193 protein-coding genes, 3 tRNA genes, 2 rRNA genes, 1 other RNA gene and 2 pseudogenes (2 of these 201 running past the window's edge) are annotated in these 230,686 nt (G+C 58.9%); 74 read left to right on the top strand and 127 right to left on the bottom strand.

What is annotated here, in order from left to right; translation table 11 throughout:
* Both cysZ and U6037_RS04435 read left to right on the top strand, forming a co-directional pair.
* On the top strand, window positions 1-597 hold the 3' portion of the coding sequence (gene cysZ, locus U6037_RS04440) for a sulfate transporter CysZ (protein WP_007912358.1). Its footprint begins 156 nt before the window's first position; only the last 597 of its 753 coding nucleotides appear in the window; its start codon lies beyond the left edge, outside the window; its stop codon occupies window positions 595-597.
* A gap of 42 nt (window positions 598-639) precedes the next feature.
* Window positions 640-1,839, top strand: coding sequence for a glycosyltransferase family 1 protein (locus U6037_RS04435; RefSeq protein WP_322845929.1), 1,200 nt, complete (start codon window positions 640-642; stop codon window positions 1,837-1,839).
* Between the two features lie 135 nt (window positions 1,840-1,974).
* Here U6037_RS04435 and U6037_RS04430 read toward each other — a convergent pair whose 3' ends face one another.
* The 3 genes from U6037_RS04430 to U6037_RS04420 all read right to left on the bottom strand — a co-directional run bounded on the left by U6037_RS04430 (window position 1,975) and on the right by U6037_RS04420 (window position 4,337).
* On the bottom strand, window positions 1,975-3,078 hold the full coding sequence (locus U6037_RS04430; RefSeq protein ID WP_322845928.1) for an NADH:flavin oxidoreductase: 1,104 nt from the start codon (window positions 3,076-3,078) through the stop codon (window positions 1,975-1,977).
* A 167-nt stretch (window positions 3,079-3,245) separates the two neighbouring features.
* A complete protein-coding gene (locus U6037_RS04425; RefSeq protein ID WP_322845927.1) occupies window positions 3,246-3,728 on the bottom strand; it encodes a glutathione peroxidase in 483 nt (160 codons plus the stop codon).
* Window positions 3,729-3,851: 123 nt separating this feature from the next.
* The gene (locus U6037_RS04420; protein ID WP_056782966.1) at window positions 3,852-4,337 is read right to left on the bottom strand and encodes an FKBP-type peptidyl-prolyl cis-trans isomerase; all 486 of its coding nucleotides are present in this window, start codon (window positions 4,335-4,337) and stop codon (window positions 3,852-3,854) included.
* Here U6037_RS04420 and U6037_RS04415 point away from each other — a divergent pair.
* From U6037_RS04415 to U6037_RS04405, 3 genes are read left to right on the top strand one after another with little or no spacing between them, the layout of a single operon-like run.
* Complete coding sequence (locus tag U6037_RS04415; protein ID WP_081265220.1) at window positions 4,306-4,632, top strand: DUF3565 domain-containing protein; 327 nt, start codon at window positions 4,306-4,308, stop codon at window positions 4,630-4,632. The two genes, U6037_RS04420 and U6037_RS04415, sit on opposite strands and share 32 nt — an antisense overlap.
* A 60-nt stretch (window positions 4,633-4,692) precedes the next feature.
* Entirely contained in the window at window positions 4,693-6,792 is a 2,100-nt protein-coding gene (gene pta / locus U6037_RS04410; protein WP_322845926.1) for a phosphate acetyltransferase, read from the top strand.
* Entirely contained in the window at window positions 6,793-7,695 is a 903-nt protein-coding gene (locus tag U6037_RS04405; protein ID WP_322845925.1) for an acyltransferase, read from the top strand. It begins immediately after the preceding gene.
* Window positions 7,696-7,872: 177 nt separating this feature from the next.
* Here the strand turns inward: U6037_RS04405 and cysN are convergent, their stop codons facing one another.
* From cysN to U6037_RS04385, 4 genes are all read right to left on the bottom strand, one after another.
* Window positions 7,873-9,771: a sulfate adenylyltransferase subunit CysN gene (cysN, locus tag U6037_RS04400; RefSeq protein WP_322845924.1), complete on the bottom strand. Its 1,899-nt coding sequence runs from the start codon at window positions 9,769-9,771 to the stop codon at window positions 7,873-7,875.
* A gap of 53 nt (window positions 9,772-9,824) precedes the next feature.
* A complete protein-coding gene (locus tag U6037_RS04395) occupies window positions 9,825-10,166 on the bottom strand; it encodes a four helix bundle protein (protein WP_322845923.1) in 342 nt (113 codons plus the stop codon).
* Between the two features lie 104 nt (window positions 10,167-10,270).
* Window positions 10,271-11,188: a sulfate adenylyltransferase subunit CysD gene (cysD, locus tag U6037_RS04390; RefSeq protein WP_008085033.1), complete on the bottom strand. Its 918-nt coding sequence runs from the start codon at window positions 11,186-11,188 to the stop codon at window positions 10,271-10,273.
* A gap of 233 nt (window positions 11,189-11,421) precedes the next feature.
* A complete protein-coding gene (locus tag U6037_RS04385; RefSeq protein WP_053117132.1) occupies window positions 11,422-12,180 on the bottom strand; it encodes a Nif3-like dinuclear metal center hexameric protein in 759 nt (252 codons plus the stop codon).
* 103 nt (window positions 12,181-12,283) lie between these two features.
* On the opposite strand from U6037_RS04385, the gene algW reads away from it, so the two are divergent.
* From algW to U6037_RS04370, 3 genes are all read left to right on the top strand, one after another.
* Window positions 12,284-13,441: a Do family serine endopeptidase AlgW gene (gene algW, locus U6037_RS04380; RefSeq protein ID WP_322845922.1), complete on the top strand. Its 1,158-nt coding sequence runs from the start codon at window positions 12,284-12,286 to the stop codon at window positions 13,439-13,441.
* A gap of 88 nt (window positions 13,442-13,529) precedes the next feature.
* A complete protein-coding gene (locus tag U6037_RS04375) occupies window positions 13,530-15,635 on the top strand; it encodes a TonB-dependent siderophore receptor (RefSeq protein ID WP_322845921.1) in 2,106 nt (701 codons plus the stop codon).
* Between the two features lie 12 nt (window positions 15,636-15,647).
* The gene (locus U6037_RS04370; protein WP_322845920.1) at window positions 15,648-16,367 is read left to right on the top strand and encodes a DUF4198 domain-containing protein; all 720 of its coding nucleotides are present in this window, start codon (window positions 15,648-15,650) and stop codon (window positions 16,365-16,367) included.
* 587 nt (window positions 16,368-16,954) lie between these two features.
* On the opposite strand, the gene hisC is transcribed toward U6037_RS04370, so the two are convergent.
* From hisC to U6037_RS04320, 10 genes are all read right to left on the bottom strand, one after another.
* Window positions 16,955-18,007 (bottom strand): histidinol-phosphate transaminase, encoded by a 1,053-nt coding sequence (hisC, locus tag U6037_RS04365; RefSeq protein ID WP_322845919.1) that lies wholly within the window; start codon window positions 18,005-18,007, stop codon window positions 16,955-16,957.
* 3 nt (window positions 18,008-18,010) lie between these two features.
* On the bottom strand, window positions 18,011-19,348 hold the full coding sequence (gene hisD, locus U6037_RS04360) for a histidinol dehydrogenase (protein ID WP_322845918.1): 1,338 nt from the start codon (window positions 19,346-19,348) through the stop codon (window positions 18,011-18,013).
* A 125-nt stretch (window positions 19,349-19,473) separates the two neighbouring features.
* On the bottom strand, window positions 19,474-20,109 hold the full coding sequence (gene hisG / locus U6037_RS04355; RefSeq protein WP_007912384.1) for an ATP phosphoribosyltransferase: 636 nt from the start codon (window positions 20,107-20,109) through the stop codon (window positions 19,474-19,476).
* A 127-nt stretch (window positions 20,110-20,236) separates the two neighbouring features.
* Entirely contained in the window at window positions 20,237-21,502 is a 1,266-nt protein-coding gene (gene murA, locus U6037_RS04350) for a UDP-N-acetylglucosamine 1-carboxyvinyltransferase (RefSeq protein ID WP_007912385.1), read from the bottom strand.
* 22 nt (window positions 21,503-21,524) lie between these two features.
* A complete protein-coding gene (locus U6037_RS04345; protein WP_322845917.1) occupies window positions 21,525-21,764 on the bottom strand; it encodes a BolA family protein in 240 nt (79 codons plus the stop codon).
* Window positions 21,765-21,879: 115 nt separating this feature from the next.
* Window positions 21,880-22,185: an STAS domain-containing protein gene (locus tag U6037_RS04340; protein WP_242205265.1), complete on the bottom strand. Its 306-nt coding sequence runs from the start codon at window positions 22,183-22,185 to the stop codon at window positions 21,880-21,882.
* A complete protein-coding gene (locus U6037_RS04335) occupies window positions 22,182-22,835 on the bottom strand; it encodes an ABC transporter substrate-binding protein (RefSeq protein ID WP_322845916.1) in 654 nt (217 codons plus the stop codon). Before U6037_RS04335 ends, U6037_RS04340 begins: the two co-directional genes overlap by 4 nt.
* An 11-nt stretch (window positions 22,836-22,846) precedes the next feature.
* Entirely contained in the window at window positions 22,847-23,314 is a 468-nt protein-coding gene (gene mlaD / locus U6037_RS04330) for an outer membrane lipid asymmetry maintenance protein MlaD (protein ID WP_007912400.1), read from the bottom strand.
* Entirely contained in the window at window positions 23,314-24,111 is a 798-nt protein-coding gene (gene mlaE, locus U6037_RS04325; protein ID WP_322845915.1) for a lipid asymmetry maintenance ABC transporter permease subunit MlaE, read from the bottom strand. Before mlaE ends, mlaD begins: the two co-directional genes overlap by 1 nt.
* On the bottom strand, window positions 24,111-24,920 hold the full coding sequence (locus U6037_RS04320; RefSeq protein ID WP_242205272.1) for an ATP-binding cassette domain-containing protein: 810 nt from the start codon (window positions 24,918-24,920) through the stop codon (window positions 24,111-24,113). The genes mlaE and U6037_RS04320 overlap by 1 nt, the downstream gene beginning before the upstream one ends.
* Before the next feature lie 275 nt (window positions 24,921-25,195).
* On the opposite strand from U6037_RS04320, the gene U6037_RS04315 reads away from it, so the two are divergent.
* The 10 genes from U6037_RS04315 to U6037_RS04270 all read left to right on the top strand — a co-directional run bounded on the left by U6037_RS04315 (window position 25,196) and on the right by U6037_RS04270 (window position 32,222).
* Window positions 25,196-26,170 (top strand): KpsF/GutQ family sugar-phosphate isomerase, encoded by a 975-nt coding sequence (locus tag U6037_RS04315; RefSeq protein WP_007912405.1) that lies wholly within the window; start codon window positions 25,196-25,198, stop codon window positions 26,168-26,170.
* Complete coding sequence (locus U6037_RS04310) at window positions 26,170-26,694, top strand: KdsC family phosphatase (RefSeq protein ID WP_007912407.1); 525 nt, start codon at window positions 26,170-26,172, stop codon at window positions 26,692-26,694. The genes U6037_RS04315 and U6037_RS04310 overlap by 1 nt, the downstream gene beginning before the upstream one ends.
* An 8-nt stretch (window positions 26,695-26,702) precedes the next feature.
* Window positions 26,703-27,275: an LPS export ABC transporter periplasmic protein LptC gene (lptC, locus tag U6037_RS04305; protein ID WP_322845914.1), complete on the top strand. Its 573-nt coding sequence runs from the start codon at window positions 26,703-26,705 to the stop codon at window positions 27,273-27,275.
* A complete protein-coding gene (gene lptA, locus U6037_RS04300; protein WP_034154485.1) occupies window positions 27,262-27,807 on the top strand; it encodes a lipopolysaccharide transport periplasmic protein LptA in 546 nt (181 codons plus the stop codon). Before lptC ends, lptA begins: the two co-directional genes overlap by 14 nt.
* On the top strand, window positions 27,807-28,532 hold the full coding sequence (gene lptB, locus U6037_RS04295; RefSeq protein WP_008085069.1) for an LPS export ABC transporter ATP-binding protein: 726 nt from the start codon (window positions 27,807-27,809) through the stop codon (window positions 28,530-28,532). The genes lptA and lptB overlap by 1 nt, the downstream gene beginning before the upstream one ends.
* Before the next feature lie 187 nt (window positions 28,533-28,719).
* Window positions 28,720-30,213: an RNA polymerase factor sigma-54 gene (locus tag U6037_RS04290; protein ID WP_242205276.1), complete on the top strand. Its 1,494-nt coding sequence runs from the start codon at window positions 28,720-28,722 to the stop codon at window positions 30,211-30,213.
* A gap of 73 nt (window positions 30,214-30,286) precedes the next feature.
* Complete coding sequence (gene hpf / locus U6037_RS04285) at window positions 30,287-30,595, top strand: ribosome hibernation-promoting factor, HPF/YfiA family (protein ID WP_008085073.1); 309 nt, start codon at window positions 30,287-30,289, stop codon at window positions 30,593-30,595.
* 11 nt (window positions 30,596-30,606) lie between these two features.
* Window positions 30,607-31,071, top strand: coding sequence for a PTS IIA-like nitrogen regulatory protein PtsN (gene ptsN, locus U6037_RS04280; RefSeq protein ID WP_322845913.1), 465 nt, complete (start codon window positions 30,607-30,609; stop codon window positions 31,069-31,071).
* A 2-nt stretch (window positions 31,072-31,073) separates the two neighbouring features.
* Window positions 31,074-31,931 (top strand): RNase adapter RapZ, encoded by an 858-nt coding sequence (gene rapZ, locus U6037_RS04275; RefSeq protein WP_242205280.1) that lies wholly within the window; start codon window positions 31,074-31,076, stop codon window positions 31,929-31,931.
* A gap of 15 nt (window positions 31,932-31,946) precedes the next feature.
* Window positions 31,947-32,222: an HPr family phosphocarrier protein gene (locus tag U6037_RS04270; RefSeq protein WP_322845912.1), complete on the top strand. Its 276-nt coding sequence runs from the start codon at window positions 31,947-31,949 to the stop codon at window positions 32,220-32,222.
* 35 nt (window positions 32,223-32,257) lie between these two features.
* Here U6037_RS04270 and U6037_RS04265 read toward each other — a convergent pair whose 3' ends face one another.
* From U6037_RS04265 to pmbA, 6 genes are all read right to left on the bottom strand, one after another.
* Complete coding sequence (locus U6037_RS04265; protein ID WP_322845911.1) at window positions 32,258-33,151, bottom strand: ZIP family metal transporter; 894 nt, start codon at window positions 33,149-33,151, stop codon at window positions 32,258-32,260.
* 30 nt (window positions 33,152-33,181) lie between these two features.
* Entirely contained in the window at window positions 33,182-33,793 is a 612-nt protein-coding gene (locus U6037_RS04260) for a superoxide dismutase (RefSeq protein ID WP_322845910.1), read from the bottom strand.
* A gap of 1 nt (window position 33,794) precedes the next feature.
* Complete coding sequence (locus U6037_RS04255; RefSeq protein ID WP_322845909.1) at window positions 33,795-34,235, bottom strand: hypothetical protein; 441 nt, start codon at window positions 34,233-34,235, stop codon at window positions 33,795-33,797.
* A gap of 27 nt (window positions 34,236-34,262) precedes the next feature.
* Window positions 34,263-35,639 carry a class II fumarate hydratase gene (locus U6037_RS04250; RefSeq protein ID WP_322845908.1) on the bottom strand — a complete coding sequence of 459 codons (1,377 nt, stop codon included), beginning with the start codon at window positions 35,637-35,639 and terminating at the stop codon, window positions 34,263-34,265.
* Window positions 35,620-36,027, bottom strand: a complete 408-nt coding sequence (locus U6037_RS04245; protein WP_322845907.1) for a FagA protein — start codon at window positions 36,025-36,027, stop codon at window positions 35,620-35,622. The genes U6037_RS04250 and U6037_RS04245 overlap by 20 nt, the downstream gene beginning before the upstream one ends.
* Before the next feature lie 251 nt (window positions 36,028-36,278).
* A complete protein-coding gene (pmbA, locus tag U6037_RS04240; protein ID WP_034154475.1) occupies window positions 36,279-37,625 on the bottom strand; it encodes a metalloprotease PmbA in 1,347 nt (448 codons plus the stop codon).
* A gap of 108 nt (window positions 37,626-37,733) precedes the next feature.
* Between pmbA and yjgA the strand changes: the two genes are divergently transcribed.
* Window positions 37,734-38,258, top strand: coding sequence for a ribosome biogenesis factor YjgA (gene yjgA / locus U6037_RS04235; RefSeq protein WP_007915377.1), 525 nt, complete (start codon window positions 37,734-37,736; stop codon window positions 38,256-38,258).
* Window positions 38,259-38,353: 95 nt separating this feature from the next.
* Here the strand turns inward: yjgA and tldD are convergent, their stop codons facing one another.
* From tldD to mreB, 8 genes are all read right to left on the bottom strand, one after another.
* Complete coding sequence (gene tldD, locus U6037_RS04230; protein ID WP_034154473.1) at window positions 38,354-39,796, bottom strand: metalloprotease TldD; 1,443 nt, start codon at window positions 39,794-39,796, stop codon at window positions 38,354-38,356.
* Between the two features lie 4 nt (window positions 39,797-39,800).
* The gene (locus U6037_RS04225; protein ID WP_322845906.1) at window positions 39,801-40,661 is read right to left on the bottom strand and encodes a carbon-nitrogen hydrolase family protein; all 861 of its coding nucleotides are present in this window, start codon (window positions 40,659-40,661) and stop codon (window positions 39,801-39,803) included.
* Between the two features lie 131 nt (window positions 40,662-40,792).
* The gene (locus U6037_RS04220) at window positions 40,793-44,599 is read right to left on the bottom strand and encodes a YhdP family protein (protein WP_322845905.1); all 3,807 of its coding nucleotides are present in this window, start codon (window positions 44,597-44,599) and stop codon (window positions 40,793-40,795) included.
* Between the two features lie 75 nt (window positions 44,600-44,674).
* Complete coding sequence (rng, locus tag U6037_RS04215) at window positions 44,675-46,132, bottom strand: ribonuclease G (protein ID WP_016984169.1); 1,458 nt, start codon at window positions 46,130-46,132, stop codon at window positions 44,675-44,677.
* Between the two features lie 58 nt (window positions 46,133-46,190).
* Window positions 46,191-46,787, bottom strand: coding sequence for a Maf family protein (locus U6037_RS04210; RefSeq protein ID WP_322845904.1), 597 nt, complete (start codon window positions 46,785-46,787; stop codon window positions 46,191-46,193).
* A gap of 37 nt (window positions 46,788-46,824) precedes the next feature.
* Window positions 46,825-47,316, bottom strand: a complete 492-nt coding sequence (gene mreD / locus U6037_RS04205) for a rod shape-determining protein MreD (protein WP_064387931.1) — start codon at window positions 47,314-47,316, stop codon at window positions 46,825-46,827.
* On the bottom strand, window positions 47,316-48,422 hold the full coding sequence (mreC, locus tag U6037_RS04200) for a rod shape-determining protein MreC (RefSeq protein ID WP_322845903.1): 1,107 nt from the start codon (window positions 48,420-48,422) through the stop codon (window positions 47,316-47,318). The genes mreD and mreC overlap by 1 nt, the downstream gene beginning before the upstream one ends.
* A gap of 171 nt (window positions 48,423-48,593) precedes the next feature.
* A complete protein-coding gene (mreB, locus tag U6037_RS04195; protein WP_002555108.1) occupies window positions 48,594-49,631 on the bottom strand; it encodes a rod shape-determining protein MreB in 1,038 nt (345 codons plus the stop codon).
* 211 nt (window positions 49,632-49,842) lie between these two features.
* On the opposite strand from mreB, the gene gatC reads away from it, so the two are divergent.
* The 6 genes from gatC (at window position 49,843) to U6037_RS04165 (ending at window position 55,195) form a co-directional block, all read left to right on the top strand.
* Complete coding sequence (gene gatC, locus U6037_RS04190; protein ID WP_322845902.1) at window positions 49,843-50,130, top strand: Asp-tRNA(Asn)/Glu-tRNA(Gln) amidotransferase subunit GatC; 288 nt, start codon at window positions 49,843-49,845, stop codon at window positions 50,128-50,130.
* Between the two features lie 16 nt (window positions 50,131-50,146).
* Window positions 50,147-51,598, top strand: coding sequence for an Asp-tRNA(Asn)/Glu-tRNA(Gln) amidotransferase subunit GatA (gene gatA, locus U6037_RS04185; RefSeq protein ID WP_322845901.1), 1,452 nt, complete (start codon window positions 50,147-50,149; stop codon window positions 51,596-51,598).
* Window positions 51,599-51,744: 146 nt separating this feature from the next.
* Window positions 51,745-53,190 carry an Asp-tRNA(Asn)/Glu-tRNA(Gln) amidotransferase subunit GatB gene (gatB, locus tag U6037_RS04180; RefSeq protein ID WP_150774071.1) on the top strand — a complete coding sequence of 482 codons (1,446 nt, stop codon included), beginning with the start codon at window positions 51,745-51,747 and terminating at the stop codon, window positions 53,188-53,190.
* A gap of 148 nt (window positions 53,191-53,338) precedes the next feature.
* On the top strand, window positions 53,339-53,713 hold the full coding sequence (locus U6037_RS04175; RefSeq protein ID WP_322845900.1) for a septal ring lytic transglycosylase RlpA family protein: 375 nt from the start codon (window positions 53,339-53,341) through the stop codon (window positions 53,711-53,713).
* Between the two features lie 46 nt (window positions 53,714-53,759).
* A complete protein-coding gene (locus tag U6037_RS04170) occupies window positions 53,760-54,821 on the top strand; it encodes a calcium/sodium antiporter (RefSeq protein ID WP_322845899.1) in 1,062 nt (353 codons plus the stop codon).
* A complete protein-coding gene (locus U6037_RS04165; protein ID WP_141127763.1) occupies window positions 54,818-55,195 on the top strand; it encodes a carboxymuconolactone decarboxylase family protein in 378 nt (125 codons plus the stop codon). Before U6037_RS04170 ends, U6037_RS04165 begins: the two co-directional genes overlap by 4 nt.
* Before the next feature lie 84 nt (window positions 55,196-55,279).
* On the opposite strand, the gene U6037_RS04160 is transcribed toward U6037_RS04165, so the two are convergent.
* From U6037_RS04160 to kdgD, 5 genes are all read right to left on the bottom strand, one after another.
* Window positions 55,280-56,221 carry an AEC family transporter gene (locus U6037_RS04160; RefSeq protein WP_322845898.1) on the bottom strand — a complete coding sequence of 314 codons (942 nt, stop codon included), beginning with the start codon at window positions 56,219-56,221 and terminating at the stop codon, window positions 55,280-55,282.
* Between the two features lie 266 nt (window positions 56,222-56,487).
* Window positions 56,488-58,041 carry a galactarate dehydratase gene (gene garD, locus U6037_RS04155; protein ID WP_322845897.1) on the bottom strand — a complete coding sequence of 518 codons (1,554 nt, stop codon included), beginning with the start codon at window positions 58,039-58,041 and terminating at the stop codon, window positions 56,488-56,490.
* Between the two features lie 11 nt (window positions 58,042-58,052).
* Window positions 58,053-59,417 (bottom strand): MFS transporter, encoded by a 1,365-nt coding sequence (locus U6037_RS04150; RefSeq protein ID WP_064119343.1) that lies wholly within the window; start codon window positions 59,415-59,417, stop codon window positions 58,053-58,055.
* A 143-nt stretch (window positions 59,418-59,560) separates the two neighbouring features.
* A complete protein-coding gene (locus U6037_RS04145; RefSeq protein ID WP_322845896.1) occupies window positions 59,561-61,006 on the bottom strand; it encodes an aldehyde dehydrogenase family protein in 1,446 nt (481 codons plus the stop codon).
* A gap of 75 nt (window positions 61,007-61,081) precedes the next feature.
* Window positions 61,082-61,993 carry a 5-dehydro-4-deoxyglucarate dehydratase gene (gene kdgD, locus U6037_RS04140; protein ID WP_016984321.1) on the bottom strand — a complete coding sequence of 304 codons (912 nt, stop codon included), beginning with the start codon at window positions 61,991-61,993 and terminating at the stop codon, window positions 61,082-61,084.
* A 296-nt stretch (window positions 61,994-62,289) separates the two neighbouring features.
* Here kdgD and U6037_RS04135 point away from each other — a divergent pair, with 296 nt between their 5' ends.
* Window positions 62,290-62,676: a hypothetical protein gene (locus U6037_RS04135; RefSeq protein ID WP_322845895.1), complete on the top strand. Its 387-nt coding sequence runs from the start codon at window positions 62,290-62,292 to the stop codon at window positions 62,674-62,676.
* A 207-nt stretch (window positions 62,677-62,883) separates the two neighbouring features.
* A complete protein-coding gene (locus U6037_RS04130; RefSeq protein WP_322845894.1) occupies window positions 62,884-63,246 on the top strand; it encodes a hypothetical protein in 363 nt (120 codons plus the stop codon).
* 6 nt (window positions 63,247-63,252) lie between these two features.
* Here U6037_RS04130 and U6037_RS04125 read toward each other — a convergent pair whose 3' ends face one another.
* From U6037_RS04125 to U6037_RS04110, 4 genes are all read right to left on the bottom strand, one after another.
* Window positions 63,253-63,999 carry a FadR/GntR family transcriptional regulator gene (locus tag U6037_RS04125; RefSeq protein ID WP_176472316.1) on the bottom strand — a complete coding sequence of 249 codons (747 nt, stop codon included), beginning with the start codon at window positions 63,997-63,999 and terminating at the stop codon, window positions 63,253-63,255.
* Window positions 64,000-64,128: 129 nt separating this feature from the next.
* On the bottom strand, window positions 64,129-65,856 hold the full coding sequence (locus tag U6037_RS04120; protein WP_322845893.1) for an ABC transporter ATP-binding protein/permease: 1,728 nt from the start codon (window positions 65,854-65,856) through the stop codon (window positions 64,129-64,131).
* A gap of 96 nt (window positions 65,857-65,952) precedes the next feature.
* Window positions 65,953-66,513 (bottom strand): response regulator transcription factor, encoded by a 561-nt coding sequence (locus U6037_RS04115; RefSeq protein WP_003221630.1) that lies wholly within the window; start codon window positions 66,511-66,513, stop codon window positions 65,953-65,955.
* Window positions 66,506-67,768, bottom strand: coding sequence for an ATP-binding protein (locus tag U6037_RS04110; RefSeq protein ID WP_242205319.1), 1,263 nt, complete (start codon window positions 67,766-67,768; stop codon window positions 66,506-66,508). The genes U6037_RS04115 and U6037_RS04110 overlap by 8 nt, the downstream gene beginning before the upstream one ends.
* A gap of 238 nt (window positions 67,769-68,006) precedes the next feature.
* On the opposite strand from U6037_RS04110, the gene U6037_RS04105 reads away from it, so the two are divergent.
* Window positions 68,007-68,723, top strand: a complete 717-nt coding sequence (locus U6037_RS04105; protein WP_095119498.1) for an SIMPL domain-containing protein — start codon at window positions 68,007-68,009, stop codon at window positions 68,721-68,723.
* 180 nt (window positions 68,724-68,903) lie between these two features.
* Here U6037_RS04105 and U6037_RS04100 read toward each other — a convergent pair whose 3' ends face one another.
* Window positions 68,904-69,260, bottom strand: coding sequence for a DUF6124 family protein (locus U6037_RS04100; RefSeq protein WP_127925817.1), 357 nt, complete (start codon window positions 69,258-69,260; stop codon window positions 68,904-68,906).
* Window positions 69,261-70,565: 1,305 nt separating this feature from the next.
* On the opposite strand from U6037_RS04100, the gene U6037_RS04095 reads away from it, so the two are divergent.
* The 9 genes from U6037_RS04095 (at window position 70,566) to U6037_RS04055 (ending at window position 83,194) form a co-directional block, all read left to right on the top strand.
* On the top strand, window positions 70,566-72,167 hold the full coding sequence (locus U6037_RS04095; RefSeq protein WP_322845892.1) for an ABC transporter substrate-binding protein: 1,602 nt from the start codon (window positions 70,566-70,568) through the stop codon (window positions 72,165-72,167).
* Between the two features lie 260 nt (window positions 72,168-72,427).
* Window positions 72,428-74,053, top strand: a complete 1,626-nt coding sequence (locus U6037_RS04090) for an ABC transporter substrate-binding protein (protein ID WP_077571094.1) — start codon at window positions 72,428-72,430, stop codon at window positions 74,051-74,053.
* Window positions 74,054-74,352: 299 nt separating this feature from the next.
* Window positions 74,353-75,951, top strand: coding sequence for an ABC transporter substrate-binding protein (locus tag U6037_RS04085; protein WP_322845891.1), 1,599 nt, complete (start codon window positions 74,353-74,355; stop codon window positions 75,949-75,951).
* Between the two features lie 175 nt (window positions 75,952-76,126).
* Window positions 76,127-77,542 carry an OprD family porin gene (locus U6037_RS04080; protein WP_322845890.1) on the top strand — a complete coding sequence of 472 codons (1,416 nt, stop codon included), beginning with the start codon at window positions 76,127-76,129 and terminating at the stop codon, window positions 77,540-77,542.
* 78 nt (window positions 77,543-77,620) lie between these two features.
* A complete protein-coding gene (locus U6037_RS04075) occupies window positions 77,621-79,216 on the top strand; it encodes an ABC transporter substrate-binding protein (RefSeq protein WP_322845889.1) in 1,596 nt (531 codons plus the stop codon).
* A 73-nt stretch (window positions 79,217-79,289) separates the two neighbouring features.
* Window positions 79,290-80,300 carry an ABC transporter permease subunit gene (locus U6037_RS04070; RefSeq protein ID WP_007917620.1) on the top strand — a complete coding sequence of 337 codons (1,011 nt, stop codon included), beginning with the start codon at window positions 79,290-79,292 and terminating at the stop codon, window positions 80,298-80,300.
* Window positions 80,301-80,311: 11 nt separating this feature from the next.
* Entirely contained in the window at window positions 80,312-81,235 is a 924-nt protein-coding gene (locus tag U6037_RS04065) for an ABC transporter permease subunit (RefSeq protein WP_034154447.1), read from the top strand.
* 10 nt (window positions 81,236-81,245) lie between these two features.
* Entirely contained in the window at window positions 81,246-82,214 is a 969-nt protein-coding gene (locus U6037_RS04060) for an ABC transporter ATP-binding protein (protein ID WP_322845888.1), read from the top strand.
* Window positions 82,214-83,194 (top strand): peptide ABC transporter ATP-binding protein, encoded by a 981-nt coding sequence (locus tag U6037_RS04055; protein ID WP_007917625.1) that lies wholly within the window; start codon window positions 82,214-82,216, stop codon window positions 83,192-83,194. The genes U6037_RS04060 and U6037_RS04055 overlap by 1 nt, the downstream gene beginning before the upstream one ends.
* A 213-nt stretch (window positions 83,195-83,407) precedes the next feature.
* Here U6037_RS04055 and U6037_RS04050 read toward each other — a convergent pair whose 3' ends face one another.
* From U6037_RS04050 to U6037_RS04040, 3 genes are all read right to left on the bottom strand, one after another.
* Window positions 83,408-83,662: a hypothetical protein gene (locus U6037_RS04050; RefSeq protein WP_322845887.1), complete on the bottom strand. Its 255-nt coding sequence runs from the start codon at window positions 83,660-83,662 to the stop codon at window positions 83,408-83,410.
* A gap of 159 nt (window positions 83,663-83,821) precedes the next feature.
* Window positions 83,822-85,021, bottom strand: a complete 1,200-nt coding sequence (locus tag U6037_RS04045; RefSeq protein ID WP_322845886.1) for an MFS transporter — start codon at window positions 85,019-85,021, stop codon at window positions 83,822-83,824.
* Window positions 85,022-85,763: 742 nt separating this feature from the next.
* On the bottom strand, window positions 85,764-87,347 hold the full coding sequence (locus U6037_RS04040) for a peptide chain release factor 3 (RefSeq protein WP_007915312.1): 1,584 nt from the start codon (window positions 87,345-87,347) through the stop codon (window positions 85,764-85,766).
* 358 nt (window positions 87,348-87,705) lie between these two features.
* Between U6037_RS04040 and U6037_RS04035 the strand changes: the two genes are divergently transcribed.
* The 5 genes from U6037_RS04035 to U6037_RS04015 all read left to right on the top strand — a co-directional run bounded on the left by U6037_RS04035 (window position 87,706) and on the right by U6037_RS04015 (window position 92,928).
* Entirely contained in the window at window positions 87,706-88,395 is a 690-nt protein-coding gene (locus tag U6037_RS04035) for an ABC transporter permease (RefSeq protein WP_169844036.1), read from the top strand.
* A gap of 20 nt (window positions 88,396-88,415) precedes the next feature.
* On the top strand, window positions 88,416-89,309 hold the full coding sequence (locus U6037_RS04030; RefSeq protein ID WP_322845885.1) for a glycine betaine ABC transporter substrate-binding protein: 894 nt from the start codon (window positions 88,416-88,418) through the stop codon (window positions 89,307-89,309).
* 12 nt (window positions 89,310-89,321) lie between these two features.
* On the top strand, window positions 89,322-89,975 hold the full coding sequence (locus U6037_RS04025) for an ABC transporter permease (protein ID WP_123534029.1): 654 nt from the start codon (window positions 89,322-89,324) through the stop codon (window positions 89,973-89,975).
* A complete protein-coding gene (locus U6037_RS04020; protein ID WP_016986352.1) occupies window positions 89,972-91,129 on the top strand; it encodes a betaine/proline/choline family ABC transporter ATP-binding protein in 1,158 nt (385 codons plus the stop codon). The genes U6037_RS04025 and U6037_RS04020 overlap by 4 nt, the downstream gene beginning before the upstream one ends.
* A 635-nt stretch (window positions 91,130-91,764) precedes the next feature.
* Entirely contained in the window at window positions 91,765-92,928 is a 1,164-nt protein-coding gene (locus U6037_RS04015) for a type III PLP-dependent enzyme (protein WP_016986476.1), read from the top strand.
* A gap of 44 nt (window positions 92,929-92,972) precedes the next feature.
* Here U6037_RS04015 and U6037_RS04010 read toward each other — a convergent pair whose 3' ends face one another.
* The 4 genes from U6037_RS04010 to U6037_RS03995 form a co-directional block, all read right to left on the bottom strand.
* On the bottom strand, window positions 92,973-93,851 hold the full coding sequence (locus tag U6037_RS04010) for a hypothetical protein (RefSeq protein WP_322845884.1): 879 nt from the start codon (window positions 93,849-93,851) through the stop codon (window positions 92,973-92,975).
* A 45-nt stretch (window positions 93,852-93,896) separates the two neighbouring features.
* Window positions 93,897-96,113, bottom strand: coding sequence for an alpha-xenorhabdolysin family binary toxin subunit A (locus U6037_RS04005; protein ID WP_322845883.1), 2,217 nt, complete (start codon window positions 96,111-96,113; stop codon window positions 93,897-93,899).
* 230 nt (window positions 96,114-96,343) lie between these two features.
* Window positions 96,344-97,099: a tetratricopeptide repeat protein gene (locus U6037_RS04000; RefSeq protein ID WP_322845882.1), complete on the bottom strand. Its 756-nt coding sequence runs from the start codon at window positions 97,097-97,099 to the stop codon at window positions 96,344-96,346.
* Window positions 97,096-97,776 carry a Fe2+-dependent dioxygenase gene (locus U6037_RS03995; RefSeq protein ID WP_322845881.1) on the bottom strand — a complete coding sequence of 227 codons (681 nt, stop codon included), beginning with the start codon at window positions 97,774-97,776 and terminating at the stop codon, window positions 97,096-97,098. Before U6037_RS03995 ends, U6037_RS04000 begins: the two co-directional genes overlap by 4 nt.
* Before the next feature lie 207 nt (window positions 97,777-97,983).
* Here U6037_RS03995 and U6037_RS03990 point away from each other — a divergent pair, with 207 nt between their 5' ends.
* A complete protein-coding gene (locus U6037_RS03990; RefSeq protein WP_322845880.1) occupies window positions 97,984-100,299 on the top strand; it encodes a TonB-dependent siderophore receptor in 2,316 nt (771 codons plus the stop codon).
* A 235-nt stretch (window positions 100,300-100,534) separates the two neighbouring features.
* Window positions 100,535-103,060: a sulfite reductase flavoprotein subunit alpha gene (locus U6037_RS03985; RefSeq protein WP_322847281.1), complete on the top strand. Its 2,526-nt coding sequence runs from the start codon at window positions 100,535-100,537 to the stop codon at window positions 103,058-103,060.
* A gap of 193 nt (window positions 103,061-103,253) precedes the next feature.
* Here the strand turns inward: U6037_RS03985 and U6037_RS03980 are convergent, their stop codons facing one another.
* From U6037_RS03980 to ptsP, 4 genes are all read right to left on the bottom strand, one after another.
* Window positions 103,254-104,795, bottom strand: coding sequence for an alkaline phosphatase D family protein (locus tag U6037_RS03980; RefSeq protein ID WP_322845879.1), 1,542 nt, complete (start codon window positions 104,793-104,795; stop codon window positions 103,254-103,256).
* A gap of 184 nt (window positions 104,796-104,979) precedes the next feature.
* The gene (locus U6037_RS03975; protein WP_322845878.1) at window positions 104,980-106,716 is read right to left on the bottom strand and encodes a PTS fructose-like transporter subunit IIB; all 1,737 of its coding nucleotides are present in this window, start codon (window positions 106,714-106,716) and stop codon (window positions 104,980-104,982) included.
* A 14-nt stretch (window positions 106,717-106,730) separates the two neighbouring features.
* Entirely contained in the window at window positions 106,731-107,669 is a 939-nt protein-coding gene (gene pfkB / locus U6037_RS03970; RefSeq protein ID WP_322845877.1) for a 1-phosphofructokinase, read from the bottom strand.
* Window positions 107,669-110,530, bottom strand: a complete 2,862-nt coding sequence (gene ptsP, locus U6037_RS03965; protein WP_322845876.1) for a phosphoenolpyruvate--protein phosphotransferase — start codon at window positions 110,528-110,530, stop codon at window positions 107,669-107,671. The genes pfkB and ptsP overlap by 1 nt, the downstream gene beginning before the upstream one ends.
* 306 nt (window positions 110,531-110,836) lie before the next feature.
* Between ptsP and cra the strand changes: the two genes are divergently transcribed.
* Together cra and U6037_RS03955 are read left to right on the top strand one after the other, a co-directional pair.
* On the top strand, window positions 110,837-111,832 hold the full coding sequence (cra, locus tag U6037_RS03960; RefSeq protein WP_322845875.1) for a catabolite repressor/activator: 996 nt from the start codon (window positions 110,837-110,839) through the stop codon (window positions 111,830-111,832).
* A gap of 3 nt (window positions 111,833-111,835) precedes the next feature.
* The gene (locus U6037_RS03955) at window positions 111,836-112,612 is read left to right on the top strand and encodes a TatD family hydrolase (protein ID WP_127925797.1); all 777 of its coding nucleotides are present in this window, start codon (window positions 111,836-111,838) and stop codon (window positions 112,610-112,612) included.
* 116 nt (window positions 112,613-112,728) lie between these two features.
* On the opposite strand, the gene U6037_RS29400 is transcribed toward U6037_RS03955, so the two are convergent.
* From U6037_RS29400 to U6037_RS03935, 4 genes are all read right to left on the bottom strand, one after another.
* Window positions 112,729-113,433 (bottom strand): methyl-accepting chemotaxis protein, encoded by a 705-nt coding sequence (locus U6037_RS29400; RefSeq protein WP_371857645.1) that lies wholly within the window; start codon window positions 113,431-113,433, stop codon window positions 112,729-112,731.
* 1,568 nt (window positions 113,434-115,001) lie between these two features.
* Window positions 115,002-115,841, bottom strand: a complete 840-nt coding sequence (gene ampE / locus U6037_RS03945; RefSeq protein ID WP_322845873.1) for a regulatory signaling modulator protein AmpE — start codon at window positions 115,839-115,841, stop codon at window positions 115,002-115,004.
* Window positions 115,838-116,398: a 1,6-anhydro-N-acetylmuramyl-L-alanine amidase AmpD gene (gene ampD / locus U6037_RS03940; protein ID WP_322845872.1), complete on the bottom strand. Its 561-nt coding sequence runs from the start codon at window positions 116,396-116,398 to the stop codon at window positions 115,838-115,840. The genes ampE and ampD overlap by 4 nt, the downstream gene beginning before the upstream one ends.
* Before the next feature lie 64 nt (window positions 116,399-116,462).
* Window positions 116,463-118,643 carry a DUF1631 domain-containing protein gene (locus U6037_RS03935; RefSeq protein ID WP_322845871.1) on the bottom strand — a complete coding sequence of 727 codons (2,181 nt, stop codon included), beginning with the start codon at window positions 118,641-118,643 and terminating at the stop codon, window positions 116,463-116,465.
* Window positions 118,644-118,920: 277 nt separating this feature from the next.
* Here U6037_RS03935 and nadC point away from each other — a divergent pair, with 277 nt between their 5' ends.
* Complete coding sequence (gene nadC, locus U6037_RS03930) at window positions 118,921-119,769, top strand: carboxylating nicotinate-nucleotide diphosphorylase (RefSeq protein WP_322845870.1); 849 nt, start codon at window positions 118,921-118,923, stop codon at window positions 119,767-119,769.
* An 89-nt stretch (window positions 119,770-119,858) separates the two neighbouring features.
* Here the strand turns inward: nadC and U6037_RS03925 are convergent, their stop codons facing one another.
* From U6037_RS03925 to rlmE, 17 genes are all read right to left on the bottom strand, one after another.
* On the bottom strand, window positions 119,859-120,158 hold the full coding sequence (locus tag U6037_RS03925) for a DUF6388 family protein (RefSeq protein ID WP_159812909.1): 300 nt from the start codon (window positions 120,156-120,158) through the stop codon (window positions 119,859-119,861).
* 243 nt (window positions 120,159-120,401) lie between these two features.
* Window positions 120,402-120,477: transfer RNA gene (locus U6037_RS03920), tRNA-Thr, on the bottom strand.
* A gap of 194 nt (window positions 120,478-120,671) precedes the next feature.
* The gene (pnp, locus tag U6037_RS03915; RefSeq protein ID WP_007915263.1) at window positions 120,672-122,777 is read right to left on the bottom strand and encodes a polyribonucleotide nucleotidyltransferase; all 2,106 of its coding nucleotides are present in this window, start codon (window positions 122,775-122,777) and stop codon (window positions 120,672-120,674) included.
* 193 nt (window positions 122,778-122,970) lie between these two features.
* A complete protein-coding gene (rpsO, locus tag U6037_RS03910; protein ID WP_003177875.1) occupies window positions 122,971-123,240 on the bottom strand; it encodes a 30S ribosomal protein S15 in 270 nt (89 codons plus the stop codon).
* A gap of 142 nt (window positions 123,241-123,382) precedes the next feature.
* Entirely contained in the window at window positions 123,383-124,300 is a 918-nt protein-coding gene (gene truB, locus U6037_RS03905) for a tRNA pseudouridine(55) synthase TruB (protein WP_322845869.1), read from the bottom strand.
* 4 nt (window positions 124,301-124,304) lie between these two features.
* Window positions 124,305-124,706, bottom strand: a complete 402-nt coding sequence (gene rbfA, locus U6037_RS03900; RefSeq protein WP_008088344.1) for a 30S ribosome-binding factor RbfA — start codon at window positions 124,704-124,706, stop codon at window positions 124,305-124,307.
* A gap of 160 nt (window positions 124,707-124,866) precedes the next feature.
* Window positions 124,867-127,398, bottom strand: a complete 2,532-nt coding sequence (gene infB / locus U6037_RS03895; RefSeq protein WP_077571040.1) for a translation initiation factor IF-2 — start codon at window positions 127,396-127,398, stop codon at window positions 124,867-124,869.
* A 27-nt stretch (window positions 127,399-127,425) separates the two neighbouring features.
* Window positions 127,426-128,907 carry a transcription termination factor NusA gene (gene nusA / locus U6037_RS03890; protein WP_077571038.1) on the bottom strand — a complete coding sequence of 494 codons (1,482 nt, stop codon included), beginning with the start codon at window positions 128,905-128,907 and terminating at the stop codon, window positions 127,426-127,428.
* A 47-nt stretch (window positions 128,908-128,954) separates the two neighbouring features.
* Window positions 128,955-129,413, bottom strand: a complete 459-nt coding sequence (gene rimP / locus U6037_RS03885) for a ribosome maturation factor RimP (protein ID WP_007915250.1) — start codon at window positions 129,411-129,413, stop codon at window positions 128,955-128,957.
* Between the two features lie 139 nt (window positions 129,414-129,552).
* Window positions 129,553-129,629: transfer RNA gene (locus U6037_RS03880), tRNA-Met, on the bottom strand.
* 97 nt (window positions 129,630-129,726) lie between these two features.
* Window positions 129,727-129,812, bottom strand: a tRNA-Leu gene (locus U6037_RS03875).
* Between the two features lie 22 nt (window positions 129,813-129,834).
* Complete coding sequence (gene secG / locus U6037_RS03870; protein WP_016986497.1) at window positions 129,835-130,221, bottom strand: preprotein translocase subunit SecG; 387 nt, start codon at window positions 130,219-130,221, stop codon at window positions 129,835-129,837.
* 4 nt (window positions 130,222-130,225) lie between these two features.
* On the bottom strand, window positions 130,226-130,981 hold the full coding sequence (gene tpiA / locus U6037_RS03865) for a triose-phosphate isomerase (protein WP_016986498.1): 756 nt from the start codon (window positions 130,979-130,981) through the stop codon (window positions 130,226-130,228).
* Window positions 130,982-131,046: 65 nt separating this feature from the next.
* Window positions 131,047-132,384 carry a phosphoglucosamine mutase gene (gene glmM, locus U6037_RS03860; RefSeq protein WP_322845868.1) on the bottom strand — a complete coding sequence of 446 codons (1,338 nt, stop codon included), beginning with the start codon at window positions 132,382-132,384 and terminating at the stop codon, window positions 131,047-131,049.
* 16 nt (window positions 132,385-132,400) lie between these two features.
* Window positions 132,401-133,252 carry a dihydropteroate synthase gene (gene folP, locus U6037_RS03855; protein WP_322845867.1) on the bottom strand — a complete coding sequence of 284 codons (852 nt, stop codon included), beginning with the start codon at window positions 133,250-133,252 and terminating at the stop codon, window positions 132,401-132,403.
* Between the two features lie 8 nt (window positions 133,253-133,260).
* Window positions 133,261-135,168 carry an ATP-dependent zinc metalloprotease FtsH gene (ftsH, locus tag U6037_RS03850; RefSeq protein WP_016986501.1) on the bottom strand — a complete coding sequence of 636 codons (1,908 nt, stop codon included), beginning with the start codon at window positions 135,166-135,168 and terminating at the stop codon, window positions 133,261-133,263.
* A gap of 202 nt (window positions 135,169-135,370) precedes the next feature.
* On the bottom strand, window positions 135,371-136,000 hold the full coding sequence (gene rlmE, locus U6037_RS03845; RefSeq protein WP_008088328.1) for a 23S rRNA (uridine(2552)-2'-O)-methyltransferase RlmE: 630 nt from the start codon (window positions 135,998-136,000) through the stop codon (window positions 135,371-135,373).
* A gap of 101 nt (window positions 136,001-136,101) precedes the next feature.
* Between rlmE and U6037_RS03840 the strand changes: the two genes are divergently transcribed.
* Window positions 136,102-136,410: a YhbY family RNA-binding protein gene (locus U6037_RS03840; protein ID WP_016771761.1), complete on the top strand. Its 309-nt coding sequence runs from the start codon at window positions 136,102-136,104 to the stop codon at window positions 136,408-136,410.
* 9 nt (window positions 136,411-136,419) lie between these two features.
* Here U6037_RS03840 and U6037_RS03835 read toward each other — a convergent pair whose 3' ends face one another.
* The 8 genes from U6037_RS03835 to grpE form a co-directional block, all read right to left on the bottom strand.
* Window positions 136,420-136,824: an MFS transporter gene (locus U6037_RS03835; RefSeq protein WP_322845866.1), complete on the bottom strand. Its 405-nt coding sequence runs from the start codon at window positions 136,822-136,824 to the stop codon at window positions 136,420-136,422.
* Window positions 136,825-136,852: 28 nt separating this feature from the next.
* Window positions 136,853-137,329: a transcription elongation factor GreA gene (gene greA / locus U6037_RS03830; protein ID WP_322845865.1), complete on the bottom strand. Its 477-nt coding sequence runs from the start codon at window positions 137,327-137,329 to the stop codon at window positions 136,853-136,855.
* Entirely contained in the window at window positions 137,326-140,547 is a 3,222-nt protein-coding gene (gene carB, locus U6037_RS03825; RefSeq protein ID WP_242205380.1) for a carbamoyl-phosphate synthase large subunit, read from the bottom strand. Before carB ends, greA begins: the two co-directional genes overlap by 4 nt.
* Before the next feature lie 126 nt (window positions 140,548-140,673).
* Window positions 140,674-141,810, bottom strand: coding sequence for a glutamine-hydrolyzing carbamoyl-phosphate synthase small subunit (gene carA, locus U6037_RS03820; RefSeq protein WP_322845864.1), 1,137 nt, complete (start codon window positions 141,808-141,810; stop codon window positions 140,674-140,676).
* A gap of 256 nt (window positions 141,811-142,066) precedes the next feature.
* Complete coding sequence (gene dapB, locus U6037_RS03815; protein ID WP_322845863.1) at window positions 142,067-142,873, bottom strand: 4-hydroxy-tetrahydrodipicolinate reductase; 807 nt, start codon at window positions 142,871-142,873, stop codon at window positions 142,067-142,069.
* A gap of 9 nt (window positions 142,874-142,882) precedes the next feature.
* On the bottom strand, window positions 142,883-144,007 hold the full coding sequence (gene dnaJ, locus U6037_RS03810) for a molecular chaperone DnaJ (protein WP_016986506.1): 1,125 nt from the start codon (window positions 144,005-144,007) through the stop codon (window positions 142,883-142,885).
* A 297-nt stretch (window positions 144,008-144,304) separates the two neighbouring features.
* Entirely contained in the window at window positions 144,305-146,221 is a 1,917-nt protein-coding gene (gene dnaK / locus U6037_RS03805) for a molecular chaperone DnaK (RefSeq protein WP_007915221.1), read from the bottom strand.
* 102 nt (window positions 146,222-146,323) lie between these two features.
* Entirely contained in the window at window positions 146,324-146,890 is a 567-nt protein-coding gene (gene grpE / locus U6037_RS03800; protein WP_007915219.1) for a nucleotide exchange factor GrpE, read from the bottom strand.
* A gap of 240 nt (window positions 146,891-147,130) precedes the next feature.
* On the opposite strand from grpE, the gene recN reads away from it, so the two are divergent.
* Window positions 147,131-148,804, top strand: coding sequence for a DNA repair protein RecN (recN, locus tag U6037_RS03795; RefSeq protein WP_322845862.1), 1,674 nt, complete (start codon window positions 147,131-147,133; stop codon window positions 148,802-148,804).
* Between the two features lie 75 nt (window positions 148,805-148,879).
* On the opposite strand, the gene fur is transcribed toward recN, so the two are convergent.
* Complete coding sequence (gene fur / locus U6037_RS03790; RefSeq protein ID WP_007915216.1) at window positions 148,880-149,284, bottom strand: ferric iron uptake transcriptional regulator; 405 nt, start codon at window positions 149,282-149,284, stop codon at window positions 148,880-148,882.
* Between the two features lie 97 nt (window positions 149,285-149,381).
* Between fur and U6037_RS03785 the strand changes: the two genes are divergently transcribed.
* A complete protein-coding gene (locus tag U6037_RS03785) occupies window positions 149,382-149,909 on the top strand; it encodes an outer membrane protein assembly factor BamE (protein WP_038357476.1) in 528 nt (175 codons plus the stop codon).
* Between the two features lie 59 nt (window positions 149,910-149,968).
* On the opposite strand, the gene U6037_RS03780 is transcribed toward U6037_RS03785, so the two are convergent.
* Genes U6037_RS03780 through U6037_RS03770 form a run of 3 tightly spaced genes read right to left on the bottom strand, consistent with a single transcriptional unit; the run spans window position 149,969 to window position 152,121 of the window.
* Window positions 149,969-150,283 (bottom strand): RnfH family protein, encoded by a 315-nt coding sequence (locus U6037_RS03780; RefSeq protein WP_322845861.1) that lies wholly within the window; start codon window positions 150,281-150,283, stop codon window positions 149,969-149,971.
* Window positions 150,276-150,710: a type II toxin-antitoxin system RatA family toxin gene (locus tag U6037_RS03775; RefSeq protein WP_016986510.1), complete on the bottom strand. Its 435-nt coding sequence runs from the start codon at window positions 150,708-150,710 to the stop codon at window positions 150,276-150,278. The genes U6037_RS03780 and U6037_RS03775 overlap by 8 nt, the downstream gene beginning before the upstream one ends.
* Window positions 150,711-150,717: 7 nt before the next feature.
* Window positions 150,718-152,121: a sodium-dependent transporter gene (locus U6037_RS03770; protein WP_322845860.1), complete on the bottom strand. Its 1,404-nt coding sequence runs from the start codon at window positions 152,119-152,121 to the stop codon at window positions 150,718-150,720.
* 119 nt (window positions 152,122-152,240) lie between these two features.
* Between U6037_RS03770 and smpB the strand changes: the two genes are divergently transcribed.
* On the top strand, window positions 152,241-152,723 hold the full coding sequence (gene smpB / locus U6037_RS03765; protein ID WP_008088297.1) for an SsrA-binding protein SmpB: 483 nt from the start codon (window positions 152,241-152,243) through the stop codon (window positions 152,721-152,723).
* A 106-nt stretch (window positions 152,724-152,829) separates the two neighbouring features.
* Here smpB and U6037_RS03760 read toward each other — a convergent pair whose 3' ends face one another.
* Complete coding sequence (locus U6037_RS03760; RefSeq protein ID WP_007915207.1) at window positions 152,830-153,597, bottom strand: FCD domain-containing protein; 768 nt, start codon at window positions 153,595-153,597, stop codon at window positions 152,830-152,832.
* A 262-nt stretch (window positions 153,598-153,859) separates the two neighbouring features.
* Between U6037_RS03760 and U6037_RS03755 the strand changes: the two genes are divergently transcribed.
* The 7 genes from U6037_RS03755 to ssrA all read left to right on the top strand — a co-directional run bounded on the left by U6037_RS03755 (window position 153,860) and on the right by ssrA (window position 162,352).
* Window positions 153,860-155,554 (top strand): lactate permease LctP family transporter, encoded by a 1,695-nt coding sequence (locus tag U6037_RS03755; RefSeq protein ID WP_160038261.1) that lies wholly within the window; start codon window positions 153,860-153,862, stop codon window positions 155,552-155,554.
* Between the two features lie 150 nt (window positions 155,555-155,704).
* Complete coding sequence (locus U6037_RS03750) at window positions 155,705-156,529, top strand: (Fe-S)-binding protein (protein WP_322845859.1); 825 nt, start codon at window positions 155,705-155,707, stop codon at window positions 156,527-156,529.
* Window positions 156,526-157,980, top strand: a complete 1,455-nt coding sequence (locus tag U6037_RS03745; RefSeq protein WP_322845858.1) for a LutB/LldF family L-lactate oxidation iron-sulfur protein — start codon at window positions 156,526-156,528, stop codon at window positions 157,978-157,980. Before U6037_RS03750 ends, U6037_RS03745 begins: the two co-directional genes overlap by 4 nt.
* Entirely contained in the window at window positions 157,980-158,651 is a 672-nt protein-coding gene (locus U6037_RS03740; protein ID WP_322845857.1) for a lactate utilization protein, read from the top strand. The genes U6037_RS03745 and U6037_RS03740 overlap by 1 nt, the downstream gene beginning before the upstream one ends.
* Window positions 158,648-161,458 (top strand): FAD-binding and (Fe-S)-binding domain-containing protein, encoded by a 2,811-nt coding sequence (locus U6037_RS03735; protein ID WP_322845856.1) that lies wholly within the window; start codon window positions 158,648-158,650, stop codon window positions 161,456-161,458. The genes U6037_RS03740 and U6037_RS03735 overlap by 4 nt, the downstream gene beginning before the upstream one ends.
* A 130-nt stretch (window positions 161,459-161,588) precedes the next feature.
* Window positions 161,589-161,867, top strand: coding sequence for a hypothetical protein (locus U6037_RS03730; RefSeq protein ID WP_322845855.1), 279 nt, complete (start codon window positions 161,589-161,591; stop codon window positions 161,865-161,867).
* A 96-nt stretch (window positions 161,868-161,963) separates the two neighbouring features.
* Window positions 161,964-162,352, top strand: a transfer-messenger RNA (tmRNA) gene (ssrA, locus tag U6037_RS03725).
* Between the two features lie 95 nt (window positions 162,353-162,447).
* On the opposite strand, the gene U6037_RS03720 is transcribed toward ssrA, so the two are convergent.
* The gene (locus U6037_RS03720; RefSeq protein WP_322845854.1) at window positions 162,448-163,488 is read right to left on the bottom strand and encodes a DMT family transporter; all 1,041 of its coding nucleotides are present in this window, start codon (window positions 163,486-163,488) and stop codon (window positions 162,448-162,450) included.
* A 217-nt stretch (window positions 163,489-163,705) separates the two neighbouring features.
* Between U6037_RS03720 and U6037_RS03715 the strand changes: the two genes are divergently transcribed.
* The 4 genes from U6037_RS03715 (at window position 163,706) to U6037_RS03700 (ending at window position 167,598) form a co-directional block, all read left to right on the top strand.
* A complete protein-coding gene (locus U6037_RS03715; protein WP_322845853.1) occupies window positions 163,706-164,629 on the top strand; it encodes a hypothetical protein in 924 nt (307 codons plus the stop codon).
* A 241-nt stretch (window positions 164,630-164,870) separates the two neighbouring features.
* Window positions 164,871-165,242 (top strand): DUF6124 family protein, encoded by a 372-nt coding sequence (locus U6037_RS03710; RefSeq protein WP_322845852.1) that lies wholly within the window; start codon window positions 164,871-164,873, stop codon window positions 165,240-165,242.
* A gap of 261 nt (window positions 165,243-165,503) precedes the next feature.
* Window positions 165,504-166,091 (top strand): ribosomal protein S5-alanine N-acetyltransferase, encoded by a 588-nt coding sequence (gene rimJ, locus U6037_RS03705; RefSeq protein ID WP_322845851.1) that lies wholly within the window; start codon window positions 165,504-165,506, stop codon window positions 166,089-166,091.
* Between the two features lie 67 nt (window positions 166,092-166,158).
* Window positions 166,159-167,598 (top strand): ArnT family glycosyltransferase, encoded by a 1,440-nt coding sequence (locus tag U6037_RS03700; protein WP_322845850.1) that lies wholly within the window; start codon window positions 166,159-166,161, stop codon window positions 167,596-167,598.
* A gap of 64 nt (window positions 167,599-167,662) precedes the next feature.
* Here U6037_RS03700 and U6037_RS03695 read toward each other — a convergent pair whose 3' ends face one another.
* Complete coding sequence (locus U6037_RS03695; protein ID WP_322845849.1) at window positions 167,663-168,484, bottom strand: phosphatase PAP2 family protein; 822 nt, start codon at window positions 168,482-168,484, stop codon at window positions 167,663-167,665.
* Entirely contained in the window at window positions 168,481-169,152 is a 672-nt protein-coding gene (locus tag U6037_RS03690) for a histidine phosphatase family protein (RefSeq protein ID WP_322845848.1), read from the bottom strand. The genes U6037_RS03695 and U6037_RS03690 overlap by 4 nt, the downstream gene beginning before the upstream one ends.
* Before the next feature lie 253 nt (window positions 169,153-169,405).
* On the opposite strand from U6037_RS03690, the pseudogene U6037_RS29395 reads away from it, so the two are divergent.
* Both U6037_RS29395 and U6037_RS29390 read left to right on the top strand, forming a co-directional pair.
* Window positions 169,406-170,419, top strand: a pseudogene (locus U6037_RS29395) (methyl-accepting chemotaxis protein); the annotation flags it as partial.
* Between the two features lie 42 nt (window positions 170,420-170,461).
* Window positions 170,462-171,325: a methyl-accepting chemotaxis protein gene (locus U6037_RS29390; protein WP_371748303.1), complete on the top strand. Its 864-nt coding sequence runs from the start codon at window positions 170,462-170,464 to the stop codon at window positions 171,323-171,325.
* Between the two features lie 375 nt (window positions 171,326-171,700).
* On the opposite strand, the gene U6037_RS03680 is transcribed toward U6037_RS29390, so the two are convergent.
* Window positions 171,701-172,897 carry a site-specific DNA-methyltransferase gene (locus U6037_RS03680; RefSeq protein ID WP_322845846.1) on the bottom strand — a complete coding sequence of 399 codons (1,197 nt, stop codon included), beginning with the start codon at window positions 172,895-172,897 and terminating at the stop codon, window positions 171,701-171,703.
* A gap of 264 nt (window positions 172,898-173,161) precedes the next feature.
* Between U6037_RS03680 and U6037_RS03675 the strand changes: the two genes are divergently transcribed.
* Together U6037_RS03675 and U6037_RS03670 are read left to right on the top strand one after the other, a co-directional pair.
* Entirely contained in the window at window positions 173,162-173,821 is a 660-nt protein-coding gene (locus U6037_RS03675; RefSeq protein ID WP_322845845.1) for a hypothetical protein, read from the top strand.
* A gap of 411 nt (window positions 173,822-174,232) precedes the next feature.
* Window positions 174,233-174,623 (top strand): annotated as a pseudogene (locus U6037_RS03670) (DUF6124 family protein).
* Window positions 174,624-174,824: 201 nt separating this feature from the next.
* On the opposite strand, the gene U6037_RS03665 reads toward U6037_RS03670, so the two are convergent.
* The 7 genes from U6037_RS03665 to U6037_RS03635 form a co-directional block, all read right to left on the bottom strand.
* Complete coding sequence (locus tag U6037_RS03665) at window positions 174,825-175,073, bottom strand: FitA-like ribbon-helix-helix domain-containing protein (RefSeq protein ID WP_322845844.1); 249 nt, start codon at window positions 175,071-175,073, stop codon at window positions 174,825-174,827.
* Between the two features lie 76 nt (window positions 175,074-175,149).
* Complete coding sequence (locus U6037_RS03660) at window positions 175,150-176,523, bottom strand: DUF1329 domain-containing protein (RefSeq protein ID WP_322845843.1); 1,374 nt, start codon at window positions 176,521-176,523, stop codon at window positions 175,150-175,152.
* Window positions 176,524-176,672: 149 nt separating this feature from the next.
* Complete coding sequence (locus U6037_RS03655) at window positions 176,673-178,631, bottom strand: DUF1302 domain-containing protein (RefSeq protein WP_322845842.1); 1,959 nt, start codon at window positions 178,629-178,631, stop codon at window positions 176,673-176,675.
* Between the two features lie 49 nt (window positions 178,632-178,680).
* Window positions 178,681-179,970: a phospholipase gene (locus U6037_RS03650; protein ID WP_322845841.1), complete on the bottom strand. Its 1,290-nt coding sequence runs from the start codon at window positions 179,968-179,970 to the stop codon at window positions 178,681-178,683.
* Between the two features lie 228 nt (window positions 179,971-180,198).
* Window positions 180,199-181,767: an FGGY-family carbohydrate kinase gene (locus tag U6037_RS03645; protein WP_322845840.1), complete on the bottom strand. Its 1,569-nt coding sequence runs from the start codon at window positions 181,765-181,767 to the stop codon at window positions 180,199-180,201.
* A gap of 20 nt (window positions 181,768-181,787) precedes the next feature.
* A complete protein-coding gene (locus tag U6037_RS03640; protein ID WP_322845839.1) occupies window positions 181,788-183,383 on the bottom strand; it encodes a glycerol-3-phosphate dehydrogenase/oxidase in 1,596 nt (531 codons plus the stop codon).
* A gap of 5 nt (window positions 183,384-183,388) precedes the next feature.
* Complete coding sequence (locus tag U6037_RS03635) at window positions 183,389-184,984, bottom strand: FAD-binding oxidoreductase (RefSeq protein WP_322845838.1); 1,596 nt, start codon at window positions 184,982-184,984, stop codon at window positions 183,389-183,391.
* Between the two features lie 210 nt (window positions 184,985-185,194).
* On the opposite strand from U6037_RS03635, the gene U6037_RS03630 reads away from it, so the two are divergent.
* Together U6037_RS03630 and U6037_RS03625 are read left to right on the top strand one after the other, a co-directional pair.
* The gene (locus U6037_RS03630; protein WP_322845837.1) at window positions 185,195-186,211 is read left to right on the top strand and encodes an AraC family transcriptional regulator; all 1,017 of its coding nucleotides are present in this window, start codon (window positions 185,195-185,197) and stop codon (window positions 186,209-186,211) included.
* Between the two features lie 519 nt (window positions 186,212-186,730).
* Window positions 186,731-187,096, top strand: a complete 366-nt coding sequence (locus tag U6037_RS03625) for a DUF6124 family protein (protein WP_322845836.1) — start codon at window positions 186,731-186,733, stop codon at window positions 187,094-187,096.
* A gap of 255 nt (window positions 187,097-187,351) precedes the next feature.
* Here the strand turns inward: U6037_RS03625 and U6037_RS03620 are convergent, their stop codons facing one another.
* The 8 genes from U6037_RS03620 to U6037_RS03585 form a co-directional block, all read right to left on the bottom strand.
* Window positions 187,352-187,720, bottom strand: coding sequence for a glyoxalase superfamily protein (locus U6037_RS03620; protein WP_322845835.1), 369 nt, complete (start codon window positions 187,718-187,720; stop codon window positions 187,352-187,354).
* Window positions 187,721-187,838: 118 nt separating this feature from the next.
* Window positions 187,839-189,296 (bottom strand): D-aminoacylase, encoded by a 1,458-nt coding sequence (locus U6037_RS03615; RefSeq protein ID WP_322845834.1) that lies wholly within the window; start codon window positions 189,294-189,296, stop codon window positions 187,839-187,841.
* Between the two features lies 1 nt (window position 189,297).
* The gene (locus U6037_RS03610; protein WP_095191405.1) at window positions 189,298-190,158 is read right to left on the bottom strand and encodes a MurR/RpiR family transcriptional regulator; all 861 of its coding nucleotides are present in this window, start codon (window positions 190,156-190,158) and stop codon (window positions 189,298-189,300) included.
* A 16-nt stretch (window positions 190,159-190,174) separates the two neighbouring features.
* Entirely contained in the window at window positions 190,175-191,524 is a 1,350-nt protein-coding gene (locus U6037_RS03605; RefSeq protein WP_322845833.1) for a GntP family permease, read from the bottom strand.
* A gap of 633 nt (window positions 191,525-192,157) precedes the next feature.
* Window positions 192,158-192,775 carry a Fic/DOC family protein gene (locus tag U6037_RS03600; protein ID WP_322845832.1) on the bottom strand — a complete coding sequence of 206 codons (618 nt, stop codon included), beginning with the start codon at window positions 192,773-192,775 and terminating at the stop codon, window positions 192,158-192,160.
* Window positions 192,776-192,915: 140 nt separating this feature from the next.
* A complete protein-coding gene (locus U6037_RS03595; RefSeq protein ID WP_322845831.1) occupies window positions 192,916-193,809 on the bottom strand; it encodes an NAD-dependent epimerase/dehydratase family protein in 894 nt (297 codons plus the stop codon).
* Window positions 193,810-193,912: 103 nt separating this feature from the next.
* Window positions 193,913-194,824: a LysR family transcriptional regulator gene (locus tag U6037_RS03590; RefSeq protein WP_322845830.1), complete on the bottom strand. Its 912-nt coding sequence runs from the start codon at window positions 194,822-194,824 to the stop codon at window positions 193,913-193,915.
* A gap of 119 nt (window positions 194,825-194,943) precedes the next feature.
* On the bottom strand, window positions 194,944-195,534 hold the full coding sequence (locus U6037_RS03585) for an NAD(P)H-dependent oxidoreductase (RefSeq protein WP_077570944.1): 591 nt from the start codon (window positions 195,532-195,534) through the stop codon (window positions 194,944-194,946).
* 184 nt (window positions 195,535-195,718) lie between these two features.
* Here U6037_RS03585 and U6037_RS03580 point away from each other — a divergent pair, with 184 nt between their 5' ends.
* A complete protein-coding gene (locus U6037_RS03580) occupies window positions 195,719-196,033 on the top strand; it encodes a putative quinol monooxygenase (RefSeq protein WP_242205472.1) in 315 nt (104 codons plus the stop codon).
* On the opposite strand, the gene U6037_RS03575 is transcribed toward U6037_RS03580, so the two are convergent.
* Window positions 196,023-196,787 carry a sulfite exporter TauE/SafE family protein gene (locus tag U6037_RS03575; protein ID WP_322845829.1) on the bottom strand — a complete coding sequence of 255 codons (765 nt, stop codon included), beginning with the start codon at window positions 196,785-196,787 and terminating at the stop codon, window positions 196,023-196,025. The genes U6037_RS03580 and U6037_RS03575 overlap by 11 nt on opposite strands.
* Before the next feature lie 216 nt (window positions 196,788-197,003).
* Here U6037_RS03575 and U6037_RS03570 point away from each other — a divergent pair, with 216 nt between their 5' ends.
* The 3 genes from U6037_RS03570 (at window position 197,004) to U6037_RS03560 (ending at window position 199,123) form a co-directional block, all read left to right on the top strand.
* Window positions 197,004-197,885 (top strand): LysR substrate-binding domain-containing protein, encoded by an 882-nt coding sequence (locus U6037_RS03570; protein ID WP_322845828.1) that lies wholly within the window; start codon window positions 197,004-197,006, stop codon window positions 197,883-197,885.
* Between the two features lie 55 nt (window positions 197,886-197,940).
* A complete protein-coding gene (locus tag U6037_RS03565) occupies window positions 197,941-198,516 on the top strand; it encodes an NAD(P)H-dependent oxidoreductase (protein ID WP_150651877.1) in 576 nt (191 codons plus the stop codon).
* Window positions 198,517-198,712: 196 nt separating this feature from the next.
* Window positions 198,713-199,123 (top strand): MerR family transcriptional regulator, encoded by a 411-nt coding sequence (locus U6037_RS03560; RefSeq protein ID WP_100846316.1) that lies wholly within the window; start codon window positions 198,713-198,715, stop codon window positions 199,121-199,123.
* 69 nt (window positions 199,124-199,192) lie between these two features.
* On the opposite strand, the gene U6037_RS03555 is transcribed toward U6037_RS03560, so the two are convergent.
* The 11 genes from U6037_RS03555 to U6037_RS03505 are packed head-to-tail and all read right to left on the bottom strand — an operon-like array spanning window position 199,193 to window position 213,880.
* Window positions 199,193-201,808, bottom strand: coding sequence for an efflux RND transporter permease subunit (locus U6037_RS03555; RefSeq protein WP_322845827.1), 2,616 nt, complete (start codon window positions 201,806-201,808; stop codon window positions 199,193-199,195).
* A 32-nt stretch (window positions 201,809-201,840) separates the two neighbouring features.
* On the bottom strand, window positions 201,841-202,677 hold the full coding sequence (locus tag U6037_RS03550; protein WP_322845826.1) for an outer membrane lipoprotein-sorting protein: 837 nt from the start codon (window positions 202,675-202,677) through the stop codon (window positions 201,841-201,843).
* A 59-nt stretch (window positions 202,678-202,736) separates the two neighbouring features.
* Entirely contained in the window at window positions 202,737-204,035 is a 1,299-nt protein-coding gene (locus U6037_RS03545; protein WP_416221700.1) for a hypothetical protein, read from the bottom strand.
* Window positions 204,036-204,037: 2 nt separating this feature from the next.
* Window positions 204,038-204,802: an SDR family NAD(P)-dependent oxidoreductase gene (locus U6037_RS03540; protein ID WP_322845825.1), complete on the bottom strand. Its 765-nt coding sequence runs from the start codon at window positions 204,800-204,802 to the stop codon at window positions 204,038-204,040.
* Complete coding sequence (locus U6037_RS03535) at window positions 204,799-205,536, bottom strand: 3-oxoacyl-ACP reductase family protein (protein WP_322845824.1); 738 nt, start codon at window positions 205,534-205,536, stop codon at window positions 204,799-204,801. Before U6037_RS03535 ends, U6037_RS03540 begins: the two co-directional genes overlap by 4 nt.
* Before the next feature lie 9 nt (window positions 205,537-205,545).
* Entirely contained in the window at window positions 205,546-208,416 is a 2,871-nt protein-coding gene (locus U6037_RS03530) for an aminotransferase class III-fold pyridoxal phosphate-dependent enzyme (RefSeq protein ID WP_322845823.1), read from the bottom strand.
* 54 nt (window positions 208,417-208,470) lie between these two features.
* Complete coding sequence (locus tag U6037_RS03525; RefSeq protein WP_322845822.1) at window positions 208,471-209,679, bottom strand: beta-ketoacyl synthase N-terminal-like domain-containing protein; 1,209 nt, start codon at window positions 209,677-209,679, stop codon at window positions 208,471-208,473.
* Window positions 209,676-210,971 carry a beta-ketoacyl-[acyl-carrier-protein] synthase family protein gene (locus U6037_RS03520; RefSeq protein WP_322845821.1) on the bottom strand — a complete coding sequence of 432 codons (1,296 nt, stop codon included), beginning with the start codon at window positions 210,969-210,971 and terminating at the stop codon, window positions 209,676-209,678. Before U6037_RS03520 ends, U6037_RS03525 begins: the two co-directional genes overlap by 4 nt.
* Entirely contained in the window at window positions 210,968-212,026 is a 1,059-nt protein-coding gene (locus tag U6037_RS03515) for a beta-ketoacyl synthase (RefSeq protein ID WP_322845820.1), read from the bottom strand. The genes U6037_RS03520 and U6037_RS03515 overlap by 4 nt, the downstream gene beginning before the upstream one ends.
* A 1-nt stretch (window position 212,027) precedes the next feature.
* Window positions 212,028-213,302 carry a beta-ketoacyl-[acyl-carrier-protein] synthase family protein gene (locus tag U6037_RS03510; RefSeq protein WP_322845819.1) on the bottom strand — a complete coding sequence of 425 codons (1,275 nt, stop codon included), beginning with the start codon at window positions 213,300-213,302 and terminating at the stop codon, window positions 212,028-212,030.
* A gap of 8 nt (window positions 213,303-213,310) precedes the next feature.
* Window positions 213,311-213,880: an acyl carrier protein gene (locus U6037_RS03505; protein ID WP_322845818.1), complete on the bottom strand. Its 570-nt coding sequence runs from the start codon at window positions 213,878-213,880 to the stop codon at window positions 213,311-213,313.
* A gap of 523 nt (window positions 213,881-214,403) precedes the next feature.
* Here U6037_RS03505 and U6037_RS03500 point away from each other — a divergent pair.
* A complete protein-coding gene (locus tag U6037_RS03500; protein WP_016987264.1) occupies window positions 214,404-214,748 on the top strand; it encodes a cupin domain-containing protein in 345 nt (114 codons plus the stop codon).
* A 163-nt stretch (window positions 214,749-214,911) separates the two neighbouring features.
* Here the strand turns inward: U6037_RS03500 and mmsB are convergent, their stop codons facing one another.
* Together mmsB and U6037_RS03490 are read right to left on the bottom strand one after the other, a co-directional pair.
* The gene (gene mmsB / locus U6037_RS03495; RefSeq protein ID WP_322845817.1) at window positions 214,912-215,817 is read right to left on the bottom strand and encodes a 3-hydroxyisobutyrate dehydrogenase; all 906 of its coding nucleotides are present in this window, start codon (window positions 215,815-215,817) and stop codon (window positions 214,912-214,914) included.
* Window positions 215,818-215,827: 10 nt separating this feature from the next.
* The gene (locus U6037_RS03490; protein WP_322845816.1) at window positions 215,828-217,354 is read right to left on the bottom strand and encodes a CoA-acylating methylmalonate-semialdehyde dehydrogenase; all 1,527 of its coding nucleotides are present in this window, start codon (window positions 217,352-217,354) and stop codon (window positions 215,828-215,830) included.
* Between the two features lie 149 nt (window positions 217,355-217,503).
* Here U6037_RS03490 and U6037_RS03485 point away from each other — a divergent pair, with 149 nt between their 5' ends.
* Window positions 217,504-218,451 carry a LysR family transcriptional regulator gene (locus tag U6037_RS03485; RefSeq protein ID WP_322845815.1) on the top strand — a complete coding sequence of 316 codons (948 nt, stop codon included), beginning with the start codon at window positions 217,504-217,506 and terminating at the stop codon, window positions 218,449-218,451.
* On the opposite strand, the gene U6037_RS03480 is transcribed toward U6037_RS03485, so the two are convergent.
* From U6037_RS03480 to U6037_RS03445, 8 genes are all read right to left on the bottom strand, one after another.
* Complete coding sequence (locus U6037_RS03480) at window positions 218,448-218,942, bottom strand: OmpA family protein (RefSeq protein ID WP_322845814.1); 495 nt, start codon at window positions 218,940-218,942, stop codon at window positions 218,448-218,450. The two genes, U6037_RS03485 and U6037_RS03480, sit on opposite strands and share 4 nt — an antisense overlap.
* A 5-nt stretch (window positions 218,943-218,947) precedes the next feature.
* Window positions 218,948-220,216 (bottom strand): diguanylate cyclase domain-containing protein, encoded by a 1,269-nt coding sequence (locus U6037_RS03475; RefSeq protein WP_322845813.1) that lies wholly within the window; start codon window positions 220,214-220,216, stop codon window positions 218,948-218,950.
* Window positions 220,213-220,788, bottom strand: a complete 576-nt coding sequence (locus U6037_RS03470; RefSeq protein WP_322845812.1) for a YfiR family protein — start codon at window positions 220,786-220,788, stop codon at window positions 220,213-220,215. Before U6037_RS03470 ends, U6037_RS03475 begins: the two co-directional genes overlap by 4 nt.
* Window positions 220,789-220,907: 119 nt before the next feature.
* Entirely contained in the window at window positions 220,908-223,016 is a 2,109-nt protein-coding gene (recD, locus tag U6037_RS03465) for an exodeoxyribonuclease V subunit alpha (protein ID WP_322845811.1), read from the bottom strand.
* Window positions 223,013-226,702, bottom strand: coding sequence for an exodeoxyribonuclease V subunit beta (gene recB / locus U6037_RS03460; RefSeq protein ID WP_322845810.1), 3,690 nt, complete (start codon window positions 226,700-226,702; stop codon window positions 223,013-223,015). Before recB ends, recD begins: the two co-directional genes overlap by 4 nt.
* Window positions 226,699-230,151 (bottom strand): exodeoxyribonuclease V subunit gamma, encoded by a 3,453-nt coding sequence (gene recC, locus U6037_RS03455; RefSeq protein ID WP_322845809.1) that lies wholly within the window; start codon window positions 230,149-230,151, stop codon window positions 226,699-226,701. The genes recB and recC overlap by 4 nt, the downstream gene beginning before the upstream one ends.
* A 154-nt stretch (window positions 230,152-230,305) precedes the next feature.
* A 5S ribosomal RNA gene (rrf, locus tag U6037_RS03450) occupies window positions 230,306-230,421 on the bottom strand.
* Window positions 230,422-230,587: 166 nt separating this feature from the next.
* Window positions 230,588-230,686 (bottom strand): 23S ribosomal RNA (locus tag U6037_RS03445); it runs 2,795 nt beyond the window's last position.

Here is a 230,686-nt window from a genome sequence, read left to right as displayed (position 1 = left end):
TGGGTCGATACGCTGATGCCGTCGCTGCCCGAATGGCTGAGTTTCCTCAGCTACATCCTTTGGCCTTTGTTTGTGGTGTTGGTGGCGCTGATGGTGTTTTTCACCTTTACCATGCTCGCCAACGTGATCGCCGCACCGTTCAATGGTTTCCTCGCGGAAAAAGTCGAAGTGGTGGTGCGCGGCACTGATGACTTCCCAGCCTTCAGTTGGGGCGAACTGATCGCCATGGTCCCGCGCACCCTGGCCCGGGAAATGCGCAAACTCGGCTATTTCCTGCCACGCGCCATCGGCCTGTTCATTCTTTCGTTCATCCCGGTGGTGAACATCATCGCCGCGCCGCTGTGGCTGCTGTTCGGTGTATGGATGATGGCGATCCAGTACATCGACTATCCGGCGGACAACCACAAACTGGGCTGGAACGAGATGCTCGCCTGGCTGCGGCAGAAGCGCTGGCAGAGCATGAGTTTTGGCGGGATTGTTTATCTGGTGCTGCTGATTCCGGTGGTCAACATTCTGATGATGCCCGCTGCTGTCGCTGGCGCGACGCTGTTCTGGGTGCGTGAGCGCGGCGCCGAAAATCTGGTGACTCAGCGCTAACGCGACGTCACAAATCCATCATCCGAACGTCACAAGCACGACATGGCCTCAGCCGACACTGAGGTCATGACGACAGCTCTACATATCACCCTGATCAGCGAAACCTTCCCACCGGAAATCAACGGCGTGGCCAATACCCTTGGCCGCTTGTGCGATGGATTGCGCGCGCGTGGGCACCGTGTCGAACTGGTGCGCCCGCGTCAGGCCGGCGATCCGCAGCGCAGTGAAGATGACGCCTTGCTGTTGTGCCGTGGCTGGCCGTTGCCGGGGTATCCGGGGCTGCAATGGGGCCAGTCGTCGATGCATAAACTGTTGCGGCGCTGGAAGCGTCAGCGCCCGGACGTGCTGTACATCGCCACGGAAGGCCCGCTCGGGTTGTCGGCGCTGCGGGCTGCGCGGCGTCTGGGGATTTCGGTGGTCAGCGGGTTCCACACCAACTTTCAGCAGTACACCAGTCAATACGGACTTGGTCTGCTGACGCGGATGCTCACGCATTATCTGCGCTGGTTTCACAATCGCTCGGCCATGACCTTGGTGCCGAGTGTCAGCCAGCGCCTGGAGCTGGAGCGGCGGCATTTCGAGCGGTTGGCGCTGTTGTCTCGAGGCGTGGACAGCCAGTTGTTTCATCCGAGCAAGCGGCTGAATGCTTTGCGTGAGCAATGGGGTTTGTCAGAGCGCGATATTGCCGTGATTCATGTCGGACGCCTCGCTCCGGAGAAAAACCTCAGTCTGCTCAAACGCAGTTTCGAAACGCTGCAAAGGACTTATCCACAACGCAATCTGAAACTGATCGTCGTCGGTGACGGCCCGCAACGGCTGGCGCTGGAAAAGGATTTGCCCGAGGCGATCTTCTGCGGTGCACAGCGCGGTGAGGCTTTGGCGGCGCACTATGCGTCCGGCGATGTATTTCTGTTTCCGAGTCTGACCGAAACCTTCGGCAATGTGGTGCTGGAGGCGTTGGCTTCCGGTCTCGGAGTGGTGGCTTACGATCAGGCTGCGGCGGCGCAGCATATTCGCCATGGCTACAACGGCGTGTTGGCGATGCCCGGGGATGAGCAGGCCTTTTGCGAGGCGGCGGCGTGGTTGCTGGAAGAGGATGAGACGTTGCGTTGCGTGCGCTTGAATGCGCGGCAGCATGCGAGTCGCCAAGGCTGGCCGGCTGTTATCGAGCAGTTTGAAAAGCATTTGCGCGGGGCTTGTGTAGGCGAGCAGGTTGTCCCGAATGCACAGACACTTCCCTGAATTATTGTTGCGTTTGAAACCGCCATCGCTGGCAAGCCAGCTCCCACAGGGATTTCCAGTGACCACAGGTCGTGTGAACACCCATAAAACCTGTGGGAGCTGGCTTGCCAGCGATAGCGTCAGTAAGGGCGCCGCTTAAACCAGCGTCATCAACGCCTCACGACTGAACGGCAGGATGTCCTGCTCACGCCCTTCGCGGACTTTCTGCGCCCAATCCGGATCGACCAGCAGCGCGCGGCCCACCGCGACCAGATCGAATTCCTCTTTGTTCAGACGCTCCAGCAGGTTCTCCAGACTGGCCGGTTGCGCGACCTTGTCGGTGTTGACCATGAATTGCAGGAACTCGCCATCGAGGCCGACACTGCCGACGGTGATGGTCGGCTTGCCGGTGAGCTTGCGTGTCCAGCCCGCCAGGTTCAGTTCGGAACCGTCGAACTCCGGCTCCCAGAAGCGTCGCGTCGAGCAATGGAAAATATCCACACCGGCGTCAGACAACGGCTTGAGGAACTCGCCCAAGGCTTCCGGGGTTTGCACCAGACGTGCGGTGTAATCCTGCTGCTTCCACTGCGAGAAGCGGAAGATGATCGGGAAACCTTCGCCGACCGCCGCACGCACCGCCTGAATCAGTTCGATGGCGAAACGCGAGCGGTTGGCAAGGCTGCCGCCGTATTCGTCGCTGCGCTGGTTGCTGCCTTCCCAGAAAAACTGGTCGATCAGGTAACCGTGCGCGCCGTGGATCTCGACGCCGTCCATGCCGATGCTTTGCGCATCTTTGGCGGCTTGGGCGAAGGCTGCGATCACGTCCTGGATGTCTTGTTTGCTCATGCCGTGTACCACGACCTTACCGTCCTTGAGCTTTTCCGACGGGCCGTAACCCGGCACGCTGGCGTCCGGCTCGGTGCCAATGCGGCGCACACTGCCGACGTGCCACAGTTGCGGCACGATCTTGCCGCCCTCAGCGTGAACGGCGTCGACGACTTTTTTCCAGCCGACCAATGGCGCGTCGCCAAAGAATTGCGGCACGTTCGGGTAACCGTTGGAGGCCACGTGACCGACGGTGGTGCCTTCGGTGATGATCAGGCCAACGCCTGCGGCCGCACGACGGCGGTAGTACTCGATGACCTTCGAATTCGGCACGCCACCCGGGGAGAACGAACGGGTCATTGGCGCCATGACCACACGGGTCGGCAGTTCGAGGGCACCGAGGTGGAACGGTTTGAACAAGGCTTGAACCGGCATTGGAAGGCTCCACAGGGAATGACTTTATGACGGCTATAATATGGAGGGTCAAAGCCTTTGAACAGTACTATTGATTTGAATGATCAAGGATCAGAAACGAAAAGATCGCAGCACCGACAGTCTCCTGTAGGAGCTGCCGAAGGCTGCGACCTTTTGATCTTGCTGTTTCAGCTCAGCGCTTTTTCAATCGCATGAACAATGGTCGGATCATCCGGCGCCGTTCTCGGCGAGAACCGCGCCAACACCCGGCCGTCCTTGCCGAGCAGGAATTTTTCGAAATTCCAGGTGATGTCACCGGGAAATTCCGCACCCTCGCCCGCCAGCAGACGGTAAAGCTGATGCCGCTCGTGACCATTGACTTCGAGCTTGCTCGACAACGGAAACGTCACGCCATAGTTAAGGCTGCAGAACTCCTGAATTTCCTTTTCAGAACCGGGTTCCTGGCCGGCAAACTGGTTGCACGGCAGGCCCAGCACACTGAAGCCTTTGCCTTTGAATTGCTGATGGAGGTTTTCCAGCGCCGCGTACTGAGGCGTCAAGCCGCATTTGGAGGCGACGTTGACCACCAGCACGACTTGGCCCTTGAACGGCGCCAGCGGTAGCGCCTGACCATCCAGGGCTGTCAACTTAAGGTCGTGAAAAGCACTCATGACGAACTCCAGGATTCCGATGTTCTACTCGAAACAGCCACTTGGCGAGATCACCAAGGACAGCCGCGGACTAAAAAGGCGCCCGCAGGCGCCTCTCCAGTACTCGAAGCTTAGCGCAGAAAATCAGTGGTGATGGCCACCTTCGCCATGGACGTGACCATGAGCGATTTCTTCCTGGCTGGCATCACGGATGTCAACGATCTTCACTTTGAAGTTCAGGCGCTGACCGGCCAGTGGGTGGTTGCCGTCGACTGTTACGTCGTCGCCGTCGAGGTCACGGATGGTGACGATCTGCATCTGGCCGTCCGGCGCCGAAGCGTGGAACTGCATGCCGACTTCCAGCTCGTCAACGCCTTCGAACATGCTGCGGCTCAGGGTGCTGACCAGCTCGGCGGCGTATTCGCCGTAAGCGTCTTCCGGCTCAACGGCAACTTCCAGCTCGTCACCAACAGCTTTGCCTTCCAGAGCTTTTTCCAGGCCCGGGATGATGTTGCCTGCGCCTTGCAGGTAGACCAGCGGAGCGCCGCCGGCGGAGCTGTCGATGACCTCACCAGCGTCGTTGGTCAGGGTATAGTCGATGGAGACAGCCTTATTGGCGGCGATCAGCATGGGGCGAGACCTTTTGCAGAAGAATATAGAAAGGCCAAGTTTAGCGAAGCAATCGCGCGAAAGCGAACACAACCCGGACAAACGGGTTTCGACGATTGCAGGCTTCCATCAGGACGAAGACGGTCACTGGGTGGTCGAGCTTTCCTGTGGCCACACGCAACACCTGCGCCATCAGCCACCGTGGCAATCACGCGCGTGGGTGCTCGACCCGGCGCAACGTATTGAAAAAATAGGCCAACCCTTTGCCTGCGGTTGGTGCGCTCAGGGCTCGGTTAGCGCTAACCTTGGCGACTGAATTTCGGTAGGTCGTCAGCTATAAGCGACCGCCATTGCCATGCAACTTTAGAGAATTCGCATGCAAACTTTTTTTATCGCACCCACCGATTTTGGCGTGGGTCTGACCTCCATCAGCCTCGGGCTGGTGCGCACGCTTGAGCGCGCCGGGCTGAAAGTCGGCTTCTTCAAACCGATTGCCCAGCCTCACCCGGGCGACACCGGCCCTGAGCGTTCCACCGAACTGGTGGCACGTACCCACGGCCTGAAACCGCCGCAGCCGCTGGGTTTGGCCCACGTTGAGCGGATGCTCGGCGACGGTCAGCTCGATGAGTTGCTCGAAGAAATCATCACGTTGTATCAGCAAGCGGCCATCGGCAAAGACGTGCTGGTCGTCGAAGGCATGGTGCCGACCCGCAGCGCCAGCTACGCCGCGCGGGTCAACCTGCACTTGGCCAAGAGCCTCGATGCCGAGGTGATTCTGGTCTCGGCCCCGGAAAACGAAGTGCTTGCCGAGCTGTCCGGTCGCGTCGAATTGCAGGCGCAATTGTTCGGCGGCCCGAAGGATCCGAAAGTTCTCGGCGTGATCCTCAACAAGGTCAAGACTGAAGAAAGCATGGACGCCTTCGCTGCGCGTCTGAAGGAGCATTCGCCGTTGTTGCGCAGCGGTGATTTCCGTCTGCTTGGCTGCATTCCGTACCAGCCTGAACTCAACGCGCCACGCACCCGCGACGTCGCCGACCTGATGGGCGCGCAGGTGCTCAACGCCGGCGATTACGAAACCCGCAGGATGACCAAAATCATCATTTGCGCACGGACCATGCGCAACACCGTCGAGCTGCTCAAGCCCGGCGTGCTGGTGGTGACGCCGGGCGATCGCGACGACATCATCCTCGCCGTCAGCCTCGCGGCAATTAACGGCGTGCCGCTGGCCGGCCTGTTGCTGACCAGCGACACCCTGCCCGATCCGCGCATCATGGATCTGTGCCGCGGCGCGTTGCAGGCCGGTTTGCCGGTGTTGTCGGTGAGCACCGGCTCCTACGACACGGCCAACCTGCTCAACGGTCTGAACAAGGAAATCCCCATCGACGACCGCGAGCGCGCGGAGATCATCACCGATTTCGTCGCCAGCCATCTCGACGCCAAGTGGCTGCACCAACGTTGTGGTACGCCACGGGAAATGCGCTTGTCGCCGGCAGTGTTCCGCTATCAGTTGATTCAGCGCGCGCAAGCGGCGAACAAGCGCATTGTCCTGCCTGAAGGCAGCGAGCCGTTCACTGTGCAAGCGGCGGCGATCTGTCAGGAGCGCGGTATCGCCCGTTGCGTGTTGCTGGCCAAACCGGAAGACGTCGAAGCGGTCGCTCGCGCCCAAGGCATCATCTTGCCGCCGGGCCTGGAGATTCTCGATCCGGATCTGATCCGCGAGCGCTACGTCGAGCCGATGGTTGCCCTGCGCAAAACCAAAAGCCTTAACGCGCCGATGGCCGAACAGCAACTGGAAGACACCGTGGTGATCGGCACCATGATGCTTGCCCTGGATGAAGTCGATGGTTTGGTCTCGGGTGTGATCAACACCACCGCCAACACCATCCGTCCAGCCCTGCAGTTGATCAAGACTGCACCGGGCTGCACGCTGGTGTCTTCGGTGTTCTTCATGCTGTTCCCGGAAGAAGTGCTGGTCTACGGCGACTGCGTGATGAACCCGCATCCGAGTGCCACCGAACTTGCCGAAATCGCCCTGCAAAGCGCCGACTCGGCAGCGGCGTTCGGCATCACCCCGCGCGTGGCGATGATCAGTTATTCCAGCGGCGAATCGGCCACCGGCGAAGAAGTCGAAAAAGTCCGCGAGGCCACCCTCCTCGCCCATGAACAACAGCATTCGCTGCTGATCGACGGCCCGCTGCAATACGACGCCGCTGCCAACGCAGAAGTCGCCCGGCAACTGGCGCCAAACAGTCAGGTCGCCGGTCGCGCCACAGTGTTTGTGTTCCCCGATCTGAACACCGGCAACACCACGCACAAAGCCGTGCAACGCAGCGCCGATTGCGTCAGCCTCGGGCCGATGCTGCAAGGCCTGCGCAAACCGGTGAACGATTTGCCGCGCGGCGCGCAAGTCGACGACATCGTCTACACCATCGCCCTCACCGCGATTCAAGCCGCCAACCGACCTATGGATGTGTAAATGCTGGATTTTCTACCTGCACCCGTGCGCGGCGTGATCGCCTCGCTACTGTTGGCGCTCAACACGATTCTGCTCTGCTCATTTCTGTTTTGCGTGGCGCTGGTCAAGGCGCTGCCGTTTGCCTTGACCCAACGCATCGCCGGTTGGCTGATGAGCCACACCCATGAAGCGTGGATCAGCAATAACAAGGGCTGGATGAATCTGGTGCGCCGCACTCGCTGGCACATCAGCGGCTTGCAAGGCCTCGACTATCAGCACTCGTACCTGATCACCAGCAACCACCAGAGCTGGGTCGATATTCTGGTGCTGCAATACGTGCTCAACCGTCGTATTCAGCCGCTGAAATTCTTCCTCAAGCAGGAGCTGATCTGGGTCCCGGTGATTGGTCTGGCCTGGTGGGCGCTGGGCTTTCCGTTCATGAAGCGCTACTCCAAGGCGTACCTGGCCAAGCACCCGGAGAAGAAAGGCAAAGACCTCGAAACCACGCGCAAGACTTGCGCGAAGTTTCGCAATAACCCGGTGGGGATTTTCAACTTCGTCGAAGGCACGCGGTTTACCGATGGAAAGCATGCGCAGCAGCAGTCACCGTTCAAATACTTGCTCAAGCCGAAGGCTGGCGGGATTGCCTTTGTGCTGGATGCGATGGGCGAACAATTGGAGTCGATCGTCAACGTGACGATTCACTACCCGGCCGGGCGTCCGGGGTTTTGGGATTTGCTCTGCGGCAATGTGCGCGATGTGGTGGTGCACTTTGAAGAGCTGAAGATCCCTCAGCAGTTCATTGGCAAGAATTACGATCAGGACGGTGAGTATCGTTTGCAGTTCCAGGGCTGGATCAATCAGCTGTGGCTGGACAAGGATGCGCTGCTGGAACAGATGCACCGCGAATATCCGAAGCATTAAGATCAAAAGATCGCAGCCTTCGGCAGCTCCTACAATGGATCGGCGTATATCCTGTAGGAGCTGCCGAAGGCTGCGATCTTTTGACTTTTAAAGGTCACAAAAAAGCCCGCCGATGATCACTCATCGGCGGGCTTTTTCTTGCAGCTTGAAGCTAGCAGCTTGCCGCTGCTTTATGGCTTAGATCGCGCCACGCTGACGCAGCAGATCCAGCACTTGCTTGACGCTTTCTTCCAGACTCAGCGTCTGCGTGTCGATCACCAGATCGGCATTCAGCGGCACGTCGTACGGGAAGGATTCGCCCGGGATGTTGTCGCCACCAGCGGCGTACAGACCTTGTGGATCACGCTCGGCGCACACGGCCGGCGAGGCCTGCACGTAGACCGTCAGCAGACGATCCTTGCCGATCAGATCCTTGGCCTGCTCGCGGCCTTCAGCACTCGGCGCAACGAACGCAGCCAACGTCACCAGGCCGGCTTCGTTGAACTGACGCGCAACGTGGGCGGCACGACGCCAGTTCTCGGTACGACCGGCGCGATCCTGTGGCAGACCTTTGTTGAGATCGTGACGCAGGTTCTGCCCATCCAGCACAAACACCGCACGGCCCATGTCGAACAGCTTGCGCTCGACCGCATAAGCCAGCGTGCTCTTGCCTGCGCCCGACAGGCCGCTGAACAGCACGGTAGCCGGTTGCTGGCCGAAGCGCTGCGCGCGTTCTTCAGTGGCGACGTGCGCCAGTTTGCCGTGGTGTGTGGCAGTGCCATGCGACACAGGCTGCGCGACGATCATGCCAGCGCCGACGGTGCCGTTGGTCAAGCGATCGATGATGATGAACGCGCCGGTGGTGCGGTTGCTTTCGTAACCGTCGAGGGCGATCGGCGCGTCGAGCGCGATCTTCACCTTGCCGATTTCGTTGAGCTGCAACGCGCTCGCCGGGCCTTCTTCAAGGGTGTTCACGTCGACCTTGTTGACGATGCTGGCAATCGAGCCCGGCACGTAACTGGTGGCGCGTTTGATATCGTATTTCTTGCCCGGCAGCATCGGCTCTTCAGCCATCCACACCAGCATCGCTTCGAAGCTGTCGGTGACCGGCGGCACGTTGTCGGCATGCACCAACAGGTCGCCACGGGAGATGTCGATTTCGTCTTCCATGGTCAGTGTTACGGCCTGACCTGGACCTGCGTGTTCCAGCTCACCTTCGAAGGTGACGATGGATTTCACCCGGCTGCTTTTGCCCGACGGCAGCACCACGACTTCGTCGCCCTTCTTGACGATGCCGCTGGCCAGCGTACCGGCGAAACCACGGAAGTTCAGGTTCGGACGGTTGACGTACTGCACCGGGAAACGCAGATCGGTGAAGTTGCGATCGCCCGCGACTTCCACGGTCTCGAGGATTTCCATCAGCGACTGGCCTGTGTACCAAGGCGAGCGCTCGGACTTGTTCACCACGTTGTCGCCTTTGAGGGCAGACATCGGCACGAAGTGCATGCTGGTCGGCTTCATTTTCAAGCCTTCGGCGAACTTCAGGTAGTCGGCCTTGATCGACTCGAACACGCCTTCATCGAAGCCCTTCAAATCCATCTTGTTGATGGCGACGACGATGTGTTTGATCCCCAACAGGGAGGCGATGAAGCTGTGGCGACGGGTCTGGGTCTGCACGCCGTAACGGGCGTCGACGAGGATGATCGCCAGGTCACAGGTGGACGCACCGGTGGCCATGTTGCGGGTGTACTGCTCATGGCCGGGAGTGTCGGCGATGATGAATTTGCGTTTGGCGGTGGAGAAATAGCGGTAGGCAACATCGATGGTGATGCCCTGCTCGCGCTCGGCCTGCAAGCCGTCGACCAGCAACGCCAGGTCGATGTCGTCACCGGTGGTGCCGACTTTCTTCGAATCGCGGGTGATCGCTTCGAGGTGATCTTCGTAGATCATTTTCGAGTCGTGCAGCAGGCGCCCGATCAGGGTGCTCTTGCCGTCATCGACATTACCGCAGGTCAAAAAGCGCAGCAGCTCTTTACGTTCGTGCTGGCCCAGGTAGGCGAGGATGTCCTCGCTGATCAAATCAGATACGTGGCTCATTGCATTCAAGCTCCGAGCTGTAAGCTTCAAGCGGCAAGCTTGTCGGCGTACAGCTAGTCAGAAATTTTGTTGATCAACCCGCCCAGCATTCTAGAAAGCTCACGGGTTTCCATAATCCAATTTTCAGCCAGCGGTTCTGCGATGTAAGCGATATCTCGGCCTATCAGGATCTGGGTTCGCAACTCTCCGCAAGAAGCCTTCGCGATCCAAAGAAAGTGCACCTTTTCTTTGCAACTCCGACGCTCCATGCCTTCAGCAATATTGGAAGGCACTGACATTGCAGAGCGGGTGATCTGATCCTTGAATCCAAAATCCCCGCATCGCGCAAACTCTCTAAAAATCCCCACCGCCAAGCATTTGCTTCGCTGCCAAACAACCAGTTTCTCGAAATCCATTACGAGTCATCCGATTCCGGCTCGCAGCAACCGGCCGCAAGCGCCAAACCGCAAAGTTACGCATACCGCCTTTAACTTGCAGCTTGCCGCTTGTAACTCGAAGCTTAAAAGTACCCCTGACGTTTTTTGTCTTCCATCGAGCCTGCGCCATCGTGGTCGATGACCCGGCCCTGGCGCTCGGAAGTTCGCGTCAGGAGCATTTCCTGGATGATGTCCGTCAGCGTCTCGGCTTCGGACTCCACCGCGCCCGTCAACGGGTAGCAGCCAAGGGTGCGGAAACGCACTTTCTTTTTGACGATGCGCGCTTTGTCTTCATCGGACAGGTGTTCGAGGATGCGCTCGTCGTCGATCATGATCAGCGTGCCGTTCTTCTCGATCACTTCACGTTCGGCGGCGAAGTACAGCGGCACAATCGGGATGCCTTCAAGGTAGATGTACTGCCAGATGTCCAGTTCGGTCCAGTTCGACAGCGGGAACACACGAATGGATTCGCCCTTGTTGACCTTGCCGTTGTAGACGTTCCACAGCTCTGGGCGCTGGTTTTTCGGGTCCCAGCGGTGCTTGCTGTCGCGGAACGAGTACACGCGCTCTTTGGCGCGGGATTTCTCTTCATCGCGACGGGCGCCGCCGAATGCTGCGTCGAAACCATGTTTGTCGAGTGCCTGTTTCAGGCCTTCGGTTTTCATGATGTCGGTGTGCTTGGCGCTGCCGTGGGTGAACGGGTTGATGTTCTGCGCCACGCCGTCCGGGTTGATGTGAGTGATGAGGTCCAGGCCCAGTTCTTCGACCATCTTGTCGCGGAACTTGTACATCTCCTGGAATTTCCAGCGGGTGTCGACGTGCATCACCGGAAACGGCAGTTTGCCCGGGAAGAACGCCTTGCGTGCCAGGTGCAGCATCACGGCGGAGTCTTTACCGATGGAGTACAGCATCACCGGGTTATCGAACTCGGCGGCCACCTCGCGGATGATGTGGATGCTTTCCGCCTCCAGCTGTTTCAGATGCGTCAGTTTGTCGACCATGGCTACTCACGAAAACTTTCTTATGAACGGCCAGCGGGCCGTGTTCGAGCGGGAAATCCTAGCACAGCGGCCTCTTCTAATCAGGACGCCTACTAGATCGAAAGGGTATATGAATATGCCTGCCAGTTCGGCCAACCCGCCTGTAGGAGCTGCCGAAGGCTGCGATCTTTTGATCTTGTTTTTAAAGATCAAAAGATCGCAGCCTTCGGCAGCTCCTACAGGGGTCGTGTCAGTCAGATCGGGTTGGGGATGTCGATGAAGATGTGTTCGAGGGCGAAGCGTTTTGCCAGGTAGTCGCCCAGTGCCTGCACTCCGTAGCGTTCGGTGGCGTGGTGGCCGGCGGCGATGAAGCTGATGTCGTTTTCGCGAGCACTGTGGAAAGTCTGCTCGGACGCTTCGCCACTGAGGAACAAATCGACGCCCGCCGCGACGCCGTGATCGATGTAGCCTTGGCCACCGCCAGTGCACCAACCGACCCGACGAATCATCGGGTTGCCTTCAATCAGCAGCGGCTCACGGCCCATGACTTCCTGCACTTTGCGGGCGAAATCGCGGGCGGTCATCGGGTCTTTCAACGAGCCGACCAGGCCGACGATTTTCAGATTATCCGGATCCAGCGGCCCTTCCACCGTGATGTCCAACTGACGCGCCAGTTGCACGTTATTGCCCACGTCCGGGTGCAGATCCAGCGGCAAGTGATAGGCGAGCAAGCTGATGTCGTGCTTGAGCAACGTCTTCAGTCGACGCTGCTTCATGCCGGTAATGCACGGATTCTCGCCCTTCCAGAAGTAACCGTGATGCACCAGCACCAGATCGGCCCCGGCCTCAACGGCGGCATCCAGCAAGGCTTGACTGGCCGTGACGCCGCTAACGATCCGCATGACCTGCGGACGGCCCTCGACCTGCAAGCCGTTGGGGCAATAATCGGCAATTTTCGCACTGCCAAGGTAACGATCGGCTTCTTCGACGAGGGTGCTGAGGGCAACGGCCATGAAAGACTCCTAAATATCCCGTTCAGAGGCACGCGCGGCCTCGTATAATGCGCGACATTATGGGCGGTCTGACCCCGCCTGCAACTCTTCCAGGACGTGCTTAATGTTCAAGGCGCTGCGTTTTATGGGCTGGCCGTTGTTGGCCGGCGTGCTTATCGCTCTGTTGATTATTCAGCGTTACCCGCAGTGGGTCGGGCTGCCGAGCCTCGACGTCAACCTGCAACAGGCCCCGCAAACCACCAGCGTGCAGCAGGGACCGGTGTCCTATGCGGATGCGGTGACTATCGCCGCACCTTCGGTGGTCAACCTGTATACCACCAAGGTCATCAACAAACCCGCGCATCCGCTGTTTGAAGATCCGCAGTTCCGACGTTTCTTCGGTGACAACTCGCCGAAGCAGAAACGCATGGAATCGAGCCTCGGTTCCGGCGTGATCATGAGCCCGGAAGGCTACATCCTCACCAACAACCACGTGACCAGCGGCGCTGATCAGATTGTCGTGGCCCTTAAAGACGGTCGCGAAACCCTTGCCCGCGTCATCGGCAGCGATCCGGAAACCGACCTAGCGGTTCTGAAAATCGATCTGAAAACCCTGCCAGCGATCACCGTCGGCCGCTCCGACAACATTCGTATCGGCGACGTTGCGCTGGCCATCGGCAACCCGTTCGGCGTCGGCCAGACCGTGACCATGGGCATCATCAGCGCCACCGGCCGCAACCAGTTGGGCCTGAACAACTACGAAGACTTCATCCAGACCGACGCGGCGATCAACCCGGGCAACTCCGGCGGCGCGCTGGTGGATGCCAACGGCAACCTGACCGGCATCAACACGGCGATCTTCTCCAAGTCCGGCGGCTCGCAGGGCATCGGTTTTGCCATTCCGGTGAAACTGGCGATGGAAGTGATGAAGTCGATCATCGAGCACGGTCAGGTGATTCGCGGCTGGCTGGGCATTGAAGTGCAGCCGCTGACGCAAGAGCTAGCCGAGTCGTTTGGTCTGTCCGGGCGTCCGGGGATTGTCGTGGCGGGGATCTTTCGCGATGGCCCGGCGCAGAAGGCCGGTCTGCAATTGGGTGACGTGATTCTGAGCATCGATGGCGAGCCGGCCGGTGATGGTCGCCGCTCGATGAACCAAGTCGCGCGGATCAAACCAACGGACAAAGTGACGATTCAGGTGATGCGCAACGGCAAAGAGCTGAAGCTCACCGCGGAAATCGGCCTCCGCCCGCCGCCAGCGCCGTTGAAAGAAAAAGAAGAATAAGACTTTCTTCGCGTAAAGCGCGCGAATAAAAGACATTCTCAACAGGCATGTTATATTGTTTCAATTCTAAGAATTGGAACAACATAACATGTCGTCTCGAACAAAGGCTTCACTGCTCGGCCTGAGCCTTGGTCTGCTGGTGGACCCAGCCTTCGCCGAAGAACCCAAACCCCTCGAACTGGACGCCATCAGCGTCATCTCCGACTACGAGTCGCCGACCGGCCCGGTCAAAGGGTATCGTGCCACGCGCTCGTCCAGCGCGACCAAGACCGACACCGCTATTCGCGATATCCCGCAAGCAATCAGCGTGGTGCCCGCCAGTGTGCTCAAGGATTTGGGCAGCACCAGTGTCGAGCGCGCGCTGGATTTTGCCGGTGGCGTATCAAAGCAAAACAACTTCGGCGGCCTGACGCTGTACGAATACAGCGTGCGCGGCTTCACCACTTCGGAGTTCTACAAGGACGGTTTCAGCGCCAACCGCGGCTATCCGAGCACGCCCGACGCGGCCAACATCGAGCGCATCGAAGTACTCAAAGGCCCGGCCGCCAGCCTCTATGGTCGAGGCGATCCGGGTGGCACGGTGAACATCGTCACCAAAAAGCCGCAGCCCGAAGCGTTTACTACCCTGCAAACCAGCGCCGGTAGCTGGGATCGCTATCGCACCGCACTGGACGTCAACACACCGCTGGATGATCAGGGCGATGTGCTTTCGCGGATCAACCTCGCAGTCGAGGACAACCACAGCTTTCGCGATCACGTCGACAGTCAGCGTGTGTTCGTCGCGCCTTCGATCAGTTGGCAACTGAACCCGGATACCTCGCTGCTGGTGGAAAGCGAAATCGTCCGCCACAGTTCCACGTTCGATCGCGGCATCGTCGCGCCGAACAACAAATGGAGCGGTGTGTCGCGCTCGACCTTCCTCGGCGAACCCAACGACGGCAACATCGACAACCACAACAATCTGCTGCAAGCGACCCTCGAACATCACCTCAATGACAGCTGGAAGCTGCGTCTGGCCAGCCACTACAAGGAAGGCAAACTCTGGGGTTACGCCTCGGAAAACCGCCCGCTGAGCGCTGATGACCGCACCGACAACCGTCGCTATCGCGAACGCGATACCCGTTGGCACGACAGCATCACCCAGCTCGAGCTGCGCGGTCTGTTCGACCTCGGCCCGTGGCAACACGAACTGCTGATCGGCACCGAATACGAAAACTTCCGCAAGAACGAGCGCGTCACCAGCATCGCCGGCGGCCCTTACGCCATCGACATCTACAAGCCGATCTACGGCCAGCCGAAACCCAATGGTGCACGCTCAGGCAGCGACTTTTTCGAACACGTCGAAAGTCATGCACTGAACCTGCAGGATCAGATCATCTTCACCGACAAACTGCGCGGAATGATCGGCGCGCGTTTCGAGCATTTTGATCAACACATCGACGACCACAGCCGCAACGCCACAAGCAACCAACGGCATGACGCCCTCACCCAACGTGCCGGCCTGCTCTATCAACTGACGCCGGAAACCGGCCTGTTCGCCAACGCCTCAACCTCGTTCAAACCGAACAATGGCCTCGACGCGTCCGGCAAATCCTTCGATCCGGAAGAAGGCGTCGGTTACGAAATCGGGATCAAGAGCGAACTGTTCGACGACCGCCTGAGCAGCACCCTCGCCTTCTTCCACATCGACAAGGAAAACGTCCTCGCCCTCGATCCGGCCACCGACACCAGCCGTGCGATGGGCAAGGCGCGCAGTCGCGGTTTCGATTGGCAGGTCAGCGGGCAAATCACCGATGCGGTGCGAGTCATCGGCGCCTTCGCCTACATCGATGCTGAAGTGACCAAGGGCGACGCAGTGATCCCCACCGGCAGCCGCATTCTTGGCGTGGCCAAACGCAGCGGCAGTCTGCTCGGGGTTTATGAATTTCAGGATGGCCATTTGCGCGGCTCGGACGTCGGCGCAGCGTTCACTTATGTCGGCGATCGCTCCGGTGAGTCCGGCAGCGACTTCGAGTTGCCGGCCTATCACACCGTCGACCTGCTGGCTCATTACAAAGCCAGTGACAACGTCACCGTCGGCCTCAACCTGAACAATCTCTTCGACGAAAAATACTACGAGCGCTCCTACAGCAACTACTGGGTCAACCCAGGCGAGCCGCGCAATTTCACCGTCAGCCTGACTCTCAACCTGTAAAAGGACGTCACCATGCAATACGGCAAAACCCTTGTGCTCATCGCCGCACTGTTCGCCGGCCAGGCCTCGGCTCATGGCCTGTGGACGGAACAACGGCGCGGCAACATCGAAGTGATTTACGGCCATGGCGCCGAAGACAACGCCTTCAAGGCACAGAAAATCAGCGGTGCCTGGGCCTACGATGTGGGCGGCAAGATGATTCCGGTCAGCGTCGAGCGTCTGGCGGATCACGCCCGTTTGAAGCCGCTGAAGTCGCCCGCAGTGATGGCCGTGGCACTGAACAATGGCATGTGGTCGCAAACCGCTGACAAGAAGTGGATCAACCAGGGCCGCAGCAAAGTGCCGGGCGCTGTCGAGGCGACCGAGACGTTCAAATACAGCCTGGCGATTTACCAGCCGGGAGCGAAGTTGCCCAAGCTCGATCAACTCAAATTGCTGATTCTGCCGGAGGTTGATCCGTTGACCGTGGGGCCCGGCAAGTCATTGCCGGTGCGGGTGTTGCTCGACGGCAAACCGGCGGCGGGGGTGAAGTTGATCGGCGACTATCGCAGCGCGCCGAACACGCTGAGCACCGAAACTGACAAGGATGGCCGGGCGCAGGTGTTGGTCAGGAATGAAGGGTTGAATGTGATTGCGGCGCAGGTTGAGGTGCCGGTGAAGGACAGTGGTGATGTGAATAGTCGTGGGCTGTTCAGCTCGCTGACATTCCTTGGCGAGCCGCATCACGAATAAGAGCAGACCCTCACCCCAGCCCTCTCCCGGAGGGAGAGGGGGCCGACCGCGTTGTCCTTGCGAAGCACATCGACCTGAAAGACCGAGTCGATTATGGATTCGGTAAAGCAGCATCAGGTCGGTGCAATTCAACAGCATCCCCCAATCAGTCCCCTCTCCCTTTGGGAGAGGGGGCCGACCGCGTTGTCTTGCGAAGCACATCGACCTGAAAGACCGAGTCGATTATGGATTCGGTAAAGCAGCATCAGGTCGGTGCAATTCAACAGCATCCCCCAATCAGTCCCCTCTCCCTTTGGGAGAGGGGGCCGACCGCGTTGTCTTGCGAAGCACATCGACCTGAAAGACCGAGTCGATTATGGATTCGGTAAAGCAGCATCAGGTCGGTGCAATTCAACAGCATCCCCCAATCAGTCCCCTCTCCCTTTGGGAGAGGGAGCCGACCGAGTTGTCTTGTGAGGTACATCGACCTGAAAGACCGAGTCGATTATGGATTCGGTAAAGCAGCATCAGGTCGGTGCAATTCAACAGCATCCCCCAATCAGTCCCCTCTCCCTTTGGGAGAGGGTTAGGGTGAGGGGCTCTTGCCTTTAAAGCTCGCCAAGCCCATCGATCAGCGCCTGATTCTGCTCCGGCGTGCCAATCGAAATCCGCAGGAACTGCGCGATCCGCTCCTGCTTGAAGTGCCGCACGATCACGCCCTGCTCACGCAATTTAGCCGCAAGTCCCGCCGCATCATGCTGCGGGTGCCGCGCAAAAATGAAGTTCGCCGCCGACGGCAGCACTTCAAAACCCTTAGCCTGCAACTGCGCAATCACCCACTCACGGCTCTCGATCACCAATCGGCAGGTCTTGTCGAAATACTCGCGATCTTCGAACGCAGCAGCAGCACCGACAATCGCCAGACGATCCAGCGGATACGAGTTAAAGCTGTTCTTGATCCGCTCCAGCGCTTCGATAAGATCCGGATGCCCCACCGCCAGACCAACGCGCAAACCCGCCAACGAACGCGACTTGGACAGCGTCTGCGTCACCAGCAGGTTCGGATAACGATCGACCAGACTGATCGCCGTATCGCCGCCGAAGTCGATGTACGCCTCATCAACAACCACAACTGAATCCGGGTTGGCCTTGAGGATTTGCTCGACCGCGTCCAGCGCCATCAGGCAGCCAGTCGGTGCGTTCGGGTTAGGGAAGATGATCCCGCCGTTCGGCTTGGCGTAGTCGGCCGGATCAATCTGGAACTGTGCGTCGAGTGGCACCGCATCGTATTTGATGCCGTACAAACCACAGTAAACCGGATAGAAGCTGTAGCTGATGTCCGGGAACAACAGCGGCTTATCGTGTTGCAGCAAGCCGTGGAAAATGTGCGCGAGCACTTCATCCGAACCATTACCGAGGAACACTTGATTGCTCTGCACGCCGTAGTAGTTGGCAACCGCTGTTTTCAGCAGATCGCTGTTCGGATCCGGGTACAGACGCAGGTTATCGTTGAGTTCGACCTGCATCGCCGCCAAGGCTTTTGGCGATGGGCCGTACGGGTTTTCGTTGGTGTTGAGCTTGACCAGTTTGGTCAGCTTCGGCTGTTCGCCCGGCACGTACGGCACCAGATCCTTGACGAACGGGCTCCAGAATTTACTCATCGCTCAGTTCCCCTGCCCTTGAAGAAAGTCTTCGTCTTTGATGCGGTATTCGGCGCTGCGCGCGTGGGCACTCAGCGATTCGCCACGGGCCAGCACGGAGGCGGTTTTACCCAGTTCGGATGCGCCAGCTTCGGAGCAGAAGATGATCGACGAACGTTTTTGGAAGTCGTACACGCCCAGCGGCGAAGAGAACCGCGCGGTGCCAGAGGTCGGCAGCACGTGGTTCGGGCCTGCGCAATAGTCGCCCAGTGCTTCCGAGGTGTGACGGCCCATGAAGATCGCGCCGGCGTGGCGGATCTGCGGCAGCCAGGCTTGCGGGTCAGCGACCGATAACTCCAGGTGTTCCGGAGCGATGCGGTTGGCGACTTCGATCGCTTGCGCCATGTCTTTCACATGAATCAGCGCACCACGACCATTGATCGAGGTTTCGATGATCGTTGCGCGATCCATGGTCGGCAGCAGTTTGTCGATGCTCGCGGCAACCTTGTCGAGGAACTCGGCGTCCGGGCTGACCAGAATCGCCTGCGCGTCTTCGTCGTGTTCGGCTTGCGAGAACAGGTCCATGGCGATCCAGTCCGGATCGGTCTGGCCATCGCACACCACGAGGATTTCCGAAGGGCCGGCGATCATGTCGATGCCGACCTGGCCGAACACGTGGCGCTTGGCCGTGGCGACATAGATGTTGCCCGGACCAACCACCTTATCGACTTTCGGCACGCTTTCGGTGCCGTAAGCCAACGCGGCTACCGCTTGCGCGCCACCGATGGTGAATACCCGGTCAACGCCAGCGATGCATGCGGCCGCCAGCACCAACTCATTGATCTCACCGCGCGGCGTCGGCACAACCATGACCACTTCGGTCACGCCGGCGACCTTGGCCGGAATCGCGTTCATCAACACCGACGACGGGTACGACGCCTTGCCGCCCGGCACGTACAGACCGGCGCGATCCAGTGGCGTGACCTTCTGGCCGAGCACGGTGCCGTCGGCTTCGGTGTAGCTCCAGGAATCCTGCTTCTGTTTTTCGTGGTAGCTGCGTACGCGGGCCGCGGCTTTTTCCAGTGCTTCGCGCTGCGCCACGGTGATGCGGGTCAGGGCCAGTTCCAGACGCTCGCGCGGAAGGATCAGATCAGCCATCGAAGCGACTTCAAGACCGTCGAACTTCTGGGTGAACTCGACCAGCGCCGCGTCACCGCGCTCGCGCACAGCCTTGATGATGTCCAGCACCCGCTGATTGACCGAGTCGTCAGACACACTTTCCCAGCTCAGCAGATGATCCAGATGATGCGCGAAATCCGGGTCAGCAGCGTTGAGTCGGCGAATTGCAGTCGTTGCGGTCATAGCGAGAGCCTCATAGGAATGGCAAAAAACTCAGGCGCCCGAAACTATCATTCGATCCGCTTAGGCACCTGAGAATTCTGGCTATGAGGCGGATAGACGGCGCGACCTGGGGTCGCGCAGGTAAATCAGCCGCGGTGTCGCGATTCCACTGCGTTGCGCAGGGTATCGATCAACGCCTGGATTCGGGCGTGTTGCATTTTCATCGAAGCTTTATTGACGACCAGGCGCGAGCTGATCGTGGCGATCAGTTCCTGAGGTTCCAGGCCGTTGGCGCGCAGGGTGTTGCCGGTGTCGACCACGTCGATGATCTTGTCGGCCAGACCGATCAGCGGTGCCAGCTCCATCGAGCCGTACAGCTTGATGATGTCGACCTGACGGCCCTGCTCGGCGTAGTAACGCTTGGCGACGTTGACGAACTTGGTCGCCACGCGCAGACGGCCCTTGGGTTCCGGCGCGCCAATCTTGCCGGCGGTCATCAGCTTGCACTGGGCAATCTGCAGATCCAGTGGCTCGTACAGGCCCTGGCCGGTGTATTCCATCAACACGTCTTTACCGGCAACGCCGAGGTCAGCCGCGCCATGCTCGACATACGTCGGCACATCGGTGGCACGCACGATCAGCAGACGAACATCGTCCTGCGTCGTGGGAATGATCAGCTTGCGGCTCTTGTCCGGATTCTCGGTCGGCACGATGCCCGCTTCGGCGAGAAGCGGCAGGGTGTCGTCAAGGATGCGGCCCTTGGACAGTGCGATGGTCAACATGGGAAACGTCAGTCCTTATCAAGGTACTCATGTCCGGTCGCAATCGGCGCCGGACACACATCGAGCCGGAAACCGGCTCGACTCAAAACGAATTCAGTGGACACGTCCCTGTGTCCCGATGCAGCAATCAGCCCGGAACGCGACGGATCTTGGCGCCCAGCATCTGCAGCTTTTCTTCGATGCACTCGTAACCACGGTCGATGTGGTAGATGCGGTCGATCAGGGTATCGCCTTCGGCAACCAGCGCCGAGATCACCAGACTGGCCGAAGCACGCAGGTCGGTGGCCATGACTGGCGCGCCCTTGAGGACTTCAGTACCGGTGACGATGGCGGTGTTGCCTTCGACCTGGATCTTGGCGCCCATGCGGTGCAACTCGTACACGTGCATGAAACGGTTTTCGAAGATCGTCTCGATCACCGCACCGGTGCCTTCGGCAATGGCGTTGAGCGAGATGAACTGCGCCTGCATGTCAGTCGGGAAAGCAGGGTACGGCGCAGTGCGCACGTTGACCGCTTTCGGACGCTTGCCGTGCATGTTCAGCTCGATCCAGTCTTCACCGCAGGTGATTTCTGCGCCGGCTTCACGAAGCTTTTCCAGAACGGCTTCGAGGATGGTCGGATCGGTGTCCTTGACCTTGACGCGGCCACCGGTCACGGCAGCGGCGACCAGGTAGGTGCCGGTTTCGATACGGTCAGGCATGACCTTATAGAAAGCCGAACCCAGACGCTCGACGCCATCGATGGTGATGGTGTCGGTGCCAGCGCCGGAAACCTTGGCGCCCATGGCGTTGAGGAAGTTCGCCAGGTCAACCACTTCAGGTTCGCGAGCGGCGTTCTGCAACACGCTGCGGCCCTTGGCCAGAGCAGCGGCCATCATGATGTTCTCGGTACCGGTCACGCTGACAGTGTCGAAGAAGAAGTGCGCGCCACGCAGGCCGCCTTCAGGCGCCTTGGCCTTGATGTAGCCGCCTTCGACGTCGATGACCGCGCCCATGGCTTCAAGACCACGGATGTGCAGGTCAACCGGACGCGAACCGATGGCGCAACCGCCAGGCAGTGCCACTTCGGCTTCACCGAAACGGGCAACCATCGGGCCCAGCACCAGGATCGACGCACGCATGGTTTTCACCAGCTCGTACGGAGCGATCAGGGTCTTGATGGTGCGCGGGTCGATTTCGACGCTGAGTTTCTCGTCGATCACCGGCTCAATGCCCATGCGACCGAACAGCTCGATCATGGTGGTGATGTCGTGCAGGTGCGGCAGGTTGCCAACGGTCACCGGGCCATCGCACAGCAGCGTGGCTGCCAGGATCGGCAGAGCGGAGTTTTTTGCGCCGGAAATGCGGATCTCGCCATCAAGACGAGCGCCACCGGTAATAATCAATTTATCCATAAGAATCTCGACGCCCTTAGGCTCAGGTGCGCTCGGCCCAGGCCGCGCTGCTGAAAAATTTCATAGTGACCGCATGGATGCTGCCATCGGTGATCCATGGGTTCAAATGGACATAGATCTGCTGCTGACGCTTCACCGGGCTCAACGCCGCCAGTTCATCGCTAATCACGTTCAGCTGGAAATTGCAGCCTTCGCCCTCAACTTCTACCAACGTTCCGGGCAGCTTTCCTTCAAGGAAGCTCTTCACTTCTACGGCCTGCATGCTCAACCTCAATCGGCGCCCTGTGCGCACGGGTCGGACATCATACAAAAAAGCCCCGCGCCTGCGAACCCCGCAAGGCAGGACTCTGACGGGGGGCTTCTTTATTGATGCGGGTTCAGGGGTGCGCCAACAGTTCGGTCAGCTCACTGACCTGAGCGATTTCGCGCATGTCTTCGGGCATCGCGCGGATGCTGACAGCCTTGCCGGCCGCATTGGCATCGCGCATGAAGCACAGCAGCAACGACAAACCGACGCTGCTGGACTTCTTCACCGCCGAGCAGTCGATCACCAGCGAAGACGCCTTGCTGGACTTGATCAGCGCCTGGCCTTCCTTGCGCAAGTCAGCGCCGGTACGGTAATCCAGCACTCCGCTGAGCAGAAGCTCGTCGACATCACTCATACGAACTGCGGCCTCGTTCATTGCGCTGGCTTCTCGGCAGCTTTATCCGTGGATTCCTTGGCCTTGGCGACTTCACCAGCCCAATTGTTGATGGTCTTGTCCAGGTCATTGCCATTGCGCTGCATGGCGTCGGCGAACTGATCACGGAACAGCTTGCCGATGTTGATGCCGTTGATGATCACGTTGCGCAGTTTCCACTCGCCGTTGATCTTCTCGAGCGTGTACTGCACAGGGTAGATCGCACCGTTAGTGCCCTTGACGGTCATGCCGACGCTGGTGCGATCGCCCGACTCATCCTTGGCCGGATCAACAGTAATGCCCTGATTGTTGTACTCGAGCAAGGCGTTGCCGTAGAACTGGAACAGGCCTTTCTTGAAGTTTTCCTGGAAGGTCTGCATCTGCGCAGGCGTAGCCTTGCGCGAATACTTGACCGTCATGATGCTTTTGGAAATGCCCTCAGCATCCACCACCGGACCGACGATGGTGTTCAGCGCCGTGTAGAAATCCTGCGGATCCTGCTTGTACTTCTCTTTGTTGGCCGACAAGTCGGCAAGCATCCGGTTCGTGGTGTCCTGAACCAGATCATGCGCAGACTGTGCCGCCACAGCGTTACCCATCAGTGGCAATGCCGCGAGCAACACCAACAGGCCACGTCGCAAGGTAGAGATCATTCAAAAGCTCCTCATTTGGCGTCTTTGCTAACGGTATTGAGCAGGAATTTACCGATCAGGTCTTCCAGTACCAGAGACGACTGCGTGTCGTGGATGGTTCCACCATCCTTCAGCGGTTTGTCTTCTCCGCCTACGCTGATACCGATGTACTTCTCGCCCAGCAGACCAGCGGTCAGGATAGACGCTGTAGAGTCAGTCGGCAGGTTGTCGACCTTTTTATCCACTTGCAGGGTGACTCGACCGGTAAAGCTGTCGCGATCCAGATCGATCGCCGTGACCTTGCCGATGGTCACACCGGCCATGGTCACTTTGGCTCTGACCGTCAAACCGGCGATATTGTCGAAGTAGGCATACAGTTTATAGGTGTCGGTGGTCGACGTCGGAGACAGGCCACTGACCCGCAACGCAAGCAGCAACAAGGCCAGGATCCCTGCCAGCAGGAACAGGCCGACACCGATTTCCAGGGTGCGGTTTTGCATCAGAAATCTCCAAACATCAAAGCGGTCAGAATAAAGTCGAGGCCGAGCACTGCCAGCGAGGCAAACACCACGGTCTTGGTGGTGGCGCGACTGATGCCCTCGGAAGTGGGCTCACAGTCATAGCCTTGGAATACGGCGATCCAGGTCACTACAAAGGCGAAAACGATACTTTTGATCACGCCATTGAGCACGTCACTGGTGAAATTCACGCTGTTCTGCATGTTTGCCCAATAAGAGCCTTCATACACACCCAGCCAGTCGACAGCCACCCACGAACCGCCCCAGATGCCGACCACGCTGAAAATCATTGCCAGCACCGGCAGGGAAATGAAGCCGGCCCACAGGCGCGGGGCAATAATGTATTTGAGCGGATCGACGCCGATCATTTCGAGGCTGGAAAGCTGTTCGGTGGACTTCATGTTGCCGATCTCTGCGGTCAGCGCCGACCCGGCACGACCGGCAAACAACAGCGCAGTCACCACCGGCCCCAGCTCACGCAACAGGGTCAGCGCAACCATCTGCCCCACCGCCTGCTCCGAACCGTAGCTCGACAGAATGCTGAAGCCCTGCAGGGCCAGCACCATGCCAATGAAAATCCCCGAAACGACGATGATCACCAGCGACATCACGCCGACCGAGTGCAACTGTTTGACCAGCAGACTGAAACCGCCGCTGATACCGCCACGCCCCAACAGGGCATGAAACAGGAACAGCGTCGCCCGACCGAACACCGCAACGGCGTCGACCGCCGCCTCGCCGAACCGGCGCACGCGTTCTATTAATGAAATTCTGCGCATCAGCGCTTCCCCAGAAGATCTGCGCGGTAATCCGTCGCTGGAAAATGGTACGGCACCGGGCCATCGGGATCGCCGGTCATGAACTGACGGATACGCGGCTCGTCCGAGTTCATCAACTCGTCCGGCGTCCCCTGCCCCAGCACCTGACCGTCACCGACGACATAGATATAGTCGGCAATGCTCGCAGTTTCCGCCAGATCGTGGGACACCACGATACTGGTGATCCCCAGCGCATCATTGAGCAAACGGATCAGACGGACCAGCACGCCCATGGCAATCGGGTCCTGCCCGACGAACGGTTCGTCGTACATGAGAATCTGCGGATCGAGCGCAATGGCCCGCGCCAGAGCAACGCGACGCTTCATGCCGCCGGACAGCTCATCGGGCATCAATTCGATTGCGCCACGCAGACCGACCGCCTGCAATTTGAGCAGGACGATGTCGCGGATCATTTCTTCCGGCAAATCGGTATGAACACGCAGGGGGAAAGCCACGTTCTCGAACACATCGAGATCGGTGAACAGCGCGCCGCTTTGAAACAGCACACCCATGTGCTTTCGCGCATCGAACAGATCGCTGCGCGAAAGCGCAGGCAGGTTCTGACCGTTGACCCAGACTTCGCCGCTGGAAGGACGCAGTTGCGCGCCCATCAATCGCAGCAATGTGGTCTTGCCACACCCGGAAGGCCCCATGATGCCGGTAACCTTGCCGCGCGGGATGCGAATATCGACGTTATTGAAAATGCTGCGCGCACCGCGCTTGAAGGAGACTCCCTTCAGCTCGACCGCGTAGGCGTTATCGGCACTCATCTAAACTCCTTGCGATGCAGCCTCTCACTCGGACGCCTGTCTTTACTTAAAAAGTACGTACACCCCGGGCAGGCCGAACTGGCGGCGAACTATATCACTGCAAAGGCGACGCGCCCAAGGCTTGTGCCAGCCTGTGTTCGGCGATATGACAGGTCTGCGGGTTGTTTTTCCCGGTTTTGGTAACGAGGAATGACAAAGCACGACGAACTTGCGTGAGGCTTTGCAACATAACCGCTATAATCGCCGCCTTTTCATCGGGCTATACGATTTCTGACATGAGCCAATCCAGCGACCTGATTCAATCGGCACAACGCACCATCCAACTCGAAGTGGAAGCCGTACAAGGCTTGTTGCCCCATATCGACGCCGATTTCGTACGTGCTTGCGAGATGATTCTGGCCAGCAAGGGCCGTGTAGTCGTGGTCGGCATGGGCAAATCCGGGCACATCGGCAACAAGATCGCCGCGACCCTGGCCAGCACCGGCACCCCGGCCTTTTTTGTCCACCCGGCCGAAGCCAGCCATGGCGACATGGGCATGATCACTCGCGATGACGTGATCCTGGCCCTGTCGAATTCTGGCTCGACCAACGAAATCGTCACCTTGCTGCCGCTGATCAAGCGTCTGGGCATCCAGTTGATCAGCGTAACCGGCAACCCGCAGTCACCGCTGGCGAAGGCGGCCGAGGTCAATCTCAACGTTCACGTCGAGCATGAAGCCTGCCCGCTGAACCTGGCGCCGACCTCATCGACGACAGCGGCACTGGTAATGGGTGACGCGCTGGCCGTAGCGTTGCTGGAAGCACGCGGCTTCACCGCTGAAGACTTTGCGTTCTCGCACCCGGGCGGAGCCTTGGGCCGTCGCCTGCTGCTGAAAGTGGAAAACGTCATGCACGCCGGACAGGAGCTGCCACAAGTACAACGCGGTACGCTGCTCAAGGACGCACTGATGGAAATGACCCGTAAAGGTCTGGGCATGACCGTCATCCTTGAAACCGATGGCAAACTCGCCGGGATCTTCACTGACGGCGATCTGCGCCGCACGCTGGATCGCAGCATCGATATTCGCAGCGCCACCATCGATCAGGTCATGACCGCTCACGGCAAGACTGCCCGCCCCGAAATGCTGGCCGCCGAAGCCCTGAAAATCATGGAAGACCACCGAATCAACGCATTGGTAGTCGTAGACGAAGAAGATCGCCCGGTCGGCGCCTTCAACCTCTCCGATCTGCTGCGCGCAGGAGTCATGTAATGAGCAACGATCTGCTGCAACGCGGCAAAGCGATCAAACTGGCGGTTTTCGACGTCGACGGTGTTCTCACCGACGGACGCCTGTATTTCCTTGAAGACGGCAGCGAATTCAAGACCTTCAATACCCTCGACGGCCAGGGCATCAAAATGCTGATGAACGCCGGCGTGCAGACCGCCATCATCAGCGGTCGCAAGACACCGGTGGTCGAACGTCGCGCGAAAAACCTCGGCATCCCGCACCTGTTTCAGGGGCGTGAAGACAAATTGGTTGTTCTCGACGGTCTTCTCGAGCAACTGGGCCTAAGCTATGAAGAGGTGGCCTATCTCGGTGACGACCTGCCCGATCTGCCGGTGATTCGCCGCGTAGGTCTAGGCATGGCCGTGGCCAACGCTGCCGACTTCGTCCGCGAACACGCCCATGGCGTGACCCGCGCTCGCGGTGGCGAAGGTGCCGCCCGCGAATTCTGCGAATTGATCCTGCGCGCCCAGGGCCGCCTCGATGCGGCCAACGCCGCGTACCTGTGAGCCAAACCATGTTCAGCAAAAAATTTCGTAACGTCCTGCTGTTCGGCTGCATCGCTGCGATTTTCGCCGCGGTCGGCTATTGGAATATCAGTCCGGAACGCTTTCTCGACAAACCACCAGTCACCTCGGTGGAAACGCCTATCGACTGGTATGCGACCAACACGCACACCCTGCAATACCTGCCGGATGGCAAGGTGCAATATGAAATGACGTCGGAAAAGGCCGAGCACGTGAAGGCAACCGATATCACCCTCGTGACCAAACCCGATCTGAACATGTACCGCGGAACGGAATTTCCGTGGCACGTGACCAGTGAGCGCGGCGAAGTGAACTCAGGCGGTACCGAAGTCGAACTGATCGACTCGGTACGCGTTGCGCGCACCGATGAAAAGAAGCGTGACATCCTGATCACTTCCACTCGCATGACCGTGTTCCCGCAGCAGGAATATGCGCAGACCGAGCAACCCGTTAGAATCGACGGCGCTGGCGGTGTATCGACTGGCGTTGGAATGAAAGCGTACCTGAAGGAAAGCAGGATACACCTGCTATCGAACGTAAGAGGACAGTATGAGGCTCGTTAAAACCCTCCCTATTTTGCTCAGTCTGGGCGCAGCACTGGGAAGCGTGAGCGCCTGGGCTCTGCCGAACGATCAGCAGCAACCTATCCGCATTCAGGCCGACGACGCCCAACTGGACGACAAGAACGGCATCGCCACTTATAAAGGTGATGTGATCATCACCCAGGGCTCGATGAAGGTCACCGGCAATACCGTGACCATCACTCGTACCCCGGCCGGCGATATCGACGTGGTGACTTCGGTAGGCAACCTTGCCTACTTCGAACAACTGCAGACCGCTGGCGACACCAAGCCGGTTCAGGGCTGGGGCGTGACGATCCAGTACCACGCCGCGCAAAACCGCGTCGTACTGATCGACAAGGCCAAGGTGGTCGACAAGGACAACAACACGACTCAGGGCGAGAAAATCGTCTATGACACCGTGAAGAAACTGGCCAGCGCCGGTCGCGCTACCGGCAGCAAGGTCACCGAGGCGCGTCCACGCATCGACATGGTGATCCAGCCGAAGAAGAAAACCGACGAGAAAACCCAGTAATGGCAACTCTGAAAGCTCAGCACCTGGCCAAGGCCTATAAAAGCCGCCAGGTCGTGCGTGACGTCAGCCTGTCGATCGACAGCGGCCAGATCGTCGGCCTGCTCGGCCCGAACGGTGCCGGCAAGACCACGTGCTTCTACATGATCGTCGGCCTGGTACAGGCCGATCAGGGCCGCGTGCTGATCGACGATCTGGACGTCAGCCATCAGCCAATGCACGGTCGCGCCAAGGCCGGTATCGGCTATCTGCCGCAAGAAGCGTCGATCTTCCGCAAACTGTCGGTGGCCGATAACATCATGGCCATCCTCGAGACCCGTCAGGAACTCGACAAGGCCGGCCGTCGCAAGGAGCTGGAAAGCCTGCTGCAGGAATTCCACATCAGCCACATCCGCGACAACCTCGGCATGAGCCTTTCCGGCGGTGAACGCCGCCGGGTGGAAATCGCTCGCGCACTGGCGACCGCACCGAAATTCATCCTGCTCGACGAACCGTTCGCCGGTGTCGACCCGATTTCGGTCGGCGACATCAAGCAGATTATCCACCACCTCAAGGCCAAGGGTATCGGTGTGCTGATCACCGACCACAACGTCCGTGAGACGCTGGACATCTGCGAAACCGCTTACATCGTCAACGATGGTCAACTGATCGCCGAAGGCGACGCAGAAACCATCCTGGCCAACGATCTGGTCAAGGAAGTGTATCTGGGCCACGAGTTCCGCCTGTAAGCGCAACAGTGCCCGGTGCGCCGCCGGGGCGCTGTATCGATTCAAGCAGGATTTAATACGCTTTAATTGTTACAGCGCTCTAGGCAAACACTTCAGTTTCAGGCATATAATTTGCTTAAGTTTGGCGCTTCGGCGCCCTGTAGTGGATGGCGCATAGCGCCGGCGAATAAGGTGTTAAGCCCCTGCCATGAAACCATCGCTAGTCTTGAGAATGGGCCAGCAGCTGACGATGACACCGCAGCTGCAACAGGCCATCCGCCTGCTCCAATTGTCGACCCTGGATCTGCAACAGGAAATCCAGGAGGCGCTGGAATCCAATCCGATGCTCGAACGCCAGGAAGAAGGCGAAGACTTCGACAATTCCGACCCTATGGCCGACAACGCCGAACAGAAGCCCAACACCGAGATCCAGGAACCTTCCTATCAGGAAACCGCCCCGACGGTCGACAACCTCGAGGACGGCGAATGGAACGAGCGCATCCCCAACGAACTTCCGGTCGACACCGCCTGGGAAGACGTCTACCAGACCAGCGCCAGCAGCCTGCCCAGCAACGATGATGACGAGTGGGACTTCACCACCCGCACCTCTGCCGGCGAGAGCCTGCAAAGCCATTTGCTGTGGCAACTGAATCTCGCACCGATGTCCGACACCGATCGCCTGATCGCCGTGACCCTGATCGATTGCATCAACAATCAGGGCTACCTCGACGAAACCCTCGAAGAAATTCTTGAGGCGTTCGACCCGGAACTGGACATCGAACTGGACGAAATCGAAGCCGTCCTGCACCGCATTCAACAGTTCGAACCAGCCGGCATCGGTGCGCGCAACCTCGGCGAATGCCTGTTGCTGCAATTGCGCCAGCTATCGGCCAAGACACCTTGGCTGGCTGAAGCGAAACGTCTGGTTACCGACTACATCGACCTGCTGGGCAGCCGCGACTACAGCCAGTTGATGCGCCGCATGAAGCTCAAGGAAGATGAACTGCGTCAGGTCATCGAACTGGTGCAGAGCCTTAATCCGCGTCCAGGTTCGCAGATCGAATCCACCGAAGCCGAATACGTTGTGCCAGACGTCATTGTGCGCAAGGACAATGAGCGCTGGCTGGTCGAGTTGAACCAGGAATCGGTGCCACGCCTGCGCGTCAACGCCCAGTACGCGGGTTTCGTCCGTCGCGCCGACACCAGCGCCGACAACACCTTCATGCGTAACCAGTTGCAGGAAGCCCGCTGGTTCATCAAGAGCCTGCAGAGCCGCAACGAAACCCTGATGAAAGTTGCCACCCAGATCGTCGAGCATCAGCGCGGTTTTCTGGAATACGGCGACGAAGCCATGAAGCCGCTGGTCCTGCACGACATCGCCGAAGCGGTCGGCATGCACGAGTCGACGATTTCGCGGGTGACCACGCAGAAATTCATGCATACCCCGCGCGGTATTTATGAGCTGAAATACTTTTTCTCCAGCCACGTCAGCACCTCCGAAGGCGGCGAATGCTCGTCCACGGCGATCCGCGCGATCATCAAAAAACTGGTTGCCGCGGAAAATCAGAAAAAGCCGTTGAGTGACAGCAAGATCGCTGGTTTACTGGAGGCACAAGGCATTCAGGTGGCTCGCCGCACCGTCGCCAAGTACCGCGAATCCCTCGGGATCGCGCCTTCGAGCGAACGCAAGCGGTTGATGTAAGCCACGTTACAGCGTTCCAGTGGCAGGCTATCCAGCCTGCCGCTTTATGCACTGGCAACGAAGGAGAAGCTGTATGCAAGTCAACATCAGTGGACACCAACTGGAAGTGACCCAACCTCTGCGTTCCTATATCGAGGAAAAACTCCAACGACTGGAGCGACATTTCGACAAGATCACCAACGTGCAGGTCACGATGTGCGTCGAAAAGCTGAAGCAGAAAATCGAAGCCACCTTGCATATACCCGGCAGCGAAGTGGTCGCCAACGCGGAACATACCGATATGTACGCGGCGATCGACGCCTTGACCGACAAGCTGGATAAACAACTCAAAAAGCATAAGGAAAAGACCCAGAGCCTGCTCCAGGGCGCGACCGGTCGATAACCCCCCACCCCATGATCCGACTTGAAAGTATCCTGACCCCCGGCCGTTCTCTCGTGAACGTGCCGGGCGGCAGTAAAAAGAAAGCCCTCGAACAAATTGCCAACCTGATCGCCCGCGAAGTGCCGGATCTGGAGATGCAAGATGTCTTCGAGGCCCTGATTGCCCGTGAAAAACTCGGTTCCACCGGTTTTGGCAACGGCATCGCCATTCCTCACTGCCGCCTCAAGGGTTGCGAAGCGCCTATCAGTGCGCTGATGCACCTTGAAGCACCTATTGATTTCGACGCCATCGACGGTGCGCCGGTTGATCTGCTGTTCGTATTGCTGGTCCCGGAAGCCGCCACCGATGCGCACCTGGAGTTGCTGCGTCAGATCGCCAGCATGCTCGACCGCAAGGATGTTCGCGATAAACTGCGTAGTGCCGCGAGCAACGAAGCCTTGTATCAGGTTGTCCTGGACGAGCAGAACGGGCACTAATCATGCGCTTGATCATCGTCAGCGGCCGTTCCGGCTCGGGTAAAAGTACGGCTCTGGATGTCCTTGAGGACAACGGCTATTACTGCATCGACAACCTGCCTGCAGGCTTGCTGCCGGAATTGGCCGAACGCGCGCTGATTCACACTGAGCTGGCGCAACCGCTGGTGGCCGTATCGATCGATGCGCGCAACCTGCCGAGTCATCTGACGCGCTTTCCCGAACTCCTTGAAGATGTCCGGGCCAAGCACATCCAGTGCGATGTCCTGTATCTGGACGCCGACGAAGAAACCCTGCTCAAGCGTTTCTCCGAAACCCGTCGTCGCCATCCGCTGAGCAACGCCAATCGCTCGCTGGCCGAGGCGATTCAGGATGAAACCGCCCTGCTTGGCCCGATCGCCGACCTCGCCGATCTGAAAATCAACACCACCAATCTGAACCTGTACCAGTTGCGCGACACCATCAAGCTGCGCCTGCTGAATCAGCCGGAGCCGGGTACCGCGTTTCTGGTCGAGTCATTCGGCTTCAAGCGCGGCATGCCGGTAGACGCGGATCTGGTGTTCGATGTGCGCTGCCTGCCCAATCCGTACTGGAAGCCGGAACTGCGTGCGCAATCAGGTCTCGATGCGCCAGTGGCCGAATACCTCGCGGCGCAGCCGGAAGTCGAAGAAATGTTCCAGGACATCTTCACCTACCTGCACAAGTGGCTGCCGCGCTTCGCCGCGAGCAACCGTGCCTATGTCACCATTGCCATTGGCTGCACCGGCGGGCATCACCGCTCCGTCTACCTGACCGAACGCCTGGGTCAGGCCCTGCAGAAAACCCTGAAGAATGTCCAGGTTCGCCACCGCGACCTCACTTAAAGGATTCACACCGCGATGCCTGCTCTGGAAATCGAAATCATCAACAAGCTGGGCCTGCATGCCCGCGCATCGGCCAAGTTTGTCGGAGTGGCCGGGCAGTATCCGGATTGCACGATCAGAGTGGGACGCACGCCAGAGACTACCGTCGATGGCAAAAGCATCATGGCGATGATGATGCTGGCAGCTGGCAAGGGCACCAGGATCTATCTGAGTACTGAAGGGCATCAGGATCAGGAGGCGCTGGATGCGCTGGTGGCGCTGATCAACAACTATTTCGACGAGGGCGGTTGATCCGCCGGTGAGGGAGCTTGCTCCCTCACTTTTGTTCAGCCCAACGCGGTATCCATCACCATCATCAAACAAAACCCGATCAACAAGCCAAGACTGGCCAGTTTGTCATGACCATTGCGTCGCGACTCGGGAATGACCTCGTGGGTCACCACCAGCAACATTGCCCCTGCCGCCAGTGCCAACCCTAATGGCAACAACACCTGCGCAAGGCTGACCAGCCACGCACAAAGCAGGGCAAACACCGGTTCGACCAGACCAGACGCCGCGCCGATCAAAAACGCTTTGACCCGCGACATCCCCGCCCCGGCCAATACCAGCGCAATCACCAGACCTTCCGGCACATCCTGCAAAGCAATGCCCATGGCCAAGCTGTCCGCATCCGGCATGCCGCCGCCTGCAGAAACACCAACCGCCATGCCTTCAGGGATGTTGTGGGCAATGATGGCGAAGACGAACAGCCAGATTCGCGGCGGGATCACCGGATGCTCGACAGTGCCGACGAGCATTTCCGGTGAAGCGCCGGAAACTTTGCGATCGACCAGATACAGTCCGAAAGCTCCGAGCATGATGCCGAAGCAAATCAGCCCACTGGCGCCCCACGGTGTCAGGCCCAGGTTTTCAGCGGCGGCAATGCCCGGCACGATCAACGAAAACGCCGTCGCCGCCAGCATCACGCCGGCGCCAAACCCCAGCAACGTATCGCTGAGCGCTTGCGGCATACGCCGAATCACCAGCACCGGCACAGCGCCAAGCGCCGTGCCGAGGGCGCAGATCGCACCGCCTTGCAACGCCCGCAACAGCCTCGGCTCCAGATTCAGCCATTCCAGCCCGTGGGCGACCAGCAAGGTCATGCCCGCCAACAGCAACAGCGATCCCACTGCGTAACGAAACATACGCCCACTTCCGATCGCCAGTGTTTCAGTGCCCATAGTCAGCCTTGGATTGTTTTTATAAAAGACTTAAACCAGTGCGGCCTGATAGCGCGCAGCCACTTCAGGCCAGTTAATTACGTTGTAGAACGCGTTGATGTATTCCGGGCGACGGTTCTGATAGCGCAGGTAATAGGCGTGTTCCCAGACATCGAGACCGAGAATCGGCGTGTTGCCGTTCATCAGCGGGCTGTCCTGATTGCCACTGCTTTCCACGATCAGCTTTTTCTCCGGGGTCACGCTGAGCCAGGCCCAGCCGCTGCCGAAGCGAGTCAGAGCGGCTTTGGTGAAGGCTTCCTTGAAACTGTCGAGACCACCCAGTTGCTCATCGATGGCCTTGCCCAGCGCGCCGTCCGGCTTACCGCCACCACTCGGCACCATCACTTCCCAGAACAGCGAGTGGTTGGCGTGACCGCCGCCCTGATTGATTACCGCCGCGCGGAGTTTTTCCGGCAATTGCTGAACGCTGGCGACGAGCTTTTCCACCGGCCACTCAGCGTATTCGGTGCCTTCTACGGCGGCGTTTAAGTTGTTGATGTAGGTCTGGTGATGCTTGGTGTAGTGAATCTCCATGGTCTGCGCATCGATATGCGGCTCGAGAGCGTCGTAGGCGTAAGGCAAGGCAGGCAAGGTAAAAGCCATTTCAATGGACTCCATGGTGGTTTGGGGCAGGCGCGCGGCGCGCATTGCCGGTATCCGGGTGCAGCAAACGCTGGGTCCGCGGGTATTCGCCGTGTTCGCTGATAAAATTCAGCAGCTCGACGTAGGTCTTGCTGCTCTGGCGCAGCGCCGCTTCACGCAATGCCAGACGCTGGCGTTCGTCCTGCATGGTCTGCAGCAGCCGTTGGTGGATGGCGCAGAGGTATTCAGCGCTCTCCTCCGGCTGATTCAAGCGCAGGTGCAAGTCAGCCAGGTTGTGGTGGGAGATGACGCAGGCCGCCACCGCTTCGTCGGCATCCGCCCAGCGTTCGAACAACACTTGCGCCAAGGCCAGGGCTTGCAGGTAAGCCTCGCGGGCGTCGATCAATTCGCCCAGCATGAAGCAGCGATTGGCCCGTTCGATCGTGCGTTTCCAGTGCTCCATGGTGAGCCTCCAAAGCGGTAGCGGGGTTTACACGCCGCCGGCGGTGAGTTTCTCGGGATTGAGCAACTCTTCCAGTTGGCTGCGCGACAGGTCGGTGTGTTCCAGAGCGACATCGATCACCGCGCGACCTTCTTTGTAGGCCTGCTTGGCGATTTCCGCGGCTTTCTGGTAACCGATGATCGGGTTGAGCGCGGTCACCAGAATCGGGTTGCGCGACAACGCTTCTTTCAAGCGCGACTCGTTGACCTTGAAGCTGGCAATGGCCTTGTCACCGAGCAGGCGGCTGGAATTGGCCAGCAACTCGATGCTGCTCAGCAGATTCTGGGCGATGATCGGCAGCATCACGTTGAGTTCGAAATTGCCCGACTGACCGGCGATGGTGATCACTGAATCGTTGCCGATGACTTGCGCGGCAACCATGGCGGTGGCTTCGGGGATCACCGGATTGACCTTGCCCGGCATGATCGACGAGCCCGGTTGCAAGGCTTCCAGTTCGATTTCGCCGAGGCCGGCGAGCGGGCCGGAGTTCATCCAGCGCAGGTCATTGGCGATTTTCATCAGCGACACTGCGGTGGCTTTAAGCTGGCCAGAGACAGCGACGGCGGTGTCTTGCGAGCCGATCAACGCGAACAGATCTTTGCCTGGGGTGAATTGCACATCGGTCAGTTGGCTGAGTTGGCGGCTGAAACGTGCGGCGAACTCAGGATGCGCGTTGATCCCGGTGCCAACCGCTGTGCCGCCCTGCGCCAGGGATTGCAGGCTCGGCAGCAAGTCTTGCAGGTGGGCGATGTTGGCCTTGAGCTGTTGCGCCCAACCATTGAGCACCTGGCTCATGCGCACCGGCATCGCGTCCATCAAATGCGTACGGCCGGTTTTGACGTGGTGATGTACTTGCTCGGCTTTGTGCTCGATCACCTGCACCAAATGCAGCAATGCCGGCAGCAGTTGTTCGTGCAGGGCCAGTGCGGCACTGACGTGGATGGTGGTCGGGATAATGTCGTTGCTGCTCTGACCGCAGTTGACGTGATCGTTGGCGTTGACCGTCTCACCGAGCAGGCGGCTGGCCAGGGTGGCGATCACTTCGTTAGCGTTCATGTTGGAACTGGTGCCGGAACCGGTCTGGAAGATATCCACCGGAAAATGCTGCATGAAATCGCCTTCGAGCAAGCCTTGCGCGGCGTCGCTGATGGCTTTGCCTTGGGCGGCGCTGATCTGGTTGAGTTCGACGTTGGCGCGGGCAGCCGCAGCCTTGGCGAGGATCAGCGCGCGGATGAATTGCGTCGGCATCGGCTTGCCACTGATCGGGAAGTTATCCACTGCGCGCTGGGTTTGCGCGCCGTAGAGAGCGTCCACCGGCACCTGCAGCTCGCCCATGCTGTCGCGCTCAATACGTGTCTTGGTCATCTGAAAATCCTTGCACCAGTTCAATAAGGGGAATCGAGGGAAGCAATTCGCAAGTGGCGAGCTGCCAGGTGTAGCGTTGCCAGCGTTTGAGCCGGCAGTTGCACAAAGACAGGCGCTCCATTTCACGCAACGGGCGCCAGGCTTGATCGAGGCAGATGCTCCGCCAGTGCCACGGCAAGGCGATGTCGGTGGCCGTGTCGAGCAGCAGACGGAAGGAGGTTTCAGCGATGGTCCAGGGAGAAGTCGCAGTGCAACAAGACAGATACCGGCCTTCGGCGAGGTAATGTTCGATCAGGCGCGGCTCGTCGGGATCAATCGCGCAACGGATCTGGCGACTCATCCAGCGCCAGCTTTCGAGGTACGGCTGCTCGTGCAAGGCAGAACTCATGATCCGGGGCTCATCCGATAATGAGATTTATTATTAGATGATAATGAGAACCAAAACAAGAGCACCGAGTTACACAGAGTCCATTGTGGGAGCGAGCCTGCTCGCGAAGGCGTCGTGCCGGTCACCACTGCGGTCGGCAGTGAAATCGCTTTCGCGAGCAGGCTCGCTCCCACATTGGTTTTGTATGGAGCCAATAAAAAAGGCGCGCCACCCGATGAGGTGGCGCGCCTTTTGTGTATGACGACTGGCGTTTAGCTGCCCGCGACAGTCATCCGTTCAATCAATACCGAGCCGGTGCGAATGTTGCTGCGCAGTTCCAAGTCATTACCCACGGCAACGATCTGCTTGAACATGTCACGCATGTTGCCGGCGATGGTCACTTCCTGCACCGCGAACTGGATTTCGCCGTTCTCGACCCAGAAACCCGCCGCACCACGCGAGTAGTCGCCGGTGACCATGTTCAGACCATGGCCCATCAATTCGGTGACCAGCAAGCCACGGCCCATACGCTTCAACAGCGCCGCCTGGTCTTCATCACCATGGGTGACGAACAGGTTATGCACTCCGCCGGCGTTCGCCGTGCTCGGCATACCGAGCTTGCGCCCGGAGTACGTGCCAAGGATGTACGAGACCAACTCGCCCTTTTCGACGAACGGTTTGGCGTACGTCGCCAGGCCGTCACCGTCATAGGAGGCGCTGCCCATCGCGCGCATCAAGTGCGGGCGTTCATCAATCGTCAGCCATTCCGGGAACAGCTTCTGCCCCAAAGTGCCTTCAAGGAACGACGATTTGCGATACAGACTGCCGCCGGACACCGCCGAGAGGAAGCTGCCGAAAAGACCGCCCGCCAGCTCTGCGGAAAACAGCACCGGCACTTCGCAAGTTGGCACCGGCCGCGCGCCCAGCCGGCTCGCTGCGCGTTGCGCGGCACGCTGACCAATGCTCACCGGATCGGCCAGCAATTCGCCCTGACGGCTCACGTCGTACCAGTAATCACGCTGCATCTGGCCATCGGCCTCGGCGATCATCACGCAGCTCAGGCTGTGCCGGGTCGATGCGTAGCCACCAATGAAACCGTGGCTGTTGCCGTAAACCCGGCAGCCCTGATGGGTGCTGAGGGTCGTGCCGTCGGCGTTCTTGATCCGCGCATCGGCGTCGAACGCCGCCGCTTCACAGAGCAAGGCCTTCTCGATCGCTTGCTCTGGCGTAATGTCCCACTCGTGAAACAGGTCGAAATCGTGCTGTTCCTTGGCCATCAACGCCGCATCGGCCAGACCCGAAGCCTCGTCTTCTGAAGTATGTTTAGCGATGGCCAGAGCCGCAGCGACGGTTTCGCGAATTGCATCCGGGCCGGTCGCCGAGGTGCTGGCCGAGCCTTTGCGCTGACCCACATACAGCGTGATGCCAAAACCCTGATCGCGGTTGAACTCGACGGTTTCGACTTCACGCTGACGCACTGATGTCGACAAACCCTGCTCCAGCGATACTGCGACTTCGCAGGCACTGGCGCCCTGACGCTTGGCTTCGGCGATGATCTGCTCGACTTGTTCCTGCAGTGCCGGCAATGCCTGCGGGCCGACGCTTTGAACTGCACTCATGCTCATCTCCACTCAAATTCTGCTTTCGGCTGGGGTCATCGAGCGACCGGGCCGGACAAGCGGCCCCCGACTGGTTATCATGGCGGCGTTTCTTTGCGGACTGCCACCATGGTTGATTCTTACGACGACTCCCTCGATACGGGAGAAAAAAGCAAATCTCAGGTCAAACGCGAGCTGCATGCTCTGGTTGACCTCGGCGAGCGCCTGACAACACTCAAGCCTGACTTGATCGCAAAACTGCCGCTGACCGACGCCATGCGCCGGGCTTTGGCCGATGCGCCCAAGCACACCGCGAACATCGCGCGTAAACGGCATTTGCAGTTCATCGGCAAACTGATGCGCGACCAGGACACGGACGCCATTCTCACGTTGCTCGATCAACTCGATGCCTCTACTCGTCAGTACAACGAGCGTTTCCACAATCTCGAACGCTGGCGTGATCGCCTGATCGCAGGCGACGATGCCGTGCTGGAGAAGTTCGTCGTCGAGTACCCGGACGCCGATCGCCAACAACTACGCTCCCTGATCCGTCAGGCTCAGCACGAGGTTGCGCAAAACAAACCTCCTGCTTCCAGCCGCAAGATCTTCAAGTACATCCGTGAGCTGGACGAGACTCAACGCGGTCTGCGTTGAGATATCGCCACTTGTAGGAGCTGCCGCTGGCTGCGATCTTTTGACTTTGATTGTTAAAAGATCGCAGCCTTCGTCAGCTCCTACAGCTGGTTCATTTATGCGCCCGTGCCACCCACGGTGATCGCATCGATTTTCAGCGTCGGCTGACCCACGCCTACCGGCACCGACTGCCCATCCTTACCGCACGTGCCCACACCGCTGTCCAGCGCCAGATCGTTACCGACCATCGACACCCGGCTCATTGCCTCAGGGCCGTTGCCAATCAACGTCGCGCCTTTGACCGGCGCGGTGATCTTGCCGTCTTCGATCAGGTACGCCTCGCTGGTGGAGAACACGAACTTGCCGCTGGTGATGTCGACCTGACCGCCGCCGAGGTTGGCGCAGTAGATGCCCTTCTTCACCGAAGCAATGATTTCCGCCGGATCGCTTTCGCCGCCGAGCATGTAGGTGTTGGTCATGCGTGGCATTGGCAGATGCGCGTAAGACTCGCGACGACCGTTACCGGTGCGAGCCACCCCCATCAGACGCGCATTAAGCTTGTCCTGCATGTAGCCCTTGAGTACGCCGTTTTCGATCAGCGTGGTGCACTCGGTCGGGGTGCCCTCGTCGTCGACGCTCAGCGAACCGCGGCGGCCGCTCAATGTGCCGTCATCGACGATAGTGCAAAGTTTCGAGGCAACCATTTCGCCCATGCGCCCGCTGTAGGCCGAACTGCCCTTGCGGTTGAAGTCGCCTTCGAGACCGTGGCCGACGGCTTCGTGCAACAGCACACCGGACCAGCCCGAACCCAACACCACCGGCAACGTACCGGCCGGTGCCGGAATTGCTTCCAGATTCACCAGCGCTTGGCGCAAGGCTTCGCGGGCATAACCCATGGCGCGGTCTTCGGCGAGGAAATAACGGTAGTCGGTACGCCCGCCGCCGCCATGCCCGCCACGCTCGCGACGGCCATTCTGCTCAACAATCACACTGACGTTGAAACGCACCAGCGGGCGCACATCCGCCGCCAGGCCGCCGTCGGTGGACGCCACCAGAATGCGTTCCCAGACGCCAGCCATGCTGACGCTGACTTGCTGGATACGCGGGTCGAGTGCGCGGGTAGCCACATCGATACGCTTGAGCAGTTCAACCTTCTCGGCGCGGCTCAGCACTTCCAGCGGGTTGTCCGGCGCGTACAATTGCGCGACATCCTGCGTGGTGAACGCTTGCACCGTGCCGTTCTGGCCGGCGCGGGAGATCGAACGCGCGGCACGGGCCGCTGCGCCGAGGGCTTCGAGGGTGATCGCGTTGCTGTAGGCGAAACCGGTTTTTTCACCGGACTGCGCACGTACGCCGACACCTTGGTCGAGGTTGAAGCTGCCTTCCTTGACGATGCCATCTTCCAGCGCCCACGACTCGGAGATCTGGCCTTGGAAATACAGGTCGGCGGCATCAATGCCCGGGCCGGCCAGATCGCCGAGCACGCCTTGCAGGCTCTCGATCGTCACGCCGCCGGGCGCCAACAGGTGATCACTGACTGAGGACAACAACTCGCTCATAGGTTTACGCCTTAAATTCGTGTTCTGAAGCAGGCCGCTGGGCGCCCTGCGAGAAAAACCGCCGATGACTGGTCACCGGCATTCGCGCCCTGATGGACGCTTGTTCAATACTGTCGCGTTCGGCCAACAACACCGCTTCGCCTTGATCCTGACTCGCCAGCACGCGGCCCCACGGGTCGATAATCGCCGCATGGCCGAAGGTTTCGCGCGGTCCCGGATGGGTCCCGCCTTGCGCGGCGGCCAGCACATAACACTGGGTCTCGATGGCCCGCGCGCGAATCAGCACATCCCAATGCGCTGCGCCGGTCACCGCAGTAAAGGCCGACGGTGCGGTGATCAACTCGGCACCGGCGGCACGCAATTCGCTGTACAGCTCGGGAAAGCGCAGGTCATAACACACGGTCAGACCGAGCTTGCCCACCGGCGTGTCGGCAACCACCACGCCACTGCCATAAGCATAGTCATCGGATTCGCGATAACGGCCGCGATTGTCCGCCACATCGACATCAAACAGATGCAACTTGTCATAGCGTGCAACGATTTCGCCATGCTCATTGACCAGCAGCGAGCAGGCATTGGCCTTGGCCGTCGGTTGATTGACCGGCGGCAACGGCAAAGTGCCGGCCACTATCCATAACTTGAGGTCGCGGGCAGTCTGTTTCAACCACGGCAGGATCGGTCCTTCGCCGAGCGCCTCGGCACGGCCGATGTCAGCAACGTCACGACGGCCCATGGCGGCGAAGTTTTCCGGCAGCACCGCCAGCTTCGCGCCGCCGGCAGCAGCCTGTTCGAGCAGGCGTCGGGCCTGAGCCAGATTGGCCAGCACGTCGCTCTGGCTGACCATTTGAATCACCGCTAAAGACATGGCTACTCCTCGGAATCTGCGCATAACTGTGTAGGAGCTGCCGCAAGCTGCGATCTTTTGATCTGGCGCTTAAAAACAAAATCAAAAGATCGCAGCCTTCGGCAGCTCCTACCAGGGGTAGTGTCTGCTAGTTAAAAAGGCTTGTCGAAGGTGATTTTCGGCTCTTTCCATGGACCTTTGACGGTGTATTTCACACTGGCAAAGCGCGCCACACGATCACCGATGAGCTTGTCGATCAGGAACAGTGCGCCGCCAACTGCCGGTGCGCCAACGATCAGCGCAGCGATCGGCAGGTTGTTGGTCACCGGTAACGTCACCAGCAATTTGGCGTCGACCTTGTCGCCGACCAGATCCAGCGTGCCATCCAGTTCCAGGTTGCTCGAAGGACCGGTCAGGCGAATCGGCTCGCGAGTCACATACACGCCGTTGTTTGCCACCAACAGGCCTTTGACCCGGTCGTAGCTCAAGCCTTTGCCAAACAGATCAGAGAAATCCAGACGCAGCCGCCGGCCGATGGAGTTGAAGTTAAGCAGACCGAACACCCGCAATGCCTGCGCGCCACCCTCCACTTCAACAAACTGGCCTTTGTTCAACGACGCATCGAGCGTACCGGAGAAGCGCTTGGTCGCCAGCCATGCCGGCGAGCCGGGCCAGCGGCCATCGACGTCCATGTGGAATTCTTCGCTGGTCACGCTCGGGGCAAAGCCCCAGCCCTTGAGGACATCAGCGAGGTTCTTGCCGCCAATCCGGCCTTTGAACCAACTGTTGGTCGCACCCGGCGAGCCTTCCCAGCCGCCATTACCCTGCAAAAGGATGCCTTTGAGGCCCATGTCCAGGTTGTTCAGGGCGATGCCTTTGGCGGTGGGGCGCACCTTCAGCGACCAGCCGCCAACCAGATCCGGGCCGAGGAACAGTTGATTGATGGTGATATCCAGCGCCGGAATTTTCGTCGGATCGACCGAAACCAACGGATCCGGCGAATTCTCGTCAGCCTGAACCGTCGGGTCCGGCGCTGGCAGTTTCACGTACTGCAGATTGACGGCAATCGGCACGCCCTTGGCGTCCGGCAGGCTCGCCGAGCCTTTCGCCTGTTGACTGTCGAGGGACAGATTCCATGTACCCGGCTTGCGATTGAGCTGCATCGACGCCTGATCCAGCGTAGTCCCGAATGCCGTGAGTTTGCCGACCTTGAAATCAGCACTGTTGAGCAATTGCTTGGCGCTGCCACCCGGATCCTGTCCGGCGTATTTATTGACCAGATCCTGCCACGGCGCGACGTCCAGCTCCGAGAGCACACCGCGAATCCGCAAGCCTTTGGCGCCCGGCAGCACCGCTTCGCCGGCTCCAAGGAACAACTCGCCACGGCCATCGGCAAAATTGCTCGGCGGCGCGGCAAAGGTGAAATTGGCCAGTTGATCGTAATTGACCCAGTAACGCCGCTCCTGCCCCTGCAGGGTCATGCGAAACACCGTGTCGCGACCGACATCTGCCGCCATGCCGAACGGCGCCGGCAGATCCACCGCCACGCCTTTCATGCTGGAACTGACCATCAACTGGCTGTCGGCGCCGTCCAGATTCAACTGCAACTGGTAAGGAATGGTTCCGGAAACCGGCAATGGTTGCGTCACACCCAGCCAGTCGGTGAGTTTCTTCACTTCGACCTGACCGGATGCCGCAACCCGTGTCTTCAGTTTGCCGGGGCTGCCATCAGCGAAAATTTGCGCAGTCACGGGCTTGTCGAATGCACGCGCCGCGATGTTCTGCCCGCTGAGTCCTTTGGCACTATCAAAGCGGAAATCGCCTTTGAGCTGAGTCAGTTCCAGCTTCGGCTCAACCAGTTTCAGGCGCGCGTTGGCCGTTTTGAAGTCGACGAGGATTTTTGGCTGGTCGCCGCCCTTGTCCAGCGGGATATCGAGTTTAAGCTTGCCTTGCAGATCGCCCGCGCCTTCCCAACCGGCGAAGGTTTCACCGGTGCCGATCGGGGCGTCCTGAAGAATTTTCAGGCCATCGCCGAGGCCGCCGGCAAAGCCGCCATCGAGATACATGTGCGTGTGTTGCCCGGCCGGTACGTGGGGAATATTGACGAAGACATCGCTGACCTGCGTGTCGAGCAACTGGCCCTTGTCGGCCCAGATCCGCACACCGCTGTCTTCGATGAACACGTCACCACTGACCTTGCTCACGTGCGGCCAGCCTGGCTGGAAGGCCAGTTCAGCGTCATGCACTTTGAAGAACAGACTGATGCTGCGGTCGGCCTCCCCGGCGTTCTTGTTCAGCGAGCCCTGATACTGGAAGAAACCCTGATCGACTGCGCCTTTGAGGATCGCGGTACGCAGCCACTCATCGAGCGCCGGACTGAGGACTTCGGGCAGGTATTTGGCGGTGTAGCGACCGTCGCCCTCGACCAGACCGACCCGCAGGTCCATGTAATCTTCCTGGCTATGGTCGAAATGCAGACGAATCAGGAAATCACCGGCAATCTTGCCCTCTTCGCCGAGCACCTTCAGGTACGGCGCGATCAGGGTGAAGCCGTCTTTATCGAGTTTCCAGGTCAGGCGGGCGTTGGCCTGAATGTACCGCCATGGCTTGGCGAAAATCGGGTCGAGGTGCAGGACAAAATCCTTGCTGTCCATGCGCAATTCGCCACCGTCGAGGTTGCCGCTGAGGCTGCCGCTGACGTTTCGTGCTGCCGGAGCGCCGTGGTAGGCGTCGAAACCGACATTGTCCAGATTGGTCGCGAAGCTGAATTTGTTGCCATCGGTGGCGTTGGGGCGAAAATCCAGCAGCACGTTGCGCAGACCACCAGTGACGTTCAAATGATCAACGGCCGTGGCGAAACCTTGTGGTAACGGCCCCAAGGCATTCAGCAGTGGAGTGATCGGGGTCAGATCGAGACGATCCGCCTGCAAGTGCCAGAGCTCGGCCACCTTGTCGGTCGCGCGCGTCTGCTTCAGCTGTACATGAGACTCCCAACGGTTTTCAGCGAAATTCATCGCCAGCGAATCGAGGGTGAGGGTCGCGCCCTCGGCACTGTTCTCGTAGTAGGCATTAAGCGCCAGATTATTGATCTGGATCGGCTTGCGATCGGCATACGCGCCGGTCAATTGCGGCGCATTCAAACGAAGCGCCGCACTTTGCAGTGTGCCCTTGGCCCAGTTGACCCAGAGTTCACCACCGGCCTTGATCTCGGAAAAATTCCATTGCTGAGTAAGGCGTTCCGGCAGCCACTTCGACCAGTCGCTTTGCGGCAGGCTGGCATAGCCATCGATCACACTGTCCTGCCATTGCTCAGGGCGAATTCGCGTGCGCAGGCTCAGTGCAACAGGCTGGCCATCCGGCAGGGTCAAACGGGCATCGAGCCGCTGCCGGCTGGCGCCGGTTTTCAGATTAAGACCGACATACGTGAGCGTCAGCGGCGCGTGATCCTGCGGCTGCAAGGTCACCTGACTGTCGAGCACCGACAGTTGCTGAATCATCTGCGAGCGATTGAACAACTGCTGCGGATCGAGCGGCTGGTCGTTCTGCACCGGCAAACCTTCCAGCGCCCAACTGCCGTCTTCTGCCTCTTTAAGGCTGATTTTCAGACCGTTGAGTTCAAGGTGGGCAATACGCACTTCGCGAGCCAACAGACTGGCCCAGAGGTCCGGTACCGCTCGCACGCGGTCCAGACGCAAGGCATTGGCGCCGTCGCCGACCATCACATCATGGGCCAGCAGGATCGGCGCAAAACCGCTCCAGTTGCCTTCCAGTTCGCCGATCTGCAACGGCATGCCGAGGGCGGCGCTGGCCTTGTCTTCTATATCGGCACGATATTCGGCCACCAGCGGGGTCAGCTCACGGCCAAGACTGACGTACAACGCCATCAACACCAGAACCAACGCGCACAGGCCCAGCCCCCAACGGGTGAGTGCGGCCAGAATGCGTGTCAGACGCTCCATGTCAGATGGCTCCCATGGCAAAAATACTGCGAAAAGCTGAGGCCAGCCGCGGTGGAATAAACGTGACGCAGGGGATCAGAGCAGCACCACGTCATATTGTTCCTGGGAATACATGGTTTCCACCTGGAAGCGTATGGTGCGACCGATAAACCCTTCAAGCTCGGCGACGTTACCGGATTCTTCATCCAGCAAACGATCGACCACTTTCTGATTCGCCAACACCCTATACCCCTCGGCCTGATAGGCGCGAGCTTCACGCAAGATCTCGCGGAAGATCTCGTAACAGATGGTTTCCGGGGTTTTCAGCTTGCCGCGCCCCTGACAGCTGCTGCACGGTTCACACAGCACTTGTTCGAGACTTTCGCGGGTGCGCTTGCGGGTCATCTGCACCAGGCCCAACTCGGTAATGCCGATGATGTTGGTCTTGGCGTGATCGCGCTCCAGTTGTTTTTCCAAAGTGCGCAGCACCTGGCGCTGGTGCTCTTCATCTTCCATGTCGATGAAGTCGATGATGATGATCCCGCCCAGATTGCGCAGGCGCATTTGTCGGGCAATCGCGGTAGCGGCTTCGAGATTGGTCTTGAAGATGGTTTCTTCAAGGTTGCGATGACCAACGAACGCGCCGGTGTTCACATCGATGGTAGTCATGGCTTCCGCCGGATCCACCACCAGATAGCCACCGGATTTCAGCGGCACCTTGCGTTCGAGGGCTTTCTGGATTTCGTCTTCGACGCCGTACAGGTCGAAAATCGGTCGTTCACCCGGGTAGTGTTCCAGACGATCGGCGATTTCCGGCATCAGTTCGGCGACGAACTGCGTGGTTTTCTGGAAGGTTTCCCGCGAGTCGATACGGATCTTCTCGATTTTCGGGTTGACCAGGTCACGCAACGTACGCAACGCCAGACCGAGGTCTTCGTAAATCACGCTCGGCGCGCCGATGGTTTTGATCTGCTCGTTGATCTGATCCCACAGGCGTCGCAGATAACGGATGTCCATGAGGATTTCATCGGCGCCAGCGCCTTCGGCGGCGGTGCGCAAAATGAAACCGCCCGCCTCCTTGATCCCTTCCTTGGCCACACAATCGCTGACCACCTGCTTGAGGCGTTCGCGTTCGGCTTCGTCTTCGATTTTCAGCGAGATACCGACGTGAGCGGTACGTGGCATATAGACCAGATAGCGCGACGGAATCGACAACTGCGTAGTCAGGCGCGCGCCTTTGGAACCGATCGGATCCTTGGTGACTTGCACCACCAGGCTCTGGCCTTCGTGCACCAGTGCACTGATGCTTTCCACCGCTGGGCCTTCGCGCAGGGAGATTTCGGCGGCGTGAATGAATGCCGCGCGATCCAGGCCGATGTCGACGAACGCGGCCTGCATGCCCGGCAGTACCCGAACAATCTTGCCTTTATAGATGTTGCCGACGATCCCGCGTTTTTGCGTGCGCTCGACGTGGACTTCTTGCAGCACACCGTTTTCGACCACCGCCACGCGCGACTCCATCGGCGTGATGTTGATCAGAATCTCTTCACTCATGGCAGGATCTCGTTCAGGCATGTTCACGATAATGGCCGCATCTGGATTCGTACGACGCTTATTGCGCGTTCAGGTTTTGCCAACAGGGTATGCCGAAATGGCCCAACAGTTCTGCGGTTTCGCAAACAGGCAGCCCGACGACTGCCGAGTAACTGCCATTGAGCCCGGCGACAAACACCGCACCGAGCCCCTGAATACCATAGCCGCCGGCCTTGTCATGCGGTTCACCGCTGGCCCAATAGGCGGCAGCTTCATCGCCGTTGATCGGCCGGAACCGCACCAGACTGCGCACCACCCGTGACTCGCAACGCTCGCCTTCGAGCACGGCGATGGCGGTCAGCACTTCATGCTCCTTGCCGGACAACATCATCAGCATGGCGCATGCATCGGCTTCGTCCACCGGTTTGCCAAGAATTTTGCCGTCCAGCACCACGGCGGTGTCGGCACCCAGCACGCAGAATGGCTGAGCAGACACGACGCTACGGCGCCCGGCCTCGGCCTTGCCGCGCGCCAGCCGTTCGACATAGGCCGACGGCGATTCGTCAGTTAATGGGGTTTCGTCGATATCCGCACTGATGGCGGTAAACGCAATGCCGATCTGCGTGAGCAATTCACGGCGACGCGGCGATCCGGAGGCGAGGTAAAGCGGCTTCATCAAAACATCTCCCTGTTCAGTGCCCTGCTTCACCGGCTCAATTGATTTTGTAGCGTCGGCGCAATCCGCGTAGGGCAAAGCTGACCCAAGGCCAGAGCAAGGCACTGACCAGCGCCGGAAGCACCAGTGCCAACGTTGGCTGACGGTTGCCGGTCAAGGCGCTGAGCCACAATTGCACCAGTTGCGCGAGGCCGAAGATCACCAGAATCACCAGGCACTGCTGCCACATGGGGAACATTCGCAGGCGTTGCTGCAACGACAGCACCAGGAACGTGATCAAGGTCAGGATCAGCGCGTTCTGACCGAACAAGTCGCCCTGCAGCACGTCTTCGGCCAGGCCCAGGCAGAACGCGGTGACCATGCCGACCGTGTGCGGCATGTACAGAGCCCAGAATGTCAGGAGCAAGGCCAGCCATAACGGGCGCAGGATCTCCATGAAAATCGGCAACGGTGACACGCTGAGCAACAGGCCAACAAGAAACGTCAGCCAGACAATCCAGCCGTTTCGCGATGCGGTAGCCCCGACCATTATTCTTGTCTCCCGGTTGTCGCCGGTGCGCCGACAGGCGGTTTGGCCGCAGGTCGTGCAGCGGGCTGGGCAGCTGGAGGTTTACTTGCCGCCGGCGTCGCCGGTGGTTTGGCTGCCGCTGGCGGTTTGCTCGCAGCCGGTTTGGCCGGCGCCGCACTGGCCGCAGGCACTGCCGGCGTGGCAGTGACTGGCGCCGCCGTCGCGCCAGGTGGGGTTACGGTCTTCGGCACGGTGGCCGGAATAATCGGGCCACCGCCAAAGGCATCAAGATTTTCCTGGGCTTGCGCAGCATCGTTGGCGCGCTCTTCGGCGGTGCGGTTGTCGCTGAACACCAGCAGCAGGTAGCGGCTACGGTTGAGTGCGGCAGTCGGCACGGCGCGTACGATCGCGAACGGCTGGCCGGAATCGTGGATGACTTCCTTCACCGTGGCGACTGGATAACCGGCCGGGAAGCGCTGGCCGAGACCGGAACTGACCAGCAGATCGCCTTCCTTGATATCGGCCGTGTCGGCGACGTGACGCAGTTCCAGGCGCTCCGGGTTACCGGTGCCGCTGGCAATAGCCCGCAGACCGTTACGGTTGACTTGTACAGGAATGCTGTGGGTGGTATCGGTCAACAGCAATACACGGGAGGTGTAAGGCATCAACTCGACTACCTGACCCATCAGACCGCGCGCATCGAGCACCGGCTGCCCGAGCACCACGCCATCGCGCTCACCTTTATTGATGATGATGCGATGGGTGAAGGGATTAGGGTCCATGCCGATCAGCTCGGCCACTTCGACCTTTTCGTTGACCAGCGCAGAGGAATTGAGCAACTCGCGCAGCCGAACATTCTGCTCGGTAAGGGCGGCAAGCTTTTGCATGCGACCCTGATACAGCAGGTTTTCGGTTTTGAGTTTTTCGTTTTCGGCGACAAGTTCGGTGCGACTGCCGAACTGGCTGGCAATCCCTTCCCACAGGCGTCCCGGCAGGTCGGTAATCCAGTAGGCGTCCATCAACACCAGCGACGCTTGTTTGCGCGCGGGCTTGAGCAAGTCGAAGCGGGCATCGACCACCATCAGCGCGACCGACAGCACGGCCAGCACCAACAGGCGCACACCCAACGAAGGGCCTTTGGCGAAAAGCGGTTTAATAAGCCGCTCCTCCCAGGCAAATGTTCTGTTTATTCATACGGCATCAAACCGGCCTGGATGAAGACTGACAGAAGATAAACGCCAACAGGCAGCACTGCAAAGTGCTGCCTGCGCGTTCACCCACGTATTGCACTCGGCGACTTATTCGCTCGAGAGCAGGTCCATGGTGTGCTTATCCATCATTTCCAATGCACGGCCACCGCCGCGAGCAACACAGGTCAGCGGATCTTCGGCAACGATCACTGGCAGACCGGTTTCCTGGGCCAGCAACTTGTCGAGGTCACGCAGCAGCGCGCCACCACCGGTCAGCACCAGGCCACGCTCGGCGATGTCGGAAGCCAGTTCCGGCGGCGATTGCTCCAGCGCACTTTTCACGGCCTGAACGATGGTCGCCAGAGACTCTTGCAGAGCTTCCAGCACTTCGTTGGAGTTCAGGGTGAATGCGCGTGGAACGCCTTCGGCCAGGTTGCGACCGCGAACGTCGACTTCGCGAACTTCGCCGCCCGGGTAGGCCGTGCCGATTTCCTGCTTGATGCGCTCAGCGGTGGACTCACCGATCAGGCTGCCGTAGTTACGACGCACGTAGGTGATGATCGCTTCGTCGAAACGGTCGCCGCCAACACGCACGGATTCGGCATAGACCACACCGTTCAGGGAGATCAGCGCGATTTCGGTAGTACCACCACCGATATCCACGACCATCGAACCGCGCGCTTCTTCGACCGGCAGACCTGCACCGATCGCAGCAGCCATTGGCTCTTCGATCAGGAACACTTCACGAGCACCGGCACCGAGGGCCGATTCACGGATGGCACGACGCTCAACCTGGGTGGATTTGCATGGAACGCAGATCAGCACACGAGGGCTAGGCTGCAGAAAGCTGTTTTCGTGAACCTTGTTAATAAAGTATTGCAGCATCTTTTCGCAGACGCTGAAGTCGGCGATCACGCCGTCTTTCATCGGACGAATGGCAGCAATGTTGCCCGGCGTACGGCCGAGCATGCGCTTGGCCTCGGTGCCGACAGCAACGACACTTTTCTGGTTACCGTGTGTCCGAATGGCCACAACCGATGGCTCATTCAGGACGATACCGCGCTCGCGCACGTAAATAAGGGTGTTGGCAGTGCCCAGGTCAATGGAAAGATCGCTGGAAAACATGCCACGCAGTTTCTTGAACATGGGAAAGGGACCCTAGGCAACGCGTGGGTAAAAAAGTGCGGCAAACTCTAACAACGACAGGGATTTTGGGCAAGGCGCCAATATGTTAAATTGGCCGCTTTTCTGTGCACCAAGCCCCACAATCGCGGCCTTATGACCGTAGAAGTGCGGTAGTGTTCCGACAATCTAACACACGGACGCCGTCCGTTCTGTTTTCCACTGGAGAATCCCGATGGCGCTAGAACGCTCCGACGTGGAAAAAATCGCTCATCTGGCCTGCCTTGGCCTCAATGATGCCGATCTTCCACACATTACTTCCGCTCTCAACAGCATTCTCGGTCTGGTCGACGAAATGCAGGCTGTTAATACCGACGGAATCGAGCCTCTGGCCCACCCGCTGGAAGCCAGTCAGCGCCTGCGCGTCGACGTCGTGACCGAGAGCAATCACCGCGAGGCCTACCAGTCCATCGCACCAGCGGTCGAAAACGGCCTGTATCTGGTTCCGAAAGTCATCGACTAAAGGGAAAGAGCCTGCAATGCATCAAATGACTCTGGCCGAGATCGCCCGCGGTCTCGCCGATAAAAAGTTTTCCTCCGAAGAGCTGACCAAGGTCCTGCTGGCGCGTATTACCCAGCTTGATCCGCAGCTCAACAGTTTCATCAGCCTCACCGAAGAGCTGGCCCTCGAGCAGGCGAAAGCCGCCGATGCACGCCGCGCCAACGGTGAGAGCGGCGCCCTGCTCGGTGCGCCGATCGCTCACAAAGACCTGTTCTGCACCCAGGGCATTCGCACCAGCTGCGGCTCGAAGATGCTCGACAACTTCAAGGCTCCGTACGACGCCACCGTGGTTGCAAAACTGGCGGCTGCCGGCGCTGTGACCCTGGGCAAGACCAACATGGACGAATTCGCCATGGGTTCGGCCAACGAGTCGAGCTGGTACGGCGCGGTGAAAAACCCGTGGAACCTGGAACACGTTCCGGGTGGCTCGTCCGGTGGTTCGGCGGCGGCAGTTGCCGCTCGTCTGTTGCCCGCGGCGACGGCCACCGACACTGGTGGTTCGATTCGTCAGCCGGCAGCATTCACCAACCTCACCGGCCTGAAACCGACCTACGGTCGTGTTTCGCGCTGGGGCATGATCGCTTACGCCTCCAGCCTCGATCAGGGCGGTCCGTTGGCGCGCACGGCCGAAGACTGTGCAATTTTGTTGCAAGGTATGGCCGGCTTCGATCAGAACGACTCCACCAGCATCGATGAGCCGGTGCCGGATTACTCCGCAAGCCTCGGCGATTCGCTGCAAGGCCTGCGCATCGGCGTGCCGAAGGAATACTTCAGCGCCGGTCTCGACCCGCGCATCGCCGAGCTGATCCAGAACAGCATTAAAGAGCTGCAGAAGCTCGGTGCCGTGATCAAGGAAATCAGCCTGCCGAACATGCAGCACGCGATCCCTGCGTACTACGTGATCGCGCCGGCAGAAGCCTCTTCCAACCTGTCGCGTTTCGACGGCGTGCGTTTCGGCCATCGCTGCGAGCAACCGAAAGACTTGATCGACCTGTACAAACGCTCCCGTGGCGAAGGCTTCGGCCCGGAAGTCCAGCGCCGGATCATGGTCGGTGCCTACGCGCTGTCCGCCGGTTACTACGACGCCTACTACCTGAAAGCGCAGAAGATCCGTCGCCTGGTGAAGAACGACTTCATGGCGGCCTTTAATGAAGTCGACGTCATCCTCGGCCCAACCACGCCGAACCCGGCCTGGAAGCTTGGCGCCAAGAACAGCGACCCGGTCGCAGCCTATCTGGAAGACGTCTACACCATCACCGCCAACCTCGCGGGCCTGCCGGGCCTGTCGATGCCGGCCGGTTTTGTCGACGGTTTGCCGGTTGGCGTGCAATTGCTCGCGCCGTATTTCCAGGAAGGCCGTTTGCTCAACGTTGCCCACCAGTATCAGTTACACACTGACTGGCACACCCGCACCCCGCAGGGGTTTTGAAACTGCTGCGCTCGGTAATGCTGCGTTGAAAACTGGCTCGTAATGCTCATTGACTAAAGTCAACTCCGCTTACTCGCCAGTTTTCGCCTTGCCCTACCTTCGCTCGCGACGTTTCAAAATCCCCAGCAAAAGGCTAGGAGACACACATGCAATGGGAAGTCGTGATCGGGCTGGAGATTCACACTCAGCTCACTACCCGATCGAAAATCTTTTCCGGTAGTTCCACCACATTCGGCTCCGAGCCGAACACCCAGGCCAGCCTGATCGATCTGGGCATGCCCGGCGTGTTGCCGGTGCTGAACCAGGAAGCGGTGCGCATGGCGGTGATGTTCGGTCTGGCGATTGACGCCGAGATCGGTCAGCACAACGTGTTCGCCCGTAAAAACTACTTCTATCCGGATCTGCCGAAGGGCTATCAGATCAGCCAGATGGAATTGCCGATCGTCGGCAAGGGTCACCTGGACATCGCCCTGGAAGACGGCACCGTCAAACGTGTCGGCATTACCCGCGCGCATCTGGAAGAAGACGCCGGCAAGAGCCTGCACGAAGAATTCAACGGTGCCACCGGCATCGACCTGAACCGCGCCGGCACGCCGCTGCTGGAAATCGTTTCCGAGCCGGACATGCGCAGCGCCAAGGAAGCCGTGGCTTACGTCAAGGCGATCCACGCACTGGTGCGTTACCTCGGTATCTGCGACGGCAACATGGCCGAAGGCTCGCTGCGTTGCGACTGCAACGTGTCGATCCGTCCGAAAGGCCAGGTTGAATTCGGCACGCGCTGCGAGATCAAGAACGTCAACTCGTTCCGCTTCATCGAGAAGGCGATCAACTCCGAGATCCAGCGTCAGATCGAGCTGATCGAAGACGGCGGCAAAGTGATCCAGCAGACCCGTCTGTACGATCCGAACAAGGACGAAACCCGTCCGATGCGTTCGAAAGAGGAAGCCAACGACTACCGTTACTTCCCTGATCCGGACCTGCTGCCGGTGGTTATCGAGGAATCGTTCCTCGGCGAGGTGCGTGCCACCCTGCCGGAACTGCCGCCGCAAAAACGCGAGCGCTTCCAGGAGCAATTCGGTCTGTCGGTCTATGACGCCAGCGTGCTGGCCACCAGCCGCGAGCAAGCCGACTACTTTGAGAAAGTCGCAGCCATCGGCGGCGACGCCAAACTGGCGGCGAACTGGGTGATGGTCGAGTTGGGCAGCCTGCTCAACAAGCAAGGCCTGGACATCGACGAGTCGCCGGTTTCCGCTGAACTGTTGGGCGGCATGCTACAACGCATCAAGGACAACACCATCTCCGGCAAGATTGCCAAAGTGGTGTTCGAAGCGATGGCCAACGGCGAAGGCAGCGCAGACGAGATCATCGAAAAACGCGGCCTGAAGCAAGTCACCGACAGCGGCGCGATCTCGGCCGTACTGGACGAAATGCTCGCGGCCAACGCCGAGCAAGTTGAACAATATCGTGCGGCTGATGAAGCCAAACGCGGCAAGATGTTCGGCTTCTTTGTGGGTCAGGCGATGAAAGCGTCGAAAGGCAAAGCCAACCCGCAGCAAGTGAACGAACTGCTGAAAAGCAAGCTCGAAGGCTGATGAAAATGGAGCCAGCCCCCAAACCTGGCTCCATACCCTGTAGGAGTGAGCCTGCTCGCGATAGCGCAATGTCAGACACTGAAAGGTTGACTGTCTTACCGCTATCGCGAGCAGGCTCACTCCCACATTTGATTCGGGAAACCTTTGAATGAAGCGTTTGTTCATCAGCTGCGCCCTGCTCTCCTTGCTGGCCGGTTGCGCCAGCACCGACACCATCGACCCGCACGGTTACGACCAGACCGGCGTCGCTTCCTATTACGGTGCCAAGCACCACGGTAAACGCACCGCCAGTGGCGAAGCGTTCAACCAGAATTCCCTGACCGCCGCCCACCGCCAGCTGCCCTTTGGCACGCGGGTGAAGGTCACCAACCTGAAAAACGATGAGTCCGTCGTGGTCCGCATCAATGATCGTGGCCCGCATACCCGTGGACGCCTGATCGACGTGTCCCGCGAGGCCGCCGAACAGCTCGGCATGCTGCGCAGCGGCACCGCACGGGTTCGCGTGCAAGCCCTCGACGACTGATGGAGCGCCGACCATTTTCGGACTAGCCGACTTACCCCTGATCAGCGTGATCGAACTGCTGGCCGGCCTGTGCCTGCTGATCTTCGGCGCCGAACTGATGGTACGCGCAGCGGTGCGTCTGGCGGCGCGCCTGCATGTGCGGCCGCTGATCATCGGCCTGACCATCGTCGCCCTTGGCAGCAGCGCGCCGCAAATGGCCGTCAGCCTGCAGGCAGCGTTAGCGCACAACCCGGACATTGCGGTCGGCAGCGTGGTCGGCAGCAGTATCTTCAATATCCTCGTCACCCTCGGCCTGTCGGCGCTGATCATTCCGCTGCGCGTCTCGCGGCAACTGGTGCGGCTCGATATTCCGCTGATGATCGGTGCCACCCTGCTGGTGTTCGTCCTGGCCTGGAATGAAGAGATCGGTCGCTTCGACGGCCTCCTGCTGCTGGGTGCACTGGCGTTGTACCTCGGCCTGCTGCTACGGCAATCGCGGCACTCGACGCGGCCGCACTCGGAACATGCCGAAGCAGTGCAAGCCTCGTGGATCAGCAGCTTGCTGATGATCGTTATCGGTCTGGCAATGCTGGTATTCGCCGGGCATCTGCTGCTGAGCGCTGCCGTCGTGGTGGCCACGGATCTGGGATTCTCCGAGCGAGTGATCGGCCTGACCGTGGTCGCCGTCGGCACCTCTCTGCCGGAACTGGCAACCTCGCTGATCGCGGCATTGCGCGGGCAACGCGACATCGCCGTGGGCAACGTGATCGGCGCCAACCTGTTCAATCTGCTCGGGGTGCTCGGCCTGACCGCACTGATTGCGCCGACACCGCTGTCGGTATCGCCGAACGCACTGGATTTCGACCTGCCGGTGATGCTCGGCGTCGCCGCGTTATGCCTGCCGGTGTTCTATTCCGGCTATCGGGTAACGCGCGCCGAAGGTTTGTTGCTGCTCGGTTTGTATCTCGTTTACGGGCTGCACGTGGTGTCGTTCACCACCGGCATGCCGCTGGCCGGCAAGCTGGAGCGGCTGATGCTGTTTTATGTCCTGCCGACGCTGTTGACGTTTTTGCTGTTCACGTCGATCCGCGCCTGGCGCCGCCAACACCACAAGAGTGAAAAACCATGACCGAATCGAAGAAGTCCGGGGTTGAAATCCGCCGCCAGGTAATGGGCGATGCATTTGTTGATCGCGCGCTGGGCAACGCCACCGAGTTCACCCAGCCGCTGCAGGATTTCGTCAATGAGCATGCCTGGGGTGGCGTGTGGAATCGCGAAGGCCTGCCGCTGAAAACCCGCAGCCTGATCACCCTCGCCGCGTTGACGGCGCTGAAGTGCCCGCAAGAATTGAAGGGCCACGTGCGCGGTGCGCTGAACAATGGCTGCACGGTGGACGAGATTCGCGAGGCATTGCTGCATTGTGCGGTGTATGCCGGCGTGCCGGCGGCGATCGATGCGTTTCGTGCGGCGCAGGAAGTGATCGACAGTTACGAGAAAAGCTAAAAGATCGCAGCCTTCGGCAGCTCCTACATGGAAATGCGGTCTCCTGTAGGAGCTGCCGCAGGCTGCGATCTTTTGATCTTGCCTTTATATCCACCCACCCCACTGCAAAACGAAGATCCCGACGTTGGTGGTAATCGCCGCCATCAACGTCGTCATCACGATAATCGCCGCCGCCAGCTCATGATTGCCCTGCGCCGCCCGGGCCATGACAAAACTCGCCGCCGCCGTCGGGCTGCCGAAGTACAGAAACAGAATCCCCAACTCCGCGCCGCGAAATCCCCATAACCACGCCCCCAGCGTCGCCAGCACCGGCAAACCGATCATCTTCACCAGGCTGGAACTGAGCGCCATGCTACCGCTCTTGCGCAACGCCGCCAGTGACAGCGTGCCGCCAATGCAGATCAGCGCCAGCGGCAAGGTGGTCTGCGCCAGATACTGACCTGACGTCTCCAGCCACCCCGGCAAGCCAATTTTGAAATAGGCAAACGGCGCCGCCGCAATCACGCTGATGATCAGCGGATTGCTGAACACGCTTTTGCAGATGCTCCACGGATCGGACTTGATCACCGGGCTGTACACCGCCAGCACGATGGTCGACAGGGTGTTGTAAAACAGGATCACCAACGCTGCGAGAATCGCCCCGAGGGAAATCCCGTAATCGCCGTACATGCTCGCCGCCAGTGCCAGACCGATCACGCCGTTATTGCCGCGAAACGCGCCTTGGGTGTAGATGCCGCGATCTTCACGCGGGCATTTGAAAATCGCCCACCCCCAGGCCAGGGCAAAACTCACCAGCGTGGCGAGGGAGAAGTAGATCAGCAGGGACGGTTGCAGCGCAGCATGCAGATCGGCGTGCAGAATGCCGAGAAACAGCAGCGCCGGCATGGTCACGTTGAACACCAGCGACGACGCGGTGTGGATGAAGTTGTCGTTGATCCAGTCGATGCGCTTGAGCAACACACCGAGAAACAGCATGGCAAACACCGGCGCGGTGATGTTCAGGGTTTCGAGGAAAATTGCCAGCATGCCGGGGAGCCTTGGGTGAGCGTCGTTAGGGGGCTAATGATAAGCCAAAAGCGTCAAAAGCCCCTCACCCTAACCCTCTCCCCGAGGGAGAGGGGACTGACCGAGGTGTCTTGTGTCATACATCGACCTGCAAGACCGAGTCGATTATGGATTCGGCAAAGCACTTTCAGGTCGATGTACTTCTTAAATATTCCCGGATCGGCCCCCTCTCCCCCCGGGAGAGGGCTGGGGTGAGGGTAGTTTTTGCTCCTCCCCTCAAAAAACCATCAAGTAATCGGCGCCGGATTGAACAACGTAATGTCGTTATGCAGCTTGTGCTTCTCCGCCCAGGTCTGCTGTTTGCCGCTGGCAACATCCAGATAGTAGTGAAACAACTCCCAACCCAACTCCTCGATGGTCGCGCGCCCGGTGGCAATCCGCCCGGCATCAATGTCGATCAGATCCGGCCAACGCTGCGCCAACTCCGTCCGCGTCGAAACCTTCACCACTGGCGCCATCGCCAAACCATACGGCGTACCTCGCCCGGTGGTGAACACATGCAGATTCATCCCGGCCGCCAACTGCAAAGTGCCGCAGACAAAATCACTCGCCGGCGTCGCACAGAAAATCAAACCCTTCTGCTTGAAGCGCTCGCCAGGGCCAAGCACACCATTGATCGCGCTGCTGCCGGATTTGACGATCGAGCCCAGCGACTTCTCGACAATGTTCGACAGTCCGCCCTTCTTGTTCCCCGGCGTGGTGTTGGCGCTGCGATCCGCTTCACCCTTGGCCAGGTAACGGTCGTACCAGTCCATCTCGCGCACCAGCTCTTCAGCGACGGTTTTGGTTTGCGCGCGGGAAGTCAGCAGGTAAATCGCATCGCGCACTTCGGTGACTTCGGAAAACATCACCGTCGCCCCGGCACGCAATAGCAAGTCCGAGGCATAACCCAACGCCGGGTTGGCGGTGATCCCGGAAAACGCATCGCTGCCACCGCATTGCATGCCGAGAATCAGCTCGGACGCCGGCACGGTTTCGCGGCGGCGCTGGTCGAGTTTCTTCAAACGGACTTCGGCCAGCGCCATGATCTGCTCGATCATCTCGGTAAAACCGTGACTGGAATCCTGCAAGCGATACAGCCACGGATCGCTGAGATCCACCGACGCATCGTCCTCATGCATCACCTGCCCGGCCTGCAATTTCTCGCAACCCAGACTGATCACCAACGCTTCACCGCCCAGATTCGGGTTGCGCGCCAGATTGCGCACGGTGCGAATCGGGATGTAAGCGTCGGTGGCCGTAATGGCCACGCCGCAGCCGTAACTGTGAGTCAGCGCCACCACGTCATCGACGTGCGGGTACTTCGGCAGCAGTTCTTCCTTGATGCGTTTTACCGCGTGATCAAGCACGCCGGTAACGCACTGCACGGTGGTGGTGATGCCGAGAATATTGCGCGTGCCGACGGTGCCATCAGCGTTGCGATAACCCTCGAACGTGAAGCCTTCCAGCGGTGCCTGCGCGTCCGGCACCTCGGTGGACAGCGGCAAGCTGTCCAGTGGCGGCGCGGTCGGCATGCGCAGTTGATCTTCCTTGACCCAACTGCCCCGACGAATCGGCTGCAACGCGTAGCCAATCACCTGACCGTAGCGAATCACCTCGCCGCCCTCGGGAATGTCTTCCAGAGTGACCTTGTGGCTCTGCGGCACGAATTCCAGCGTCACCAGGCCATCGGCAAATTCAGTGCCGGCCGGTGCGCCCTGGTCGTTGACCACTACCACCACATTGTCCCGCTCGTGCAGGCGGATGTGGCGCGGCGAGTCGGAATGTTCAATCAACTGCATGACGCCGCTCCTCAGGAATGCGCTTGAGACAATTTGCCGGTGGCTTCAGTACCGCCATTGGTTGGCGGCTCTTTGAGTACCACGCGTTTGATCGGGCCAACGATGACCAGATAGCTGAACACCGCCACCAGTGCGTTGGCACCGACAAACACCAGCGCCCACTTGAACGAACCGGTGGAGCTGATGATGTAGCCAATCACGATCGGCGTGGTAATCGAAGCGATGTTGCCGAAGGTGTTGAACAGGCCACCGCTCAGACCGGCGATCTGTTTTGGCGAGGTGTCGGAAACCACCGCCCAACCCAATGCGCCAACGCCTTTGCCGAAGAAGGCCAGAGCCATGAAGCCAACCACCATCCATTCCACATCGACATAGTTGCAGGCAACGATGCTGCTCGACACCAGCAGGCCAGCGATGATCGGTGCTTTGCGGGCGAAGGTCAGCGAGTGGCCTTTGCGCAACAGGTAATCGGAAATCACCCCGCCGAGCACGCCGCCGATGAAGCCGCAGATCGCCGGCAACGAGGCGATGAAACCGGCCTTGAGAATGGTCATGCCACGCTCTTGCACCAGGTACACCGGGAACCAGGTCAGGAAGAAATAGGTGATGCCGTTAATGCAGTATTGACCCAGATACACGCCAAGCATCATGCGGTTGGTCAGCAACTGACGGATGTAGTCCCACTTCGGGCCATCAGCCTTTTTGCCTTGCTTGACGTCCATGTCGACCATGCCGCCGTTGTCGGCGATGAACTGCACTTCCGCTTCGTTGGCCATCGGATGTTGACGCGGGCTGTGGATAACCTTCAACCAGATCCCCGAGAAGACGATGCCGAACAGGCCCATGACGATGAACACGTGTTCCCAGCCGAAGGAGTAAACGATCCAGCCCATCAGCGGTGCGAACAACACGGTGGCAAAGTATTGCGCCGAGTTGAAAATCGCCGAAGCGGTACCGCGCTCAGCAGTCGGGAACCAAGCCGCAACGATGCGCGCGTTACCGGGGAAGGACGGCGCTTCAGCCAGACCGACCAGAAAGCGCAGCATGAACAGCGCAACAATCGCCGTGGACATGCCGAATTCACCGACAAAGCCTTGCAGCACGGTGAACAGCGACCAGGTAAAAATGCTCAGGGCATAGACTTTTTTCGAGCCGAAGCGATCGAGCAGCCAGCCACCGGGGATCTGCCCGGCCACGTAGGCCCAACCGAATGCGGAGAAGATGTAGCCGAGGGTGACCGCGTCGATGCCCAGATCTTTTTGCAGGCTGGAGCCGGCGATGGCGATCGTGGCGCGGTCGGCGTAGTTGATCGTGGTCACCAGAAACAGCATGAGCAGGATCAAATAGCGGACGTGAGTCGGCTTGGACGATTGCATGTAGATGTACTCCCACTGATTATTTTTATGCGCGGGTGAATCTTCTTTGGTATTCCCTGTAGGAGCTGCCGAAGGCTGCGATCTCTTGATCTTGATCTTAAAGATCGCAGCCTTCGGCAGCTCCTACAGGGGTATTGCGTGTATCAGGAACCGATGTAGCTGGTCTTCACGACCGTGTAGAACTCTTGCGCATAGCGGCCTTGCTCACGTGATCCATAGGATGAACCTTTACGCCCACCAAACGGAACGTGGTAATCCACGCCAGCCGTCGGCAGGTTGACCATGACCATCCCGGCTTGCGAATGCCGCTTGAAGTGGTTGGCGTACTTCAGCGAAGTCGTCGCGATACCCGCCGACAGACCGAACTCGGTGTCGTTGGCCATCGCCAGCGCCGCGTCGTAATCGGCCACGCGAACAATGTTGGCCACCGGGCCGAAGATTTCTTCGCGGCTGATGCGCATCGACGCTTCACTGTCGGCAAACAGGGTTGGCGCGAGGTAGTAGCCTTCGGTGTCGCAGGTCACCAAGCCGCCGCCGCTGACCAGACGCGCACCTTCGGACTGGCCGATGTCGATGTACTTCATGTCCTGTTCCAGCTGCGCCTGAGAAACCACTGGACCGATGTCGGTGCCGGACTTCAGCGCGTGACCGACCTTGATCGACTTCATGCGCTCGGCCATGGCCTCAACGAATTTGTCGTGAATTCCGGTGGTGACGATCAAACGGCTGGAGGCAGTGCAACGCTGGCCGGTGGAGTAGAACGCGCTCTGCACCGACAGCTCGACCGCTTGTTTGAGGTCGGCGTCGTCGAGAATGATCTGCGGGTTCTTGCCGCCCATTTCCAGCTGCACCTTGGCCTGGCGCGACACGCAGTTGACCGCAATCTGACGACCCACGCCCACCGAACCGGTGAAGCTGATGCCGTCGACTTTCGGGCTTTGCACCAGTGCATCGCCAACCACGCGACCGCTGCCCATGACCAGGTTGAACACGCCGGCCGGGAAGCCTGCGCGGGAGATGATTTCTGCCAGTGCCCAGGCGCAACCCGGTACCAGATCGGCGGGTTTCAGCACCACGCAGTTGCCGTAGGCCAGCGCTGGAGCGATTTTCCATGCCGGAATGGCGATCGGGAAATTCCACGGAGTGATCAGACCGACCACACCCAGTGCTTCGCGGGTGACTTCGACGTTGACGCCCGGACGCACCGACGGCACGTAGTCGCCGGACAGACGCAGGCATTCACCGGCGAAGAACTTGAAGATGTTGCCGGCGCGAGTCACTTCGCCGATGGCTTCGGGCAGGGTCTTGCCCTCTTCCCGGGCCAGCAAGGTGCCGAGTTCTTCGCGACGGGCGAGGATTTCCGTACCGACTTTATCCAGCGAATCGTGACGGGCCTGAATGCCCGAAGTCGAATACGCCGGGAATGCCGCACGGGCGGCGTCGATGGCGGCGTGAACCTGAGTCAGATCAGCCTTGGCGTAGTCGCCGATGGTGTCGCTCAGTTCGGATGGGTTGATGTTGGCCGAGTAGTCGGCACCGGCAACCCATTCGCCGTTGATGTAGTTGTCGTAGCGTTTTGCATTTGTCACAGGGGCAGCCCTCAAAACTAAAAGCCTTTACGCAAAAAGCCGCTGATTACTCAGCGGCCGCGTTTTTGTCGGGTGTTACTGCGCACCTTGCTTGTCGATCAGCGCGGCGAGCATTTCATACTCTTCGCCAGTCAGATCGGTCAGCGGTGCCCGCACCGGGCCTGCGTCATAGCCGGCGATTTTTGCGCCTGCCTTGACGATGCTCACGGCGTAACCGGCCTTGCGGTTGCGGATGTCGAGGTACGGCAGGAAGAAGTCGTCGATGATCTTGCCAACGGTGGCGTGATCTTCACGGGCGATCGCGTGGTAGAAGTCCATCGCGGTTTTCGGGATGAAGTTGAACACCGCCGAGGAGTAAACCGGCACGCCCAGCGCCTTGTAGGCAGCGGCGTAGACTTCGGCGGTCGGCAAACCACCGAGGTAGCTGAAGCGATCACCGAGGCGGCGACGGATCGACACCATCAACTCGATATCGCCCAGACCGTCCTTATAGCCGATCAGGTTCGGGCAGCGCTCGGCCAGACGTTCCAGCAACGGTGCGGTCAAGCGGCAAACGTTGCGGTTATAGACAACCACGCCGATGTTGACCGATTTACACACGGCCTCAACGTGAGCGGCAACACCGTCCTGGCTCGCTTCGGTCAGGTAGTGCGGCAGCAGCAACAGACCTTTGGCGCCCAGACGTTCGGCTTCCTGAGCGTATTCGATGGCCTGACGGGTCGAACCACCGACACCGGCGAGGATCGGCACGCTGGTTTCGCACGTGTCGACGGCAGTCTTGATGATTTCCGAATACTCGCTGGCGGCCAGCGAGAAGAACTCACCGGTGCCGCCGGCGGCGAACAAGGCTGAAGCGCCATACGGGGCCAGCCATTCCAGGCGTTTGATGTAGCCCGCGCGGTTGAAATCGCCCTGCGCGTTGAAATCGGTCACCGGGAAAGACAGCAGGCCGGCAGAGAGGATGGACTTCAGTTCTTGTGGATTCATTATTCGAACACCCTGGTAGCAACGTTTTTTGTGAGTGGACCATTCAGCCTTCGCTGAAGTTGTAGGTCATCGTACAACTTAAAAGATAACCGTCAACTGCATTTCATCGTTGGGGGTGGTTTTTTGTCGGACAAAATTGTTTAAGGCTTGGCAAAACTCGTCGCAAAGCTCCGTGATTGAAGGGTTTTAGCGCGGAAATGTCTGGTCAAGATTCGTTTACTGAACGCTGGAGAAACGCCGGGTAAGGTGCGACGACTGCCACGAAGGATCGTGGCGGACCTTCGAAGGAAACCGAAATGTTTGTGAATTATGCTGCGCCGACTCTCGCGCAAATGGCCTCTTCTGCCTCTGCCTCTGACACCCTCACCCTGCAGCTATCCGTGGTTCCCGATGTATTGATCGTACAGGTCCCGGATTCGAGCGATTTTCCGGCGAACTGGAGTGTCTACGCGATTCTTGGCGACGACCCTGAAGAGCCGGAATGGACAGGTGAGGAAGTGGACACCGGCACCTGGGACGATGCCGAAGACGAGATGGAAAAACTGACGGGGATCGAGTTGCAGATACCTAAAGAGGCGCTGCGGCCGTACCTGAACAGAGAGGTTGAATTGCGCTACAAGTTTTCCGATGAATCGAGTATGGAGCCGTTTTCGCGGGTGTTGAGGTTGCAGATTGAGGCTTGATCGTGAATTTTCGCTTGACCCGTTCACCGCCCCTGGCGTGAGCACTTCGCATGATGACCGTTCGTCGAGACTAGTATTTCTTACAGGTGCTTAAGAATGGGTACTCCTGAGCTAATGACGTCAGGAGATAACAAACCGACTCCGATCGTAGTGTGTCATCACTACGCGATTGCAAAGGTTTGATTGGTTATAAAAGGAATTTCGATCATGAATGTTCAAGTGAAAGCACTCGCTACCCCCCGCCTCCGCGAAGCCATCGAGCACAATGGAGAGTTCACACTTTACGTTCACAATCTGGTTGATCCTGCCCACGGCGAAGTCCAGTCATATCCAAATGTTAGCAAGGGAGACAAGATCACATTCAAGGTCAGTACTTCCACAGGGAATGAATACAGCCGGGAACTTGCCGTAGGGTCACCCGCCGATGCTCCATTTGTATTCGAGATCCCGAAAAAGATATTTGCAGAAAAGCTCGTACCAAGTGCCACCGCTAAATTGAGTTATAGCGTGCAGACCTCGTCAGGTAATACGGCTGAGTCTCCGGAGCTGCGGGTTTACCTCAAACTCTAATAAATACTAACCCTGCGCCTGCGCCTCTTCATGGGCCTGGCGCAGTCTTTCGCGGCTGTTGGTCAGGTGCAGCCGCATCGCGGCGCGCGCTGCATCGGAGTCCTGACGGGCAATCGCGTCGTAGATTTCTTCGTGTTCGCGGCTCAGGCGGCTCATGTAGTGCTGTTGATCATCGTGGGCCAGTCGCGCCGAATTCAGCCGCGTACGCGGAATGATGCTGGTGCCCAGGTGGGTCATGATGTCGGTGAAGTAGCGGTTGCCGGTGGACAGGGCGATTTCCAGGTGGAAAGCAAAGTCCGAAGCGACAGCATCACTGGCGTGGGCGGCGCTTTCGTTGAGTGCATCGAGGGCGGCGCGCATGGTTGCCAGTTGCTCGGCACTGCGACGTTGCGCGGCAAGGCCGGCAGACTCCACTTCGAGGCTGATGCGCAATTCGAGAATGGCCAGCACATCACGCAGGGTGACCACAGTGGCCGGGTCGATGCGGAAACCACTCGGGCTCGGCGTGTCGAGCACAAAGGTGCCGATGCCGTGGCGGGTTTCCACTTGCCCTGCAGCCTGCAAACGCGAAATCGCCTCGCGCACCACAGTGCGGCTAACGCCATGGGCTTCCATGATCGCCGACTCGGTAGGCAATTTGTCACCGCGCTTGAGCAGGCCATCGCGGATCTGCTCGCTCAGCACTGTCACCAGTTCCTGGGCCAGACTGCGGCGCTTGCGTGGGAGACGCGGGGTGTCGATCAGGTTTTCCATGGTGTGCATCTTGTCTCGAAAATTCGGCTTGGAGGCATGATAGCTCAAGCCGGTTGTACGATCACTTTCCATTTCCATACAAAACCTGTGGGAGCTGGCTTGCCAGCTCCCACATGGGATGTGTATTGATCAGGCAGTTACGGTCTGTTCAACCAGATGCCCGCTGTCGATCCGCACGTGCCGTGGATGGAAACGTTTCAAGCTGCTGCGATGGCCGACACTGACAATGCTCAGCCCCGGCAACTGGTCAATCAGCGCCTGATACAGCGTCGCTTCGTCTTCCTCATCCATCGCCGAAGTCGCTTCATCCATGTACAGCCATTGCGGTGCATAGAGCATGGCGCGGGCGAAAGCCAAACGCTGCTGTTCGCCCGGCGAGAGCATGCGCTGCCAGTGATTGGCTTCGTCCAGCCGCGCGACCAGATGCGGCAAGCGGCAGGTTTCCAGCACTTGTGCATAACGTTCCGGCGCGTAGGTGTCGCCCGCTTGTGGATAACTCAACGCCTCGCGCAGCGTGCCGATCGGCAGATACGGCTTTTGCGGCAGGAACAGATACCGCGCCGCCGGCAAGCGGATGTTACCGTGCCCCGCAGGCCACAAATGTCCCATCGCCCGCAGCAAGGTTGACTTGCCACTGCCAGAACGCCCGCTGAGCATCACCCGCTCACCCGGTTCAACAGTCATGTCTGCGCTGGTCAGCAGATGACGGCCATCGGCCAGATCCAGCCCCAGGTTGTGCACCTTCAGCTCGTTGCCCTGATTCTGCACGTCAATGGCCGGGGTGCGCTCTTCGTTGTCGGTCATGGCCTGGCGGAAACTCAGCAGACGATCACAGGTGGCGCGCCACGAGGCCAGCTCTTGATAGGCGCTGATGAACCAACTGAAACTCTCCTGAACGTTGCCGAATGCGGAGCTGATCTGCATCAGTTCACCGAGTTCGATCTTGCCGGTGAAGTAACGCGGTGCCGCAACGATAAACGGGAAAATCACGGCTGCCTGGCTGTAGCCGGCTGTAAAGAAAGTCAGTCGCTTGGACACTTTCATGATGTCCCAGAAGTTGTGCCAGACCAGACCGAAACGGTTGCTCAGTCGGCGGTTCTCGTTCGGCTCGCCGTTGTACAACGCGATGCTCTCGGCATTCTCACGAATTCGCACCATGGAGAAACGCAGGTCAGCTTCGAATCGTTGTTGTCTGTTGTTCAGGCCAATCAGGCGCCGACCGATCAAATGCGTCAGCCAACTACCTACCGCTGCATAAATCAGCACACACCAGAACATGTAGCCGGGAATCGTAACCCCGAACACTTCGATGCTGCCCGATACGCCCCAGAGGATGATCGAAAAAGACACCAGACTGACGACATTGCTCAGCAAACCAATACCCAGGCTCAAGGTGGTGGCGGTGAACTTGTTAAGGTCTTCGGAAATCCGCTGGTCCGGGTTATCGGTATAACCGCCCTGCTCCAACTGGTAATAATTCTTGTCGGCAAGCCAACGCGAGAAATGCTTTTCAGTGAGCCACGCCCGCCAGCGAATTGTCAGCATCTGGGTCAGATACAGCCTGTACACGGCACCGATAATCGCCACGGCCGCAATGCCGCAAAAATACAGAATCAAGCGCCAGAACGCCGCTTCGTCCTTCTTTTGCAGCGCGTTGTAGAAATCCTTGTACCAGGTGTTGAACCACACCGAGATGCCCACGCTCAGCAGCGAGAGCGCGATCACCGCAATCAGCAGCGTCCAGGCCTTGCCCTTCTCTTCACTGCGCCAATACGGCGTGATGATCGCCCACACCTTGCGAAAAAACTGCCCGCGCACAGCATCGTTGACCGCGGAATATTCAGCGTTCTGATTCATGGATAAGGCTCGATATAGAAAAGAACAGACACGCACCGATCATAGTAGATCGGTGCGTTTTATCGCGAGGGCTGGCGATAGTCGTTCAGCGCAGGTTCAGCGACGAACCGGGCGCTTCTGCAGTTTGCGCTGCAGGGTGCGGCGATGCATGCCCAAGGCGCGGGCAGTGGCGGAGATGTTGCCTTCGTGCTCGGTGAGCACACGCTGAATGTGCTCCCACTGCAGGCGGTCGACCGACATCGGGTTTTCCGGCACCAGACTGTCGAGGTCGGCGTGCTCGGACAGCAGCGCCGCCAATACGTCGTCGGCGTCGGCCGGCTTGCACAGGTAGTTGCAGGCGCCGCGCTTGATCGCCTCGACGGCGGTGGCAATGCTCGAATAACCGGTGAGGATCACCACGCGCATTTCCGGGTCCAGCTCCAGCAGTTTGGGCAGCAGCACCAGACCGGAGTCGCCGTCCATTTTCAGGTCGAGCGCAGCGTAGTCAGGCAGATCGGCCTGGGCGATGGTCAGGCCTTCTTCGGCGGAACCGGCGGTGCTGACGCGAAAGCCACGGCGAGCCATGGCGCGGGCCATCACTCGGGTAAACGTTGCGTCGTCGTCGACCAGCAGCAAATGCGGCAGTTCTTCGCCTTCGACTTGGATTTCGTCACTCATGTTGGTCTCCTCGGGCGCCGTGAGGCAGGCGCAGCTCGGTGAGCGTGCCGCCTTCCTCATGACTATAGAGTTTCACTGAGCCGCCGGCGCGTGTCACGCTGGCCTTGCTCAAAAACAGGCCCAGGCCGAAACCTTTGCCCTTGGTGGTAAAAAACGGTTTGCCGATCTGCTCGGCGATAGCCAGCGGCACACCGGCGCCGTGGTCACGAATACTGATGGTCAGGTTTTCCGCATCCCAGTCGAGCGTGACCTGGAGGTTTTCCGGGCAGGCATCGGCGGCGTTGTTGAGCAGATTGAGCAACGCCTGAGTCAGGTCCGGCGGCGGCGCCATGCGCGGCACCGTGCCTTGGCCGAGACGGTGGAAACGGTAACTGGCCTCCGGACGCATCAAGTGCCAACGGTTCAACGCTTCGTCGAGCCAGTCGGTGACATCCTGCATATCGATGGCCAGACGTCGGTTGGCCTCGGCGGCGCGAACCAGTTGCTGCAAGGTTTCTTTACAGAGTTTGACCTGGTCCTGCAGCACCTTCAGATCGTCCTGCAGCATCGGGTCGGGATGATCCTGCTGCATCTCCTTGAGCAACACGCTCATGGTCGCCAGCGGGGTGCCGAGTTCATGAGCAGCACCAGCGGCCTGGGTGGCGACGGCCAGCAATTGCTGGTCACGCAGGCCTTCTTCGCGACGGATCGCGCGTAATTCTTCCTGGCGGCGCAACTCTTCAGCCATGCGTGCCGCGAAGAAGGTGATCACCGCCGCTGCGAGCGCGAAGCTCAGCCACATGCCGTAGATCTGCAGGTTCTCACGGGCTACCGGCAATGTTTCCAGAGGATAGAAGCGCGTCAGCATCACCGTGTACAGCGCCAGCGCGATGCCGGAGAGAATCACCGAATAGCGCCATGGCAACGTCACCGCAGCGATGGTCAGCGGCACCAGATAATAGGAAACAAACGGATTGGTCGAGCCGCCGGAGAAATACAGCAGCGCACTGTGGATAACCAGATCGCAGGCCAGTTGCAGGGCATATTCGAGTTCGGTCACTGGCCACGAGGTACGCAAACGCACCGCGGTGAACACGCAGAGCAGCGTCGAGCAGCCGAGGGTCATCGCCAGTTGCACCCACGGCAATGGCAACAATTGCAGCCAGTAGGCCAGGCCAACTGAGCCGGCCTGCGCGGCAAGCACCAGAGTGCGGATGAAAGTCAGTCGCCAGAGGTTCTGGCGAGTGGCGGAAGTCAGTTGTACGGGGGCGAGCATGAGCTCTCCTGATGAGCGCTCCAGGCGGATCGCACGGAGTATAACCAAGCCGCGCCCTTCAGAGGCGAAAGTGCGGCAAACGACCACACTGCGCAAAGCTGCAAGTTTCGAGCTGCAAGCTATAAGTAAAAGCTTTTAGCTTGCAGCTCGACGCTTGCAACTTGAAGCTGCTTTATAGAGTCTGATGGTTTCACGCAGGCCCTCGAACCATCACCTGCGCCCTCATCAAGGAGCTTTCATGCACACATTTCGCCGCAGCGCCGCCCTTCTCGCCCTGACCGTCGGCAGCGTCGCCAGCCTTCCGGCCCTGGCCGCCGATGAGCTGCACTACAACCAGATTTCCCTGCGCGCCGAAGTCAGCACGGAAGTCGCCCGCGACCTGATGATCGTGACCCTCTACACCGAAGAGCAAAACACCGACCCGGCCAAACTTGCCGCCGACGTCAGCACCACCATGAACAAGGCACTGGCCCAGGCCAAGCAAGTCAAAGACATCACCCTGCGTCAGGGCAGCCGCAACAGCTACCCGATCTACGACACCAAAGGCCAGAAGATCACCGGCTGGCGCGAACGCGCCGAACTGCGCCTGGAAAGCGCCGACTTCGCCGCCCTGTCCAAACTCACCGGCGAACTGTTGGGCGACCTGAAAATGGGCGGCATGGACTTCGCCATCGCCGACCCGACCCGCAAATCCAGTGAAGACCAGTTGCTCAAAGAAGCCGTGACCGCCTTCAAGGCCCGCGCGCAACTGGCCACCGACGCACTGGGCGGCAAGGGTTACAAAATCGTCAACCTGAACCTCAACAGCAACGGCTATCCACAACCGTACCTGCGCGCACCGATGATGATGAAAGCGGCGGCCATGGATTCAGCGCCGGTGACGCCGGAAGTTGAAGCGGGCACCAGCCAGGTCAGCATGACGGCTGATGGCTCGATTGAAGTGTTGATGCAGTGATTTGATGTGGGCTGAATAAAAAGCCGCCGATCGGTGAATGATCGGCGGTTTTTTTGTGCCTGGGATTTATAGCGAACAATCCGCCGCCTTCGCGAGCAGGCTCGCTCCCACAGGTTGAACGCATTCCAATGTGGGAGCGAGCCTGCTCGCGAAGAACGATAACGCGGTGGATCAGACTGATTATGTCTGCGGATCAACCCGATCCAGCGCCCGATTCACCGCCAGCTCGGCCAGCATGATGATCTGCTGAATCGCCAACGCCGTATTACGCTCAGGCCGGCCCAACTGATCGGCAAAGTTACCGGTTAACGTGTTCGCCGACGCCAGTGATTCACAGGCATGCGCCAGCAGGCTTTCGGTGTCGATGTTCGGCTGGATCAGGAACATCGTGCTGGGTTGCCGGGGTTTTAGGGGTTCGGGACTGAGGTAGAAATCCAGGGCGCGTTTGATGGCTTCGCGGGTTTTGATTTGGTCGTCGGCGCGGATGGCGTCTTCGAGTGGGGTATCGAGGGGTGGGTCAGGTATCAATTTATCCATGGAAAATTTCCTTATGAACTGACGCCATTCATTTCCGATCTCACTCGGAAAATGAGGTGGCAACTATGTACGGAGTGAGATTACCGGTAAGGAAACCAACCCGGCCGGACAAAAGTCCGCCCGTACATAGCCGCCATAAAAACTGCTGACAGCATGAGCTGGCGGCGATTATGGGGTGGCTTGTGCAGGTTTCCAAATTCAATAACCGGGAATCTCACCTCCCGATCGCTGAGTCTTCAGCGACAACCAGAGCCTAGAGAGCGCACGTCCGACAGACAACCTGAAAACCTTGTGGGAAGGTTCTGGTTATCTGACACAGATTTAAACAGTCAAAAAGCCAACCCTCACCCTAGCCCTCTCCCGGAGGGAGAGGGGACTGACCGAGGTGTCTGGGAGAGTTACGCCGACGTGCGATTGCCGTGTTGAACTCAGATTCTGAAACAGATCAAAAGCCCCTCACCCTAGCCCTCTCCCGGAGGGAGAGGGGACTGACCGAGGTGTTTGGGAGAGTTACGCCGACGTGCGATTGCCGTGTTGAACTCAGATTCTGAAACAGATCAAAAGCCCCTCACCCTAGCCCTCTCCCGGAGGGAGAGGGAACTGACCGAGGTGTTTGGGAGAGTTACGCCGACGTGCGATTGCCGTGTTGAACTCAGATTCTGAAACAGATCAAAAGCCCCTCACCCTAGCCCTCTCCCGGAGGGAGAGGGAACTGACCGAGGTGTTTGGGAGAGCTACGCCGACGTGCGATACCGCGTTGAACTCAGATTCTGAAAAGCCCAAAAATCGGCTCCCTCTCCTTGGGGAGAGGGCTGGGGTGAGGGGCGAATCCACCACAAAACCAAAGCCGAACACCCGCTCTTCACTACTCAATAGGCCGAGTGTCAGCTCGCCTGCTCTTGATCTTGATCCACGGGCGACGTCGGAAGGCTGAGTGGAGGGATTGATCCGGGCGTGGGAGCGCAGCGACCGTTTGGCGCAGCCAAACACAGCGAGAGGAGGTGCAGCGAAGCAAACCGTAGGCGCTGCGCCCGGATCAATACCGCAGCGAAGGAACCCCGAGCCCCAGCGAGCGGGCCGCACGCAGGAGCAAGCCTTTTGGGTTACCTTTTCGGCGTTTGGAAAAGGTGACCCGCCGTAAGGGCGGAACCCTAAGCCGCCGTTACCGCAGCAACGGATATGTACCCGAAAAAGCCCCCTACATATACCGAGATAGACACTCCAACAGGAAAAACGATATTTCCGAACACCCCCAAATCCCCGCTAACCTAAACCGACAACCACCTCCAAATCCCCGGGGACTCCATGGAAAGATTCACCCTCAAACCACTATTAATCACCCTCGCACTAACAGCCATAACCCCGATCGCCAACGCCGCCACAACCCTGGTCTACTGCTCCGAAGCCAGCCCCGCAGGCTTCGACCCCAGCCAATACACCAGCGGCACCGACTTCGACGCCTCTGCCGAAACCGTCTTCAACCGCCTCACCCAATTCAAACGCGGCGGCACCGACATCGAACCCGGCCTGGCGACAAAATGGGACGTCTCCAGCAACGGCCTGCAATACACCTTCCACCTGCGCCAAAACGTAAAATTCCACACCACCGACTATTTCAAACCCACCCGAGACTTCAACGCCGACGACGTGCTCTTCACCTTCCAGCGCCTGCTCGACCCGGAAAACGCCTTCCGCAAGGCCTACCCCGCCGAATCCCCCTACTTCACCGACATGGGCCTGAACACCACAATCAAATCGGTAGAAAAACTCGACGACAACACCGTGCGCTTCAACCTCAACAACGTCGACGCCGCATTTGTGCAAAACCTCGCCATGAGCTTCGCCTCAGTGCAATCAGCCGAATACGCCGCACAACTGTTGAAAGAAGGCAAAGCCGCCGACCTCAACCAGAAACCCATCGGCACCGGCCCGTTCGTGTTCAAGCGCTACCAGAAGGACTCGCAGATCCGCTACGCCGCCAACACGGCCTACTGGAAACCCGAGGACGTGAAGATCGATAACCTGATTTTCTCGATCACCCCGGACGCCGCCGTACGCCTGCAAAAACTCAAGGCCGGCGAATGCCAGGTCAGCGGCTACCCACGCCCGGCCGACATCGAAGTGATGGAAAAAGACCCGAACCTGCGCGTACTCAAACAGGCCGGTTTCAATCTCGGTTTCCTCGCCTACAACACCACCCACGCGCCACTCGATCAGCTCAAGGTGCGTCAGGCGCTGGACATGGCCATCGACAAACCGGCAATCATCAAAGCCGTTTACCAAAGCGCCGGCCAGTTGGCGCAAAACGCCTTGCCGCCGGCGCAATGGTCGTATGACCCGACCATCAAGGACGCTCCCTACGACCCGGTCAAAGCCCGGGTGCTACTGAAAGAAGCAGGGGTTGCGCCGGGTACAACCATCAACCTCTGGGCAATGACAGTGCAACGCGCTTCGAACCCGAATGCGCGCATGTCGGCGCAGATGATCCAGCAGGATTGGGAGAAAATCGGCATCAAGGCCAACATCGTCAGCTATGAATGGGGCGAGTACATCAAGCGCGCGAAAAATGGCGAACACGACGCGATGATCTACGGTTGGACAGGTGACAACGGTGACCCGGACAACTGGCTTGGCGTGCTCTACAGCTGCGCGGCGGTAAAAGGCAGTAACTACGCCAAATGGTGCGATCCGGCCTACGACAAACTGGTGCAACAAGCCAAGTTGTCCACCGACAAAGCGCAGCGGGTAAAACTGTATCAACAGGCGCAACTGATCCTTAAACAGCAAGTGCCGATCACACCGATTGCCAACTCAACGGTGTTCCAGCCACTGCGCAAGGAAGTCACCGACTTCCGTATCAGCCCCTTCGGTCTAACCCCCTTCTATGGCGTCGGTATAAATAAGTAACACCGAGCCCCAAGGCGGCGCGCACAACGTGACCAACGCACCGTTTTGGGGCTTCATTTGCACCGTAAAAACCACCCGCAAACGGTCAAATGCGTCAGAAGTTATACAGATGCGACATTAAGGTACGTTCGTGCCACGGTTTAACGCTCACTCACACTCTGGATCTTGCATTGGGTATGGCCCCTGCATAAGTATCCGCAGGCACGACTCACGAGGTCGTACCTCACAACTAAAAAATGACAACAAATCATGAGGCCAACATGCTTAAACACGCGGTCATTCCGTTTTTAGTCGGCGCAGGCTTGTTAGCCTCCGCACCTTTCGCATCCGCTGCGACTAACCTGGTGTTCTGCTCCGAAGGCAGCCCGGCCGGTTTCGACCCAGGCCAGTACACCACCGGAACCGACTTCGACGCCTCAGCCGAAACCATGTTCAACCGCCTGACCCAGTTCGAGCGCGGCGGCACCGCCGTGATTCCTGGTCTGGCGACCAAGTGGGACATTTCCGATGACGGCCTGACGTACACCTTCCACCTGCGCGAAGGCGTCAAGTTCCACACCACCCCGTATTTCAAGCCGACTCGTGAGTTCAACGCCGACGACGTACTGTTCACCTTCAATCGCATGATTAACAAGGATGACCCGTTCCGTAAGGCGTACCCGACCGAATTCCCGTACTTCACCGACATGGGGATGGACACCAACATCACCAAGATCGACAAAGTCGACGACCACACCGTCAAGTTCACTTTGAAAGAAGTCGACGCTGCATTCATTCAGAACATGGCCATGAGCTTCGCCTCGGTGCAGTCCGCCGAGTACGCAGCGCAGCTGCTGAAAGAAGGCAAGGCTGCCGACATCAACCAGAAGCCGATCGGCACTGGTCCGTTCGTGTTCAAGAGCTACCAGAAAGATTCCAACATCCGTTACACCGGCAACAAGGATTACTGGAAGCCTGAGGATGTGAAGATCGACAACCTGATCTTCGCCATCACCACCGACCCGTCGGTACGTATTCAGAAGCTGAAAAAGAACGAGTGCCAGGTCACTCTGTTCCCGCGTCCGGCCGACCTGAAAGCGCTGAAAGAAGACAAGACCCTGAAGATGCCTGACCAGGCTGGTTTCAACCTGGGTTACATCGCCTACAACGTGATGGACAAGGTCAAGGGCAGCAACGAAGCCAACCCACTGGCTGACCTGCGCGTCCGTCAGGCGCTGGACATGGCTGTGAACAAACCACAGATCATCGACTCGGTTTACCAGGGCGCCGGCCAACTCGCCGTCAACGCCATGCCGCCGACCCAGTGGTCTTACGACACCACCATCAAAGATGCCAAGTACGATCCTGAGAAAGCCAAACAGCTGCTCAAGGAAGCCGGCGTCAAGGAAGGTACCGAGATCGTGCTGTGGGCGATGCCGGTTCAGCGTCCGTACAACCCGAACGCCAAACTGATGGCTGAAATGCTCCAGTCCGACTGGGCCAAGATCGGCTTGAAAGTGAAGATCACCAGCTACGAGTGGGGCGAGTACATCAAGCGCTCCAAAGGTGGCGAGAACCAGGCCATGATCATTGGCTGGAGCGGTGACAATGGTGATCCGGACAACTGGCTGAATGTGCTGTTCGGTTGCGATTCGCTCAGCGGCAACAACTTCTCCAAGTGGTGCGACAAGAAGTTCGACGGCCTTGTCAAAGAAGCCAAGCGCACAACCGACCAAGGTAAGCGCACCGAACTGTACAAAGAGGCACAACACGTCCTCAAAGATGCAGTCCCGATGACACCTATCGCTCACTCGACGGTGTATCAACCCATGCGCGCCAACGTGCAGGATTTCAAGATCAGCCCATTCGGCTTGAACTCCTTCTACGGCGTCAGCGTCAGCAAATAAGGCACTGCAGCGGCGACGTTTTTAACGTCGCCGCTGTTTTACCTGCCGGGAATTTAGGAAATTGCCTACAGCCAATTCCACTGTGGATTACCGCAGCGGTATAGGACGTGTCGCCTTTTCCTACGAGCTTTAAGGCATTTACGCATTTACTGCCAGGACCGCGGCCCCTACCGTCGGGTACTGACCAGTTTCTGTGTGGGCCACCGGTTTGCCGTACGTACTGGATTGAGCTCGATGCAGCCAAACGTCTCCGGATGGGACGGCGGCGCATTGAACAACACTAAAAAAGAGGGAGCGTCATGCGCCATACCTTGGTTTTTTCCGCATTGCTGGGCGCCGGCCTGTTGGCCGCCTCGTCCGCCAGTTTCGCCGCCAGCAAAAGTCTGGTGTTCTGCTCCGAAGGCAGCCCGGCCGGTTTCGATACCGCGCAGTACACAACAGCGACGGATAACGACGCCGCCGAACCGATCTACAACCGTCTCGTCGAGTTCGAAAAAGGCGCGACCAATGTCGTACCCGGTCTGGCCACCAAGTGGGACATTTCCGAGGATGGTCTCAAGTACACCTTTCACCTGCGTGAAGGTGTGAAATTTCATACAACGCCGTACTTCAAGCCAACCCGCGATTTCAACGCCGACGACGTGCTGTTCACGTTTAATCGCATGCTCGATGCACAGCAACCTTTCCGTAAGGCTTATCCAACCGAGTTCCCGTATTTCAACGGGATGAGCCTGAACAAGAACATCGCCAAGGTCGAGAAGACCGGGCCGCTGACCGTGGAGTTCACGCTCAACAGTGTCGACGCCGCGTTCATTCAGAACATCGCCATGAGCTTCGCCGCCATCCTGTCCGCCGAATACGCCGACAAGCTGCTGGCTGAAGGCAAACCGAGCGACATCAACCAGAAACCGATCGGCACCGGGCCGTTCGTGTTCAAGAGTTATCAGAAAGACTCGAACATCCGTTACACCGGTAATAAACATTACTGGGATCCGAGCCGGGTCAAACTCGACAACCTGATCTTTGCAATCAACACCGACGCCTCGGTCCGCGTGCAGAAGCTCAAGGCGGGCGAGTGCCAGATCACCCTGCATCCGCGCCCTGCCGATGTTGAAGCGCTGAAGGCCGATCCAAAACTGCAACTGATTTCCAAGCCAGGCTTCAACCTCGGCTACATCGCCTATAACGTGCGCCACAAGCCTTTCGACCAGCTCGAAGTGCGTCAGGCGCTGGACATGGCTGTGAATAAACAGGGGATTCTCAACGCTGTTTATCAAGGCGCCGGCCAACTGGCCGTCAACGCCATGCCGCCGACCCAATGGTCCTACGACGACAGCATCAAAGACGCCGCCTACAACCCGGAAAAAGCCAAAGAGCTACTCAAGGCCGCTGGCGTCAAGGAAGGCACCGAGATCACCCTGTGGGCGATGCCGGTGCAGCGTCCGTACAACCCCAACGCCAAACTGATGGCTGAAATGCTCCAGGCAGACTGGGCGAAGATCGGTCTGAAAGTGAAGATCGTCAGTTACGAATGGGGCGAGTACATCAAGCGCACCAAGAACGGCGAGCACGACATCAGCCTGATCGGCTGGACCGGTGACAATGGGGATCCGGACAACTGGCTCGGCACGCTGTACAGCTGCGACGCCATCGGCGGCAACAACTACTCGATGTGGTGCGATCCGGCTTACGACAAGCTGATCAAAGAGGCCAAGATCGTCACCGACCGCGACCAGCGCACCGTGCTCTACAAACAGGCTCAGCAATTGCTTAAACAGCAAGTGCCGATCACGCCTGTCGCCCACTCGACGGTCAACCAACCGTTAAGCGCCAGGATCGAAGGGTTCAAAGTCAGCCCGTTCGGTCGCAACGTGTTCTCGGGTGTCGGTATCGATTAAACCAGACGATTAGCCGCAACGCTGGGGGGCGCTGTCTAGCCCCTCACGCAAGCGCTTTGCCGAAATTCGCCAATCCGGCCTTTTGCAAACGTTTGCGATGTGTGAATGAGTTCTAAACCAATAACCGGCATACCAAAAAAAGCCGGCATAAAAAGAAAGTAAAGGAGCTTCACCCATGAAACTGAGCAGCACCGCGATACTGGCCCTGGCCATCAGCAGCATCACCGCCACGGCTTATGCGGAAACCCAAAGTCAGGCGTTCACCCCGGTGACCGTCAACACCAAGAGCGCCCAGGCTGAAGCAACCGGCTTCGTCGAAGGACAGTCGATTTCCGGTACGACGCGTAACTGGTACGCCAATGAGCAATTGAAACGTGGTGCCAAGTTCAAGTACCAAAAAAACGGTACAACCGAACTTACTGATCGCCGGATCAACTGGGTACAAGGCACGATTCTCAAGTACAACTCGGGGTTCACCGAAGGTACTGTCGGCATCAGCACTGAAGTGGCGGTCTACAACGCTGTAGCTCTTGAGCGTGATCGCAAAAACCTCGCTGCAAACGTCGGTGGGGCGCCGATTCCTAACGTCGCCTCCGGTAACAACCGGACCCTGACCCGAGATGGTGGCGATGCGGAGGGACAGTGGAGCAAACTGGGTCTGGCCAACGTCAAGGCGCGGGTTTCAAATACCACTCTGACCGCCGGCCGCCAAAACTTCAGCAGCCCGATGGTCGATGTGATCGGCAACCGCGCTCTTCCTTCGAGCTTCCAAGGTGTCAGCCTGCACAGCGAAGAGTTGGAAAACCTGACCTTCGACATCGCCACGTTCGACAAGAACTCGCCACGTATGGAAGAAAGCCAGCGCAAGTTCCGCTCCGAATATGCTGACACGCTCATTGAAATTGATCACGTCAACACCGCTGGTATTTCCTACCAGCCGTTTGCCAGTCTGAAAACCAGCCTGTGGGCAACTCAGGCTGAAGACATGTGGAAACAGTACTACTTCGGCGCTACCCACGAACTGGGCGACAGCCAGATCCTCAGCCTGACTACCGGTCTGAACTACTACAAGACCGTAGATGAAGGCAAAAAGAAGCTGGGCGAAATCGACAACGACACCTACTCGCTGTCGCTGGGTCTGACTCACCAGGCCCATAGCCTGACCTTCTCGTACCAGGAAATTAACGGTGACGAGTACTTCGACTACCTGCACGAAACCAACGGTATTTACCTGGCCAACTCCCTGCTCTCGGACTTCAACGGCCCGAACGAGAAATCCTTCCAGGTCGCTTACGGTCTGAACATGGCTGAATATGGCGTGCCAGGCCTGAAGTTCAACATCTACAGCGCTCGTGGTTGGGGCATCGACGGCACTCACTACAAAGGCGGCGCTTACGACAGCGTGCTGGCGATGGATGGCGAACACCACTACGAATACGGGATCGGTGCTGCCTATGCCGTTCAAAGTGGTCCGCTCAAAGCTACAGCAATCCGCGCAACCTACACTGCGCACCGTGCCAGTGATAATCAGCTGGATGGCAGCATCAACGAGTTCCGCCTCGTAACCACCATCCCGTTCAACATCCTGTAAAAAACGCCAACCGACGGCTGACTCATGATGAGTCGGCCGTTCGGTTTTTTGTCTTCAACCGATTGCAGAGGGTTATCGATGAAAATGCTTCCCCTACGTGCGGCCATCGCGGCTGCGTTGCTGAGTGTCGCTGTTGGCGTCTCGGCCAAACCCTTGGTGGTCTGCACCGAAGCCAGTCCGGAAGGCTTCGATATGGTCCAGTACACAACTGCAGTCACGGCGGACGCTGTGGCCGAAACCATCTTCAACCGCCTGGTGGACTTCAAGCCTGGCACGACGGAAATCGTTCCGGCCCTGGCAGATACCTGGGAAATCAGCGAAGACGGTCTGACGTACACGTTCCACCTGCGCAAAGGCGTCAAGTTTCACACCACCGAATACTTCAAGCCGACCCGTGACATGAACGCCGACGACGTGCTTTGGAGCTTCCAGCGTCAGCTGGACCCGAATCACCCGTGGCACAAACTGTCGAGCGTGGGCTTCCCGTACTTTGAAAGCATGGGCTTCAAGGAACTGCTCAAAAGCGTCGAAAAAGTCGATGACCAAACGGTCAAGTTCACCCTGACACGTCGCGAAGCGCCGTTCCTGGCCGACGTTGCGATGCCGTTCACCGCCATTTATTCCGCCGAGTACGCCGATCAGTTGCTCAAGGCCAACAAGACCGGCGACCTCAATAACAAGCCGGTCGGCACCGGTCCGTTCATCTTCCAGCGTTATGCCAAGGATGCGCAGGTACGTTTCAAGGCCAACCCGGACTATTTCCGTGGCAAGCCACCGGCCGACGCGCTGATTCTGGCGATCGCCACTGACAACAACGTGCGCCTGCAGAAGCTCAAGGCCAACGAGTGCCAGATCGCGCTGTATCCGAAACCGGATGACATCCCGAGCATCAAGAAAGACGCCAAGCTCAAGGTCGATGAGCTGAACGCGATGACCGTTTCGTATATCGCCATGAACACCCAGCACAAGTACATGAGCGACGTGCGTGTGCGTAAGGCGATCGATATTGCCTTCGACAAAGCGGCCTACGTCAACGCGCTGTTTGGCCCGGGCAATGCGACCGTCGCGGTCAACCCGTACCCGGACACGCTGCTGGGCTACAACCACGACCTGAAGAACCCGCCGCGTGACCTCGACAAGGCTCGCGCCCTGCTCAAGGAAGCCGGGGTTCCGGAAGGCACCGTGTTTACCCTGTTTACCCGCAACGGCGGCGGCCCGACCAACCCCAACCCGATGCTCGGCGCGCAAATGATGCAGGCTGACCTGGCGAAAGTCGGGATCAAGATCGACATCCGCGTGATGGAATGGGGCGAAATGCTTAAACGCGCCAAGGCCGGTGAACACGATATGGTCTCGGCCGGATGGGCGGGTGACAACGGCGACCCGGATAACTTCCTGACGCCTATGCTCAGTTGCGAAGCAGCAAAAAATGGCGAGAACTACGCTCGCTGGTGCAACGAGAAATTCCAGGCACTGCTGGATGAAGCACGGGCTAAAGTAGATCCGGCCGAACGCGCCGCGCTCTACGAACAGGCGCAAGTATTGTTTAATCAGGATCAGCCATGGATCAGCATGGCCCACACCAGGATGTTTACCGCAATGCGCAACAACGTAGAGGGTTATCACATCAGCCCTCTCACCACTAATAACTTCGCCACTACCCAGGTGAAGTAGATAAGAAACTCCCGGCGTCCCTGACCCCAGGGATGCCGGGCACGCCTAACCGGCTGATGAGGTACCACACACGATGTTTAGTTTTATTGCCCGCCGACTGGGGTTGTTGATCCCCACGTTTTTCGGCATCACCTTGCTGACTTTCGCGTTGATTCGCATGATTCCGGGCGACCCCGTGGAAGTGATGATGGGCGAACGTCGGGTCGACCCCGAAATGCACGCTCAGGCAATGGAACGCCTAGGTCTGAACAAACCGTTGTATGCCCAGTATCTGGACTACATCGGCAAACTGGCTCAAGGCGATCTCGGCGAATCCCTGCGTACGCGTGAAAGCGTATGGACCGAGTTCACCTCTCTCTTCCCGGCGACCCTGGAACTGTCCATGGCCGCCCTGCTGTTCGCCGGCATTCTCGGTCTTCTGGCCGGGGTGATCGCGGCACTCAAGCGAGGATCGCTGTTCGACCACGGGGTGATGGGCATCTCCCTCGCGGGGTATTCGATGCCGATCTTCTGGTGGGGCCTGATCCTGATCATGTTCTTCTCGGTGAGCCTGGGCTGGACCCCGGTTTCCGGACGGATCGACTTGCTCTATGACATCGAGCCGCGCACCGGTTTCATGCTGATCGATACGCTGCTGGCCGATGACGTCGGGGCATTCTTCGACGCGCTGCATCACCTGATCCTGCCGGCCATCGTCCTCGGCACCATTCCGCTGGCGGTGATCGCGCGGATGACCCGTTCGTCGATGCTCGAAGTGCTGCGCGAAGACTACATCCGCACCGCCAAGGCCAAAGGCCTGTCGCCGTCGCGCGTGGTGTTCGTGCACGGTCTGCGTAACGCACTGATTCCGGTGCTGACCGTGGTCGGCCTGCAAGTCGGCACGCTGCTGGCCGGCGCAGTTCTGACCGAAACCATTTTCTCCTGGCCCGGCATCGGTAAATGGCTGATCGAAGCCATCGGCGCCCGGGACTACCCGGTTGTGCAAAACGGCATCCTGTTAATCGCCTGCCTGGTGATTCTGGTCAACTTCGTAGTGGACATCCTCTACGGCTTTGCCAACCCACGCATCCGTCATCAGCGCTGAGGTCAATAACCATGAGCACTCCAACATCCTCAGTAGCCACCGCCGCCAACGCGGATCAAAGCCTGCTGTACCCGTCACCGTACAAAGAATTCTGGCAAGCCTTCTCGAAAAACAAAGGCGCGGTTGCCGGCCTGCTGTTCATGTTGCTGGTGATTTTCTGCGCGCTGTTCGCGCCGTGGGTCGCGCCGCACAACCCGAGCGAGCAATACCGCGACTTCCTGCTGACGCCACCGGCCTGGCTGGAAGGCGGGCAGATGCAGTTCCTGCTCGGCACCGATGAACTGGGTCGTGACCTGCTGTCACGTCTGATCCAGGGCTCGCGCCTGTCGCTGCTGATCGGCCTGTCGTCGGTGGTGATGTCGCTGATTCCGGGGATCCTGCTCGGCCTGTTCGCCGGTTTCTTCCCGAAGATGATCGGCCCGACCATCATGCGTCTGATGGACATCATGCTCGCCCTGCCGTCGCTGCTGCTGGCTGTGGCGATTGTCGCCATCCTCGGCCCTGGCCTGATCAACACCGTGATCGCCATTGCTGTGGTGTCCTTGCCGTCCTACGTGCGTCTGACCCGCGCTGCGGTGATGGGCGAACTGAACCGCGACTACGTGACCGCCGCGCGCCTGGCCGGTGCCGGTCTGCCACGTCTGATGTTCATCACCGTGCTGCCGAACTGCATGGCGCCGCTGATCGTGCAGGCGACCTTGAGCTTCTCCTCGGCGATTCTCGACGCTGCGGCACTGGGCTTCCTTGGCCTTGGCGTACAACCGCCAACCCCGGAGTGGGGCACCATGCTGGCCTCGGCCCGCGACTACATCGAACGCGCCTGGTGGGTGGTGAGTCTGCCTGGTTTGACCATTTTGCTCAGCGTGCTGGCAATCAACTTGATGGGCGACGGTCTGCGCGATGCGCTGGACCCGAAACTCAAGAACGCCGCCTGAGGAGATTCCCATGTCATTGTTAGAAATCAAGAATCTCAACGTTCGCTTCGGCGACAAGACCGCGACCCCGGTGGTCGATGGCCTCGATTTGAAAGTCGACAAAGGCGAAGTACTGGCCATCGTTGGCGAGTCGGGTTCGGGTAAATCCGTGACCATGATGGCGCTGATGGGCCTGATCGAGCACCCCGGCATCGTCACCGCCGACTCGCTCAGCTTCGACGGCAAAGACATGCTCAAACTGAGCAACCGTCAGCGTCGGCAAATCGTCGGCAAAGATTTGTCGATGGTCTTTCAGGACCCTATGACCGCACTGAACCCAAGCTACACCGTCGGCTTCCAGATTGAAGAAGTGCTGCGTCTGCACCTGAAAATGTCCGGCAAGCAAGCGCGCAAACGTGCGATCGAACTGCTGGAAAAAGTCGAAATCCCGGGCGCCGCCAGCCGTATGGACGCCTACCCGCATCAACTGTCCGGCGGTATGAGCCAGCGTGTTGCGATTGCCATGGCGATTGCCGGCGAGCCGAAACTGTTGATTGCCGACGAACCGACCACGGCACTCGACGTGACGATTCAGGCACAGATCATGGATCTGCTGCTGGCGTTGCAGAAAGAACAGAACATGGGCCTGGTGCTGATCACTCACGACCTCGCGGTTGTGGCAGAAACCGCCCAGCGCGTCTGCGTGATGTACGCAGGTCAAGCCGTTGAAGTCGGTCAGGTGCCACAACTGTTCGACATCCCGGCGCATCCGTACAGCGAAGCGCTGCTCAAGGCGATTCCAGAGCACAGCCTCGGCGCCTCACGCCTGTCGACGTTGCCGGGTATCGTCCCGGGCCGTTACGACCGTCCGCAGGGTTGCCTGCTGTCGCCGCGCTGCCCGTACGTGCAGGACAGCTGCCGCACGCAGCGTCCAGGTCTTGATCCGAAAAGCCACAGCCTCGCCCGCTGCTTCTTCCCGCTGAACCAGGAGGTGGCGTAATGGCCGTCGTACTTACCGCCCGCGACCTGACCCGTCACTACGAAGTCTCCCGTGGCCTGTTCAAGGGCCACGCGACCGTGCGCGCACTCAACGGTGTGTCGTTCGAACTGGAAGCCGGCAAGACCCTCGCCGTTGTAGGCGAGTCGGGCTGCGGCAAATCCACCCTCGCCCGCGCATTGACGCTGATTGAAGATCCGTCGTCCGGCTCGCTGAAAATTGCCGGCCAGGAAGTCGCCGGCGCCGACAAGGCGCAACGCAAGCAACTGCGCAAAGACGTGCAGATGGTCTTCCAAAGCCCGTACGCGTCGTTGAACCCACGGCAGAAAGTCGGTGACCAGCTCGGCGAGCCGCTGCTGATCAACACCAACCTTTCCGCCGCCGAACGTCGCGAAAAAGTCCAGGCGATGATGAAGCAGGTCGGCTTGCGTCCCGAGCACTACCAGCGTTATCCGCACATGTTCTCCGGCGGTCAGCGTCAGCGTATCGCCCTGGCTCGCGCCATGATGTTGCAACCGAAAGTGCTGGTGGCGGATGAACCGACTTCGGCGCTCGACGTGTCGATTCAGGCGCAGGTGCTCAACCTGTTCATGGATCTGCAGCAGGAGTTCAACACCGCCTACGTGTTCATTTCGCACAACCTCGCGGTGGTGCAGCATGTGGCCGATGACGTGATGGTGATGTACCTCGGTCGCCCGGTGGAACTGGGGCCGAAGAACGACATTTACGAGCGTCCACTGCACCCGTACACCCAGGCGCTGCTGTCGGCGACCCCGACCATTCACCCGGACCCGAACAAGCCGAAAATCAAGATCGTCGGCGAACTGCCGAACCCGCTGAACCCGCCACCGGGCTGCGCTTTCCACAAGCGCTGCCCGTACGCGACCGAGCGTTGCAGCACGGAAGAGCCGGCGTTGCGCCAGCTCGACAGCCGGCAGGTGGCTTGCCACTACGCCGAGCAGTTCCTCGACGGCGCGGCGTAAGCAAATCTGGAGGCCGACACGAAACCTGTAGGAGTGAGCCTGCTCGCGATGGCGTTATTTCAGTCAACATCCTCATCGACTGATCCACCGCTATCGCGAGCAGGCTCACTCCTACAAGGGATCGCATTTCAAACAGCGTGAAGTGTTGAGCAAACCCCTCCCACCTCGATTGCGCATCAGTCGAGGCAGTAGGGGTTTTCTTTTGCCTGCAATTTACGTCTGGCTGTCGCCCTCATCGTCGGTATCCGGCTCGTCAGTGGTCGAGTCGTCGTCATCGGCGCTGCCACCCTGCCCCTGATCGCCCGGTTCGGATTCAGACTTGGCCAGCATCAAGCCGCTGTGCCCAACCTTTCCGTTGAACGCCTGAGAATCGTGATCCTCGCACTCGGCCCAGGCCGTCGCGGTGCCGAGGGACAGCATGACCATCACTTTCAACAGCAATAAAACCCGTAGCAATCTGCTTTTCATAACGACTCCATCCTTTTTCAGGTGAGACATTCGTGCCTGACTGGCGCTGTGTGAAATCTAGTTCCGATCCATCGGGTTCACCAGATAGGACGCTAACGAGCGGGCAGAAATGCCCTTCATGGAAAGACAGTTTTCGAATAATGCTCATAGCCGCAACAGCTAAGCGCCACCGAGTGATCGCGTGGCCTGCCAAGTCAACGGCATGGAAATCAACACCATCAGCGCACTCGCCAGCCACACACTGTGGCCACCGAATTGACCATATAACTGGCCACTGAGTACCGGTGACAACAGCGCACTGGCGCTCCAGCTCATAAAGAACAGGCCAAAGTACTGACCGCTTTTACCACCCTGGGCAAAGCGCATGGCCAGCACATTCAGCGGCGGCATGAAAAACGCCTCACCCAAGGTCCAGATCAGCGTCGACAGGCAGACGAACGCCAGCCCGGAACCGAATGGCAACATGCCCAGCCCGCACGCCAGCAGTAAACTCCCCGCGAGCATTTGCCGACGCATGCCCCAACGTTCGCCCCAGTGCGACAGCGGAATCTGCAGGGCGATCACCAGCAACGCATTGAGGCCGAACTGCCAACCGATCGCCTCAGTGCTCAAGTGATAGTAATCACGCAGATAATTACCCAGTGTGCTGTAGACCGTATCAAACGCGATACCGAGCACGGCGGTCGCCGCCAGCAACCAGAGGAAGGGTTTGTCGCGATACGGCACACCCGAACCACCGGCGCCGACTGTGGATGACTCTTCATTGATCAGCACCGGACGCTGCCACGTGGTGCGGACAAACCACAGCAAGGCCAGCAACGTCATCGCCGCGCTGCCGAAAAATACCCAGCGAAAATCGGTCTGCGCCAACACCCCGCCCGCCACACCGGCGGCGGCCATCCCAAGGTTGCGCGCAACCCGGCTCAACGCCTGCGCACGCGAGCGCTGCGCCACCTCGCAATATTCCATGATCAGCCGCTGATGCAGCGTGCGAATAGCCCCATCGATGGTTCCGCTGAGCAACAACAATGCAGCGAGCAACGGCACTTGCGTGACCAACCCCAGCAGCATCAGCACCCACACCGAAACAAAGAACAACGCCGCCGTCAGTCGCGCCGTGCGCACATGATCACTGAGCCAACCCCCGAGCATCGAACCGACCAGCAAACCCGCACCGTACGCCGACAACAACCAGCCAACCGTCTCGATCGCCAGCCCCAGTTCCTGACGCAGGTACAACGCCATGAACAGCTTGACCATGCTGCTCAGGCGATTGATGAACAACAGCGCCGCGAGCACCCAGGCCATTACGCCGAAATAGCCGTTCAGCCGTAGCAGGTGAGTCAGCCGACTCGTCATTCCGTTGACCTCTCAAAGCGACTTGCGTGGAGCTGGAACACTAACGGCCAGCAGGCTGGTTGTCGCGTTCAAGTGCATCGAGATCACGAAAAACCGAGTCTTCCTACAGCCATTGCGTGCGATAAACCCGTGCCGAAGATCAAAAGCCCCTCACCCTAACCCTCTCCCGGAGGGAGAGGGGACTGACCGAGGTGTTTGGGCGAGCTACGCCGACGTGAAATACCGAGTTGAACTCAGGCTTTGAAAAACACACAAATCGGCCCCCTCTCCCTCGGGAGAGGGCTGGGCGGGCGGCGTTCCGATGAGGGGCAGCAACAACGCAAATCAAAAGCCGAACACCCGCGCTCTTCACCACTCAATAGGCCGAGTGTCAGCTCGCCTGCTCTTGATCTTGATCCACGGGCGACGTCGGCAGGCTGAGTGGAGGGATTGATCCGGGGGTAGGAGCGCAGCGACCGTTTGGCGCAGCCAAACACAGCGGGAGTAGGTGCAGCGAAGCAAACCGGAGACGCTGCGCCCGGATCGATCCCGCAGCGAAGGAACCCCGAGCCCCTGCGAGCGGGCCGCACGCAGGAGCAAGCCTTTTTGGTTACTTTTTCGGCGTCTGGAAAAAGTGACCCGCCGTAAGGGCGGAACCCTAAGCCGCCATCACCCAAAAAACGGATATACACCTAAAACCAGCAGACAAAAAAAGCCCCCAAGGCCTACACCTCAGGGGCTTTCGAACAACTCAGCTCAGCGCTTAATGATGCTCACGCGTCGCCCGGAACTTCACATCCGGCCAACGCTCTTCCATCAACGCCAGGTTAACCCGCGTCGGCGCAAGGTAAGTCAGGTGACCACCACCGTCGACCGCCAGGTTTTCCACAGCCTTGTTGGAGAATTCTTCGAGCTTCTTCTTGTCGCTGCATTCAATCCAGCGCGCGGAATACACAGTGATCGGCTCGTAAGAGCACTCAACCTTGTATTCCTCCTTCAAACGGCTGGCGACCACATCAAACTGCAGCACACCCACGGCGCCCAGAATGATGTCGTTGCTGCGCTCCGGGAAAAACACCTGCGTCGCGCCCTCTTCAGCCAGTTGCTGCAGACCCTGACGCAACTGCTTGGACTTCAGCGGATCACGCAGACGCACACGACGGAACAGCTCCGGCGCAAAGTGCGGAATGCCGGTAAACCCGAGGGTTTCACCTTCACTGAAGGTATCGCCAATCTGGATCGTGCCGTGGTTGTGCAGACCGATGATGTCGCCGGCAAAGGCTTCTTCCAGCTGTTCACGCTCAGAAGAGAAGAACGTCAGGGCGTCGCCGATGCGCACGTCCTTGCCGGTGCGCACGTGGCGCATCTTCATGCCTTTTTCGTACTTGCCGGAGCAAATGCGCATGAAGGCGATGCGGTCGCGGTGTTTCGGGTCCATGTTCGCCTGGATCTTGAAGATGAAGCCCGAGAACTTCTCTTCCACCGGCTCAACGGTACGCTCGTTAGCGACACGGGCCAGCGGACGCGGCGCCCAATCAACAACGGCGTCAAGTACGTGGTCAACACCGAAGTTGCCCAGTGCCGTACCGAAGAACACCGGGGTCAGTTGACCGTCGAGGAATTCCTGCTGGTTGAATTCGTGGCAGGCGCCTTGAACCAGTTCCAGCTGCTCGATGAAACGCTCGTACTCGTCGCCCAGGTGCGCGCGCGCCTCGTCGGAGTCGAGTTTCTCGATGATCTTGGTTTCCGTGCGTTCGTGACCGTGACCGGCGGTGTAGACAATGATGTAGTCGTCAGCCAGGTGGTACACGCCCTTGAAGTCGCGGTAGCAACCGATCGGCCAGGTGATCGGCGCGGCCTTGATCTTCAGAACGGCTTCGATTTCGTCGAGCAGTTCGATCGGGTCGCGGATGTCACGGTCGAGTTTGTTGATGAAACTGACGATCGGCGTGTCACGCAGACGGCAGACGTCCATCAGCGCAATGGTCCGTGGCTCGACACCTTTACCGCCGTCGAGAACCATCAATGCCGAGTCCACCGCTGTCAGGGTGCGGTAGGTGTCTTCGGAGAAGTCTTCGTGGCCCGGGGTGTCGAGCAGGTTGATCATGTGCTCGCGATACGGGAACTGCATGACCGACGTGGTAATGGAAATACCCCGTTGTTTCTCCATCTCCATCCAGTCGGATGTCGCATGGCGATCGGATTTACGGGATTTCACCGTACCGGCCACTGCAATCGCCTTGCCCATCAACAGGAGCTTTTCGGTGATCGTGGTTTTACCGGCATCGGGGTGGGAAATAATGGCGAAAGTGCGGCGTTTCGCGACTTCGGCGGCCTGGTTGGTCATGGGAAATCGCCTGGCGGTGATTCAAAAAAGGGCCGCGATTATAGCCCAACTCGATGCAATAACCGAACCGTTGAGCACATTAAGGGTGGCCAAATGCTGCCGCAGATGGGAACCTTTTAAAGCACGGAGACGTCCATCCCCTGTTACGAAATTTCGTCAGGGGCTGAAAAATCAGCAAGTTAGCCTGACGAGGCTGCGCTCATGGCTCGCTTTCAGACCGCTTTTTGCCGGTGCTGAGGGAGCTGCTTCTCGCGAACGTTTATTCCCGGCAGCCATGTATGGCATGCCACACGGGAGGGCGTTCGCCGACTACAAAAAAAGGAGTCCGCCTGTGGCTATCCGCTATGGCAAAGGGCTGATGGGAGGTGCGGTGGTGATCGCGCTCCTGGCCCTGCTGGTCCACTGGATCGGCATCAACACGATCGAACACTACCGCGACGATTTGTTGTTTTACCTGCAAGCTCATCTGATTCTCGTCCTCGCTTCAATGCTGGCCGCCCTTGTCGTGGGCATCCCTGCCGGCATCTTTCTCAGTCGCCCGACCATGGTCGGCCGCGCTGAACGCTTCATGCAGATCTTCAATATCGGTAACACCGTGCCTCCGCTGGCCGTGCTCGCGATTGCCTTGGGCGTCCTCGGCATCGGCAGTGGCCCGGCAATCTTCGCTTTGTTCCTCGCCTCCCTGTTGCCGATTGTGCGCAACACCTACGAAGGCCTGAAAAACGTCCAGGGCTCGCTGAAAGAAGCGGCCGTCGGCATCGGCATGACCCCGCGCCAAGTGCTGTGGAAAGTCGAATTGCCCAACGCTGTGCCGATTATCGTCGGTGGCGTACGTGTCGCGCTGGCAATCAACGTCGGCACCGCGCCACTGGCGTTCCTGATCGGCGCCAACAGCCTCGGCAGCCTGATCTTCCCCGGCATCGCCCTGAACAATCAGCCGCAACTGCTGCTCGGCGCCGCGTGCACCGCACTGCTGGCCTTGCTGCTCGATGGCGTCGTCACCCTCGCCAGCCGCCTCTGGCTGGAACGCGGTTTGCGCCCGTCTTAAGGCTTTGTGAAGGAATACCTATGAAACGATTGAGCTTGATTCTGGGCTGTATCCTGCTGTTCGCAGGCGTCGCCCAAGCCGCTGAAAAACCGGTTATCCGCCTCGGCGCACGAGTATTTACCGAGCAGACCCTGCTCGCCGAAATCACCGCGCAATACCTGCGCAGCAAAGGCTACGACGCGCAGATCACCGGCGGTCTGGGCAGCAACCTTGCCCGCAGCGCCCACGAAAGCGGACAACTGGACATGCTTTGGGAATACACCGGCGTATCGCTGGTGGCTTACAACCATGTCACCGAAAAACTCGACAGCGCCCAGTCCTACGCCCGAGTGAAAGAACTCGACGCGAAAAAAGGCCTGGTCTGGCTGACCCCGTCGAAATTCAGCAACACCTACGCCCTCGCGCTGCCAAAAAAAGTTGCTGAGCAATATCCGCAGATCAACAACATCAGTCAGTTGAACGAAGTGCTGCGCGCCGAGGCCAAGACCAATCATCTGGTGGCGCTGGACACCGAGTTCGCCAACCGCTCCGACGGTCTGATCGGCATGGTCGATCTTTACGGCATGAACCTGACCCGCAAGAACATCCGCCAGATGGACGCGGGTCTGGTCTACACCGCGCTGCGCAACGGCCAGGTGTTTGCCGGTCTGGTCTACACCACCGACGGTCGCCTCAACGCCTTCGGCCTCAAGCTGCTGGAAGACGACAAGCATTACTTCCCCGACTACACCGCAGCGCCGGTGGTGCGTCAGGCCTACCTCGACGCGCATCCGCAACTGGCCAAGCAACTCAAGCCATTGGCCGAACTGTTCGATGACGAAACCATGCGCCAGCTCAATGCGCGAGTCGACGTCGATCACGAAAGCCCTTCGAAAGTCGCTGCCGATTTCCTGCGCCAGCACCCACTCAACTAAGGAGGAAAAGTCATGGAATTTCTGAACGCCTTTTCCCACCTCGACTGGCAGCAGGTGATGCACCTGACCTGGCAGCACATCACCCTCGTCGGCATTGCCGTGACCCTGGCGATTGTCGTTGGCGTGCCACTGGGCATCCTGATGACGCGTTTCCCGAGCCTCGCCGGTCCATTGCAAGCCAGCGCCACGGTGCTGCTGACCGTACCGTCGATTGCCCTGTTCGGCCTGCTGCTGCCGTTCTACTCCAAGTTCGGTCAGGGCCTTGGGCCGATGCCGGCGATCACTGCGGTGTTCCTTTATTCACTGCTGCCGATCATGCGCAACACCTACCTCGCCCTCACTGGCGTCGAACCGGGCATTCGTGAAGCCGCACGCGGCATCGGCATGACCTTCGGCCAGCGCCTGCGCATGGTCGAGTTGCCGATTGCCGTGCCGGTGATCCTCGCCGGTGTGCGCACCGCCGTGGTGATGAACATCGGCGTGATGACCATCGCCGCGACCATCGGCGCCGGCGGCCTCGGTGTGTTGATCCTCGCTTCCATCAGCCGCAGTGACATGTCGATGCTCATCGTCGGCGCGCTGCTGGTCAGTCTACTGGCCATTTTCGCTGACCTGTTTCTCCAATGGCTGCAACGCTCGTTGACTCCAAAAGGACTGCTCAAATGATCGAACTTCAAAACCTCAGCAAAACTTTCCAAAGCAACGGCAAAGACGTCAAAGCCGTGGATTCGGTGAGCCTGACCGTCAATGAAGGCGAAATCTGTGTGTTCCTCGGGCCCTCGGGTTGCGGCAAAAGCACCACGCTGAAGATGATCAACCGTCTGATCAAACCGACCTCGGGCAAGATCCTCATCAACGGCGAAGACACCACTGATCTGGACGAGGTGACCCTGCGTCGCAACATCGGTTACGTGATCCAGCAGATCGGTCTGTTCCCGAACATGACCATCGAAGAGAACATCGTCGTCGTGCCGAAACTGCTCGGCTGGGACAAACAGAAATGCCACGACCGCGCCCGCGAATTGATGAGCATGATCAAGCTGGAACCCAAGCAGTATCTGCATCGCTATCCGCGAGAGTTGTCCGGTGGTCAGCAGCAGCGTATCGGTGTGATCCGCGCGCTGGCGGCGGATGCGCCACTGCTGTTGATGGACGAACCGTTCGGCGCGGTCGACCCGATCAACCGCGAGATGATCCAGAACGAGTTCTTCGAGATGCAGCGCGCGCTGAACAAGACCGTGATCATGGTCAGCCACGACATCGACGAAGCGATCAAACTCGGCGACAAGATCGCCATCTTCCGCGCCGGCAAACTGCTGCAGATCGATCATCCGGACACGCTGCTCGCGCACCCGGCAGACGACTTTGTCAGCAGCTTTGTCGGCCAGGACAGCACGCTCAAGCGTCTGCTGCTGGTGAAAGCCGAAGATGCGGCGGACAACGCGCCATCGGTGAGCCCGGAGACGCCGGTGGCCGATGCGCTGGAGTTGATGGACGAACATGACCGTCGTTATGTCGTGGTCACATGTGCCGAGAACAAGGCGTTGGGTTACGTGCGTCGTCGTGACCTGCACCGTCAGACCGGCACGTGCGCGCAGTTCCTGCGTGAATTCAACGCGACGGCGGCGTACGACGAACATTTGCGCATCCTGTTGTCGCGCATGTACGAGTTCAATCGGGCGTGGTTGCCGGTGATGGATGCCGAGCGGGTGTTCCTCGGCGAGGTGACGCAGGAGTCGATTGCGGCTTATCTGAGCTCGGGTCGTTCGCGCGGAATGAAGACCAGTATCGTCTCGCCGGCTGAGGCGGTGGTCGCGTAAAAATACACAACCTGTGGTAGCGAGCCTGCTCGCGAAGGCGAAATGTCAGTCGGCGATGATGTCGACTGTGAAAAAGTCTTCGCGAGCAGGCTCGCTCCCACAGGATTTGCGTGATTTTTTCTTCATTCACAATGCGGAAAAGAATCTCAACACCCGCCCCTCTGAATTGCTCTCGAACCTCCTGCTCGAAACAGCCAAAATCCCCCTCAAACCCGCCTCTCGCCGCCAACGTCGCCGATGTTGCGCCCATCACACTTACCCACGACTTCGCCGACATAATCCGCGAACGTGCAGGTATTTTTAACACTTCAAAATTCTCGGGGAACATCTGCCCGTCATCTCGGTCGGCTACAAAGAGTGATGAAAGCGACGCACGTCAGAAGCGTGCAAAAACGCGACATTTTTAGTTGATCTCACGCCCCTCACGCCCTAAAGTTCGCGCCGAACGTCCATGCTGGAAACGATCCATCCGGCTCAAGTACTGACGACGAGACAGCAAGGCCAAGGGTAAAACCACCCGTGGCCTTTTTGCTTTCGGCGACATGCCTTGGGAAGTAGGCGAACCAAAGTGGGGATACGGAGGACGTTCATTTGCACCCATTGATTAACGACGTTTGCCACTAGGAGTCCCAAGTATGTCGATCCAGGTCGAAGACTATTTCGCGCGCGCTACATTCGACAAAATGAAGGCGTTCGCCGACAAACAGGAAACCCCGTTCGTGGTGATCGACACCGCGATGATCAGCCAGGCCTACGATGACCTGCGTGCCGGTTTCGAATTCGCCAAGGTCTACTACGCGGTCAAGGCCAACCCGGCCGTCGAGATCATCGACCTGCTCAAAGAGAAAGGTTCGAGCTTCGACATCGCCTCGATCTACGAGCTGGACAAGGTGATGGATCGCGGCGTCAGCGCCGACCGTATCAGCTACGGCAACACCATCAAGAAATCCAAGGACATCCGCTACTTCTACGAGAAGGGCGTGCGTCTGTTCTCCACCGACTCCGAAGCCGACCTGCGCAACATCGCCAAGGCTGCACCGGGTTCGAAAGTCTACGTGCGGATTCTTACCGAAGGCTCGACCACGGCTGACTGGCCACTGTCGCGCAAATTCGGCTGCCAGACCGACATGGCCATGGACCTGCTGATCCTCGCTCGCGATCTCGGTCTGGTGCCTTACGGCATCTCCTTCCACGTCGGTTCGCAACAGCGCGACATCAGCGTCTGGGACGCGGCGATCGCCAAGGTCAAAGTGATCTTCGAGCGTTTGAAAGAAGAAGACGGCATCCATCTGAAGCTGATCAACATGGGCGGTGGCTTCCCGGCCAACTACATCACCCGCACCAACAGCCTCGAAACCTACGCTGAAGAAATCATCCGCTTCCTGAAGGAAGATTTCGGTGATGACCTGCCGGAAATCATTCTCGAGCCGGGCCGTTCGTTGATTGCCAACGCCGGTATTCTGGTCAGCGAAGTGGTATTGGTTGCACGCAAGTCGCGCACTGCCGTCGAGCGCTGGGTGTACACCGACGTGGGCAAGTTCTCCGGCCTGATCGAAACCATGGACGAAGCGATCAAGTTCCCGATCTGGACCGAGAAAAAAGGCGAGATGGAAGAAGTGGTCATCGCCGGCCCGACTTGCGACAGCGCCGACATCATGTACGAGAACTACAAGTACGGTCTGCCGCTGAACCTGGCGATCGGTGATCGTCTGTACTGGCTGTCGACCGGTGCGTACACCACCAGCTACAGCGCGGTCGAGTTCAATGGCTTTCCGCCGTTGAAGTCGTTTTACGTGTAAGCACTGCTTGAAATCAAAAGGCCCATGCATGCATGGGCCTTTTTTTATTTGCGCAACCATGTCTCAAGGTGATCGACCATCGCCATGAACTCGTCGGCCCCTTCTTGCGTGGCCGCCAACTGGAAATTCAACTCTCTGAGTGTCGACACGCGCTGGGCTTTCAACAGTTCATTGATCGCAGTGTTTATGCGCAATAACGTCTCCTCGAGAAACACGCTGATTTGCGCATTCACAGAAGCCAACCCTGCAAACAACCGAGCAATATCAGCCTTGTACTCTGCGGCGCGGATGGCTGCATTCCCTGAGGAATAAACGACGTCCCAAACCGGTGCTGTGCGGGTCTCGCGGAACAATTCCTGGGCAACTGTCGGCTGGGCATGGCATTGGCAAGAGCGATGGTCCATTGCCCTGACAAACACGGCGTGCAATCCGAACGACTCGTTATGCACCTCTGCGATGGTGTATTTCAGTTGTTGGATCACCGCCCTAAGTGAATAAAACCGCAACGTCAACTCGTGAATCAGCCCCCGTACGTCAGTGGCTGGAAACAACTTCCAGGTTGGCGATGCGGACAGGCTGTACAACTTGAAATCCACTCGATCGAGAAGTTCGCTCCTCGAACTACTTTTGCCGATGTCGCGGGTTTCGTTGGTAAACACAGTGAGATCCGTGACATAAGCCTTGCATAAGTCTCGGGCCTCCTCAGTACGCCCCCAGAACTCTTGCAGATAGCGTTGATTGAATCGAGCGTTGATCAAACGCGAGTCACTGGCTAACACGGCGGGGACATGACCGCTGGCCCGGCAGCGTTCAAATACCACGGCAATATTGTTAAACGTCGGCACTAGAGACCCGAGATACGCCGTGTAACGATCAAGCACCCGCCGCTGCGCGGCGGAAAATTCATAGGCAAGTGTATTCATGACTATTCAAAAGGCGATGGGCGCACAGCCCACCGCCCCGACTCCTTACTGTTGAACGGCTTTCAGATACTTGACCACGTCGGTAATCCGGGCAATCGCGTCGGTTGCACGGTCTTCTACCGGCTGAACCTTGTCCTGCTTGAAATCCCGACAGAACGATTCAAAACCGGCGACCAGATTCGAAAATTCATTCACATAACTCCAACGCCCGTCATCCAGTTGATCGAGAACCTCGACCAGTTGAATTTTGCCCTCGGTCTGGGCGATGTCGTTGGCGTATTTTTTGACCTGCGCTCGCAAGTCAGCTGCCTTGTCCCTGAGTTTGTTGTAGCCCGCCAGCATGTTCAGGAAAGAAATCGATTCACCAATACCGGCGACGATTTTTTTCAGCGTATCGACGGCCAGCAGTGCGACCGCAACCTGTGGTGGCGCCATCCCCAAGGCTTTGAGACTGTCCAGGGATAACTGCGTTTCCTTGCCGATCTTCTCCACGCCAGCCTTGGCTATCAAGTCGATGCCTTCGGCCACCGATTTCATTTCCGCTTCCAGAGCGATGACTTTCTCCTCGGTTTTTACTTTCAGCGCTTGCGTGATGTCCTGGTCTTGTTGCAGCGCCACAATCCATTCCTGCGAAGCGGCCCGGTCATAGGCCGTGCTCAAACCATTGCGGGTAGTTTTCAGATCTTCAAAGCGTTCGAAGATTTTTTTGGAGAGGCTCTTAAGCTCGGCTTCCATATCTTCACGGACTTCGTCTGCATCTTCCGGATACGCAAGTTCAGCCTGAAAGCCCTTCAGCTTGGTCTGCGCGCGTTCCATAGCGATAACATCGTTCTGAGATTGATTACGGATATCAAAACCGGTTTTCTGGATGGCATCGGCCAGTTCTTTCATGGTACGGACGGTGCCCGGCAAATAGTTGAACTGCTCAAACAACATTTGCGCTGTAACATTACGTTCCTGAACCGCAAGAGCATGCTCTCGAAGCGCAGCAACATCTAAATCGGGGTAGGTCTTAGTGTTATACGGCGATAGCATTAGTGTCTTGCTCCTGAATACCGAAAAGCTGTTTCCATACTCTTTATCCGCTGCAGCGAAAACGCCCAGCAATTGATCAGAACTCGCTTTAATCTGTTCCCACGGATCAATAATAGCGAGAATCTGGTTTTTGAACCGTCGCAAGGACGTTACTTCCACGAGCAAGTCAGCCTCTTTGACAGAAGCACTGACATAAGTGCTTAGTGCGTTCCATACCAGCATCAGGTTTTGCGTGGCGACTTCTGCTTCGATTGTTACGTAGCTTAGGTTCTGCAAGTCGTCGCGTACTTTGTTCAACGAACTCAGTGTTTGACTCTTACTGGCCATTTTCTGGTTGGCCGATTGTTGTTGTTCTTTAAGTACATTTCGCTCTTTGCGGATCTTTTCAGCTTTCACGCCCTGATAGATACCCAGAATCAAGCCACCGATGTTCAAGGTCGCTGCAGATTTGATTGCTTCCTGAACCAGTTGGTCATACTGCTTGTTGAGTTCATCGATCTCTTTCGAGCGCTGGTCAATCTCACCCTGGAGGACCTGAATGTCAGCCTGGTAGGTATTCCTCGACACAAACTCCAGGCGCAGCTTGATCTCCGGTAATACCTTTTCGCGCATATCAATGCCAAAGCTGTCCAGTTGCGCCCGCACCCGTTCGGCTTTTTCATGGCACTGTCTGACCTTGCCGAGCATGTCGTTAAGGTAGGCCTTGATCTCCGGAACATCGCCAGCCGGCAACGCAAGATCAGGAAGATTGGGGATCTGTCGCTTGAGTTCCAGATATTGTTCCGGCGTGTTGATATCGTGTTCTTCCAGATACCTCGAAGCTTTCAGATCCTCGTAAATCTCGACGATGCCTTTGCCTGTACGGATGATGCTGCCGGCGAAAATCTTCAGGTCGGTTCCGGTGAGCATGACTTGCTCGCGTAACGGCGACCAGCGTTTGGCGTGATCATACGTCGTGGTAAAGGTGCGCAGAAAATCTGCGGGCTTGAGGCCTACGCCACCGGTATCACCGGCACCGTAATTCAAATAAGCAATAACGTCTTGCAATCTAACGGGCAGAGACAGCCCTAAAACTTCATACTTCCTTAAGCTGACGATCTGCTCTTTGGTTAATTGAATACCGGTATCCCGATTGTATTCTTCACCATCGCCCATAGAGGCATTAATAAATGCTTTAGGTGCCTTGGCGGCAGCCTCGAAAATTTTGCTGTCAGTTCTGGATTCCATAAAAGACTCCTTGTCTTAGTTGGAGGATTAATTTGTCAAACAGGCAGCGAAGCGGACACTTGACTAACACCACTTATCGCCAACCCGAAACAAACCTTAGAGCACCAGAATAACAACCAACAAGCGTCAATATATTAAAAATCAAGACAACAAAGAATAAAATCACTCATCGTCAAGATAACTTAGACAATCAGCCAAACTTTCAGCTCACTAACAACCCCAATAAACCCCTACTCGCCAACCCGCTCATTCAGGCGTAATAAATATTCGTCCGCCAGTGCACGGATCTGTGAGTGCTGAGCCTTCATCAATGATTTACTGGCGACCCGCAGAAAGTTCACATTGCCCCCGACCAACGCCTTGCGCAGCCAGTCGAGCGCCTCTTCGACAAGCCCCTCATCCGCCAGCACCGCTGCAAAACTGAACTGCCCGCGAAAATCACCACCCTCAGCCGAGCGCCGATACCAGTCGCGAGCCGCGGCCGCATCCACCGGGCATGCCTGCCCTTCTTCCAGGTACCGCCCAAGCAGGTTCATCGATTTCATATGTCCCCGCTCGGCAGCGCATCGATACAGCACCAACGCCTGCGAATGATCCACCGCGACACCCCGCCCGGTGGCCAGCAGATTGGCAAGGTTGTACATCGCCCAATCCAGTCCGGCATCCGCTGCGATTCGATAATGCTGCGCGGCAACCGACGCATCCGCAGCCACCCCCCAACCATGCTCATGACAACGCCCGAGCATGTTGCGCGCCATCAGATGCCCGCGTCCGGCCGCGATGCCGAACCAGCGCAGCGCCAGCGCTTGATCCTGTGCGATTCCCTGGCCATCCAGCAGGATCTGGCCTAGCAGCGCCTGCGCTTCAACCTCGCCCTGACCCGCCGCGAGCAAAATCGCCTGCGCGGCACGTGCCGGGCTCTCTTCGAGCATGGCGCTGAGTTGCGCGCCGCTGAGAACCTCCTCGCGACGTATCTGAAAAGTCATACCTCGACCCAGCGCCGCAGCAGGTTGTGATAGGTGCCGGTGAGGCGAATCAGCGACGGATGATCAGGCATGTCCTGAGTGAGCTGCTGGATCGCCCCGTCCATCTCGAACAGCAGCGCGCGCTGGCTATCTTCGCGCACCAGGCTTTGCGTCCAGAAGAACGACGCATAACGTGCGCCGCGAGTGACTGCGCTGACCTTGTGCAGGCTGGTGCCGGGGTACAAGACCATGTCGCCGGCCGGCAACTTCACCCGTTGCGTGCCGTAGGTGTCCTGGATTTCCAGTTCGCCGCCGTCGTAATCTTCAGGCTCGCTGAAGAACAGCGTGGCCGACAGATCCGTACGCACGCGCTCAATGCTGCCCTTGGGCTGGCGCACGGCGTTGTCGATGTGGAAATCGAAGCTGCCACCGGCCGTATAACAGTTCACCAACGGCGGGAAGACTTTGTGCGGCAGTGCGGCGGACATGAACAGCGGGTTTTTCCACAACCGTTCCAGCATTGCCGCACCAACTTCCTTGGCCAGCGGATGGCCTTCAGGCAGTTGCAGATTGTGCTTGGCCTTGGCGGATTGGAAGCCTGCGGTGATCTTGCCATCGGCCCAGTCAGCCTGCTCCAGCGCCTCGCGGATGCGCTGCACTTCTTCTTTCGCGAACAGTGCGGGGATGTGCAGCAGCATGGCGATGTCACCTGATGGCAAAGAGGCGGCAATGGTATTGATTCTTATTGGCTGTGTAAAACCCGGGGGACGAATGAACTGGCAAAAACCGTAAGGTTAAATTGTAAAGAATGTAAATTCAGTGCGAATAACAATGTTTCGCAATTGATACGAATACCTGTTTACCCTATATTCCGCCGCCTCAAATCCTTGGGGAGGGGAATAAAAATGGCACGTCAACACGCACAATTACCGGTCAGTTCACCACGTCTGCTCGCCTCTGCAATCGGCGTAGCAATTACCGCCGGCTCCGCTGGCCAGATGGTGTTCGCTGCCGAAAAAACCGACAGCAAAGCCGCCGGCAATGCCATCGCCCTGGACGCCACCGCCATCACCGGCGAAGCGCAGGACTCGACGTCCTACCAGGTCGAAAAAGCCTCCTCGCCCAAGTACACCGCGCCGCTGGTCGACACGCCGCGCTCGGTCACCGTTATTCCGCAACAAGTGCTCAAAGACACCGGCGCCCTGAACATGCAGGACGCGCTGCGCACCGTGCCGGGCATTACCTTCGGCGCCGGTGAAGGCGGCAACCCACAGGGCGATCGTCCGTTCATTCGCGGCTTCGACGCGCAGGGCGACACCTACCTCGACGGCGTGCGCGACACCGGCTCGCAAAGCCGCGAGATCTTCGCCGTGGAAAACATTGAAGTCAGCAAGGGACCGAACTCCGCCATTGGCGGTCGCGGTGCAGCGGGCGGCAGCATCAATCTGGTGAGCAAGAAAGCCCACTTGGGCAACTCGTTCGACGGTGGTTTCACCTGGGGTTCCGACCAGACCCAGCGCTACACCCTTGACGGCAACTACCAGTTCAGCGACACCGCTGCTGGCCGTCTGAACCTGATGAGCCACGAGAGCAACGTCGCCGGTCGCGACAAGGTCGATTACGACCGTTGGGGTATCGCACCGTCCCTGGCGTTTGGCCTGGGCACCGACACCCGCGTCAACCTCGATTACTACCATCTCGAAAGCAACGACACCCCGGATTCGGGCGTGCCGTACACCATTCCGGCCGGTGGCTCCGCTGCACGCACCAAGTCCAACCCGGACAAGCCTTACGCCGGCGGTGACCACAGCAATTTCTACGGCCTGGATCGCGACTTCCGCAAGGGCCGCACTGACACCGCGACCTTCGCCATCGAGCACGACCTGAGCGACTCGCTGACGATCAAGAACACCCTGCGCCACGGCACCAGCATGCAGGATTACATCCTCACCCAGCCGGACGACAGCAAAGGCAACGTCAACAACGGCACGGTCTGGCGTCGGGCGAATACTCGGGTGAGCAACACCGAGACCACCACCAACCAGACTGATCTGTTCGGCAACTTCTACGTCGCCGGCTTCAAGAACAGTTTCTCCACTGGCGTTGAATACACCCGTGAGGAAAGCCAGAAGTCTTCGTATAACGTCAACACTGACACCACGCCGCGCACCAGCGCCGTGACCACCAACTGCAACCCGGGTCTGATCGGCGCAGCCAGTGGCTACAACTGCACCTCGCTGTCGAACCCGAACGCCAACGACCCGTGGAACGGCGCGATCTCGCGTAACTACGCCGGCACCGACACCCAGTCCGATACTTACGCACTGTATGTATTCGACACCCTGGAGTTGTCCGAGCAATGGCTGGTGAACATGGGGCTGCGTTACGACCACTTTGAAACCGGCTACAAGTCCTACAACAACGCTGGCACCACCACCTCCAAGGGTAGTGACACCAGCGAGTTCGTCACCGGTCAGTTTGGTGTCGTCTACAAGCCAGCAGAGAACGGCAGCATTTATGCCTCCTACGCGACCTCGGCAACACCGCCGGGCAACACGCTGGGTGAAGGTCAGGAAGGCAACCCATTGGGCGGCACGGCAGATCGCACTGGCAACCTGCTGAGCAGCGACATGGAGCCGGAAACCACCAAGAACTATGAAATCGGTACCAAGTGGGATCTGCTCAATGATCGCCTGTCGCTGACCGCTGACATCTTCCGCACCGAGAAAGAAAACGCCCGTGTGCAAGTTGACACCACCTCGTACGAAAACGCCGGCAAGACCCGCGTGCAAGGTATCGAGCTGTCGGCCAGCGGCAAGATCACCGACAAGTGGCAGGTGTTTGCCGGTTACGCCTTCATGGACAGCGAACAAGTTGATGGCGGTCCACTGGGCCGGGCCAACGATGGCAACGAATTGCCGAACACGCCGAAGAACAGCGCCAGCCTGTGGACCACTTACCAGGTCACGCCGAAGCTGACGATCGGTGGCGGTGCGTTCTACGTCGACGACGTTTACGGCAGCGTGGCCAACACCACCATGGTCGACTCGTATGTTCGCTACGACGCAATGGCCGCTTACAAGCTGACCAAGAACATCGACCTGCAACTCAACGTGCAGAACCTGACCAACGAAACCTATTACGACAAAGCCTTTTCGACCCACTTCGCCAACCAGGCGGCGGGCCGTACGGCACTGTTGAGCACCAACTTCCACTTCTAAGCAAGGTGGAACCTGTGGGAGCGAGCTTGCTCGCGAAAGCGCTGGGTCAGTCAGCCTTCATGTCACTGACAGATTGCATTCGCGAGCAAGCTCGCTCCCACAGGTGATGTGATCAAAAGGCTTGGCCCCGTTCATTCAATTGAACGGGGCTTTTGTGCGTAAGAAAGAACGCTTCTCGATAACCCACGGCATAATGCGCGCCGTGAAGACAATTTCCGAATGGACGGCGAGTGACGTGTTGAAGAAAACCCTGTTCCAGTTGCACTGGTTTTTTGGCATCACCGCAGGCCTGGTGCTGGCGTTGATGGGCATCACCGGCGCGGCCTATTCGTTTCAGGACGAAATCCTGCGGGCCATGAATCCCTCCGTTCTGCAGGTGGAAAAACAAGTCGCCGGCGTCCTGCCACCCGTTGAACTGGTCGAGCGCATCGAAGCCACGTCCGGCAAAAAGGTCTCAATGCTTTGGGTCGAAACCGACAGCGGCAACGCCGCGAAAGTGTTCTTCACCCCGTCCAAGGGTGAACGTCGCGGTGAGATGCGCTACTTCGATCCGTACACCGCCGAATTCATGGGCGACGCGGTCGGCCAGGATTTCTTCGGTCTGATGCTGCAACTGCACCGTTTCCTCGCCATGGGTGATACCGGGCGCAACATCACCGGCGCTTGTACGCTGATCCTGCTGTTTTTCTGCCTCTCCGGCCTGTACCTGCGCTGGCCGCGTCAGTGGCACAGCTGGCGCGTATGGCTGACGCTGGACTGGAAGAAAAAAGGTCGCGCCTTCAACTGGGATCTGCACTCGGTGGCCGGCACCTGGTGCCTGCTGGTCTATCTGCTGCTGGCGTTGACCGGATTGTCCTGGTCGTATGAGTGGTACAACAAAGGCCTGACCAAGCTGCTTTCCGACGCGCCGCAAAACGAGCGCGTACGCAATCGCGGTCCGGCACCGGAAGGCCCGGCACCGACCGCCGATTACGCGGCGATGTGGAGCAGCATCTACAGCGCTGCCGGCCCGGGTCTGTCTGCCTACAACATTCGTATGCCTCCTGTGGCCGGTCAACCGGCGACGATGTTCTACCTGCTCGACAGTTCGCCGCACGATCGCGCCCTGAACCAGATCACCCTCGATCCGGCCACCGGCGTGGTCAAACGCGTCGACCGCTACGCTGACAAGAGCTTCAAGGCGCAACTGCTGACCAGTATTTATGCGCTGCACGTCGGCAGTTACTTCGGTCTGGTCGGGCGGATCATCATCACTCTAGCTGCGGTGTGCATGCCGCTGTTTTTCATCACTGGCTGGCTGCTGTACCTCGACCGTCGGCGCAAGAAAAAGCAGATCAAGGACACACGCAAAGGCCTCGAACAACCGGCCGGCAATGCGTCGGCATGGCTGATCGGTTTCGCCAGCCAGAGCGGGTTTGCCGAGCAACTGGCGTGGCAGACCGCCGGGCAATTGCAGGCCGCCGGATTGCCGGTGAAAGTGCAGCCGCTGGCGAATGTCAGCGAGCAGGATTTGCGTGAATCGAACAACGCACTGTTTGTGGTGAGCACGTTTGGCGACGGCGAAGCGCCGGACAGCGCGCGCGGATTCGAGCGCAAAGTGCTGGGCAAAGCGGCAACGCTCCACAGTCTGAATTACTCGGTGCTCGGTCTCGGCGATCGTCAATATCAGCACTTCTGTGGTTTCGCCAAACGTCTTCATCAATGGTTGGGCGAACATGGCGGCAAGACGTTGTTCGCGCCAGTGGAAGTCGACAGCGGCGATCCGTATGCCCTGCGCCATTGGCAAACCCAACTGGGTCTGCTCACCGGGCAGGCACCGGTCGATACATGGCAGGCGCCGAGCTACGACAACTGGACGCTGACCCGCCGCGAACTGATGAACCCGGACAGCAGCGGTGCGCCGGTTTACTTGTTGGGCCTGAGCGCGCCGAACACCAGCAGTTGGCTGGCCGGTGATCTGGTCGAAGTCCTGCCGCGCAACTGCCCGTGGGCGATCGAACATTTCCTTGATGGCCTCGGTATTCGTGGCGAGACCACAGTGAAAATCAACGGCCTCGACGAGCCGCTGGAAGTCGCACTGGCTTCGCGTCAATTACCTGAGCACCGCGCACATCTGGTCGGGCTACACGCACAGTCGCTGGTCGACGCGATGGTGCCGTTGGCCATGCGCGAATACTCGATCGCTTCGATTGCCGCCGACGGTGTGCTGGAGTTGATCGTACGTCAGGAACAGCATGCCGATGGCAGCCTCGGCATCGGTTCCGGCTGGCTGACCGAGCACGCGCCGGTGGGCGGTAGCATCAGCCTTCGGGTGCGGCGCAACAGTGGTTTCCATCTGCCGAACGAGCCGCTGCCGATGATTCTGCTGGGCAACGGCACCGGTCTGGCCGGGTTGCGCAGCTTGCTGAAAGCGCGGATTGCCGATGGTCAGCAGCGCCAGTGGTTGCTGTTTGGCGAGCGCAACCGTGAACACGATTTCCTCTGCCGCGCGGAGCTGGAAGAGTGGTTGATCAATGGTGATCTGGAGCGGCTGGATCTGGCGTTTTCGCGGGATCAGGAGGAGAAGGTTTATGTGCAGGATCGTTTGCGTGAGTCGGCTGCAGAGTTGAAGAAATGGCTGGCGGAGGGGGCGGTGATTTATGTCTGTGGCAGCTTGCAGGGGATGGCGTCAGGCGTGGATCAAGTGCTTAACGACATTCTCGGTGCCGCTGAAGTCGAACGCCTGATTGAGCAGGGCCGCTATCGGCGTGATGTCTATTAAGAGCCCCTCACCCTAGCCCTCTCCCAGAGGGAGAGGGGACTGATTGGGGGATGCTTGAGAAGTACGCCAACCTGCGACGGCTTTACCGAATCCATAATCAACTCGGTCTTTCAGGTCGATGTATGACGCAAGACAACTCGGTCAGCCCCCTCTCCCTCCGGGAGAGGGCTGGGGTGAGGGTAGATTTTGATCTTTAGACAGGCTGCAGTTTCTGTTCAAAAACCGCCACCCCATTCAAATCCCGCAACACCACACTCATCTCCCCACTCCCCCCTTCAATATTCACTTCGCCAAAAAACTGAAACCCGGCAAACGGCGAAGTGTTCTGCGCCGGCGGCGCCTTCTCGAACACCACCTCAGGGCCAAAAGTTTTATCCAGCGGATTAGGCCCAAAGCTCCCGGCATTCAACGGCCCGGCGACAAACTCCCAGAACGGATCGAAATCCTGAAAGGCCGCCCGATCCGGGTGATAGTGATGCGCCGCGCAGTAATGCACATCCGCCGTCAGGAAGACGAAATTGCGCACTTTCTGCGCGCGCAAGAATCCGAGCAATTCGGCGATTTCCAGCTCGCGCCCCTGCGCCGGTCCCGGATCACCGTTAGCCACCGCTTCCCAGCGCGCGACACCCGGGCTGACCTCGCCATCGGGCACGCCAAGGCCAATCGGCATGTCGGCGGCGATGACCCTCCACTGGGCCTTGGATTTCTTCAAGCCACGCTTGAGCCAGTCCAGCTGCTCACGCCCCAGAAACGCTTTCGCCGCGCCGAGGTTGTCGTCATTGGCGCCGCGATAACTGCGCATGTCGAGCACGAAGACATCGAGCATCGGCCCGTAACTGATCTTGCGATAAATCCGTCCGCCGCCGTCGGCAGCCTGCAATCGCATTGGCGAATATTCCAGCCACGCCTTACGCGCGCGCCCGACCAGGGTGTGGATATCTTTTTCCTGATAGCGCTCGTCGAGCTGTTTGCCCGGCGACCAGTTGTTGACCACTTCATGGTCGTCCCACTGCCAGATCTGCGGCACCTCGGCGTTGAAGCGGCGGATGTTTTCGTCCATCAGGTTATAGCGGTAGTTGCCGCGATAGTCGTCGAGGGTCTGCGCGACTTTGCTCTTCGCTTCGGTGGTGAGGTTGCGCCAGATGCGACCGTTTTCCGTGGTGAGTTGCGCGGGCACGGGGCCGTCGGCGTAGATGGTGTCGCCGCTGTGGATAAAGAAGTCCGGCAAGCGCAGGCGCATGGCTTCGTAGATGCGCATGCCGCCGATGTCCGGGTTGATGCCGAAGCCCTGGCCGACGGTGTCGCCGCTCCAGACGAAACGAATATTGCGCCGCGCCGTCGGAGCGCTGCGCAGGTGACCCAACCACGGTTCGCTGGCGACGCCGCTGCGGGCGTCCTTGAAATACACGCGATAGAAAATTGCCTGATCGGCGGGCAGCCCGGTGAGTTCAACGCGGGCGGTGAAGTCGCTGCGGGCATCGGCCAGCGCCGAGACCAGCCGACGCGGGTTACGAAACTGGCTGCGGGTGTCCCACTCGACCACCATATGCGCCGGGCGATCGCTGCGGCTCCAGATCATCGCGCGGTCGCCTTGCAGGTCGCCGGACTGCACGCCATCGGTCAGTTGCGGGCGGTCCTTGACCGAGGCAATCACCGCCGGCGCCAGGCTTGGCATCAGTAGACCGGCGCCGACGACTTGCATGACACGCCGGCGACCGGGGTTGAAATCGCTCATGGTGTTCTCCCTGAAAAAAGGAAAACTTAAGCACGCGATCATGACCCGGAAATGACACCAGACACACCACACAACCAATGTGGGAGCGAGCTTGCTCGCGAATGCGTCCTATCAGTCGAAATCTTATTCGCTGACACACCGCTTTCGCGAGCAAGCTCGCTCCCACAGGGCTTTGTAGGGCCAGTTAAGCCTTCGCCGGTTCCAGCGCCAGCTCAACGGCTTCGGGCCGCTTGACCGTCGCATAGACCACAGCAGTCAACAAACTCCCCGCCACAATCGCCAGCAAATACAGCAACGCATGGTTGATCGTGTTGGGAATGACCATCACGAACAAACCGCCATGCGGCGACATCAGTTTGCAGCTGAAATACATCGACAATGCGCCGGCCAGCGCGCCACCGAGAATGCTCGCAGGGATCACCCGCAGCGGATCTTTCGCAGCAAACGGAATCGCTCCTTCGGAAATGAAACACATGCCCAATACCAACGCCGCCTTACCCGCCTCGCGCTCAGTCTGGGCGAATTTGCGTCGAGCGAGGAAAGTGGCGATGCCCATACCGATTGGCGGCACCATGCCGGCAGCCATGACGGCGGCAATCGGTGCATAGCTGGCATTGGCCGACGTCATCAGGCCGACTGAAAACGCATAGGCCGCTTTATTGATCGGCCCACCGAGGTCAACGCACATCATCGCGCCGAGTACCACGCCCAACAGCACGGCGTTGGCGGTGCCCATGTCTTTGAGGAACGTGGTCATGCTGGCGAGCACGCCTGCAACAGGCTGCCCCACCACATAGATCATGATCAAGCCGACAACCAGACTGGCCAGCAACGGGATGAGCAGAATCGGCTTCAACGCATCAAACGATTGCGGCAGACGCAGCCAGCGACTGATCGCGGCGGCGCTGTAACCGGCGAGGAAACCGGCGATGATGCCGCCGATGAAGCCCGCGCCCAATGTGCTCGCCAGAACACCGCCGATCATGCCGGGCGCGATGCCTGGTCGATCGGCAATCGAATAGGCAATGTAACCGGCCAGCAACGGCACCATCAGAGTGAATGCCGCATCGCCGATTTGCTTGAGCGCAGCCGGCAACGTTCCCGGCTGCTCGAAAGCATTGATGCCGAATGCGAACGACAGCGCGATCATCAAACCGCCCGCCACCACCATCGGCAGCATGAAAGACACACCGGTCAGCAGATGTTTGTAGACCCCGGTCTTCTCTGACCTGGTCGCAGGTTTTCCGTCACTGGCAGCGCTTTCCACCTTGCCTTCCGCCAGCGCTTTTTTCAGCGTGGCTTCGGACTGTTTCAACGCAATGCCAGTGCCGCAACGATAGATTTTCTTGCCGGCGAATCGCTCGGTCGCGACTTCGATATCCGCCGCCAGCAACACCACATCAGCTTCGGCAATCGCCGCTGCGCTCAACGGAGTTTTCGCGCCCACCGAACCTTGGGTTTCGACCTGCAGTTCGTAGCCCAGACGCTTGGCGGTCTGCTGCAAGGCTTCGGCAGCCATGAAGGTGTGAGCGACACCGGTCGGGCATGCGGTGATGGCAACGATGCGTGGCGCACGCGCTGCATCGGCAACCGGCGCAGCCGCGCTGGCGACGTAAACCTCAGCCTCTTCAGCACCACGACGCAGCACCGCTTCAACATCCTGCAGCGCCTGCGCCGGGGCAATCTGAAAGACCCGTTTACCGACAAAACGCGTCATGTCGACCGCGCCTGTCGCAACCAGCAAAACCCACTCGGCCGCTGCAATGGTCGCCGCCGACAACTCGCGTTCCGGGTGCGCCGCATCGACCACTTCCACGCTGGTGCTCCAGCCCTGACGCTGCGCCGCCGCATCGAGCAAACGCGCGCACAGCACACTGGTGACCATGCCGTTCGGGCAAGCCGTAACAATGGCTAATTTCATGACAAACCCTCTTATTATTCTGTCAGGGGACGCACGCGCACGCCCTGTTCGAGCTGCGCCAGTTGCGCAGCGTCGTTGATGCCGAAACCGATCTGGGTCACCGCCATCGCGGCTATCGCGGTGGCAGTGCGCAGGGTTTGTTCAGGCGTATCGGCGCTGAGCAAGCCGTGAAGCATGCCGGCCAGCAACGAATCGCCGGCACCGACCGTGCTGGCGACGCTGACCTTAGGCGGTGTGGCGTGCAGTGCCGAACCGACGCTGAACCAGTTCACACCGTCGGCACCGTGGGAGATCACCACGTGTTCGATGCCTTGGGCATGCAAGCGCGCCGCTGCCTGCGCTTCCGCCGCGTGAGAAACCACCTCGCAACCGAGCGCGTCGGCGAGTTCTTCAGTGTTCGGTTTGATCAGCCACGGACTGGCCTGCAACGCTGCACGCAAGGCTTCGCCGCTGGAGTCGAGAGCGACTTTCAAGCCGAGCTGATTGAGCCGTTCGATCAGTTCACGCAACCATTGCGCTGTGACCCCGCGCGGCAAACTGCCGGCGACCACCACTGCATCGTGACCCGGTGCAATCTGCACCAGCCGCTCCAGCAACGCCTGCTGCGCGGCGGTATCGACCACCGGCCCCGGGCCGTTGATGTCGGTGATGCGACCGTCCTGTTCAGCGACTTTGATATTGCTGCGCGTCTCGCCCGGCACGCGGATAAACGCGTCGACAAAACCGCGCTTGGCGAACAGGGTTTCGAACGCTTGCAGATTGTCCTCGCCGAGAAACCCGCTGACTGTCAGTTGATGGCCGAGGTCGGCCAACACCTGGGCGACGTTCACGCCTTTACCGGCCGCATGGGTGTGCATCTCGTCGCTGCGATTGACCTGACCGGCCTCCAGCCGTGGCAACTCGACGGTGAGGTCGAGCGCCGGGTTGAGGGTCAGGGTAAGAATCTTGGCCATTACAGGGCCTCCACTAATGCGCGCACTTCGTTCGCGCTGCCCACGGCCAGGGCGTGTTGAGCAAGGGTTTGCGCCTGAGTCAGGCTGAGTTCGCGGATGCGCGCCTTCACTTCGGCAATGCTGCGACCGGACACGCTGAGTTCATCGACACCGAGACCGACCAGCACCGGCACCGCCAACGGGTCTGCCGCCAGCTCACCGCAGACGCCGACCCATTTGCCGTGGGCATGGGCCGCGCGCACGGTGATGTCGATCAGTTGCAGCACCGCCGGGTGCAAGCCATCCGCCTGCGCCGACAGGGTCGGGTGACCACGGTCGATGGCCAGGGTGTATTGCGTGAGATCGTTGGTGCCGACACTGAAGAAGTCGACTTCCTTGGCCAGCACCGGCGCGAGCAAAGCGGCGGACGGCACTTCGATCATGATCCCCAGTTGCAGATCGGCGACCGGGATTTCCAGGCGCAGACGTTCAGTCATGTCGCGGGCCTGACGCCATTCTTCGACGCTGCCGACCATCGGAAACATGATCCGCAACGGGCGGTTATCCGCCGAACGCAACAAGGCGCGCAATTGCGCTTCCATGATCTGCGGGCGCTGCAAGGTCAGGCGAATGCCGCGCACGCCGAGGAACGGATTCTCTTCTTTGGCAATCGGCCAATACGGCAGCGGCTTGTCGCCGCCAACGTCCAGCGTGCGCACCACCAGCGGACGCCCGGCGAGGCCATCGAGCACGCGGCGGTATTCGGCTTCTTGCGTGGCCTCGTCGGGCGCTTGCGGATGGGCCATGAAAATCAGTTCGGTGCGCAGCAGACCGATGCCTTCGGCACCCTGCTCCACAGCGCTGATCACGCCCGCGCTTTCGCCGATGTTGGCGAACACTTCCACCGCGTGACCGTCGCTGGTGTGTGCCGGTTGATGGCGTTGTTCGGCGGCAATCTTCAGGCGTTGTTCGCGGGTGTCGCGTTCTTCGGTAGCGCGTTGCAGGGTTGCGGCATCGGCGTCGACATGCAGGCGACCGCGTTGGCCGTCGAGCAGCAACGGCGTGCCCGGCGCCAGCAACAACACGGCTGCGCCAGCGCCGACCAGCGCCGGAATCCCGAGGGCTCGCGCTACGATGGCACTGTGCGCGGTAGCACCGCCACGAGCGGTGAGTATTCCCGCGACGCGCGCCGGATCCAGCCGTGCGACGTCGGACGGGCCGACTTCGTCCATCACCAGAATGTACGGTTGCTCAGGCTCGCTCGCCGTTTGCACGCCACACAGTTGCGCCAGCACGCGGCGACCGATGTCACGCAGATCCGCCGCACGCTCGGCAAGCAAGGCATCCTGCAACGATTCCTGCTGTTTGGCCGCCGCTTCGATCACCGCCATCCATGCCGCTTCGGCGCTTTCGCCCTGCTTGAGGCGGGTGTCGACTTCGTCGGTCAGTTCCGGGTCGTCGAGCATTTCCTGATGGGTGATGAAGATCTCGCGGATGGCTTTGGCTTTGCTGCGCTCGATCAAACCTTGAATGTCACTGCGCACATCACTGAGCGCTTGCTTGAGACGTTCGCGCTCAACGGCGGCGGACTCGCCGCGCAAGGGGTAATCGATGGTTTGCTGAACTTGAATATGCGCAGGCCCGATGGCGATGCCGGGTGCTGCCGGGATCGCCTGCAACTGAGCGCCGGACGCCGGAGCGATCAGCACTTCGGCGATGTCGGCGATCACTTCGCGCTGCTGACTCACCGCTGGCAGCGGCTCGACTTCTTCGCCAAGGCCTTCTTCGATGGCGGCCAAGAGTGCCGGCAAAGCGTCGGCGGCAATGCTCGGCTCGGCGATCAACTCCAGCACCTGACCACGACGGGCGCCAAGGCTGAGCAGTTTGCTCAAACTCTTCACCGACACGGCGCTGTCCTGACCGTCGACGATGCGCACGCGAATTTCGCCATCAAAACTCTTCGCCAGTTGCGCGAGGATCTTCGCCGGCCGCGCGTGCAGACCGTGGGCGTTGGCCAGGGCAATACGCGCGCTCGGCCAGTCGGCGGGCAGTTCACCACCGAGGACTTCGAGGACTTTGCGGCTGCTGGTAGCGCGGCCCAGTTCATGGCCGCGACCTTCGATGAGCAACGCACACAGACGTTCGAGCAGCGCTTGGTGCGCTTCGCCAAGGCTGGCCAGACAGAACAGACCGCTGAGCGGCTGGCCGAGGTAGCGCATCGGTTTGTCTGGCGTGACGAACGCCAGGCCCGGGCGCTTCACGGTTTGCTCGCTGTGCAACCACCACAACCCGTCGCCCAACGGCAGCGCTTCGACCTGTTGCAGCACCGCCGAGAAACCGTTGCTCACACAATCGGCCTGGCGCAGCAGACGTGCACCTCGCCAGACCAGTTCTTCGAAATCATCGGCCGAGACGCCGAGGCCGATCATCTGTGCATCGAGCGCCAGTTCTTGCGGCGCCCCTTGCAGCAGTTTCAGCAGCGCTTCCGGCGAACTGGCGCGACGCAAAGCCTGACCCAGATCGGTCTCGCCGAGGGCGCGAGTCAGCAGTTGCAGCAGGCGCAGGTGTTCGTCGGATTTGGCGGCGATACCTATCGCCAGATAAACGATCTGTCCATCGCCCCAATCCACGCCCTCGGGAAATTGCATCAGGCGCACGCCAGTGGCGAACACCTGATCGCGGGTCTCCGGGGTGCCGTGGGGAATGGCAATACCTTGACCGAGAAAGGTCGAGCCCTGGGCTTCCCGGGCCTGCAATCCGGCGAGGTAACCGTCGGCGACCAGACCATCGGCCACCAGGTGATTGGCCAGCAGTTGCAGGGCAGCGGGTTTATCCACAGCCGATTGGCCCATGGATATCTGCTCTATAGTGAGCTCGAGCATGCAATCTCCTTTTTGGCACATCAAGGTGCCAGGTATTGTTTTCAATGGTTGCAGCTTAGGCGCTCTGCCGCTTTGCTTTTCAGCGGCAGTTTTGGCGGTTTCACGGCAGAACCGGCCAAAGGCGTCTAAAACGTAGAAAATACGCTTGCTGAAACGTTTAATCTAGATTGATCGGCACGTTACTCGATAATGTCCCATCCTTGAAGTCCAACTTGTCGGATGCGTTGCGACAATAGTCGCCTGCCCTAATCGGGTAGGATTGGCGAAAATGTTGCGGCAAGCTCGCAAAAACAAGGAAATCCCGGGTTGAAACTCAGTGATATCGCGCGGTTGGCCGGAGTGTCCGTGACCACCGCCAGCTACGTCATCAACGGCAAGGCCGAACAGCAACGCATCAGCACCGCGACCGTCGAGCGGGTGCGCGCAGTGGTCGATCTGCACGGCTTCACGCCAAACCCTCAAGCGGCTGGGCTGCGCAGTCGGCATACGCGCACGCTGGGCTTTATTCTGCCGGATCTGGAAAACCCCAGTTACGCGCGGATCGCCAAACTGCTCGAACAAGGTGCGCGGGCGCGCGGCTATCAATTGCTGATCGCCAGTTCCGACGATGCACCGGACAGCGAACGGCAACTGCTGCAACTGTTCCGCGCGCGTCGTTGCGATGCGTTGATCGTCGCCAGTTGCCTGCCGGCCGGCGATGACAGCTATCGCCAGTTACAGGCCAAAGGCCTGCCAATCATTGCCATCGACCGGGTCATGGAACCGGAGCATTTCTGTTCGGTGATCAGTGACGACCGCGAGGCCAGCCTGCACCTGACCCAGAGCCTGCTCGATCCGCAACCGAAGCAGATCGTTCTGCTCGGCGCGCGCCCGGAACTGAGTATCAGCCAGGAACGTGCTGCCGGTTTCAAACAGGCGCTGGTCGACTTCAAAGGCGAAGTGCTGGTCGAGCACGCGGAATCCTTCAGCCGTGAATGCGGCAAGCAATTGATGGAAGAACTCCTGCAGCGTCTGGGGCATTTACCCGACGCAATGGTGACGACTTCCTACGTGCTGTTGCAGGGCGTGTTCGATGCGCTGCATGACTTCCCGTTGAAATCGCGGCCGCTGCGCCTCGGCACCTTCGGCGATACGCAGTTGCTGGATTTCCTGCCGCTGCCGGTCAACGCCATGGCCCAGCAGCACCAGTTGATCGCCGACAAGGCGCTGGAACTGGCACTGGCCGCCGTCGAGCAGTCGGAGTACAAGCCCGGTGTGCAGGCCATCGCGCGGACCTTCAAGCAGCGTATCCACCAGGACTGAGCCGTGGAGCTGATCGACAGCCACACCCACCTCGATTTCCCCGACTTCGACGCCGATCGCGCGGCGTTGCTCGCCGAATGCCGCGCCCTCGGAGTGCGGCGGATGGTGGTGTTGGGGGTTTATGAGGGTAACTGGCAACGGGTGTGGGATCTGGTGCAGAGCGACAAGGACTTGTACGCGGCGTTCGGTCTGCATCCGGTGTATCTCGATCAGCATCGTCCTGAAGATGTATCTGCGCTCGGTGATTGGCTGACCCGGCTGCGCGGTCATCGACAATTGTGTGCGGTGGGCGAAATCGGTCTGGATTACTTCGTCGAAACGCTGGATCGCGAGCGGCAACAGGCGCTGTTCGAAGCGCAGCTGCAATTGGCGGCGGATTTCCAATTACCGGCATTAATCCACGTTCGCCGTAGTCATGCGGCGATCATCGCTACGCTCAAACGCTTCAAGCTCAAACGCGCGGGGATCATTCACGCCTTCGCCGGCAGCCGTGAAGAAGCGCGGGAGTACATCAAACTCGGTTTCAAACTGGGCCTGGGCGGCGCACCGACCTGGCCGCAGGCGTTGCGCATGCATCGGGTACTGGCGGAACTGCCGCTGGAGTCGATCGTGCTGGAAACCGATTCACCGGACATGGCGCCTGTCATGTTTCCCGGTCAGCGCAACAGTCCGGCGCATTTGCCGGCGATCTGCGAGGCGCTGGCCGAGTTGATGAAGATCAGCCCCGAACATTTGGCCACCGCCAGCACCGCCAACAGCTGCGAAGTATTCGGCTGGTAACACATCTCCCCCTGTGGGAGCTGTCGAGTGAAACGAGGCTGCGATCTTTTGATCTTTGAAATCAAGATCAAAAGATCGCAGCGTGCCGCAGCTCCTACAGGGGATTTGTGTACAGCTCAGACGCGGAAAGCGCTGATCAGCTGTTTGAGTTCTACCACTTGGGCAGACAACGCCCGGCTGGCATCTTCGGTCTGGTGCGCACCCTGCGCGGTGCGCTCGCCGGCGCGGTTGATCTCGACGATGTTCTGGTCGATGTCGTGGGCCACCGCTGTTTGCTGTTCAACCGCGGCGGCGATCTGCTGGTTCTGATCGACGATCATGCCGACCGCGCCGAGGATATTTTCCAGCGCCTGCTGAACCTTTTCCGACTGCCCCACCGTGCCGTTGGCCATCTGATGGCTGACGCCCATGGCTTTCACCGCCGCCCCGACGCCGCCATGCAGCTTGGCGATCATCTGTTCGATTTCTTCGGTCGATTGCTGGGTGCGTTTGGCCAATGTGCGCACTTCGTCGGCGACCACGGCAAAACCACGCCCTTGCTCGCCAGCGCGCGCCGCTTCGATCGCGGCGTTGAGCGCCAGCAAGTTGGTTTGTTCGGCGATGCTTTTGATCACTTCCAGTACGCGACTGATCGACTGACTGTCGCTGGCCAACTGGTTGATCACCAACACCGACTGGTCTATCTCGCTGGCCAGTGCAGCGATGCTGCCCTGTTGCGATTCGACCAGGCCGCGACCATTGATGGTCTCGTCATTGACGCTGTGGGCACTGCTCACCGCTGCAGCGGCACTGCGCGCCACTTCCAGTGAGGTCGCCGACATCTGGTTCATCGCTGTCGCCACTTGTTCGATCTGCGTACGTTGCCCGGCGACTGCCTGATTGCTCTGCGCGGAGACATTTTCAACTTGCCCGGCCTGACGCTTGACCTCGCCGACGGTCTGGCCTACCCGCTCGATCAAGTCGTGAATCTTCTTCACCGTGCCGTTGAACACTTCGCCCAACTCACCCAACTCATCCCGACTGTTGGCCTTGAAGTTGACCGTCATGTCGCCGGCCGCGACCTTGTCCATCATCGCCCCAAGACGTTTAAGCGTGGTGCGGGTCGAGGCATAGAAACCGCCGTAGAGGTAGAAAATCAATACGAACACCACCGACAGGGCCACAGCCTGCAGAACCATGTGCGTGCGGTTCTGCGCCAAACGCTGCTGCAGTTGAGTGTCGAGGAATTTCAGCGTGGCCTCGTTGAGCTCATAGGTCTTGCCGATCAGCCCAGTGACCTGATCGTAAAAAGCCTGCCACGGCGCATCGAGGGTGTCGGCCATGACGACCTGTTCTTCGAACAATTCGCTGGCCTGTTTCAACGATGCCTTGCTGCTGTCGGCCGCAGCGGTGAGGTGTTCGCGCGCAGCTTTGCTCGAGCCGAGGGCGTCCTGCAGTTTCAGAGCGTACTCGGCCTGGAGTTTTTCGATCTGCACCAACAGCTCATCGAAACGAGTGCTTGAGGAACTGTTGAGAAAACCCTGGCCCAACGAAAACGAGCCCATGGCCCGGCCTTCGCCAAGGGTTTGCGTGACGGTCGGGGTGATCAGGGTGACCAGTTCGCTGAGCTGACGGATGTCGCTCTGGTTGTCGCGGCTCAGGCCGGCCTGACTGGTGATGATCTGGCTGAAAATCTGCGCACTGGCCAGCAGTTTGCCGATCAATGCGCTTTTGCTTTGCAGCGAGTTTTCCGTTTGCTGCGCCTTGAATGCGGCAATCATTTCGTCGCGTTTACCATCGAATACCTTGATCTGCTCGGGATCGTCGGTCATCGCCGTCAGCCCTTGCAGGTGGGCCAGTACCGATTGTTCGAGGGTGGTGATCTGCGCCTCGACATTCCCGGCCTTGCCAGACTGACCGAGGGTGACGTTGATCTGCACCAGGTTGTTGAGCGTTTCCAGATCCCGGCGCAGGGCCAGGCTGCTGCCCAGCAGATCAAGGCTTTGCAGCTCGACGCGGGTGCCCTGGAATTCGCGATAGGAATCGCGCACCAGATAGAAATTGGTCACCAGCATCGGCACCAGGAACAGCACGCTGATCAGGCTGAACTTCATGCCGAAGCTCAGACGGTTCATCAGCGAGACGGCGGGATAGAGCAAGCTCTTCACTGGAAGTCTCCCTTGGCTTTTCTTGTTTTTATTGGCAGGCGCGGGGCGACAGCAGATAGCCACTATCGAGCGCCATCTCTGTATAGCTCAAATCGCAGGGAGGTTTTGTAACTTAAGGTTAACGACAAAAAGATCGCAGCCTGCGGCAGCTCCCACAGGAAACACACAATCCCTGTGTAGGAGCTGCCGCAGGCTGCGATCTTTTGATCTTTCTTTAAATCAGTGAAATCAAATCAGTGAAATCAGTGAACCAGAACCGTCCACAAGGCAAAACCGGCATACCACAGCACCGCCGCGCGCAGCAGCAGTTCCCACAGGCAATCGAGGGTGTTGATACCTTCTGGCCCGACCACGGGAGGTGGAATCTCGCCCGCCGCCAAACCGACCCGGTTGATCAGTTGCGCCGCGCTGATGTTCCAGTTGAGCAACTCATGCAGCATCACCCGGCTGACCGCAACAAAGTTGCCGACCAGTGCCAGGCTTGCCGCCAGCAAGCGTACCGGCAGCCAGTCGAAGGCATGCCGCAGTTGCGCGGCGCGCTCGACCAGCGCCGGGTTCTGCCCGTGTTCTTGCGCCAGCGCCAACAGGCGATACGCCAATGCCGCCACCGGGCCGAGCACGAAATACCAGAAAATCACCGCAAAAAAGCTCTGGTAGGCCTGCCACAACAGATGCCCTTGCACGCGTTCGAGCAACTGCTCGCCGCTGTCGGCGCAGATGTCCAGATCGCGCTTGGCCACATGTGCCGCTGCTTGCAGATCCTCACGGCGCCAGGCATCACGGAACGGCCCGAGGCCGCCGAGCAAGTCGCCGCGACCCAGACTGTAAATCACCACCAGCACATGCACCGGCAACGCCAGCAGACCGTAGGCCACCGGTTCCAGCACCACCAGCAACAGCGCCAGCAAGGCCACCGGAAACAGCACCAGAATCGTCAGCACCAGCCAGGGCTGCTTCGCCAGCCACTCGCTGCTTTCGAGCTTGTTCAGTTCGCGGATCCATCCGCCATCGCGTTGAACCCGATGACGCAGGGCCGAAAACTTCTCGATCCACAGCGCCAGCAGTAACACCAGAAAACTCATTGTCCTTCCTCTTGTGCCAGGGCTGCGCGGTAACGCGCCCAGTCGAATGCCGGGCCAGGATCGGTCTTACGCCCGGGTGCTATGTCGCTGTGCCCACAAATGCGGGCGCCGGTGATGGCCGGATATGCTCTTTGCAACTGGCGGGTCAACGCCGTCAACGCTTGATACTGCGCATCGGTGAACGGCAGATCATCGGTGCCTTCAAGCTCAATGCCCACGGAAAAATCGTTACAGGTTTCGCGCCCTTCGAACACCGATACACCCGCATGCCACGCCCGCTCACGACAGGAGACAAACTGGGTGACCTTGCCGTCACGTTCAATCAGAAAATGCGCCGAAACGCGCAAGTCGGCGATCCCTGCAAAGTAGGGATGTTCAGTGACATCCAGACGATTCTGGAAAAATTCCAGCACCTTGCCCGTGGCGAACTGCGCCGGCGGCAGGCTGATGTTGTGGATGACCAACAGGGAAATTTCGCCCGCAGGACGTTCATTGAAGTTGGGCGATGGGCAGACCTGCACCCCGTGACACCACCCGCTAGCGGGATCCAACTGCATACCGATTCCTTCAACGCCGACTGTGTTGGCGCCCAGTATGCCGTGATCGGCCCCCGGCGCGCGATCACTTGCCGCGATTGAGTCGCCGCAGATTGCCCAGCACCGACTCCAGCGCCCGGTCGAACAGCAAGGTGTTATCCAGTGCACGCACCGCACCGCGCTGGAATTCTTCGGCCAGCGCAAGGCGACTGCGTTCCAGCACCTTCATGCCGGTGCGATCGACAAACACATATTTGCCGGTGGCTTCGATGATCGCCGCGAGCTTGCAACGCAGACTGTGCTCATCGTCCTCCTGAAACGCCACCCAACTGCCCAGACGCAGTTGCTCGACCTGACGCAAACCGACGGCATCGTGGGGCAAACGTGCCGATGTCAGCGCCATGCTGCTGTCGTCGGCGGCTTGCAGCACGATCTGTTGCGAGACCTCAATCATCGACGCGGCCGGTTCTGCCTCGACGGGCCGCTCCAGCACCTGCACATGCAGGGCTTCAAGTTCGCTGAAAAATTCGCTGGTGGCGAAGGGGTCGAACGCCGAACTGGTGAGGCCATCACGCAGCGACTTGAGCAACCCCGGCACCAGCGCCAGCAAGCGCAGGCTGGACTCCGTGTCTTGATGACGCTGCACACTCCAGATCAATTGCTCCATGGTTTGCACATCGGCCTGCCATTCGGCTGACTGATCGCCATGCTTGAGGCAAGTCAGCAGCAGAACCTTGCTCCAGGCGTCCTGGACGAAGGTGACCACGGTCGGCGGCAGTGTTTTACCCAGCAGCGCTTGATTCAACGCCCGTTCGACCCGACGCCGGGCGAGTTCGGTTTTCGCTCGCCCCTCTTCGGCGTCACGCAGTCGCTGTTCAAGCAGCTCGCTGCGGCGGCGCTCGTCGCTGGTGAACGCGAGGAAATCAGCCAGCAACTCGGAAAAAATCGCCGGGTCATCAACAAAGTCGGTCAACAGGCGCTGCACCACTTGTTCGATGCGCAGGTACAAACTGTCGCGCGCTTCACCGTCGCAGTCGCCCCAGCCCATGGCCGCTTCGGCGATTTCGTTGAGCAGACGCCGCGCCGGATGCGTGCTGCGGCTGAAGAAACTCTTGTCGAGCACCGCTACCTTGAGCATCGGGATCTGCAACCGCGCGATCAGGGCCTTGAGCGAATCCGGCACATTGCGGTCTTCAAGAATGCAGTCGAAGACCATGGCGATCAGATTGATCACGTCTTCGTCCGCATCGCCGACGATCCGCGATTTGCCACTTCTGACGCTGACCCGGGTCAGCAGTTGTTCGAGCTGGTTGCGCAGATCGAAATCATCCTGCGCCGCCAATTCGGGCACGTATTGCTGTAAATGCGAGAGCAGGCGCAGCAGATCACGGGTGGAAATCGGTTGAACCGCAACGCTGGACTCCAGCGTCGGCGCGACCGTGCCGCGTACATGCGAGAGCAACTCCTGCAACGCGGCGAAGACTTCCTGCACGCTTTCATCGACGGGCAGCAGCTCGTTGCTATCACCGCTTTCCACATTCGCGATCGCACGATCAATGGCGCGGCGTGCAGGCGCAGGCTTCAACTCCGGCAACACCCCGGTGGCGAGCAGCAATTGATTGGCTTCGGCGTAAAGCTGTTCGGTGTCGGCCAGGACATAGCGCTCGAACAGTTTGAGCAGAATCAGTTTGACCTTGATCTCCACGCCCAGATTACGCCCGGCCTGGAGAAAAAACTCGCAGAGCATCGCCGGGCCGAGCGGGTTGTGCTGATTATCGAGGGTGTTGCCGAGCAGCGCGTCCAGCCGTGCGGTCAGTTGATCGAGGGCGAAGCCGTCACGCTTGAGCACGCGGCCTACCATGGTCTCGACCGCCACGTTGCGTTCCATATCGTCGTTACGCGGGGCCAACTCGTCGTATATCAGCGCGTGCGGTAGCGTGTTGTGCGCCGGATCGTATTGGGTCAGGCCGACAAAGGCTTCGAAGAATTGCTCGAGAAAACCGCGTTCGATGTTTTTGCGCTTCAGACGCAGGTCGCGCATGGCTTCAAAAAAAATATTCTGTTCGACGTCGTTGCGCGCCCGGTCGGCCATTTCAAACAACGTGTCGTCGGCGTTATCGAACAGTTCCTGCAAGCCGTGCCGCAGTTGCTGGGCCGCCTTGTCGCGGACCTGAAGCAGAATCACAGGCAGGCGGGCGAGCGGCGAGTGATTCGCCTGATCGGTAGCAGCCTTGTGCAAAGGCACTACTTTCCCGTCGTTGTGCATCCAGGCCTCCTGAAACGGTGATTCTTCTTTGGGCAGAAATATCGACTGCGCAGGGACGTCAAAGTCATGACGTCAAATGCAAGGCGAATTATCTTTCATAACTTGCACTCGGCGCCATAGCCGTCAGGGTTTCCCCTATACCGCCCTTTCAGTGACCACGCCTGGCCGGGTTTGCTCAAAGAAAATCGACCGGATGCAGACTGGCACGCGCGTTCTCGTCTTGGGTTGGCTCACGCCATGCCCCTATAATCGAACCACTTTGTTTGTGGAGCCCGTTATGCCGAATCTACGTCTCGCCGATTTGACCGCCGAAATCGAAGCCAACGTGCGCCGTGCGTTGCTCGAAGACATCGGCAGCGGCGACATCACCGCGCAGCTGATCCCGGCCGAACGTCTGGCCAAAGCCACCATCATCACACGCGACGCGGCTGTTATTTGCGGCACGGCCTGGGTCGATGCGGTGTTTCGTCAGCTTGATCCACGGGTCGCGGTGCATTGGCAGGTGGTCGATGGCGAGCGGGCCAAGCCCAATCAACCGTTGTTTCACCTGGAAGGCCCGGCCCGTTCGCTACTGACCGGTGAACGCAGTGCGCTGAACTTCCTGCAGTTGCTCTCCGGTGTGGCGACGCGTGCGCAGTACCTGGCGGATTTCGTCGGCGCTACTCAGGTCAAGTTGCTCGACACCCGCAAGACCCTGCCGGGCCTGCGTCTGGCGCAGAAATACGCGGTGACCTGCGGTGGCTGCCACAACCATCGCATCGGTCTGTACGACGCGTTCCTGATCAAGGAAAACCACATCGCCGCCAGCGGTGGTATCCCGCAGGCCATTGCCGCCGCGCACAGGATTGCGCCCGGCAAACCGGTGGAAGTCGAAGTGGAAAGTCTGGATGAATTGAAGGAAGCACTGGCCGCCGGCGCTGACATCATCATGCTCGACGAACTGAGCCTGGATGATATGCGCGAAGCCGTGCGCCTGAACGGCGGCAAGGCGAAACTGGAAGCCAGCGGTGGCATCAACGAAAGCACGCTGCTGCCGATCGCCGAAACCGGCGTGGATTACATCTCGATTGGTGCGATGACCAAGGATGTGAAAGCGGTGGATCTGTCGATGCGCCTCAGTCTTTAAACAGCAGCGACAAGATGCGAGCTACAAGCTGCAAGCCAAAGCGCTTTTGCTTTGACTTGTAGCTTGCGGCTTGGAGCTAGCAGCTCTCGTCAAACGACGAGATTATTCATCTCGCAGTACTCTTCCCAATCGACACCCAGCACTTCAGCCGCCTCTTTGTGCAGCACAAGGCGCTGCGCCTCGAACTCCTCCGGCGTGCTCGTGTACTTGAGCGTCAGCTCCCACGGCTGCAGGCCCTGTGCTTCAGCTTCGTCTTCGAAGGCCCACTGAATCTGGTCTTTCTGATCATCAGGACTGAGGTCCTTGATCTCTTCCAGCAGCTGCGGCGCATCAAGCTTGTACTTTTCCAGCGCCTGTTCGTGACGTTGCTCTTGAGTTAATTCGGTCATGGCGTTCTCGCTGATCGTAAGAATGGAGGATGGATCTGGATCATCAAGGATCTCTCTGACGCGGATTTGTCCGGCCTTCGGAACCATTCGGGATCATCTGAAAACTGCTGGGCGATGCTCATGCAGGCACCGAATATAGGACGTTTGCATGACGAATTACACGGCTCTTTACATCTCTCCCACAAAAAGCTGACCTGCGGAACATAAATCCGCTTTTGCGATGGGTGAGAGTGCTGAAGAAGGTGGTGCCCGAGACAGGAATCGAACCTGCGACCTTCGCGTTACGAGTGCGCTGCTCTACCGGCTGAGCTACACGGGCGGTGGGCTAAACCTAGCACCGGTTTTCACAAAAGCAAAGATCGCAGCCTGCGGCAGCGACTACATGATCGGGTTATCACAGCACTTTTGTAGGAGCTGCCGCAGGCTGCGATCTTTTGATGTTTATGGCAGACAAAAAAATGCCCCGCCGTTTTCACGGCGGGGCATTTTTATTGCGCTAACGCTTTGGGGTGATTAAACGCCCGAAGCCTTGGCAGCAGCCACGTCTTTGATGGACAGCTTGATACGGCCGCGGTTGTCCACGTCCAGTACCAGCACTTCCACTTCCTGGCCTTCTTTCAGAATGTCGGTCACTTTCTCTACGCGAGCGTCGCTCAGCATCGAGATGTGCACCAGACCGTCCTTGCCCGGCAGGATGTTGACGAATGCGCCGAAATCGACGATGCGCTCAACTTTACCCACGTAGATCTTGCCGATCTCGGCTTCAGCGGTGATGCCCAGAACGCGCTGACGTGCAGCTTCAGCAGCTTCCTTGGTTTCGCCGAAGATCTTGATCGAACCGTCGTCTTCGATGTCGATCGAAGCCTTGGTTTCTTCGCAGATCGCACGGATGGTCGCGCCACCTTTACCGATAACGTCACGGATTTTGTCGGTGTCGATTTTCATCGCGATCATGGTCGGAGCGTTGGCCGACAGTTCGGTACGCGACTGGCCGATGATCTGGTTCATCTGACCGAGGATGTTCAGGCGCGCTTCAAGGGCTTGGCCCAGAGCGATTTCCATGATTTCTTCGGTGATGCCCTTGATCTTGATGTCCATCTGCAGCGCGGTAACACCTTTGGCGGTACCGGCTACTTTGAAGTCCATGTCGCCCAGGTGGTCTTCGTCACCAAGGATGTCGGTCAGGACGGCGAATTTCTCGCCTTCTTTAACCAGACCCATGGCGATACCGGCAACCGGCGCCTTCATCGGTACACCAGCGTCCATCAGGGCCAGGGAAGCGCCGCAAACGGAAGCCATCGAGCTCGAACCGTTGGATTCGGTGATTTCCGACACCACACGGATGGTGTACGGGAACACGTCAGCGGCTGGCAGCATGGCCGAAACCGAACGACGGGCCAGACGGCCGTGACCGATTTCACGACGACCAGCGCCACCCATGCGACCACATTCGCCTACCGAGAACGGAGGGAAGTTGTAGTGCAGCATGAACGGGTCTTTTTTCTCGCCTTCCAGGGTGTCCAGCAGTTGTGCATCACGGGCGGTGCCCAGAGTTGCAACGACCAGCGCCTGGGTTTCACCACGGGTGAACAGCGCCGAACCGTGAGTCTTCGGCAAAACGCCGACTTCGATGTTCAGCGGACGTACGGTCTTGGTGTCGCGGCCATCGATACGTGGCTTGCCGTTTACGATGTTTTCGCGAACGGTGCGGTATTCGATTTCGCCGAAAGCAGCTTTGACTTCGCTGGACGAAGGCTGACCTTCTTCACCGGACAGCTTGGCAACGACTTGATCCTTCAGCTCGCCCAGACGCGCATAACGGTCGGCCTTGACGGTGATGGTGTAAGCCTGGGAGATCGCTTCGCCGAACTCGGCACGGATCGCGCCCAGCAGCTCGGTGGCTTCTGGAGCAGGAGCCCAGGTCCAGGTTGGCTTGGCAGCTTCGGCGGCCAGTTCTTTAACGGCGTTGATCACCACCTGGAACTCGTCGTGAGCAAACAGTACCGCGCCCAGCATCTGGTCTTCGGTCAGCTCTTTGGCTTCCGATTCAACCATCAGCACGGCGTCGGAAGTACCGGCAACGACCATGTCCAGGCTCGAAGCAGCTTGCTGCTCGTAGGTCGGGTTCAGCAGGTAGCCGGTGCTTTCGTGGAAAGCAACGCGAGCGGCGCCGATCGGGCCGTCAAACGGGATGCCCGAGATGGCGAGGGCAGCCGAGGTACCGATCATCGCTGCGATGTCCGGATCGGTCTTCTTGCTGGTGGAAACGACGGTGCAGACAACCTGCACTTCGTTCATGAAGCCTTCTGGGAACAGCGGACGGATCGGACGGTCGATCAGTCGGGAAGTCAGGGTTTCTTTCTCGGAAGGACGGCCTTCACGCTTGAAGAAACCGCCAGGGATCTTACCGGCAGCGTAAGTCTTTTCCTGGTAGTGAACGGACAGAGGGAAGAAGCCCTTGCCCGGATCGGCTTGTTTTGCGCCGACTACAGTCACCAATACGCTGACGTCGTCGTCAACGGTGACCAATACTGCGCCGGAGGCCTGACGGGCGATACGGCCAGTCTCGAGGGTAACGGTCGATTGACCGAACTGGAATTTTTTGATTACCGGGTTCACGGTGTCCTACCTTCTTTGTGGCTCTTGGGGGAACTGGTTTCTTGCGAATTCTTGGGCAATGTCGGGAATCGGCCCAACCGTTGTCCGGGGTAAAACGTGTATCCAGATAAAACTTGAGGCTGGGAGCCTGCAAGGCGACTGCGGTAAACCGCAGACGTCTGGCAGACAACCAACCTCATAGCGCAATCGCTGATTAGCGACGCAGACCCAGGCGACCGATCAGAGTCTGATAACGACCCAGATCCTTGCCTTTCAGGTAGTCCAGCAGCTTGCGACGCTGGTTTACCATGCGGATCAGACCACGACGGGAGTGGTGATCTTTACCGTTGGCCTTGAAGTGACCTTGCAGCTTGTTGATGTTGTGGGTCAGCAGTGCAACTTGCACTTCTGGCGAACCAGTGTCACCAACAGCTTGCTGGTAGTCAGCAACGATTTGAGCTTTTTCTTGAACGTCGAGAGCCATGAGGCAATCCTTTTATCAGGAAACTGTTTCAAAGAAACAGCTTCAACAGGCCAGGGACAAATCCCTGTATCTATAAATGAGTAGTGACCGTGCCTGTTAACAGCCACCCTCGCCAGCCTGCTTTGACACAGACCGGTTTCGGTCATTCCGACCGAATCAGTCGACGTGGTGCAATGCGCCCGTCTTCGCTCACTTCACCGATACCGATGAAGCGACCACTGTGATCCTGTACCCGTACCATGCCGAACTTCGGAGCATCCGGGGCACGTACCGGCTGGCCGTTGAGCCAGTAGAACGCACTCGCTTCGGAGAAGTGCAGCAACGGCCAATCCTGCAGGCCGCTGTCCGATGGCATCAGGAAGCGATCCACCGCTTCGTTGCCGCCTTCGGCATGTACCGCTTCAAGCTCTTCGAGGGTCACGGTCTGCGCCAGGGTGAAAGGCCCGGCCTGGGTACGGCGCAATTCCGCGACGTACGCACCACAACCGAGTTGCTCACCGATATCCTCCACCAGGGTGCGGATATAGGTGCCTTTGCTGCAATCCACCGCAAGTCGCGCAGTATCGCCTTCGAAGGCCAGTAATTCCAAGCGCGCAATAGTAACAGAACGCGGTTCGCGCTCCACTACTTCGCCTGCACGAGCCAACTTGTACAACGGCTGGCCATCACGCTTGAGCGCCGAGTACATCGGCGGTATCTGACTGATTTGCCCACGAAATTTCGGCAATGCCGCTTCGACATCGGCGCGACCAACGGTCACCGGGCGCTCCTGCAAAACCTCACCTTCGGCATCGGCCGTGGTGGTGGTCTTGCCCAGTTGCGCGAGGGTTTCATAAGCCTTGTCGGAATCGAGCAGGTACTGCGAGAACTTGGTCGCTTCGCCAAAGCACAACGGCAAGACGCCGGTGGCCAGCGGGTCGAGGCTGCCGGTGTGACCGGCCTTCTCGGCGTTGAGCAACCAGCGAACCTTCTGCAACGCGGCGTTGGAGGTGAACCCCAACGGCTTGTCGAGCAGGATGATGCCACTGACATTACGACGGATACGTTTGACCTGAGCCACCGAGTTACTCCTTGGTGTCTTCAGGTTCAGCAGCGACCGGATGCTGATTGTCTTCAGCCACGGCACGCTCGATCAGCGCCGACAGGTGCGCGCCACGCACGACGGACTCGTCGTAGTGGAAGTGCAGTTGCGGCACGCTGCGCAGTTTCATTTCACGGGCCAATTGCATGCGCAGGAAGCCTGCGGCGGAATTGAGCACCTTGATGCTTTGCGCGATGTCCTCTGCGTTGTCCTGCCCCATCACGGTGATGAAAATCTTCGCATGACCGACGTCACGGCTGACTTCAACAGCGGTAATGGTGACCAGACCCACACGTGGATCCTTGACTTCGCGACGGATCAGTTGGGCCAGCTCGCGCTGCATCTGATCGCCGATACGTTGGGTACGGCTGTATTCTTTTGCCATGATTTTGTTACCTGTTACTGCCCGGCGGTGAAACCCGCCAGGTCTGAAAGCGGCAAACGCCCGGCCTGACAAAAGCCAGACCGGGCGTTGCGTTTAGAGTCCGGGTGATGCGCCACACTGTTGAGTGCGGCCGACCATCACGGCTCCTGAAGTGCGCGAGTTAGAGGCTGCGAGCAACCTGGACCTTCTCGAAGACTTCGATTTTGTCGCCGACTTTGACGTCGTTGTAGCTCTTCACGCCGATACCGCATTCCATGCCGGCACGTACTTCGGAAGCGTCATCCTTGAAGCGGCGCAGGGATTCCAGCTCGCCTTCGAAGATAACGATGTCTTCACGCAGTACACGGATCGGACGGTTACGGTGCACAACACCTTCAATCACCATGCAGCCAGCGATCGCGCCAAACTTCGGCGAACGGAACACGTCACGCACTTCGGCCACACCCAGGATGTTCTCGCGAACATCGCTGCCGAGCATGCCGGTCAGGGCTTTCTTGACGTCTTCGATGATGTCGTAGATCACGTTGTAGTAACGCATATCCAGACCTTCCTGCTCGACGATCTTCCGTGCGCCAGCATCGGCACGCACGTTGAAGCCGAACAGTACAGCGTTGGAAGCCAGTGCCAGGTTAGCGTCGGATTCGGTGATACCACCAACGCCGCCGCCAACTACACGCACTTGTACTTCGTCGTTGCCCAGGCCATTCAAGGCACCGTTCAACGCTTCCAGCGAACCACGGACGTCGGATTTGAGGACGATGTTGAGCGTCTTCTTCTCGGCCTGACCCATGTTTTCGAAGATGTTTTCCAGCTTGCCGGCGTGAGCGCGAGCCAGTTTGACTTCGCGGAACTTGCCTTGACGGAACAGAGCCACTTCACGGGCTTTCTTCTCGTCGGCAACCACGCTCATCTCGTCGCCAGCGTCCGGAGTGCCGTCCAGGCCGAGGATCTCGACAGGGATGGATGGACCGGCTTCTTTGATTGGCTTGCCGTTCTCGTCGAGCATGGCACGCACGCGGCCATAGTTCGAACCGACCAGGACCATGTCGCCTTGGCGCAGGGTACCGTCTTGAACCAGAACGGTTGCCACCGGGCCACGACCTTTGTCGAGACGCGATTCAACCACAACGCCACGACCAGGAGCCGACGGAGTTGCTTTCAGTTCGAGAACTTCAGCTTGCAGCAGAACGGCTTCAAGCAGCTCGTCCACGCCAGTACCGACTTTCGCCGAAACCGGAACGAACGGCGTATCACCACCCCACTCTTCGGAAGTCACGCCGTGAACCGACAGTTCGCTACGGATGCGATCGAGATCAGCGCCCGGCTTGTCGATCTTGTTCACTGCTACAACCAGTGGAACGCCAGCCGCTACAGCGTGCTGAACAGCTTCAATGGTCTGCGGCATTACGCCGTCGTCCGCTGCAACCACCAGAATCACGATGTCGGTCGCCTTGGCACCACGAGCACGCATTGCGGTAAACGCGGCGTGACCCGGGGTGTCGAGGAAGGTGACCATGCCGCGTTCGGTTTCAACGTGGTATGCACCGATGTGCTGGGTGATACCGCCGGCTTCGCCAGCAGCTACCTTGGCACGACGGATGTAGTCGAGCAGGGAAGTTTTACCGTGGTCAACGTGGCCCATTACGGTCACGACTGGCGCACGGGAGAACGACTCACCTTCAAACTTCAGGGACTCGGCCAGGGAATCTTCCAGGGCAGTGTCGCTGACCAGGGTCACTTTGTGGCCCAGTTCTTCGGCTACCAGTTGAGCAGTTTCCTGATCAAGCACCTGGTTGATAGTCGCTGGAGTACCCAGTTTGAACATGAACTTGATGATTTCAGCAGCCTTGACCGACATCTGATTGGCGAGATCGCCAACAGTGATGGTCTCGCCGATCTGCACATCACGCACGACAGGGCCGGTTGGGCTCTGGAAACCGTGAGCGTTGCGTTTCTTTAGCTTGGCCTTGCCGCGACCACCGCGACGGAAGCCATCGCTTTCTTCGTCGGTAGTGCGTGGCGCCACACGTGGAGCTGGCGCTTTTTCTTTGACCGAGGCGCGATGCGGAGCGTTTTTGCGCTCGCCATCACCACCACCGCTGCGACGATTGTTGTCGTCGGCACGTGGTTTGTCCGGACGGCGCTGTTCGTTCTGCTTGTTGCGAACGTCAGCAGACGGAGCTGGAGCAGCGGCAACCACCGGTGCGCTTTCGCGAACAGGTTCGGCAACTGCAGCCGGCGCCGCAACGGCGTCGCTGGTAGCGGTCTGCGCAGCAGCAGGCTGATTACGCGCTTCTACTTCGGCGCGTTGCTTGGCTTCTTCTTCAGCCTTCTGACGGGCAGCATTTTCTACTGCGCGACGCTCATCCAGTTCACGCTTGCGCTCGGCTTCGATTTCTTCCGGGCTGCGCTGTACGAAAACTTTCTTCTTGCGGACTTCAACGCTGATGCTTTTGCTGCCAGCAACACGCAGGGTGCTGGTGGTTTTACGCTGCAGCGTGATCTTGCGTGGTTCTTCCACTTTCGCCTTGTGGCTGCTTTTCAAGTGAGTCAGCAGGGACTGCTTCTCACTGTCAGTCACATTTTCTTCGGCGGCGGTGTGCGGCAGACCTGCCTCACGCATCTGCTGCAACAGGCGCTCTACCGGTGTTTTGACCTCATCGGCCAGTTGTTTCACCGTGACTTGCGTCATGCACTTCTCTCCTCAGGCCGCGCCTAATTACTCGAACCAGTGGGCTCGGGCGGCCATGATCAACTTGCCGGCACGATCATCGTCAATGCCGTCGATGTCGAGCAGGTCGTCAATAGACTGCTCGGCCAGGTCTTCGCGGGTAATTACGCCGCGCACCGCCAGTTCCATCGCCAAATCCTTGTCCATACCCTCAAGCGAGAGCAGGTCTTCGGCCGGATGGGCGTCTGCCAGCTTTTCCTCAGTAGCGATGGCTTTGGTCAACAAACGATCCTTGGCACGAGCGCGAAGCTCGTTGACGGTATCTTCGTCAAAGCCGTCGATGTTGAGCATTTCTTCCAACGGTACGTAGGCAATCTCTTCCAGGCTGGTGAAGCCTTCATCTACCAGCACCTGTGCCAGGTCTTCGTCGACTTCCAGCTCGTCGATGAAGTTGCGCAGGATGTCACCGGTTTCTGCTTGCTGCTTAGCCTGGATGTCCGATTCGGTCATCACGTTCAGGGTCCAGCCAGTCAACTGGCTGGCCAGACGCACGTTCTGACCACCGCGACCGATGGCCTGAGCCAGATTGTCTGCGCCAACGGCGATGTCCATTGCGTGGGCATCTTCGTCAACGATAATTGCCGCAACCTCAGCCGGGGACATGGCGTTGATTACGAACTGAGCCGGGTTGTCGTCCCACAGGACGATATCCACACGCTCACCGCCCAACTCGCCCGACACTGCCTGCACGCGCGAACCGCGCATACCGATGCAAGCGCCCTGCGGGTCGATGCGTTTGTCTTTCGAGCGGACGGCGATCTTGGCGCGCGAACCCGGATCACGGGACGCTGCCATTACTTCGATCAGGCCTTCGGCAATTTCCGGCACTTCAATACGGAACAGCTCGATCAGCATTTCCGGCGCGGTACGCGACAGGATCAGCTGCGGCCCACGGTTCTCGGTGCGGATTTCCTTGAGCAGCGCACGCAGACGCACGCCGACACGGAAGGTTTCACGCGAAATGATGTCTTCACGGGCCAGCAACGCTTCAGCGTTGTTACCCAGATCGACGATCACGTTGTCGCGGGTGACTTTTTTCACGGTGCCGGAGATGATTTCTCCCAGGCGCTCGCGATAGGCGTCGACCACTTGAGCGCGCTCGGCTTCACGCACTTTCTGCACGATGACCTGCTTGGCAGTCTGTGCAGCGATGCGGCCGAATTCGATGGATTCGATCTTTTCTTCGACAACGTCGCCAACCTTGGCACCAGGATGCGTTTCGGCAACCTTGCTTGGCCAGGTTTCGATGGCCGGATCATCGAGATCATTCTCTTCGACGACCGTCCAGCGACGGAAGGTTTCGTATGCCCCGGTGTGGCGGTTAATTTCCACACGCAGGTCAACTTCGTCTTCAAAACGCTTTTTGGTAGCAGTGGCCAGAGCCAGCTCCAGCGCTTCAAAAATTACGCTTGCCGGTACGCCCTTTTCATTGGATACCGACTCAACAACCAGCAGTACTTCTTTGCTCATCGTACGCCTCGCCTTTCGCAAGCCATTGGATCCGCGGGATCCGCGTCTCAGTCAAAACTGGGAATAATGTTGGCCTTGTCGATCATATCGATCGGCAACAGGAACTCATGGTCATCTACCTGCACCACGACATCCTGTTCTTCTACACCGCGCAGAAGGCCCTGAAAGTTGCGTCGCCCTTCGAAAGGCGAGCGCAGCTTGATCTTCACTTGTTCACCGGCAAACTTTGCAAACTGCTCAAGAGTGAACAGTGGGCGCTCCATGCCAGGCGAGGAAACTTCGAGGGTGTATTCAACGCTGATTGGATCTTCAACATCCAGGACACCACTGATCTGACGGCTGACAATGGCGCAATCGTCCACCAGCACGCCACCCTCTTTATCGATATAAACGCGCAACATCGAGTGACGACCCTGAGCCGAAAACTCGATACCCCAGCATTCATAGCCCAGGGCCACGACCACCGGGGCCAGCAAGGCCTGCAACTCTTCTAGCTTGCTCGACACCTGAACCCCCTAGTGCATGATATGTGCATGCTTTGCAAAATAAAAAAATGGGCGAAACGCCCATCCTTGAAACGCCGTCGAACAGCGGCGTTGAAAGTGTCCAGCTAACAAAAAGCCCCTTAAAAGGGGCTCCTTAAACTGGTTGCGGGGGCCGGATTTGAACCGACGACCTTCGGGTTATGAGCCCGACGAGCTACCAGACTGCTCCACCCCGCGACAAAGCTGGGGCGGAAGTATACGACCGATCCCTTATAGGGTCAATGTAACCTTCCACCTGCAAGAAAGCCCGCAACAGCGGGCTCTCCTGACTAATTGGTACCGAGAAGGGGACTCGAACCCCTACACCCTATGGGCACAACCACCTCAAGGTTGCGTGTCTACCAATTCCACCACCTCGGCAAAACTACGTTTGAAACCCTTCTTACTTCTGCTCTTGAGCTGGAGGTACGTCAGTCGCTGGAGTAGCCGACTTTTGCTCTTGAAGCACCGGGACATCATCAGAAGCCGGTTGTTGTTGCTTAGGTACTTCCAACACTGCTGGATTTGGGAGACCTGCCTGAGTCAGCTGGTGAGCCTTCTCTTTAGCAAAGTAACCTAACCCCAAGCTGGTTATGAAGAAACCGGCGGCAAGTATAGCAGTAAACTTACTAAGAAAGGTAGAGGAACCTTGGCTTCCGAACACAGTATTTGAAGCACCTGCTCCGAAAGACGCGCCAGCGTCCGCACCCTTACCCTGCTGCAGCAAAACCAGAGCTACTACGCCCAATGCACCCAGCAGATGAAAAACGACTACGACTGTTTCCAGCATTTTTTCAGTTTCCCGCGGCGCGACAGATCGCACCGAACTCATCTGCATTCAGGGAAGCTCCACCAATGAGCCCCCCATCGATATCCGGCATGCCGAACAGTTCGACCGCATTGGCCGCCTTCACGCTGCCGCCGTATAGAAGCCGCACACCTCGTGCGACTTCAGAATTCTCTGCCGCCAGCTGCTCGCGAATGGCTTTATGCACATCCTGAGCTTGCTGCGGCGTCGCAGTCAGTCCGGTACCAATAGCCCAGACCGGCTCGTAAGCAATGACTGCCTTGGCAAAAGCACCGACACCCAGCTCCTCGATGATGCTGCCCAGCTGACGCCCGACAACCTCAAGAGTCTTCCCGGCTTCGCGCTGCTCCAGGGTTTCCCCTATACACAACACCGGAATCAAGCCACATGCCTGCGCAGCTGCGAACTTGCGATTCAGCATCCCGTCTCGCTCGCCCATAATCTGGCGGCGTTCGGAGTGCCCGACAAGCACAAGGGAACAACCTGCATCCACCAACTGACTCGGTGCAATTTCACCGGTCAATGCACCTTGCATGGATTCCACCGCAGAATTCTGCGCACCGACCGAAATCGATTTACCTTTCAAGCCATCAATCACTTGATTGATATACAAGCAAGGCGGGAATACCGCGACATCAACACCGCTTGGCAAGGCCAGATGACGAAGGCCGTTGATCAGCTCAGCGACGCTGGCGCGGGTACCGTGCATCTTCCAGTTACCAGCTACCATAGGGCGACGCATGCTGTACCTCGTCGGTCAAAGTGGGCGCAGATGTTACCCAACACAATCATGGCTTGCAAGCCGTATCAGGCAGAAACTTCAGTTACCAGTTTTGCCAGTTCTTCGGCATAACCGCGAACCTGGGTTTCGTCCTCGCCCTCGACCATCACACGCACCAAAGGCTCTGTGCCGGACTTGCGCAAAAGCACGCGACCACGACCCGCCATTGCCTGGGTGACACGCGCACTGGCTTCCTTGACAGCCGGGTGTTCCAGCGGGCTTTCGCCACCACCAAAACGCACATTGATCAGAACCTGAGGACACTTGCGCAATGCCTGACGCGTTTGCGCCAAACCTTCATTACGGGTCTTCAAGGCCATCAGCACTTGCAAGGCCGCGATGATCGCATCACCGGTCGTGGTGTGATTGAAGCAAACGATATGCCCCGAATTCTCACCACCGACCAGCCAGTTGCGCTCAAGCAACTCGGCGATTACGTAACGGTCGCCAACGTTGGCACGAATAAATGGAATCGAAAGCTCTGCAAGCGCGAGCTCAAGCCCCAGATTACTCATCAAGGTGCCAACCACGCCGCCCTGTAATTTCCCGCGCTCATGCAGATCGCGAGCAATAATGAACAGCAGTTCATCACCATCAACAATGGCACCGGTATGGTCAACCATCAAAACCCGATCGCCGTCGCCATCAAAAGCGATACCCAAATCGGCATGCTCAGCCAGCACCGCAGCCTGCAGCTGCCCCATATGGGTCGAGCCACAGTTCTCGTTGATGTTCAGACCGTTAGGCTGGGCTGACAGCACGATAACTTCCGCACCCAGCTCCCGGAAGACACTCGGAGCTACCTTGTAGGTCGCGCCATGTGCACAGTCGATAACGATCTTGAGGCCAGAGAAACTGGTGCCCGTTGGCACGCTGCTTTTGCAAAACTCGATATAACGACCTGACGCATCGTTGATCCGCGACACTTTGCCGATCTTGCTTGATTCGACCACAGTCATCGGGGTATCGAGCAGCTCCTCGATCATCAGTTCCAGCTCATCCGGCAGCTTGGTGCCTTTACCGGAGAAAAATTTGATGCCGTTATCGTCGTGCGGATTGTGCGAAGCACTGATCACGATACCGGCCTCAGCCTGGAACGTTCGCGACAGGTAAGCGATGGCCGGCGTCGGCATAGGCCCCAGCAGCATCACATCGGCACCGGCCGATGTCAGACCAGCCTCAAGTGCCGACTCGAACATATAACCGGAAATTCGCGTGTCCTTGCCGACCAGCACCTTGCAGGCGCCCATCTTGCGGAACGCCATGCCGGCAGCCCAGCCGAGTTTGAGCATGAAGTCAGGAGTAATCGGGTATTCACCGACGCGACCACGAATGCCATCAGTACCAAAGTATTTCTTGCTCATAAGTGCTCCATCATTCTTATTCGGCTGATTGCACGGCCGCGATCATCCGCACCACGTCTACCGTTTCCGCAACATCATGGACGCGCAATATACGCGCACCCTTCACCGACGCCAGCGCCGCCAGTGCCAAACCGCCGTGCAGGCGCTCGCCAACAGGACGATTCAAGGCATGGCCGATCATGCTCTTTCGGGAAACACCAACCAGCAAGGGCCTGCCCAGCGCATGCAGGGCTTCCATGTGCTTGAACAAGCTTAGATTGTGCTGCAAGGTTTTGGCGAAACCGAAACCCGGATCAAGAATGATCCGCTCGGCAGGAATACCCGCCGACGCACACACCGACATCCGCTCCGCGAGAAACTCTCCAACCTCGCGAGTAACATCCTGATAATGCGGATTGTCCTGCATATCGCCTGGCTCACCGAGCATATGCATCAGACACACCGGCAACCCTGTCGCCGCCGCTGCATCCAGCGCACCATCGCGCTGTAGCGATCGCACATCATTGATCAACCCGGCACCCAGTCGCGCGGTTTCACGCATCACCGCAGGCGTGGAGGTGTCCACCGAGATGATCACATCAAGTTCGCGATTGATCAGCTCGACTATCGGCGCCACGCGCTCAAGCTCTTCGAGCGGAGAAACCGCTCGCGCGCCAGGTCGGGTGGACTCGCCACCAACATCAATCAGCGTCGCACCCGCTGCAACCATCGCCTCTGCATGGCGCAGGGCCGCATCCAGCTGACTGTATTGGCCGCCATCGGAGAAAGAATCAGGGGTGACATTGAGAATGCCCATGACATGCGTCCGGGCCAAATCAAGAACCCGGTTGCCGCAAGGCAACCGGGTCAGGGACTGTACAGAAGTCATTTCAAACCTTAAACGTCAGCAGCCGGACCGCCGATCGGTGTTTCCGGACGCTCATCCCGAACCACTGGAGGTGGAGGCGTGCCCGTACCACCCGACCAGTCACGAGGTTCGCGAGGTGTACGACCTGCCATGATGTCGTCGATCTGTTCAGCATCGATCGTTTCGTACTTCATCAGTGCATCAGCCATGGCATCGAGCTTGTCACGGTTGTCCGTGAGAATCTGCTTGGCGGTGCCGTAGCACTGATCAATGATACTGCGCACTTCGGAGTCGATCAGCTTGGCTGTCTCACCGGAGAAGCTGGCAGCCTGACCGCCACCGCCGCGACCGAGGAATACTTCACCCTCTTCTTCGGCGTACATCAACGGACCGAGTTTTTCCGACAGACCCCACTTGGTCACCATGTTCCGCGCAATCTGACTCGCACGCATGATGTCGTTGGATGCGCCGGTGGTCACACCATCGAAGCCCAGGGTCATCTCTTCAGCGATACGGCCGCCGTACAGCGAGCAGATCTGGCTGATCAACGCGCGCTTGGACAGGCTGTAGCGATCTTCTTCCGGCAGGAACATCGTCACACCCAACGCACGACCGCGCGGGATGATCGACACTTTGTACACCGGATCATGCTCAGGCACGACGCGACCAACAATGGCGTGGCCAGCTTCGTGATAAGCAGTGTTCTGCTTTTCTTTCTCGGACATGACCATCGATTTGCGCTCGGCGCCCATCATGATCTTGTCTTTGGCCAGTTCGAACTCTTTCATCTCAACGATGCGTTTGCCACTGCGTGCTGCGAACAGCGACGCTTCGTTCACCAGGTTAGCCAGGTCGGCACCAGAGAAGCCCGGAGTACCACGTGCGATTACGGCCGGAGCGACGTCGTCACCCATTGGCACTTTGCGCATGTGAACCTTGAGAATCTGTTCGCGACCACGGATATCCGGCAGACCGACGACAACCTGACGGTCGAAACGGCCTGGACGCAGCAAAGCCGGGTCGAGCACGTCAGGACGGTTGGTTGCAGCGATAACAATGATGCCGTCGTTCATCTCGAAGCCGTCCATCTCGACCAGCAACTGGTTGAGAGTCTGCTCGCGCTCATCGTGACCACCACCCATGCCGGCGCCACGATGGCGACCGACGGCGTCGATTTCGTCGATGAAGATGATGCAAGGTGCGTGCTTCTTCGCCTGCTCGAACATGTCGCGGACACGGCTGGCACCAACACCGACGAACATTTCAACGAAGTCGGAACCGGAGATGGTGAAGAACGGAACCTTGGCTTCGCCGGCAATCGCCTTGGCCAGCAAGGTTTTACCGGTACCCGGAGGGCCGACCATCAGTACGCCGCGCGGAATACGACCGCCCAGGCGCTGGAACTTGCCCGGATCACGGAGGAATTCAACCAGCTCGCCGACTTCTTCCTTGGCTTCGTCGCAACCGGCAACGTCAGCCAATGTGGTTTTCACCTGATCTTCGGAGAGCAGGCGTGCCTTGCTCTTGCCAAAGCTCATCGGCCCGCCCTTGCCACCGGCACCGCCCTGCATCTGGCGCATGAAGAACATGAACACCGCGATGATCACCAGGATCGGGAAGCTCGCTACCAGCAACTGGGTCCAGATGCTTTGCTGCTCAGGCTGCTTGCCTTCAACCACAACGTGATTGTCGACCAGATCGCCGATCAGGCCATTGTCCTGAATTGCCGGACGAATGGTCTTGAAGCTGTCGCCATCATTGCGTTTGCCGGTGATTACATAGCCATCAACCGCTACGCGCTCGACCTTGCCATCCTTGACCTGCTGGATGAAGTCGGAATAGTTGAGGGTCTGCGGCTCGTTAGGGCTGGAGAAGTTGTTCATCACCGTCACCAGGACAGCCGCGATGATCAACCACAGGATCAGATTCTTTGCCATATCGTTCAATTAACTACCCTCTGAAGCAAGCTCCGCTACTGGCGCGCGCTTCGCATGATATTCACCGGCCTAACTTACTACATTACCTACGGCTCTGGCAGGCGCCGTCTGTAACCCTTTGTGAAACACTTTCTACACAATATTCGTTAATGCTGGCCGGGCGAAATACTAAAAACCTATCACCCCGCACAAAAACCTCGTTTTACTCACTACGCCCGCGATAACCCCAAGCCAGCATGTATTGCTCGCGAGAGCTGCCACGAGAGGAGTCCGGCTTGATCATCTGGATCTTGTCGAACTTTTTGCGAGCGTCCTTCAGGTAAACATCAAATCCTTCGCCCTGAAAAATCTTGATCACAAAATTGCCACCCGGCTTGAGTATCCGCTCCGCCAGATCAAGCGCCAGCTCGCAAAGGAACATGGCCTTCGGCATATCCACTTCGGGCGTACCACTCATATTGGGGGCCATATCGGAAATCACAAGGTCCACCTGCGAATTACCCACGGCTTCAAGAATCTGAGCGAGCACTGCGTCCTCGGTGAAGTCACCCTGAATAAAGGTCACGTCAGGGATGCTGTCCATTTCCAGAATGTCCGAGGCGATCAAACGCCCCTGACCGCCGATCAGACGACTGGTGACCTGCGACCAGCCACCAGGTGCCGCACCCAGGTCGACAACACTCATGCCGGGACGGATCAGCTTGTATTTCTCCTGGACTTCCAGAAGTTTGTAACTCGCACGCGAGCGGTAGCCATCCTTCTGCGCTTGCTTCACATAGGGATCGTTGACATGTCGTTTCAGCCAACCAAGGCTTGTCTTGGAACGCGCCATTGGGCACCTCGATAATAAGAGTCGTGATTAATTGGGCGGATCCACGAGCCCTCGGGTAAAATGGCCGCCATTTTACAGAATCCAGACGAAAGGGTCAGATTATGCCGCTCACTCCAGAGCAGAAGAAACAGTACAAATCCATTGGCCACCACCTGAAACCCGTTTTGACGGTGGCTGACAACGGTTTGACTGAAGGCGTGTTAGCCGAACTTGAACGCGCTTTGGCGGATCACGAGCTGATCAAGATCAAGCTCAATATCCTTGATCGCGAGTCGCGCCTGGCGCACATCGCAGAACTGTGCAAGGTCGGCAAAGCGGACCTGGTACAGGTCATCGGCAAGATGGCACTGGTTTACCGCAAGAATTTCAGCGCCAACAAGCAGCTGTCGAACGTTCATCGCTTCAAGTGATGACAAGGGTCACGGGTGTGCCTGGCGCACCCTGCCACTCCATCCCGGCACCGGCTGCATCACCAGCACCAGCCCGGAAAACCCCAGAACCAGATAACTGAATACCTGCCAGCGCTGCGCATCCGGCCAGCCGACACGCACTGCGACAAACATCGCACACGCATACAACGCCATCAGCAGCACCTGACCGCGAAAATCTCGCCATAGACTGGCAAGGCCCTCGACCTGTACCAGCACCAAAGCCTGAAAGATAACGCATGCGGCGGAAAACCCCACCACCAGCACTTCAAATGCACTGGCTACTTCATCGACCAGCAACGGGGCCAGGCCAATCTTGCCCAGCGCCGGCTGCAAACCGAGATGAATCAGCCAAAGACCGCCGACCCAAAGCATCTGGGTCAGCTGCCAAAGCATGGCGCCCGCATGCAGCGGGCGCCCTTTTTCAGATGTGACGGACTTCGACAATCTCGTACTCGATCACGCCACTTGGCGTTTTCACGGCGACCACATCGCCTTCTTCCTTGCCGATCAAGGCACGGGCCAAAGGCGAGCCAACCGAAATCTTGCCGAGTTTGAAGTCAGCCTCATCCTCACCCACGATGTGGTAAGTGACGCTTTCATCGGTCTCGACGTTGGCGATTTCGACGGTGGTGCCGAAAATCACCTTGCCGGTGTGAGGAATGGTCGTGACGTCGATGATGACCTGATTCTGAATCCGGCCTTCGATGTCACGAATCCGTGCCTCGACCATGCCTTGCTGTTCGCGGGCGGCATGGTATTCCGCGTTTTCTTTCAAGTCACCCAACTCGCGGGCCGTACCGATGTCCTGGCTGAGCTTCGGACGGACGACCTTGGTCAGGTGAACGTGTTCTTCTTCCAGGGCTTTAGCGCCCTGGACGGTCATTGGGTATTTGATCATGCCTTCAATCCTGCGTGTAGATCCTGCAAGCGGCGCACGGTTTTTTCCGGACCGAACTTCAGCGCTTCACAGATAGCTTCGCCAGCAGCAATGGTGGTGGTGCAGTAAATCTTGTGCTGCAAGGCATTACGACGAATGGAGTACGAATCAGCGATCGACTGACGACCTTCGGTGGTGTTGATGATCAGCGTGACTTCGTCATTCTTGATCATGTCGACCACGTGCGGACGACCCTCGGTCACCTTGTTCACACGGCGTACTTTCAGGCCTGCCGCTTCGATCAGCTTGGCAGTGCCGGCAGTGGCAACCACTTCGAAGCCCAAGTTGATCAGATCACGGGCCACGCCTGCAACCAGAGGCTTGTCATCATCGCGCACGCTGATGAATGCAGTACCGCCGGTCGGCAGCACTTCGCTGGCGCCCATTTGGGCTTTGGCGAATGCTTCACCGAAGGTGTCGCCGACGCCCATCACTTCACCGGTCGACTTCATCTCTGGGCCGAGGATCGGGTCAACGCCAGGGAATTTGGCGAACGGGAACACCGCCTCTTTCACGCTGTAGAAGTTCGGAATGATTTCCTTGGTGAAGCCGATTTCTTTCAGCGTCTTACCGGCCATCACGCGCGCAGCGATCATCGCCAGGGAGACACCGATGCACTTCGACACGAACGGTACGGTACGCGAAGCGCGCGGGTTGACTTCGATGACGTAGATATCTTCGCCCTGCAAAGCCAGCTGCACGTTCATCAGGCCGACAACGCCCAATTCCAGAGCCATTTTCTTGACCTGTTCGCGCATCTCGTCCTGGATATGCGCCGGCAGCGAGTAAGGCGGCAGGGAGCATGCGGAGTCACCGGAGTGAACGCCAGCCTGTTCGATGTGCTGCATGATCGCGCCGATGACGACGTCTTTACCGTCGCAGACCGCATCCACGTCCATTTCGATGGCGCAGTTGAGGAAGTGGTCGAGCAGCACCGGGCTGTCGTTGGACACTTTCACCGCGTCACGCAGGTAGCGCTTGAGTTCTTCTTCTTCGTAGACGATTTCCATCGCGCGACCACCCAATACATAGGATGGGCGCACCACCAGCGGGTAACCGATCTTGCTGGCGGCACGAATCGCTTCGTCTTCGCTGCGCACGGTGGCGTTTGGTGGCTGACGCAGGTTCAGACGCTCAACCATTTGCTGGAAGCGCTCACGGTCTTCAGCGCGGTCGATCGCGTCAGGGCTGGTGCCGATGATTGGCACGCCAGCCGCTTCCAGAGCACGCGCCAGTTTCAGCGGAGTCTGGCCGCCGTACTGGACGATCACGCCTTTCGGCTTCTCGACGCGGCAGATTTCCAGCACGTCTTCTAGCGTTACCGATTCGAAGTACAGACGATCGGAGGTGTCGTAGTCAGTGGAAACAGTTTCCGGGTTGCAGTTGACCATGATGGTTTCGTAGCCGTCTTCGCGCAGAGCGAGGGCAGCGTGAACGCAGCAATAGTCGAACTCGATGCCCTGGCCGATACGGTTCGGACCACCGCCCAGAATCATGATCTTGTCGCGGCCCGACGGCGCGGCTTCGCACTCTTCCTCGTAAGTCGAGTAGAGGTAAGCGGTGTCGGTGGCGAACTCGGCGGCGCAGGTGTCAACGCGCTTGTAAACCGGGAACACTTCCAGCTTGTGACGGTGAGTCCGCAGGTTCTTCTCGGTCACACCCAGCAACTTGGCCAGACGCTGATCGGAGAAGCCTTTGCGCTTGAGTTTGTACATCACGTCGCGGTCGATCGCGGACAGACCGAGGGTCTTGACCTTTTCTTCGTCCTTGATCAGATCTTCGATCTGCACGAGGAACCAAGGATCGATCATGTTCATGGCGAAGATTTCTTCGACAGTCATGCCGGCGCGGAAAGCGTCTGCCACATACCAGATGCGCTCGGCGCCCGGCACGGTCAGCTCACGCTTGAGCACGCTCATGCTTTCCGGGTTGCTCAGGTCGAGCTTCTCGTCCAGACCGCAAACACCCACTTCCAGACCGCGCAGAGCTTTCTGCAGGGATTCCTGGAAAGTACGGCCGATGGCCATGACTTCACCCACCGACTTCATCTGAGTGGTCAGGCGCGCGTCAGCCTTGGCGAACTTCTCGAAAGCGAAACGTGGCAGCTTGGTCACAACGTAGTCGATCGACGGCTCGAAGGACGCCGGGGTCTTGCCGCCGGTGATGTCGTTCGACAGTTCGTCGAGGGTGTAGCCCACAGCCAGTTTGGCCGCGACTTTGGCGATCGGGAAACCGGTGGCTTTCGAAGCCAGGGCCGAGGAACGCGATACACGCGGGTTCATTTCGATCACGACCATACGGCCAGTGTCCGGGCAGATACCGAATTGAACGTTGGAGCCGCCAGTCTCGACGCCGATCTCGCGCAGTACTGCCAGCGAGGCGTTACGCAGGATCTGGTATTCCTTGTCGGTCAGGGTTTGTGCTGGAGCCACGGTGATCGAGTCACCGGTGTGCACGCCCATCGGGTCGAAGTTTTCGATCGAGCAGACGATGATGCAGTTGTCCTTTTTGTCGCGGACAACTTCCATTTCATATTCTTTCCAGCCGATCAGCGATTCGTCGATCAGCAGCTCTTTGGTCGGCGACAGATCCAGACCACGGGCGCAGATTTCTTCGAACTCTTCACGGTTGTAAGCGATACCGCCACCGGTGCCGCCCATGGTGAAGGACGGACGGATGATGCACGGGAAGCCCAGGGTTTCGAGAACCGCGTTGGCTTCTTCCATGCTGTGGGCGATACCGGAACGCGGGCACGCCAGGCCGATGGATTTCATCGCCTTGTCGAAACGCGAACGGTCTTCAGCCTTGTCGATGGTGTCGGCGTTGGCACCGATCATTTCTACGCCGAACTTCTCCAGAACGCCTTCGCGCTCCAGGTCCAGGGCGCAGTTCAGAGCAGTCTGGCCGCCCATGGTTGGCAGCACCGCGTCCGGACGCTCTTTTTCGATGATCTTGGCAACGGTCTGCCACTTGATCGGCTCGATGTAGGTGGCGTCGGCCATGTCCGGGTCGGTCATGATGGTGGCCGGGTTGGAGTTCACCAGGATGACGCGGTAACCCTCTTCGCGCAGGGCTTTGCAGGCCTGGGCGCCGGAGTAGTCGAATTCGCAGGCCTGACCGATAACGATCGGGCCAGCGCCGAGAATCAGGATGCTTTTAATGTCTGTACGTTTTGGCATGGGTTTGTCACTCAAATCCGCAGGTCAGTCGGCAAGCCGTCTTGATCGATTTCTGAAGTCTCGAAGGGGCCGCCGGTGCCGGGGCCGCCCTCGAGGGGCTTCTCTCTATAGTCTCAAGGCGAACGCTTAGCGTCGCTTGGCCATCTCGTTGATGAAGCGGTCGAACAGTGGCGCAACGTCGTTCGGGCCCGGGCTCGCTTCAGGGTGACCCTGGAAGCTGAACGCGCTCTTGTCGGTGCGCTCGATGCCTTGCAGGGTGCCATCGAACAGCGATTTGTGGATCGCGCGCACGTTGGCTGGCAGGGTTTCTTCGTCTACCGCGAAACCGTGGTTCTGGCTGGTGATCATCACAACGCCAGTGTCCAGATCCTGCACCGGGTGGTTGGCACCGTGGTGGCCGTGGCCCATTTTCAGAGTCTTGGCGCCGGAAGCCAGAGCGAGCAGTTGGTGACCCAGGCAAATACCGAAGACCGGAATTTCGGTTTCCAGGACTTCCTTGATCGCCTTGATCGCGTAGTCGCATGGCTCCGGATCACCCGGGCCGTTGGACAGGAACACGCCGTCCGGCTTCAGTGCCAGCACATCAGCAGCTGGAGTCTGTGCGGGTACAACGGTGACGCGGCAGCCGCGCTCGACCAGCATGCGCAGGATGTTGACCTTGACGCCGTAGTCGTAGGCAACCACGTGGTAAGGCAGTTCGGAAGCGTCGATGGTCGCGTGGCTGTCGGTCTTCAGATCCCAGACAGTCGAGCGCCATTCGTATTGGGCCTTGGTGCTGACGACTTTCGCCAGATCCATGCCCTTCAGGCCCGGGAAGCCTTGCGCAGCGGCGATGGCCGCTTCTTCGGAGATGTTGTCGCCGGCCATGATGCAGCCGTTCTGAGCGCCTTTTTCACGCAGGATGCGGGTCAGGCGACGGGTGTCGATACCGGCGATTGCCACAACGTTGTTGGCTTTCAGGTAGTCGGACAGGGACATCGTGTTACGCCAGTTGCTCGCTACCAGCGGCAGGTCACGGATGACCAGGCCAGCGGACCAGACGCGGTCGGACTCGGCGTCTTCCGGCGTGGTGCCGGTGTTGCCGATGTGCGGGTAAGTCAGGGTAACGATCTGTTGGGCGTAGGAAGGATCGGTAAGGATTTCCTGATAGCCGGTCATTGCGGTGTTGAACACCACCTCACCAACGGTTTGACCGTCGGCACCAATGGCTTCGCCGCGAAAAATGCTGCCATCAGCAAGGGCAAGTATGGCTGGCTTAGTCAAGAAGACCTCCCGTAAATAACGCATGAAAGGGCGATCGCAGGTTGTAAAAAAGCGGAGTGACGTATGGACACGTCACCCCGCTTCTTCACTGAATTATTCTGCGCGCTTTTAGTGGACACACTAAAGCTGTAGCTTACAGAAAAAGGCTTTTTTGGTCCACCGCTAAAGAGCCTAAAAGGCCGGAGAATGCGACAGGACGTCGCCAAGCGGAGAAAACCGGCGCAAACAGGGCGTTTGCGCCGGGTTCAGCAATGAATCAGCGCAGGTCGAGCACGTCTTGCATGTCGTACAGACCTGGCTCGCGACCATCCAGCCACAGCGCAGCACGTACCGCACCCTTGGCGAACGTCATGCGGCTCGACGCCTTGTGCGTGATCTCCAGACGCTCACCTTCGCAGGCGAACAGCACGGTGTGATCACCTACCACATCACCACCGCGCACAGTGGCGAAGCCGATGGTTTCGCGCTCGCGGGCGCCGGTGTGACCTTCACGACCGTAGACCGCGACTTTCTGCAAATCACGATCCAGCGCACTGGCGATCACTTCACCCATGCGCAACGCCGTCCCCGACGGCGCATCGATCTTGTGCCGGTGATGGGCTTCGATGATTTCGATGTCCGCTTCATTACCCAGCACGCGCGCCGCCATATCCAGCAGTTTCAGCGACAGATTGACGCCGACACTGAAGTTGGCCGCGAACACGATCGGAATATCCTTGCCCGCCTCGACCAGCAACTGCTTCTGCGCCGCGTCCAGCCCGGTGGTGCCGATGACCATAGCCTTGCCGGCCTTGCGGCAGAACGCGAGGTTTTTCAGCATCACTTCCGGCAGGGTGAAGTCGATCAATACATCGAACTCTTCAGCCACAGCTTCGACATGCCCGGACAACGGCACACCGATACGACCCAGCGAAGCCAGCTCACCGGCATCGACGCCGATCAGCGTGCTGCCAGGACGAACCACAGCGGCGGTCAAACCAGTCAAGGGCGCGCGCTGCTGCACGGCCTCGACCAGAATCTTACCCATGCGCCCAGCAGCGCCCATCACAGCTATACGTCGCATGCCGACTCCTTACAGATCGCCGAAGAAGCGCTTCACACCGTCGAACCAACCGGTGGTTTTCGGCGAGTGGCTATTGTCGTCGGCCAGCGAGCTGCGGAATTCTTCCAGCAGTTCGCGCTGACGACGGTTCAGGTTCACCGGAGTCTCGACCGCCACACGGCACATCAAGTCGCCCGCGCCACCACCACGCACCGGCGCCACGCCTTTACCGCGCACGCGGAACTGCTTGCCGGTCTGGGTGCCTTCAGGGATTTTCAGTTTGACACGACCGTCGAGAGTCGGAATTTCCAGCTCGCCGCCCAGCGCTGCGTCGACGAAGCTGATCGGCACTTCGCAGAACAGATGCTTACCATCGCGCTGGAAGATATCGTGCTCACGAACATTGATGACCACGTACAGGTCGCCCGTCGGACCACCCTGAGTACCCGCCTCACCTTCACCGGACAGACGAATGCGGTCGCCGGTATCGACGCCAGCCGGCACTTTGACCGACAGGGTTTTGTACTCTTCAACGCGGCCGTCACCGTGGCAGGAGTCGCACGGATCGGAAATGATCTTGCCTTGGCCATGGCAGCGCGGGCAGGTCTGCTGCACCGAGAAGAAGCCCTGCTGCATGCGCACCTGACCGATGCCACCACAGGTCGGGCACGTCGATGGCGAGGAGCCCTTCTTGGCACCCGAACCGTCGCACGGCTTGCAGTTGACCAGTGTCGGAACGCGGATATTCACCGACGTGCCGCGCACCGCTTCTTCCAGATTCAGCTCAAGGGTGTAGCGCAAGTCGCTGCCACGCTGAGCGCCGCCACGGGAACCGCCGCGACCGCCACCGAAGAAATCACTGAAGACATCACCGAAGATGTCAGAGAAGTTCTGACCACCGAAACCGGCGCCACCGCCACCCATGCTCGGGTCGACGCCGGCATGACCATACTGGTCGTAGGCCGCGCGCTTGCTGGAATCGGACAGTACTTCATAGGCCTCATTGGCCTCTTTGAACATTTCTTCCGACGCTTTGTCATCGGGATTACGGTCCGGGTGGTGCTTCATCGCCAGACGACGGTAAGCCTTCTTCAGGTCCGCATCGCTTGAGCCGCGCTCAACACCCAACACTTCGTAATAGTCACGCTTTGCCATAAGTCTTCTGCACTCTTGAGGACGTTCGACAAACCCCTCCTGAGGATCGCCAAACTCGTTGAGCCCCAATACAGGCCCGGACCCAACTCACGTCAATTCAACGATCCTGGTCTTTGTTTCTTGTGGTACTTGCGGCGCGAAAAGCAGGAGCATTCCCGGCCATACCAGCAACACACGAGGCTTGTCGCATGCTGTAAAAATTCGCGTATTCCAGATACGCCAACGCGGGAGCTAGCTCCCGCGCGGCGACATCCTACCAGTCACTGCCTAAAGGCAGTCAACCGGCCGACCAACAACTTACTTGTGGTCTTTGACTTCTTCGAACTCTGCATCGACAACGTCGTCAGCCTTCTCAGCCGATTCGCCTTGCGGGGCTGCGCCATCAGCTGGCTGAGCCTGTTCGGCGTACATCTTCTGAGCAACCGGAGCGGAGACTTTCGACAGCTCTTCAACCTTCGCTTCGATAGCAGCCTTGTCGTCGCCTTTGACAGCGGCTTCCAGAGCAACCACAGCAGCTTCGATCGCAGTCTTCTCTTCGGCGGTGACTTTGTCGCCCGCGTCGGCAATCATCTTGCGAGTCGAGTGAACCAGTGCGTCACCCTGGTTACGGGCAGCGGCCAGCTCTTCGAACTTGCGGTCTTCCTCAGCGTTAGCTTCGGCGTCACGCACCATGCGCTCGATCTCTTCGTCGGACAGACCGGAGTTGGCCTTGATCACGATCGACTGAGTCTTGCCGGTGGCCTTGTCTTTCGCACCAACGTGCAGAATGCCGTTAGCGTCGATGTCGAAGGTCACTTCGATCTGCGGCACGCCACGTGGAGCAGGTGGAATGTCGGCCAGGTCGAACTTGCCCAAGGACTTGTTCTGAGTGGCTTGCTTACGCTCGCCCTGCAGCACGTGAATGGTCACAGCGCCCTGGTTGTCGTCGGCAGTCGAGAACACTTGCGATTTCTTGGTAGGAATCGTGGTGTTTTTCTCGATCAGCGCGGTCATCACGCCACCCATGGTTTCGATACCCAGAGTAAGCGGGCTGACGTCGAGCAGCAGAACGTCTTTGACGTCACCAGCCAGAACAGCGCCCTGAATCGCAGCACCCATGGCAACAGCTTCGTCCGGGTTAACGTCTTTACGTGCTTCTTTACCGAAGAAATCGGTCACCAGCTTCTGCACCAGCGGCATACGAGTCTGACCACCGACCAGGATCACGTCGTTGATCGCGCCAACGTCCAGACCGGCGTCTTTCATGGCGATGCGGCAAGGTTCGATGGTGCGCTGAACCAGGTCTTCAACCAGTGCTTCGAGCTTGGCACGCGAGATCTTCACGTTCAGGTGCTTAGGACCGGTCGCGTCTGCAGTGATGTACGGCAGGTTGACGTCGGTCGACTGAGCGGACGACAGCTCGATCTTGGCTTTCTCAGCGGCTTCTTTCAGGCGCTGCATGGCCAGCGGATCACCTTTGAGGTTCATGCCGCTTTCTTTCTTGAATTCGTCAACGAGGTAGTCGATCAGACGAATGTCAAAGTCTTCACCGCCGAGGAACGTGTCACCGTTGGTGGCCAGAACTTCGAACTGGTGCTCGCCATCAACTTCAGCGATCTCGATCACGGAAACGTCGAAAGTACCGCCACCCAGGTCATAAACGATCACGGTGTGATCGCCCTTGGCCTTGTCCATACCGTAAGCCAGAGCAGCTGCGGTTGGTTCGTTGATGATACGTTTTACGTCCAGACCAGCGATGCGGCCGGCGTCTTTGGTCGCCTGACGCTGGCTGTCGTTGAAGTAGGCCGGAACGGTGATTACCGCTTCAGTCACGGTCTCGCCGAGGTAGTCTTCGGCGGTCTTCTTCATCTTTTTCAGAATTTCAGCCGAGATTTGTGGCGGCGCCATTTTCTGGCCGTTCACTTCTACCCAGGCGTCGTTGTTGTCAGCCTTGACGATCTTGTAAGGGACCATCTGGATGTCTTTCTGCACAACTTCTTCGTCGAAACGACGACCGATCAGACGCTTTACCGCGTACAGAGTGTTGTGCGGGTTGGTCACTGCCTGGCGCTTGGCCGACTGACCTACCAGAATTTCGCCATCGTTGGCGTAAGCGATGATCGACGGCGTGGTACGCGCGCCTTCAGCGTTTTCAATAACTTTTGCTTTGCCGTTTTCCAGCACGGAGACGCAGGAGTTGGTAGTCCCCAGGTCGATACCGATAATTTTGCCCATGTTAACTCTCCCGAAACTTTGGATTTTGTTGCCGCAGCAGTGGTGGCTAACTGCGGTAATACTTAAACGCTTGACTTCTAAATGGGGGCCTTGCGGCTAATTTCAAGCCTTCTCGTCAATCGACGGCGAAATTGGCGCAGGCGCCTTGCTGACCACAACCATGGCCGGACGCAACAGGCGACCGTTGAGCTGGTAGCCCTTCTGGAACACCTTCAGAACGCTATTCGGTTCTACGTCGGCGCTTTCCTGCATGGCCATCGCCTGATGCTGAACGGCGTTGAACGGTTCGCCATGCGGATCGATCGCTTCCAGCTGATAACGCTTGAGGGTGTCGTGGAACATTTTCAGCGTCAGCTCGATGCCTTCGCGCATCGGACGAATGCTTTCGTCATCCGGGTTCGACAGCTCGAGGCCGCGCTCCAGGCTGTCGACGATCGGCAGCAGGTCGCCAGCGAATTTTTCCAGGGCAAACTTGTGCGCTTTCTCGACGTCCTGCTCGGCACGGCGACGGACGTTCTGCAGATCGGCAGCAACACGCAGAGACTGATCCTGCGCGGCGGCCAATTGCTCTTCGAGCACTTGTACACGGGTCGCCAGGTCATCACCCGAACCTTCTGGCGCCTGATTGGCTTCTGGGTTTTGCGTATCTACTGTCTGTTCGTCAGCCATAGAATTCTCCTTTCAATTTCGTCCGCGAGCCTGACTCGCGCTTCTGCCCCGATATATGGGGCCGCAAAATCAGGCTTCAAGGGCTTTCAACCATTAACCCTACAAAAAAGTGCCACATTCTCATTCCTGAATGCGCTAAGCAGCTTTTGCGTTCAAGCGAATCGAGCTAAGGGTGGGCATTGTCAGCCCGAAACAAAACACTGTATAAATAACCAGACCTAAAGCCTGGGAGCGGCCTTTATGCTGGTGCACCTGTCCGTACACAACTACGCCATCGTTGAACATCTCGATCTCGAACTTGATCGCGGGATGAGCGTGATCACAGGGGAAACCGGCGCCGGCAAGTCGATCATGCTCGACGCGCTGGGCCTGACTCTTGGCGATCGCGCCGACAGCGGCGTGGTTCGTCCCGGCGCCGACAAGGCCGATATCCTCGCGACTTTCGATCTGGCCGACATTCCCGAAGCCAGTGCCTGGCTGGGCGAGCGCGATCTGGAGACTGATGGCCCGTGCATTCTGCGCCGGGTGATCACGTCGGAGGGCCGATCGCGCGGCTACATCAATGGCACCCCTTGCCCGCTGGGCGACCTCAAGTCGCTGGGCGAATTGCTGATCGATATTCACAGCCAACATGAACATCAGTCCCTACTGAAAACCGATACCCATCGGCGCTTGCTGGACGAGTACGCCGGCGCCACTGATCTGGCCCGCCAGGTTCAGCTCGCCGCCCAGCGCTGGCGCCAGACTCGCCAGGAACTGGAGCGTCTGTCCAATTCCGGTGACGAACAACGCGCGCGCCATCAACTGCTCAGCTATCAACTTGAAGAGCTGGAAAACCTCGGCCTCGGTGACAACGAGCTGGAGCAACTGGAGCAGGAACACAAAAACCTGACCAACGCCGAAACCTTGCTGGGCATTTGCCGGCAAGTGGTCGAACAATGCAGCGAGAGTGATTCCGGCAATGTGCTGAACGCACTGACCGCCAGCCTCAATCGTCTGTCGAGCGTGAACAACTCCGTCGGAGCCTTGGGCGAAGCCAGCAGTTTGCTGACCAGCGCGCAGATCCAGGTTGAAGAGGCGGTTGGTGAACTCAATCGCTTCCTCGATAACTTCGATGCCGATCCGGCGCGCCTGCAATATCTGGAGGAACGTCTCGACGCGATTTACACCCTGGCGCGCAAGCATCGGATTCAGCCCAACGAAGTGGGTGAAATGCAGCAGAAACTGCTGGATGAAATCGAAACCCTCAATGCCAACGACGAATCCATCGAGCGCCTGGGTGAAGAGCTGGCCTCTTACGCCCGCCACTATCAAGAGAAGGCTCGGGAGCTGAGCGATTTGCGCCATCAAGCCGCCGGCAGCCTCGCCAGTGCGGTTGAGCAGGAGATTCAGCGACTGGGCATGCCGGGCGGTCGATTCACCATCGAACTAAAGGCCAACAGCAGCGACGAGTTACTGCCCAACGGGCTGGAGCAGGTCGAATTGCTGGTTAGCGCCAACCCGGGCCAACCGCTGAAGGCACTGGCGAAAGTCGCCTCCGGTGGCGAGCTGTCGCGAATCAGCCTGGCTATTCAGGTGATCACCGCACAGACGTCCCGCGTTCCAACACTGGTGTTCGACGAAGTGGACGTCGGCATTGGTGGCCCGACCGCTGAAATTGTCGGCCAATTGCTGCGTCGTCTCGGCGATCGCGGTCAGGTACTGACCGTGACGCACTTGCCTCAGGTGGCAGCGCAGGGTCATCAGCATCTGTTCGTGCACAAGGTGCGTGGCGAACAGGCGACACACACCGCCGTCTCCAAACTGAGCAAGAACGACCGTATAGAAGAAGTGGCACGGATGCTCGGCGGCATTGATCTGACCAAGGAATCCCTCGCCCACGCGAAAAAAATGGTGGTCACCGCCAAGGTTTAGGAACGACGGAAAGCACGAAGGCGACCCTTGGGTCGCCTTCGTTCGTTTCGCGAATGTGAAATTCGCGCGACATGCTTACTTTTTCTTGCGGATGTACAGCACCAGGTTGTGATCCACCAACTCGACACCGTGCTCCTCGGCAATTGCCTTCTGGAGTTTTTCGATTTCCGGGCTGACGAATTCGACAACCTCACCGGTTTCCACGTTAACCATGTGGTCGTGGTGACCACTGTCGGCCAACTCGAAAACCGCATGGCCACCGTCGAAGTTGTGACGGACCACGAGGCCAGCCGCTTCGAACTGGGTCAGAACACGGTAAACCGTGGCCAGACCGACGTCCTCACCAGCTTCCATCAACGCCTTGTAGACGTCCTCGGCACTCATGTGGCGCTGCTCGGTGGAGTCGAGCATTTGCAGGATCTTGACCCGTGGCAGGGTCACTTTAAGGCCGGCTTTGCGTAGTTCGCTATTTTCAACCATGGTCAGCTTTCTCGCGATGCTGCTTCGCAGCTTCTCTTAATGCGGGTATGATCGGCGTTTACGTTGTCCCAGCCAAGATAGTGGAAGTCGCCCACCGATGCAAAACACCAAGCTCTTGCTAACCAGTTTCACCTTTGTGGGACTGCTCGCACTCGCCGGTTGTTCATTCCCCGGGGTTTACAAAATCGACATCCAGCAGGGCAATGTCGTCACGCAGGACATGATAGACCAGTTACGCCCGGGAATGACCCGGCCGCAAGTACGGTTTATCATGGGTAACCCCCTGCTTGTCGACACGTTCCATGCCGATCGCTGGGATTATCTGTACAGCCTGCAACCGGGTGGCGGTGAACGCCAACAGGAACGCATCAGCGTTATTTTCAACTCAAACGATCAGCTTGTCAGCCTGTCCGGTGACTTTATGCCGGGCGTAAGCCGTGACGAAGCCATTCTCGGCAAGGACAGTGGCACGACCGTGACCGCTCCTGCTGAAAACGCCGAGAAGCCAAAACCGGAAAAACCGGTCAAGCCAGGTTCCTTGCTGGATCAGATCCAGAAAGACGTCGATGGTGTGGAAACCGTTCCGGTTCCGACACCAGAGCCGCTGGACACCTCGCCGCAATAATTTGCGACGCAATAAAAAACCCGGAAATTCCGGGTTTTTTATTGCCTGCGATTTGGTTTTTACGCGTTTCGAGCCTTGGCTTCGGCAGCCTTGGCCGCACGCAAGCGTCGCACCTCTTTCGGATCAGCCAGCAACGGGCGGTAAATCTCGATGCGCTCCCCCGCCTGAATCACCCGCGTATCCGGGTCGGCAACCACTTTGCCGAAAATCCCCAGCGGACATTCCGCCAGATTAAGCTCGGGAAACTCGCTACCGATACCCGATGCACGCACTGCCGCCCGCACCGTGGCGCCCTCATTTACGCTCACCGAGCGCAAAACCTGACGGTCCACGGCGGCGTACACCACCTCTATTTCGATCACCGACTCAACCATGCATCTGCTTGGCGCGCTGGCAGAACGCGTCCACCAGCGTATTCGCCGCCTGATTGAACAGCGGCCCGAGCGTCGCGCGCACCAGCGGCCCGGCGTAATCGAACGACAGATCCAGGCTGATCTTGCAGGCCTTCTCGTTCAACACCTTGAACACCCACACACCGTGCAACTGATTGAACGGGCCTTCTTCCAGGTTCATTTCGATCGACTGCCCCGGCACCAGCGTATTACGCGTCACGAAATGCTGACTGAGCCCGCCCTTGGCTACGCCAACACTGGCGCGCATATGCTCCGGCGAGCTTTCCAGCACTTCCGCCGAGGAGCACCACGGCAGAAATTCCGGGTAGCGCGCCACGTCGTTGACCAGGTCATAGAGAAATTGCGCCGGGTACGGCAGCAATGCCGATCGTTGAATATGTGTCGTCATGTGAGCGTTACTTCCAGAGCTGAGCGGCAAACACTACAAGAATGCCGATGGGCGCCACGTAGCGCATCAAGAACAAAGACAGGGCGAACAGTGCCGGGTTGCGGATCGATAACTCGTCGCGTACCGCTTCACGCCCCATTACCCATCCGGCAAACAGCACAAAACACAGACCGCCGAGCGGCAACATGATCCGCGAGGTGAAGAAATCGATCACGCCAAAGAAGTCCAGACCGCTCTGCGCACCCCACTGGTAGAGGTGGAACATACCGCCTTCGTTCACGAAAAATTTGGCTTCCTTCCAGATATTGAAGGAGAACACCGTGCCCAGACCCACGAACCAGCAAGTGAAGGCAAGCCAGAAGGTCACCCACGCGCGGCTGACTTTAGTGCGTTCAACCAGATAGGCAACCATCGGTTCCAGCAAGGAAATCGCCGAACTCCACGCCGCGATCGCCACAAGAACAAAGAACACCACGCCCATCAGTTGTCCGAACGCCACGTTACCAAAGGCAAATGGCAGGCTGACGAACATCAGGCCAGGTCCTTCGCTAGGGTTCAGGCCGCCGGCAAATACAATCGGGAACAAGGCCAGACCGGCGATCAGCGAAACAAAGGTATCGAGCAATGCCACGCCGACAACGGTGCCCGACAACGATGAACTCTTCGGCATATAAGCGCCGTAGATCATGATCGAGCCGACACCGACGCTCAGCGAGAAGAACGCGTGCCCCATCGCCGGCAACAAACCGTCGAGGACTTTTTCCGGGTGGAAGTCGAACATGAAATGCACGCCCTCCATGAAATGCCCGGTGGTCATGCTGTAACCCAGCAATACCAGAATCATCACGAACAGCAGCGGCATCATGATGCGCAGGCTGCGCTCAAGCCCGGCGACCACGCCTTTGGCGATCACATACGCTGACAACAGCATAAAAATCGTGTGCCAAAGTGTCAGACGCCATGGATTGGAAATGACATTGCCGAAATAAGCACCGACCTGATCGGCCGTCGCGCCCTGGAAGTCACCGCGGCCCATGTCGACGATGTAGTCCAGCGACCAGCCGCCGACCACACTATAGAAAGACAGGATCAACAATGCCGTGATCATCCCGGCAAACGCTCCCCACGACCATTTGCCCGAATGCCCGGCTTCCAGCGCCAGCACCTTCAAGGCGTTCGCCGGACTTTGCCGGGCGCGCCGGCCGATCAGGGTTTCCGCGAGCATGACCGGGATGCCGATCAGCGCGATGCACGCCAGAAACATCAGTACAAACGCACCGCCGCCGTAGACCCCGACCATGTAGGGGAACTTCCAGATACTACCCAGTCCCACGGCCGAACCGGTCGCGGCGAGTATGAATACCCAGCGGCTAGCCCAACTGCCGTGGACAGAAACCTTGTCTGTCGACATCGTTTATCACGCCCAAGCGTTAGAAAAAGAGGCCGCATTGTCCGGGATTCACTCAACCTGCTCAAGCACGCAGCATCACCGTAGCCGACAGCCGTTTATCTCCATATAATGCCGCCCCTATGGCTAAACAGAAGAAACACCCAACAGGGACCATCGCGCAGAACAAAAAGGCGCGACACGATTACTTCATCGAGCACAAGTTCGAGGCTGGTCTGGTCCTGGCCGGCTGGGAAGTAAAAAGTCTGCGGGCAAGCAAGCTACAGCTGGTCGACAGCTATGTCCTGCTCAAGGATGGCGAAGCGTGGTTGCTCGGCAGCCACATCACGCCTCTGATGACCGCAAGCACCCACGTCATCGCTGACCCGGTGCGCACACGCAAATTGCTGCTCAACCGCCGCGAGCTGGAAAAGCTTGCCGCGATGGTGCAGCAAAAGGGTTACGCCTGCGTCTGCCTGTCCTGGTACTGGAGCAAGCACATGGTCAAGTGCGAGATCGCTCTGGGCAAGGGCAAGAAGGAATACGACAAGCGTGACACCGAGCGCGAGCGCGACGCCGGTCGTGAACTGCAGCGTGCCGTGCGCAACAAGGGCAAGGAAGACTAGTCTTCCCCCCTTGAAAGCAAAGATCGCAGCCTTCGGCAGCTCCTACACAGGAATTCGCATTTCCCTGTAGGAGCTGCCGCAGGCTGCGATCTTTTGCTTTAAAGAATTACATCCCCTTGCGCCGCTCCGCCCGAGCCATGCGCTGAACCTCCTGCCGCACCTCTTCCAGCACTTCCTGCACATACAAAATATGTCGGCTGGAAACTTCCCGCGCCTGCTCCGCACGCCCTTCAATAATCGCCAGATACAATTCCCGATGCTGCGTAATCAGCATGTCGCGGGTTTCCGTGCGCTGTTTGTACATGCCGCCAATGTTGGTCACCACGTTGCGCTTTAGCAGATCGAACAAGCCACGAATGGTGTGCAGCAACACCGCGTTATGACTGGCTTCGGCAATCGCCAGATGAAATTTCGCATCCGCCGCGCCCTCCTCCGCCCGACTCACTTCGTCGTGGCGTGAATAGCAATCCTGTAATTCTTCGAAGGCTGCGGTGAGCCTTTCACGATCGACATCAGTAGCGCGCAATGCAGCGTAATAGGCGCACGATGCCTCCAGAGTGTGCCGAAACTCCAGTAGATCGCGCTGCGCTTCGGGGTTGCTTTCGAGCAACTGCAGCAGCGGATCGCTGAACGTCGACCCGAGGCTTTCCACCACATAATTGCCGCCACCCTGACGACTGACCAGCAGACCTTTCGCCGCCAGTTTCTGAATCGCCTCACGCAACGACGGCCGTGATACGCCAAATTGTTCGGCCAGCGTGCGCTCCGCCGGCAGCCGTTCGCCGGACTTCAACGTGCCCTCAAGGATCATCCCCTCAAGTCGCTCGACAATATCGTCAGACAAACGGCGCTGACGTATCTGATCAAACCCCATAACTCATTTCTCCACGATCCCGACCGCTCGCCGGGCTCTCTATTCTGGCCTATCAGCGCCTTGCCGACACCTACCAGACGCCACTTGCCGAAACCGGATCAGATGCGATCTGCACCGCTTGTTCGACAAAAATTTTAGGGCGGCAAATTGACACACCGACATCAAGGCTTTTACCCTAGCCAACAGCGATTGTAAATTGGTCTTACCAATTATCCAAGAACGCTGACAGTGCCTGACCAACAACAATTAGGGGCCACCCCATATGCAAACCTGGCAACAGCTCTACAGCCCGCTCGGCAGTCTCGGCGTGTCCGCACTCGCGGCCGTCATTCCTATCGTGTTCTTTTTTCTCGCGCTGGCGGTGTTCCGCCTCAAAGGCCATGTGGCCGGGAGCATCACCCTCGCCCTGTCGATTGCCGTGGCGATCTTCGCGTTCCAGATGCCGGTCGACATGGCCTTCGCCGCCGCCGGTTATGGTTTCGCCTACGGTCTGTGGCCGATTGCCTGGATCATTGTCGCGGCGGTATTCCTCTACAAACTGACGGTCAAAAGTGGTCAGTTCGAGGTCATCCGCAGTTCGGTGTTATCGATTACTGACGACCAGCGCCTGCAAGTGCTGCTGATCGGTTTCTGCTTCGGTGCGTTCCTCGAAGGTGCCGCCGGTTTCGGCGCGCCCGTGGCGATTACTGCCGCACTTCTTGTCGGACTCGGCTTCAACCCGCTATACGCCGCCGGCCTGTGCCTGATCGCCAACACCGCACCGGTGGCGTTTGGCGCATTGGGGATTCCGATCATTGTTGCCGGCCAAGTCACCGGTATCGACGCGTTCAAGATCGGCGCCATGACCGGTCGCCAACTGCCGCTGCTGTCGTTGTTCGTGCCGTTCTGGCTGGTGTTCATGATGGATGGCCTGCGCGGCGTACGCGAAACCTGGCCGGCGGCACTGGTTGCTGGCCTGAGCTTCGCCATCACTCAGTACTTCACCTCGAACTTCATCGGCCCGGAATTGCCAGACATCACCTCGGCGCTGGCCAGCCTGATCTCGCTGACCCTGTTCCTGAAAGTCTGGCAGCCAAAACGCGCCGCCGGCCAACACATCGCCGGCGCCGTTTCCGCTTCGGTGGTGACCGCCAGCGTCGGCGGTTTCGGTCAAAAGCGCACTACCGTGGCGTCGCCTTACAGCCTCGGGGAAATTTTCAAAGCGTGGTCGCCGTTCCTGATTCTCACTGTGCTGGTGACCATCTGGACGCTGAAGCCTTTCAAAGCGATGTTCGCCGCCGGCGGTTCGATGTACAGCTGGGTGTTCAACTTCGCGATTCCGCACCTTGATCAACTGGTGATCAAAACTGCTCCGATTGTGGCTGCTCCGACCGCTATTCCGGCCGTGTTCAAACTCGACCCGATTTCCGCCACCGGCACGGCGATTTTCTTCTCCGCGCTGATCTCGATGCTGGTGCTGAAGATCAATTTCAAAACTGGTCTTACCACTTTGAAAGAGACCTTCTACGAACTGCGCTGGCCAATCCTTTCGATCGGCATGGTGCTGGCGTTTGCCTTCGTCACCAACTACTCCGGCATGTCTTCGACCATGGCTCTGGTATTGGCCGGTACGGGCGCGGCGTTTCCGTTCTTCTCGCCGTTCCTCGGCTGGCTCGGCGTGTTCCTCACCGGTTCCGATACTTCCTCCAACGCGCTGTTCAGTTCGTTGCAGGCGACCACCGCTCACCAGATCGGTGTCAATGACACCTTGCTGGTGGCGGCGAACACCAGCGGCGGCGTGACCGGCAAGATGATCTCGCCTCAATCGATCGCTGTGGCCTGCGCCGCGACCGGCCTGGTGGGCAAGGAATCCGATCTGTTCCGCTTCACCCTCAAGCACAGCCTATTCTTTGCAACGATTGTCGGCCTGATCACCTTGGCTCAGGCTTACTGGTTCACCGGCATGCTGGTGCACTAAACCTACAAGAAACACAGAAAAAACCGACACTGGTTCGTGATGCCGGCGTCAGCAATTCACAACCCGGTCTGTAAGGCTGCTGAAAGCAACGCTCTCTATATTCAGCAGCCGCCACAGACGGATAACCGGGCCCACCCGGAGACACGCCTGATGAGCGAGCTTTTTTACAACGCCGTGCCAAACGCGACCCGCGTGGCACCGCCACTGCCCGAACCTCGGCAATACCCCAGCGAAAAACCGTCGCGGGTCTACCTGTTCGGCACGTGCGTGGTCGACCTGTTCTACCCCGAAGCCGGGATGGACGCGATCCACTTGCTGGAGTGCGAAGGCATTCGGGTCGAGTACCCGCAAGGGCAGAGCTGCTGTGGCCAACCGGCCTACACCTCGGGTTACACCGAGCAGGCACGGACGGTAGCGCGCTCGCAACTGGCGCTGTTTGCCGGGGATTATCCGGTGGTGGTGCCGTCAGGTTCCTGCGCCGGCATGCTGCGCGAACATTACGCCGACTTGTTCAAGGACGAGCCGCAAACGCTGAAACAGATTCAGGCCCTCGCGGCCCGCACCTACGAACTGGCCGAGTTTCTGCTGTTCGTCTGCAAGGTGCAGCTCAAGGACAGCGGCGAACCGGTCAAAGTCGCCCTGCACACTTCGTGTTCGGCGCGCCGCGAAATGAACACTCATCTGCACGGCCGCGAGTTGTTGGCGCAGTTGAGCAACGTGGAACGGGTCAACCATGACCACGAAAGCGAATGCTGTGGCTTCGGCGGAACATTCAGCGTCCGTATGCCAGACATTTCCGGCGCGATGGTGGCTGACAAGACCCGTTCGCTGAAGGAATCCGGCGCGCATCAGGTCTTGAGCGCCGACTGTGGCTGTTTGATGAACATCAACGGCGCATTGGAGAAACAAAAAGAAGCGCTGCGCGGGCAACATCTCGCCAGCTTTCTGTGGCAACGAACCGGGGGTGCGCAATGAGCACTTCCGCGATTATTCCTACGGTCGCCGTAGAAGAAGATTTCCGCACCCGGGCACACAATGCCTTGGGTGATCAGCAGCTACGGAACAACTTCCGCACTGCCATGGACTCACTGATGGTCAAGCGGGCAGCCGCGTTCAGTGATCCCCATGAAAGAGAACATTTGCGCGCACTGGGCAATTCGATCAAAGCCCGCGCGCTGTCCAAGTTGCCCGACCTGCTCGAGCAACTGGAACAGAACCTGACCCGCAACGGTGTGACAGTGCACTGGGCGGAAACGGTGGACGAGGCCAATGGCATCGTCTTATCGATCATCCGCGCTCACGAGGCGCGGCAAGTGATCAAGGGCAAATCGATGGTCAGCGAAGAGATGGAGATGAACCATTTCCTCGAGGCTCGAGACATTGAATGTCTGGAGTCCGATATGGGGGAATACATCGTCCAGCTCGACCACGAGAAGCCTTCACACATCATTATGCCGGCGATCCACAAGAATGCCGGTCAGGTCGCGTCCTTGTTCCACGACAAACTTGGCGTGGAATACACCAAGGACGTTGACCAACTCATTCAGATCGGTCGCAGAGTCCTGCGGCAGAAATTCTTCGAAGCGGACATCGGCGTCTCCGGTGTCAATTTCGCCGTCGCCGAAACCGGCACCTTGTTGCTGGTGGAAAACGAAGGCAACGGGCGCATGACCACCACCGTGCCGCCGGTGCACATCGCCGTCACCGGCATCGAAAAGGTTGTGGAAAACCTGCGTGATGTGGTGCCGCTGCTGTCACTGCTGACCCGCTCGGCGCTGGGCATTCCGATCACCACTTACGTCAACATGATCTCCGGCCCGCGCAAGGAACACGAACTCGACGGCCCGCAGGAAGTGCATCTGGTACTGCTCGACAACGGTCGCAGCCAGGCGTTTGCCGACAGTGAATTGCGCCAGACCCTGAACTGCATTCGCTGCGGCGCTTGCATGAACCACTGCCCGGTGTACACCCGCGTCGGCGGCCACACTTATGGCGAGGTGTATCCGGGGCCAATCGGCAAAATCATCACCCCGCACATGGTCGGTCTGGCCAAGGTTCCGGATCACCCGAGTGCTTCGTCGCTGTGCGGTGCCTGCGGTGAAGTGTGTCCGGTAAAAATTCCTATCCCGGCAATCCTGCGGCGCCTGCGCGAAGAGAACGTCAAAGCCCCGGACAGCCCACATCAAGTGATGCGTGGTCAGGGCAGCAAGTATTCACGCAAGGAACGTTTTATCTGGAACGCCTGGGCGAAACTCAACAGCTCGCCAACCTTGTATCGACTGTTCGGCTTCTTCGCCACGCGCCTGCGCGCCCTGACGCCAAGCAACGTCGGCCCTTGGACACAAAACCACAGCGCGCCGAAACCCGCCGCCCGCTCACTGCACGATATGGCCCGCGAGCATCTGGCCAAACAGGGAGACCGCTGATGAGCGCCAAAGAAAATATCCTCGGCAAGCTGCGGAAAAGTCTGACCGGCACCACACCGATTGCCGACAACTTCGACGTCGATCTGGTGACGCAGCCTTACACCTACAGCGCCAAACAACGCATCCCGCAACTGCGCAAATTGATGGAAGCAGTGCACACCGAAATTCACCTGACCTCCGGCGAAGAATGGCCGGCCTTGCTCGCACAATCGCTGCGTGATCGTCAGCTGCCGAGCCTGTTGATCGCACCGACGACAGCGCACGGGCAGAAAATCACACAGCACTGGGCGAACAATCCCGAGCTGCCGACGCTGAAATCCTACGACCGGCCGATGGAAGAGTGGAAAGCCGAACTGTTCAACGACACCCCGGCCAGCCTCACCGGCACCCTCGGCGCGATCGCCGCCACCGGCAGCCTCATCATGTGGCCAACCCGCGAGGAACCACGCTTGATGAGCCTGGTGCCGCCGGTACATTTCGCCCTGCTCAAGGCCAGTGAAATCCGCGACAACTTCTATCAGGTGCAACAGGAATTCGAATGGGCGCAAGGCATGCCGACCAACGCGTTGCTGGTGTCCGGCCCGTCGAAAACTGCTGACATCGAGCAAGTACTGGCTTACGGCGCCCACGGCCCGAAAGATCTGGTGGTTCTGATTCTGGAGGACCAATGACGCTTCCAGCGAACTTTCTGCGTGATGCGCAGCAACTGATTCCGGCCGAGCGCCGCTTTGATGATCCGTTATCGACGCTGGCCTTCGGCACCGATGCCAGTTTTTATCGACTGATTCCGCAACTGGTGATCCGCGTCGAGTCCGAAGATGAAGTGGTGGCGCTGCTGAAACTGGCTCAACGCGACCATGTCCCGGTGACCTTCCGTGCGGCCGGCACCAGCCTGTCCGGTCAGGCGATCAGCGATTCTGTTTTGATCGTGCTTGGGGATAACTGGAACGCCCGCGAGATTCGCGACCAAGGCATGCAGATTCGCCTGCAACCGGGCGTGATTGGCGCACAAGCCAACGCTTGGCTGGCACCGTTCGGGCGCAAGATCGGCCCGGATCCGGCGTCGATCAACGCCTGCAAGATCGGCGGTATCGTCGCCAATAATGCCAGCGGCATGTGCTGTGGCACCGCGCAGAACACCTATCACACGCTGGCCGGGATTCGTCTTGTACTGGCCGATGGCACGCGTCTGGATACCGAAGACGCTGCAAGTGTCGAGGCATTCCGCGTAAGCCACGGCGATCTACTTGAGCGCTTGGCGACATTGGGCCGCGAGACCCGCGCCAACGCCGAACTCGCCGCACGAATCCGCCACAAATACCGTCTGAAAAACACCACCGGCCTGTCGCTCAACGCCTTGGTGGATTTCGATGAGCCTGTGGATATCTTGAGCCACTTGCTGGTCGGCTCCGAAGGCACCCTCGGCTTTATCAGCGCGGTGACCTACGACACGGTGATCGATCACCCGAACAAGGCCTCGGCGCTGATCGTGTTCCCGGATGTGGAAACCTGCTGCAACGCCGTCACCGTACTGAAAAGCCAACCGGTGTCCGCCGTAGAACTGCTGGATCGGCGCAGTCTGCGCTCGGTGCAAGGCAAACCGGGCATGCCCGCTTTCGTACAACAGCTGTCGAACAATGCCTGCGCGCTGCTGATCGAATCCCGCGCCGCGTCTTCCACTTTGCTGCAGGAACAGCTGGCGCAGATCATGGCCTCGCTCAGCGGTTTCCCTGTGGAAAAGCAAGTCGACTTCACCGAAGACCCTGCCGAGAACGCCAAGCTCTGGGCGATCCGCAAGGACACCTTCCCCGCCGTCGGTGCCGTGCGTAAAACCGGCACAACGGTGATCATCGAAGACGTGACCTTCCCAGTCGAACAACTGGCCATTGGCGTCAATCGCTTGATCGAACTGTTCGACAAACATGCCTACGACGAAGCGATCCTTTTCGGACACGCGCTGGAAGGCAATCTGCACTTCGTCTTCACCCAAGGCTTCAACAATCCGGAAGAAGTCGCACGCTATCAAGCGTTCATGGACGACGTCGCGCAACTGGTCGCGGTGGAATTCGGTGGCTCGTTGAAAGCCGAACATGGCACCGGCCGCAACATGGCGCCGTTCGTGGAATTGGAATGGGGCAGCGACGCCTATCAACTGATGTGGCAGCTCAAACACCTGCTCGATCCGAACGGCATTCTCAACCCGGACGTGGTGCTCAGTGAAGATCCGCAGATCCACCTCAAACATCTGAAACCGCTGCCGGCGGCCGACGAGATTGTCGATAAGTGCATTGAGTGCGGTTTCTGCGAGCCGGTTTGCCCGTCGAAGGGACTGACCCTGAGCCCGCGCCAGCGCATCGTCATCTGGCGCGATATTCAGGCGAAAAAGCGTGCAGGTGTCGACACCACCGAACTGGAAAAAGCCTACGAGTACCAAGGCATCGAAACCTGCGCCGCCACTGGTCTGTGCGCGCAACGTTGCCCTGTAGGCATCAATACCGGTGAGCTGGTGAAAAAGCTGCGTGGCCGACACGCGACGCATCAGAAAACCGCCGACTGGATCGAAGGAAATTTCGCCAAGACCCTGCAAGGCGCACGCTTCACCCTGCACGTGGCCAACGGCGCGCGGATGATGCTCGGGGCGCCGCGTCTGGCGAAGCTGTCGGCAACCATTACGCGGCTGTCCAAAGGTCAGGTGCCGCTGTGGACGAATGCGATGCCGCAACCGGAGAAAGCCATTCGCTTCTGCCCGAGCGCGTCAGATGAACGCCCGCGCGTGGTCTATCTGGCTGCTTGCGTGTCACGAGTCATGGGCCCGGCGGCAGGTGACAAAGAGCAAATGTCGCTGTACGACAAAACCCGTGGGCTGCTGGAAAAGGCCGGCTACCAAGTGGTCTTCCCGGACAATCAGGACAACCTCTGCTGCGGTCAGCCCTTCGCCTCCAAGGGCTACGCCGAACAGGCCGAGCACAAGCGTCAGGAGCTGATCAGCGCCCTGTTGCACGCCAGTCGCGGCGGACTCGATCCAATCTATTGCGATACCAGTCCGTGTACGTTGCGACTGGTGCAGGACGCAGGAGAAACCCGTCTGGATCTGTACGACCCGGTGCGTTTCATCCGTACGCATCTTCTTGATCGACTGGACTTCACTCCGCAAGAGGCACCGATTGCCGTACACGTGACCTGCAGCACGCAGCATCTGGGCGAAAGTCAGGCGTTGATTGATCTGGCGCGCAAGTGCAGCAACAACGTGGTGATCCCGGAAGGTATTCATTGCTGCGGGTTTGCCGGCGACAAAGGCTTCACCACGCCGGAGCTGAACAGCCACTCGCTGCGCACGCTCAAGGATGCGGTGCAGCATTGCAGCGAGGGGATTTCCACCAGCCGCACCTGTGAAATCGGCCTGACGCAACATGGCGGAATCGACTACCACGGGCTGGTCTATCTGGTGGATCGAGTGACCCGGGCGAAGGCCTGCTGAAGAAAAATAGAACCCTTGAGTTCGACTGTAGTCCACAGAATAACCCCGACTGATCGGGGTTTTTCTTCCATACGGTTGCCCGTCCTGACGGCCAGCGAAGTCTGGACCCACTCGGTTCAAGGAGATACACATGAAACGTTCTGTACTGTTAGGTCTGTTCGTTACTGCATCGATGATGGCGTCCACTTCGTTTGCTGACGGCAAGCCTGCCGACCTGTGTGATGCCAATATTCAGACCATTGAGAATGGCAAGGGGCAGCTGTCATCAAATCCGGAACTGACTCAGCGCGCTGAAACCAGTGTGGCCAAGGCCAAGGCGCTCAAAGCTCAAGGCAAAATCGACGATTGCATTGCGGAAACCTCGCAAACCATCGTGGAACTGCGCAAATCCACCGGCACCAATAACTGATCAGCGTCCCGGCCAACCTTCGGGTTGGCCTTGCGGGCCGATTGGCGTACACTGCACACGCTTGTTGCTCAAACAGATGTACTGAGCAATGAGTTCGGGGCCGTTTAGGATTCGACGCCGGTTGCGAAACTCTAGGTGCATGCCGACTTGGTAACAGAAGTCGTAAATCCACTGTTGCAACTACTTATAGTTGCCAATGACGACCAATACGGTGTTGCTCTCGCTGCTTAATTGCAGCTGACAATGCTCCTGGTACCTTCGGGTCCAGCAATCATCAGGGGATGTCTGTAAACCCAAAATGATTGTCATATAGAACAGAATCGCCGTGCAGTACGTTGTGGACGAAGCGGCTAAAACTTACACAACTCGCCCAAAGCACCCTGCCCTTCGGGTCGCTGAGGGTTAACTTAATAGAAACGGCTACGCATGTAGTACCGACAGCGGAGTACTGGCGGACGGGGGTTCAAATCCCCCCGGCTCCACCAACTCTCAACGACAAAGCCCGCCAAGTGCGGGCTTTGTCGCATCTGGCCGCCCCATCCAGCCCCTTCCGCCAAAAACCAATCCCTCCCCACACACTTCAATGCTCATGCCGATGATGCACATCCGGAAAATGCGCATGCCGATGCCGCATCGGCGTATGCACATGCGGATGACTGTGCGGCTCCGTTCCATCCCACTCAAACCCGTGCGTATGCTGGTGATGCTCGTCGTGTGTGTGGCGATGATCATGCTCGAGCAGTTCATGCTGATGCTCGTGAGTATGGTTCTCCATCAGATGAATCCATACCCCCACGGCCATTAACGCTGCAGCGAGCAGGAACATCAGCGACACCGACTCGCCCAGCAGCAGAATCGAGATAGCAGCGCCCAGAAACGGTGCGGTGGAAAAGTACGCGCCGGTGCGCGCACTGCCCAGCCCGCGCAGGGCGAGGACGAACATCACCAGGCTGACGCCGTAGCCGAAAAACCCGACCAGCAGGATGGGCACCAGCGTGGTGGCCGCAGGCATTTGCGTGCCGATGAGCAAGGCCAGGCCGCAGTTGACCAGACCGGCGACTAGGCCTTTGCTGCCGGCGATGAACAGTGCGTCCGAGGCAGAGACTTTCCGCGTGAGGTTGTTGTCGATGGCCCAGCAAAAGCAGGCGAAGGCGACGGCGAGCGGCCCTGTCCAGTCCTGCGCCGAAACGGCCTGTTGCGGCCAGGACAACACGACACCGCCGGCCACGATGGCGAGCATGCCGATCACGATTCGCCGATCGGCATTTTCCTTGAACACTAGCCACGCCAGCAGCGCCGTGAGCACTGATTCCAGATTGAGCATCAGTGAGGCGCTCGCGCCGGACGTTCTGGTCAAACCGAACATCAATGCCACCGGCGCCAGCACACCGCCGAAGCCGATGGCACCGATCAGCCACGCCCATTCGCCGGTGCCGAGTCCCGAACGCTGCCAACCTCGATCGCGGACAAAACGCAGGACGGTCAAACCCATCCCGCTGCCCAGATAGAGCAACCCGGCCAATAGAATCGGCGAAATCTGCACCCCCAACAGCTTGGCGAGTGGCGTACTGGCGCCAAACAACGCTGCCGCAACCAACGCGTAGAGCACGCTCACATTCATGATGGGATCACTCGCTCGGGCCGATGAAATATTGGCAATGATCATGGCAAAACTCAGGTGAGAATTATGTGAACGGTTTCCTGATGGATCAAACATCCAACGCTGGCCGCCCCTCCAAGCACACACTCAAATCCAGCAACATTTAATCCGTGTAATCCAGGACGCTGGCTCGACCCAACCTCTATGCTGCAAACATCGAGATGCAACGGAGTTAAAGATGAAGATCTGGATCGCCGCCACGCTGGCTGCACTGATTTCCCTGCCTGTCCACGCAGCAGATGCTGGCGCTGTGCGCGTCGAACCGATCGCTTTCACAACCAGCGCGGAAAGTGTCCAGCGCAAACAGTCGATCAAGGGTGACCAAACGGCGGAGTACCGATTCAACGCCAGGACCGGTCAGATGCTCACCGTCGATTTCAAACCATCCAACACCTCCGCTTACTTCAACATTACTGCCAAGGGCGCGGATTACGCACTGTTCAACGGCTCGATCATGGGCAATCACTTTTCCGGCTCCTTGCCTTCCGATGGGGAGTACACCGTTCAGGTATACCTCACGCGCAATGCGGCACGGCGCAATGAAGTCGCCAACTATGCGTTGTCTCTGAGGCTCGCCATTGCCGATGCGGTGGACGGGACGAAACCGTTCGAGCAGACATTGGAATTGCAGGGCATCCGCTTTCACGTCAGCCGTGAACAGGCCGATGGCCAACCCGTTTTGCGCATTGAACCCAAAGGCCTGGAAATCGACAACAGTGCGATTACCCGGCCGCTCAAGGGCGATATCGTCCGCGCCGAGATTGCCGACCTGAACAACGACGGCTCGCCCGAAATCTACGTTTTCACCCGCATTCCCGGACGCGGCATGCCGGGTGAGTTGATCGCCTATTCGGCCAACAACAAAAAATCCCTGAGCGAAATCTACCTGCCGCCGGTCAGCGACAATCCGAAAATCGCCGAGGGCTATCAGGGCGAGGATTCGTTTGCGGTGGTGGAAAACGCCTTGGTGCAGCGCTTCCCGATATATGACAGCACTGACGCAGGCGCAGGCCGCACGGGGAAGATGCGCCAGGTTCAATACACGTTGGTGAGGGGCGAGGCCGGGTGGGTTCTGCGCGAAGATAAGGTGGCGGAGTATTGAGTTCCCGTCACCGGACCACACGTCTTGAAATGACTATCCGTGATCACCGCGACTGCCGTTTGGTTTTATCGCCACACTCGCCTTCCCACACCGAACGTCCTAGGAAAATTCCCGCAACACGCGTCGACTTTGATGAACTGGTGGACAGTTCCTCAGGACGTTACCCTCCACGACCACTGCCAACCAGCGGACGGTTTGGCAGCCGCAACTGCAGTGAATGTTCACTCCACGGAGCTACGTCATGAAAAAGACCCCACAACTTTCGCTGGTTGGCTCGGCACCTTCCGACGCGCCCGCTTCCAGCACCCAACCTCAGTCGAACACCGCCGCACGCACCGAGGCGACCCGTCGGCGGCGTAGCGTCCCGCTCAATCAACTCATCAAGGTGCGCGACGATGTCGACACACTGACCCTGCTCACCCACGCCAGCGAGATCCTCGACTCCCTCGTCGCCATCAGCGCAAACCTTGCCGAAGAGTTCGATGGCTCCAAACGCCATGTGGCGGTGGCAATGAAGCAACTGAGCGCACTGGCCGAGATCCTGGTCTGCCGGGCGCGGGACAATCTTGACCCGCAGGGACCGCAAACCTGCGGGCCTGAAACCCGCCATTGACGGGTGAAACTGTACGAGTCGCCCCGTCGTTCGGGTGAGCATCGGCCAACGCCGAGCCGCCCATCGAGATGAATTTTTCTTCACTGCAGCTACGCGGCCAAGCCTTGTACAGTCCGCTCGCTCATTCAAGAAACTACGGTTCGCCCGCGCTCCTGCGGGCTTTTTTTTGCCTCGGACTTACCGCGTCAGCCTGTGTAGGGCTTGCTCTTCCACAGGTGACTGCGCCAACCTGCCGGAAGATCCCCTACTCCGGAGCATCCGATGCCGCTGTTGACCCTGCCCTGCCAACGCCTGACGCTCGCGATACTGGCTCCGGAACAAGCCGACCTTGAAAGCCAGTTCTATCAACGCAACCAGCGTCACCTCGCGCCATGGTCGCCCATCCGCACCACCGAATACTTTTCCACCGAGCAGATTCGCCGACGCCTTGAAATACAGGCAAGTGCATTCGAGGCCGGGCTGGCCATGCACTTCGCGCTGTTGACCCCGGATGGCCAGCAAATGATCGGCGCCTGCAACTTCAGCGGCATTATTCGCGGGGCCTTTCAGGCGTGTTATCTGGGTTATCACATCGACGAGGCCCAACAGGGTCAGGGCTTGATGCACGAAGCGCTGGAGACCGGTATCTCTTACATGTTCGAGACCCAGAGCCTGCACCGGATCATGGCCAATTACATTCCCGGCAACGAGCGCAGCGCTCGCTTGCTTGAGCGCCTGGGTTTCGAACATGAGGGTTACGCCAAGGCGTATCTGAACATTGCCGGACGCTGGCAGGACCACGTGCTGACGGCGCTGGTCAACTCGAGGTTCGAAACGCCGGAAAAACGCTGGTCGCGACAACTGGCCTGAGCTTCACAATTTGTTCAGGATTGCCGACGTATGCTCAGGCTCCCGCCACTTCCGGTTGCCTGAAACTATGTCGCGTGCCGTCACTTCACTGTTTCTGCTTGCCGCCCTGCTGTTTTTCTTCGCGCTGGGTAACCACCAATTGCAAGGCTCCACCGAGGCCCGCGTCGCCGGCATCGCCATGGAGATGCATCTGGACGACGACTGGGTGACGCCGCGCCTGTTCGGTGAACCGTTTCTGGAAAAACCACCACTGAGCCTGTGGCTGGACGCTGGCGCGATGCGCGTATTCGGCGTTTCACCGTGGGCCGTGCGACTGGCGTCGGCGGTGGCCGGGCTGCTCAGTGTGATGCTGCTGTACGGCATGTTGCGCCGCTTTGAACGGCCGAAGATGATTGCCTGGACGGCGGGCATTCTGCTCGCGACCATGGCCAGTTACTGGAGCAATGTGCGCGGCGTCGGTGAAGATGCATTGCTCGCCCTCGGCGTGACCACGGCGTTGCTGGCCTTTTTTCAGGCGCAACGAGCATCGACTCTCGGCAACTCGTTGTTGTTTGTCGTCGGGATCGCCATCGCTACATTGAGCAAAGGTGTGCTGGGGCTGGCGATGCCGGGGGTGGTGATTTTTGCTTATCTGCTGGCTGACAACCTGATGGACAAGCGTCTGAAAATCACCGATTGGCTGTGGCCGGGCTTACTGACCCTGGTCGGCTTGATTCCGCTGCTGATCTGGCTCGTCATCCTCTTCCAGCACGGTGGCGCGCAGGCCGTCAAAGAGGTGCTGCTGACCAACAGTGTCGGGCGCTTCAGCGGTTCGTTCGTCGAGGCCGGGCACTACGAACCGTTCTATTACTACCTCGCGAAGCTGCCGGAAGCCTTCCTGCCGTGGAACATTCTGGTGTACCTGGGGCTCTGGCATTTCCGCAAACATCTGAAGGCCAACCGCTACTTGCTGTTTTTCAGCCTGTGGATCGTTGCGCAGTTCGTGATGCTGACGTTGGCGTCGAGCAAGCGCACGGTGTACCTGATGTCGATGACGCCAGCCGCAGCGGTGATCGCGGCAGAATATGCAAGCGTGTTGTTCGAACGATTGAAGCAGTACGAATCCGCCAATCGATTCGTAGGCCGAATCGCCCGTCACCGTCAGACACTGGCAGTGGGTGTGTTCACGCTGGTGATCGGCAGTTACCTCGCCGCCGCGCAATGGGCCCTGCCCCACGCCGACAAAAAGCTTTCGTTCCTGCCATTGAGCACAGAAATTCAGACACTGCAGACCGCCGGGCATCAGGTCGCACTGTTTCAGGCCAATGAGCGGATCGGTGGCGCGACGGTCTTCTATACCCAGCAAGTGCTCAAAGGGCTGGATACCGAGGCACAGTTGCGAGACTTCCTCACGGCCTCGCCCTCGCATGTCGTGGTGATGGCCGGCGACAGCGAACCCGCGCGCCCACTGAAAGTACTCAAGACCATGATGGTCGGGCGTCAGGCGTATTACTTCGTCGGCTATTGAGCCCTGTGCAGCCCATAAAAAACCCGCCGATGATTGGCGGGTTTTTCATTTCATCCGAACGGGTTCAGAGAGAGACCTCAGGCTGAGCACCGAAAGCTTTCTGCTCACGCTTGCCCAGCACCGGCACATCCAGCCGCGCGCGTCCGTAGAAGGCCAGCGCTGTCAGCAAACACGCCAGCCACACGAAGATTCCGGCCCAGAAGGTGTGGGACATGTAGTGCCAGCCTTGCAGGACACGAGTAGTCCCATACACGCCCCCCAACAGCAGAGAGCCCCACAAGATTGCACTGGAAAACCGCCATTGATAGCGCCGCGCCACGAAATACAGCGCCAGCATGGTGAAGCCACCCGACGCATGACCACCCGGCCAGCACCGGCCACTGCCGGCTTCATGGAACAGTTGAAAATTGCTGTACCACTCAATGTGGGCCATTTTCCCGCCGTACAGCGTGGTCTCGATCGGGCAGTAAACGCTGGTGTGGGATTTGAGAAAGTGAATCACCCCCGTACAGACCGCAAATGCGACCACGACAAACAGAAAATCCCTACGGTGATCAGCGGTAAATCGCAGCACCGGCGCGACTTTGCTGCGCTCCAGCATTGCACCGAGTCGCGGACGTTTGTGCGAATTGACCAACGGCCAGACCACCGATAGCAGCGCGCCGATCAGGGCGATTTCCGCCGTCCAGTTCGGAATGATCCGCGCCCATTTATGCGTGAGCTTTTCGAAAAAGTGGATTTTGTCGAGCGGGAAGGTCTGGGTCAGCGGATCGAACAGCAGGTTGCTGAAGGCGATGTCGATTCTGGTCATGTCGAACATCAGGAACACCAGCGCCGCGCAGGCCAGCGGAATGCCGAAGTTATAAACGTAGAAACGGGATTTCATCGGGTGGTCACCGTGCGCCAGTCGGAGGCTTCAATAAAGCCGAGCATCTTGGGAGCCGCCGGTCTGGCAGCGGAAACAAACAATGACGAGCCATAACCCATGTCCGAGGTCGGCACTTTGAGGTCTTTCTCGATTTGCGCCATGCATTCGCTGTGGGTCACCAGGACCAGATTGCGACCGGGAACCTTGTGGGCGAGCGCATCCTGCAACATGCGACCCCGGCAGTTGATCAGCCAGTCGTCACCGCTGGCGGCATGGTTGAACATGTAACCGGCGGTCTGCACCGTGCGCATCGACGGACTGTTATAGATGTCGGCGTTGTTCAGGCCCAGTTGCTCGAACTGCGCACCGACCGCCACCGCGACACTGCGCGAGCGATCGGTGATGCCGTCATTACCGCTCAGGCACGCGGCTTTGGAGTGATCGCAACGCTCGACGTGACGCACCAGGACGATCATGTCGCCCTTGGCCCACCCCGCTGCCAACGCTTGTGCACCCGCTGTATTGCCGTGGGCCAGATCCGGCACCGCCGCCGGCGCCAGTAACCACAGGGTTAGCGGGATCACCAATACCGATGCCGCCAACACCACCCAGGTGTTGCGAAAACGCGCCAAAAAGCTCAGATCTATCGCGCGTTTGACGCCGAACAGACTCAGTCTCAATTCCACAAAAACCGCCTCGCCACTCTGCATCACGGGTTCATTCGATGCGGTGAAGGTACAGAGGCGCGCGTGGGCAGCCAGTGAAACCCATGTGAAAAAAGTCTTGGACGGGCTTGTTACAAATTCTGTCGGACAAAAACCTTTCAGCTCTCGGATTTGCGGCCGATACAAACCTGCTAACACCCTTGCTGGCTCAAAAAAACAACAATCTTCCAGCCTAACCGACGACAAGAAACCCAACGTTTCTGGAGGATTTTTGATGAATAGCTGGTTCGGCAACATCAGCGTGAACATGAAACTGGGCCTGGGCTTCGGCCTGGTGCTGGCCCTGACCTGCGTGCTGGCCCTGACGGGCTGGACCAGCCTCGGCGGCCTGATCGACCGCAGCAACTGGATGAGCGACATCACCCAGCTCAATGCCGGTCTGACCAAACTGCGCGTGGTGCGCCTGCAATACATGCTGACCAATGGCGATGAAACCGCCGCACAGAATGTGCAGACCACCCTTGAAAGCTTCGCCGCCCAGCAACAGGCGCTGATCAGCAAATTCAAGAGCCCGGAAAACGTCAAACTGCTCAAGGAGCAGGCCGCGACCATCGCTGAATACCAGACCTCGCTGAATAAAATGCGCAATGCCTACCGCACCGGCAACAGCGCCCGCGACAGCATGAGCGTGAGTGCAGAGACCGCGTACAACCAGATCGAATCGATCAGCAAACGCGTGCAGCAGATGGACATGAGCGAGCAGCGTTTCGAACAGTTCCAGGCGATCACCGCCGCCAAGGAAGCGTTTATCCTCGCGCGCTACGAAGTGCGCGGCTATACCGCCACCACCAATGCCGACACCGAGCAGAAAGCCGTTGGCCAACTGGATGTAGCGATTGCCAGCCTCAAGCAACTGAACGTGCATTTCGCTGATTCTCAGCAAGACGCGCTGCGTCAGCTGGAAACCGCACTCGTCAACTATCGCAGCGCGTTGATGGCCTATAAAAACGCCAACACCGACGCCGTGCAGGCCCGTAAGGAAATGACCGATCAAGGTGCCGCGATCGTTACCACCAGCGAACAGCTGTATCAGATCCAGCTTGATCGCCGTGATGTAGAAAGCGCCCAGGCACGCACCTTCCAGTTGATCAGCACGCTGCTGGCACTGTTGGTCGGCGTGATTGCTGCGGTAATCATCACCCGTCAGATCACCCGTCCGCTGCAAGAAACCCTGGCCGTGGTCGAGCGCATTGCCAGCGGCGACCTGACCCAGAACGTTACTGTCACCCGCCGCGACGAACTCGGCGTGCTGCAACAAGGCATCGCCCGCATGGGTGTGACCCTGCGTGACTTGATCAGCGGTATCCGCGACGGCGTCACCCAGATCGCCAGCGCTGCCGAAGAACTGTCCGCTGTGACCGAGCAGACCAGCGCCGGTGTGAACAGCCAGAAAGTCGAGACCGATCAGGTCGCCACCGCCATGCACGAGATGACCGCCACCGTGCAGGAAGTCGCGCGCAACGCCGAAGAAGCCTCGCAAGCGGCCGCCGCCGCTGACGGCGAAGCCCGTGAAGGCGACAAAGTGGTGAACGAGGCCATCGCGCAGATCGAGCGTCTGGCCAGCGAAGTGGTGCGTTCGACCGAAGCCATGAGCGTACTGCAACAGGAAAGCGACAAGATCGGCAGCGTCATGGACGTGATCAAAGCCGTGGCCGAACAGACCAACCTGCTGGCACTCAACGCTGCAATTGAAGCCGCGCGTGCCGGTGAAGCCGGTCGTGGTTTTGCCGTGGTTGCCGATGAAGTTCGTGGCCTGGCTCAGCGCACGCAGAAATCCACCGAAGAAATCGAAGGCCTGGTCGCCGGTCTGCAGAACGGCACCCAGCAAGTCTCGGCGGTAATGAGCAACAGCCGCGCCCTGACCGACAGCAGCGTAGCGCTGACGCGCAAGGCTGGCGCATCACTGGAAAACATCACCCGCACGGTGTCGAACATCCAGTCGATGAACCAGCAGATCGCCGCCGCTGCCGAACAGCAAAGTGCAGTGGCTGAAGAGATCAGCCGCAGCATCATCAACGTGCGCGATGTGTCGGAACAGACCGCAGCGGCGAGTGATGAGACGGCAGCGTCGAGTGTTGAACTGGCGCGTTTGGGTGGTCAATTGCAACAGATGGTCAGCCACTTCCGCGTTTGATCCTGATTTCGCGCTGAAGCTAAAACCGCATCGCGAGCAGGCTCACTCCTACAAGAAATGGCGTTGATCACAGATTATGTGAACGACGCCAATCCCCTGTAGGAGTGAGCCTGCTCGCGATTTTTTATGACTGACCGCCTAACATTTCAACTACGCAGCGTATAAAAAACTAACCGGCACTTCAAAATGTGAGCATATATCTGACAAATGCGTCGATGCTAATCCTAAATTTCTGCATTCGAGCAAAGCTCACCCGTCAGCGCCAAACTCACCGCTAAGCCTGCAATACTTTAATTAACCCAAAACATACAAAACTAAAATCCAACGTATAATTCATAGCCTACAAACAAAAAAAACAAGAAACCAGCACCACATTTAAACCGCCAACGCAACGTAATCAAATTCAGAGTCGGCTTCTTTAATCTTACGAAGTCTAAACTCGGTCATTTCAGCAGTATTTCTAAATCCTGCCACACCAGCAAAATGCGTATCCGGGATAACAAACTCATGTTCAACAAGTATACTTTTTCGACAAGCACCCTTTTCTTTATTCAGCAAATAACAAGCATGCGCAGTTGTGCCGGTCCCAGCAAAATAATCAAGAACCACCGCATCAGGCGGAGAGCAACAATCAATCAAATCCTTAATTAGACCAATTGGCTTTGGAGTTTCAAAAATCTTCTCCCCATATATAAGCTTCACCTCTCTCGCCGCCTTATCATTCAGATATTCTTGCTTATCCAAAATACTACGAATTTTAATCCTCTTATTCGCAGACGAATAGTTCTTAACATATACTACGCCCTTTGCAGAGGCATAAAGCTTCCAACTTTCAGACTCAGCCTTCTCCCTTCCCCACAGCCAGCGCCTTTCTATACCCTTTGAATCACTGGGCCACACTTCAATAAGATCCTCTCGGATTTTTTTTGTATAAACCTGACCGTCCTGCGAATAATACAGCGGATAAAACATATTTGGTCGATCTTCACGCCTGCTTGCGTCACCCTTTTTACGAAAAAGCCCATCAATCTTATACTTCCCATGCTCATCTTCTTTGTCATATCTCTCTAAATCAGAATCTTCAACACCTCTGAGCGCAGCCTTTTGTGTCTTACCATACAGAAGTACATACTCATGATTAACAGCCACATTGGCTTTTCCGCCTTTTCCATTCTTACTTCGACACACTATCAGACTGGAAATAAAATTTATCTCACCAAACACCGAATCCATCAAAATCTTTAGATATGGATACTCATAATCATCAATGCTAACCGCAATTACTCCCTGATCATTTAGGAGCATCTGCGTTGCCACTAGCCTCGGTAGCATAAACGCTAACCAATCATGATGCTTTGACCAGATACTCACATCTCGCCGTTGTCTTTTATCATGATAAACAAAGCTACTACCCGTATTATAAGGAGGATCTATGTAGCAAAAATCAACCTTTAAATGCTCTTTCTGCAACAACCAACCCAAGGCTTTTAGATTGTCCGACTTCAAAAGCAAACAATCCCCTTCATCTACATGAGCTGGATTTAGTCCAAATAACTCCGTCGGCAGCTCCACCTCTCCCAACCCCAACTTTTCCGCGAGCTCCTTTATTCGCGACACAAGCATGTTTGTTTTCAAAATAATTAACCATATCAAAACAATAATTAATATTAACACCCTCAGCTAGAACATGGCGCCTGATTATTGCCTCTAAAATTCAACGCCATCTGTACGGATTTTCATCCCGTCCTACACCGAATGCGCTTGCTCTACGTAGGAAATCCCTTCACACCGATATCGTGTGATGGCATTCTGACCTCCAAATCCAAGGAGCGAGCCATGATCCCTCAGGAAAAAATCTACAGCAATGATACATCTACTTACACTCAACGATCGGTCAGAGCTCGCATAGAAGCTCTGTTCCTCAATAACCTCGGAAAAGTCGTGACGCGTCAGCAAATTATTCGCGCTGCTACGAATCCAGAGACCGGGATTGAGCCAGAGAACTGGCATCAGCGCCTCTCAGAGCTAAGGACTGACAGTGGCTACACGATCCTATCGAAGCGTGACTGGAGTTTGCTGACACCTGAAGAATATGTCATGCCTCACACCGATAGAAGAGCCGAAGCCGCGAGGAGGGTTCTTCCCTCGTTAGCTTGCTGGCAAGCGGTTCTAGCTCGAGCAAATCATCAATGTGAATGGACTGAAGATGGGCAAAAATGCAACCTCGCTCCGGGAGATATCGATCCTATTGGAGGGGGAACAGTTAGATTAACTGCGGATCACATGGTGCCTCACTCAATCAACCCCGCTTCCGATCCCGATGACCCAACGAAATGGCAAGCCTTGTGCGGGAGACACCAAGTGATGAAAAAAAACTACTGGGACTCCAGTAGCGGCAAAATAAACCTCATTGGCATTCTTCAGTCAGTGAGCAAAACTCAAAAGCTTGAGGCACTAGATTTTTTGACCATCTATTTTAATCAGAAAAATAATTAGTCTATTTTTACCTTGCTACAAAAACAGGAGTTGCTCTCAACTGGTTATTTCTGTCGCCCTGAGAGCACTTCTTTTGAAAGGTGGGCATGCATCACCCAACAAAAAAACTGAGCAGTTATAAAACAACTAAGGCTGACCTCCTGCTCCTTAGCCATTTAATCTTTCAAGTTAATACAAAAAATCCGGGTAAAGTCATTCAGGCAAACATTAAAACATGCTACTTAACAACACACTGCGTTACGCCCTGATGTCCACACAATCTTGCGCCTTTGCCTACAGCTACGCCAGAATTCGCCAGCTTGTGCGATTTAGTGGTCAGCAGTAACTTCAATCGGGTCACTGAGCTCGGGGTTATTAGGGCGCATAACCTGCGCACAGCTGCCACCTCTTCTTATTGGTAGAGAAACTGTGCTGGCTCCTAATCCAAGACCCAAAACTACGTTCAAGGTAACGCCAAACCCGCCGACCACAGACCCGGCATCCCGCTACGAATCACCAGACTAAAAAAATTCAACGAAGCCGCCGAACGCGCGCTCTACCACTACGCGGCCCACTGACCGCGTAAATCATGGCCGCGCCTTACACGCCCAACACGCTTTATCAAACCAACCCCGACGCCGACACCGAGTCACTGCTGGCCGACGCCAGCGAATCACTCGGTTCGGCCACCGTCATACTCAACAGACACGTGGCCATGGTTGAAGGCACCCATCGCTAAACGCTGCAAGGTATCACCCAGATCGTGATGATCGCGGAGCTGGCGGCTAATCGAATGTTGGACAAAGTCGTACCAACCGAATAGTCAGCGCTCCTATTGGAGCAGAGCTTGCTCGCGAAGGCGATAGCTCAGCCCTCGATGTAGAGGGGGCTCCCCTTAATGCGGGAGCTGCCGGAAGTTGCGTTTTTGATTCTGGCTTCTAATAATAAAAAGCAAGATCAAAAGATCGCAGCCTTCGGCAGCTCCTACATGAAGGTATTCTTCAGCGCGTGCGCATTTCGAGCATCAGCAATCTGGAAAATCCATAACCCTGGCTTTTTCCTGCCGTGAAGGCAAACCAAGGTCGATCCCTCCGACCGAGGAAAAGCGCTGGCGAATCCGGCTACCCAAGCCTCCAGCGCTATCCCTTCTAATCAATGCTCGCCCCAGAATCATGCGAGCTTCTTCCTCGATGGAATTTCCGTTCTGGGCCGCGTTAATCCGTAACTGATCCATGAGCGGACCATCAATATTTCGAATTGTGATGCTGGCCATGATGCCTCCTGCTATCAAACAAAAATCATTGATCGAGACTAACATCCATCCGCCCAAGAACAGCCAGCGTAATCACTTACCGCGTCCCACGCTGCCGCAACGCCGACGGCATAAAATACGCATCCTCCGGCACCGGCTGCGCGAAATCCACCGTCTCCGCTTCTTCGTTATCGAGGTTCTGCACGTAGTACCGGCGCGCCTGCAAATCGTGGAACACGTCCAGCGCACTCCACGTCGTCGGCAGGTCGTAGAAGTTTTTCAGGTAGGCCATCGACACCCGCCACAACTCCCCTCGCCCATCGTATTGATCGACCAGTGCCGCGCCCCAGCTGTCTTCATCGAGAAACAGCACACGCTTGGAATAGATATGCCGCGAGCCCGGTTTCAAGTTGCCTTCCACCACCCAGACCCGGTGCAGTTCGTAGCGGGTGTATTGCGGGTTGAGGTGGCCCGGGGTGAGCAGTTGCGCGTATTTCACCTCGGGGCTGGCGACTTTGTAGTTGTTGTAGGGGATGTAGATTTCCTGTTTGCCCTTGAGCTTCCACTCGTAGCGATCCGGCGAACCGTTGAACAGGTCGGTGTCGTCGGCGGTGCGCAGGCCATCGGAGGATGCGATTGGCGTGTCGTAGGCGAGGTTCGGTGCGCGGCGCACGCGGCGTTGGCCGGCGTCGTAGATCCAGGCCTGGCGTGCGTCCTTGAGCTGATCGAGGGTTTCGTGCACCAGTGCGGCACCGCCGGCCAGTCGCGCCGGGCTTTTCACGAAGGCGAGGTAGTAGAACAGGATGTTTTTCAGGTCGGCGAACTGGCCGTTCGGGCGGTAGTAGTTGAACAGGGCTTCCTGCTGCGACGTCACCAGCGCGAAACTGCCGTTACGTTGCACTGGCGCTTCGGAGGCGCGGCGCACGACATAGATGCCGCGATAACGGGTGATGTGGTTCCACAGCACTTCAACGCCGTCCTTCGGCACCGGGAACGGTACGCCGCCGTAAGCATCGGAGAAACCGCTACCGCCTTCGAGCAGCTTGGCCGAGGTGGCGTTTTTCAGGGTGTTGTCGTACAGCCACTGCGGTGCCGAACCGGATCGACGGGACGGATAGATCGGCATCTGGAAGGTGTCGGGGTAGCTGTTGAACAGGGCGATCTGGCCGGGACTGAGGTGCGCTTTGTACTGGTCGAGATTGGCTTTGGTGATGGTGAACAGCGGTTTGTCGGCCGCGTACGGATCCGGGTGATGCTGGCCCGGTTTGTAGCCGGCCGGGGCTTGAGTGATGCCGCCGGTCCACGCGGGGATGGTGCCGGCGGCGTTGCCGGCGCGCTCGGCGCCCATGGGGGTCAGGGTGGTTTTCAGTTGTTCGGCTTGTTGTGGGGTGGTGGCGGCCAGTGCGGTGCCTGCGGCCAAGCCTAAAACAAGCCCTAGCGAAGCCTTGGTCAATCTTGAAGTGCGAACCATGATCTTCTCCAAAGTACAAAAACCTGTGGGAGCTGGCTTGCCAGCGATTGCGGTGGGTCAGCCACCATTGATGTCGAATGTGCTGCCGTCATCGCGGGCAAGCCCGCTCCCACAGGGGGACGGGGTGCCGCAAGATTTGCTCCGGCCAATCACAAGAAATACTTGAGGTTGAACCCGACGTTGTCGCGGTCGCGGATGCCGTTGTTCTGCCCGCCGCCGTAGAACTCGGTGTATTGCAGTTCGGCTTCGAGCTTGTTCTGATAGTTGGCCTTGATCCCCAGCGTGTAAGCCTTGCGACCTTCGATGGTGTTGCCGGCCTGATAGCTGTTGCCCTCGAAATCGTCCTTGTAAACGATGTAGGGCGAGACATTGACCCCGGCGTACACGTCGTTCCAGGTGCCGTTGAGCATCGCCGTGTAGCTGTAGGAATTGCGGTTGACCTGATCGTCGCGATCACCGCCGGAGACATACGAATAGTTACCGGTGCCGGCGTAATAACGTCGGCTGCCGTCATACGCGGTGTATTGCAGACTGCTGCCGCGCAGGTGTTCGGAGGCCAGTTCGAAGATACCGAACAGCGAGTCGAACGAGGCCGTCGGGCCGAAGTTGTAAATGGTGCCGAGCGAGGTGTTGAACGCTTCCACACGCTCGGCGTTGTTGATCTCGCTGTTGAGATTGACCATCTGCCCGCCGACGTTGATCGACCGGCCCGTCACCGCCACGGCAGCACCGTTGGCCAGGTCGCCGATCAAATCGTTGGTCGCCGCAACGCCGATTGGCAGGTTCGGCCGATAAGCAATTTCGCCGAACACCGAGGCCTCGCCCAGTGTGGTGTTGAAGCTGAAGCCGTACATGCGAATGTCTTCGGCATAACGCCGATGCGCCTGGATATTGCCCATCACATCAGCGGTGGCCAGACCGTTGGCCAGCGCCCCGGCCTGACTGCCGGCGACACCGGACAACAGGTTGCTCAGGGCATCCATGTCGATGCCTTTGTAGCCGCCGAGATCGGCAGCGATGGTCGGTTCCTTGGCGTGGTAATTGACCATGTACAAGCCGAACTCGGTGCTGTTGAGCTGTTCGGCGATGTAGCGAAAGGCAAAACCAAACTGGCCATCGTTGCGCGCGTTGTAGTCCTTGCCGATGCTCGCCACTTTCAGTGTGTTGCCGTAGGCCGGCGTCACGCCGTTGGCGTACAGGCCAGTGGTTTGCAGGGCGGAACTCAGCAATGGGTTGTTGCCCAATGCGCTGTACAAACCGATGACGTTGCCGAACCCCGGCACCGGTGTATCAAGCGCCGTACCGCTGAAGTTGTTGTAACCGGTGTTGCCGCCGTCGGCGAACAGGTCGGTTTGCGAGTAGAAGGTGCCGACTGGGTCGATACGGGTTTCCTTCCAGTTGGTCTGGTAGAAACTCTCCATGGTCAGTGAATCGGTCAGGCCGATGTTGAAGCTCAGCGCCTCGACCGGCACCAGCACTTCCTTCACTTCCGCGCCGGGTAAGCGGTACTTGGCGGCGTCCACCGGGTTGGTGGTGTTGATCCCGCCGCGATAGAAAATCCCCTCGCCCCAGTTGAACACTTGTCGACCGACGCGGGCCGTCACCGGCATCTGCGCAACGTCCCAACTGCCATGCACATAGGCGTCGAGCATCTCGATACGGCTGCCGGCGATGTCGCGGGTCTGGCTGGTGAAATGGTTATCCTGCGGGTAGCTCTGGCTCGGCTGTGAAGGACTGTTGTTGTCGTAGTAGTCGTTGCGTTTGTCCATCAGTTGCGTGTCGTAGAACGCGGTGCCGCGCACGAACACACCGTAGTTCTGATAGTTGGCTTCAAGCTCGGAGGTGATCTTGTACACCTCGGAAACCAGCCCGGTATCGAAGTTGCGATTGCCGTCGTTGGTGTTGACGTCATCGTTAGTCTTGTCGCGGCCCTGCACCCGCCACAAACGACCGTAGGACAAGGTCGTGTCGAGGGAGCCGGTGACCTGCTTGTCCATCAGGCTGAACTCCACCGCGTGCGCCGCATCGACTGCGCACAGTTGCAGCAGACCTGCCAGGCCGACACCGGGGAGCGCCGCGCCGGTCAGGCGCAATCGAGTGTTGATCATGTGTTCCTCCTTCCCTGTTTTTTATTGTTTTGTTGTCCTGCCGCGAGGGCTAGGGCGCCAATCCCGCGCAGACGTAGATTCGGCTGTGCGAGCCGAAATGCCTCAGTAACTTGAACAGTTGCTGATTGAGTGCTGGATGGTCGAAATCTTCGCGATGCAGCTGATTGCCGCTGCTGAAATCACTGGTAGTCGGTGCCGTCTCAAGCCACTGCCCGATGGCCTCGTCGAACGCTGCGGAATCGTTGACCGACTCGGCACTGACCACTTCGCGCAGGTAATCGACCGAGTACGGCGGGTAGCTTTTGTCCTGAGCCACATCGGTGTAAGCCGCGAGCATCGGGTGCGGCTGACCGGCGCGCAGCAAGCGCCGCAGCCAGGTCGACTGGTACTTCTCGACTTCCATATGCCGAGTGGCGACGCGCTCGATGGAGGCTTGTTTGTCCTCAGCGAAACCGGCGATGGCCTTGCCTTCCAGCAGCAAAAGACTGGCGAGATCGACGCCGGGCAAAGGCTTGGCGTGATAGGGCTGGGTCAGGTCCTGAATATGGTGCAGGCCCCAGCCGAGAAAGCGATAACCCCAATACGGATGACCACTGGCAAACGCCAATCGCGCCAGGCCCATGTATTGATACGCGCGCCAGTCCGGCCAACTGCGTTCGAGGAAACCGGCAGCGGCGTAGACCACCGCGCTTTCATGGAAGAAGCCCATGTGGAACGGCGCCTGCGAGCTGTACTGGAAACGCGCATCGCCGAACGGTTGCGGGCCGAAACCGTACAGCGCGCCGACGTTGCCAGGGTTGTCGCTGAACAGATTGATGTCGTGGCCGTAATCCGGTTCGTCGGCGGCGCTGGCGAGCACGGCCAGCGCTGCGACTTTTTCGTGCTCGGCGATGACGATAAAGCGCTGGCGATTCCACGGTGACAGGGTTTGCTCGACCATGACTTGATTGGCCTGCAGATGCTCACGTTCGGGCAGGTCTTTGCCGGGCAATGGCTGGATGACCATCGCCAGATGAATCTCGGGGTTGATGCGCAACGCGGTGAGGAAGTCGTGGCGCAGATTGTCACTCGGCACCGCAGGCAATTTCAGGTTATCGGGGCGTGGCGGGTACTGAGCGAAGTGCTCGCGGGCAAAGCTTTCCTGTTGCTCCAACAGCGCCAGCACGGCCGGGTATTGCTCGGTGAGAAACTGCTCCAGCGGCTCGACTTCCACCGGTGGCGCATCGCGCAACGCCGGCAGATCCTGCAACGCCAGATAGCTGCCGACCGTATGGTTCGACCAGCCCCAGGCGCTCGGGGCCGTTGCACAAAGCAGCAACAGGAGGAAGGTCAGCTTCATTGCTTTTCGTTCTTATTGGAGGTGCCGTGGGGGATGAGCCTAACAACCGACCCCGCCGCTGACACTGTCCGATCTCACCAGAAAAAGTCTCCGATGGCGCCACATCGAGTCGCAATACGGTCCCTGTAGGAGCTGCCGAAGGCTGCGATCTTTTGATCTTGTTTTTTAAGATCAACGTCAAAAGATCGCAGCCTTCGGCAGCTCCTACAGGGAATTTGTGGTGGTCAGCTAAGCGGGGTAACCGGTGATTTTGCGGATGCTCTGGTACAGCGGTTTAAGCTGGCGGTACATGCGCAGGTAGACCTCTTTGTACAGTTGCTCGTAGATTTTTTGCGCATCGGGTTGTGGGGTGAAGACAGCCCCTACTCTGGTCATTGAAGCGATGGCTGTAGGGAAATCCGCATGCAACCCCACCCCCACCGCACAACAAATCGCCGCGCCCAGACCCGACGCTTCATACACGTGCGGCCGCTCCGCCGGCAGGCCGAAAATATTCGCCGTCAATTGCATCGCCGCATCACTCTGCGAACCACCACCGGCAACGCGCAGACGCTTGACCGACACCTTCGAACGCCGCTCGATATTCTCCATGCCCTGGCGCAAGGCATACGCCAGCCCTTCCAGAATCGCCCGGTAAATATGCGCGCGGGTGTGCACATCGCCGAAGCCGATCATCGCGCCTTTCGCCTCGACACCCGGCTCGCGAATCCCCGGCGACCAGTACGGTTGCAACATCAGGCCCATCGACCCCGGCGGCACCGCCTCAACCAGTGCATCGAACAACTGCTCCGGCTCGATGCCCTGCTCTTTGGCCTGCTGCATCTCGCGCAACCCGAACTCGTTCTTGAACCAGCTGACCATCCAGTAACCGCGATAAATCATCACCTCGCAGTTGAACTGATCCGGCACCGCCGATGGATACGGCGGAATCAACGGGACGATTTCCAGATAACGCGAACGGGTGCTGGTGATCGTCGCCGTGGTGCCGTAGGACAGGCACACCGTAGCCGCATCGACCACGCCGGCACCGACCACTTCGCAAGCCTTGTCGGCGCCTGCAGCAATCAGCGGCAAGCCTTCGGGAATACCCGTATGGCGAGCGGCCTCGGCGGTAATGTGGCCGAGTGTTTCACCGGGTTTATGCAGGGTCGGCAATTGCTCGGGCCGCACCGCCAGTGCCTGCCATTTCCAGTCACTCGGCGCGGCCCATTTCAGCCGTTTGAAATCGAACGGCAGGTAGCCAACGCAACAGCCGATCGAGTCGACAAAGCGCCCGCACAGTCGATGGGTGAGAAACCCCGAGAGCAGCAAAAACTTGTCAGTCGCCGCCCACACATCAGGCTGATGCTGAGCGATCCAGTTCGCCTCAGCCTGGGCACGAAAGTAATCCACAGTGCCCTGCGCACCGACCAGTTTGAACAGCCAGCCCCACGGTCCCTTGATGCCGCCCTCGACTTCGCTCTGACGCTGATCGAGCCACAGAATCGCCGGGCGCAGCGGTTTGCCCTCGGCATCGACATTGATCACTGTGCCGCGCTGAGTGGTCAGTGACACGCCGGCAATCTGCGAGCGATCGATGCCGGTTTGCGTCCAGACCTGCTGACACGCCTCACCCAGTTTCGCCCAGTAATACTCCGGATCCTGCTCGGCCCAGCCCGGTTGCGTCGAGTAATACGCCTGCAACTCGACCTTGCCTTTGCCGAGCAGATTGCCCTGCAGATCGAAGAGCAGCGCACGCACACTCTGGGTGCCGTTATCGATGGCCAGCAGGTAACGCTTGTTCGGGTGGTTATCCATGGAGCTCTCTTCAAGGGGCATCAAGGCGTGGCATCCGGCAAACCATGATGGCGTTGCCACAACGCCCGATAACGCTGAGTTTCCTGCTGCCAGTGATCGGCGCTCCAGCCCAGTCGCGGCTGGCAGAGCTGGCGGATGGCGGCGAAATACTCTTCGCCACCGCGCGGCAACAGCAGACCGAGACGCGTGCGGCGCAGGAGCAGATCGTCGAGGTGCAGAACCATTTCCGACTCACAGGCGAAGGCCAGTTCGGCCCACAGCGTATCTGTAGCGCCGACCGTGTCATGACCGATCTCCCTGAGCAGTTGCGCCAGCCTTGGCAAGTCGTGCCCATGTCGCCCGGCCAGACGTCGCCACTGATGGCTGCTCAACTCTGGAATCGCCAGCGCAGGGACAGCGGCAAACACCGGCGCGGCGTCATCGACGAACGGACGTTCGAGCATGGCCGCGCAGGCCTCTAACACTTCGATGGCTTGTGGACGAAACGTGGTCAGCTTGCCGCCGGCCAGGGTCACGCAACCGGGCTCCTGCCACAGCACATGTTCACGGGTTTCGTTCGAGGGTTTGTCTTGATGATTACCCGCCGCACTGCCGACCACCGGACGCACGCCGGACCATGTCGACAGCACATCCGAAGCACTCACTTGCGCGCCGGGAAATTGTTGCGTGCAGGCGGCCAGCAGGTAGTCGAGTTCTTCGCCGCTGATGCTCGCGCTCTGATCCAGATCCTCATGGTGATCGAGGTCCGTGGTGCCCACCACCGTGGCGCCCTCCCAAGGGAAAACAAACACCGGTCGCCGATCACGCTCATGCAGAAACGTGAACGCCTGCGCCACCGGCAGACGCCAACCCGGCAGCAACAAATGGCTGCCGCGCAACGGTCGCAATTGCCGGGGTGCCTCTGCCGGACGCAAGCGTTCAGCCCACGCACCCGTCGCCACGGCGAGCACGCCACAGTGCAATTGCAGAGTCGCGCCGGCCTCGCAATCTTCGATCTGAACGCCGCAAACACGGCCGTTTTCTCGCAGCAAATGTTCGACGCGAACGCCATTGACCACGACAGCGCCATCGGCCCGCGCTTCGCTCAACACACGCATCACCAACCGCGCATCATCAGTCAGCGCGTCGACGAAACTGGTGCCGCCGAGCAAGTCACTTTCCCTCACGCCCGGCGCCAGATATCGGAGCTGTTGCGCATCATGAAAACGATGGCTGCGTCGTCCCGCCAAAGCGTCGTAAACGCTCAGCAAGCCACCCAACACCCGAGGTCCGGGAAAGCCGCCGCGATAGTGCGGCATCATGAAACTCATCGGCTCGACCAGTCCCGGGACTTCATCAAGCAAGCGCTGGCGCTCGCGCACCGAGTCGCGGGTCAGGCGCCACTGGCCCTTGGCGATATAACGCAAACCGCCATGGACCATTTTCGATGATCGGCTGGAGGTGCCCCAGGCAAAGTCGCGCTGCTCCAGCAACAGGCAGCGCCAACCTCGGCGCGCCGCTTCACGCAGAATGCCAGCGCCGCTGATGCCGCCGCCGATGACGATCAGATCCCAGGTTTCCTCGGCCAGCGTCGGCAAAATCTGCTGGCGCCATGCGGCGTTCCAGTCCTGATTCATGGCCGTCATTCCGGCAGCAGCGTGCCGGGGTTGAGGCGCCCGGCCGGATCGAAGTGTTTGCTCAGCGCCTGCAAGGTATCCATCGCCAGTGCGCCCTTCTCCCGTAGCAGATACGGAGCGTGATCCTTGCCGACGCCGTGCTGGTGGCTGATGGTGCCGTGGTTGTCGACGATCGTCTGACTGGCCGCGTGTTTGAGCGCTTTCCAGCGCGCCAGCGTCGCCGGGTAATCCGCTGCCGGGCGAAACACGTAAGTGGTGTAGATGCTCGAACCTTCGCCATAGACATGGGACAGGTGGGTGAACACATGCACGCGTTCGCCTTCGGCGGCCAAGGCATCGCGCAGGCTGTTTTCGACGAGGTGGAGCAGGTTGTCGACGTTGCTCCAGTCGGTAGCGGTTTCGAGGGTGTCGACCACGTAACCGGCGTTCCATAGATTCTCGCGCAGGTAAGGGAAGCGGAAACGGTTCTGCGCCCATTTCTTGCCGAGCAAGGTGCCGGTGAACACACCGCCGAAGGCTTTGAGGTGTTCTCGGGCCTGCTTCAGCGACAGCGCATTTTGTCGGCGATTACCGGTCACGCCGAAGGTCAGCAGGCATTTGCCCGCCCCTGCGCCGCGTAGGTTCAGGTACTTTTCCAGCCAGGCGATTTGTTGCGGATGACCGGCCAGTGCCAGTTGTGTTTCGGTTTCCACGGCGTTGGACAGGCGCAGCATCGACAGCGGTACGCGCGCCTGAGCCAATTGGCGGATGGCGCTGAGTGCCTGCGGCCAATCAGGTAGAAACACACCGTAGAAACGCTCATCGGCGGGCAAGGCGCTGACCCGCACCTTGACCTCGGAAATGATCCCGAAACGGCCCTCGCAACCAAGCACCACTTCGCGCAGATCAGGTCCGGCGGCAGAGGCCGGGAAGGTTGGAATGTGCATCGGCCCGGCGAACGTTTCCAAAGTGCCGCCAGCAAATAACTGCTCGATCCGGCCATAGCGCAACGACTGCTGACCGCTGGAACGGCTGGCGACCCAACCGCCCAACGTCGACAACTCCCACGACTGCGGGAAATGCCCCAGCGTATAGCCCCGCGCACGCAGCTGACTTTCCACCTGCGGGCCACTCGCACCGGGACCAAACTTCGCCAGCAGGCTCTGTTCGTCGAGGTCGATCAGGCGATTCATCCGCGCCAGCGACACCGTCACCACCGGCCGCGCAGAATCCGGCGGATTGATGTGCCCGGCCACAGACGTGCCGCCGCCATACGGGATCAGGCACAGGTCCTGCTCGTGAGCCAGCGCCAGCAATTGGCGAATGTGTTCAGCGGTCTCGGGGAACGCCACCGCATCCGGATAGTTGCCCAACGCCCCTTCGCGCAACGCCAGCCAGTCCGGCAGGCTCTGGCCCCGGGCATGCAGTAAGCGGTCGTGGGCATCGACGCTGTACAAGGTGTGCGCCTGCAACCGCGAGGCCGGTACGCGGGCCAATGCTTTTTCGAGCGAAGCATCGGGCAGCGCGCGCCCCTCGCCCAGTCGTTCATGAAGAAACTCCGCGCCCTGGGCCGGCAGTTCGACCACCGTGCTTGCCTCTCCCCAGCCGTTCCAGCGTCGCATGCGTGTGTCCTTTTAACCGTCGGATCAGTGATATTTCAGGCCCCCATACTAGCCAGCGGCCGAAAAGTGTCACGGTCGCATCCGGCCAGTTCGTGTAGCCAATTGAGTCAAACGTCGCGCAAGCGTCAGCCATTTACTTTAGTCGGGGTTTCAAATTACCTTTCAGGCTATTCGTCCGCCTCCGCCGCCATTGATCAAAGGAATGGGATCATGCAATCGCTGGGCTTCACTTCAGTTCCGCCACTGCTCAAGTACCTGCGCCATGCCGAACAGCTGGGCATGGCCATCGAGCCGGCGTTGACGGCAGCGGGTTTGCAGGCGCAGCAGTTGAGCGATAACACCCTGCGTTTGCCCGGTGAAGCGCATGAACGCTTGCTGGATTATTTCTGCGAACACTCGGGCGATCCGCTGTTCGGGCTTAACGCGGCGAATTTCGTCCTGCCCAATTCGTGGAGTGTGCTCGGCTACATCACCATGAACTGCGCGACGCTGGGCGATGCGATGAGCCGGATCATGCCGTTCGAAAAACTGGTCGGCGACATGGGCGTCAGCCGCGCCGAGGTACTGGATGGCCACGTGCATCTGATCTGGACGTGCCGTTATCAGCGTCCACGGATTCGTCGGCATCTGGTGGAAAATGTGCTCGGCTCATGGCTGCAATACGCACGCTGGATCGCTGATACGCAGATGTCGCCGGCCGCTGTCTGGCTCGAACATGCGTGCCCGGCCGAGGCTACGCCGGCACAGTACGAAGCGTTTTTCGATTGCCCGGTGTTGTTCGATCAGCCGTATTCGGCGCTGGTCGTGCCGCTGGCGTATTTGCAGTTACCGTTGCGTCAGGCCGATGCGCAATTGCTGCGCACACTGGAAGAACATGCGCTGGGGTTGATGGCGACGCTGGAGGATGCGTCGCTTGAGCAGCAGGTGAAGAACATCCTGCGGCAGTTGCTCAAGGAGGGTTTGCCGCGCAAGGAGCAGGTTGCCGAGCAGTTGAGCGTTTCCGTGCGGACGTTGCAGCGGCAGTTGCATCAGGCGGGGACGTCGTATCAGCAGATTCTCGATGATTTGCGCCAGGAGCTGGCTGAGCATTATTTGCTCAATAGCACGTTGCCGATTCAGGACATTGCGCAGTATCTGGGGTTTACCGAACCCCGCTCGTTTCATCGCACGTTCAAGAGTCGGCGCGGGATGCCGCCGGGGGAGTTTCGGCAGATGCATCGCGGGTGATTGTTCCGGCCTCATCGCTGGCAAGCCAGCTCCCACAGTGTCCGAGTCGTCCACAAAATCGATTGCTTGCACGTAAACCTGTGGGAGCTGGCTTGCCAGCGATGGCGTCAGTTGCAGCACCCGATTCCTACAGGCAAATCTTCGATACTTGAGCGTAATAAACATCCAGCATTACAGGTGTTTAAAGACACTCAGCGTTACGCGAAACAGCCCACAAATCCTTGCGCCGTAACCTACGCCTAAGCCAGAATCCGCCGGCTTGTGCGCCCAGGGCTTGCTGCGTAACTTCAATCGGGTCACTGATTCCCAGTGATCGGGTTTAGTAGCCCGGATTAGTTGACTTACGGTTGCACAAGAATCATCCAGTCGGGCTTTCGCTTGCACTTGATGGTAGCTGTGCGCATGGCATCTTCGGGTGCGCCGGATCTTGAGTCTTCTGCCGGTCTACTAACTTGCGCACAGCTGCCACCCCTCTCGTTTAGTAGCGAGATGGCTGCGGCTCTTCTGGAGAAAGACTCAATGTTCAAAGTAACGCCAAACCCACCGGTCACCGACCCGGGCTCCCCGTACGAATCCCCCGACTCAAAGAAATTCCACGAAGCCGCCGAGCGCGCCCTCGACCATTACCTCGGACCACCAACCGCCGAGATCATGGCCGCGCCCTACAAACCCAACAAGCTGTACATGACCGACCCCGAAGCTGATACCGAGTCGCTGCTGGTCGATGCCAGTGAAACCCTCGGCTCGGCCACCGTGATGCTGCATAACCACGCAGCGATGGTCGAAGGCACGCACCGCAAAACCCTGCAAGGCATCGCTCAAGTGGTGATGCTAGCGGAGCTGGCGGTTAATCGCATACTGGACAAGTTAGTGCCGACCGAGTGACGAAAAAGCCCGCTGTCAGACCTTGGTGGTTCGGCAGCGGGCTTTTTTGTCTGGGTTGCGATTTTTCCCCTCACCCCAGCCCTCTCCCGGAGGGAGAGGGAGCCGACCGAAGTGTCTGGCGTTGTACATCGACCTGAACGACCGAGTCGATTATGGATTCAGCAAAGCATATTCAGGTCGACGTAACTCGAAAGCATCCCACAATCAGTCCCCTCTCCCTCCGGGAGAGGGTTAGGGTGAGGGGCTCTTTTCAGCTCAAACACTGATCGCGTTGGTAAACACCAGCCGATTACCAAACGGATCAACGATCGTCATGTCCTGACTCCCCCACGGCATCGCCTGAATACCCGGATGCGAAAACTTGTAATCCTTGGCCACCAACTGCTGCTGAAACGCCTCCAGCTCATCGGTCTCGATCCGCAGCGCCGAACCCGGGCACGCATCGCCATGATGCTCGGACAAATGCAGCACACATTCACCGCGCGACACCTGCAGATACAACGGGAAATTCGCCTCGAAGCGATGCTGCCAGTCGATCTGGAAGCCGAGGAAGTCGACGTAAAACTCGACAGCCTTCGCTTCATCGAAGATCCGCAGGATCGGGGTGGTTTTGCCGAAGCTCATGGGGTGCTCCCTGACTGATTGGCCCCACAGTGTAGACGGGGTGGATGTCAGCAATTCGGCCTGTTGATGGCTTTCTTTAATTGCAATATGCCATCACTGTGACGCAGTCCGCGAAACCTCAGTGAAAGTTGTCACGCAGATCACCCTGTCGAGCGAGAAAGCGCCCTTCCCTGCGACCGTTTGCCTGCCCGTCGCGGTAACTCAATACACCGTTGATCCACACACCATCGATGCCCTGCGCTGCACGCTGCGGGTCGTTGAAATCCGCGACATCACGTACGGTCGCCGGATCGAACAACACCAGATCCGCCCAATACCCTTCACGAATCTCGCCCCGTTCCTTCAAGCCGAATCGCGCCGCCGACAAACCGGTCATCTTGTGTACGGCGGTGTGCAGCGGAAACAGCCCGACGTCACGACTGAAATGTCCGAGCACCCGAGGGAAAGCACCCCACAGGCGCGGGTGCGGGAACGGGTCTTCCGGCAGTCCGTCAGACCCGACCATCGACAACGGATGCGCGAGGATTCTTCGTACATCCGCCTCGTCCATGCCGTAGTACACCGCACCGGACGGTTGCAGGCGTTTGGCGGCGTCGAGCAGCGGCAGATTCCATTCGGCGGCGATGTCGATCAGGTCGCGACCGCTGACTTGCGGGTGCGGCGTCGACCAGGTGATGGTGATGCGGTGGGCGTCGGTGACTTGCTTCAGATCCAGCGTCGATGAACTCGCCGCATAGGGATAGCAGTCGCACCCCACGTGCTGGGTTTTAGCGGCCTCTTCCAATGAGGCAAGCAATTGCGGACTGCGCCCCCAGTTGCCGACGCCGGCACACTTGAGGTGGGAAATAATCACCGGTGAACGCGAGTGACGGCCAATGCTGAACGCTTCTTCCATCGCCTCCAGCACCGGTTCGAATTCACTGCGCAGGTGCGTGGTGTACACCGCGCCGAACGCGGTCAGTTCCTCGGTCAGTTGCTTCACTTCATCGGTCGAGGCGTTATAGGCGCTGGCGTAGGCCAGACCTGTGGATAAGCCCAACGCACCAGCCTCAAGACTTTCGCGCAGTTGCTCACGCATCGCAGCGATTTCGTCCGGCGTTGCGGTGCGAAACAGGTCATCCAGATGATTGCTGCGCAGCGCCGTATGGCCGATCAGTGCCGCCACGTTCAGCGTGGTATTGGCCGCTTCGACCGCCGCGCGGTAATCGCTGAAGCGTGGATAAACGAATGCCGCCGCGGTGCCGAGCAGGTTCATCGGATCTGGCGGATTGCCCTTCAACGTCACGGGCGACGCGCTGATCCCGCAGTTGCCGACAATCACCGTGGTCACGCCTTGGCTAAGCTTGGGCAGCATCTCTGGCTGACGGATGACTACGGTGTCGTCATGGGTGTGCACGTCGATAAAACCCGGCGCCAGCACACGGCCGGCCGCGTCGATTTCTTCGGTCGCCGTGGCATCGTGCAAATCACCGATGCGCTCGATGCGGCCATCGCGAATCGCCACGTCAGCGCGGTAACCAGGCGCATTGCTGCCATCAATGATCAGGGCATTGCGAATCAGCGTGTCGTACAGCATGTCAGTCTCCCAGCGGCAGGTGATCGTCGCCGCCACGGTATTCGTCGAGGGCCAGTTTTATGCGCCGCAGACGTTCTTGATTGTCTTCAGGATTGGCCAGCGCCAGTTCGGTCGCGAGCACGTCGATGGCGAGCAGCATGCCGTAGCGCGCCGCCGTCGGTTTGTAGATGAACGAAGTTTCTGCGCCTTGCAGCGGCAGGACGATGTCGGCCAGTTCTGCCAGTGGCGAGTCGGCGCGGGTGATCGCCAGAATACGTGCGCCGTAGTTGCGCGCCAGTTCCACGGTCTCGAGCAATTCCGGGGTGATTCCGGTCAGCGAACAGACGATAAGCACTTGCTCGGCGTTCAGGCTGGCGGCGGTGACACGCATCATCACCGCGTCATGGCACACCGCGATCGGATAGCCGAGGCGCACCAGGCGTACCTGCAATTCGTCGCTGCACAGGGTCGAGCAACCGCCCATGCCGAACGCATGAATCATCCGCGCCTGGCCGAGCAGTTTCACCGCATCGGCGAAGCGTGATTCATCGAATCCGGCCAGATGCTGACGCAACGTGGTTTCGATGTCGCCGACAATCTGCCCATAGAATGCCGACTGCTCAGGCGTGCCCGCCGGGTCGAGAAAACGGCTGCCAACGCCGCTGGCCTGCGCCAGTTGCAGACGCAGATCACGCAGGTCGCGACAGCCCACGGTGCGGGCGAAACGCGACAGCGTGGCAGTGCTGACTTCAGCGCGTTGGGCGAGGTCTTCGAGGCTGGCGCTCGCGGCAAAACCGACGTCATCGAGCATCAAACGGGCGATGCGGCCTTCGCCGGCGCTGAAGGAATCCTGGCGGGCGCGGATCTGGTAGAGGATGTCCATGGGCGGCGGGCTCCGGTTACAGCAAGTAAGAAAGGCCGACGGTCAGACCGAAAGCGACCAGCGAGATCAGCGTCTCAAGCACGGTCCAGGTCTTGAACGTCTGCGCGACCGTCATGTTGAAGTATTCCTTGATCAACCAGAAGCCGCCGTCGTTGACGTGGGAAAAGATAACCGAGCCAGCGCCAGTCGCCAGCACCAACAACTCAGGGTGTGGATATCCCAGACCAATGGCCACCGGCGCGACCACGCCGGACGCAGTGGTCATGGCCACGGTTGCAGAACCGGTGGCGATGCGCATCAACGCAGCAAACAACCACCCCATGATCAGCGGCGACAAGTGAAACTCATGAGCGAGGCCGACAATCTGATCGGTGACGCCCGCGTCGACCAGAATGCGGTTCAAGCCACCGCCAGCACCGACCAGCAAGGTGATACTGGCGGTAGGTGCCAGACATTCGTTGGTGAATTTGAGGATCGATTCGCGGTTGAAACCCTGGGCGATACCCAGCGTCCAGAAGCTCAACAAGGTCGCCAGCAGCAGCGCAATCACCGAGTTGCCGATGAACAACAGGAACTGGTTGAAACTACTGCCCGGCGTGGAAATCAGGTTGGCCCAGCCGCCGATCAGCATCAACACCACGGGCAACAGAATGGTTGCCATGGTGATGCCGAAACCCGGCAGTTTGTCGCGCGGTTCGCGGTCGAGGAATTGTTTTTCCAGCGGGTTATCCGCCGGCAGTTGAATGCGCGGCACGATGAATTTGGCGTACAGCGGGCCAGCAATGATCGCGGTCGGAATACCGATGGCAATCGCGTACAGCAAGGTCTGCCCGACCGACGCCTGATAAGCCTGCACTGCCAACATCGCCGCCGGGTGCGGCGGCACCAGCGCATGCACCACCGACAGGCCGGCGACCATTGGCAAACCGACCATCAGAATCGACACGCCAACGCGCCGGGCCACGGTGAACGCGATCGGCACCAGCAACACAAAACCGACTTCGAAGAACAGCGGCAGCCCGACCAGAAAGGCGATGCAGACCATCGCCCAGTGCGCATTCTTCTCACCAAACTTGTCGATCAGCGTGCGCGCCATCTGCTCGGCGCCACCTGACTCGGCCATCATCTTGCCGAGCATCGTCCCCAACGCGACCACCAGCGCAATATGCCCCAGCGTCTTGCCCACCCCGGCCTCATACGCCCCCACCACGCCCGACGGCGGCATGCCCGCGACCAGCGCCAGACCAATGGAAATCAGGGTGATGACGATGAACGGATTGAGCCGGTAACGGGCGATCAACACGATCAGCGCAATGATGGCGACGGCGGCATAAACCAGCAGCCAATAGCCGAAGGAAGGCGTCATGCGGTACTCCTCGAAAGGGTCACGTTCGAATGGGTTGTGAAACTCATAAATCATTTCGAGATCGAGATTTCAAACCGCATGAAAGTAATTTTCGTGGAGAGGCAAGGCGTGTCGCTAATAGGTATGTCTTGTCGTGATTAATGAAAATCAGGGGGAGGGATTTACATGGCTTTTCGGTGAACGAGAAACCAATGTGGGAGCGAGCCTGCTCGCGAAGGCGGCTTCACATTCAACATCTCTATCGACTGAAAAACCGCTTTCGCGAGCAGGCTCGCTCCCACAGTTTTGATCGCATTCCTCCAGACAGAAATGCGCAAAACCTGTGGGAGCTGGTGGACGACTCACACCATTTCGTTACGAATCCATTCAACCACCGACGTACGCTTCGGCACCCAGCCATGGACATGTTTTTCAAATCCAGCCAAGCGCTATACTCGCCTGACAACCTCCACGGAGTTCCTGCCATGAGCCCCACGCCTCGCACCAAAAAAAAACTGACAACCGAAACGTTGATCCGCGCAGTTGCCAGTTCGACAGCCATCGAGACGGGTCAAAGCGTGGAGACCATTGAGCGCAAACTCAAACTCAGGTCCAGTAAGTTCCTGCACTTGTCTCTGGCCAAGTAGCCCCGTCTCAAGTCCACAGTGCCTGCCGGACCCAATACTCCATGGGTTCGTAGTTGCAGTTCAGCCCTTGGTTGATGGCTGCAAAATAAGCCTCTTTGTTTCGTTCCCAACTGCTGTAGTCCAGCGGCACGTAGCCCGCCTGAACTGCCATGACATCCGCCAGTAATCGCGACAAGCGTCCGTTACCTTCGCGAAAGGGATGAATCAGGATGAACTCGACGTGCGTTACAGCGATGGCGCGAATCAGGTTCTCATCCAGATCGGGACCACATGGCGTGTATTTGGACAGGCAGTCTTTTTCAAATCCATCGAGCAATCGAGGAATTTGCGGCGCAGCAGCAAAGAAAAATCCATCCTTGCCCAAATTTACCGCGCGGACATCGCCCGCCCATGGATAGATATTCCCGAGCCAGTGTCGATGCCAATCCTTCAGATCCTGAACAGTGATTGACCGATCAGGCAAATGCTCGATGAGCACAGACTGGTAGAGCTTTTCCAACAAAACCAGCTCTGCATCATCCATGTCTTCGGGTTCGATAATTCCCAGTTTATTGCTCAGCACTTGATCCTTCGAGCCAGGCTGAAAGCGGCTCTGTGCACCTTCTGCGTCATAACGGTTAATCATCCTTGTACCTGCTGAACTGGCAATGTTCAGAGCACCATAGGTCTGGCGTGACACAAGCGCAAAGCCCGAAACGAAAACGGCTGCCCGATGGCAGCCGTTCTAAAGGGTGATCACAAAGCCCGGCGGGGCTCAAACAGCAGTCACACCATTTCGTTACGAATCCATTCAACGACCGACGTACGCTTCGGCACCCAGCCCAGCAGTTCGCGGGCGTGTTTGCCACGTACTCGGCTGTTGGAGCCGAGGCCGTAGTTGGCCATTTCATAGCCCCATTCGGCTTCGGCGTCTTTCAGCGGCCAGTCTTGCGGTTGACCCAGGTTCAGGGCTTCGGCCATGGCGGTGGTCATGTCGATGAACGACGCTTCGCCGCTTTCGACGAAGTAGAACGTGCCCGGGACGTTTTTGGTCAGTGCCAGCAGGTACAGGGCGACGACGTCTTCGATATGCACGTTGGACCAGATGTTCTGGCCTGTGCCGACGTGGCGCACTACGCCGCTTTTACGTGCCTGCTTGAGCAGTCGCGGCAATTGCACGCTGTCACGCTTGACGCCCAGGCTGTGGCCGTAGATCAGCGTGTTGCAGATGACGGCGGAATTTACGCCATCCTTTGCCGCCGCGAGGATCAGGTTGTCGATGGCCACCCGCGCCGCTTTGTCGACGGTCGGCTCCGGCAGGTTGTCTTCAAAGTAGATGACATCGCTGGACTTACCGCCCGACGCATCGCCGACGATGCTCGAACCGCTGGTGTGCAAGAAGACTTTGTTGGAACCGCGTAACGCGTCGAGCAAGGCTTCGACTGCACCGCGATGGTCGCTGCTGGCGGCGTTGATCACTGCGTCGGCAGCGCGAGCCTGTTCGGCGAGCAGTGCTTTGTCATCCAGCGTGCCGATGAGCGGGGTGATACCAAGCGCTTTCAACTCAGCAGCCTGTTCGGCGCTGCGCACCAGACCGGTGACTTTATGACCGGCCTGAACCAGACCGGTGGCGATCGAGCCGCCGATAAAACCGGCAGCGCCGGTGACGAATACGTTCATGGAGAAACTCCCTGCGTGAGTAAGTGATGGGACGAGTATCTGCTCGTGGATCCGAGGGAAAAACCCGCCCTCGCCCAATTCACTCTTGCGCAGAGGTCACGAATCAGCCCTTGAAATCGGCGCTGGCGTAAGCGGCGAGCTTGCTCTGAATGAAGTCGAGAAAACACTGAATGCGTAGCGCCAGTTGCGAGTTTCGGTAGTACACCGCGTTGATCGGCTGGCGATAACCGCTGTTGAATTCGCCGAGCAGGACTTTCAGGCGCCCGGCACGGATGTCATCGATGGTCATGAAGTGCGACAGACAGGCGATGCCCTGCCCTTCCAGCGCCAAGTGGCGAACGGTCTCGCCACTGGAAGCGCTGATCGCCGGGATGATCGGCCAGCGATCGCCGTGCACATAGCGTAGCGGCCATTGGTTGAGGCCTTCGTTCTGAGTGAAGCCAAGTAAAGTGTGTTCGCTCAAGTCCGCCACTTGCTGCGGCGCGCCGTGCTTTTCCAGATAGGCGGGGCTTGCGACGATCAGCAGCGGACTGCAACCAAGCGAACGCGCGTGCAATGTCGAATCGGCGAGGGTGCCGATGCGGATGGCGATGTCGGTGCTTTGTTCCAGCAGGTCAATGATCAGGTCATTACTGTTGAGTTCGAGCTGGATGTCCGGATAGAGGCGGCGGAATTCGTCGATGTACGGGACGACTGCGTGGAGCATGAATGGCGACGCCGCGTTGATGCGCAGGCGCCCGGACGGGGTTTGCTGACGTGAGGACAGACGCTCTTCGAGTTGATCCATCTGATCGAGAATCAGCTTGGCCTGCTCGAAGAAATATTTGCCCTCCTCGGTCAGGTCCATGCGCCGCGTGGTGCGGTTGATCAGCGTGGTGTCGAGCTTGGCTTCCAGCCGCGACAACGTGCGGCTGACCGCCGACGGCGTTTGCCCGACCTGCTCAGCGGCGGCGGAAATCGAACCGCATTCGATCACGCAGACGAAAATCTGCAACTCATCGGATCTGGCTTTCACGGGTGTCCTCTTTGAGATCGCCAAGATCGCAGCCTTCGGCAGCTCCTACATGTGAACGCTGTAGGAGCTGCCGCAGGCTGCGATCTTTTGCTGTTACCACCGATAGTAGCTTGAAACACTCAAGCCTTGAGGCCAAACACCTCGGTCAGATGCTGCTCGTAACGCGCCACATCGGCCTCGATGTTCGGACGCTTCATCACGTCGACACAGAGGAATGTCGGCAAACCGGTCATACCGAGAAATTCGTTGGCCTTGTGAAACGGGAAGTACACCGCGTCGACGCCTTTGGCTTCAAAGAAATCAGTCGGGTCATCAAAGGCCTGCTGCGGTGCGTTCCAGGTCAGCGACAGCATGTACTGCTTGCCCTGAATCAGGCCACCGCTGCCGTACTTCTGCGACGCATCGGAACGGGTGCGGCCATCGCTGGCGTAGAGGCTGCCGTGGCCTTCGGTGAAGACTTCGTCGAGGTACTTTTTCACCGTCCATGGCGCGCCCATCCACCAGCCCGGCATCTGATAAATGATCACGTCGGCCCAGAGGAATTTCGCCACTTCTTCGGCGACGTCGTAGCCCTCGTCGATGAACGTGGTTTTGACGTCGACACCGCCACGATCCAGCACGCTCAGTGCGGCTTCGTGCAGGGTGGTGTTGTAGCGACCGTCGGAGTGAGCGAATTTTTTACCGCCATTGAGCAACAGCACTTTTTTCATGAGAAAGCCTCGGCGCAGCCACAGGGCTGGATGGAGAAGGGAAAATGGAATGGCGGCAGGTTAACGATCTGCCTCGCGCGGAATAAGCCGTGGTTGCGCAAAATACATTTGATCAAAAAGCACGAATCGAATGCCGATTATTGCCATAGCATTCCTGGCCATCTGCATTTGAGGAATTGTTGTGATGAGTGAACGCCTGGGTTTTATCCTGCACGCCAAGACCCGCCCGGAAAAATCCGAGGCTTTCGAAGCGCTGTTTCGCGCCTATGTCGAGCCGAGTCGCGCTGAGCCGGGTTGTATCGAGTACCACATGCTGCGCGACAAGGAAGATCCGACGCTGTTCATCTTCTACGAGATCTGGGCATCCCAGGCGCATCTCGACGTGCACTCGAACCTGCCGCACATGAAGGCATTCTTCGAGCGACGCATGGATTATCTGCAGCGCGATTTTGATATCCGCCAGATCGAAATGCTCAGCGAAGCTTCGGCTAACCGCTGATCAGCAGATGGGCGCCGAGCGCGCCCAGACCGATGAAGAACACCCGCTTGAACAGCACGGCGCTGATGCGTTCGCGCAGCCATTGGCCAAGCAACATGCCGAGAATGGCCGGAATCAGCGCCAGCAGCGAAGCACTGAGTTCGCCGCCACCCAGGGCACCGCGCCAAAGCAATCCACCGGCCAACGCCAGCGTCGAAACCGTGAAGGACAGGCCCAGTGCCTGCACCAGTTCATCGCGACTCAAACCCAGCGCTTGCAGGTACGGCACCGCCGGAATCACGAAGACGCCGGTGGCCGAGGTGATGACACCGGTGATCAATCCGCACAGAGGGCCGAGCCAGGCTTCATGGCGTGGCTGGATGTGCAACGTTGGCAAAAACAATCCGCTCAACGCGTAGAGCAACAATGCCGCGCCGAGCCCGCGCACCACCCAATGCCCGCCTGCCATGCCGATCCACATTGTGCCGATGCCCGTGCCGAGAAAGATCAGCAGCAGCATTGGCCACAGTCGTTTGATCAGTCCTTTGAGGTGTCCGCCGAATGCCAATTGCCAGACGTTGGTCAGGGTTGCCGGGATGATCAGCAGCGCGGCTGCCTGCGACGGCGCCATAGCCAGACCGAGCAAGCCCATGGCGACGGTGGGCAGACCGAGACCGATGACGCCTTTGATCAGGCCGGCGAGGACGAAGGTCATGATGACCAGCAAAGACAAGGCTATTCCGAGGTGTTTGTAGAAGTCTGTGAGAGTGTTCATGGCGCTACTCTGCGCCAGTCCGGGTTGGCTGAAAATCTGCCATATACTGAGGCTGCCTCTGCCCTGACAAGAGGCTGATATATTTTTGAGGCTTCTGGCCTCATCGCGAGCAGGCTCACTCCTACAGGTTTTGCGTTCGCCACAGATCCCATGTAGGAGTGAGCCTGCTCGCGATGAGGCCAGCCCAGACACCAGAACTTTCAGAGGCTGCCAATCATGCACTTCGACCTCACCGACCTGCGCCTCTACCTGCACATCCTCGACACCGGCAACATCACCGCCGGCGCCGCCCGCAGCCATTTATCCCTGGCCGCCGCCAGCGCCAGAATCCGTGCCATGGAAGCCTCGCTCGGCAGCAATTTTCTTGAGCGCGGGCGCCGTGGCGTTACCCCGACACCCGCCGGCAAGGCCCTCGCCCACCACGCGCGCATCCTTGTGCAACAGGCCGAACGCCTGCAGCAGGATCTGGCCGAGTATGCCCAAGGCGTGAAAGGTCAGGTGCGCTTGCTGTGCAACACCACGGCGATTACTGAATACCTGCCGGAAGTGCTCGCGGATTTCTTGCGCGACCATCCCAATCTCGACATTGATTTGCAGGAACTGCCCAGTGCGCGCATCACCCACGCCTTGCGTCAGGGTGCGGCAGATTTGGGCATCGTGTCTGACGCGGTAGACACCAGCGGCTTGCAGACCCGAGCGTTTCGCGATGATCCACTGGTGCTGGTTTTGCCGCCGGGCCATGCCCTGGCGAGCCGCGCCTCGCTGACGTTCGGCGAAACCCTGGCGCATGACTACGTGGCGCTGGGCGCCAACAGTGCACTGGCCATTCATCTGGAGGAGCAAGCCCTGCACATCGGCCAGCGCATGACCATCCGCATCCGCACCGATGGCTTTGACGGTGTCATGCGCATGGTCGCTCGCGGCGCGGGCCTGGCCATCGTGCCCAAGGTTGCCGTCGAGCGCTGGGCACCCATGCATGCACTGATCTGCCGTCCGCTCGACGACCTCTGGGCGAACCGCACCTTGCAACTATGCGCGCGAGACTTCGATCACCTGCCCGGTTACGCCCGTGCCCTGTTCGATGCGCTGATGCCTTGACTCTACCGCTAGGGGCAGACTCTATCCTGTGAGCTTCATTTCAGGAGTACACACAATGAGCAAACGAATGCTCGTGATTCTGGGTCACCCCTCCACTGACAGTTTTTGCGGGGCATTGAGCGAGACCTACGTGCAGGCGGCCAAAGACGCCGGGCATGACGTCCGCCTGTTGCGCCTGGATGCGCTGGCGTTCGATCCGGTATTGCACGAAGGCTACAACAAGGTGCAGCCGCTGGAGCCGGATCTGCTGCAAGCCCAGGCCGACATCACCTGGGCCGAACACCTGACGTTTGTCTATCCGATCTGGTGGGGCGGGATTCCGGCGTTGCTCAAAGGTTTTGTCGACCGGATTTTCCTGCCCGGTTTCGCCTTCAAGTATCGCGAAGGCAAAGCGTTCCCCGACAAGCTGCTCAAGGGCCGTACCGCGCATCTGCTGGTGACCATGGACACCCCGTACTGGTATTACAAATGGGTCTACGGCATGCCGGGGCTGCATCAGATGCGCAAGACCACCCTGGAATTCTGCGGGATCAAGCCGTTGAAGACGCTGACCTTCGGGCCGATTCTGGGCTCCAAACCGAAACAACGCGAAAACTGGCTGGAGCAAGCCCGCGTGAGCGCCGCCTGCTGACGCAACACGGCTGAAACACTGACGGCGCGTAGCCGTCGTCAGTCCGTCTGCGGGTTCCCGTCGGTGCCCGCCCGTCGCCTGTGCGCGTCTTTTACGCACAGCTGCAACCTTGTGATGATATTGGACATATAATCGCCGCCGATCAGGCATGACGCCTGATCGCGCTAGCTATGTTTGATCATTGAGACGGACCTTTATGTATATCGGCAAAGCCGCCCAGCTGTCGGGCACCACTGTCAAAAGCATTCGCCATTACGAAGAAATCGGCCTGTTGCCCGAGCCCAAGCGTGAAGGCAAATACCGCATCTACAGCCAGCAAAGTGTCGAGGTGTTGACGTTCATCAAGTGCGCCCAGCAATTGGGCTTCAAGCTCAAAGAGCTACAGGTGATCCTCAACAACTACCGCGGCGACGAATTCCCGTGGGACATGGCGCAACGAGCCATTGCCGAAAAAAAAGCCGAACTGGTGACCCAGATCGGCGATTTGCAGCAGTTGCACGACGGCCTCGAAGCGTTCGAAAACAACCTCAACGATGCGCGACAGGAATGTCAGTTCGAGCGCATTGCCCGTTATGGCGAAAAAAACCCGGGCACTACCCTGAACTGAAAGCCCTTCTGCGCCGCATGACCGGGCTCGCCTGTCGTCTCAGGGCAGACGTGCCCGGTCGTTGGCGAGTCAGCCCGGCACGGCCTCCCCTTCTGTGCGCACTGCTTGAACCGGCGCATGTACCGGCGCAATCGCCGCAAAGAACCACGGCGATACCAGCGTCACCAGGACAATGGTCATGACCCCGCTGGAAAACAGCGCCATCGCCACCAGTGCGCCCAGATCGACAATCGGCTTGAAGTCGGAAAACAGCAGCGCCATGAAGCCTACGGAGAAGATCACCACGTTGATCACCGTCGAGCGGCCGACGCTGTGCATCGCCTGCAAGATAGCCGCGTCGATCTCGATACCCTGCTGTACCAGCAACTTGATGCGCGACAGCAGGTGCACGGCGTAATCCACCACGCCGACCACGAGGAATGTCACCAGCGTCGTACCGATGTTCAGCTCGATGCCGAACAGGAACATGAAGCCGTAGACCGTCACCGAGGTGGTCAGCAAGGTCAACATGCCGAGCACACCGAGGCGTACCGATTTCAGCCAGTACATCATCATCAACGTGACGACCAGCAAGGCCAGGGAAAAACTCAGCACCTGGCCTTGAGTGATTTCCTGCAGCACGCCCGTCCAGATCAACGGCGTTCCGGCGTGGGTCACTTCCAGGTTGGCCGGTTTGTTCACCAGTAGCCAGGCGTCGAGGCGGTCGAGCATGCCCTGATAGTCGCTGGCGACCGACGATGTCATGGTGTACAGGGTCAAGGCCTTGGAGAAATCGGCGTTGAGCACGTTGTTCAGGTCCGAACCGCCACCGTTTTCGAACAGCATCACGTGCTGCTCGATCAGTGAGTTGCCCGGCACTTCAAAACGCTCGACCTGCCCGTCGTCATTGACCGAGGTGACCTTCTCCACGGCATTCGGCACCCGCAGATAATCCGGGTTCATATCGTTGAGCACCAGGTTCATGCGCTTGACGTAAGTCGCCAGCGAGTAGCCATAACTGACATTCGGCTGCTGTTTGATGAAGTGGTCGAGCTTGTCGATGAACTGCACCACTTCGGTGGTCAGCACGCCGCGCGGTTCTTTGCTGTCGATCGCGATCCAGCCCGGTGCCGTGCCCGCTACTTTGGCGTGGTTGATGAACTGATCGGACACGCGAATGTGGCTTTCCGGTTTGAAGTAGGCAATGCCGGAGTCTTCAATGTCGACGCGGAACGTGAACACCGTGGCCAGCGCCAGCAGCGGCAGAATGACCATCAGGATCGGTTTGCGAAAGCGGATCATCCAGGCACAGAACGCCACCAGATACCGCGAGATGATCGACTCCTGGTGCACCACAGCCTTGGCTTGCTGCGGCTGATCCTTGCCCCAGATCGCGATCCACGCCGGAATCAGCAACAGCGAAATGATCAGCGCCGCGGTCAGGCCGATGGACATGAACACGCCGAAATTACGGATGCTGACAATGTTGTTGGTGGTGGAAATCATGAACGTGGCGATGGTCGTCACGGTCGTCAACACCACCGGCACCACCATCAGGCGCTGGGTTTCGCGGTTGGCCTCGCGATTACTCTTGCCGGCGCTTTTCTGCTCGTAATACTCCGCCATCACATGGATCGCATCCGAGCAGCAAATGGTGAACAGGAACACCGGCAGCACACTGGTCAACAGGTCGAACGGCACTCGCAGCAACGCCATCAGGCCCAAGGTCCAGATGGTACAGAACAGAATATTGAACAGCGGCAACAGCACGCCCAGCGGCTTACGAAAGAAGAAAATCAGCAGCAGCGTGATCAGCAAAAACACGATCGGAAACAGCACGGCCAGGTCGTGATCAATGATCTCCTGCTGCGCGGCGATGAAGATCGGCATGCCGGCAATGAAGATTTCGTCCCTGTACTCCGGGTGTTCGGCCTGATATTGCGCAACGATGCCGCGCACAATCTGATAGGCGCGCAATTGCGCCTGGGCGTCGTCCTGCTTGGTGCCGAGTTCGGCCACCAGCATCGCGACTTTCTTGTCCTTGGACACCACCCCGTCGACCATCAACTCGTTGCCCATGATCTGCGATTCGACCACTGCCGGGTCCATGTCGTAGGCATTGAGGGTTTTGTGGATCAACAGCTCGCCGTCGTCGGTCAGGACGATGTTTTCCAGGTCGCCCATCGAGGCCATTTCGCGGATCGGGTTGATCCGCTCGGCGAGAAAGGTCAGGAACAACTGATCATGGGCGTCCCAGTGCTGACTCTGGGCATGATCACGCAATGCCTTGGCGTTGGCGTAATCGTTCTGCGAAAAACCACCCTCGAGAATGTCCCGGGTCAGCAACTGCGCACGGCTGTCGTCTGCATGCCGGGCCACGATTTGCGCCAACTGCTCCTTGTCGGCATCGTTGGCCAGAATCATCTTGCGCACCGACTGCGACATCGAAAACAGCGCGTTGAGCGTGGTTTTGTTGAACACCGTCTGCGGATTGTTCAGCGCCACCATCACCGAGTCGAACGTGCCGGTGAACTCACCCTGCAAATCGATGATGGTCTTGCGCGCCGGGTGGCTTTCCTTGAGCAGATAAGGGTTGGTGTCGGACACCAGCGCGCCCAGCGTATAGGTGAAATACGCCGTAATCGCCACCAGCAGGAAAACAATCGCCCGCGCATAGCGCTCGACGAAATTCAGATATCTTTCCATGATCAAGAGTTCCAGGTCGTCGGGGGCGGCGCTTAGCGGGCAGACACGGCAAATTCCGGCAGGTCACCGGTTTTCAGCCCGCGCTTGATGGCGGTCTGGGTGAAGAGGCGGTCTTCCAGCGAGACGTTGTACTGCAACTGGTTGAAGCGCATTTCCGAGCGGGTGCCGTCGATAAAGTGCTCGGTCTCACTGAGCACGATGCTGTCGATCGAGTCGATGGTTGCGACTTTCTGCGTGCGCATCTGCTTGATCAACACACCTTTGACGTCGAAGAAATCCTGACGCATGACCAGGAAATTCTGCTTGTCGATCCACACCTTCAGCTTGTTGTAACCAGTCTTGGCCAGCACCTCTGGGGACGCCGGTTCGCGCTCGATCACGTAGCAGTCGCGGCCCTTGATCTGTTCTTCGCCGACGAGCTTCTGCGAGTAATCCTTGACGCGGATCTTGTCCAGATCGGCGTACGAATACTCACTGCCCATGAACGAGCCGCGCTTGTCGGTAGTGGAGATGCGGCGGGTCTGACGGCTGACCGGCAGGTACATCCACTGGCTGTCTTCCTGGCCGAGGGTTTCGTGCGGGTTTTCGATGTGGAAGGCAACGTCACGCACGTCAGTCGGCGCGGAAAAGTACATGCTGAACTTGTCGCTGTCCGGGTAATCCTTTTGCAGGTAGGTGAACTCGCGAACGCGGGTATTGCCTTTCTTGTCATGCAGGATCAGCGAAACCTGGGACATGAAGCTGTCCCCGTCATTGCGATCGCGTACCTGACGGATGATCTCATCGGCATTGCCGGCCTCGGCGGCACTGGCGCAGGCGCTGCCGAGGATCAGTGCGGCGGTGGTCAGACTTTTCAAAAACGGCAACATGACAACTTCCTTTTCGTTGGATGAATGCACCTGCGCGCGCGAGCGGCAGGCGTGATGGGTCAGAACAGATAACCAGCCGACAGCCGCACTTGATCGCGCTTGCTGTACTCGCCGAAAGATCTGTCGGGTTTGCCGAAGAACACATCCACTTCCAGGCCGAGCTTGATGTAGTCGACCGGCTTGTAGGTGAAGATGCCTTGTAGCAAGGCGTTGTCCTGAAACGGTGGCGAGGCGGCGGCCACCAGACGACTCTTGAGGCGGTCCTGCCAATGAGTGCCTTCGGCCGACAGGGTGAACAGCGGTTCGCGCTTGTCCTGCAACATGCCGTCCTGCCAGTCGAGCAACACCTGCTCCTGCCACTGCGCGGAGATCAGCCAGTCGCGCAACAGGTAGTCGACACCCAGCAGCGACTTGACCATGGGCGTGCTGTCGGCACCGTAGGCTCGCGTCGGATTAGTCACGCGCCAGTTGTCGAAATACGCGACCTCGCTGCGCACCACGATGCTGTGCCCGGCGTCGATCGCCAGCCCGGCACCGCCCATGGTGTAACGGGGAAACTGCCGTTCCAGCCGAGTGCGACCGTCGTCGGCGAGGCCTTCGACCGCGTACACCGGGTCCTGCTGACGGGCGCTCAAGGCAACGAAACTGGTGTCCACCGCGCCGATCCGGCCGTTGGCGCTCAGGCCATAGGAATAGCCCTTGTCGCCGTCATAGCCAGGTTTGGAATCGAGCAGAAAATACTGCGGGTCCGGCGTAGCAAACAGTGGCGCGGAAAATTCACTGCCCTCAACCGGCGCCTGGTTTTTCACGAAGTCGGTGATCCACAGCGCCTCCAGTTCCCACTCGCCCACCGGTTGCGCAAAACGCACCATGGGCACGGCGATTCGGCTGTCTTCCAGCAGCGGCGTCAGACCGTCGCGATAGTCCAGCGGGTTGATCTGATCGAGCACGCGCAATTCATCCGCACGGCCCCAGACCACTTGCTGCCAGCCGACCGTCACTTCACCGTCACCCAGCGAATGACCGACGTAGAGGTGCCGCCAATCGGCATCGAAACGGTATTTGTCGCGCGCCCGTTCGCTGTACGGATTGTTGCCGTCGTAGCGCGCGTCGTAACGCACGCGGCCCTTGGCCTTGTAGTAACCGCCCTCCCAGTTGTCTTCCAGGTTGGCTTTGAAATACATGGCTTTTTGCGTGACCTGATCGTCGCCGTGCAGGCGCACAGCCGTGGCCACGCCGACTTCACCGTCGGCGTAATCGGGCTTGAGATCATCGACGGTCAATTCGGCCATCGCGGTGGGCGCAGCCATGCACGCCAACACCGCACCCACGATGTGACTGTTGTGAAATCGAGGCATCGCTACATTCCCAACCCGACACCGCCATCGATCACCAGACTCTGGGCAGTCACCCCGCCAGCCTCGGGGCTGGCCAGGTAACGCACCATCGCCGCCACTTCTTCGCTCTGGATGAAACGGCGCATCGGCAGTTTCTTCTTCGCGTTGCGTACGATCTGCTCCTGGGTCAAACCGGCAATTGCCGCTTGCGTCGCCAGTTCACCCTGCAACATCGGCGTATCGATCCACGCTGGCAGAATCGCGTTGACGGTGATCTGCCGCGAAGCGAGATCCAGCGCCAGCGCCTTGGTCATGCCGACGATGCCGTGTTTGGAGGCGCAGTACGCGGTGTTGCGCACCTTGCCGGCACGGCCGAGGATCGACGACATGTTGATGATCCGCCCACGGTCGGGCATCAGCGCCAGACACAACGAGGTCACGTAGAACGTGCCGTTGAGGTTGACCGAAATCACCTTGTGCCAGTTGTGCAGATCTTCCGGTTCGTTCTCGTTGCAGATGCCTGCACTGTTGACCAGCACGTCGACGTATTCGACTTGCGAACCGAGGGCTTTAAAGAACGCTTGCATGGCCGGCAGGTCGGCAATGTTCGCCGCGTGGGTTTCGACTCGCGCCTTGATCAGATCCTGTTGCTCATCGACCCAGCGCTGCAGTTCGGCCAGATCGAGATCCAGCAGGATCAGGCGATTGTCGGCGTCGGCGGCAAAGTTCTCGGCAACCGCGCGGCCGATGCCTTTGGCCGCACCGGTGATCAGAATGGTCCGGCTCATGGCATCTTCAACCCGCCGTTAACCGACAGGACCTCCCCGGTCAGGTACAAACCGCGATCGGCGAGGTACAGCACCGCTTCGGCAATTTCTTCAGGTTCGGCGTAGCGTTTGATCAGCAGACGCGACTGGATTTCTTCCTCCTGACTGCCGATCAGCGCCGTACTCATCTCGGTCTTGACGATGCCCGGCGCTACCGCGTTGACGCGAATGTTGCGCGGCGCCAGCTCCACCGCCAAGGCACGGGTCAACGATTCGACCCCGCCCTTGGCGGCGGCATAGTTGCTTTGGCCTTTGCCGGGCTTCTGCGCCGCCACCGAACTGATGTTGACGATGCAACCGCTGCGCTGGCGCAACATGCCCGGCACCACCTGCTGACAGCAGAGCATCGTGCCGATCAGGTTGGTCTGGATCACGTCGATCAGGTCACGCGCAGACATCGTCGCCAGCAAACCATCGCGGGTGATGCCGGCGTTGTTAACCAACAGATCGATGCGCTGGAAATGCTGATCGACCCGTTCGAAAAACGCCTTGATGCTATCGCCGCTGCTGACATCGCACTGCAACGCCAGGCAATCGATCCCCGCCGCCTGAACTTCATCACGCAAGGCCATCGCCGCGACTTCATCGCGCACATAACTGAACGCGATCTGATAACCCGCCCCGGCCAGAGTCAGGACAATCGCCCGACCGATGCCACGACTGCCACCGGTCACCACTGCTACTTTATTCGGCATGACCGTTCCTTAGAGCGAGTTGTCGGTTTTGAACTGCGCGAGGGTGAAACCGTGGGTCGCCGCCAGTGCACGAATCTGCTGAACCTGCTCACGGCTGATGTCGCCATAGGAGTAGTGCTGTTTCATCCCGGACAGGCCCATCAGCACCGACTCGGCCATGCACGCGTACAACTGACCTTGCTTGAGATAGGCGCGAACGTTTTTCACCAGGCCATCACCCAGCGGCGTCTGCACAATGCCGCCGTGCATGTAGAGCACGTCGCTGCGTTGGCTGGCGAGGTTCTGGTCGACGTTCAACGGGACGGCGATGTCGCAGATCACGCTGTTTTCGGCGAAGTGCTCGGCACCGAGAAACGGCTGCGGTGCGTTCGCCGCGCAGAGCACGATGCGCGCCTGTTTCAGCACCTCAAGATCGTTGCTGATGGTGATGAAGGCATTCACGCCCAAGCGTTCTTCGACCAGTTTCGCCACGCGCTGCCCCAGATCGGCACTGCTGCCATAAGCCTGCAACAGCGCATCGATGCCGTCGATTTGCTGCAAGCGACGGGCAAGACGGTCGTGCTCGGCGACGCCCTTGAGAATCGCGTGCGCGGCTTCGGCGTAAATCAGTTGCGCGGTTTTTTCCAGGCGACGCAGGGAACCGTCGCGGCCGCTGCCGATGAGAATCAAATGCTCGACACTGGTCGACAGCAGCGAGGCGTAGGTCGACGCAATGTTGCCAGCCGCACCGACCACCGCTGCAGTTTGCTCGCCCAGTTCCAGGCCTTGCTGTTTGCAGCCTTGCTCGATGGCTTCCAGGCCCATGCCGATGGTCAGCGCATTGCCGGAAGTCAGCGCCATGTCGGGGATCTGCAGCGCCTGGCAGTTGTTGGTGACGATCGAGGTGTACATGCCCAGCCCGGCAACGGTGTAGCCATCGGCGCGGGCATCCTTGATGCGATTGCCGACTTCTTCGCGGATGGTTTGCAGATCACCGCTGGCGATGTACGCCGCCATGGCGTCGGAATCCATGCACAGCGGATACAGGGTGAATTCAACGGCGGTGCCGAGTTTCGAGCGGATCTGCACCGGGCCGATCGGCGCGGCACGACGCTCGGGGGCCATGCGTTTGATGAATTCGCGTTTCTGCTCAGCGCTCAGGGTCGACAGTGACGGATCAACGTCACTGAGCATGTCCGAATCAATCAGATGGTTGATGAACGCCACGCGCGCCACCACGTTCACGTTCTCATCAGACTTTGGGAGGCTTTCATCCTCCGTGAAGCTGACCTCGCGGGCCGGCACTTGCGCGATGCTGTCGGCGCACACACCGGCCGCCAGCGGGAAAGCATCGCGGCGGCGCAGCATGTCGCAGACTTTCTGCAGGGAGCCGATCAAGCCATCGATTTCTTCGAAGGTGATGCACACCGGCGGTTCCAGACGAATCACATTGGCGTTGCTGCCCGACGGCGCCACGCGCAGCGATTCGAATTGCAGCAGGTAGCCGGCAATGATGTAGCCCAGAGCATCGTTGTACTGCGCCGATGCCTGAACCAGCGAACTGGTGCCGGTCAGGTCGTGCAGTTCGAAGCCCAGCAGCAAGCCGCGCCCACGCACGTCAGCGATGACGTCCGGGTAGGCCGCTTTGAGTTCCAGCAGCGAAGACTTGAGGTATTCGCCCTTTTTGTTCACGTCCTTGAGCATCGCGCTGTCGTTCTCGAACAAACGGCGCAGGGCCGACAGGGCGATATGGCAGGACGCGTCATCTTCGGCAAAGGTTGAACTGTGGATGTAGCTGAAATCGTTTTCGTAGTGGCTGGCGCGAATCACCGTCGCAGCAATCTTCATCAAGCCACCGCCGAGCGCTTTCGACAGGCAGTAGTAATCGCCCTGCAAGTTGAAATGACTGGCGCCAAGCAAGGTGCCGGTGCGGCCGAAACCCGATTGCACTTCATCGATGATCAGCGGGCACTGCTGTTCGTTGCACAGACGCCGCAGTCCCAGATAAAACTCATTGGCGAACTCGTTGATGCCGCCCTCGCCCTGAATCGGCTCCAGCAATACCGCCGTGATCGCACTGAATGCTTCGCGGCGCACTTGCAGGGTTTCGCCATTCCATTCCAGGCTCAGCCAGTGACGCACGTGACGGGCCGGCAGGTCCTGCAATTGCTGTGGCTGCTGCGGGTCGATGAACTCAACGTTGAGGCCGAAACGGGCGAACGGTTTGCGGTACTGCTTGCCGTACGTCAGTTGAACGGTGTTCACCAGTTTGCCGTGGAAGCTGCCGCGCACAGCCAGGAACACCGGCTCGACATGCAGTTGCTCCAGGTTGTGCTGACGCACCGCCTCGGCCACTTGGCGCACAGTGACGCAGGACAGATTCTGCGGCAGCAGACCGGCTGGCAAATCGAGATCGTCGACGTCCAGCTCGACGTAGGCCTTGTCGCTGGCGACCAGATTGGCGAGGGTGAAATCGCGCTCGTCGAATTGCTTCTGCAGGTTTTTCTGACGACGGTATTCGGCGTGCTTGACGGCGATTTCCACCGACTCGGCACCACTGTTGGAGAAGGTCGAAATGTAACGTTCGCTGTTGTTCAGCTCACGGTTGAACGCTTCACTGAGTTCACGCCCCAACTGCCCCGCCGCACCGCGCACCGACATCTGCGCATTGAACGGCACATCGGCGCGCAACAGGTCGACGAGTTGATCGACAAACTGCGGGTCGTTGTGGCCATACAGCGCGGCGCCGTAACCACCGAGGAAGTCGGTGACGGTCACTTCATCGCCCTGCCGGTCGCGGTAAAACAGTTTGCTGCCCAGCGCTCTGTGGAACTGGCATTCCAGGCCCAGAGCCTGCATCAATTCAACGAATTTCGGCCGTACGTAATCGCGGTAATCCATGACAGTTCTATCCCTTGAGTAAAAAATCAGCTGCGTTTCGTCGCGTGCGAACGGTCAGTCGGCCGCGTGAAATTCGAGTTGGTAACCGGCACTGAAGCCGTTGTCGTCGCGATTGATCACCAGGCAATCGTGCAGCACGGCATCGCGCGGCCCGCCGATCACAAACGGCAGGTGCGCATCCACCGGTTGCTCCAGACCACTGACTGGCGGGATGCTTTGCGCCTGCAAGGCCTGCCGCGCGAGGATCAGATCCACCAGGCTCGGCGCACCGCTGAGCATGCCGGTCAGCGGCGTGCTGCTGGTGATGTGCGCAGCCCCGGTTCGCGCCAGCGTGCGAGCCAGATCGGCATCCTTGTGTGCATCGCCAGTGGCGCTGCTGATCAGCAGATCCACCTGTTTGTCGGGCAGGTTCAGCGAGTCCAGACGAGGATGGGCGAAGAGCGCCGTCAGGCAGGTCTGCGGGCCTGCCGGCAGATCATCGACGCGGCGCAGCACCAACGCCGCCGCGCCTTCGCCGGCAATGCCGCCACTGCCGTGGCGATCAAAGGCGCGCAGGCTTTGCGAAGCGTCGGTGCTGATCACGCCAGCCTCGGCCAGTGCAGCCAGCGCCAGCGGATCCAGTTCACTGCCGGCGCCGACCACAATCGCCGCATCCACTCGACCGCTTTGCAGCGCGGCGCAGGCCTCGCGTAGCGCCGCCAGATTGCCGGCCACGCCTTGCATGTAGGCGTTGCTTTCGCACTCCAGTTTCAACGCCAGACTGACCACCCCGAGCAAACCGTTACTGAGGCTTTTGAGGACCAGAAACGGATCGAGCGCGCGCTCCTGCAACACGCGTTTGGCCAGACGCTGCATGTCGGCACCGGTCTCGGTCTGACATTCGTGCAGCAGTTCGCCGTAAGACGCGAGCGAGGGATGGGTGTAACCGCCCTGGCAGCAATAGAGACCAAAACGCACGTTGTCGCGGCCCGGTTCAAGCCCGGCCTCGGCCAACGCCTGGCGCACGGCACTGACGCCCCAGATCACTGCCGGCGGGCAGTAACGCTGGAGGTTTTGCGCGACATCCTGACGGCTACGTTGATGGTCTCGATCAGCGATGTGCCCGAACGCGGTGACGCGCTCGCTGTGGAACAACGACGAGTTCAGGGGCGAGATCGCGCTGCGACCCTCGCGGGCCGCCGACCAGAAACCCTCAACGCCCCAGCCGGTGGGCAACACACAGCCGCTGCCGGTGATGGCGATACGTACAGAGGCATTGCTCATTGTCCGTGCTCCCGATATTTGCCAAGGGCCAGCGAGGTGTTGAGGCCGCCAAAACCGAAAGAATTGCTCAGTGCGTAATCCACGCGACGACTGACGGCCTGACCGGCGCAGTAATCCAGATCGCACTGTTCGTCGGCGTTGTGCAGGTTCACCGTGGGCGTGACCAGATCGTTCAGACAGGCCAATGCGGTGACGATGCATTCGGGTGCGCCAGCCGCTGCGATCAGGTGACCGAACTGTGATTTGTTGGCGCTGACAGCCAAGGCTTGATAGTGCTTGTGTTCGGCGAACACGCTTTTGATCGCGAGGGTTTCGGCAACGTCATTGAGCGGTGTCGAGGTGCCGTGGGCGTTGATCAGATCGATCTGCTGCGGGCGTAGCCCGGCGTCGTCCAGCGCGGCCTGCATCGCCAGTGCCGCACCGCGTCCTTCGGGTTGCGGTGCGGTGACTTTGTAAGCGTCCAGACTGCTGCCGAAACCCAACACCTCGGCATATGGCGTGGCGCCACGAGCCAAGGCATGTTCGAGGCTTTCCAGCACGACGAAACCACCGCCCTCGCCCGCAATCAGACCGCTGCGATCACGATCGAACGGCCGACACAGGTCGGCGCCCCAGCGATGTTCGCCCGACGCGGCGCCGAGCAAGTACAGCGCGGCCATGGTGTCGAGATTGAGCACCGAGTCGGCACCGCCGGCCAGCGCTACGCTGACTTCACCGCGACGGATCATCTGAAAGGCATTACCGATCGCTTGCGAGGCGCCAGCACAGGCACTGCTGATATTGATCACGGGGCCTTCGCAGCCGAGATCGTCGGCGATTACGCGCGCCAGACGGTCGTTGCTTTGACGCAGCGAGCCATCGGCATTCACCTGCCCGGCACGCGGCATCAGGTGCTGCCAGCCAGGGGCAGCGCCATCGGGGGCGGCGGTCAGCAGCATGTCGGCAAGCATGTGTTGCGGCGCGCCCGAGGCACACAGGACCGCTGCGCCACGCAATTGCTCCGGTTGCAGGCCGCTGTCGTTGACCGCTTGCGTAGCGGCTACCCAGCCAAAGCGGCTGCGTTTTTCCAGTGGCATCGTCCACGCCGTGTGGTTAAGCAGTTTTTCCGGCAACAGGCTCATGTCGACAGGCGCTGCATAACGCACCGCGAACGAAGCCTCTTGCAAGTCGTCCGGCTGCCATGGCCGCACACAATGTTCGGCGCCGAGCATTTTTTCCCAGAGGGTCTGCCATTCGAAACCGAAACCGGTGACGGCGCCCATGCCGGTGATCACAATCCGTGTCGCACTCATGCGTGCTTCTCCATGGTTTCACTGCTCAACAGCAACGCGCCCCAGTGACCGGCGCGAGTGTGGCTGACAAGCAGCGTGTAGCCTGGCGTCGCCGTTGCCTCATGACTGAGGTGCAAGGTCAGCGCGACCTCTGTCAGCAAGCCACTGGCGCCCAGTTCACCGGTCATGTTGCGGGTGCTGCGAATCTCGCGCGGGAAGGCTTCGAGCAACTTCATCAACTGCTCGTCAGCGCAATTGCCGACGACCTGTTCAACGTCGCCCACGCGCAATTTCTCCACACTCAAGGCTTGGTCGATCACGCGCTGGCCAACGGCTAAAGAGCGTTGCGGATCCGCGCTGTAGCCCCGAGCGAACCCGGCTACGCGCACTACATGCGCCGTATCCGCTGGTGGTGTTGACGCCAGCAACAGCGCGGCGGCACCCTCACCAAAAACCGGCTCGTTCGCCTGGTCGGGCTCGCGCAGGTACAGGGCCGGTGTCAGGTTCGGACTGCTGCTGACTACCAGCGCGGCGTCGGCATGCTGCTCGCCAATCTGCTGGCAGGCTTCGATCAGCGCATCCAGCCCGGCGTTGTCCTGGGAACAGAAGCCTCCCATGGGCCCGTGGCAATCGAGCGCTTCGGCCACATACGCCATCACGCTGCTGTTGAGCAGGGTCAGCGCATGCAAGGGCGGAGTGTTGGCCAACAATTGGCCGAGTTGTTTGTGTGGCTGTTCGATGATCGCCTGCACCGCGTCCCAACAAGGGCTTGGTGCGTCGACTTCGGGAATGGCTGCAGTCAGGGCAACACGCGAGGCGGGCACTTGCAGCGCCGCCAGCGACGGTGCCAGCCGTGCTGCGCAATGCAATAGACGCAAGCCCTGCGGCTCGACGCTGCGCTGGATCTTGCGATCGAACAAATCGCTCGCCAAACGCGGCGTCGGCAATGCAAAGGCCACACGTCGCGCGTCAAAGGCCAGTGGTTGTGCAGAGCGTGGTGTGCCGAGCAAGTCGGCACATTCGCTGCCGGCTGCATTCAGAACAGCAGCAGTGTGCAGATAGATGGCTCTGTTCATGTCATGCCCTTCCCAGAACCAGCGAACTGTTGATACCGCCGAAACCGAACGAGTTGGACATCACCACGTTGATCGACTGGCGAAGCGGCTCGCTCAAAAACTTCAGCGATGGGTATTCGGCACGCTCAGGGTCGTAATTCAAGGTCGGTAACAGCACACCGTCACGCAGACTCATCAGTGACAGCACCGCTTCGATCGCGCCACTGCCGGCCAGCGAATGACCGATGGCGGACTTGTTGGCGGTGAAGGTCATGAAGTCCTGGCAGCCGCCAAACAACCGCTGCAAGGCCAGCGCTTCACAACTGTCATTGGCCTGGGTGGAGGTGCCGTGGGTGTTGACGTGTTGCACGGCACTGCGCAGCAGCCCGGCATCTTCGATTGCAGCTTCCATGCATTCCTCGTATTTGCTGCCATCCCGGCTGCTGGAGGTCATTTTCTGCGCCTCGCAGACATTCGCGTAACCGAGCACCCGGCCCAGTGGCGCAGCCTTGCGTCGTTGGGCGTGTTCAGCGGATTCGAGAACGACCATCGCCGAACCCTCGCTGAGCACAAAACCGCTGCGGTCAGGCATGAACGGGCGGCTTTGTTCGCTCGCCGGCAAGTCGGCCTGACAGAGCGCGCCGAGACTGTTGAACATGTAGTAGGGCAATTCGTTGGCCATCAACTCGACGGCACCACAAATGGCCAGATCGATCTCACCGCGCTCGATGGCCCGGTAAGCACTGCCGATGGCCATCGTGCCAGCGGCACAGGCATCGGAATGGGTCGAGATGTGATCGCGGATGCCGAGCCGATCGGCCAGGTGTTGTGTCTGTTGATCGACACGCCGGTTGAAGATCGCGGCGGGCGATGGCGGATGATCCAACAAACGGTCGAGGTCGACGCGCCCTGCCTCATTCATGCAACGGCTGAGCCGCTGCAGGTCGTGGCTGTCGGCACAGTACTTGTTGGCCCCCAGAAACAAACCGCTGCGACTGTGGGCAAAATCTGCCGGTGTCAGGCCGGCATGCTCCAGCGCCTGCCGGGCGACGTACTCCGCCAGCACACTTTGTCGCGGGTGCAGCGCCGCGTTACCGCCGAAACCGGCCCCGATCTGCTGCCACTGCGCGTCATCAATAAACCCGGCAGCGCTGTTGTGAAATCCCAGCGCCTTGAACCGGGGATGTTCGCGGACACAGGATTGCTTCCGGCAAATCCGCTCGAACAACGTGGCAGCGTCCAGCGCCATGGGCGCTACCAGACCGAACCCGCTCACATAGACTTCTCGTGCCCGCATGAGAACTCCTACACCGCTTCTTTGGCGTGAGTGGTGACAAACTGCTCAACCAATTGACGGGACACTTCATCACCATCCGCCGGCACCAGACGCGCACTGCACGCGCCGCAGACCACTTGTTGGCGCTCGTTCAGAACCGCTTGGTGAGCGTTGCAATCCGGGCAGGTCGCCGGCAGGTAGTTGAAAAGATTGCGGCACTGGTTGGCCCAGTTGCGCACGGTGGTCGCGGCGAACACTTGAGCCGGCTGCATGCCCGCCTTCAGTTGATCCGGGGTGTAGGCGCTGAGGCTTTGCTCAAGCAGGGCTTTGCCGCTTTCGGTAATGCGCCCGTTGGCGAGAAACTCGCTGGCATCACCGCAAACCGCCACCGCATGATCCAGCACGCTGGTTTTCGGCAGTGTGCAGCCATATTGGCGGCCGAGCTGGAAGCTCAGGTCGACGATGTCCAGCGAATCGGCACCGAGGTCTTCGACAATGCTGCTGTTTTCTTCGATGTCATTCGCATCCATCACTAACAGCTGTGCGAGGATTTCGCGAGTGCTGGCAACGACATGTTCCAAGTCCAATGGATTATTCATTTCTATCTCCCTATATGTCGTGACTACTTCATGAATTCGACTTATGAAAAGTAACTTTTCCCACAGCAACTTCTCACGCGGCGGAAATCTAAACTCTGCCCTTAAGGGGAGAGTCAACGAACTATTAGAGTTTTTTTTACCGCTCGGAAAAGTCGGCAAAACCCCCACAGACAACGCACCTCCTTGGTGCAGACGATCGCACCACACGACATATTTACTTAACAAAGACGGGGTATGGTGGGGCGCCCGCGCTATCAGGCAGGCTGACTATCGAAAGCAACTAAGGACGCAACGGAACAGACGTACTAAAAGCAAAAACCGGACAAGTAAAATAGTTATAACTTCATAACCTTTGTTGTAGATCAGTACTGCCGTTAATTGATTTTGCTGGAAGGTTCAGGCCTCCATCCGTAAACCGCTGGCAGCGTTTATGGATATCTGAATGTCGAGCACAGACATCTCGGCCAAGGCACGGCGCTATAGGGTGCAGCTTCCGTTTGATCGCCTTGTCTGGAGCCGACACATGACCGCCCCTATTACCGTTCTGCGCGACACCCACCCGCTGCCGGTACTCGATGCCTGCAAATGGGAAAAACTCGAAGGCGACCCGCACACCGTCAACCTCAACGCCTACACCAGCGAAGACGGCAGCAAGATCATGGGCACGTGGATCTGCACGCCGGGCAAATGGCGCGTTGAATACGTGAAGTGGGAATACTGCCATTTCCAGGAAGGCTACTGCGTGATTACCCCGGACGGCATGGCGCCGATTCATTTGCGCGCTGGCGATATCTTCGTAATTGAGCCGGGCATGAAAGGCACGTGGGAAGTGGTCGAGACCGTGCGTAAATATTTCGTGTTTGCCTGATGCAAAAAAGCCGGGAGATCACCCGACGTGATTTCCCGGCAAACAATGTCTGATACACACAAGTCCCCTGTGAGAGCGAGCCTGCTCGCGAAAGCGCACGGTCAGTCACTTCCTTGTTGAAGCCACCGCCGTCATCGCGAGCAGGCTCGCTCCCACCGAGAGTTCAGCGCTGTCCTTCTATTGCGGCAGGCTTGCGATAGCTGTTGATGATCGCCGAGAAATCTTTCCCGCCATCCCCACGCTGACTCATCGCCTGATACAACTGCTGCGCCACCGCGCCGAGCACCACCGGTTGATGAGCCTGACGCGCCGCTTCGGTCGCCAGCCCCAAATCCTTCAGCATGAGTTCCGCGCCAAACCCACCGGTATAACCGCGCGAAGCCGGCGCGGTTTCGACAATTCCCGGCCATGGGTTGTACATCTCCGAACTCCAGCAACGCCCGGTCGAACTGTTGATGATCCCGGCCAGTACCGTCGTGTCGATGCCCAGTGCATCGCCCAGTGCCATCGCCTCGCTGACACCGACCATCGAGATCGCCAGCAGCAGGTTGTTGCAGATCTTGGCGATCTGCCCGGTGCCGACTTCACCGCAATGCACGATGTTGCGGCCCATCTGCGCCAGCACCGGTTGCAGGGTTGCGAACAGTTCAGGCGTGGCGCCGACCATGAAGGTCAGCGTGCCAGCGGTGGCACCGCCGGTGCCACCGGACACTGGCGCATCGGCCATGGCCACACCCTGTTTTGCCGCAGCGGCCGCTACGTCACGGGCAGTCTGTGGATCGATAGTGCTGCAATCCACCGCCGGCACACCTTTGCCGATGCCGGCGAGCACACCGTCCTCACCGAGCCAGACGCTGCGCACATGCACGGCGGCCGGCAGCATGGTGATCACCAGCTCAGCATCCTCGGCCGCCTCACGCGCCGAAGCGCGAATAGTGCCGCCGAGTTGTTGCAGTTCCGCCAGCACGGTTTTGTTCAGGTCGACCAGATTCAGCGAGTGGCCAGCCTTGATCAGGTTGCGCGCCATCGGCGCGCCCATGTTGCCCAGACCGATAAATGCGATTTTCATGGTCGATTCCTCAGCGCAGGTTGATGGTGGTGTTCACGCCGTCGTTGACGCTGTCGTCATCGAACCAGCGCGCCGTGACCGTTTTGGTCTGCGTGTAGAACTGCACCACTTGTTTGCCGTACGGGCCGAGGTCGCCGAGTTTCGAACCGCGCGAACCGGTGAAGCTGAAGAACGGCACTGGCACCGGAATCGGGATGTTGATGCCGACCTGGCCGACATCGATTTCAGTCTGGAATTTACGCGCCGCCGCACCGCTCTGGGTGAACAAGCCAGTGCCGTTGCCGAACGGGTTGGCGTTGACCAGCGCAATCGCCTGATCAAGGGTGTCGACTTCCAGCACCACCAGCACCGGGCCGAAGATTTCCTGGGTGTAGATCTGCATGTCGGTGGTCACGCCCGAGAACAGGGTCGGGCCGACAAAGTTGCCTTGCTCGTAACCCGGCACCTTGATGTCGCGACCGTCCAGTTCCAGCTTCGCGCCCTCCTTGATGCCGCTTTCGATCAGCTCGAGAATCCGCGCCTTGGCTTTCTTCGAGATCACCGGGCCGACATCGGTGCCCGGCTCGCTGCCGGCGTTGACGGTGAGTTTCTGCGCCAGCGCTTTCAGATCCGGCAGCCATTGCTTCGCCGCGCCGACCAGCACCACCACCGAGGTGGCCATGCAACGTTGCCCGGCGGCACCGAAACCGGCGCCGACCAAGGCATTCAGCGCTTGCTCGCGATTGGCATCGGCGAGCACCACGGCATGGTTCTTCGCGCCCATCATCGATTGCACGCGTTTGCCGTGCTTGCCGGCCAGATCGTAAACGTGGGTGCCAACGGCGGTCGAACCGACGAAGGACACGGCTTTGATGTCCTTGTGCGTGCACAGGCCATCAACCACGTCCTTACCGCCATGAACCACGTTCAACACGCCTGCCGGAACACCGGCCTCGATCGCCAGTTCCACCAGCAGCATGGTCGACAGCGGATCCTGCTCCGAAGGCTTCAAGACGAAGGTGTTGCCGCAGGCGATGGCCATCGGGAACATCCACAGCGGAATCATCGCCGGGAAGTTGAACGGGGTGATGCCGGCGCACACGCCGATCGGCTGGCGCAAGGTGTAGGTATCGACACCGCCGGCGACGTTCTCGGCGAACTCACCCATTTGCAGAGTGCCGATGGAGCACGCGTGCTCTACCACTTCCAGGCCACGGAAAATATCGCCTTCGGCGTCGGCAATGGTTTTGCCTTGCTCGGCGCTTAACACTACAGCGATGCGTTTGGAATGCTCGCGGATCAGCGCTTGCAGCTTGAGCATGATGCGCATGCGCGCGCCGATCGGGGTCAGTTTCCAGGTCTGGAAAGCGCGCTGGGCGGCGCTGACGGCGGCATCGACTTCAGCGGCAGTGGCAAACGGCACTTTGGCCAGCACTTGCTGGGTCGCCGGGTTGACGATGTCGTGCCACTCGGTGGTCTGCGACTCGACCCATTCGCCATTGATCAGCAGTTTGACCTTCTGGACCGTGGTTTCGTTGGGCGTAAGCGATGCGTTCATGCTGGTCTCCGAAACTTGTTTTTATCGTAGGAGCCAAGGCGAAAGGTTCGCCTTGAGATGAGGCGTGTGTCACGAGTTGGTTGTCGGACTGTTTTTAGAGTATAGATGTGCAAACTTCTAATAAGAACGCACATATAAGCCAGTCCATCATGCAAAAAAACATCACCTCGCTAGGCTCGCTGAACTGGGACGACCTGAAGTTTTTCCTTGAAGTAGCGCGCACCCGTAAGGCCAGTACTGCCGCCAAACGGCTGGCTGTCGACTACACCACGGTGTCGCGGCGGATCAGTTCGCTGGAGGCGGCACTGGGGACTTTGCTGTTCGAGAAGTCGCGCACCAGCGGTTTTGTCCTGACCACCGAAGGCCAGCGCCTGCTCGGTTATGCCGAGTCGATTGAAAGCACCCTGCACATGGCCTGCGAGCAGGTGTCAGGCTCCGGCGTGGCGCTGTCCGGGCATGTGCGCATGGGTTGCACGGAAGGCTTCGGCAGTTTTTTCATCACGCCGCAGCTGAGCCATTTCGTCGACGCCTACCCGGCCATCTCGGTGGACATCCTGCCGCTGCCACACTTCATCAGCCTGTCCAAGCGCGAGGCCGACATCGTTATCGCGCTGGAACGCCCGGAGCATGGGCCGTACGTGTGCTGCAAACTCTGCGACTACCGTTTGCAGCTCTACGCGACTCAGGAATATCTCGACAAACACCCACCGATCCGCCGCCCGGCAGACTTGGGCAAGCATCAATTCATCAGTTATGTGGATGATCTGGCGTTCAGCTCCGAGCTGCTGTACCTGGCGAACGTGTTGCCGGGCGCCAGCGCCAACTTGCGCAGCACCAGTGTGATCGCGCAATTCGTCGCGGCGCAGCAAGGGCGCTCGCTGGCGATACTGCCATGCTTCCTCGCCGCGCAGGATCCGCGGCTGCTGCCGGTGTTGCCGGAGGAAATCGACATCACCCGGCAGTTCTGGATGTACTGCCGGGAGGACCTGCGCAAGCTCAAGCGGATCACCCTGTTGTGGGATTACATCCGTGAGGTGACTGAGCGTAATCAGGGTCTGTTGATGGGGCAGACCCGCGAGATGCAGTTTGCCGATTAGTCGGCGCTGACCACAATCGACACCCGGCGGTTTTCCGTGCGCCCAGCTGCGGTGTCGTTGGACGCCACCGGCTCTTTGCTGCCCAGGCCCTGCAACTGGATGTTTTCTTGCTTCATGCCGACCGTGCCCAGCACTTTGGCGACACTCTTGGCACGGCGCAGCGACAATTGCTGGTTGTAGGTTTCCTTGCCCGAGGCGTCGGTGTGACCATCGACCCGCACGCGCTCGATACCGACACCCAGCAATGCCTTGCCAATGCGCTCGACGATTTCTGTACTTTCCTTGTTCAGGCTTTCGACGTCGCTGCCAAACAGCACTTTGCCGGACAGGCCAAACTCCCAGCCCTCGTCGGTCAGTTCAAAACCCTGTTGTTTGAGAACGGCAACCTGCGCTGGCGTCAGGCCTTTTTGCGGGGTGGTCTGGCAACCGGTCAGGGCCAGTACGGCGATCAACAGCACAGCGTAAAAAGATCGAATCGACAGTGTGAACACGAGAGTCAGCTCCTGGTTTGAACGGAATCGACCGGGTGCTCCGCCCCGGCCGTGAATTGGGCGCCACGCGACAGACGCTTGGCTTGATACATCGCCGCATCGGCAGCATCGAGCAAGGCGCCCGGCGTGACACCATGATCGGGATAAACCGCGATGCCGATACTGAGCGAGGTCACGACACTGGTGTCGCCCGGCAGCGCGATGGGCATGTCCATGCTGGCGAGGATCTTGTCGGCGATGCGTTCGGCGTCTTCGATCCTGTGCAGCGGCGTGAGCAGAACGGCGAACTCGTCACCGCCCAGGCGCGCCACCAGATCCTCTTCGCGCAACTGTGCGCGAATGCGATTGGCCACGGCGACCAGGACAGCATCACCGGCAGCGTGGCCGAAGTTGTCGTTGATCCCCTTGAAGCGGTCGCTGTCGAGAAACAACACGGCAACGCGTTCATTGTGTTTGCCGGCATTGCGCAAGGCGCGGATCAACCGCCCTTCGAAAAAAGCGCGGTTCGGCAGACCGGTGAGGCTGTCATGGCTGGCCTGGTGAGCGAGGGTTTCGTTTTCGTTCTGCAGATGGCTTTGCCACGACTCCAGCTCGTCAAGCAAGGCATTGAAGTCATTGCCGAGGTTGTCGAGTTCGGCGATCTGCGCCGGAGGAACGCGGCGATCCAGCGCGCGTTCGCTGCGGGCGGCGTGGGCCACATTGGCCAGACTGCGCAGAGGACCAGTGATCGCGCGTAACTGGCGGCGCGCCAGGTAGAGCGCAACCCAAGCGCTGATCGCAGTGCAGAGGATGATCCCCGCCAGACCGCTGAGCAGAAAGCGCATCAGGCTGCCACCATGGCCGGTGAGCAGCACACGACCGATTTCACGGTCCTGATGTTCGATTGGCAGGCTGATGGGTTTTTCCAGGATGGCGCGGGTGATCTGCATTTCCAGCTCAGAGAACAAACCGTTTTCCGGGCGTTGCCAATGCGCGAGCAGTTGTCCCTGACTGTCCAGCACCTGGGCGTCAGCAACCTCTTCGGCAGAAGCAATCAGCGCCAGCGATTCGTTGGCGGCCGTCTTGTCGTTGAACACCACCGCCGCTTCCACGGTGTAGCTGATCGAACGGGCGATCAAGTGCAGGTTGTGATCGGCGTACACCCGCAGCGCCAGCACGCCGAGCAACGTCAGCGAAACGCTGGCCATCGCCACGCCCACCAGCGCGACTGTCAAATGCCCTCGGCCGATGACCGAGCCCAGCGTTGGGCGGCTATTCGATCTGAACAGGTTCATGGCGCCGCCGGTTTGCGACGCGACAATTGCAGCACGCTTGGGTGAATGCGCACGCCGCTGCGGGCAACGGAGTCGAGATTGACCTCGAACGACACTTGTTCATCACCAACGCGCAGACAGAACAGGCTGCCGACCGTGCACTGATCGCCACCTTCGCTGATGCTCAGCACCGGGTGACCGATCAGCGAAGCGAACAGCCGAGCGCGTTCATCGGCCGTGAGTTTGCCGATGTACACCGCATCGCATTCGCTGACGATGGCCGGGTTATCGGCCAGCAGGCGACGTACGGTGACCGGACGGCCAGTGGCTTGAGTGGTGCCTTTGACCAGATCATCGGTGTATTCGGTGGGGCCAACGATGCACAGACGCAATTGCGCAGGCTCAACCGGCCAGCGCGCATAGCTGAGAATGCCAAGAACAACCTGCGTGACAGATTTGGCCCGTTGTTCGGCCATACCCGTTGGCGCTTGCGGCTGCGCGACAGCCGCGCCCGTCATCACCCAGAGCAGACCGACAAGCAACGCGTGCTTGCAGACAACTACGCGCCCTGTCGCCCAGACAGACACCTTCATGCAGGGATTCTCTTGGATCGTAGCGAAATGATGCCGCAACGATAGCACAGCGCTGAAACGCCAGCGAGACAGCGACCTCTGACCGGTTGGTCAGTAAACGCCGTCAATCGTCGGGATTTTCACCTCGCAGGCACGGTGCCCTCCTCCAGTTCCAGCATCAACCCGCTCAGGCGCTTGACCTTGCGCTGCACCGCTTCTTCAAACACGCCCGCTCGGGATTCGATCAAGGTGAACCAATGCTTGGCCCGGGTGATACCGGTGTAGATCAACTCTTTGGTCAACACGGGGTTCAAGGCGTCGGGCAGGATCAGCGCCGTGTGGGCAAATTCCGAACCCTGGGACTTGTGCACCGTCATGGCGTAAACGGTTTCGACGTCGTTGAGGCGGCTTGGCAATACAAAGCGCACGCCGCCCTGCCCGTCGTTGCGCGGGAAAGCCACGCGCAACACCGGTTTGCCTGCGTCAGGGCCCTCGCGCTCGGGCAGCTTGAGGGCGATCCCGATGTCGCCGTTCATCAAGCCCAGACCATAATCATTGCGAGTCATCAGCACTGGCCGTCCTTCGTACCATTGCTGATCACTTTCGATCAGACGTGCCTTGAGCAGCGCGGCGGTGACGCGTTGATTCAGACCTTCAACGCCCCATGGCCCTTTGCGCACTGCACACAACAGTTGAAATGTGTCGAACGCCTGCAGAACGTCGCGAGCCCAAATAACCCAGTCCGGATGTTCGAGGGGCCGGCCCGACTGTGGACGCTGATTGCGCAGCACGCTCAGATAATGGCGGTAGCCTTGAGGTCCGTCGCCATGCCCCTCCAGTAACAGTCGCTCCAGCGTGTGATCGTGCTCGCCCTTGAGCGGCAACGAATACACATCGTCATAGTGCCCGGCCGCGAGCAACTGACGCGCTTCATCCGGCAGCTGTTGATTGACCCGACGCGCGAGCTGACCGATACCGCTGCCCTCGCCGAAGCGTCGGGAGTAACGCAACATCACCACTTGCTGGGCCAGCGGGTGGGTGCCATCGACGTCCTCGTGCAAACCGCTGTCCTTCAGCGAGTCACCGCTGACCGACTCCAGCCACTGTCGGGTCTGCGGGTTGTACCAGCCACTCTCGGCATCACGGCACAAATCCCCTAGCACTGCGCCAGCCTCAACAGAGGCCAATTGATCCTTGTCGCCCAGCAAGACCAGCCGTGCATGGGGAGGCAAGGCATCGAGCAGATTGGCCATCATTTCCAGGTCGATCATCGAGGCTTCGTCGACCACCAGCACATCCAGCGGCAGGCGGTTGCCGGCGTGGTGGCGGAAGTGTCGGGTGCCAGGACGACTGCCCAGCAGACGATGCACGGTGGTGACGTCGCAAGGAATCTTCGCCCGCACCTCTTCGCTGACTTCGAGCGACTGCACTTGCTGACTGATGGACTCGGTCAACCGCGCCGCAGCCTTGCCTGTCGGCGCCGCCAGACGAATCCGCAGCGGATGACCGGCCGCGACTGCGGGGGCTTGAAGCAACGCCAGCAAACGCACCACCGTGGTGGTTTTACCGGTCCCCGGCCCGCCAGTAACGATGCTGAAGGCGCCACGAGTGGCGAGAGCGCAGGCGAGTTTCTGCCAGTCGATCACTGCACCCGCCTCGGCGGATCCGAACAGTTCATTCAGTCGCTGCGGCAGATCGTCCGGCGTCGGCTCTACTTTCTGCAGACGCTGACGCAACGCCGAATCGATGCGCCGCTCGTAGGCCCAGTAGCGTCGCAGATACAGACGTTTGCCGGCCAACACCAGCGGGCGTTGCTGTGCGATATCGCGGGTATCCGCCGCCAGTGCGACCAAAGAGCTCCCCGCGAGAACCTTGCACCAGTGCGCACCGTCAAGCGTTTCAAGCAATTGCGAAGGCAGCAACAACACCCCCCCTTGCACATCCCCTTCCGGGGGCAGCGAAAGAGCGAAGTCGGGAGCTTTCAGGGTTTCGTACAGATCAAGACAGACGTGGCCGTGGCCAAGTTGATGACTGGTCAGGGCGGCAGCGAGCAACACCAGTGGATCCGTATCGCGCTCAAGTTCATGAAGGAACGCGACAAACGCTTTGTCCAGCGCACGCAGCCAGCCTCGCTCGACCCAACGGGTCAGCAATATCAACAGGTCATCGGCGCTGGTCAGGGGCGATAGCCGCGACAGACTGTCAGCGGCCAGTGGCGTGGGGAGCAGATCGGCAAAGGTGCGGCTCATAGCAGGACTCCCTGTTCCCAGGCGGGTTCGGACTTGGGTTCGGGTTTTCCTTGAAACATTCGGTCTAGACGCTCGATCAGTTCCCGTGGTGGGCGGGCAAAATACACGCCGCGACTGTCAGCGCGGGTGCCACGCAGGAACAGATACAACGCGCCGCCGACATGCCGGTCGTAATCATATTCAGGCAGTCGAGCCTTGAGCTGGCGATGCAACGCCAACAGGTAGAGCACATACTGCAGGTCATAGCGGTTGTCGAGAATCGACTGTTCCATGGCTTGTTCGGTGTAAGCCAGATCATCCACGCCAAGCCAGTTGGACTTGTAGTCGGCCACGTAATATCGGCCATCGTGTTCAAAGGTCAGGTCGATGAAGCCTTTAAACATGCCATTGAGCTGCACCGGTTCTGCCGCCACGCGAGCCACGCCCCTGTGGGTGTGCTGTCGCACCAGATCGTCGAGTTTGAGTACGTCGACCTTATGGCTGGCGAACCAGAATTCCATCTCGACCCGATACTGCTTCAACTGTTGCAGAACGACTGGTGGCTGCCCGCCTGCAATCGGCAATGGCGACTGCAGTAGATGTTGCAGCCAGTCACTCAGAGTGTTTATCCAGCCCTCCCAGCCGCGCAGATTACAGCGCCGGGCAATCGCATCTTCCAGCGCTTCGCGCGAAACGGCGAAACCGTCGTCACCGGCCCACTCCAGCAAACCGTGAAGAAATGTTCCCGGATTGGGGCCGCGCGGAAAGCGATGGATATCGGCGCCGCCGGCAATGATTTCTCGTGGCGCGTCCGGGTCGAGGCGTTCGTCGTCAAACAGCTTTTGTGCCTGCGGACTGTCCGGCGCTTCATCGCTGCCGACACTCAGCACATCGCTGATACGCAGCGCACTGTAAGACGCGATCCACCAGTTTTCGCTGGCCTTGCGCTTGGGCAGCAGCGTGGCGCTCAGCACGGCGTCGTTGCGTGGTGGCCGGTAATGCTCGTCGGTGGGCTGTGGCATTTCACCGGTGTGGATGGCCGGGCAATCTTGCTGCAGGTCCTGCAACCAGCGCTTCAGTTCGCTCGACTCACCCAGAGATGAGCCACCACCGAGTAGATAACCCAGCGCTGAAAGGTGCAGGACCGAGCTGTTGTTATTGCCTCGCTTGAGATCCGTCACACCCAACCAGCAGGCGTGCTGCGCGCGGGTCAGGGCAACGTAGAGCAAGCGCAAGTCTTCGGCGAGACGCTCATCATCCGCCTGTGCAATCAGCTCGGCAGTCGGTTTGAGACTCACCTGAGCTTTGCCCGCTGCATCGTGGTAGTGCAGTGGCAAGCGACTGCCATCGACGGGTTTCGCCGAACAAATAAACGGCAAGAACACCAATGGATATTCCAGGCCCTTGGACTTGTGAATGGTCACGACTTTGACCAGTTGCTCGTCACTCTCCAGACGCAGAATCTGCTCTTCACCGGCCTGACCGGACACGGCCAGCAGTTCGCCGAGATGACGAATCAGCGCTTGCTCTCCGTCCAGTTCCGCAGCCGCTTGCTGCATCAACTCCGACAGATGCAACAGGTTGGTCAGCACGCGCTCGCCATCGCTGCGTGTCATCAAGATTTGCGGCAAATGGAAGTCGTGCAGCAGGCGTCGCAACATCGGCAGCACACCCTGTTTGCGCCATAGCTCGCGATAGCCACGGAATTGCATGACCCGGCTTTCCCACACCAGTTCGTCCTGGTTCAGACGTTCCAGCTCGGGCAATGGCAGGTTCAGGGTGATACAGGCCAATGCGGCTTTCAGGGAGCGCTCGACATCCGGCTCGGCGCAGGCCTTGAGCCAGGACAACAGGTCGTGTGCCTCCTGCGCCGCGAACACCGAATCCTTGTCCGACAGGTAAACGCTGCGCACCCCACGGGCAGCGAGTTCACCACGTACAGCCTGGGCTTCTTTGCCGTCGCGCACGAGAATCGCGATGTCGGACGGCCTCAGACCTCTGAAGTCTTTACCATCCTGAACAAACCCGGCGCTAGCGTTTTGCCCGCCATTGAGCAGCGCAGTAATTTCGCTGGCGCACGCCGCTGCCAACTGCTGACGATAGACCGCGCCCGACAGTGGCTGGTCGGTGGACAAGTGCCAGACATTCAACGCTGCGACAGCCTGCCCGGCAACTTGCAGATGTTCCATGCGACCTTGAGATTCGACGGGAAGAAATGGCACCGGGTTGTTGCCGTTTTTCTCGCGGAACAAAAATGCGCCGCGCCCCAGTTCACGGGATTCGGCGCGTGCAAATACATGATTGACCGCGTTGACCATGCCGTGGCTGGAGCGGAAGTTGGTCCCAAGGGTATGCAGTCGGCCAGTGGTGGCCTGACGCGCGCGCAGATAGGTGTAGATGTCCGCACCGCGGAAAGCGTAGATGGCCTGCTTCGGATCACCGATCAGAAACAGGCCTGTGTCTGGACTGTTGTCTTCGATGCGATAGATGCTTTCGAAGATTCGGTACTGCACCGGGTCAGTGTCCTGAAACTCATCGATCAGCGCGACCGGGAACTGCTCGCGAATCAACGTCGCAAGACGTTCGCCTCCATCGGATTGCAGCGCGGCATCCAGACGCAAAAGCATGTCGTCGAAACCCATTTCGGCGCGACGGCGCTTCTCTTCTTCAAACCGTGCGCCTACCCATTTGGCGGCATGTTGCAGCACGGCGGCATCCGGGGTTGGCAAAGCATCGAGGCTCGACTTGAGTGCAGGCATAGCATCCAGGCCTGGATGACTTGGGGGTTGCCCCTTCCAGGCTTCGGCCATACCGTCGGGAGTCAGTCGGGTGAAACCGGTGCCGATATCCAGTTGCTCCAGGGTCTCGTCTTCGGCCCATGCCTTGAGCTTTTCGAACCACGGTTCGAAGTAACGCGCCTGCATCTTGCGACCGTCGACGGTTTTGCTCGCAACGCCTTGATGACAGATGGCGAGCAACTCGTCTGCCCACTGGCGCCAGGGCATTTTCAGTTCGATCAACGCTGCACGACGTTCTTGCAGGCATTCTTCTATCAGCTCCGCAGGAGCCTTTCCCTCGTCGCTGTCGCGTTCACTGGCGAACAAGCCGCGTATGCGAGGCAACAATGCCGCAGGTCCGCCCCAGTTGCTGCGAACCCAGTTCAAGGCATCGCCCTGCATCGGATAACAGAACAGCCGCCAGTAATCGCGTAACACCTCGCCGAGCAAGTCGCTGTGGTCGGTTTCCAGGGATTGGGTAAACAGGCTGCCGCTGTCGAACGCGTGCTCGCGCAGCATGCGCTGACACCAACTGTGGATGGTCGAAACGGCGGCTTCGTCCATCCATTGCGCGGCGACATCGAGACGGTTGGCGCAACCGGGCCACTGTTGATACTCGAACTGATCACGCAACTCGGCAATCAGTCCGTCGGGCGCAGGCGTTTCTTCGCGAAAGAATCGAGCGGCCTCCGCCAGACGCGTGCGTATGCGTTCGCGTAATTCCTTGGTCGCGGCATCGGTGAACGTCACGACGAGAATCTGCGGTGGCAGCAACTCGCGCCCGAACCCGCTCAATTCGTCACCGTGCCCCAGGATAAGTCGCAGATACAAAGCGGAAATGGTAAAGGTTTTACCCGTACCGGCACTGGCTTCGATCAGCTGACTGCCGCGCAGCGGGAATGCCAGTGCAAGGGGTGTCTTGGTACTCATGCGCGAGCCCCCTCGGTGGACAGCGAACGCCAGGGTGCTTCAAACAGCGGGCGATACAAGGCATCACACCAACCGGAAAACGTCTCGTCAGCGAGCAATGACTCGAAATCGGCAAATTGACGTGACAACGCCGGGCTCTCGCGGCGCTCACCTTCACTGGTTTGACCATCACCCTCATAGGCTTTACGTGCAGCGGCTTCGGCCTTCAGCGGGTCGGTCTGAGAGAGCCACGCAAAAGCGGTTTTTACTGCGATCGGCAGTGGCTGGCGCATACCGGCCTGCCAGGCGAGCAGCAAGTCACCGAGGAACCGTATGGCGCGATCTGGCTCCATGGGATCAAGCAGCAGAGTGTCATCGCTGGCAACCAGTGCGGTGCTGAGGGAAAGTCCGCTGGCGCAGGCCACCAGATGATTGACCCAGGGTTTGGTCAGGCGATGCCATTTACGGCTTTTGATCGAGCCAATGCTGTTGGGAATGGTCGTGACCGACAACAGGCTAGCGTCGGCGCGCTGATGCAAACCGGCAAGCCATCCTTCAAGGCGTAATCCCTGCAATTGGAGGTTGACCGGTAACGCACTGGTCAAAGGGGCAGGCCAGAGTGTCAGCAGTTGGTGATAACGCTGCAGCAAATCCGGCAGAGGCTCGATCAACTCTCGTTGCAGGCACTCACCAAACCCGGCCATTGGCAGCAGGCCGCTGTTTTGCAGGCGCCGGGCCTGAGCAGTCAGCGCCTCATCGACATTGTCCGGTTGCCTGAGAGCGGCTTCGAGCAAGCTGTCACTAAGCGTGTAACGCTGTAATGCGTCCAGCACGAAAGGTTCTTCATCGGCCAACGGCGCTTCAGCGGCCTCGAAATATACCTTGAGGCGCTGGGTGAAAAAGTGTCGAACCGGATTGCGCAAAAAATCCTGCAGCAACGCCAGGCTCAACGGCTCTTCTTGCACATAAGGTGTGAGTAACTGCGCTTCGTTTTGAGGCTCATGCTGTTGATGCAGAACCTGCCATTCGCTGGCGTAGCTGAAGAGGTGATCGCCGTCATGAAAATAGCGCGCACTGAACGGTTGCAGCGGGTGCTCTTGCGTCATGGCGCTTAGCAGATCCCGGCTTTCGTCGAGCAATCGCCAGCCGCTGGCGAGGTGATCACGCAACTGGCCGATCAACACGGAAGCCGGTCGCTCACTGTTATCGCGAATACTGCGGCCGACCCAACTGATGTACAACTGATTGCGTGCTGACAAAAGCGCTTCGAGCAAAAGATATCGGTCGTCCTCACGCCGCGAACGATCTCCTGGACGGTAGTCGCTGCCCATGAGGTCGAAATCCAGCGGAGGTTGTGCGCGGGGATAATCGCCATCATTCATCCCCAGCAGACAGACCAGTTTGAATGGAATGGCGCGCATGGGCATCAGCGTACAAAAATTCACGGCACCGGCCAGAAAACGCTGAGACAAACGCCCTTGGTCGAGACCGGCGAGCCAGGCTTCGCGAACAACTGTCAGTGGCAGCTCATCCGCAAGACCTACGGCCTCACAGGTTTCCAGCCAGGTTTCGCGAAGCTCTTCGAGCTGGGTCAGCAAGTAATCGTCATGCTCGTTACTGGCTTTGAAGAACAGCTGCATCAGCGCTTGCAACCGATACCCCCACTCCTTGGGCTGCGCGGGTTGAGTGAGCTGCTGATGAGCAAGTTCCAGAGCGTCGAGCAAGGCTACCAACGGCCCGATCAGTGCGGCGTCGAGTCCGCCGATTTCATCGTAGGGCTCAATCCCTTCACACGCGTCGGCACTGCCGACGGCGTAGCCCAGAAGCATGCGGCGCAGACCGAAATGCCAACTGTTTTGTTCAAGCTCGTTCGGCAAACCCAGGCCCGCCCTTTGCTCGGCGTTCATGCCCCAACGCACGCCTGCGCCTTCAATCCAGCGGTGCAGTGTTGGCAGGTCGCGCTCCTCCACACCAAAGCGCGCGCGAAGAGCAGGAACGTCGAGCAGATCGAGGATTTCACTGACCGGGAAACGACTGTCGGGAAGCTTGAGCAGGTGTTCGACCGCGATCAGCAATGGATCGCGGCCGCGCTGCCCCTGATCGGCCAATGTGAAGGGTATGAATCGCGGGTCGTGGCGATCAAGCTGACCAAATACCGCGCGGATATGCGGCGCGTAGCTATCGACATCTGGCACCATCACGATCACATCGCGAGGGCGCAGATCCGGGTTGGCACTGAAGCGCGCGAGGAGCTGGTCATGCAATATTTCGACTTCACGTTGAGCACTGTGGGCAATGTGAAAGCGGATCGACTCGTCATCAGCCAGGTCGACAGCGGGCCAGTGTTCGCGAGTCTCGTTGAGTGGGCGCAACTCCAGGATGTCATCCTGCAGTTGATTGAGCAGGTTGTGTGGCTGGGTGTCGCTGAACAGGTCTATGCGACCGTCGCGAAAAGCCGCTCGATAGCTATTTGGATCGTCGTAACTGTCGAGCAGGCTGATGTAGTCCCGGCCTTGCTTGCCCCATGCGGCCAACAGCGGATGGGCGTGTTGATGCAGTGTTTCAGGATCAAGCACGACGGGCATTCCGCTTTTGCGCGATTGCCGCTTGTATTGATGGCGCAGCAGATCCTTGTCGGCGACGATGTCAGCCCAGTGATGACGGCAGGGGTTGTGCACACACAGCAGAACCTGACTGAAACGCGCAAGGCCGGCGAGCGCTTCAAGCACTTGTGCTGGTAACGAGGAAATCCCGAAGACGATCACTCGCGAGGGTAGCCCCACCGGGGCCTCGGTGAGGTTGTTGATGCGCTCGATGAATCGCTGGTGAACACCCGCACGACTCTGCGCCATCCCCTGCTCGCCCACGTCATCGAGCAATGCACGCCACAACTCCGCTTGCCAGCAACTGGTCGGTGGCAGCGATTTTACTTCGCCTCTGACATTTCGTAGCTGATGCCGCCCTTCAGCCCAATCTTCGAGCCAGTCGGCGCGATATACCTGATATTGGTCGAAGAGATCCGCCAGACGCTCAGACAGTTGATAGCGTTTGCGCAAGTCGGTGTCGTTGGTGAGGAAGCGTTGTAACGGCTCGAAATGCGGGCGATCGATAACCTGGGGTAACAACCGCATCAGGCGCCAGGTTAACGGGGCCTTATCGAGCAGGGATTTGGCCGGAATTTCTTCTCGTCCAAGAACGATGCGGTATAGCTGCCACATGAAGCTTCCGGGCAATTGCACGTCAATCGCGGCTGCAATGCCGCAACCGCCGAGGTCATCGTCCTCCGGATCTTCCGCAAGAGCCAATTTGAGCCACTGGGCAATACCGTTGCTCTGCACCAACGCAATTTCGTTTTCCAGGGGAGCTAGCGGATAGCGCCTCATGATGCTGATCACAAGGCTGCGCAGTTCGTCCAGGCTATTGCTCTGAACCACCATGAATGCAGCGTTGAGGGACTGGGCGTCCGGCATAAGGGCTTCCTTGGAAATGTACAAAAGCTAGGGCAGAACCTTAGCATTGTCGGCAGGTTGTGACAGCCAGACGACGTCCGTGAATGCTGTAAGAACTTTCCTGCGGGCAAAACAAAACCCCAACTGCTTTCGCAATTGGGGTTTCGGAATTTAATCTTGACGATGACCTACTCTCACATGGGGAAACCCCACACTACCATCGGCGATGCATCGTTTCACTGCTGAGTTCGGGATGGGATCAGGTGGTTCCAACGCTCTATGGTCGTCAAGAAATTCGGGTACTGAGTCGTGACCTTATGGCCTCGCTTCAGCAAATTGGGTACGTGATAGCTTTCGGTGTCTTGTGCTGCCTTTTTAGGTGCAGTCGAACTTTCGGTTCGTTTCGTCTTCACACACCGCAATCTGGTCTCTTCGACGCAAATTGCTTGGGTGTTATATGGTCAAGCCTCACGGGCAATTAGTATTGGTTAGCTCAACGCCTCACAGCGCTTACACACCCAACCTATCAACGTCGTAGTCTTCGACGGCCCTTCAG

The sequence above is a fragment of the Pseudomonas sp. B33.4 genome, assembly GCF_034555375.1.
Taxonomy (GTDB): Bacteria; Pseudomonadota; Gammaproteobacteria; order Pseudomonadales; family Pseudomonadaceae; genus Aquipseudomonas.
The sequence above is the reverse complement of the archived record's forward strand: the minus strand, read 5'-3'. Positions and strand labels throughout refer to the sequence as shown.

What these genes read in the sequence shown, in the direction of transcription:
- U6037_RS04270 (WP_322845912.1), top strand. Translation starts at nt 31,947, where the DNA reads ATGCCTGCTCTGGAAATCGAAATCATCAACAAGCTGGGCCTGCATGCC.
- ampD (WP_322845872.1), bottom strand. Translation starts at nt 116,398, where the DNA reads ATGCAGTTGGATCCCGCTAGCGGGTGGTGTCACGGGGTGCAGGTCTGC.
- U6037_RS04435 (WP_322845929.1), top strand. Translation starts at nt 640, where the DNA reads ATGGCCTCAGCCGACACTGAGGTCATGACGACAGCTCTACATATCACC.
- ptsN (WP_322845913.1), top strand. Translation starts at nt 30,607, where the DNA reads ATGATCCGACTTGAAAGTATCCTGACCCCCGGCCGTTCTCTCGTGAAC.
- U6037_RS04310 (WP_007912407.1), top strand. Translation starts at nt 26,170, where the DNA reads ATGAGCAACGATCTGCTGCAACGCGGCAAAGCGATCAAACTGGCGGTT.
- U6037_RS03625 (WP_322845836.1), top strand. Translation starts at nt 186,731, where the DNA reads ATGTTCAAAGTAACGCCAAACCCACCGGTCACCGACCCGGGCTCCCCG.
- U6037_RS04110 (WP_242205319.1), bottom strand. Translation starts at nt 67,768, where the DNA reads ATGCTCGCCCCCGTACAACTGACTTCCGCCACTCGCCAGAACCTCTGG.
- U6037_RS04035 (WP_169844036.1), top strand. Translation starts at nt 87,706, where the DNA reads ATGGGAGGTGCGGTGGTGATCGCGCTCCTGGCCCTGCTGGTCCACTGG.
- U6037_RS03750 (WP_322845859.1), top strand. Translation starts at nt 155,705, where the DNA reads ATGAGCGAGCTTTTTTACAACGCCGTGCCAAACGCGACCCGCGTGGCA.
- U6037_RS04420 (WP_056782966.1), bottom strand. Translation starts at nt 4,337, where the DNA reads ATGCTGATCGCCGCCAATAAGGCTGTCTCCATCGACTATACCCTGACC.
- U6037_RS04245 (WP_322845907.1), bottom strand. Translation starts at nt 36,027, where the DNA reads ATGAGTTCTGCCTTGCACGAGCAGCCGTACCTCGAAAGCTGGCGCTGG.
- pfkB (WP_322845877.1), bottom strand. Translation starts at nt 107,669, where the DNA reads ATGGCCAAGATTCTTACCCTGACCCTCAACCCGGCGCTCGACCTCACC.
- dapB (WP_322845863.1), bottom strand. Translation starts at nt 142,873, where the DNA reads ATGCGACGTATAGCTGTGATGGGCGCTGCTGGGCGCATGGGTAAGATT.
- recD (WP_322845811.1), bottom strand. Translation starts at nt 223,016, where the DNA reads ATGAGCCGCACCTTTGCCGATCTGCTCCCCACGCCACTGGCCGCTGAC.
- recN (WP_322845862.1), top strand. Translation starts at nt 147,131, where the DNA reads ATGCTGGTGCACCTGTCCGTACACAACTACGCCATCGTTGAACATCTC.
- ptsP (WP_322845876.1), bottom strand. Translation starts at nt 110,530, where the DNA reads ATGCTCGAGCTCACTATAGAGCAGATATCCATGGGCCAATCGGCTGTG.
- U6037_RS03475 (WP_322845813.1), bottom strand. Translation starts at nt 220,216, where the DNA reads ATGAACCTGTTCAGATCGAATAGCCGCCCAACGCTGGGCTCGGTCATC.
- ampE (WP_322845873.1), bottom strand. Translation starts at nt 115,841, where the DNA reads ATGAGTTTTCTGGTGTTACTGCTGGCGCTGTGGATCGAGAAGTTTTCG.
- fur (WP_007915216.1), bottom strand. Translation starts at nt 149,284, where the DNA reads ATGGTTGAAAATAGCGAACTACGCAAAGCCGGCCTTAAAGTGACCCTG.
- greA (WP_322845865.1), bottom strand. Translation starts at nt 137,329, where the DNA reads ATGATCAAATACCCAATGACCGTCCAGGGCGCTAAAGCCCTGGAAGAA.
- U6037_RS03700 (WP_322845850.1), top strand. Translation starts at nt 166,159, where the DNA reads ATGTCGCGTGCCGTCACTTCACTGTTTCTGCTTGCCGCCCTGCTGTTT.
- mreB (WP_002555108.1), bottom strand. Translation starts at nt 49,631, where the DNA reads ATGTTCAAGAAACTGCGTGGCATGTTTTCCAGCGATCTTTCCATTGAC.
- U6037_RS04395 (WP_322845923.1), bottom strand. Translation starts at nt 10,166, where the DNA reads ATGGATTTCGAGAAACTGGTTGTTTGGCAGCGAAGCAAATGCTTGGCG.
- U6037_RS04105 (WP_095119498.1), top strand. Translation starts at nt 68,007, where the DNA reads ATGCACACATTTCGCCGCAGCGCCGCCCTTCTCGCCCTGACCGTCGGC.
- U6037_RS03630 (WP_322845837.1), top strand. Translation starts at nt 185,195, where the DNA reads ATGCAATCGCTGGGCTTCACTTCAGTTCCGCCACTGCTCAAGTACCTG.
- U6037_RS04150 (WP_064119343.1), bottom strand. Translation starts at nt 59,417, where the DNA reads ATGCAATCGTCCAAGCCGACTCACGTCCGCTATTTGATCCTGCTCATG.
- U6037_RS03735 (WP_322845856.1), top strand. Translation starts at nt 158,648, where the DNA reads ATGACGCTTCCAGCGAACTTTCTGCGTGATGCGCAGCAACTGATTCCG.
- hpf (WP_008085073.1), top strand. Translation starts at nt 30,287, where the DNA reads ATGCAAGTCAACATCAGTGGACACCAACTGGAAGTGACCCAACCTCTG.
- lptC (WP_322845914.1), top strand. Translation starts at nt 26,703, where the DNA reads ATGTTCAGCAAAAAATTTCGTAACGTCCTGCTGTTCGGCTGCATCGCT.
- U6037_RS03990 (WP_322845880.1), top strand. Translation starts at nt 97,984, where the DNA reads ATGGCACGTCAACACGCACAATTACCGGTCAGTTCACCACGTCTGCTC.
- U6037_RS04385 (WP_053117132.1), bottom strand. Translation starts at nt 12,180, where the DNA reads ATGGCCGTTGCCCTCAGCACCCTCGTCGAAGAAGCCGATCGTTACCTT.
- U6037_RS03935 (WP_322845871.1), bottom strand. Translation starts at nt 118,643, where the DNA reads ATGCACAACGACGGGAAAGTAGTGCCTTTGCACAAGGCTGCTACCGAT.
- U6037_RS04095 (WP_322845892.1), top strand. Translation starts at nt 70,566, where the DNA reads ATGGAAAGATTCACCCTCAAACCACTATTAATCACCCTCGCACTAACA.
- U6037_RS04165 (WP_141127763.1), top strand. Translation starts at nt 54,818, where the DNA reads ATGACCGAATCGAAGAAGTCCGGGGTTGAAATCCGCCGCCAGGTAATG.
- dnaK (WP_007915221.1), bottom strand. Translation starts at nt 146,221, where the DNA reads ATGGGCAAAATTATCGGTATCGACCTGGGGACTACCAACTCCTGCGTC.
- U6037_RS03675 (WP_322845845.1), top strand. Translation starts at nt 173,162, where the DNA reads ATGATCCCTCAGGAAAAAATCTACAGCAATGATACATCTACTTACACT.
- U6037_RS04415 (WP_081265220.1), top strand. Translation starts at nt 4,306, where the DNA reads ATGGAGACAGCCTTATTGGCGGCGATCAGCATGGGGCGAGACCTTTTG.
- carB (WP_242205380.1), bottom strand. Translation starts at nt 140,547, where the DNA reads ATGCCAAAACGTACAGACATTAAAAGCATCCTGATTCTCGGCGCTGGC.
- U6037_RS03550 (WP_322845826.1), bottom strand. Translation starts at nt 202,677, where the DNA reads ATGTTGCCGTTTTTGAAAAGTCTGACCACCGCCGCACTGATCCTCGGC.
- U6037_RS04055 (WP_007917625.1), top strand. Translation starts at nt 82,214, where the DNA reads ATGGCCGTCGTACTTACCGCCCGCGACCTGACCCGTCACTACGAAGTC.
- U6037_RS04210 (WP_322845904.1), bottom strand. Translation starts at nt 46,787, where the DNA reads ATGAAGCCGCTTTACCTCGCCTCCGGATCGCCGCGTCGCCGTGAATTG.
- U6037_RS03720 (WP_322845854.1), bottom strand. Translation starts at nt 163,488, where the DNA reads ATGAATGTGAGCGTGCTCTACGCGTTGGTTGCGGCAGCGTTGTTTGGC.
- U6037_RS03645 (WP_322845840.1), bottom strand. Translation starts at nt 181,767, where the DNA reads ATGGATAACCACCCGAACAAGCGTTACCTGCTGGCCATCGATAACGGC.
- lptA (WP_034154485.1), top strand. Translation starts at nt 27,262, where the DNA reads ATGAGGCTCGTTAAAACCCTCCCTATTTTGCTCAGTCTGGGCGCAGCA.
- U6037_RS03530 (WP_322845823.1), bottom strand. Translation starts at nt 208,416, where the DNA reads ATGGATTACCGCGATTACGTACGGCCGAAATTCGTTGAATTGATGCAG.
- U6037_RS03730 (WP_322845855.1), top strand. Translation starts at nt 161,589, where the DNA reads ATGAAACGTTCTGTACTGTTAGGTCTGTTCGTTACTGCATCGATGATG.
- U6037_RS04075 (WP_322845889.1), top strand. Translation starts at nt 77,621, where the DNA reads ATGAAAATGCTTCCCCTACGTGCGGCCATCGCGGCTGCGTTGCTGAGT.
- U6037_RS04425 (WP_322845927.1), bottom strand. Translation starts at nt 3,728, where the DNA reads ATGAGTGCTTTTCACGACCTTAAGTTGACAGCCCTGGATGGTCAGGCG.
- U6037_RS03650 (WP_322845841.1), bottom strand. Translation starts at nt 179,970, where the DNA reads ATGAAGCTGACCTTCCTCCTGTTGCTGCTTTGTGCAACGGCCCCGAGC.
- U6037_RS03755 (WP_160038261.1), top strand. Translation starts at nt 153,860, where the DNA reads ATGCAAACCTGGCAACAGCTCTACAGCCCGCTCGGCAGTCTCGGCGTG.
- tldD (WP_034154473.1), bottom strand. Translation starts at nt 39,796, where the DNA reads ATGAGCGAGTTGTTGTCCTCAGTCAGTGATCACCTGTTGGCGCCCGGC.
- U6037_RS03740 (WP_322845857.1), top strand. Translation starts at nt 157,980, where the DNA reads ATGAGCGCCAAAGAAAATATCCTCGGCAAGCTGCGGAAAAGTCTGACC.
- U6037_RS03840 (WP_016771761.1), top strand. Translation starts at nt 136,102, where the DNA reads ATGCCGCTCACTCCAGAGCAGAAGAAACAGTACAAATCCATTGGCCAC.
- glmM (WP_322845868.1), bottom strand. Translation starts at nt 132,384, where the DNA reads ATGAGCAAGAAATACTTTGGTACTGATGGCATTCGTGGTCGCGTCGGT.
- mlaE (WP_322845915.1), bottom strand. Translation starts at nt 24,111, where the DNA reads ATGCGCAGAATTTCATTAATAGAACGCGTGCGCCGGTTCGGCGAGGCG.
- kdgD (WP_016984321.1), bottom strand. Translation starts at nt 61,993, where the DNA reads ATGAATCCACAAGAACTGAAGTCCATCCTCTCTGCCGGCCTGCTGTCT.
- murA (WP_007912385.1), bottom strand. Translation starts at nt 21,502, where the DNA reads ATGGATAAATTGATTATTACCGGTGGCGCTCGTCTTGATGGCGAGATC.
- U6037_RS04080 (WP_322845890.1), top strand. Translation starts at nt 76,127, where the DNA reads ATGAAACTGAGCAGCACCGCGATACTGGCCCTGGCCATCAGCAGCATC.
- gatA (WP_322845901.1), top strand. Translation starts at nt 50,147, where the DNA reads ATGCATCAAATGACTCTGGCCGAGATCGCCCGCGGTCTCGCCGATAAA.
- U6037_RS04125 (WP_176472316.1), bottom strand. Translation starts at nt 63,999, where the DNA reads ATGGAAAACCTGATCGACACCCCGCGTCTCCCACGCAAGCGCCGCAGT.
- cysD (WP_008085033.1), bottom strand. Translation starts at nt 11,188, where the DNA reads ATGGTCGACAAACTGACGCATCTGAAACAGCTGGAGGCGGAAAGCATC.
- U6037_RS03505 (WP_322845818.1), bottom strand. Translation starts at nt 213,880, where the DNA reads ATGAATAATCCATTGGACTTGGAACATGTCGTTGCCAGCACTCGCGAA.
- yjgA (WP_007915377.1), top strand. Translation starts at nt 37,734, where the DNA reads ATGGTTGATTCTTACGACGACTCCCTCGATACGGGAGAAAAAAGCAAA.
- U6037_RS04070 (WP_007917620.1), top strand. Translation starts at nt 79,290, where the DNA reads ATGTTTAGTTTTATTGCCCGCCGACTGGGGTTGTTGATCCCCACGTTT.
- U6037_RS04065 (WP_034154447.1), top strand. Translation starts at nt 80,312, where the DNA reads ATGAGCACTCCAACATCCTCAGTAGCCACCGCCGCCAACGCGGATCAA.
- recC (WP_322845809.1), bottom strand. Translation starts at nt 230,151, where the DNA reads ATGCCGGACGCCCAGTCCCTCAACGCTGCATTCATGGTGGTTCAGAGC.
- U6037_RS04405 (WP_322845925.1), top strand. Translation starts at nt 6,793, where the DNA reads ATGCTGGATTTTCTACCTGCACCCGTGCGCGGCGTGATCGCCTCGCTA.
- hisD (WP_322845918.1), bottom strand. Translation starts at nt 19,348, where the DNA reads ATGACCGCAACGACTGCAATTCGCCGACTCAACGCTGCTGACCCGGAT.
- U6037_RS04220 (WP_322845905.1), bottom strand. Translation starts at nt 44,599, where the DNA reads ATGGAGCGTCTGACACGCATTCTGGCCGCACTCACCCGTTGGGGGCTG.
- ftsH (WP_016986501.1), bottom strand. Translation starts at nt 135,168, where the DNA reads ATGGCAAAGAATCTGATCCTGTGGTTGATCATCGCGGCTGTCCTGGTG.
- U6037_RS29400 (WP_371857645.1), bottom strand. Translation starts at nt 113,433, where the DNA reads ATGTCGGCGACCTCACTGGAAGTGGCGCGCAGTGCCGCTGCAGCGGTG.
- U6037_RS03975 (WP_322845878.1), bottom strand. Translation starts at nt 106,716, where the DNA reads ATGAAATTAGCCATTGTTACGGCTTGCCCGAACGGCATGGTCACCAGT.
- U6037_RS03485 (WP_322845815.1), top strand. Translation starts at nt 217,504, where the DNA reads ATGCAAAAAAACATCACCTCGCTAGGCTCGCTGAACTGGGACGACCTG.
- U6037_RS03560 (WP_100846316.1), top strand. Translation starts at nt 198,713, where the DNA reads ATGTATATCGGCAAAGCCGCCCAGCTGTCGGGCACCACTGTCAAAAGC.
- U6037_RS03470 (WP_322845812.1), bottom strand. Translation starts at nt 220,788, where the DNA reads ATGAAGGTGTCTGTCTGGGCGACAGGGCGCGTAGTTGTCTGCAAGCAC.
- U6037_RS03995 (WP_322845881.1), bottom strand. Translation starts at nt 97,776, where the DNA reads ATGCTGCTGCACATCCCCGCACTGTTCGCGAAAGAAGAAGTGCAGCGC.
- U6037_RS03665 (WP_322845844.1), bottom strand. Translation starts at nt 175,073, where the DNA reads ATGGCCAGCATCACAATTCGAAATATTGATGGTCCGCTCATGGATCAG.
- U6037_RS03610 (WP_095191405.1), bottom strand. Translation starts at nt 190,158, where the DNA reads ATGGACATCCTCTACCAGATCCGCGCCCGCCAGGATTCCTTCAGCGCC.
- U6037_RS04135 (WP_322845895.1), top strand. Translation starts at nt 62,290, where the DNA reads ATGTTTGTGAATTATGCTGCGCCGACTCTCGCGCAAATGGCCTCTTCT.
- U6037_RS04000 (WP_322845882.1), bottom strand. Translation starts at nt 97,099, where the DNA reads ATGACTTTTCAGATACGTCGCGAGGAGGTTCTCAGCGGCGCGCAACTC.
- U6037_RS04060 (WP_322845888.1), top strand. Translation starts at nt 81,246, where the DNA reads ATGTCATTGTTAGAAATCAAGAATCTCAACGTTCGCTTCGGCGACAAG.
- U6037_RS03745 (WP_322845858.1), top strand. Translation starts at nt 156,526, where the DNA reads ATGAGCACTTCCGCGATTATTCCTACGGTCGCCGTAGAAGAAGATTTC.
- hisC (WP_322845919.1), bottom strand. Translation starts at nt 18,007, where the DNA reads ATGAGTAAATTCTGGAGCCCGTTCGTCAAGGATCTGGTGCCGTACGTG.
- nusA (WP_077571038.1), bottom strand. Translation starts at nt 128,907, where the DNA reads ATGAGCAAAGAAGTACTGCTGGTTGTTGAGTCGGTATCCAATGAAAAG.
- gatB (WP_150774071.1), top strand. Translation starts at nt 51,745, where the DNA reads ATGCAATGGGAAGTCGTGATCGGGCTGGAGATTCACACTCAGCTCACT.
- U6037_RS29390 (WP_371748303.1), top strand. Translation starts at nt 170,462, where the DNA reads ATGGGTGTGACCCTGCGTGACTTGATCAGCGGTATCCGCGACGGCGTC.
- lptB (WP_008085069.1), top strand. Translation starts at nt 27,807, where the DNA reads ATGGCAACTCTGAAAGCTCAGCACCTGGCCAAGGCCTATAAAAGCCGC.
- U6037_RS04015 (WP_016986476.1), top strand. Translation starts at nt 91,765, where the DNA reads ATGTCGATCCAGGTCGAAGACTATTTCGCGCGCGCTACATTCGACAAA.
- U6037_RS03710 (WP_322845852.1), top strand. Translation starts at nt 164,871, where the DNA reads ATGAAAAAGACCCCACAACTTTCGCTGGTTGGCTCGGCACCTTCCGAC.
- U6037_RS03520 (WP_322845821.1), bottom strand. Translation starts at nt 210,971, where the DNA reads ATGAGTGCGACACGGATTGTGATCACCGGCATGGGCGCCGTCACCGGT.
- U6037_RS04315 (WP_007912405.1), top strand. Translation starts at nt 25,196, where the DNA reads ATGAGCCAATCCAGCGACCTGATTCAATCGGCACAACGCACCATCCAA.
- rapZ (WP_242205280.1), top strand. Translation starts at nt 31,074, where the DNA reads ATGCGCTTGATCATCGTCAGCGGCCGTTCCGGCTCGGGTAAAAGTACG.
- rlmE (WP_008088328.1), bottom strand. Translation starts at nt 136,000, where the DNA reads ATGGCGCGTTCCAAGACAAGCCTTGGTTGGCTGAAACGACATGTCAAC.
- pta (WP_322845926.1), top strand. Translation starts at nt 4,693, where the DNA reads ATGCAAACTTTTTTTATCGCACCCACCGATTTTGGCGTGGGTCTGACC.
- U6037_RS04225 (WP_322845906.1), bottom strand. Translation starts at nt 40,661, where the DNA reads ATGTCTTTAGCGGTGATTCAAATGGTCAGCCAGAGCGACGTGCTGGCC.
- mlaD (WP_007912400.1), bottom strand. Translation starts at nt 23,314, where the DNA reads ATGCAAAACCGCACCCTGGAAATCGGTGTCGGCCTGTTCCTGCTGGCA.
- U6037_RS04010 (WP_322845884.1), bottom strand. Translation starts at nt 93,851, where the DNA reads ATGAATACACTTGCCTATGAATTTTCCGCCGCGCAGCGGCGGGTGCTT.
- rpsO (WP_003177875.1), bottom strand. Translation starts at nt 123,240, where the DNA reads ATGGCTCTCGACGTTCAAGAAAAAGCTCAAATCGTTGCTGACTACCAG.
- dnaJ (WP_016986506.1), bottom strand. Translation starts at nt 144,007, where the DNA reads ATGGCAAAGCGTGACTATTACGAAGTGTTGGGTGTTGAGCGCGGCTCA.
- U6037_RS03545 (WP_416221700.1), bottom strand. Translation starts at nt 204,035, where the DNA reads ATGCCTCGATTTCACAACAGTCACATCGTGGGTGCGGTGTTGGCGTGC.
- U6037_RS04005 (WP_322845883.1), bottom strand. Translation starts at nt 96,113, where the DNA reads ATGGAATCCAGAACTGACAGCAAAATTTTCGAGGCTGCCGCCAAGGCA.
- U6037_RS03835 (WP_322845866.1), bottom strand. Translation starts at nt 136,824, where the DNA reads ATGCTTTGGCAGCTGACCCAGATGCTTTGGGTCGGCGGTCTTTGGCTG.
- U6037_RS04290 (WP_242205276.1), top strand. Translation starts at nt 28,720, where the DNA reads ATGAAACCATCGCTAGTCTTGAGAATGGGCCAGCAGCTGACGATGACA.
- grpE (WP_007915219.1), bottom strand. Translation starts at nt 146,890, where the DNA reads ATGGCTGACGAACAGACAGTAGATACGCAAAACCCAGAAGCCAATCAG.
- U6037_RS03925 (WP_159812909.1), bottom strand. Translation starts at nt 120,158, where the DNA reads ATGACCGAATTAACTCAAGAGCAACGTCACGAACAGGCGCTGGAAAAG.
- garD (WP_322845897.1), bottom strand. Translation starts at nt 58,041, where the DNA reads ATGCAGTTGATTGAACATTCCGACTCGCCGCGCCACATCCGCCTGCAC.
- U6037_RS03600 (WP_322845832.1), bottom strand. Translation starts at nt 192,775, where the DNA reads ATGATTAACCGTTATGACGCAGAAGGTGCACAGAGCCGCTTTCAGCCT.
- pmbA (WP_034154475.1), bottom strand. Translation starts at nt 37,625, where the DNA reads ATGAGTGCAGTTCAAAGCGTCGGCCCGCAGGCATTGCCGGCACTGCAG.
- U6037_RS04340 (WP_242205265.1), bottom strand. Translation starts at nt 22,185, where the DNA reads ATGAACGAGGCCGCAGTTCGTATGAGTGATGTCGACGAGCTTCTGCTC.
- tpiA (WP_016986498.1), bottom strand. Translation starts at nt 130,981, where the DNA reads ATGCGTCGCCCTATGGTAGCTGGTAACTGGAAGATGCACGGTACCCGC.
- U6037_RS04045 (WP_322845886.1), bottom strand. Translation starts at nt 85,021, where the DNA reads ATGACGAGTCGGCTGACTCACCTGCTACGGCTGAACGGCTATTTCGGC.
- U6037_RS03655 (WP_322845842.1), bottom strand. Translation starts at nt 178,631, where the DNA reads ATGATCAACACTCGATTGCGCCTGACCGGCGCGGCGCTCCCCGGTGTC.
- rng (WP_016984169.1), bottom strand. Translation starts at nt 46,132, where the DNA reads ATGAGTGAAGAGATTCTGATCAACATCACGCCGATGGAGTCGCGCGTG.
- U6037_RS04255 (WP_322845909.1), bottom strand. Translation starts at nt 34,235, where the DNA reads ATGGAGCACTGGAAACGCACGATCGAACGGGCCAATCGCTGCTTCATG.
- U6037_RS04430 (WP_322845928.1), bottom strand. Translation starts at nt 3,078, where the DNA reads ATGCCGGTTCAAGCCTTGTTCAAACCGTTCCACCTCGGTGCCCTCGAA.
- cysN (WP_322845924.1), bottom strand. Translation starts at nt 9,771, where the DNA reads ATGAGCCACGTATCTGATTTGATCAGCGAGGACATCCTCGCCTACCTG.
- gatC (WP_322845902.1), top strand. Translation starts at nt 49,843, where the DNA reads ATGGCGCTAGAACGCTCCGACGTGGAAAAAATCGCTCATCTGGCCTGC.
- U6037_RS04025 (WP_123534029.1), top strand. Translation starts at nt 89,322, where the DNA reads ATGGAATTTCTGAACGCCTTTTCCCACCTCGACTGGCAGCAGGTGATG.
- U6037_RS03565 (WP_150651877.1), top strand. Translation starts at nt 197,941, where the DNA reads ATGAGCAAACGAATGCTCGTGATTCTGGGTCACCCCTCCACTGACAGT.
- mmsB (WP_322845817.1), bottom strand. Translation starts at nt 215,817, where the DNA reads ATGAAAATCGCATTTATCGGTCTGGGCAACATGGGCGCGCCGATGGCG.
- U6037_RS03695 (WP_322845849.1), bottom strand. Translation starts at nt 168,484, where the DNA reads ATGAAATCCCGTTTCTACGTTTATAACTTCGGCATTCCGCTGGCCTGC.
- U6037_RS03595 (WP_322845831.1), bottom strand. Translation starts at nt 193,809, where the DNA reads ATGAACGTATTCGTCACCGGCGCTGCCGGTTTTATCGGCGGCTCGATC.
- U6037_RS03980 (WP_322845879.1), bottom strand. Translation starts at nt 104,795, where the DNA reads ATGAGCGATTTCAACCCCGGTCGCCGGCGTGTCATGCAAGTCGTCGGC.
- U6037_RS04265 (WP_322845911.1), bottom strand. Translation starts at nt 33,151, where the DNA reads ATGGGCACTGAAACACTGGCGATCGGAAGTGGGCGTATGTTTCGTTAC.
- U6037_RS03785 (WP_038357476.1), top strand. Translation starts at nt 149,382, where the DNA reads ATGCAAAACACCAAGCTCTTGCTAACCAGTTTCACCTTTGTGGGACTG.
- U6037_RS03515 (WP_322845820.1), bottom strand. Translation starts at nt 212,026, where the DNA reads ATGAACAGAGCCATCTATCTGCACACTGCTGCTGTTCTGAATGCAGCC.
- U6037_RS03525 (WP_322845822.1), bottom strand. Translation starts at nt 209,679, where the DNA reads ATGAGCAATGCCTCTGTACGTATCGCCATCACCGGCAGCGGCTGTGTG.
- U6037_RS04260 (WP_322845910.1), bottom strand. Translation starts at nt 33,793, where the DNA reads ATGGCTTTTACCTTGCCTGCCTTGCCTTACGCCTACGACGCTCTCGAG.
- U6037_RS03490 (WP_322845816.1), bottom strand. Translation starts at nt 217,354, where the DNA reads ATGAACGCATCGCTTACGCCCAACGAAACCACGGTCCAGAAGGTCAAA.
- U6037_RS03500 (WP_016987264.1), top strand. Translation starts at nt 214,404, where the DNA reads ATGACCGCCCCTATTACCGTTCTGCGCGACACCCACCCGCTGCCGGTA.
- U6037_RS04085 (WP_322845891.1), top strand. Translation starts at nt 74,353, where the DNA reads ATGCGCCATACCTTGGTTTTTTCCGCATTGCTGGGCGCCGGCCTGTTG.
- U6037_RS03510 (WP_322845819.1), bottom strand. Translation starts at nt 213,302, where the DNA reads ATGCGGGCACGAGAAGTCTATGTGAGCGGGTTCGGTCTGGTAGCGCCC.
- U6037_RS03580 (WP_242205472.1), top strand. Translation starts at nt 195,719, where the DNA reads ATGAGTGAACGCCTGGGTTTTATCCTGCACGCCAAGACCCGCCCGGAA.
- hisG (WP_007912384.1), bottom strand. Translation starts at nt 20,109, where the DNA reads ATGTTGACCATCGCACTGTCCAAGGGCCGCATCCTTGACGACACCCTG.
- U6037_RS03780 (WP_322845861.1), bottom strand. Translation starts at nt 150,283, where the DNA reads ATGGTTGAGTCGGTGATCGAAATAGAGGTGGTGTACGCCGCCGTGGAC.
- U6037_RS04130 (WP_322845894.1), top strand. Translation starts at nt 62,884, where the DNA reads ATGAATGTTCAAGTGAAAGCACTCGCTACCCCCCGCCTCCGCGAAGCC.
- U6037_RS03585 (WP_077570944.1), bottom strand. Translation starts at nt 195,534, where the DNA reads ATGAAAAAAGTGCTGTTGCTCAATGGCGGTAAAAAATTCGCTCACTCC.
- U6037_RS04030 (WP_322845885.1), top strand. Translation starts at nt 88,416, where the DNA reads ATGAAACGATTGAGCTTGATTCTGGGCTGTATCCTGCTGTTCGCAGGC.
- U6037_RS04175 (WP_322845900.1), top strand. Translation starts at nt 53,339, where the DNA reads ATGAAGCGTTTGTTCATCAGCTGCGCCCTGCTCTCCTTGCTGGCCGGT.
- U6037_RS03620 (WP_322845835.1), bottom strand. Translation starts at nt 187,720, where the DNA reads ATGAGCTTCGGCAAAACCACCCCGATCCTGCGGATCTTCGATGAAGCG.
- algW (WP_322845922.1), top strand. Translation starts at nt 12,284, where the DNA reads ATGTTCAAGGCGCTGCGTTTTATGGGCTGGCCGTTGTTGGCCGGCGTG.
- U6037_RS03540 (WP_322845825.1), bottom strand. Translation starts at nt 204,802, where the DNA reads ATGAGCCGGACCATTCTGATCACCGGTGCGGCCAAAGGCATCGGCCGC.
- U6037_RS04335 (WP_322845916.1), bottom strand. Translation starts at nt 22,835, where the DNA reads ATGATCTCTACCTTGCGACGTGGCCTGTTGGTGTTGCTCGCGGCATTG.
- U6037_RS03770 (WP_322845860.1), bottom strand. Translation starts at nt 152,121, where the DNA reads ATGTCGACAGACAAGGTTTCTGTCCACGGCAGTTGGGCTAGCCGCTGG.
- U6037_RS03615 (WP_322845834.1), bottom strand. Translation starts at nt 189,296, where the DNA reads ATGCTGTACGACACGCTGATTCGCAATGCCCTGATCATTGATGGCAGC.
- infB (WP_077571040.1), bottom strand. Translation starts at nt 127,398, where the DNA reads ATGACGCAAGTCACGGTGAAACAACTGGCCGATGAGGTCAAAACACCG.
- U6037_RS03605 (WP_322845833.1), bottom strand. Translation starts at nt 191,524, where the DNA reads ATGACGCCTTCCTTCGGCTATTGGCTGCTGGTTTATGCCGCCGTCGCC.
- U6037_RS04160 (WP_322845898.1), bottom strand. Translation starts at nt 56,221, where the DNA reads ATGCTGGCAATTTTCCTCGAAACCCTGAACATCACCGCGCCGGTGTTT.
- U6037_RS03715 (WP_322845853.1), top strand. Translation starts at nt 163,706, where the DNA reads ATGAAGATCTGGATCGCCGCCACGCTGGCTGCACTGATTTCCCTGCCT.
- U6037_RS04320 (WP_242205272.1), bottom strand. Translation starts at nt 24,920, where the DNA reads ATGAGTGCCGATAACGCCTACGCGGTCGAGCTGAAGGGAGTCTCCTTC.
- U6037_RS04040 (WP_007915312.1), bottom strand. Translation starts at nt 87,347, where the DNA reads ATGACCAACCAGGCCGCCGAAGTCGCGAAACGCCGCACTTTCGCCATT.
- U6037_RS03555 (WP_322845827.1), bottom strand. Translation starts at nt 201,808, where the DNA reads ATGGAAAGATATCTGAATTTCGTCGAGCGCTATGCGCGGGCGATTGTT.
- U6037_RS04120 (WP_322845893.1), bottom strand. Translation starts at nt 65,856, where the DNA reads ATGAATCAGAACGCTGAATATTCCGCGGTCAACGATGCTGTGCGCGGG.
- U6037_RS03570 (WP_322845828.1), top strand. Translation starts at nt 197,004, where the DNA reads ATGCACTTCGACCTCACCGACCTGCGCCTCTACCTGCACATCCTCGAC.
- U6037_RS04345 (WP_322845917.1), bottom strand. Translation starts at nt 21,764, where the DNA reads ATGCAGGCCGTAGAAGTGAAGAGCTTCCTTGAAGGAAAGCTGCCCGGA.
- U6037_RS03635 (WP_322845838.1), bottom strand. Translation starts at nt 184,984, where the DNA reads ATGCGACGCTGGAACGGCTGGGGAGAGGCAAGCACGGTGGTCGAACTG.
- rbfA (WP_008088344.1), bottom strand. Translation starts at nt 124,706, where the DNA reads ATGGCAAAAGAATACAGCCGTACCCAACGTATCGGCGATCAGATGCAG.
- U6037_RS04100 (WP_127925817.1), bottom strand. Translation starts at nt 69,260, where the DNA reads ATGGATAAATTGATACCTGACCCACCCCTCGATACCCCACTCGAAGAC.
- U6037_RS04020 (WP_016986352.1), top strand. Translation starts at nt 89,972, where the DNA reads ATGATCGAACTTCAAAACCTCAGCAAAACTTTCCAAAGCAACGGCAAA.
- U6037_RS03775 (WP_016986510.1), bottom strand. Translation starts at nt 150,710, where the DNA reads ATGACGACACATATTCAACGATCGGCATTGCTGCCGTACCCGGCGCAA.
- smpB (WP_008088297.1), top strand. Translation starts at nt 152,241, where the DNA reads ATGGCTAAACAGAAGAAACACCCAACAGGGACCATCGCGCAGAACAAA.
- secG (WP_016986497.1), bottom strand. Translation starts at nt 130,221, where the DNA reads ATGCTGGAAACAGTCGTAGTCGTTTTTCATCTGCTGGGTGCATTGGGC.
- U6037_RS04375 (WP_322845921.1), top strand. Translation starts at nt 13,530, where the DNA reads ATGTCGTCTCGAACAAAGGCTTCACTGCTCGGCCTGAGCCTTGGTCTG.
- U6037_RS04115 (WP_003221630.1), bottom strand. Translation starts at nt 66,513, where the DNA reads ATGAGTGACGAAATCCAAGTCGAAGGCGAAGAACTGCCGCATTTGCTG.
- U6037_RS04050 (WP_322845887.1), bottom strand. Translation starts at nt 83,662, where the DNA reads ATGAAAAGCAGATTGCTACGGGTTTTATTGCTGTTGAAAGTGATGGTC.
- rimJ (WP_322845851.1), top strand. Translation starts at nt 165,504, where the DNA reads ATGCCGCTGTTGACCCTGCCCTGCCAACGCCTGACGCTCGCGATACTG.
- U6037_RS04250 (WP_322845908.1), bottom strand. Translation starts at nt 35,639, where the DNA reads ATGACCAAGACACGTATTGAGCGCGACAGCATGGGCGAGCTGCAGGTG.
- recB (WP_322845810.1), bottom strand. Translation starts at nt 226,702, where the DNA reads ATGAGTACCAAGACACCCCTTGCACTGGCATTCCCGCTGCGCGGCAGT.
- mreD (WP_064387931.1), bottom strand. Translation starts at nt 47,316, where the DNA reads ATGGTCGGGGCTACCGCATCGCGAAACGGCTGGATTGTCTGGCTGACG.
- folP (WP_322845867.1), bottom strand. Translation starts at nt 133,252, where the DNA reads ATGACTTCTGTACAGTCCCTGACCCGGTTGCCTTGCGGCAACCGGGTT.
- U6037_RS03760 (WP_007915207.1), bottom strand. Translation starts at nt 153,597, where the DNA reads ATGGGGTTTGATCAGATACGTCAGCGCCGTTTGTCTGACGATATTGTC.
- U6037_RS03660 (WP_322845843.1), bottom strand. Translation starts at nt 176,523, where the DNA reads ATGGTTCGCACTTCAAGATTGACCAAGGCTTCGCTAGGGCTTGTTTTA.
- U6037_RS03640 (WP_322845839.1), bottom strand. Translation starts at nt 183,383, where the DNA reads ATGAATCAGGACTGGAACGCCGCATGGCGCCAGCAGATTTTGCCGACG.
- U6037_RS03535 (WP_322845824.1), bottom strand. Translation starts at nt 205,536, where the DNA reads ATGCCGAATAAAGTAGCAGTGGTGACCGGTGGCAGTCGTGGCATCGGT.
- U6037_RS04090 (WP_077571094.1), top strand. Translation starts at nt 72,428, where the DNA reads ATGCTTAAACACGCGGTCATTCCGTTTTTAGTCGGCGCAGGCTTGTTA.
- U6037_RS04370 (WP_322845920.1), top strand. Translation starts at nt 15,648, where the DNA reads ATGCAATACGGCAAAACCCTTGTGCTCATCGCCGCACTGTTCGCCGGC.
- U6037_RS03575 (WP_322845829.1), bottom strand. Translation starts at nt 196,787, where the DNA reads ATGAACACTCTCACAGACTTCTACAAACACCTCGGAATAGCCTTGTCT.
- nadC (WP_322845870.1), top strand. Translation starts at nt 118,921, where the DNA reads ATGCCGAATCTACGTCTCGCCGATTTGACCGCCGAAATCGAAGCCAAC.